Source organism: Bartonella sp. AA81SXKL, assembly GCF_042196945.1.
Taxonomy (GTDB): domain Bacteria; phylum Pseudomonadota; class Alphaproteobacteria; order Rhizobiales; family Rhizobiaceae; genus Bartonella.
In genome coordinates, this window is the sequence record NZ_JBHIRH010000003.1 from 57,672 (window position 1) to 260,974 (window position 203,303).

Below are 203,303 nucleotides of genomic sequence, written 5' to 3' on the forward strand. Positions count from 1 at the left end.
AGCTAAATAATTCGCTTGCACATCAGGGGAAACACGCCCTTCAAAATTACGATTTCCTGAAAGAACCGCAGATGCAATTATACCATTGTCATTAATCGTTTTGGAAATAGCTGGATGCAAAGGACCAGAATTCCCAATACATGTTGTGCACCCAAATCCTACTAAGTTAAATCCTAATGCATCTAAATCTTTTTGCAGACCCGAATTTTGAAGGTAAGCTTCAACGACTTGTGAACCAGGTGCAAGAGAAGTTTTTACCCATGGTTTACTCTTAAGACCCTTTGCCACAGCATTTCGTGCCAAAAGACCCGCTGCAATAAGAACACTTGGATTCGATGTATTCGTACACGACGTAATCGCAGCGATCACCACATCACCGTGACCAAGCGTATATTCTTCACCCTCAACCTGATAACGCTTATCTTGTCCAGAAGTCTTCTTATAGTCTTCGACCAATGCCTTCTCAAAACCCTGCCCAACATTTTCCAACGCAATACGTCCTTCAGGACGTTTAGGACCAGCCATAGAAGGGACAACGGTTCCCATATCTAATTCAATTGTATCACTAAAAATGGGATGAGCCACCATTTCATCATGCCACATCCCTTGTGCTTTGGTATAAGCCTCCACTAAGGCAATCCGACTTTCATCACGCCCTGTCATATTGAGATAACGCACTGTCTCCTTATCAATTGGGAAAAAACCACACGTTGCTCCATATTCAGGTGCCATATTTCCAATCGTTGCCCGATCAGCAAGCGTCATATGCTCCAAACCAGGACCAAAAAACTCAACAAATTTACCGACAACACCCTTCCGACGTAGCATTTGGGTCACCGTTAATACGAGATCGGTGGCTGTTACACCTTCCTTAAGTTTACCTGTTAGACGAAAACCAATCACTTCAGGTAACAACATAGAAACAGGTTGGCCTAACATTGCTGCTTCTGCTTCAATACCACCAACACCCCAACCTAAAACCCCTAAACCATTTACCATAGTCGTATGCGAATCAGTTCCCACACAGGTGTCAGGATAAATCGTCTCACAGCCCTCTTCATTCTTCATCCATACACATTGTGCTAAATATTCTAAGTTAACCTGATGACAAATCCCTGTTCCTGGAGGAACAACGCGAAAATTTTGAAAGGCTTGTTGCCCCCATTTAAGGAAACGATAACGTTCACCATTGCGTTCATATTCATGCTCAACGTTTTCCTTAAAAGCCATGGAATTGCCAAAAGCATCAACAATAACTGAGTGATCAATGATGAGATCAACGGGAATGAGAGGATTGATTTTTTCAGCGTTACCGCCAAGTTTAACCATAGCATCACGCATTGCAGAAAGATCAACAACTGCTGGAACACCTGTAAAATCCTGCATAAGAACACGTGCAGGACGGTAAGCAATTTCTGCCCCAGCGCTCCCTTTGTCGTTTAACCACTTAGCAACATTGAAGATATCCTCTTTTTTAACTGTGCGACCATCTTCGAATCGCAATAAATTTTCGAGAATAACTTTCATCGAAAACGGTAAACGAGAAACACCTTCAAGTCCGTTCTTCTCCGCTTCAATCAAGCCATAATAAATATATTCTTTGCCACCAACATTTAATACTCTACGACAATTAAAGCTATCAATTTGAGTCATGACTGTCCACCCTCATACTATAACCACCCAATTTCCAGGAATGAACAACACAAACTACGAGTCAAGGTCGCAGCTTGAGCGCAGACGCAATTACCTCCGCCATCCATTTCCCCCTCCACCCTCTAGGCATAATGCGGAAATCAGCGCCAGAAACCATTTTACACCAGATATTGATGTAAGGTATCCCTTATAGAACTATTTCTAGAACTATTCTAGGTACAATTGCATAAAAAATGTGTTTTTTATTCTATAATGCAATAAAGAATATGAAAATAAAAACAAAATAGGCAATCACATGGTGTTATCAGGCAAAGATTTAGCCGCTTACAGAAACGAGGAAATTCTGTTTAAAGGTCTTTCTTTTTGTTTATTTTCACAGCAACTTATGACAATCACCGGTCCTAATGGTATCGGAAAGTCTACATTACTCCGAATCATTGTCGGTCTTCTTGAAGCTGCTGAAGGTCATATAATACTTAAAGACCATGATCAAATATACCCTGTTGCAACTGCTTGTCATTATCTTGGTCCTCAAAATGCTATGAAACCTCTCTTATCTGTCATTGATAATTTGCAATTTTGGGCAGATTTTTACGGTCAACATTTACGTTTTGCGCATGAAGCTCTTGCCGATATTGGTCTTTCTAACCTTGAACATTTACCCTTTAACGCTCTATCAACTGGACAACAAAGACGCGTAGCTATTGCTCGCCTTTTGCTCTCCTATCGTCCTCTTTGGATTTTAGATGAACCAATATCTGGGCTTGATAACCATGCCCAAAAACTCCTTGCCCGTATTTTCCAACGTCATCTCAATCAAGGTGGTATGATTATCGCTGCAACTCATAATTCCATAGGCATTCCAGAAAACCATAACATCGCTCTGGAAAAATTTTTACCTCTCTAGGAGAGAATAAAATGAAAGCACTGTTCTGGCGTGATCTTAAACTATTATTAGCGCTACAAGCCACTTCACTAACAGGATTATTGTTTTTTATCGCTGTTGTTGTCATAACCCCCTTTACCATTGGACCAGATCCCAAAATTCTTGCACAAATAGGACCAGGTATATTGTGGTTTGGAGCCCTTCTTGCAGGACTCCTCAATCTGAACAAACTTTTCCAAATCGATCGTGATGATGGTAATCTCGACCAATTTATCCTTTCAGGAAAAAGACAAAGTTTTACACTAATTGTCTTTACAAAATGTCTTGCCCATTGGGTAGGAACAATGCTTCCTCTTATTTTTGCCACACCTATTTTAGCCCTCATGCTCCATTTAGATATAACAATAACTTTTACAACAATACTTACCCTTTTATGCGGAACACCAGCTATTATTTTTATTGGTGCTATAGGCGCTGCACTCGCAACCTCATTGTTGCACAGTACTTTGCTTATTTTTATCATTATCTTGCCGTGGATCATTCCAATTATGATTTTTGGTGTTTCCGCTGCTACAGCCCCAATAAACCCAAATACCTCTTTTCTCACTTCTCTAGCTCTTCTCAGCGCTTTTTCACTTCTTTTGAGTCTCTTTAGCTCTTTTGTTGCTGCGATAACGCTTAAACTTTTATCAGAATAATAAAAGATGATTGCCGCATAGCAAAACTCTGCCTATTATGAATTTTATGAATAAACTATCTCGTACATATAAAATCAGGTTACTCCCTGCAAGTTTCACCCTTTTCATGAAAATAAGCAGAGTCGTCTTACCTTGGTTGGCCGGCATAACATTGTGTTTCCTTATCTTAGGGCTTATTCTAGTGATGCATTCCCCTGATGACTATCAACAAGGCATTACTGTTAAGATTATGTACCTTCATGTACCCTTTGCGTGGTTGTCTACATTCTGCTATGTAACGATGAGTGCAGCGGCATTAGGAAATCTGATTTGGAAATATCATCTTGCTGATGTAGCACTTAAATGTGGAGCGCCTATTGGGGCAATTTTTACCGCCTTGGCTCTCATGACAGGAGCGCTTTGGGGGCGACCTACATGGGGAACATGGTGGGTTTGGGATGCACGATTAACATCAGTTTTAATTCTGCTTTTTATCTATCTCTCCATTATCCTGCTTGGGCGTGCTTTTGACAACCAAGTAAAAGCCGCTCGCGCTACTGCAATTCTTACACTTGTTGGATTTGTTAATATCCCTGTTATTAAATTTTCCGTTAATTGGTGGAATACATTGCATCAACCAGCATCATTGTTACGTGCTGGAGGATCAACAATCGACAATGCTATGTTATGGCCCCTTATAACAATGCTCTTTTGTTTTATCTTTATGTTTATTGCTCTTTATTTGATGGCTATGCGAAATGAAATCAATAGTCATTATATCCGAATACTTCAGATTAAAAAATCCCGTCGTGTACAACAACAGGACGCTTCATCATGCTCGACCTAAATGGCATCCACGGCGGAATTTTAGGAAATCTATCTCAGAAAATTGATTTTTTCCTGAGCACCCTTAAACACGAGCAAATTGTTGTTTTAAGCTATGTGCTTTCTGCAATATCCCTCTTATGTCTTATTGGATATATTCTTTGCAAAGCCCTATACCAAAAAAAAATTCTCCAACATCTAAACAAAAAAGAGCTGTCACAAAAAGATAAAGTATAATGAAAAACATCCCTCCAAAACTTAAAAAAAATATATCTTTACCTGTTCTGCTTGTTTTTTTGGGACCATTTGTGCTTTTTCTTCTTCTCATGATGTTTTTTTTCAACTTTATGGATAAAAAACACCTTCAAGATTCTTCTCTTCTCCCAAACGCATTGGCTGAAAAACCTGCTCCCAATATTCATCTTCCTCTTCTTGATAAAGAAAGTTATCTCAATTCAAAACAGTTTAAAGGACGTGTCACATTGGTCAATTTTTGGGGCTCTTGGTGTTTGCCCTGTCGCGAAGAGCATCCTATTCTTATGCAAATTGCACAAGATAAACGTTTTGATCTGATTGGTATTAATTATAAAGATAATAAAACAAACGCCCTGCGCTTTTTAAACAGTTTTGGTAATCCTTTTAAATTTATTGGCTTTGATATTTCAGGATATACAGCCATTGATTGGGGAATATATGGCCCCCCAGAAACCTTTCTCTTGAATAAAGAGAGCATCATTATTGCCAAACATGTTGGTCCCTTAACATGGCAAATTTATCAAAAAAAAATTCTACCAAAAATTGAACAAGCGATTATGACAGAAGAAAAATAATGCAGGTGTGTAAAAACATAACGTTTTATCATGCTATGTATGCTATTTTATTTATACGGCCACTTATTCTTCTTAGAAAGATTTTACAAGAGTATTATCATTGTTGATTCAAAAACATGTGTAAAGAAATATCTGTAGAACAAACCTCCAAAATATGACAAAAATTTTAAGTAGTTTTCATTTTTCTTTAGCGATTAAATATCTGTTTGGGAGCTTTATTTTTGATTATTTGGACAAAACAATATTGCTATAGAACCATCGTTAGCTTAGTGACAGCAACCAACTATTGTTTTCAAAATCATATAGTATTTTTTCTCCGCTTTTTTATCTGAAATACACATTGTTATGAGGGGACTTCACCACTATTCTCATCTTTATAAAATAATAAATCTGCTCTTTTGCAGCGTCATTTTTATATTTATTCCCATTACACTTATCTGTTCGTAATAGACTCCATAAAGTCTATATTGAATCTATACATTCTTATTCTCTCGATAATTTCCCTTATGATTATAACTAATAAGCTTTATTAAGTCTTAATAAGATAAATTCGAGTAAGAAAATATGACTACAATCAAAAAGTCTCATTTAACAGAGAAGATAAGTTATGAGTGCATAATCAATTTATCAATGAACATTATAAAAGAATTCATTGTAAGAAATAAACTTTTGAGATGTAAAAAGTACAAAAGAAGCTTTTTCGAGAGGAGAAAATATATTTTACAGAGAACTCTTTTTTAAGCACTCTATGACGTAATTACTGATCTCAACAGAACGATCACTCGTATACATTAAAAAAACTCTAAGACAAGCAATATTCTAGAAGTTCATATGAGATTATGCGTAAACTTTTATGACGCAAATAAAATAGGCTTTTGTTGCAATCATCATTTTTTATGAAAAATATTTGATTATGTTTTTTCTTATAAAAATTCTTGCGGTGTAAAACAATATGTTTTTGAGCAAAATTCACATGTGACTGAAATATATTTATTTTTAACCATTTTATTGCGTTCATCAATAGAAAAGCCTTCTAGGATTCCTTTAATTTTTTCGTGTGAACAAGAACATTGATCGACAAGAGAAAAAGGGTTAAAAACTCTAATACCTTGTTCATGAAAAAGACGGAACAAGAGCTGTTTACTACCGACTTGGGGATCTGTTAATTCTGAACTTTCAATCGTTGCCATGAGTATTTTAGCTTCCTGCCATTGGTTATCCAATTGGGTATGAGTTTTCGTTTCTTCTTGCTTTTGATGAGGGGCATCTATTTTATGATGAGACGATTCTTGGGGTAAAAGTTGGATCAAAATACCTCCAGCTCGCCAGCTTTTCTGCTGTTTTCCTTGTTGGTCACGATTAATTAATATAGCAACAGCCAGACGGATATCGGTAGGAATTTGTTCTGATTGATCAAAATAAATACGAGAAGCTTCTTGTAAATTTGATCCATCTAATGCAACTATCCCTTGATAGGGTTGCATATGGGGACCTTGATCAATTGTGAAAGCTAAAGTGCCTTTTCCTAAAAGTGTTTCTGAAGAGGTTTGACCATTGTCTATGGCTTGTTTAAGCTGTTCTTTATCAAAACGAGCGTATCCACGTAAACTGGAAGGAGGCAAAAAATCGCACACCAACATATTAACTGGTCCATCGGAATGAGTTTGTAAAATAAATTTTCCCGTAAGTTTTAGAGAAGTTCCAAGCAGAACCGTTAAAAGTAAAGCTTCTGCTAGAAGATAAGAAACCGGTTCAGGGTATTGATGTCTTGTGAGAATAGAATTTAAAGTTTCCCCAAGTTGTACGGTCCGTCCACGGATATCAAGTTCTTCAACTTGAAAGGGAATAACACTATCATCTTCATGCAAGAAGTTGTTGTTGAGAGAGGCTTCATCTTTAGCTTGTTCACTCATAGCTTTGCCTTTTTTATATAATTTGTTGTAGGGAGGCTATTGTGGAGAGAAAAACGCATCTTGTAAACACCAAGAAAGAATTGCTTTTTGAGCATGAAGACGATTTTCAGCCTCATCGAAAACAACGGAGTGCGGTCCATCAATCACAGAATCAACCACTTCTTCACCACGATGAGCAGGAAGACAATGCATAAAAAGAGCATCAGATTTTGCTAATTTCATGAGAGATTCATTGACTTGATAAGGCTGAAAAATAGAATGACTGCGAGCACGAAATTCTTGTCCCATGGAGACCCATGTATCGGTCATAATACAATCAGCATCTTGAGCCGCTTTTTGGGGATCATGGGTTAGTGTAAGATGCGCTCCTCGTTCACGTGCCCAATGTATAAATTTCTCCTGTGGTTCACTGCCCTTTGGAGTAGCAATACGCAAATGAAAATCAAAAAGAGCTGCGGCTTCAATTAAGGAATGGAGCACATTATTACCATCCCCCATCCACGCAAATATTTTACCAGAAATAGGCCCCCGATGCTCCTCATAGGTTAAGATATCTGCTAGAATTTGGCAAGGATGTGTATCATCTGTAAGAGCATTAATGACAGGAATTTGTGCATATTGTGCCAATTCGAGCATACGTTGGTGTTTCGTTGTTCGTAATATCACTATATCCACAAAACGGGATAAAACGCGCGCCGTATCAGCTATGGTTTCACTATGACCAAGTTGCATCTCTGAACCCGTGAGCATGATTGTATCTCCGCCAAGCTGGCGCATACTGATATCGAATGAAATACGGGTTCGTGTGGATGGTTTTTCAAAAATCATCGCAAGTGTTTTACCTATAAAAGGTTTTGAATCTTTTCCTGCTTTAAAAGATGCTTTAAGGATCTTTGCATAATCGATCAGTGCACGTGCTATTGCTGGCGTTAAAATGGATAAGTCCGTGAAATGACGAAGAGCATTTGTCATGTGTGTGATATTTGTCTTTCTTTGTTTACTTGGGAAAGATAAGCTATTGCTTTTTCAATACGATGTAAACTTTCATCTATTTCTTCTTCCCTAATGATAAGAGGAGGCAATAAGCGCACAACGTTGTTGTTGGCTGCAACGCTTAAGAGATATTCATTTTCCAAAGCATTAATGACAAGATTTGAAGGTACAATACACTGAATACCCAACATAAGCCCCATCCCCTGAACTGCGCAGATAATATCAGGATAGATATTGAGAATGTACAAAAGTCCACTTTTTAGTTTATCCCCCATACGCTGAACATGGTTGAGAAAACTTGGCTCTAACAAAATATCAAGAACACTATTTCCTACAGCCATTCCAAGAAGATTTCCTCCAAAGGTTGAGCCATGTGTCCCAAGTGTCATGCTTTTTGCAACTTTATCCGTTGCAAGGCAAGCACCTAATGGAAATCCCCCTCCTAATCCTTTTGCGAGGGTAAGAATATCAGGCGTGATATCACTCCATTCATAAGCAAAAAGCTTTCCTGTTCGTCCTATACCCGTTTGGACTTCATCTAAAATCAATAACAGACCATTATCATCGCATATTTTGCGCAAAAATCTTAAATATTCATGAGGAACCGTTCGTATTCCTCCTTCTCCTTGAATAGGTTCAATAAGAATAGCGGCGGTATTTTTATTAATAGTGTTACGCAAAGCGACTTCATCACAAAAAGGTACTTGAATAAATCCACCAGCTTTAGGTCCAAAGCCTTCAAGATATTTTTCATACCCAGTCGCAGCAAGTGCAGCAAGTGTACGTCCATGAAATGCCCCTTCAAAAGTAATTATTTCAATGCGTTCTGAATGACCAGCAGCATAGTAATAATGGCGTGCAGTTTTGAATGCGCACTCCAATGCTTCAGTACCTGAATTGCAGAAAAAAACCTTATCCGCAAAACTATTTGCACAAAGCCGCGTGGCAAAAGATGCTTGTTCAGGAGATTGAAAAATATTAGAAACATGCCAAAGTTTTTCAGCTTGTATTTTGAGCGTATCAACTAATTTTGGATGTGAATACCCTAATGCGTTAACAGCAATACCAGATGTGAAATCAAGATAATGTTCTCCTTTATCGGAAATAAGCCATACACCATGCCCTTGTTCAAAATGCAAATTTCGTCGTGCGAAGCATTCATAAAGTGGTTGTATAGAGACGACATCCATCATAATTCCCTTTATATTTTAGTCTTTTCAATATATATACAAAGCAACACTACAAATAAAACAGCATGGTATATTTCGTTACGGTGCTTTCAACATTTCATTACGATTAGTGATTACACCTATAGAATAGATCATTACACCAATTGAAAAAAAGTCAATGAGGGTTCTACAAATAAGCATTTTGGGAAAAAGCCTTAAACAAAAGTGAAAGTTTAACCTATGATTGATTTGCAAGTTGGGGAAAACATTCTAAATAAACTCTTCAAGAGGTAAAGACTCTTGTCATAGAGTGAGTGCATATTGTAATTTACAATATAATAAGCAAGATGATGTGTTTTGATTTGTAAATCCACAGGTTGGATGATTTTTTTATGCTCACGTAGAGTGTAAAGTTCTTTCATTCAGCGTAATGAAACATTATTTAAACATTTGAAGATGCAACGGGGGAGAGCATCTTAGTGACGTAATCGGAATGGAGTGCTGGTATGGGTTGGACATGTGAACGCGTTGAGCTTCTTAAAAAGCTTTGGAGTGAAGGGTTAAGTGCAAGTCAAATTGCTGCTCAATTAGGTGGGGTCAGTAGAAATGCAGTCATCGGCAAAGTACATCGATTAAAGTTACCAGGACGTGGTAAGACAGCACAAGGAAGCACGCGTGCGCAAAAAACTCCCGTGGGAAGCAGCAGTCCATCATCTCCACGTGTGCGTCGCAACACATCCACGGTATCGCCAATAAACACATCATCTGTAAGTATTGAAGAAACAGCTTTAAAGACAGAATTTGTAGTGGAAGATGTAAAAGAAGTTGATATGTCCACAAAATCCAATGTCGTTGTGCCTATATCACGTCAACTTAATCTTCTACAATTGAGTGAAAATACATGTAGATGGCCGGTTGGCGATCCATTATCAGCAGATTTTCATTTTTGTGGTGCAGATTCTGATGAAAATAGCCCCTATTGTGCCTTTCATGCTAAGCTAGCATTTCAACCAATATCTGAAAGACGTCGGATAAGAGTATAATACCCACGGTAGAATCTCATATTCTACGCCTTCTGCGCTTCGTTATTAAATTTTATTATCGAATTATTATGAGAAAGAAATTTGATGGAGCTTTTAATGAATGAAAAAATTTCTTCATGAAACTATTCAACGAAACTGTATCTTTTGGTGCTATTGCGCAGCTGTGTGTTGTAAAGTTATATTACTGTTTATTTTCATAATTTTCTTTAATTTAGTTGTACTGCTTTTAACACTATCCATAGCAACATCTTTTGAATAAGATCGTTTCTCAATTTCTCATGTTTTTATTCTTCGTGTATTTAATAGAGTAATGCTGTGGTTTATAAAAATAATTTATTGCTTTGCAACCTGAATGAGATCCATCTATATCTCTCTCATTTTAAGTCCTATTATATTGAATCAATCAAAATCTTTCGTTTGGGCGTCACGAGCGAGATGAGAACTGTGGAGAGTTAAAAACACTTAAAGAAAAGCATGCCTCTTATAAATGCTTTCAAGTGCCAAGGACTTAAAGGGTTGTTGCAACATTGGGAGATGGCAAAGTGTATGATGATGCCAGCTTGCTCTTTTATTAAGTATAAAGATAGTGAGTGCTTCATGGATTTATCGTTATACTCTTCACGAATGCCGTCGCAAAATAGGCTTGGGAGCGTTGAGAGATGTTTCTTTAAAACAAGCCTGTGAATATATGCAATTCAATGTCATTCTGTTTTGCGTGAGGGATGTGCCCCGTTAAAGAATGCGAAAAACAAAAGCGTGAAGCAATACGTAGAATGTAAAATAATATCTTTATAATTTTTTATAAAAAATTATAAAGAAGGGAATATTGTATTCAAGGCTCTTACGAAATATACAAAAACAATAAATTATAAGTATAAATAAATATAAAATCTAGAGCGACCACAATAACATCACTTTCCTTCTCCCGACACAAAACGGCGCAACCAAACATAAAGCGCACCTTCTCCGCCATGCTGACGCGCTGCTTGCTCAAACGCGTGGACATAATATCGAAAAGCTGGTGTTGATAACCAATACGGAACAAATCTATACAAAGCTCCATCGCTCCCAACGGATCGTCCTTTTCCTGTAATCACAAGGACATAACGCAATCCTCTCTGCTGAGAGGACTGTAGAAATTTTTTTAATAAAAAATAAGCTTCTTCCTGCATATAACCATGGAGATCAAGACGCGCCTCAAGAGGACAACGACCTTGGGAAATTTTACGATATGCAACATGATCAAAGAAATGAATCTTTTGTGCTTGTGTAACTGACCTCTTTTCTCTTTTAATAATTGTCGAGGATTGTTGATTTTCCTGAGACAATGAGGAGATTTGAGTTACAGGCTGTTTTTTATCATTAATATTTGCAATAGTTTCTGAAGCAGAAGAGAGCATCTTACCGTGAAGCGGTGTTATCGTACGACAAACCATCTCCCATAAAAAACGATCTTGTGGAGCCAATAAATCTATTTTTTGTCTCCATTTACTTGAGGACATTTTAATTTCTCATAAATCATTGAATGCTTATGGAAGAAAAACAAAAAGTATTTTAATTTTCATTTTCTGTAGCAAAAAGCTTCCAGTTGGGATCTGACGATAAACTATTGCGAACAAAAGTCCAAATATCCCTGATTTCTACAATAGCATCAGGATCACCGTCTATACGCTCGCCCTGTTCATTATAAGTAACAGAAATCATCTCACTGACAATACGTATCGTTAAAAGTTCATCTTTTTCTTGTATTGCCGCCGCAACAAATTCGATCTTATTAATTCCAACAAAAGTGAATTCTATTCTTTCTTTATTTTTTTCTCGTTGCTCAATAGCCGTACAAAAGCTCTCAAAAACATCCTGACAAAGCAAGCTTTTAAGTTGATTGCGATCACCTTTGGCAAAAGCTATTACAATCATTTCATACGCAATTTGTGCACCTTTTATAAAAAGTTGAGGAGAAAAATGAGGATCAATTCTATGCAATTCCCGCAAATTTTTATTCAAAACACTCCCCTCCGGTGAAATTTTATCAATTTCACTAAAGTCGTCTTTTTGTGAATTTTTCTGATGAGGGAACGAAACAATATTATCAGCCGTTTCTGCTTCAACTTGTTTTTTAGAACGTCGTGAATAAGGATCAAAGGGTGGCTTTTCAAACCCAATTCGTTTCCCTAATACATTACGGAGTTGCACAAAAATAACAACCATAACAACAAGAGCTATGACAAGTATAACGTCAAATTCCATAGGCGCTGTCAATCTCCAAAGCTTAAGTCTCTAATAAACATTGCAGTCAATACCATTTATCAATAAATATGTAAAATAAGGAATCTTATCATTCAAATATTTTTATAGATTTTGTATTTAAACGGAGTTCTCTTAAGAATTTCTCCCCCTACTCATCCAGAAGGAAACTTTCATGTGATAAAACTTTATTCTATAAATCCTCGTTTTTTTGTTGTTATCTTTCTTTGCATTCTTTTAATCGAGATTGCTGGTTTTATCTTTGTTGGTCAAGAAATTGGTATTTTGGCAACCTTGAGTTTGGTTATTCTCACAACCATAGCTGGGGTTGTTTTATTGCGAATTCAAGGGATTAGCCTTTTAAAAAATATACAAAATGAACTTATCCAAGGACGTACATTAGAGAATAATATTATTAATGATGCTTTCATCATGTTTAGTGCAATTTTACTTATTCTTCCCGGCTTTGTCACTGATCTCTTGGGAATATTACTTCTTATTAAACCAATTCGCTCTGTTGCTTGGCATTTCTTTGCATCATTAAAAAACAAAATGAATCCCAATACTAGAAGAAAAAATAACTCTGAAAAAATAATTGATCTTAAAGCAGAAGATTACACAATTCATGATACGACAGAATCTCCATGGCGCAAAAATGATGATAACCATTGAAATGCCTAAAAAATCTGTAACAAACTAAAAAAATATTCAAGATAAAGAGCGCATTTCTTGCAACCTTTTGCAAGGCGTGATAACCAATCTGGTCTTTAGATCTAAAATAAATATACATATTATAATGAGAGAGGTTTGTCGTATGGCCGAAGGTGAAATGAATAACAGTGGTGGAGAGCCGGTTTTTGCTGTATTAACTCAATATTTAAAAGATTTATCATTCGAAAACCCTGGTGCTCCTCGTTCATTGCGTGCACGTGAAAAATCACCACAAATTGATATCAATATTAACGTCAATGCTAACCCAATTGGTGATGACAATTACGATGTCGTTTTGTCTCTCTCCGTCAAAGCCAATGATGAAACTGAAACCTTGTTTCATGTAGAACTTATTTACGGTGGTGTTTTCCACCTTAAAAACATTCCACAAGAACATGTTATGCCACTGGTCTTTATTGAATGTCCCCGTCTTTTATTTCCATTTGCTCGCCAAATTATATCTGATGCTACTCAAAGTGGTGGTTTTCCACCTTTGTGGATTGATCCTATTGATTTTGCAGCACTCTTCCAAAAGCGTCTTTCTGAAGAACAAAAAGACAATCAAATACAGCCCTCTTAAAAATTTATTTTTTTGCTATCAAAAAGCCCCTTGATATATTATTGGTATATTAGGGGCTTTTTTCCTTTAGACGACTTTTGCGGCATGATAAGCCGCAAGCATTGCAATATTGACAACATCTGTATCGCTTCCACTAAACGGTACAATTTGGACAGATTTTTCCAATCCAATTAAAATAGGACCAATGATGGTTGCTTCACCGAGTTCTTGTAACATTTTGCTTGCAATGGAAGATGCGTGATATCCAGGCATAACCAAAATGTTAGCAGGCTCCGTTAATCCCATAAATGGATATTGCTGCATCAATTTGGAATTGAGTGCCACATCAGCACTCATTTCTCCATCAAACTCAAAATCAACTTTGCGTTCATGCAAAATATTAATCGCATCCTGAATTTGCTGCGTCGTCTTCCCTTTCATATAACCAAATGTAGAAAATGCTAAAAATGCTACCCGTGGTTGATATCCAAATCCTCGCACAAATGAAGCTGCTTGTTCCGCTATATCTGCAAGTTCTTCAGCATTAGGATTTTCATAAACGGCTGTATCCGTAATAAACACAATTCGTCCACGGCAAATAGCCATTGAAATACCAATCAATCGTTCTTTTGGTTTTTCATCAATTGCACGACGTATATCGATCAACGCTGTTTCATAATTGCGTGTCACCCCTGTAACCATTGCATCAGCATCTCCTAGTGCCACCATACACGCAGCAAAATAATTGCGATCATTATTGATACGACGATGACAATCACGCAACAGCCAACCTTGACGCTGCATTTTTTTATAAAGATAATTCGCATAAGCATCTGTACGGCAAGAAAGCTTAGCATTCATAATAGAAATACCTTCACGCTCCAGATCAATTCCAGCGATAACAGCCGCTTCTCTTACTTGCTCTTCACGACCAACCAAAATCGCTTGTCCCAATTTTTGATGAACATAGGAAACGGCTGCCCGCATAACTTGCTCTTCTTCACCTTCTGCAAAGACAATTTGTTTTGGCGCTTGACGAACATGGTTATAAACCCCACGCATCATCGAGGAAGTAGGATCACGTCTCGCATTCAAATCGCGCTCATAGGCCTCTAAATCATCTATGTTCTTTTGCGCAACACCGCTTTCCATTGCTGCTTTTGCTACCGCTATTGAAACAACCGTAAATAAACGCGGATCAAAAGGAACAGGGATGATATAGTTAGGACCAAACTTTAATCGCTTTCCATGATAAGCTTCTGCAACGCTGTCAGGCACTTCTTCATGCGCTAAATTAGCAAGAGCCTTTGCCGCAGCAATCTTCATGTCTTCATTAATAACTCTTGCACGCACATCAAGCGCACCACGAAATATATAAGGAAAACAAAGAACATTATTAATCTGATTTGGATAATCGGAACGTCCTGTTGCGACAATGGCATCATGACGCACTTGCATAACCTCTTCCGGCGTAATTTCTGGATCGGGATTAGCCATAGCAAAAATGATCGGCTGGGGTGCCATGGATCTTACCATTTCAGGAGTAAGAGCACCTTTAGCAGAAACCCCAAAAAATATATCTGCACCTTCCATTGCTTCCATAAGCGTACGTTTATCTGTTTGAATAGCATGCGCAGATTTCCACTGATTCATTCCCTCTTTGCGTCCTTCATAGACCACACCCTTTGTGTCACATAATATGATATTTTCGGAACGAAAGCCCATCGCTTTAATCAATTCAATACAAGCAATCCCTGCAGAACCAGCACCATTACAGACTAACCGCGTATTTTGCATATCACGCCCTGTTAAAGTCAAAGCATTGAGAACACCCGCAGCAACAATAATCGCTGTACCGTGTTGATCATCGTGAAAAACAGGTATATTCATCATCTCGCGTAGGCGGCTTTCAATCATAAAGCACTCTGGCGCCTTAATGTCTTCAAGATTAATTCCACCAAAAGAAGGTTCTAAATGGCGCACCAAATTGATAAAACTTTCTGTATCGTTTATATCAATTTCTAAATCAATGGAATCAATATCCGCAAAACGCTTAAACAACACTGCTTTGCCTTCCATGACCGGCTTAGAGGCAAGTGCCCCTAAGTTGCCTAACCCTAAAATAGCGGTTCCATTTGAAATAACAGCAACAAGATTACCTTTTGCTGTATAATCATAAGCTAGCGCTGGATTTTGAGCAATTGCCTTAACTGGAACTGCAACACCTGGTGAATAAGCAAGTGCTAAATCATGCTGTGTTGCCATAGACTTTGTTGCAATAATCTCAAGCTTTCCTGGTCGACCACGACTATGAAAATCTAGAGCTTCTCTTTCGCTCGCACTGTAAACAGTTTGAGACATTTTCTGATCCTGCTCGCTCTTTTTCATCTCACTTTATTTTCTCCAAAAACAGTGTAAATTTTGCTTGATAATGCGTATAGTCATTAAATTTGATTCATATATTAGAAATCGCTATTCTTGCCTTAGCAAATCTGATGATGCGTTGCAATTTAGAGATAAATAGATATTGAAGTAAACAAAAAAGAGTAAAAACTTCACTTAAAGGAAACAGGCCTCGTACAAATGGATAAAAAAAACAATCATAAAAATAATTTAATTCCACAGCCTGCCTCCCCATCTGCTTCCTCTCAAGAACGTCTTACACCTATGATGGAGCAGTACATAGAAATCAAAGCCGTCCATCATGATTCCCTTCTCTTTTACCGAATGGGGGATTTTTATGAATTATTTTTTAATGATGCGATTGAAGCTGCTCAGGCTTTAGGAATCACACTCACAACACGCGGAAAACATTTAGGACAAGATATTCCTATGTGCGGTGTTCCCGTTCATGCAGCAGATGATTATTTACAAAAACTGATTGCTTGTGGTTACCGAGTTGCTGTTTGTGAACAAATAGAAGATCCTGCTGAAGCAAAAAAACGTGGCTCAAAATCTGTTGTTCGGCGTGATGTTGTTCGCCTTGTAACCCCTGGAACGATAACAGAAGAAAAACTCCTTGATCCAACACGCGCAAATTATTTTATGGCACTTTCCCGTATAAAAACTAGCGATGGAGAGGAATTTGCTCTTTCTTGGATTGATATCTCAACAGGCATATTTCGTGTAACAGAGAGCCGCCAAGAAAAACTTTTAGCAGATATTATGCGTGTGGATCCACAAGAAATCATTGTTTCTGATTCATTTTTTCATGATAAATCTCACAAGTCACTTTTTAGTGTTCTTGATCGTATCGTTTCACCTCAACCTGCTTGTCTCTTTGATGCACTCACCGCTGAACGCGATATTTGCAATTATTTTAAACTCTCAACTCTTGAAGGCGTTGCCGATTATTCACGCTGTGAACTCTCTGCAATTGTAGCTGCTATTCGTTATATCGAAAAAACACAAATCACGCATCGCCCTCCCCTCATGCAGCCTGAGCGCCAAAATGAAAGTGCAACTCTTTTTATTGATGCTGCAACCAGACTAAGCCTTGAACTTATTCGAACGACATCAGGTCAACGGGATGGAAGTTTATTAAAAGCTATTGATCGCACTGTAACAGGAGGAGGATCACGCCTTCTTATTGACCGCCTTATTGCTCCCCTCACAACTCCTTCAGCTATTGATACGCGTTTGGATTCTATCGATTTTTTTCTACATAATCCTTCTCTTGCGGAAGCGATAAAACTTATTTTAAAGGGGGGACCAGATATGCCCCGCGCCGTTTCACGTTTGGCTCTTGGACGAGGAGGTCCCCGTGATATGGCGACAATCCAGCGCGGCTTTGAAATCATTCGTGAATTGCATCAACTTCTTAATAATGAGCTTCTGCCTCAAGAAATAAGTGATGTACAACAGGTGTTCTCAAACTTACCCACAGCGTTGTACTTTCATTTAGAACAAACATTAGCTGATGATCTCCCACTCCTTAAACGTGATGGTGGTTTTATTCGTTCAAATTATCATAAAGAGCTCGATGAAATGCGTGCTTTACGTGATGAATCGCGCCGTGTCATTGCTGAACTTCAAGCGCAATATGCCCAAGAAACAGATATTAAGACTCTTAAAATAAAGCATAATAATATTCTAGGTTATTTCATTGAAGTAACCAGTACACAAGCATCTGCCCTTACAAATAATCCACAAGCTAAAGCACGTTTTATTCATCGGCAAACAATGGCAAACGCTATGCGTTTTACGACAACAGAGCTTGCTGACCTTGAAAGCCGTATTGCCCATGCTGCCAATCACGCATTGACACTTGAACTAGAGATTTTTGATATTCTCGTTCAGGAAATTACCGAACAAGTTGATTTTATTCGTAAAGCCTCTGAAGCACTTGCTATTTTAGATGTCTCTGTCGCCTTAGCATATCTTGCTGAAGAACAAGGCTATTGCCGCCCTAAAATTGATCTTTCACTTACCTTTCATATCACAGCAGGACGCCATCCTGTCGTCGAGCAAGCACTCCGCAAACAAGCAGCAGAACCTTTTATTGCCAATAATTGTGATCTCTCTGTGCAAGAAAATCAGCAATATGCAGCAATCTGGCTGTTGACAGGGCCTAATATGGGAGGAAAATCAACTTTTTTGCGGCAAAATGCTCTCATTGCTATTATGGCGCAAATGGGGTCCTTCGTTCCAGCGACTTCAGCACATATTGGTGTCGTTGATCGCCTGTTTAGTCGTGTCGGGGCTTCCGATGATCTTGCACGGGGGCGCTCAACCTTTATGATGGAAATGGTTGAAACAGCAACGATTCTCAATCATGCTAGCCACCATTCCCTTGTTATTCTTGATGAAATAGGGCGTGGGACATCAACTTTTGATGGACTTTCTATTGCTTGGGCTGCCGTTGAATATCTCCATGAGGTTAACCATTGTCGTGCTATTCTCGCTACCCATTTTCATGAAATGACCGCACTTACCGAAAAACTTGACAGACTGCATAATGTAACCATGAAAGTCAAAAATTGGGATGGTGATGTAGTTTTTCTTCATGAGGTCACACCAGGAGCTGCTGACCGTTCCTATGGTGTACAAGTCGCAAAGCTTGCTGGACTTCCCCCAGCCGTTATTACACGAGCAACAGATGTACTCCATCAATTAGAACAAGGTGAAATGGCTGGAAAAGGACCTAAACTCATTGATGATTTACCACTCTTTTCTCTTAAAGCAACATCTCCCGTCAATGAAGCAAGAAACAAACATTGTGTACTTCACGAAGCTTTAAAAAATATCCATCCCGATGAACTCTCTCCTAAACAAGCTTTAGAAGCAATTTACCACCTCAAACAGCTTGAAAAGAGAAACCCTTTATAGAAAACAGATGTTATTTTTTATTAAAAAACCTTCTTAATAGGAGATAAAGAACCCTTTTTGATGTACCACAGCACAAACAGTTATTTACCGTATTCCCATCGCTTTTCTACATAATATATTTTGATAAGTGTAATTGCCTATAGAAGCAAAATCCTATGCATTATATTTCATATTTCCTTAGATCAACATTGGCCCGTATACAAAAAATTGGTCAATATCGACTATTTTTACAAGATAGTCGTTTTTTGCAAAGATTGTCATGAAATCTCCTCCACCTTGCAAATACGCAACATTTAATGAATTATGCTTTTTCACAATCAATATTATTGTTATCATAGCAACAGTTTTAGTTTAAAGCTGTCGGTGTTGGGATGCCTCCCCATTTTTCATAATAAATTCATGGATAATGGATCTCGCATTTTCTTCACATTTTAAGTTATGCTTCACATTTTAAGTTATAAAGAGCTCTTTTACTGTTTTCATATGAAACATATAATCAGATATATCACAGCAGTACTTTATTTTCATAAACATCTTTGAACTCCTTCCCGCACCTCAAAGGATAAGGATTTTCATTCGAATCAAGTCTGCAAACAGTCCAGATTCTAAGGGATTTACCTTGACTTCCTAGTCATGTAATTCACTTAAACTCAAAGTTTGATAAACAAGTCTAAGAATATTCACCACACACTAAATATATTAAGTAGGATGCCGTATATCACAGCTCTAAATGACAGTGTTTTTACGGTACAACAAGATAATGCCACCAGTACAATAAATATCTTTCATAAATATAAGAACAGGAAATCGTAATTTCGTATAAAATTGAAATATGATATGAAACGTAATCATACCATATCTATCTTTATCTGTCTTACATAGCTGCTAAAATAAGCAATCCGCAACAGCTTTTAGTTGTATTGATAGCTTTTTAATCATACTGATCATGACTCGAAATATTCTGATAAGCTCATAAAATAATTAGCTTAGAATATCGTGTAAAAGATGCAAAAAATCAGAATACTATCTCTCTTTTATAAGACGCGTCATTCATCTCATCAAATATTACGTACTGCACCCTTTGCAGCAGATGTGGTCATCGCTGCATAGGCTTTGAGAGCCTTTGAAACTTTACGCTGACGCTTCTCTATCGGTTGCCAAGCACCTTTTCCTTTTGCTTCCATCTTAGCACGGCGCTGCTTCATCTCAACGTCATCCACCAACATATGAATTTTACGATTTGGAATATCAATTTCTATGATATCCCCCTCCTCCACCAACGCAATTTCTCCTCCTTCAGCAGCTTCTGGTGAAATATGTCCTATCGAGAGCCCTGAACTTCCCCCTGAAAAACGTCCATCCGTAACAAGTGCACAAACCTTGCCCAATCCTTTAGATTTGAGATAACTTGTTGGATAAAGCATTTCTTGCATTCCAGGTCCACCACGTGGACCTTCATAACGGATTAAAACAATTTCACCTATTTTAATCTTATCAGTTAATATAGCTGAAACAGCTGAATCTTGGCTTTCAAAAATTCTTGCCGGACCTTTAAAAGTTAAAATTGATTGATCAACGCCTGCTGTTTTTACAATGCAGCCATCTTTTGCAAGATTTCCATAAAGAACTGCCAATCCTCCATCTTGTGAATATGCATGTTCCCTATTGCGAATCACACCTTTTTCACGATCAAGATCAAGGCTCTCATAGCGACAAGATTGGCTAAAAGCTGTCTGTGTTGGAATGCCACCAGGAGCAGCACGATAAAATGTACGAACTGTTGGTTCATTAGTTTGTTTCACATCCCAACGGTAAAGAGCTTCTTTCATTGTTTTTGCGTGAACCGTATAAGTTGACGTATCAATGAGTCCCGCCGCATCCAGTTCACCTAAAAGCCCCATAATACCACCAGCGCGATGAACATCTTCCATATGTACATTCGCGACAGCAGGAGCAACCTTACATAAAACAGGAACACGACGTGAAAGATGATCAATATCCGTCATGGTAAAATCCACCTCACCTTCTTGCGCCGCGGCTAAAAGATGCAGTACTGTATTGGTTGATCCCCCCATAGCAATATCAACGGTCATTGCATTTTCAAAAGCCTTGCGTGAAGCAATAGAGCGCGGCAAGACTGTTTCATCATCTTTTTCATAATAACGTTTAACCAATGCAACAATCTGTTTTCCAGCTTCTTCAAAAAGCATTCGTCGATCTGCATGTGTTGCTAACATTGATCCATTTCCGGGAAGAGAAAGCCCCAATGCTTCCGTTAAGCAATTCATAGAATTGGCCGTAAACATTCCTGAACAAGAACCACATGTAGGACAAGCAGCACGCTCCATTTCAGCCACTTCTTCTTCTGAATTTTGTTCTGAAGCTGCTGCAACCATGGCATCGACCAAATCAACCGTTAGATCTTGATCCTTCCATTTAATCTTACCTGCTTCCATAGGACCGCCTGAAACAAAGATTGTCGGAATATTCAACCGTAAAGCAGCCATTAACATACCAGGCGTAATTTTGTCACAATTAGAAATACAGACAAGTGCATCTGCACAATGTGCATTAACCATATACTCTACAGAATCAGCAATGATTTCACGTGAGGGCAACGAATAGAGCATTCCATCGTGCCCCATTGCAATTCCATCATCTACAGCAATGGTATTAAATTCTTTCGCAACACCACCGGCAACTGCTATCTGTTGCGCGACTAATTGCCCAAGATCTTTTAAATGGACATGCCCTGGTACAAATTGTGTAAAAGAATTCGCAATCGCAATAATGGGTTTACCAAAATCAGTATCTTTCATCCCTGTTGCACGCCAAAGTCCGCGGGCTCCTGCCATATTACGCCCGTGGGTTGATATTCTTGAACGGTAAGAAGGCATTATTTTTTTCCCCTCAAATAATTCCATTTTGCTTTTTGTGCTGTAACTTCATTATAAAAACAAGAGCTTTAATATTCAAAAGAGAAAAATACCTTGTACTGCGGCATTTGAAGCACAAAATTAAAAGCTCTGCATAAACTTTTTCATAAAGCCTTTGTTTTTTATTACCTGTTAATCAACATCTAATCCTTGTGCAAGTCCACGTTTGAGACAAATATCAAAACGCTTCAGTGTGACATGAACAGTTCCAGATTTTTGTATGCCAGATTTGGTTAGTATATTGCATCTATCTGTTTGCGTAATCTCTGGAATTGGAAAGAATATAAAGAAATCGTGGTAAAAATCTATTATCTCCTTACAATTCAGCTTTACACCTTTCAAACGCATTCATAAAAATATCTTTTAAATAATGATGACGCATTATCTCATGCTTTTGTTTTTACACTCTTCAATAGAGCTACTCCCCTCAGGAAGAACAAAACACACCAAACAAAATACACTTGTATAGCCTTTATGTACTCATTTTAAAGAGACATCTTTCAATGCACTCGAGCCCATTTCACGATAGCGCCTATGAATGGTATAACAGCCCCCGTGAATAATATAAATCTATAAGGGACATCTTCACACTTATGAAGAAGATAACTGACACCATCATACATTTTTCTCATCCCCAATATTGCGAACATCCTTGGTAATTAAGACAATTAACAAGAGATATTTTTATTCCTTCCTTCAAGCGTTTTTATCTACACGGCTTTCCCTGCGTGTGACATACAAGCAAGTGACTTTAATTGTTTTAATACAAGAGGATCTAAAATGAGAGAACCTTATGATATTCGGGACTCTCATTCCAGTTGTAAAAAATTAATTATGAATATAAACCAATACTTATCTCATTATAACTCACATTACACCCTTTACGAAAAAACAGATAGAATTTACAAAGAGTACAGCGTTTTCTCGTAAGGTAATCTAGTGCAGAGTTACAATTTGTAGTTCATGCTCATTGGCTCCAGCAAGAGCGATAGAACGCTCATCGGATAAAATGATAGGATAACCTGTTTCACCAAAGAGAGCCCATATCGTAATGCCTGGGGTCATCGGTGGAAGATCTGGAAAGTTTTTAGCCAGATCATCTGTACAAACTTTTTTTAAATAGGCAATCTGTCCCGCATCAGAGTAGGATGTGTTCTGAAACGACAAGTTTTGTTTGTGTTCTCCCATTTCACTGTTCCTTTACGCCTTAACTTTTATGACTCACCACTACTGACTTTAATTGGAATCTGTTTTATTTCTTTTTTTAATTTTGGTTGATACAGATTAATTGATAAAAGACCATTTTTCAACTCTGCATTTGTAACATGCATCCCTTCCGCGAGAACAAAGGTTCGCTGGAATTGTCGCGCAGCTATACCGCGATATAAATATTGATGATTTTGGTTGTCTGTTTGTTTACCATGAATAACCAATTGATTATCATCGAGTAAAATATTAAGATGGTTAATCTTAAATCCAGCAACAGCCAAAGTTATCCGGATATGATTTGCATCATCACTTTTATGCAAACGTTCAATATTATAGGCTGGGTAAGCCTCATCAGCTTTACCGATACGTTGCAATATTTTTTCTACGGTTTCAAACCCTAAAAGAAAAGGATTGGAGAAAGGCGTCACATGTGTCATTCATGAGTATCCTCTTTAAAACGGCTTTACTTGACCAAACTCTATAAAAGTGTTCGCTGCACTCCTCTCATATGGCGAGCGTGAATGATAACTTCAAGAGAGAAGATTTAAGAGAGTTCAATGCCTCAAAGTAACATAAAATTATCAAAGGTGCGAAATTTATCTAGTATATTGTATAATAAAGATGAAATTGCGGAAATATTTCGCCGTTTTTCTGTGCAACGCCCAACACCTAAGAGTGATCTTAACTATATAAATACTTTTACACTTTTAGTTGCCGTTGTGCTTTCGGCTCAAGCGACAGATGTAAGCGTTAATAAAGCGACAAAAGAATTATTTTGCCTTGCTGATCAACCGGAAAAAATGGTTGCATTAGGGGAAGAAGAAATAGCAAATCATATCCGTTCAATTGGCCTTTGGCGTGCAAAAGCACGTAATGTTTATGCGCTTTGCAACTGTTTAATTGATTATTATGGCGGTCAAGTACCCGATACGCGTGAAGCACTCATGGCCCTTCCTGGAGTGGGGCGCAAAACGGCTAATGTGGTCTTGAATGTTGCTTTTGGTCAGCCTACATTGGCAGTAGATACACATATTTTTCGCTTAAGCAATCGTCTTGGTTTGGCGCCTGGCAAAACACCAGAAATTGTTGAGAAAAAATTATTAAAGATTATACCGGTTCATTATATTCGCCATGCGCATCATTGGCTAATTTTACATGGTCGCTATATTTGTCAAGCCCGTAAACCACAATGTACGCAATGCATTATTGCCGATTTATGTAAAGCAGCCATCAAAACAAATGCAATTCCAGCACCTTTGGTTGAGCTTCAAGGCAATGTAGCGCCGATTTTTTTGTAATACGGTCTTGCTATTTTGTGTATACTAGCTTATGAAAACGTCTTTAAGAGCCGCCCGGCAGGGCATGCCGTGGCTGTTTAAATGCTTGTTCAAGCGTTGGTCCGCTTGAGTGAATAAAATGTTTGATTGAATAAATTAATGTACGGAGTAGCAAAATGCCCAAGATGAAGACCAAATCATCCGCTAAAAAGCGGTTTAAAATCACTGCGTCAGGCAAAATTAAAGTAGCAGCTGCCGGTAAACGCCACGGCATGATTAAGCGTTCGAATAAATTTATTCGCGATGCACGTGGAACAATGGTTTTGTGTGAACAAGATGCTAAAAAAGTCATTCAGCATTATTTGCCGAATGGTATTTAAACCTTACGCTTTTGATTTTGAGGAGATTATAATATGGCTCGTGTGAAAAGAGGTGTGACAGCACACGCTAAGCACAAAAAAGTTCTTAAACAGGCTGAAGGTTTTTACGGTCGTCGTAAAAATACCATTCGTGCAGCTAAAGCAGCGGTTGATCGTTCAAAGCAATACGCTTATCGTGATCGCAAAAATAGGAAACGTACTTTCCGTGCTTTGTGGATTCAGAGAATTAATGCGGCTGTTCGCGCAGAAGGTTTAACTTATGGACGTTTTATTGATGGCTTATCAAAAGCCGGTATTGAGGTTGATCGTAAGGTTCTTTCAGATATAGCAATCCATGAGGCAGAAGCATTTTCTGCTTTAGTAGCTTCGGCAAAAAAAGCTTTAGAATATTTAAAAGATACGACACCTAATGCTTTCGAAGGCGCTGTCAAATAAGCCAGTCGTGTTCTCTTAAAGCATTCATTTATTCGAGGTCCCGTGCTGGCTATTGCGAGTGCGGGTTTTTCTTTATTAAAAAATAGGCAAAAATATGAATGATATTGAGCATCTGGAACAAGAAATTTGTTTAGCCTTAGAGGCAGCAGGTGATGAACAAGCACTTGAAGAAGTGCGTATTGCAGCATTGGGTAAAAAAGGTAGTATCTCTGAAAAATTAAAAGAATTAGGAAAAATGGATGCTGGCGAGCGCCATAAAGTTGGACCAGTTCTTAATGGATTAAAAAATCGCATTTTAGAATTATGGGCACAAAAGCGTGATCTTTTGAAAAGACAGGCAATGGATGCCCGTCTTTCTCGTGAAACAGTTGATGTTACCTTGCCTGTTCGCTCTTCACCTATAGAACGGGGACGCATTCATCCTATTTCACAAGTGATTGAGGAAATTATTGCCATTTATACAAAGTTGGGTTTTTCTCTTGCAGAGGGACCTGATATTGAAACAGATTATTATAATTTTACGGCATTGAATTTTCCTGAAGGGCATCCAGCGCGTGAAATGCATGATACCTTCTTTTTTGATGTTGATAAAATGGGAGAACGAAAATTATTGCGAACCCATACATCACCCGTACAAATTCGTACACTAGAAAAACAAAAAGCACCGATACGAATCATTATTCCTGGAAAAACTTACCGCATGGATTCGGATGCAACACATTCTCCCATGTTCCATCAGGTAGAAGGTCTTGTCATCGATAAAACCTCCACCATTGCCCATATGATGTGGCTACATGAAACCTTTTGTAAAGAATTTTTTGAAGTTCCCTCTGTAAAAATGCGTTTTCGTCCCTCTTTTTTCCCTTTTACCGAACCATCTATGGAAGTGGATATTCAATGTGATCGTTCTGGTTCAGAAGTAAAGTTCGGAGAAGGACAGGATTGGTTGGAAATTTTAGGATGCGGAATGGTGCATCCCCAGGTGTTGAAAAATGTTGGTTTAGATCCCGATGAATATCAAGGTTTTGCATGGGGCATGGGCATTGATCGTATTGCCATGTTGAAATACGGTATGCCTGATTTGCGGGCTTTTTTTGATGCTGACCTGCGTTGGTTAGACCATTATGGCTTTCGTTGCTTTGATATGCCTGCTTTTTTTCCTAATAAAAACGTGTGATCTTAGTCATCGCTTTCATGTGAGGTTTTAAAATGAAGTTTACATTGTCGTGGTTAAAAGATCACTTAGAAACAAATGCATCTTTGAATGAAATTTGTGAAAAATTAACCGCTATCGGTCTTGAGGTTGATCACGTTGATGATCGGTCTTCTTTAAAAGGTTTTATGATTGCAAAAGTTTTAATAGCAATAAAACATCCTGATGCCGATAAACTTCAAATTTTATCAGTGGATACAGGAACTGCTACACCTGTTCAAGTTGTCTGTGGAGCACCAAATGCACGAGCAGGTCTTGTAGGTGTTCTGGCACTACCAGGCACTTATATCCCAGGACTTGATGTGACATTATCTGTAGGAAAAATCCGCGGGGTTGAAAGTTTTGGGATGATGTGTTCGCAAGCGGAGCTTGAATTATCAAATGAACATGAGGGAATTATCGAACTTCCAGAAGATGCACCTATTGGAGATTCATTTGCAGCTTATGCTGGTTTAGATGATCCGATCATTGATATTGGTTTGACCCCCAATCGTTCCGATTGTACAGGTGTTCGCGGTATTGCTCGTGATCTTTCTGCCGCTGGAATGGGAAAATTAAAAGAATTATCTTTGTCAAAATTTGAGCCTTCTTTTGAAACACCTCTCGATGTTTCATTAGATTTTTCGCAAGGTTCATCATTATGTTTAGGTTTCGCTTGGCGTGAAGTACGCAATGTTCAAAATGGCGAATCACCACAGTGGATGCAACAGCGTTTGAATGCAATTGGTTTGAGACCGATTAATGCGCTTGTTGATATGACCAATTACATCAGTTTTGACCTTGGTCGTCCACTCCATGTTTTTGATGCAGATAAAATTAAAGGTAATTTGTGTGTACGTTGCGCGCGTGAGGGAGAGCAGCTTCAAGCACTGAACGGAAAAATCTATCATCTGGGCGCTAAGAATTGTGTCATTGCAGATGATGAGGGGGTTGTTTCGATTGCCGGTATCATGGGCGGTGAAAGAACGAGTTGTGATGAAACAACACATCGCGTTATTATTGAATCGGCGCTTTGGGATGCGCGAAGCATTGCACAAACAGGAAGAGCATTAGGTCTTATCAGTGATGCACGTTATCGATTTGAACGAGGTGTTGACCCGGCTTTTATAGAAACAGGACTTGAGATTGCAACAGAATTGGTCTTACGTCTTTGTGGTGGTGAAGTATCTAAAAAGAAGATCGTTGGCTATCAGCAACAAGAAATCAAACAGATCGCTTTTCCTTTTTCTGAAATTAAACGTTTAACAAATTTGGAAATAGAACCTGAAAAAGTCATCTCTATTTTAACAAAACTTGGATTTTTTGTTGAAGGAAAAGGAGAAGTCGTTACGGTAAAAGTACCATCATGGCGCCCTGATATTATGAGTAAAGCCGATTTGGTGGAAGAGGTTATGAGAATTTATGGGTTAGATAAAATTAAACCTATTCCTTTGGAAAACTTTGCAGAAGGAAAAGATCAAATTTTAACATGCGCACAAATTCGTTCACGTGCTACACGTTTGGCTCTAGTGCAACGTGGTATGAAAGAAGCGGTAACATGGTCTTTTATTTCTGAAAATCAAGCTCTTGCTTTTGGAGGAGGTCAAGAAGAGCTTAAATTAGTTAATCCTATTGCTGCTGATATGTCAATGATGCGTCCTTCCCTTTTACCTGGTTTGATTATAGCAGCACAAAGAAATGCTGATCGTGGTTTTTCCGATCTTGCTTTGTTTGAAGTTTCAAGTATTTATGAGGGCGACACCCCTGATAAACAACACCGTGTTGTTAGTGGAATTCGTCGCGGAACAGAGCAATTTAAAGGGGCTGGGCGTTTTTGGAATGGAAATGCAACCGTCGTTGATGTTTTTGATGCCAAAGCAGATGCTTTAGCTATTTTAGAAGCATGCGATATGGATGTTGGGAAAGTGCAGATTGAAGTTGGAGCACCTGATTGGTATCACCCTGGTCGTTCAGGTGTCATAAAACTTGGATCAAAGATTATTCTTGGTTTTTTTGGTGTTTTTCATCCTGCTACATTAGAAAAGTTAGATGTCAGTGGACCTTTATGCGGCTTTGAAATTTTTCTAGACCGAATTCCAGAATCAAAGAAAAAAACGACCAAAAGCCGCCCTCCTTTGAAACTCTCACCTTTTCAAATGGTGCGGCGTGATTTTGCCTTTATAGCGGATAAAACTGTTGCCTCTTCTCTTATTATTCGGGCGGCAAGTGGAGCCGATAAAAAACTTATTCATTCAGTGCAGGTTTTTGATATTTTTGAAGATTTAAGCTTTGGTGAAGATAAAAAATCTGTTGCAATTGAAGTAACTATTCAGCCCATAGAACGGACTCTAACAGATGAAGATTTAGAAAAGCTTGCCTCAAAGATCGTGGATAATGTTACCAAAATGACAGGTGCATATTTACGCTACTGAGTATTCTCATTTTTTATGAGATATTTTATATGAAGTGGGAGCATTTTTGAGTGCTCCCTTTTTGTTTGGCATTCAAGAGCTATAGACCTTCTTGAAAGGGAACCTCCTTACCAAAACAAGCTGCTTAAATCATCAATTTTTTCAATATGAAAAAACTGTTTTTAAACATCTTGAAAAGTTATTTTTTCTCTTAATCCTTCATTGCAAATGTAAAAGATAACTGCTATTGCTAAATGATAATGCAAATTATTTGCAATAAAAAGAAGGCATATAAAGGAAAGAGAGAATCAATGAACGTAAGAACGTTTTTCACCATAGTTTTTGGAAGTGTTATTTTTTTTACACCCAATTTTGCTTTGTGTGCTGGTAAATTTAAAGCTGTTACGACATTCACTATCATTGCTGATATGGCACGCAATGTAGCAGGTGATGCCGCTGATGTTGAATCCATTACAAAACCAGGTGCGGAAATTCATGAATACCAACCCACCCCACGCGATCTTATGCGTGCTCAGGGAGCTAACCTTGTATTGTGGAATGGTTTAGAGTTAGAGCTTTGGTTTGAAAAGTTTTTTCAAAATATCAAGGATGTTCCAAGTGTTGTTGTTTCAAAAGGTATTATACCCATTAAAATTGGTGAGGGACCCTTTAGCGGTAAACCCAATCCTCATGCGTGGATGTCACCGACCTCTGCTTTGATTTACGTTGATAATATTCGCGATGCTTTTGTAAAATATGATCCTGAACATGCTGAAATTTATAAACAGAATGCTGAAATTTATAAACAGAAAATTCGTGCAACGATTGATCCAATTAGGGCTGAATTAGAAGCTGTACCGCAAGATAAACGTTGGCTTGTGACCAGTGAGGGGGCTTTTAGCTATTTGGCGCGTGATTTTGATCTAAAAGAACTTTATTTATGGCCCATCAATGCTGACCAACAAGGAACACCACAGCAGGTCAAGCATGTTATCGATATGGTTCGCAAATACAATATTCATGCAGTTTTTTCTGAAAGCACTATTTCCCCTGCGCCTGCCAAGCAGGTTGCCAGAGAAACAGGGGCTAAATACGGTGGTGTTCTTTATGTTGATTCTTTAAGTGAGAAAAATGGTGAGGTACCCACTTATATTGATTTATTACGTGTCACGAGTGGACGTATTAGCAATGCTTTAGTAGAGGGAGTAAAAAACCAATGACGGAATGTGGAATTTTTGCCCAAGGAGTAACGGTAACATATCGTAATGGACATACAGCTTTACGCGAAGTGAATTTTGAAAGTCCAAAGGGTTCTATTACGGCATTGGTTGGTGTTAATGGATCCGGTAAGTCAACGTTATTTAAAGCGATTATGGGGTTTGTACGCCCCTCAAAGGGAAAAATTCGTATGTTTGATTTGCCCGTTGATATAGCTTTGAAAAAAAATCTTATTGCTTATGTTCCTCAAAGTGAAGATGTTGATTGGAATTTTCCTGTCTTGGTTGAAGATGTTGTATTGATGGGGCGGTACGGTCATATGAATTTCTTTCGCTATGCCCGTACACAAGATTATGAAGCCGTTCGTATTGCCTTAGAACGCGTTGATATGTTGGCTTTTGCCAAGCGCCAAATTGGAGAACTTTCTGGTGGACAGAAAAAGCGTGTTTTTCTAGCGCGCGCTCTTGCACAGAAAGCAAAAGCTATTTTATTAGATGAGCCGTTTACAGGGGTTGACGTTACAACAGAAGATAAAATCATTGCTTTGTTACAAGATCTCCGTAAAGAAGGAGCAGTGATCTTGGTTTCAACTCACAATTTGGGTTCTGTTCGCGAATTTTGTGATCATACAGTTTTAATAAAAGGTACTGTTTTAGCTTCTGGGTTAACAGAAAAAATCTTTACAAAGGAAAATCTGGAGAAAACTTTTGGAGGGTCTTTGCACCACCATATTTTTGATCTTCAAACCACAAAAAAAAATGATGTTTTCATGGGAAGAAAGCAGTCTGCAGTTTGTGAAGATATTGAAAGAGTGGAGCACGTTGCATGATTTCTTGGTTGCTTGAGCCACTGAGCTATCAATATATGGTGAATGCAATGTGGGTTTCTGGGTTAGTTGGGTGTGTTTGTGCCTTTCTTTCAGCTTTTTTGATGTTAAAAGGTTGGTCATTGATTGGTGATGCACTTTCCCATTCGATTGTTCCTGGTGTAGCAGGAGCTTACCTTTTAGGGTTACCTTTTTCACTCGGCGCTTTTTTTTCTGGTGGTCTTGCAGCAGCAGCAATGCTCTTTTTTAACCACCGGACAAAGCTTAAAGAAGATACCATTATTGGGCTCATTTTTTCTTCCTTTTTTGCCTTTGGGTTGTTTCTCAAATCATTAAAACCAATGGCTGTTAATATTGATACGATTGTTTTGGGAAATATTTTAGCAGTGAGTTCAACAGATATTCTACAATTGGCTTTTATCGGCTTTGTTTCGTTGCTTATATTGCTTTTGAAATGGAAAGATCTTCTTGTGTCATTATTTGATGAAACGCATGCGCATGCCATTGGATTAAACGTAAAATTTTTAAAGATTCTCTTTTTCACATTGCTTGCCGCTTGTACTGTTGCTGCGATGCAAACCGTTGGAGCATTCTTAGTCATTTGTCTTGTTGTGACACCTGGAGCAACGGCCTATCTTTTAAGTGATCGTTTCGTGAACATCTTGGTTATTGCAGTTGTAATTGGAACCTTCACAAGTGTCTTGGGTGTTTATGTGAGTTATTTTTTGAATGCACAAACAGGGGGGGTTGTAGTGCTTTTTCAAGCATCTTTATTTGTTTTGGCTTTTATTTTTGCTCCTAAACATGGGTTTATTGCTGCGCGCTTACGCATAAATGCGGCAAAAAAGGGTGTAATATTATCATGATTGATCAATTACTGCTTCCGTTTCAGTTTTCTTTTATGCTTAAGGGTATGCTTATTGTCATGATTCTTTCTATTCCCATGGCGATGCTTTCCTGTTTTCTTATTTTGAAAGGATGGGCGCTGTTAGGCGATGCCATTTCTCATGCAGTTTTTCCAGGTGTTGTTGTTGGTTATATGACAACACCATGGGTAATCGCATTTTTAACTTCTTTGCCATTTGCTTGGTTTCAGCATATGCGTCCAGAGAATATTACAATGACTTTGATTACTTGCGGTGCTTTTGTTGCAGGAATGGTGTGTGCACTATTAACGGGTTTTTTAGGGAGCAATAGCCGTATCAAACAGGACACGGTGATGGGTGTGGTCTTTTCTTCAATGTTTGGTTTGGGGCTTGTTTTAGCCACGTCTATTTATAGTAGCTTAGATTTGAATCATATTCTATTTGGTAATCTCTTGGGTGTTAACTGGCTTGATATAACGCAGACGGCAATCATTTCCGCTGTTGTCACTTTTATTTTAGCAGCAAAATGGCGCGACTTTATGCTGTATATTTTTGACACAGTTCAAGGACGTGCAATGGGGTTACCAATATCTCTACTCCACTATACCCTGCTAACGATGATTTCTCTTACAATTGTTGCAGCTTTGAAAGCTGTAGGTATCGTACTCGTTATTTCTTTACTGATAGCACCAGGAGCAATTGCCTATCTTGTCACAAAGCGGTTTTCTTTTATGTTAATGATCGCGATACTTGTTGCAGCTTTTTCTGGTTTTTTAGGGATTTATCTCAGCTTATTTATCGGCTCTGATTCTGCTTCCACAATTGTGTTGATCTTGACGTTGATTTTTATGGCTATTTTCATGATGATTTTCTTTCGTCGAAACACAGTTCAAGAGACTTGAAAGTGTTAAAATTCATGCATATCAGCCATGCATTTTTATATATTGTTTCTCATTTTTATTTTAATTAGAGTCCGGGGTGCTAGGTTATTTTTCCTCCTAATATCTAGCAGGTGAATGCAGTAAATTTTCTCCCCCCCAAAACTGCATTCTTAATTAAGAGGCTGCATTGATTTCTTCTGCAGCCTTTTTATTTTTTTGTTTTTCTAAAATCTCTCCTCTTTTCTTGAAATCATTTAAAATGATTATAATATTGTGTAAGCTATTCGGTATTTTCAAGGAACTTATAACAGCAAAGACACTTACACATGAAGGGGTAGAGCGTAATTGTGCACTCAGACATGTAAACAGAAAAAAACAGATACAATGTTTTTGTATAGGGTTTTGCGTAGAGGAAAATAGTACGAGAAAATGAAAAAAGATTTGAAGATATCGCACCCTTTACGTATCTGCTATTATATAGCAGGGTGGGCGATGGTTATATTAGGTATTATCGGTGTCGTATTACCTATTATGCCAACTGTGCCTTTTTTATTGGTTGCCTCATGGTGTTTTACGCGTTCTTCTCCACGTTTTCATCAATGGTTGAATAATCATCGTATTTTGGGTCCCCCTATTAAGCGATGGGAAGAAAAAAAAGCAATCTCTCCATTTGTTAAAGTTTTTGCAATGATGAGTATGACAGGAGGATTTTTATCCTTTTTTGTAATGCTACACCCTCCTTTGTGGATTTCTTTACTTGTTGCGGTTATATTATTGCTGATTGCCATTTATATTGTAACACGTCCATCTTCCTAATGATAAAAAAGGCTTTATGGGATACTCTTTTTAGCTTCGGCTTATTTGTAAAACTATGAGAACTTTTAAGTTTTGAATATAAGCTCTCCATTTCCAAAATGCATATGAAATAGCAAGCTTTTTGAACGCAATTAATTAATAATATGTTTGTGAAATAATTTTTATGAACAAAGAAAATTGTTTATGAACACTCAAAATGTTCTCTCTTGGTAAACAATGATAAATCACATTCATGGAAGAGAGTCTTTATTTCTGTAAAGCATGTTTGTATGAATCTCTACATATACATCATTAAAAAGTCATTGATATGATAGTCATTTCTTTCTAAAAGACATTTCGTTTTTTTCATATTTCTTAATGAGGATATAATACAAAGCTTACTAAACACCATCATTTTTATACTTATACAGTTAAGAAGCCGGTCTATTATATCAATCTTTAATGTTACATCTGTTATTAACTTAAGAATAATTCATAAGAAACAACAGAGTTTTTCAAATGGTTTTATATATACACGCATTCTTATTATAATATGCGAATAAATAATTTTTCTGTCTTTGTATAAAGCTTATTCGAAATAAAAATATTATTGCATTCTTTGTTTTTTAATGAAGTCATGCCCCTCAAGTAAAACAAAAGGTCTCCCAAATCATGTTATTTACACATTTATTTTTAATGAAACATTTCTCAACGCTTTACTCATTTCATAATAGCAGACTATACATGGATAAAGTAAAATCTCCTGTAACATGTATAAAATCTATTTGAGCACCATCATCCTTGCCTTGCAAAATACACACCGACAGTCACCATGCTATTTGTCATCCTCCAATGTTGCCTTAGTAATTCCTAATGCTACAATTATAGCTTGTCATCTGGTTTTGTATATTTTGACACTAAATTTTGTACCAATTTATTTTTTTCAAAGAGTTTAAAGATGTTCTCAAAGGGTTTTGAAAGCCTTTTCTCATTTTTACTTATGGAAACGCACTTTTTTCTGATTTTCGGTAATTTTTGCAATTTTAGGTGTCAAAATCTATTTTGATAAAACGCGCATTTAATGGTCAAAATTGTACATAAAAACAACAAATTACCACGTATTCCTACTTAATCCAACCTCTTCCTACTTAGTATAAAACCTACTGTCAAACTACAACAATAACCCTTAGAACTTGAAAACCTTCATACATGCAAGGAGATGAGTGTGCTTGATTTAACAGGGTTAAAATGAGAAAATCTCCTTGGCTAAACTTCCTTGGCACGTTAAGTGTTTTTTTAATGCGTCGTAAATACTTTTAAGTCTTATCTATCGCGCCTTATGTAAGTGAAGCGTATGCGTGGTAGGCCAAGTAGAATCTGCTCAAAAACAGCCGAACTGTTTACAGACCAGCAAAGGTTAAGAATCCTCATCCTTAGGGTAGAACAAAAATCAATCTTATAAACAATATGATGAGTCAATATACTTGTTTTAAAGAACCGGAAACTATGTCTTTATAGGTCTAGCAATTCGCTTTTTATTACCAAAAAAATTGAGATAACGTTGTACTTCTTTTGAATCACCAATCGTTTTTTCAGGATTATCTGAAAGTTTTACGGCTGGTCGACCATTGGCATAGGTCACCTTACAAACAAGGGAAAGAGCATCAAGAGTTTTGATTTCCTGAGGTGCACAGCCTGTAAAATCATTGGTAAGATCCGTGCCCCATCCAAAACTCATGCGCACTCTACCATGGAAATGATGATAGGTTTTTTCAATTGTATTGACATCAAGAGCATCAGAAAAAATTAAAAGTTTTTTGCGTGGATCTTTTCCTTTTTCTTTCCACCATTGAATAATACGTTCGCCACCTTCAATAGGGGGCGCACTATCGGGTCTGAAACCCGTCCAATCAGCAACCCAATCTGGTGCATTGCGTAAAAATTCTTCTGTACCAAAGGTATCAGGTAAAACAATGAGAAGATTTCCACCATAATAACGATTCCAATCTTGCAAGACTTGATACGGAGCTCTGCGTAATTCATCATCGTTGTTGCTGAGAGCCGCAATAACCATAGGCAATTCGTGTGCATTGGTTCCAAGAGCTTCTAAATCCGTATCCATGGCAAGAAGAACATTAGAAGTTCCAGTAAAAGAATGACCAATGCCTTCTTTTAATGCTTCCACACACCAGCGCTGCCATAAAAAAGAATGGCGGCGCCTTGTCCCAAAGTCAGATATTTTAATATCAGGCAATTTTTTGAGACGTTCAACTTTACTCCACATTTTTGCTTTAGCACGCGCATAAAGTACATCAAGAGCAAAACGATCTAGTTTTTTGAGAGCAGCACGTGAACGTAATTCACTAATAATAGCAAGGGCAGGAATTTCCCACATGGAACTATGGGCCCAGGGTCCATGAAAATGAAGGATATATTGGCCATCTTTGCGGGTGAGTTCATATTCTGGGAGTTGAAAATTCTCAAGCCACTGAAGAAAATCCGGTTCAAAAATTTGTTTGCGTCCATAAAATGTATTACCAGCAAGCCAGATCATTTCTTTTTTTGTAAAGCGCAAACTAAGAGCATGATCAAGTTGAGCACGTAATTCACTCTCATCAATATCATCGGCAAGACGTATTGTTTTAGAGCGACTTATGAGGGAAAAAGTAACATTAACATTAGGGTATAACCCCCAAATCATCTGCACCATAAGAAGCTTATAAAAATCCGTATCAAGAAGTGACCGAATAATGGGATCAAGCTTCCAAGTGTGATTGTAAACACGTCTAGCAATATCCGGATGATTCATAACCTTTTTCTTTCATTTTCATAAAATCTAAAATATTATGCACCAACACGGCTAATATAGACGGTGCAATATAACAACTCTACAGTTTTGGGCAAGAATAAAAAGCCTGCTCTCTTTTTTCATCTTTAAGATTTGACAATACGCATAATTTCATGCTGACCTGTTTTTTGTAACTTTATCCCTATATGAACTTCGGTATATTCTTTGCTATTAACATAGAGCATATTTTTAGGTCCCCATTTTACTTTAATGCGATAAACGGCATCATAAAACTTCATTGTTGCTTCATATTTTGGCCAAATAGAGGGTAAATGTGGCTGCAAAAACAATAGGTCTCCCTGACGCTGTATTCCAAGAATAGCTTGTGTTGCGGCGCGATAAAACCAACCGGCTGAACCTGTATACCAAGTCCAACCGCCTTGACCACATCGTGGTTCAACAGCATAAATATCTGCAGCCATCACATAAGGTTCAACACGATAAATTTCAGGATCTTGTCCATGGGTAATTGGGTTTATCATAGAAAATAAAGCATAAGCTTTATCGTTTTGTTCCATTTCAGCCAACGCAAAAATACTCCAAATGGCACCATGCGTGTATTGACCACCATTTTCTCGAATTCCTGGAGGATAACCTTTTATATAACCAGGCTCGAGCGTACTTTTATCAAAAGGCGGCCAAAAAAGGCGAATGAGTCCGCCTTTTTTATCATAGAGCTGTTCCAACATTGATTTCATCGCTTGTTTTTGACGTTCAGGCGATGCCATTTGAGAAATGACAGCCCAAGATTGAGCAATGGTATCAATTTGACATTCATCATTGATTTTAGAGCCAAGAGGTGTTCCATCATCAAAATAACCACGTCGATACCAAGCACCATCCCAACCGTTTTTCTCTAGGGATTTTGTTAAATGTTCAAGGTACGTACTCCATATTTGCATATGGCTATTATCACCACGTTTTTGGGCTAAAGAGATAAATGCTTGTAATGTGTACCCAAGAAACCATCCTAACCAAATGCTTTCGCCTTTTCCTTCCACACCAACCAAATTCATACCATCATTCCAATCCCCACCTAAAATAAGAGGGAGACCATGTGGTCCGCAGCGTTTAATGGCAAGGTCTAAAGCTAAAGCACAATGTTCATAAACTGTTGCAACCTTTGAGGATTGGGTGGGTTGAAAATAAGCATCCTGTTGCCCACTTTTGAGAACATCACCTTCAATAAAAGGAATGAGCGTATCAAGAAAAGCGTCATCACCAGTGGTAGTGACATAAAGAGCTGTTGCATATGCAAGCCAAACGATATCATCAGAAATGTATGTACGAACACCAGCATTTGTGTCAGGCAACCACCAATGTTGCACATCACCTTCAAGAAATTGGTGCGCTGCTGCATTTAACAATTGTTCACGTGCTAATTGTGGTTCCAGCAATAACAAAGACAAGCTATCTTGTAACTGGTCACGAAAACCAAATGCACCACTCGCTTGGTAAAAGCCTGCGCGTGCCATGATGCGGCATGCGTAGATTTGATAAGGAAGCCAATGGTTGACCATAAGATTAAAAGAAGCATCAGGTGTTTTGACTTGGAAAGGAGAAACAAAATCACTCCATTGCTGTTTTTGTTTTGTGAGCTGAATTTCAAAATCACTTGCACGTACTTGATTGAGTAATTTTTCAGCTTCTTGCCTATTTTCAGCACTACCAAGATAGAATATGATTTCTTTTGTTTGCCCTGGTTGAAGATCAATATCATAAGCGAATGCTGAACAAGGATCACATCCTGCTTCAATGGTATTCGAAAGAGCACCGGCTTTACGGATCGCATTTGGACGTGTTACGGTTCCCGTTGCACCAATAAATTCAGCGCGATTGGTCGTAGTGCTGGTTGGCATTTCGGATGCTGATAAAAATGTAACTTGTTGAGATTTCTCGATGTGATAGGGATTTTGAATAAAATGTGCACCCCATCTGTCCTCATAAGAGGAAACAATAAAGGGGGCATATTTTGTACGGACATTTCCCAAAACCCATTCAACATAATTATAAAGGCGTAAACTGCGTGGTTTTTTCCCTTCATTCGTAAGGATAAGACGTGAAAAGCGAATAGGTTTTTCGGGATCAAGTGTATGAGTCAGTTCTAATGCGATTTCTGAATGTGTTGATTTAAAAGTTGAGAATCCAAACCCATGACAAGCCTCATAGACAATATTTTCGTCACATTCAACAGTAGAAACGGGTGAGAAACGTTTTAAAGACTGGCGATCAACCAGATAAAGAGCTTCTCCTGGTCGGTTAGACGTTGGATCATTCGCCCAAGGAGTTAGTTGATAATCGCGGCTATTGTTAGCCCAAGTAAAAATTGCACCTTCAGCAGAGACATGAAAACCAAATCTGTGATTAGCAATGACATTAATCCACGGATGCGGTGTAGTGGTACGTCCATGAAGACGTATTACATAATGATTGTGCTGATTAAAACCACCGTAACCATTCCAATATCTTAGATCTTCTCCATTTGGGAGAAAAGAGGATGGTTTTTGTTGGCTAATAAGACCAATGGAAGAAAAAAGATTTTGTTCAGTTTGTGTTGTAAATTGCTGTCCTTCGTTATATCTTGGCAAGTTTAATTGATCATAAGATTCTTGATAATTTTTACGAACTGTGAGATTAAAATCATTCTCATCAAGTCGTTTAAGTTGTTCAGATAAAGAGCTATTTTGGGCATCAAGAACGATACGCGCTGATGCAAGAAGCGTTTTAAAACTATTTTCACTCATTTGATCGCGTCGAAGCATGAAAATATGTTGGCGTTCATCTGCTTTTTGCGTGTGGTGATAATAAGATTCACAGACCCACTCAAGAGCGCGTTGTGTATTTTGTATGTAGGAAAATGTTTGTTCATTAAGAATGACCAAATCAACAATGAGTCCGCGCATACGCCAATATTCATGTGCTTTAAGGAGCTCGCGCAGTACAGTTATATTTCCCTCGTTATTTAATCTAAGAAGACAGAGTGGATTGTCTCCTGAGATAGACATAGGCCAAAGATTAGACTGTTTTCCTATCGTTTTTGCTAATATTTCAGAAGGAAGACGCCACGTTCTTTCTGGATAAATAAGCGGTGTTGCATATTTTTGATAGATAATAGCTTCTTTAAGCTGGGTTCCGCTCTGATACAGTGCGACTTGTGAGCGCGTCCATGCCATTGAAAGTTCTTTTTGAAACATATCAGGTTGTCGATAATGTTTAATATGATTATTTAGCGCTTCTTTTGTATGAGCAGCAAAAGTCCAAAAAATAAGTTCTGCTTTTTCATGGGCTGAAATTTTTATACGGCATCGCAATGACATAACAGGGTCAAGAACACAACCTTGACTATTACTGAAACGAGCATTTTGGTCAAATGCAGTGGGCCGATGAATGGATCGCCCCCGACCAATAAACAGAGAGCGATCTGTTTCAGCTTCTGTCTCTTGGAGAATATCTGTTGTACTAGAAACAAAATGGGCAACATAGATTTCAGGATCACTAGGCGAGCGTTTGCGCCTTTTGGCAAAAATTGTTTTACCTTCTTCAGTAATTTCTGTCTCTATAAACATACGGGAAAAAACAGGATGAACTTGGTCTGTATCCATCGTTGCAAGCGCTAATTCACCATAAGAAGTCACTTCAATGAGTCGGTCTTTATTTGTCGTATTCATCAATTGAATACGTCTCCCTTCGCCACATCCTTCAGATGTAATAAGACATTCAAGTGTTGATTTAATACCATCAACCATTTTTGTATATTCAGCCTTTTCATCTGTAAAAATGCTGACAGCTTCTTCTTCAATAACACGTGTTGGCTCACCAGTAACAGACCACCACCGTCCACTATGCGTATCACGTAAGAAGAATAAAGTACCTTGTTGATCTTCTGTTGCATCAGGAATAAAGCGCGTAATCGCATAATCGTGCCAACGGCTGTAACCAGAACCATTCGCTGTTAACATGGTAGAATAAAAGCCATTAGACAAAAGTAAAGTTGCTCGTGGTTTGAGTAACGGGTTTGTAATAATGCGCAAAGGGGCTGCGTCAAATGCTTGAGACTTATTGCGCATACGATTAACAGCTTTGGTATGAATAATAGGAATGAGATGAGGCGCTCTTTCCTGTAAGAGCAATTGTGTTGCTTCAATAACGGGATCACGGTGAAAACGATCACGCATTCGCCCTTGAAAAATAACATTGTTAAGAGCAAGAATAGACATACCATGATGGTGCGCATAATAATTGCGTACAATGGCGTATTTTTCCCCTGTTTTCACGCGTGTTGGAGTAAAATCAACAGAGTCATAATAACCATATGTTCCTAAAGCTCCAAGATCACGGAGTCGTTTTAAATTAGCGACAGCGCAAGCAGGAGCATATTGTGCCGCTAGAAGGCTGGCATAGGGAGCAATGACAGCATTGCGTGAAAGACCACGTTGGAGTCCGAGGTTTGGAACACCAAAATGAGCGTATTGGTAATTCATTAAATGATCGCGAGCATTAAATGCGGCTTCTGAAATACCCCATGGCAATTCCCGTTTATGGGCATATTGTATTTGACAACGAATAATCAATCGATTTGTTTGATCTAAGAGAGACCCTAAAGGTTCATGCATTACGAGAGATGGCATAAGATATTCGAACATTGATCCAGACCATGATAGGAGTGCACCTTTCCCACCTATGGGTACGAGAAGTCGACCAAGACGAAACCAATGTTTAAGTTTTATATCTCCTTTTGCGATGGCAAAAAAGCTTGCAAGACGTGCTTCTGAAGCAAGTAGGTCATAACAATTTTCATCGAGTTTGTTTTCTTGAACACGATATCCAATGGATAAGAGATGCCGTTTAGGCTGTTCTAAAAAGTCAAATTTCATATCAAAGGCTATTTGCCGTGCCATTATAGCCAGCCTGTTTAGGTTTTTACGTAATTTTTCAGTATCACAATGAGCAGTCGCATCATGATGATGAGCGTTACAGGTGTCGATAAGGCATTTAGCCCAAGAAAGCGCACGAGCAGATTCTATCGTTTGAATTTTGTGGTCAAGTTCACCGACTAAGTGCACAATATCGTGGGCTGCAAGTGAAAGATCTATGATGTGAGAAGGGACCGTATTTTCTTGTTCTAAAAAAGTGAAGACAGAGTCATGAAAACGAGTGATGTTTTCTTCGATTTTTTGGCGTAAAGAGCGTAAACTGGGTTGATGATCTGGAATTTCTCTGACAGTTTCTTCAAGAATAGCAAGAACATCCGATAAGCCTTCTCGATCACTTTGGAAAAAAAGAGGCGGTTTTTCAGCCCATTCACTTAAAGCAGAAGAGAGTGTTACCAAATGACCGGCAAGATTTCCTGAATCAACGGTTGATACATAAGTAGGCAAAAGAGGCCTGAGTGTCTCCGTTTCATACCAATTATAGAGATGACCACGAAACTTTTCCATTTTTGTAAGAGAGCGTAATGTACATTCAATACGGGTGATGGTCTCTTCAAAACCAATCCAGCCAAAATCACGTGCTGCAATAATAGAAAGGAGATAAACGCCAATATTCGTAGGCGATGTACGTTGAGCAACAAGAGGTTCAGGATCTTCTTGAAAATTATCGGGAGGCAGATGGTTGTTTTGTGCATTGACAAAGGTTGTATAATAAAGCCATGTCCGCCGTGCAATAGAGCGAAGTTTTTTTTCATCTTTTGAAGAAAGATCAAGGCTATCTTGAAAGGTTGAAGGTTGACTCACAATCCAAGCAATAAAGGGTGAAAAAAACCATGCTATCCCAAAAGGCAAAGCAACCAAGCTTGCAAAACTATCAGAAAAAAGAGGGAGTGCTATAGTAAGAATACCAATAAGCGATGCTGGTGCCATTGTAAAAACATAGACACGCAAACTATTGGGCATTGATTTTGTTGCGGCAGAAGTTTTCCATTCAAGAAGATGCTGTTTTGAAATCGTCATACGATAGAGTGTACGAATAATCGCATCGGTCATAAAATACGCCGAATGAGCAAGAAACGTCGTTTTAAGAAATATATCAGCGCTTGTAAGAGCAATTTTGTTCCAAATTAATTGAAAATGTCCACGCAAAGAATGATCTATATTGGATGAGACAAGCGTTTTTAATACACATAGAATGGGTGAAATGAAGGAGCTAAACAACAAGAATAGTTGCCAGACGATTGCACTCTTTAAAGACAAAAAAGCCCATCCTGCAAATGCTGCGATTAACCACATAAGTGGAGTGAGAGAACGACGTAAATTATCCTGCATTTTCCAACGCGTCACGGAACTTATTTGACGGTGGGAAAAAAGATAAGGCAAAAGCTGCCAATCACCGCGGACCCAACGATGATAACGCATAACATCAATATTGTAAGCGGTTGGATAGTCTTCAATGATTTCTATGCTACTTACCAGAGCAGTACGAGCATAACCTCCTTCTAAGAGATCATGACTAAGAGTAGTATTTTCTTTAATTTTGCCATCAAGCGCTTGTTCAAATGCATCAATATTATAAAGACCTTTACCGATAAAGGTGCCTTCTCCTAAAAGATCTTGATAAGTATCAGAAACAGCAAAAACATAAGGATCAATGCCACGGTTTATAGAAAAAACCCGTTGGAGAATTGATGTTTTTTTTCCTGTTGTAAGAGAAGGAATAATGCGTGGTTGTAAAATGCTATAGCCCTTTACAACCTTTCCACTTTGTAGATCAAAAACGGGATGATTGAGTGGATGGTTAAGCTTTCCAACAAGTTTCGCGACGCTCTCTGGAGTAAGACGTGTATCACAATCCAGCGTCATAACAAAACGGCAATCCATAGGAAGATGTGGATTGGGAGGATAAAAGCTTGTATTTTTATCGCCTCTTAAGAGCCGATTAAGTTCATGAAGTTTTCCTCGCTTTCGTTCCCATCCCATCCAACATTTTTCGCTTGTATTATAAAGGCGTCGGCGATGTAAAAGGAAAAAAAGCGGAAGTTCATCACGATGATAACGACTATTGAGTTTATCAATACTCTTTTGCGCATAGTGCAATAAATCAAGATCATCTTGCGTTTCTCTCAATGGAGCATCCACCCAATCTGTAATGAGTGCAAAATGAATGGCACCTTTAGGATTGGAAAGATAGTGCACTTCAAGATTGCGCACTTGTTCATCAATGTCAGCGCGTGATGTCATCAAAGTAGGTACAACAACCATTGTCCGTGCATGTTTTGGAATACCTTCTTTATATTCATAACCAATGAGTTGTCTTGATGGGACAAACCACGAAACAACAGTATTAAATAAAGCAAAAGCAGCATCGATAGCAGGAAAAAGCGCCAATACAGTAAAGCAAAAAGACATCCATTGTGTCATGCCAGATAGCTGTAAAAGGGCGTAAATTACAAGCAAAAGAGCAAGCATCAGAAAAGAGACAGGAATGGCGATGACTCTCAATTTTGAGCAACAGGAAGCGCGTGTCCATTTTATGAGAAAGGGCGGAATATATCCACAAGCCTTTTCAAATATACCACAACCATCATCAACAAGGTACCACCCCACACAAGAATGATGAGGCATATCTTTAGAAGTGGAATTTGCCATTTCTACAACTTTATGTGCAACTTCCAGTTCACTAAGAGGCGAAAAGCGAGAAACTTTTTCAATGACTTGTCGATAAATATTGCGTGAGTGAGCATCAATTTCAGAAAAATCACTATTTTTACGCAAAATAGAATCGACACAACTCACTGTTTCAAACCATGCTGTCCAATCAACATCATCTATAGCTTTAAGAGCACGGATAATATTACCCATGGTCACACCATCTGCTGCTTGTCGGGTATGTTCATCGGCTGTTGCAATCTCTAAGCTACTGCCTTGGCTTTTCAATTGCTTTTCAAGCCAAGTTAATGCTACGGTTGAATCGACAGATGCACTGCGCAGGCGATAGAATAAATGTGCTGAAAAAGTTGGATCAACAATAAATGATTTATACTGCGTAAAAAGAGAGTGTAGATTTGTTTTATTTTTTACAAGAGAAATTTTATCTGCAACTTGACTAGCAAGATGGCGCATATGTCGTGCTTTTTCGATACGTACTGAAAGACGACGGACATTTTCAATGAGCAGCATTTGCATAACTGAAGGAAGAGCCCACAATTCACCAATTGTGAGCGCACAAACTTCTTGAAATCCGTTGGTCATAGCAGTGAGTGTTTCTTGTGAAAAGCTGCTATCGGTATGCGCAATATAAAGCCAAGTTAAAGCAAAAATTCGTGGTATTCCGGCTTTGTGTGTAGAAAGAGGAAGTTGCTTTATGAAGGACTTGGGTAGATTACAACGTAGCTTTTGTATGGTTTTATCAATGGTGTAATGATTATCAATGAGCCATTGAGCAGATGGTGCGATAGTTTCATCATTTCGAGCAGCAAAATCACTGGTATGAAAGGCATGAAGAATAAGTTTAGCATTTTCATTCAATCTCTTGCGAAAATCTCCTACTCCTTCATATTCAGGGAGTAAAATTTCTTTACCAGAAGCTATATCATGCCCTAAGTTATAAAGATCTTCCTGTACCTTATAAATTGCACGAAGAGGAAAATCCGTATTAATAAAATGATCTTTTTTCTCTTTTTGAGAAAAAAAGCACTTTATGAAAGGTATTATGCACGTCATAGTGTCCCATTGTTATTCAATTACATCGTTTTTTATTTAAATTTTAAGCATTTTATCTGAATAGTGAACCGTTGTTAGATAAAAAACAAACTTTTTGTTTTTATTTGCAAGCATTTATAATTTTTGTTTCAATAATTTAAAAATAAGCAGACAATTTTTTTAGAAAATAAAAAGGTCACTCCTAATGAGTGACCTTAATAATAAAACCAACTTTAATGATTGATGATTAATCTTGTTCTTGTTTTTTCAAAGCTGCACCCAAAATATCACCAAGAGAAGCACCTGAATCTGTAGAACCATATTGTGCAACAGCTTCTTTTTCTTCTGCAATTTCTAAAGCTTTAATCGATACTGAAATTTTACGTGTTTTTTTATCAAATGCTGTGATGCGAGCATCAACCTTTTGCCCAATTGCGAAACGCTCAGGACGTTGCTCATCACGATCACGCGCAAGATCAGCACGCCGAATGGTTGTCTCAAGGTTGTGGTCAATCAATTTCACACCAATGTCATTGTCGTTAACAGCAATCACTTCGCATGTTACAACTGCACCTTTTCGCAATTCGCCAGAAGCAGCAGCTTCTCCAACTTTATCACTGGAAAGCTGCTTAATTCCAAGAGAAATGCGCTCTTTTTCAATATCAACATCAAGGACCACAGCTTTAACGATATCGCCTTTATTGTAAGTATCAATAACTTGTTCACCAGGACGATTCCAATCAAGATCAGACAAATGAACCATACCGTCAACATCGCCTTCAAGCCCAATAAACAGACCAAATTCTGTTTTATTTTTGACCTCTCCTTCAATTTGCGAATTGACAGGAAATTTATTGGCAAAAGCTTCCCATGGATTTTCAAATGTTTGCTTTAAGCCAAGAGAAATACGCCGTTTAGAAGGATCAATCTCAAGAACAACCACTTCTACTTCTTGTGATGTAGACAGAATTTTTCCAGGATGAACATTTTTCTTTGTCCAGCTCATTTCAGAAACATGGATCAGCCCTTCAATTCCTGGTTCAATTTCAACAAAACCACCGTAATCAGTAATGTTGGTAACAGCACCCGTAATTTTTTTACCAATCGGATACCGGACACTGATGCTTTCCCAAGGATCACTTTCAAGCTGTTTCATTCCAAGAGAAATACGGTGCGTATCTTGATTAATGCGAATAATCTGCACTTTAATCGTTTGGCCAATTGTGAGCACTTCAGATGGGTGATTAACACGCCGCCATGCCATATCTGTAACGTGCAAGAGACCATCAATCCCACCAAGATCAACAAAGGCACCATAATCTGTAATATTTTTCACCACACCTTCAACGATTTGGTTTTCTTCAAGATTTTGTACGATTTCTGAACGTTGCTCAGCGCGACTTTCTTCTAAAACAGTGCGGCGTGAGACCACAATATTGCCACGACGACGATCCATCTTCAAAATTTCAAAGGACTGTGAATTATGCATGAGAGGTGAAACATCACGAATGGGACGAATATCAACTTGGCTGCGAGGCAAGAAAGCAACGGCACCATCAAGATCGACTGTAAAACCACCTTTTACTTGGCTAAAGATCACTCCATCAACGCGTGCACCAGCATTGAATTTTTCCTCCAAACGGACCCAACTTTCTTCGCGCCGTGCTTTTTCACGCGATAAAACAGCTTCACCCATCGCATTTTCAATGCGTTCAATGTAAACCTCAACTTCATCGCCAACTTGCAAAGAACCATCTTTTGCTTTAGCTCCAAATTCTTTGAGAGGAATACGTCCTTCGACTTTAAGACCAGCATCAATAATGGCCATGTCTTTTTCGATTGCAATAACACGACCTTTAACAACAGATCCTTCATTAAGATCATTAGTTTGAAAAGATTCTGTTAAAAGGGCTTCAAAATCCGCTGTTGTGGGATTGTATTGTGACATAGGAACTCCTAATATATACCTTGTATTATAAGGTATGAGCGCTAGGTTAGTGTTAACATAAATAACTCCCTAGCCTTTTTCCTTGAATAAAGGAAAAAAAGTTAGCGCTAGGCTGGAAGTTACCTTAACGAATTTATCCAATTATATGCATTTTTATGATTGGATCAATAAAGCTGCATGCAATTTCAAATGTTGCTTCTATACTCAATTCTGACGTATCAAGCAAGTGGGCGTTTTTTGCTGGTTTTAGTGGACTTTGTTTGCGCGTTATATCGCGACTGTCGCGCTGTTCAAGTTGAGCTAGGATTTCATGATAATTTGCTTGAACACCTTTTTTTAAAATCTCTTGGTAGCGGCGTTTGGCGCGTGTTTGAACATTGGCTAGAATATAAAACTTGATATCGGCATCAGGACAAACAATCGTTCCGATATCACGCCCATCAAGCACACAGCCGGGCAAAACTTTAGCAAAGTTGCGTTGTTTTTCGACAAGAATTTTGCGTACAGCAGGGTTAATTGCTATTTTTGAAGCCGCTTCACCAAGTTCATGAGAAGAAAGAAGAGCAGGATTTAAGGTGTTAAAATCAAGTCCTTTAGCATAAATAATAGCATTTTTTTCATCATTAAGAGCTAAATTTTGCTGTAAAAGCGTATGAGCAACACTACGATAAGTAAGACCAGTATCGAGATGACGAAGGCGATAATGTGCAGCAATTTTGCATGCTAAGGTTCCTTTGCCTGAGGCAGCAGGTCCATCAATGGCGATAACAAAAGGCTTCACGCGATTTTTCCCCCAAGTTGTTTTATAAAAGGAATAAATTCTGGAAAGCTCGTAGCAATCATTCGTTTATCATCAATGGTAACAGGTTTTTCTGATACAAGCCCAAAAATGAGAAAACACATAGCAATTCGATGATCAAGATGTGTGGCAACATACCCACCCCCCAAACCTTTGGCAGAACCTTTTCCATAAACAATAAGAAAATCTTGACCTTCTTCACAGTCTACGCAATTAATTTTTAATCCTTGAGCAACAGCAGACAATCGATCTGATTCTTTTACACGCAATTCTTCAATTCCTAGCATAACTGTTTTGCCTTCTGCAAAGGCTGCTGCTACTGCCAAAGCAGGATATTCATCTATCATCGATGAAGCACGTTCTTTGGGCACCGTAACGCCTCTAAGGACCGATGATTTTATCCGTAGATCAGCAACATCCTCTCCACCTGTTTGACGTCGGTTCAAAAATTCAATTTGAGCACCCATTTCCCACAATGTTTCGATAAGTCCTATTCGAGAGTTATTTATCAAAACATTTTCAATGGTGATATCAGAGTCTTCTATAAGAAGGGCTGCGATAATTGGAAAAGCAGCAGAAGAAGGATCACCCGGAATATGAATCGTTTGTCCAGTAAGATGGGGTTGACCATTAAGATAAATCAAACGCGCACCTTCGTTATCTTTTTCTATTTCAAGTTGCGCACCGAATGCTTTTAACATTTTTTCCGTATGATCTCGTGTCAGAACTGGTTCAATAACAGTTGTAGTGCCGGCGGTATTGAGTCCAGCAAGCAGGATTGCTGATTTAATTTGGGAGGAAGCTATTGGAACACGATAACGAATCGGATTAGCCATTTTCGGACCATAAAGCGTTAAAGGAAGGTGATCGTCGCGCGTTGCCTCAATTTCAACCCCCATGAGACGCAGTGGATCAAGGATACGTCCCATTGGACGTTTAGAGAGAGAAGCATCACCAATAAAGGTTGTTTTCATATGATACGGACCAACCATTCCCATAACCAAACGAGCACCTGTTCCAGCGTTTCCAAAGTCTAAAGGTTTTTGTGCAGCTAAAAGGCAACCATTCCCTGTTCCTCGTATGATCCAGAAGTCTTCTTTTTTAATAATACAGGCACCCATAGCTTGCATAGCAGCAGCTGTATTGAGTACATCAGCGCTTTCAAGTAATCCATGAATATATGTCTCACCACTTGCTAATCCTCCCAATATAAGAGAGCGATGAGAGATTGATTTATCTCCTGGTATTTGAATTTTTCCAGAGAGACTACTCGATTTATAGGTGGTTATAGGGATTGCTTTTTGCATGGAAATTCTATTTAATTCTATCTAACTTTTATCAAATTGTGCATCCTTTAGCACATGCTTTAAAAGACGTCATGAAAAAATCACTGTGGAACAGTGTATTTATCTTTGACAAAGGTATTATTTTTCGATTAAGCACCATAAAATTTATCTTTTAATGGAATAATAGTTAATCAAAGAGGCACGGTTTATGGCAAAACAAGAACTTGGAACTAAACGTGTTGATCCAGAAACAGGAAAAAAATTTTACGATCTAAATCGCGATCCTATTGTGTCGCCCTATACAGGAATTTCTTATCCGCGTTCTTACTTTGAAGTTGCAGCAGCTGAAGCAAATAATGAAGAAGAAGTTGATACTGAAGAGCTTGATACAGCACTTGAAAAATCTGCTTTTATGCTTCTTGAAGATGATGATGTGGATTCTAAAGATGACGATCTTCCTGATTTAGAAGATAGTGATGTAGATCTTGGTGATGATGATGATACATTTTTGTCTCATGATGGTGACGATGAAGATGATGACGTTACTGATATTCTCGGAGGCGGTGTTTCTAATGATGACGATGCTTAAAAGAAGTAAAAGAGGACATCTTTTCCATTGAATGTAAATTCTTCTTGATCTTCAATTTTGATCGTTCTAGAAAAGCTGGAATTGTATACTGTCTTTTTGGGACAATTTGTTTTTATAGGGGCTATAGCTCAGCTGGGAGAGCGCTTGCATGGCATGCAAGAGGTCAGCGGTTCGATCCCGCTTAGCTCCACCAAAAAGACCAACTGTTCTATCAAGGGAATCAATTATAATAAAAGATGTGTGCATCAATTTAAAAGGTTTATGTGCTATTTAATTATCATTCCAATAGCGCCTGTTCCTTGCATTTTAATGATATTATAATACATTTTTAATCATTTGTTGGATTATAAAATTTACTGTCGCAACCGTGAAAGTAGATAATTTTTTTATGCTTTGCACAGAAATAGAAAATGAGCTGTTTAACCTGCGCCTTGTCTTAAAGGACAAAATTTGAATTTCCTTTACCACAATATTTCCACAAATATCATAATATGTTGGTTACCGGTATCTTTTTAAAAGATATGAAGTACTTAAACAAAGAGTAGAGAATAAAATATTAAAATATACTTCTCAATTATTGCGAATCAGAACTTTTTTCGAGTATTTTTAGCTTGATCAGATGTTCTGCCAATTAAAAATTATCCACCTTGAGTAGCGTATACCTGCTCAATACTAAGGTATATTAACACTTAAATAATATATTGAATCAATTAATTTTTTCCTTGCACGTCACAAACAAGGTCGAGGTGTAAGAGCAAAGTGGTGCCATCATTATATGTGCTAATTCCCAATGTTACGGATAATTCTTACATTTGAGAATGTATGTTCATAAAAAAACATTTTTAGTCTTTTCTTTCACAGTTTTTATCCACATACCCATTGTGCTTGTTATGTGCAAGCCAATGGTTTTATTGATTCAGCCTCAAGAAATCTGAAACGATAAAACCCTACGCCATTCGAGATTCTTACTTTAATATGAATAACGATATATTATCTTTATAAATCAACATCTTAAACCATTTAAGAAAAAGAATAAAAATGCTTCTCATAAATATTCTCAAATGCAAAAGCTATCACAACATTGGAGACTGACTTGTTACTTCATAGGCGTTACAAATCTTTCTCTGAATACTCCCTACCCTGAGTATTCATTGTGTGTAAAGTTGCATATACCTTATCATCCTATAAACGGGAGTGTTTTTACAATACAATAAGATAACTTCTTTCAATTAAGATGAACTGGATGGACGAGTATGTTTTATTTCATACAATACTAAATACACTTAGTTTTTTTGAAGACTGTAGCGCCCTCTTTATACAAAACAACGTTTTTTCGTTTAATGCATTTCTCGTTTTTTTATATTGAATATTTTACCCTTTTTATGATGCCCGAATTGCATTTGTTTTAATTGCTATTTTATACGCTTAACAAAGAAAATATTCATATAATAATCAGCCAGTAATACGCATAATGAAAATAAAAAATGATATTATATTTTAAAATTTTTCTTCAATAACCTCTAGTACTTAGCCCAATGCGAAATGCCAACACTAAATAGAAGATGGTTTCTATTATAAATTTTTTTAACAAAGGAGGTAAAAATGTCGAGAGTATCTTCAAATATATTGTGTATTGCAAAAGCTTTCTGTCGCTTGAGTTTATTCTAAAAAATAACAATTTATTTCATTGAACGATCGGAAAAACGACACTATTTTATCATATTATGTGGAATTTTGCTTTTGAATAATTTTATCCCATCAATTCCCTGATTGAGATTTTCAAAAATCTTCCCTAATGCCATCCACATCTTTTTAATTGCTGTTCATAGAGCCTCGATATCCTTGCCATGCGCTGTGCTGTCTGTGAAAGCGCAGCACTGACATGCCCACCACTACGTGCATAAGCACCATGCCCCATATGATAATTTAAATAAAGGCTATATGCATCATCAAACCTCACCCCATTGCGTTGAACACTTTGGCTATGATACCAAGCAACAAAATCAGCAGCATCTGCGAAATTCGTACGCCATGCAAAAGACTTTCCTGTAGAGCGAAGATACATTGCCCATGTACTATCAAGCGCTTGAGCATAACCATAAGCTGTCGACCGACGCTTCCATGGAATAAAACCAAGTAGTTTTTTGCGTGGAGGACGTGCATTGTGACGAAAGCTCGATTCCATCTTAATGGTTGCAAGAATAATAGGCATAGGAATTCCATAGCGCATTTCCGCTCTTTGAGACACCTTACCCCAATTGTCAAAAAAACCATTTTTTTGTGCTAAAATAGCACAAGCATTATTTGTGTGGATGGGAGTGGTTGTTGCACATCCCTCTAGCAAAAACACCAGTGCCCCTAAAAACAAAAGGTGTCGCATATTCCTATTCCTCTCGTTTAAGAAATAAAACAAGATAGAGATACTAAAAAATGATTACCAATCAATAAAGAACATGATCTAACTTGTAATATTTAAGAAGCTTGCTTTGCTTTATTCCTCATCAGCAAAACGCAATGTTTGCGACTGAGCCAATGTTGTCATTTTTGTTGGTTCAGAGTAATTTTCTTTTAATTCGACAGTTTCAATGCGATTTGCCCGTTTCATGATTTTGGAGGACGATATCAAAATTCCCTCTATATCTTCACCTGCTTTATGAAAGTGCTTCTGTAGTGCGCGAACACGCGTATCCATTCGTCCAAAATCTTCCATCAATTTTGCTACTTCTGATTGAATTAAATGCGCTTGTTCACGCATCCGCGCATCTTTCATAATGGTTTGTACCACTTGGACAGAGAGCATCAACAAAGATGGTGAAACAATAATCACATGGGCTCTATTGGATTTTTGTACCAATGCCTCAAAGTCCTCATAAATTGTTGCGAAAATCGATTCAGATGGCACAAAAAGGAAAGCAGTGTCATGGGTTTCTCCAGGAATCAAATATTTTTGTGCAATATCACGAATATGAACTTCCATATCGGTACGAAATTGGCGTTCTGCCTCTTGACGCTCTTGCGCTGATTCTGCCTTACGCATAGCATTCCAAGCTTCCAGAGGAAATTTAGCATCAACAACAAGAGAAGGAGCTTTATTGGGCATATGAATGAGACAATCTGGGCGCTTTCCATTGGAAAGAACAGCCTGAAAAGCATAAGCGTTTGTTGGTAAGGCATCGGCAATAATTGCTTCCATCCGCCCTTGACCGAAAGTACCACGCGTCTGCTTATTGCTTAAAATGGACTGCAACTGAACAACTTGTCCCGTAAGCGATTGAATATTATTTTGTGCTGCATCAATCACTGCTAAACGTTCTTGCAAACGATTCAAATTTTCATAAGTGGATTTGGTCTGTACCTGAAGTGTTTGGCCTAAGCTTGTTGTCATCCCATTGAGTTGCTCACTGAGTGATTTATTCAATTCAGCTTGCCGTTGACCAAAAATTTCCGCCATCGTTTGCATTCGTCCTTGCATTTCAGCTTGTGTTTTCAGCAAAGTAGCCATCTGCATTTGTGCCTCACGTGCGCGTTCAGCAATTTCATTTTCCAAAAATGCTTTTTTTCGATGAGAATGTATCAACATAAAAAATGCCAAACAGACAAGTATAAATAAAAGCAAAAGCATTAGTTTAGAAAAAAAATCACCAGCGAGTATGGAAAAAAACGAATCAAACATAAATTGTAATATAACGCTCTTATTGTAAAAAAACGCAAGAATCCGTTATTCAATATTGACCAATAACAAACCATTGATTAATCTCTACTTATGCCAATGAGATCTTTAGTTACTTTACCTGATCCGATTTTACGGGAAGTGTCCAAACCTGTTGAGCAGGTCGATTCAGCTCTCCAAAAACTTGCGGATGACATGTTGGAAACCATGTATAATGCTAAGGGCGTTGGTCTTGCTGCTATTCAAATTGGTATACCGCTACGTATGTTGGTTATAGATGTCTCTGGAAATTCTGAAGATGAGCAGAAAAAACCACTTGTTATTATCAACCCTGAAATTTTATGTCTTTCAGATGAGCGTAATATTTACAAAGAAGGTTGTCTTTCTATTCCTGATTATTTTGCAGAGGTTGAACGTCCTAAACGCCTTCGTGTTCGCTATCAGAACCGTGAAGGAAAACAAACAGAAATTGAAGCAGACGATCTCTTAGCAACTTGCTTGCAGCATGAAATTGATCATTTAGATGGGCGCCTTTTTATTGATTACATTTCAAAGATCAAACGCGATATGGTGATACGAAAATTTAAAAAACGCGCAAAAGAAAAAAACATGCAGGAAGCAGTTTTGTAATGGCTTTACGATTAAGTTTTATGGGAACACCAGATTTTTCTGTTCCTATTTTACATGCTTTACTGGATGCAGGTCATGATGTTGTTGCTGTTTATAGTCAACCCCCTCGCCCAGCAGGACGTCGAGGGCTTAAATTAATCCCCTCACCTGTTCACAATGTAGCAAAAAAGAAATCCATTCCTGTCTTCACGCCTCAAACACTTAAAACAGCCGAACAACAGGAGCAATTTGCAGCACTTTCTGTTGATGCTGCTATTGTCGTGGCTTATGGACTCCTTTTACCTAAAGCTATTCTCGAAACGCCGCGTTTTGGTTGTTTTAATGCCCACGCTTCACTCTTACCACGTTGGCGTGGTGCTGCGCCTATTCAACGAGCAATTATGGCTGGTGATAAAGAAACAGGTATCATGATCATGAAAATGGATGAAGGACTTGATACGGGGCCTATCGCTCTTTCTCGCTCCATCCCCATTACTGATAACACCACCACTGCTGAGCTTTCAAACAGACTTTCACATATTGGCGCAGAACTTATGGTAGAGACTTTATCAACTCTTGAAAAAGGACAACTTAAACTGACCCCACAATCAGAGGAAGGCATTACCTATGCGGCCAAAATTAGAAAAGAAGAGACCCGCATTGATTGGACAAAACCTGCAGAGTTTATTCATAGGCATATTCGCGCGCTCTCTCCCTCTCCTAGTTGCTGGTGCAACATGAATATCGGTGGACGAGAAGAACGTGTAAAAATTCTTGATAGTCGCTTAACAACAGGTCCTTCTCTTGAAATTGGACGGATAGAACCAGATTCTTTGATTATCCATTGTGGGCAAGGACGGATAGAAATAACCTCTCTCCAAAGATCTGGCGGTAAAATTCTTGAGTGCGCAACATTTTTGCGAGGTGCTCATATTTCTGCTGTTTTTTAAGATGCCACGTTTTAAACTCACTCTTGAATATGATGGTTCAAATTATGCTGGTTGGCAGCGTCAAGCAAAACTTCACACTATACAAGGAGCTCTTGAACAAGCACTCTTTTCCTTTAGTGGACAACAATTGACCATAACAACAGCAGGACGAACGGATGCAGGAGTACATGCTACGGGACAAGTTGCGCATGTTGATTTTGAAAAAAACTGGCATCCCCATACTGTACGTGATGCGCTCAATGCTCTTTTACGAAAACAGGGAGAAGCAATTTCAATCCTAAACGTAGAAAATGTCCCTGATGACTTTGATGCACGATTTTCCGCTATAAAACGCCATTATCTTTTTAAAATACTTAATCGTCGCTCTCCACCAGCCTTAAATGCCAAACGCGTGTGGTGGTTGCCAAAGCCTCTTAATGCTGACGCCATGCATGAAGCAGCGCAAAAGCTTGTAGGACAACATGATTTTACAACTTTCCGTTCAGCACACTGCCAAGCCAAAAGCCCTATTCGCACCCTTGAACGCCTCGATATTCAAAGAGAAGGTGAAGAAATTTTCCTTTATGCACAAGCTCGTTCTTTTCTTCATCATCAAATCCGTTCATTCGCAGGAAGCCTCATGGAAGTGGGTATTGGACGTTGGACAGCTCAAGATCTCGAAACAGCTCTTCATGCTAAAGATCGTAAACGTTGTGGTGTTGTTGCCCCCCCCGCAGGACTTTATTTAACCAAAGTAGAGTATTAATGATCCTTCAAGAGTGAACATCTCAAAAGTCGTTAAAGCAGTTTATAAAAAGAACGAATTTCTTCAAAAGCTTCTGCTGCTGTATTAACAAATTTTACAAAATTAATATCAGTAGGAGAAATTGTACCTTGTGCAGACAGATACTCAAAATTGACAGTATTGCTCCAAAATTCTTTGCCAAACAATAAAATTGGTACCTGTTTCATACGCCCCGTCTGTACTAAAGTTAATGTCTCAAACAGTTCATCCAGAGTCCCAAATCCTCCAGGGAAAATGGCTAGGGCTTTCGCTCGTACTAAAAAATGCATTTTGCGCATCCCTAAATAATGAAAATTGAAACATAAATGCGGCGACACATACGAATTAGGCTCTTGCTCATGTGGTAAAATAATATTCAAGCCAATCGTTGGAGCACCAACATCACAAGCACCACGATTTCCCGCCTCCATGATTCCTGGTCCGCCCCCCGTAACAACCACAAATTCACGATATTGTGTCGTAGCAGAATAAAGTGAGCACAAACGTGAAAACTCTCTTGCTTCATCGTAATAATGTGACATAGCATGCAAATTTTTCTTTTGTATTTCATTCTTTGCAGCCCACGCTGCTTGCCCAGGTTCAGGAATACGCGCACCACCAAACAAAACAACTGTTGATTGAATATCATATTCTTTAAGGGTTATTTCCGGCTTTAAAAATTCAAGACTAATACGTTGTGAGCGCAGCTCTGGACGCATCATAAAATCTTGATCGATATAGGCTAAACGATAAGTAGACGAACGCACTTGTGCTGAATTAGAGACTTTATGGATCTGTTGTAGAGCATCCTTCGTATGGAGAAGTGGTGTCCAGTTTTCTTGCTCCCTTTTTCTTTTTTCTTTACAGCCTTTTTTCATGCACCTGTCCTACTTCCTCATCGTTTTATTGACTGAACACATTTCTTCGCGTAGTTCATAGAGAATAAATCTTGAAGCTTTCAACTTGTTTAACGGAACTCTCGTCATGACCCATATCACACAACTTGAAATTATTATCGAACAAGCTTTTGACGATCGCGATTCCATCGATACTACCACAAAAGGCGAAATACGTGAGAGTGTTGAACATGCATTGAACCTTCTTGATAAAGGTGAAATCCGTGTTGCAGAACGACAAAAAAATGGACAATGGCATGTTCATCAATGGTTGAAAAAAGCGGTTTTGCTCTCTTTTCGGCTTAATCCTATGCAAATTATTACTGGTGGAATCAATGGGACACATTGGTGGGATAAAGTTCCTTCAAAATTCTCTGGTTGGCAAGAGGCAGATTTTAAAAGTGCTGATTTCCGTTCCGTTCCTGGAGCCATTGTACGTCATTCTGCTTACATTGCACCCAATGTTATATTGATGCCATCCTTTGTCAATCTTGGTGCTTTTATCGATGAGGGCACAATGGTTGATACATGGACCACCGTTGGTTCTTGTGCACAAATTGGTAAACATGTCCATCTTTCTGGCGGTGTTGGTATTGGAGGTGTTTTAGAACCACTGCAAGCAAATCCAACAATCATTGAAGATCATAGCTTTATCGGTGCTCGCTCTGAAATTGTTGAAGGCTGTATTATCCGTGAAGGTGCTGTTTTGGGAATGGGAGTCTTTATTGGAAAATCAACAAAGATTATTGATCGTACAACAGGTGAAATTTTTATTGGTGAAGTACCAGCCTATTCAGTGGTTGTACCAGGTTCTCTCCCTGGAAAACCTTTACCAAATGGTGAAGCAGGACCTAGCCTTTATTGTGCTGTTATTGTAAAACGCGTTGATCAAAAAACACGAGAAAAAACATCCATTAATGATCTTTTACGTTCTTAGACACAAGATTAATGCATAATAATATTTCATCGTTTTTTAACTTGAATAATAACCTCGAATACAAGGATTCTCTCATTTCAAATCCTTTCATAGTGAATCAATCACTATCATTTCCTTACACATTACAAACGCAGTTGGTGTGTGGGTAAGAAACACTTTAAGAAAAGAGTGAAATACTTTTAATGAATTCTCTCAAATGATAAGGACTGTCATAATATTTTGAGCTGAAAAAGAGTATGATGGGTACGCTTTGCACCTTTCTGACGCGTAAAAGCGGTAATGCCAAATGGATTTTATATCATTCACAGTGTATTTTACGTTATATTTTTCATAGCCCCGTTGTGAAATGGAGTTTGATGTATTGAGTGATGATTTACGAAAACGAGCACGCCAATATGCAACATAAATGTATTTTGTTTAAAGCATTCTGTTTTACGTGAGAAAGTGACACCATTACGCAATACACAAAAACATGAAGCACGGCGCAATTCTATTTAAAGTATCCTTTAAACACCTGAACCAATCGACAAAAGCAAAAGCGCAATCAATGAGAGAAAATACCCTTTTTTCATTATTTGTTCATTTTGAGCGCTTGAATAAATGCCGATTGTGGAATTTCTACTTTTCCAAATTGGCGCAGCCGCTTTTTGCCTTCTTTTTGCTTTTCCAAAAGTTTGCGCTTACGCGTAACATCACCCCCGTAACATTTCGCTGTTACATCTTTACGCAAAGCACGAATCGTTTCGCGCGCTATAACTTTACCACCAATAGCCGCTTGAACTGGAATCTGAAACATATGCTGAGGAATAAGATCTTTCAGTTTTTCACACATTGAACGCCCGCGCTTTTCTGCAATCGTGCGGTGAACAAGCATCGATAATGCATCAATAGGCTCTCCATTCACCAAAATAGACATTTTAACTAAATCACCTTCTGCATAATCTGTCATTTGATAATCAAAAGAAGCATAACCCTTTGAAATCGATTTTAGCCGATCATAAAAATCAAAAACAACTTCATTCAGTGGTAAATCATACGTTACCATAGCACGGGTTCCAACATAGGACAAACCAACCTGTACCCCACGCCGCTCTTGGCATAGCTCTAAAATTGACCCAAGATAATTATCAGGAGTCATGATTGTCGCTCGAATCCATGGTTCTTCTATGGAAGAAATTTTAACCACATCAGGCATATCCGCTGGATTGTGCAACTCTTTAACAGAACCATCATTCATATTCATGCGATAAACAACTGAAGGTGCTGTCGCAATTAAATCCAAATTAAACTCACGCTCTAATCGCTCTTGAATAATTTCAAGATGCAGAAGTCCCAAAAAACCACAGCGAAAACCAAACCCCAAAGCCGCAGACGTTTCCATTTCAAAAGAAAAACTCGCATCATTTAAGCGTAATTTGCCCATGGCTGCACGCAAATCATCAAAATCGGCAGCATCAATTGGAAAAAGTCCACAAAAGACAACAGGTTGCGCCGGCTTAAAACCAGGCAAAGCATTTTCACAAGGACGACGCTCTTCAGTAATCGTATCCCCAACCCGTGTATCTGCTACCTCTTTGATAGAAGCAGTGATAAAACCAATCTCGCCTGGTCCTAATTCATCAACCTGTACCATTTTAGGTGTAAAAACCCCAACGCGCTCAACTGGATATTTTGCTCCTGTACCCATCATACGAATGGTTTGTCCTTTTTTTAAAATACCATCTATCACCCGTACCAAAACAATGACACCAAGATAGGCGTCATACCAGCTATCAACCAACATTGCTTTCAAGGGATTTGCAACATCGCCTGTATGTGGAGGTGGTAATTGTGCAACAATTGCCTCTAGAACATCAGGAACACCCAAACCTGTTTTTGCTGATATTTCTACTGCTTGAGATGTATCAATGCCTATCACATCTTCAATTTGTTCTTTAACACGCTCAGGTTCTGCTGCTGGAAGATCAACTTTATTGAGAACAACAACCAACTCATGGGAATTATCAATGGCTTGATAAACATTTGCTAACGTCTGCGCCTCTACGCCTTGGCTTGCATCCACCACCAACAGAGAACCTTCACAAGCTGCCAATGAACGCGAAACCTCATAAGCAAAATCCACATGACCAGGTGTATCCATAAGATTTAAAATATAGGTTTCACCATTCTTTGCTTTATAGTGTAAACGTACCGTCTGTGCTTTAATAGTAATTCCACGTTCACGCTCAATATCCATGGAATCGAGTACTTGTTCTTTCATCTCACGTGTATCAAGCCCACCTGTTATTTGAATCAAACGATCAGCTAAAGTGGATTTGCCGTGATCAATATGCGCCACGATGGAAAAATTACGAATATAATTACGATCTATTGTCATATAAGGCGATTTAGCAAAGAATAATACAAAACGCAAAGACCAATTATGCTCCGGCTTCTATCAAAAGAATATAAACCTAAAAAGCTTCTCAAAACACAACTTTTTATAGCCTAAAAAATGAGGCTTTTGTTTGCTAAATTAAATCCAAGGGTGCTAAAATGATCCTTTCACATCTTATTTGATAACTCATATGCTGTAGTAAGCTGGCACCATCACACACTTTGCCAACCTCCAATATTACGACGATCCTTTACACTTGAAAAAGTTTATAAGAGATATGCCTTTCTTGTACAGTCTTTACCCACATGCCCCCCACCCACTTGTGATGTGTAAGCAAGTGATTTGGATTGATTTAACATGAAAATGATTTGAAGTGAGAAAGTTTTACAGTATTCAGGGTTCTAACTCAATGTGAATAATGATATATTATAATTATAAATCAATGTATTATCATATTTATATGATGGGCGTGTATATCATTTAGGCTTGCAATAAATTCGCAAGAAATGCTTTTTTATTTGTATGCAATAATCTTATTTTTTAGCAATCTTATATAAGATAACATGAATATCGAGGGAGTTTCTTCTCAATTTTTAAAACTTTAGAAATATGCTCTATTGAGTGATGTTTTTATATAACTCCTTCCTTCCTCTATTAAAGATAAAACACACCAATCCTCTTTGATTCATTGGATAACGCATTGATTTATAATGATGCTCTGTGGTTTTTCTATACTTCATGTGGACCGTCAATGAATATGATGTATATTGAGAAAATTATCTTTTAAAAAACGATTTAATGTACAACGTTATGGGGTACTTTGGACGTTCTATTTTGCGTGAGAAGCGTAACTCTATTAAAGGACAAAAGAAATAACGTGCGACAGTGCATAGTTTTCATTATTCAAAAACATTACCGTAGATGTTTTTGAAAGTTGTAAAGCCGAATTTAAATATAGGCGTTAATTTTTACCTTTATATCACCTCATGCTTTGGCTCAATAAAGGTTGTCTGCCCGTTTCAGAAGTTAGGCAAACAGATAGAAGCATACTATTTCTCCAATTTGGCATGCAAAAGCTGGAATAACTTATAGAACTTCTTAATCATCTTAATATTAAAAAAGCCTTAAAAATGAAAACTCTACAAGAAAAAATCTCATGCAATAAAATCATAATAAAAAAATGTATAGCTAATCAATTTTTTTAATTGCTTTATTTTTTTTACGCCATTGTGAAGGTTGTAATTCAGCCACAATGATCCCAATCAGAATAAGCAAACCGCCTAATAAAGCTAAGGGAGATAAATGTTCTCCAGCCAAACGCCCAACAATACCAGCCCATACTGGTTCACCTGCGTAAATGAGTGTCGCACGCGTAGGGGAAATAGACTTTTGTGCCCAATTCATAGCTAATTGAATAATGGCACTCATTAATGCCAATCCTATACCAATATTAAACCACACCCACGAAAATTCAGGAATGCTTTCACCCATCAAAGGCATACAAGCAAATGAAAAAAAACCACTAAAAAATAACTGAATAATGGTTACACGCCGACTATCAACCTTGTTCGCAAAAATTCCGATGAGTATGACTTCTCCAGCAATCGCTAAAGCGCCTAACAAAGTTAAAATTTCGCCTTTTGAAAAATCAAAATTTCCCGGCTTTTGTCCTGAAATCAATACAAGCCCAATAAAAGCGAAAATAATACCAATCCAACAAGCTAAACGGGGAGGTTTTTTAAAAACAATCCATTGCAAGATTGGAACCATCGGTACATAAAGCGCTGTGATAAAAGCTGACTGACTACTAATAATTGTTTGAAGTCCAGCTGCTTGAAAAGCATAACCAAAAAACATGGCTAAACCTATCGCCATCCCAGCGAAAACTTCATAAACAGTTATACCTTTTATAGAGCGCCAAAAAATTACCCCACATATAAGAGATGCAACAATAAAACGAAATCCAACAAAAAACAGAGGACCACTATAGCGTACCGCAATGTGAATGACTAAAAATGTAATGCCCCACAATATTGTCGCAGTAAATATTGCCAATTCTGGCTTACTTAATAAAGGATATTTAAACTGTTTTAGATTCACCATGAAAAACTTTCTCTTCCAATTTTCCCCACAATTTATGAAACAATAAGCGTTCCAACTCCCTGTTCGGTAAACAGCTCTAGTAAAACAGAATGAGGAGTTTTACCATTTAAAATGACAACACCTTCCACACCATTTTGAAGGGCTTTTATACAAGTCTCTACTTTTGGAATCATACCTCCTGAAATTGTCCCATTTTTAATAAATTTTTCAGCTTCAGAAACTGTCAATTCTTTTAAAAGTTTACCCTGTTTATCCAAAACACCAGGAACATCAGTGAGAAATAAAAGGCGTTTAGCCTCTAATGCACCAGCAATAGCTCCAGCAAAAATATCAGCATTGATATTATAAGTTTTACCATCGCGTCCTGGAGCTACAGGAGCAAGAACTGGTATCATTTCAGAAGATGCTAAAAGATCTAGCAATGTGCGATCAACTTCAACAGGCTCACCAACAAACCCCAAATCTAAAACACGTTCAATATGCGAATCAGGATCAATGACAGTTTTATAAGCCTTTTCGGCAAAAACCATATTGCCATCCTTGCCGCATAATCCTATTGCCCATTCACCCTCAGCATTGATGAGAGCAACAATTTCTTTATTTATGGAACCCGCTAAAACCATTTCAACCACTTCAACGATCCGCTCATCGGTTACCCGTAGTCCGTTTTCAAATCGCGATTCAATCCCCATTTTCATTAAAATTTCAGCAATTTGAGGCCCACCACCATGAACAACAACAGGATTAATTCCCGATTGCTTTAATAGAGCAATATCACGCGCAAATGCTCGCCCCAAATCAGGATCACCCATAGCATGGCCGCCATATTTTACCACGACCGTTTCATTTTCATATTTTTGCATATAAGGTAAAGCAGACGATAAAAATGCTGCTTGTTTTTCCAAAACATCTACATCACCGTTTTTAGCATCATCCATCAATAGAGCCTCCTCATCACTTTTTACCATCTCTTAATGAAATTTAGGAAAAGTGAAAACAATAAAACCAAACTTTACTCTATCCACCCCCTCCCCTGAAAATCGTCAATTTTCCTCTAAATTACGAAAAAGGAATAACGAAATGAAATACAAAATACTTCCTTTAAAAATTGACAGCGAAAAATTAAACAAAATAGACGTAAAAAAATGTCATTATTTTATGATCTTATATATAAAATTGAAAAGCAAAATTTTGAAGCTAAGCCGTACATTCAACTCATTAGTTTATCCCTATGGATACTTAACAATGAATAGGAATATATACAACCATTGATTTTGTAAGATAAAAATAAAGTTTCTTATCATAATAAAATTAACATATTCCCAAGATAAGAAATCACTCAACCGCTTTATAGCTTATCTCAATAAACTATAACTTTGGTTTTAAAAATTTGACTTTTTCTCAATCATTAAACATGAGGAAATGTCAACTGAACGCTCCTCATGGAGAATTATAATAAATTGATTTATAATAATAATTTATCTTTTTATATCGTAAAATTGAAAAAAGGCTTTGCAAAATTATCATATATTTTGATTTTATTGCGAGTAGCTCTTCAGAAGCATTTTCGTAAAAGCATTTAATTGTTTAGATTACTCTCTTCGTAAGGTTTTATAAAACTTCTCATTTTTCATGATCTGTCATTAAGTTTTTCTTTCTGCATAGCGATACATGCTTGAATTATTCAATGTTTTTTAGAATTTTTAATTCTTTTAATTATGTTATTTTATGAAAAAAGATTCATTTCGTAAATTTCCCTTTCCATATCACTAATCAATTTCAACAATATATCGTGCTGTTTTCTAAGCATATTGTGCTATTTTTTATTGTATTTATTTTTTCTTTTTAAAGGTAACTTCCTCTATCTTCCCACCAACTTTTTATTATGCCAATAAATTCAATTAAGTGAATTCCATCGAATCTGTTTCCCCACAAGAGAGATACATCGAATACCTCAAAACTTGTTTTGTTATGTCTTCTTTAGCATTCAACACACATTATCTCATTCCACAATTTCTTTGGAACAAAATAAACTTGATTATAGCGTTTTTTATTATCTGGAAGAACTATTTATGACATCAGAAATACAAAACTAAATCCGCATCTAAAAAGACATGATTACTGCTAAAAGCTAAGATGAGGCATGTAAAAGCTATTCCGAATAAAATAACCCTTATTTTAAAGGAAGCAGTGATTAAAACTATGAAAAATGCCAAAAATAAAATCGGTTATAAGAAGTTGATACTTTATTTGAAAAAGATGGATTGCCTAACAGCTTATTTAGCGTTTCTTGGCAAGCCGCTACCTATTTTATAGTTTTATTATAGAGCCTTTAAAAAGAAATTTTGAGTGAAAAAATAAACACAAAAAATACTGAATGCATAAAGGCAGTTATCATGACACTGGCAATATTTATTATCAATCACTCAATTGCGTTCTTATATGGATAAGCCCTTTTTAAAATGTCATAGACACTCAAAAATAAGACTTATCCATAAAATTCATGAAATATAAAAACTATCAGCAGCAGGAGTTTATCCTAAATTAGCTGTCTCTCTCTTTTCTTTTCAAGAAAAAATGCTTTTCAAAGATAATGAGACAATAGAAAGCTTAATGAAAATAACTTTCCCACAGTTCTCTCTAATTATTCTGAGAACATTCACATATTTTAACCAGAAATATTTTCAAAAAATTCTTTCATACGTGAAAAAAAACCATGTGATTGCGGTGAATTTTCATGATTTGAGAGTTTCTCAAATTTTTGCAACAATTCACGTTGTTCTTGTGTTAATTTCTGCGGTGTCTCAATCGTGATATGGATGTAAAGATCACCCCTTGCTTGCTGACGGCGCAACATAGGCATACCTTTGCCTCTAAGGCGGAATTGACGTCCATTTTGTGTCCCTTCTGGAATCTTAACGCGTGCTTTAACACCATCAAGGTCGGAAACTTCAAACTCTCCTCCTAAAGCAGCTGTTACCATTGAAATAGGAACGCGACAGTGAAGATCTGCTCCTTCTCGCTGAAAAAACTCATGCGGTTTAATGGAAAGGAAAATATAAAGATCACCATTGGGGCCACCACGAATACCAGCATCACCCTCACCAGAAAGGCGAATACGCGTTCCATCTTCAATACCAGCTGGAACATTTACGCTTAATGAACGTTTTTTCTCTATACGCCGTGTCCCCTGACATTTGGGGCATGGATCCGTAATAGTTTCACCACGTCCATGACATGTAGGACATGTCCGCTCAATAGAAAAGAAACCCTGTGCAGCACGCACACGACCAGATCCATGACATGTTCCACAAACTTGCGGCTTAGAGCCTTTTCTCGCTCCTGATCCTTCACAAACATCACACGTAACGGAACTGGGAATATTAATTTCTGCAGTTTTTCCTGAAAATGCCTCTTCTAAAGTCACTTCCATATTATAACTCAAATCTGCGCCACGTTCGCGACTATCACCACGCTTACGGTGTGTCCCTCCCATAATCTCACCAAAAAAGTCTTCGAAAATATCCGCAAATCCACCACCAGCAGCAAAACCACCAAAGGGATTTGCTCCCCCTTGACCACCGCTATTTTCAAAGGCCGCATGGCCAAATCGATCATAAGCAGCACGCTTCTGGGGATCTTTAAGAACTTCATAGGCTTCGCCAATTTCTTTGAATTTTCGCTCTGCCTCTTTATCCCCCGCGTTGCGATCAGGATGATATTGCATTGCTAACTTACGAAAAGCAGATTTCAACTTTTTATCATCACATTCGCGAGTCACGCCAAGAATTTCATAATAGTCAACCTTCATCATGTATTCCTGATAATTTTTCTGTCATCCATCTTTATGGATAATATTGCTTTTAATTTATATTTTTAGCAACAAAGTTGCAACTTATCTCAAATAATAAAGCCCCGCCTTATATTTCAAAGGCCGGGTTTATCAATTAATCAACACATATGCTGACACTATTTCTTCTTATCATTAACTTCTTCAAAATCAGCATCAACAACATCATCATTCTTTGCCTCTGTTTCAGTGTCAGCGCTCGCTGCTTGTGAGGCTTCGTACATAGCCTGTCCAAGTTTCATACTGACTTCTGCTAATTTTTGCATCTTTGTTGTTACTTCTTCCGTATCACTGCCTTCAAGCGCAGATTTCAAATCAGATATTGCTGTTTCAATCTGTCCCTTTTCTTCAGCTGATACTTTATCGCCATATTCATTGAGCGACTTTTTAGTTGAATGAATAAGAGCCTCCGCTTGATTTCTAGCTTCAACACCTTCACGGCGTTTTTTATCCTCAGCCGCGTGCTCTTCTGCATCCTTTACCATTTTTTCAATATCAGCATCACTTAAACCACCTGATGCCTGAATACGAATTTGATGCTCTTTACCTGTTCCCTTATCTTTGGCCGAAACATTAACAATACCATTCGCATCGATATCAAAAGTAACTTCAATTTGAGGTATACCACGTGGTGCTGGAGGAATACCAACAAGATCAAATTGAGCCAATAACTTATTATCACTTGCCATTTCCCGTTCACCTTGGAAAACACGAATCGTTACAGCACTCTGGTTATCATCAGCTGTCGAAAAAACTTGCGATTTTTTCGTCGGGATAGTGGTATTGCGCTCAATAAGGCGTGTGAAAACCCCACCCAAGGTTTCAATACCCAAAGATAAAGGTGTTACATCTAGCAACAACACATCTTTGACATCGCCTTGCAATACACCTCCTTGGATGGCAGCACCCATTGCGACCACTTCATCAGGGTTAACGCCTTTGTGTGGATCCTTACCAAAGAAGCTCTGCACAACTTGCTGAATCTTGGGCATACGTGTCATTCCACCCACTAAAACAACTTCGTCAATCTCACCGGCCTTTAATCCAGCATCTTTCAACGCAGCTTTACAAGGTTCGATGGTACGCTGCACTAAATCGTCAACGAGAGATTCAAATTTTGCCCGAGTCAATTTCATTGTTAAGTGCTTGGGACCTGATTGATCTGCCGTGATAAATGGTAAATTAATTTCTGTTTGCTGTGATGAAGAAAGCTCAATCTTTGCTTTTTCTGCCGCTTCTTTTAAGCGCTGTAAAGCGAGTTTATCATTTTTCAGATCAATTCCTTGCTCTTTTTTGAATTCATCGGCAAAATAACCAACCAAGCGCATGTCAAAGTCTTCACCCCCTAAAAATGTATCCCCATTGGTTGACTTAACCTCAAAAACGCCATCTCCAATTTCAAGGACTGAAATATCAAATGTACCACCACCAAGGTCGTAAACAGCAATTGTTTTTCCGTCCTTTTTGTCCAAACCATAAGCTAAAGCAGCAGCAGTTGGCTCATTAATAATCCGTAAAACTTCAAGTCCAGCAATTTTACCTGCGTCTTTCGTGGCTTGACGTTGCGCATCATTAAAATAAGCAGGAACCGTAATAACGGCTTGTTCAACTTTTTCACCAAGATAAGATTCTGCTGTTTCCTTCATCTTTTGCAAAATCATAGCTGAAATTTGTGACGGAGAATATTTCTTTCCCGCCTCTTCAACCCATGCATCACCATTGTCACCTTTAACAATTTTATAAGGAACAAGCGCTTTATCTTTTTCAACCATAGGGTCATCAAAACGGCGCCCTATCAAACGTTTAACTGCAAAAACTGTCCCTTCAGGATTTGTCACCGCCTGCCGTTTAGCAGGTTGCCCAACAAGCCGCTCCCCCCCATCAGTAAAGGCAACAACGGAAGGTGTTGTTCGCGCTCCTTCTGAGTTTTCAATAACTTTTGCGTTTTTGCCATCCATAACAGCCACACAAGAGTTCGTTGTCCCCAAATCAATACCAATTACTTTTGCCATATTATAATCTCCATTCAGCAAGCTACCTCAACCTTCATAAAGCATCTTTTTAAGATAGCTCCTCATAACACCTAAAGCCCGTATATTGCTTCAAGCAACATAAATAATAATAAACTGCAAGTCGCAACAAGCCTTGCTGCCTCGTATATAAGAACAGGCTTTTATTGCTACAAGAGAATAATGAGAGAAACATCTCCAAAATAAAAAATTTATTTTAAAATAGGCACGCTAATGACCCATAAATACCATATTTATGAGAGACTTGAGAGTATAATATATTTTTCTTGCGATTCTTAAAAAATATATCTTTCTATAAAAATTAAAAAATAAAAGAATGATTGCACTCTCGCTCTTGATCTTCTCATCATTGATAAAATCATACTCACGTAAAATCTTTTTAAAAGGCGAATAATTTATATCACAAATATTATAAATTTTCCTTGGACTAAAATAGTCATCATATCTAATGCTCATATCAGTAAAGGTATTATCTATCGATCTCCTTTCAAAAATTCTCCTTCTAACGGTCTCATTGTTTGCGGCTTTTGAAATCTGTGCTTTAAATTCACCTAAAGCGTTTTTTCTTAACTGTATAATTTTGAACTTTGAAAATATTAAAAATACCTCTGTATAAACGCTTTAAAATGCCAAGAGCTGTCATAATATTAAAAATTGGTAAAGTGGTTGATGATTGTTCTGTATTATATCTTCATTAAGTAAAATAGTAGTGCATCATAGATTTTATACCATTTGCAAATACTATTTATGAGATGAACACGGAAGCGTTAAGAGGTGTGTTGTCATTGTAAATCTTACTGTCTTCTTTTAAATTTCAAGAATTCTATGATTTTTATATTCAAATCAATTTCATTTTAGCATTTCTTTCTTTTATTTTAAATAAAAGCTCTGCTAAAATAAAAAATATTCAAAGTGTGAATCTTATGAAGGAGGGTAAATCAATGATGACATCTATTATTAAGAAAATAACAAATCTCATCTTTAAGAATATAATACATACACAATATCCATACAAAAAGGTTATCATAAATATCGTGTGTGCTCTTCTCTTTGCTGGTATAACCCTGCCAGCAGGTGCTCAGCAATATAAACTTGGCGACATAGAAATTCTCAATCCTTGGACACGCGAAACACTTAGAGGTATAAGAGTTGGTAGCGGTTATCTCTACATTATTAATCACAGTAATACCCCAGACCGTTTGGTTTCTATTTCCACAAACGGAGTAAAAACAACAGAGATACACTCTATGGCTGTCGTTAATGATATTATGAAAATGGAAAAAATGCACAATGGCATTGAAATTCCGGGAAATGGCGAAATCACGCTTAAGCCTGGCGGTGATCATATTATGTTCATGGGGCTTTCACAACCATTTAAGTTAGGTGATAAAATTAGCGCAAAATTAACATTTGAGAAAGCAGGAACCATTGATGTTGATTTCTCTGTAAACGCTATGAAAGTACCATCACCTTCTAAATCCTCTCCTGTTCACTAAGCTCCTTTTATTATAAATACACACTTTATAAAATGAAGAAGCGTGAAATTTTTTACGCTTCTTTATTTTTTGTTTAATGCCATCAGTAAAAAATTATCCCCTTTGATGAATTAACTATGGTCAATTTCAGGAATACGTAAAACTTGTCCAGGATAAATTTTATCGGGAGATTTTAGCATTGGCTTATTGGCTTCAAAAATAAATGTGTTTTTATTACCTTGCCCTTTTCCATAAACCTCTTCAGCAATTTTCCAAAGATTATCACCAGATTTAACCTCATAAAAGCGAGAAGTTTTTCTAGGCGTTGTATCTATAACCTTTAATTGATCAACATCTACAGAAGAGATACCTTGTGAATTGCCAACAACCAGCAGTGCTTTTTCAAGTGTTTCCCTATCTGGAACTTCACCGCTTAAAATAGCTTTACCGTCTTCAACTTGAATATTGACTTTTTCTGTACCGAGTTGAAAATGATCAAATGCTCTCTTAAAATCCTTTTCTTTTGGTTCATGGTCCCCAATACCTAATTTTTCCCCTACAGTTTTAATAAAATTAAAAAATCCCATTACGACCTCCTTTCGTGTAGCAGAAACAAATTTTTGTGCATATATTGCCACATTCTTTTCTTTGCTCTTAAAACACATAGGCAGATTTTCTAAACTTCAACAATCAAAACTACATCTGTTCAATTATGAGACAAATACAATAATAAACTTTGTAATAAACCTTGATAAAAAAAGCCTTTATGAAAATTTTCTCTCAAATGAAGGGATCTTAATAGACGTAAAAACATTATAAATTATGAAAGCAAAACAAGATTTTACAGTAATGACAGAAGGTTTTTTACTTTGCTACAATTTGTATCATATTTGTTTTGCAAAAAAAATATGAACTCCCATATAAATAAGTGTGGGTAATTTGCTACCACAGCAATAGAAAGGTCTAAGAAACCATGAAAGATACACCAACAATCACGCAAACGATTGTACTTGTTGATGATGATCGCAATATTTTGACATCTTTATCTTTTGCGCTTGAGACAGAAGGATATCGGGTTGAAAGCTATACAGATGGAGCATCTGCACTCAAGGGTCTCACACTTCACCCTCCACACTTAGCTATTTTTGATATTAAAATGCCCCGAATGGATGGGATGGAACTTTTGCGTCGTTTGCGTCAAAAATCTGATCTTCCAGTTATTTTTCTTACCTCTAAAGATGATGAAATTGATGAATTATTTGGTCTCAAAATGGGAGCTGATGATTTTATTACTAAACCTTTCTCCCAACGTCTTCTTATTGAACGCGTGAAAGCTATTTTACGCCGTTCTAATGCACGTAACCAACCGCTTTCTACAGGAACTTCTTCCACCTCTTCTCTCAAACGCGGAGACCTTGTGATGGATCAAGAACGCCACACCTGTACATGGAAAGATAAACCTGTTATTTTAACCGTTACGGAATTTTTGATTCTGCAAACCTTAGCACAAAGACCAGGAGTTGTAAAAAGTCGTGATGCTTTAATGGATGCTGCTTATAGTGATCAAGTCTACGTAGATGATCGCACCATTGATAGTCACATTAAACGTCTGCGTAAAAAGTTTAAACAAGTGGATGATGATTTTGCAATGATTGAAACACTTTATGGTGTAGGTTATCGTTTCCACGAGGTATAAAACTACTTTGTCGCAAAAATTTGAATGGCAATCAAATCGATGACAGACAATTTTCAACTGGAAACTTTACAAAAAACAACCGTTAATGGTACATCCTCAACGCCATTTCTTATGTTCGCTCGTTTGCATCTTCGAACACAACGTCTCTTTAGACAATTGCTTTTTTCCAGCCTCACACGTCGCATTGTTATATTAAACATTGCTGCTCTTGCCGTTTTAGTTACAGGCATTTTATACCTTAACCAATTTCGCGATGGTTTAATTGAAGCAAAAATCAAAAGTTTATGTACCCAAGGAAAAATTATTGCTGGGGCTATTGCTGCTTCTGCAACAGTAGATACAAATTCTATCCTCATTGACCCTCAAAAACTCTTAGAGTTACAGACTGGTGAAAGCGTTACACCCGCTCCTCAATCAACCGATTCTTGGGATTTTCCTATTAACCCTGAGCAAGTTGCCCCTCTTTTACGGCGTCTTATTACACCTAAAACGACAAGAGCACGTATCTATGATCGTGATGCTACTCTCCTTCTTGATTCGCGCGTTCTTTATTCTAGTGGAGAAGTTTTTAGTTATGATTTACCCCCACTTAAAACAGAACAAAACATGTGGGATCGCCTTACTTCATGGTATTCAAGCGCATTTTATGGCAAAGGTATTGCTCTTGACAGAGAACAAACAAAAACCAGTGGTATTGCTTATCCAGAAGTGTACCGCGCATTAAACGGATCTCTTGCTACGGCTAAAAGACGCAACAGACAAGGGCAATTAATTGTTTCTGTTGCCGTTCCTGTTCAACGCTATCGCGCAGTGGTTGGAGCTCTTCTTCTTTCAACCACTGGTTCCGATATTGATAACATTGTAAAAGGCGAAAGACTGGTTATCTTTAAAGTTTTTGCCGTTGTAGGTAGCGTACTTTTGGTTCTTTCTCTCTTTTTGGCCCATACGATTGCCCATCCATTAAGTAAATTATCTGCCTCGGCTAATCGAGTGCGTAATGGCAATAATCAGCGTGTAGAAATTCCTGATTTTTCAATGCGTGAAGATGAAATTGGTCACCTTTCAACTTCTATTCGTGATATGACTAATGCCCTTTATATGCGTATTGAAGCCATTGAACGCTTTGCTGCTGATGTAAGCCACGAATTAAAAAATCCTCTCACCTCTCTACGCAGTGCTGTTGAAACGCTCCCTCTGGCTAAAAATGAAGAAGCACAAGAGAAATTGCTGGAAATTATTCAACATGATGTGCGCCGCCTTGATCGGTTGATTACAGATATTTCTGATGCATCGCGACTCGATGCAGAGCTTGCACGAGAAACCGCAGAGATTGTTGATATGACACCGCTTTTGGAAAGTCTTGTTCATGCTGTTCAGGAAGTGTATCGTAATACGCAAACTATTGATATAAGCCTTAATATTGTCCCACGTCCTCATGGAAAAGCTTATCTTGTATTGGGACATGAACTTCGTTTAGGACAAGTGATTTCAAATCTTCTTGAAAATGCGCGTTCTTTTATTCCTCGGAATCGTGGCAAAATTTGCATTACTATGAAAAGTCATGCTTCAACCCTTATTTTAACCATTGAAGATAATGGCCCAGGTATTCGTTCAGAAAATATTGAACGCATTTTTGAACGTTTTTACACAGATCGACCAAATGAAGACGCTTTTGGACAAAACTCTGGACTTGGCCTTTCTATTAGTCGGCAAATCATCGAGGCTCATAATGGGACAATTACAGCCGAAAATATTATCGATCCTACACTTGGGAAGTGTAAAACTGGTGCACGTTTTACTATTATGCTTCCGCTTGCTAAATAAATCTTTTATCCAAAGTAAAAGGCATGAAAACAAAATGTGAAATACTCCACGCAAATTGCCTTCAACTGGGCGGCAAGGGGCTGTTAATTATAGGTCCATCGGGATCAGGAAAATCAACCATCACCCTTTCTTTGCTTGACCGCGCTGAGTGGTCAAAACGTGAAGCGAAGCTTATCAGTGATGATTATACAATGTTGCGTGCGGAAAATGGAAAGCTTCACGGATACACTCCCGATAATTTAGAGGGCGGCATCGAGATTCGTGGCGTTGGTCTTTATATGATAGAATTTAAAAAGCACACAACTATCGATTGCGTTATTTTTCTCGGTCCGGAATATGAACGTTTTTCCACAAATAAAACTTTTCAATTTGAAAATTTGCACATTCCTCTTTTAAAACTTCCCTCTCTTCGTGAAGCCGATTGTACAGCCATTTGTCAAGCTATTGAAGCATTTTTGTTTAGAAAAATATGGCAAAAATCTGTCTAATTTTTTTCTAAAGATAAAAAAATCACAATTTTTGCCTTTTTTTTGCAAATTTTTCTTGGCAGCAAGATAAAGCCTTGTACAATGTCTTTCCCACCAACTATGGTCGGGTCTTATTAGTTAACAGGAGTTTGCGTAAATGATTGGACTCGTGCTTGTAACGCACGGTGAGCTGGCTGTCGAATTTTTACATGCCGTGGAACATGTTGTTGGAGTACAAGAAAAGTTCGCAACAATATGCGTTTATCCCGATGACGATATAGATCAGCGCCGAGGTGATATTATAGCCGCAGTAACCGATACAGATACGGATCATGGCGTCATCATATTAACAGATGTGTTCGGTGGAACACCATCAAATATAGCTATCCCTGCTATTGAAAAAGGACGCGTTGAAATGATTGCGGGTGTTAATTTACCCATGCTTATTAAACTGATTTCTATTCGCAAATGTCCTGATATTTCATTATCAGACGCGTTAAGAATAGCACAAGAAGCAGGGCGTAAATACATTAATGTACCAAGTATAATTTTATAGCGGATAATAAAATACCAATGTTTTCCAAAGATACCCTCCCATGTATAAGTCGTCATTTCAATATCTGTAATAAACGTGGATTGCATGCACGTGCTTCTGCAAAATTTGTACAAACTGTTGACAATTTTAATGTTACTGTTGAAGTTGAAAAGGACGGAAAAATTGTTGGCGGATCATCAATTATGGGACTTATGATGCTAGCGGCTTCATCCGGTTGCAACCTCACCATTCGTGTTTCAGGACCAGAAGCAACAGATGCTCTTAATGCTCTTGAAAAGCTCATCAATAACAACTTTGGAGAGGAAAACTAGTGCTTTTTCATCATAAACAAGGATGATGATTCTTAGAAAATAGGAACTTTCCATCATTATTTTGAATTTTAATTTCTCTTCCCGCTTTTATACCAATATTCATATCCATTATAGATTGGCATAATTATCATAAATGTAAAAGCTTATAGTAATTTTGTTATGCTCGATTTTTTTCTTCCTTTCCTAACATTATTTGACCAATTTGAATAGTTTTGCGTATTATGGCTATTCCCCGATTTAATCATATAATTAAATTTTTACAGAAAAGAGAACTCTTCACCTTGTATTAAAGTATGCTTTATTTTAGACTAAAGATAAACGTCAAAATAATTTCGCACATCAAAAATCTATCAACTTTTCTTATTTTCTGCTAACTTTGTAGCCTTTATAATACACAAGTAATCTTCCATTGCACATCATTGTGATACAGATCCTGAAAACGCAATTCTTATCAATGTCATAACCATTTCTTAAAACGAATAAGCTTTGTACGCTCATAATTATAGTAAGCATTTTTTAGACATTCTTTTTCTATACTATTGCCTTGTTTTCTGTGATACGTGCCCCGCCCTTATTATCTATATTGCGCTTGAGATAGCATCTTTCATTATAAGGAGATAATATCATGGGTCGTCTATTTAGTGCTCTTCAGATTCCTCAACAAACAACAAAAGCCCTCGTATCATTGCAAAATGGCTTACCAAAAGCGCAATGGATCAACCCGCAAAATTTTCATGTCACCTTATCTTTTTTTGGCGAAGTTGAAAGCTCCTTAGCAGATGAAATTATGCATACCTTTAACACTATAGAACTTCCTTCTTTTACGCTACAGATAAAAGGTTTTGAAGTTTTTGGTTCAGAAAATGCTCCTCATTCTCTTGTGGTTCGCATTGAACCTTGTGAAAAGCTTATTCTTTTACATGAAAAGACGCAATATATCCGGAATAAATTAGAGTTAAAGCCTGATAAAAGACTATTTATTCCGCATATCACTCTTGCACGAATATTTGATATTAATCTTAAAGATCTTTCTTATTATCTATCTTTTCAAGATGATTTTTTTGTTCCTCCTTTTGAGGTTGATCATTTTGTTTTATTGTTATCGGCCTCTCCCTTAAATAAGGCTCCCTATATTGTAAAAGGAAGTTGGGCGCTTCAAAGATAAAAGGGTGTTTATAACACCCTTTAAAACCCCTTTAAGAAAAGACTTCATATATGTGTGATTGCAGGGAATACTGCATTTTATGTTAGAGATTTATTATTGATGTGTTTTAATCCGAATCAGCTTCAACAGAAGCTTCTTTTGCTCCTCCTTTAGCTACACCCACTATAGCTGGACGCAGCACCCTTTCCCCGATAATATAACCTGCCTGAACCACTTGTTGAACAGTATTATCTGGAACATCAGCATTGGGAATTTCAAACATCGCTTGATGAAAGTGAGGATCAAATTTTTGCCCCTCTGGATGAATTTTTTGCACCCCATGACGTTCTAATGCTGCCATCATGGCACGTTCAGTCATTTCAACGCCTTCTGCCAATGATTTCAAACCAGCATCACTCTCCCGTGCACCTTCTGGAATAGCTTCCAAAGCACGATTGAGATTGTCAGAAACCAATAACATATCCCGTGCAAAATTAGCAATGGAATAAGCCTTTGCATCCGCCACATCTCGCATAGTACGGCGTCGAAGATTTTCCATATCTGCAACAAGACGTAAAAGTTGATCTTTCAATTCTTTATTTTCATCCTGCAAAGAGGCTAAAAGATCACTAATCTCATTGCTTTCTGTTTCAACGACTTCGTGTTCCTCTGTTTTATGTGTTTTTAAAAATTCATCGGCTGCCTGTTTAAGTGTATTACGATCAGCTGGATTTTTTAAATCACAATTTTCAAATGAAGCGTCAGTAAATTTGTTTTTTTCATCAGACATAAAAATTTTATTCCTTCATAAGATTCGTTATTCTCGATATCGAAATTCTACAGACAAAAATCAAGGGGTATCGATGTATATAATACAATGAGCTTTTATAGTACAAATACTTACTTGCATCGTTTTAACGCAATAACTGTGACACAAGTTGAGCTGTATAATCAACCATGGGCACGATCCTTGCATAATTAAGCCGTGTAGGACCAATAACACCTAAAGCACCAATGACTCTTTGTTGTGAATCACGATAAGGTGCTACAACTAAAGAAGAACCAGAAAGTGAAAATAACTTATTTTCTGAACCAATAAAAATTCTAACCCCAGAACCTTCATCCGTTAAATCGAGAAGCTGTGCCATACTCTCACGCGTTTCAAGATCATCAAACAAATGGCGTAATCGTTCTAAATCTTCTTCTGCTTTCACATCTTCAAGTAAATTGCTACGCCCGCGAACAATGAGGTGTATTTTATGATCAGCACCTTCTCCTCCCCAAAGAGCTAATCCCGTTTCAACAAGATGATGCGATAAATCATCAAGTGCAGCCCGTGTTTCTGCGCATAAGCGGGCAATTTCCCCTTTAGCTTCACTCAATGTACGCCCTTGGATATGGGCATTGAGAAAATTCATTGCTTCCGTCAATTGTGCATGAGTAACCCCTTCTGGTAAATGAACAATACGATTTTCAACTTCACCTTGTTGAGTCACCAAAACGGCAAGAGCGTGCTCCCTATCAAGGCGCACAAATTCAATATGTTTCAATGTTCCTTCTTGTTTTGTTGCTAAAACAAGCCCTGCCCCACGTGAAAGATCTGAAAGAACTCGGCTTGCTTGAACAAGAAAATGTTCAACCGATTGTGCATGACCAGCCTCTTTGACTTGCATTTCAATATTTTCTCGCTCTTCGTTTGGCAAATCACCCGCTTCCATAAATGCATCAACAAAAAAGCGTAAACCTGATTGTGTTGGCATTCGACCCGCAGAAACATGTGGTGCATAAATCAAACCGAGATGTTCAAGATCACTCATCACATTGCGAATCGTCGCAGGCGATAATGTCTGTTGTAAAAGCCGCGAAAGATTACGTGATCCTACAGGTTCACCATCATTAAGATAAGCTTCAACAATATGGCGAAAAATATCACGCGAACGTTCATCAAGATATTTTAGTTCATTATCAATAGTTTTGTGCTTCATCACAATTGTTTCACTACTTCTAAAATCCTCATCTCTTATATAAGTTTTGCCAAGGTTTGGTCAAATAGTCTAAAGTAGTATAAAAACATATTATCCTATTGAGCTGTAAAATGCTACCTTTCAGAGTGATGCTTGATAAATTACGCGGGAAATATTTTTTGTTAGAGTGTGTGAGAAATATTTAAGATTAAGAGTTGATCTGTAAAGTGGTCTGCTGTAGGGATTTGTCAAGAAAATCTAGATTGATTAAAAACCGCTGTAAATAGAAAATTTCACCCTTTAGAGCAAGCAGAAAATTGGAAATTTACCATAAAATGCTATCATAAAAAAGACATGTCTTTCTTATCTTTGCAAGATTATCTTCGTGCAAGATAAAAATTTTTATTGGAATAAAATATCATAAAACGTGTAAAATAATCATATCATGTAAAATCAAGCAGAATGTGTGTGTATGAGCATTTAAACCGGTTTTTAGCACAAAAATAATTCCCCTTTCATTTTTGGAGAAATCTATATGAGAAGCATAGCAGATAAAAAACTTGTCATTGCTACACATAACACCGGAAAATTGCATGAAATCACTACTTTAATTACGCCTTTCGGTTTAATAATACAATCGGCAAAAGAACTGGGCTTGCCAGAACCAAAAGAAACGGGAAAAACATTTGAAGAAAATGCTTATATTAAAGCTTTTTCAGCAGCAAAAAAAACAGGACTTCCTGCACTCTCTGATGATTCAGGCTTAGAGGTAGATGCATTGGAGGGTGCGCCAGGCGTTTATACCGCTGATTGGGCAATTCAAGCCGATGGTACACGTAATTTTCCAAAAGCTATGAAAAAAATAGAAAATGAACTCCAAAAAGTCGGAGCACGAGAAAAAAGTCAACGGAAATGCCGTTTTATATCCATCATTTGCATTGCATGGCCTGATGCTCATGCAGATTACTTCCGCGGATGCGTTGAAGGAACGTTCATTTGGCCTCCACGGGGAGACAAAGGCTTTGGTTTTGATCCTATTTTTTTACCCGATGGATATGAAAATACCTTTGGAGAAATGTCAACAGAGCAAAAACACAACTGGAAACGTAATGATCTTCTCCCTCTTTCGCATCGCGCACGTGCTTTCAAACTTTTGGCAGAAAACCTTTTAGCATTCTCATGAATGAACCTTTCGGCATTTACATTCATTGGCCCTTTTGTGCAGCTAAATGTCCTTATTGTGACTTTAATTCGCATGTTCGCATCCATGGTGTTGATCAACCACGTTTTGTCACCGCCTTTAAGCGCGAAATAGAAACGCAATACCACAAAATAGGCCCACGCCATATTACAAGTATTTTTATTGGTGGAGGAACCCCTTCTCTTATGGAGCCACAGACTGTCGATGCCCTATTGCAAGCACTTGCAAAAAAATGGGTAGTCGATGATAAAGTTGAAATTACATTAGAAGCCAATCCATCCAGTGTGGAAGCAGAGCGCTTTCGTGGATACCGTGCGGCAGGTGTTAATCGCTTATCTCTAGGAATACAAGCGCTCAATGATAAAGCATTGCGCAAACTTGGCCGACTCCATAATGTGGAACAAGCTCTTTGCGCCATTACTTTAGCACGGAAAATTTTTCCACGTTTATCCTTTGATCTCATTTATGCCCGTCCCGAACAAACCCTTGAACAATGGAAATCTGAACTTGTACAAGCAATTGATTTAGCAGCGGACCATCTTTCTCTTTATCAATTGACAATCGAAGAAGGAACTGCCTTTAAACGGCTTCATGATGCAGGAAGACTTATCCTTCCCCCATCAGAGCTAGCAACAGATCTGTATCATCTTACTCAAGAAATAACGGCACTAAATGGACTTCCTGCCTATGAAATCTCAAACCATGCAATGCCCGGTGCCGAATCAGCACACAATCTTCTTTATTGGCGTTATCACCAATATGCAGGCTTTGGTCCAGGAGCACATGGACGTTTCATTGAGCATACACCGAATCATTCCTATTTCTGTTCAAAAACATTGTCATCACACCTTGAAAACCGCGAACGTTATGTCACAATAAATGAAAAGCATCCCGAACAGTGGCTTAATTTGGTAGAAACAACAGGACATGGCTGTATTGAAACAGAACATTTAACCACTGAACAACAGGCAAATGAAATGCTCCTTATGGGATTACGCCTTTGCGAAGGCTTAGAACTTATACGCTATGAAACCTTAAGCCCTAAACGCATTCCAATGGAAAAACTGATCGATTTACAACACCAAGAATTGATAGAAATGGTGGATAACCAACGCTTAAAAGCAACAACCAAAGGACGTATTGTTCTTGATCACATCATCAGCCAACTCGCAAACTAAAGTTTTTATAACAACATACTTATTTTAATCATAATTATCATTTTTCACAGCAAAGGTGAGATTAGAATATCGTGAGATTCTCTCATTTCAAAACTATTTATAGCAAGCTAGTTACCGCCATTTGCTTACACCTTAAAAAGGGAGAAGCATGTGGATAAAAACTATAAAAAGGAGTAAAAAGGCCTCTGATGAACACTCTTAAATGCTAAAAGCTATTGCAATATTTTGAGCTAGAAAATGTATGGTGCTCTAACTTTATTTTTCATAAACATAAAGATGAGGAGGCACTGTAGACTTTATACGCTTCACGGAAAATTTTATACTACACTATTCATAAGCACCGTAGTGGCATAAATGTGATAAACATTGAGAAAATTTCTTTAAAACAAGTATGTGAATGCATAATACGATAATGTATTGTTCTTTATGAAATCGTGGCACCATTTAAAGAACCAGAGAAATAAGCATGAAGCCATGCATCAGTCTCTGATTATTTAAAAAGATATTACTCTAGTTACTTTTGAAAACCGTAAAGCCGAATAAAAAAGGAGAGTAAAAAAGCACGCTGATTTTCACCTTTATACCTTTTATATTTTCCCTCAATCAGGTTGTGGTTGTATGTCTGTTTCAGAGATTATAAAAAATAGATATACACAATACTTTTATCCTATTCTGGCATATAAAAGCTGTTGTCGCAAAAAATACTGAACCAATATTTATTTGAGATACGCGGCTGTATGATTGGTGTTGATTTATAGATAACAGCAACATCATGAGCTTTATTACACAAATAATGCACTCAAATGGCAAATATACCAAATATGAATCGAGATTGCTTTGTTAGCGAGCGAAATGACATTAATCCCATATAATTTCACTTGTATGCGTACATGCTTATGAGTATCTATACGCGTCCTTTAAGGTTATTTTATTAAAAAATTGAGAATAATACTAGGACAATCCTTGGCTAAAGAAGTCAACGTGATGCTACAAAAGAATTTCTGTGTACCTTTATCATAACCAATATTAAAGCTGATTAAATAAGCTCACCTTCTATCTCGTAATGATATTGCAACGGAAGTTCTTGGGGACAAAAAAAGCAGAGCAAAATATATGAAATAAAATAAACTTAAAGCGCTTTTCCTATAGTCTTTATTCTAAGAGAGTCTAATTGAAATAAGAGGTACCTTTTGTGAGAGCTCAGAAACCATATTAAAACATGAGCTGTGAATGAGCGCATTTATGTTGTACAAACTTTTTACAATAGCAACATGTTTTTGTGTGTCTTCATGGCTTCAACCTGTCACTACACAATGATGATATAATATTCATTGTTTTCCATATATGATTGCACTGCCTTTCTACACCTTAAAGAACGAATATTTTCAATCTAATATGGTCTAAATAGTTCTGCTTCTTCAAGCAGTCCTCTTTTGGCTTTCCAATTATGTAATTCAATTAACTAAAGATTCTACAGACAAGAATCCCAACTTAAGAATATTCATCACTTACTCTAAAACCACTTAATATATTAAGTTTTACGGAACTCGTATCACCATACCTTAAATGGTAATATCTTATGGCACAACAAGATAAAAGTATTTTTGAACCAGCAATCTTTTCTTTATGAAAAAAAATCAATAATAAAACGCTCATAAATAGTAGTAAGCGTTTCCACTGCATCAAGGGACACACACTCATCTACCATATGCATCGTTTGCCCTGGTAAGCCGAATTCAACCACTGGGCAATAATCCTTAATAAATCGCGCATCCGAACTACCACCTGAAGTGGAACATTCTGGTATATTCCCTGTTACACTTTTAATAGCATTGGATAAAGTTTGAATAAGTTTATCATTTTTGGTTAAAAAAACATCCCCTAAACTTGGAATCCATTCAAGCTGATAAGAGGGATATTGGTTACCATTGTTTTTTGATTGCACCAAAGCAAGACGCTTTTCAATTTCCTCCACCAGTGTTTCTTTTGTCCAAAGATCATTGTAGCGTATATTAAAACGAACTGTTGTCTGCGCTGGGATAATATTGACTGTTAAATTACCGGTATCGATGCTTGTTAGCTCTAGATTACTAGGTTGAAAATTCTCTGTCCCTTTATCTAAAGCAGTTTGTGTCAATGCTTGAATAAGCTTACTTGCCAAAGGCAAGGGATTAGCAGCCCGCTCTGGAAAAGCAACATGACCTTGGCGACCCTTCACGGTAATAATACCAGAAATCGATCCGCGGCGACCAATTTTGATAATATCACCAACAGTCTTTACGCTTGTTGGTTCCCCCACAAGAGCCGCAGTCCATTTTTCACCTTTTTTTTCTGCCCATTTGAGAAGTTTTACCGTACCATTAACAGCAGGCCCCTCTTCATCACCAGTAATTAAAAGGCTTACCCTTCCTTTAATGGGTCGTTTCTCAAAAACTCGCGCTAGAGCCGCAATAAAACAAGCGATTCCACCCTTCATATCAACAGCACCCCGCCCATATAATTTTCCTTGATCTATGACAGCTTCAAAAGGTGGATAAGTCCAATCTTCCAATGCACCTGGCGGTACGACATCCGTATGACCCGCAAACATAAGATGGGGTCCTTCACTTCCCATTTTTGCATAAAGATTTTCAACATTGTCTGTATTTTTATCCGTAAAAATAGGGCGCTCGACATGAAATCCCATTTTTTTCAAAAATTGTTCCAAAGTTGATAACGCCCCTGCTTCATGAGGTGTAACAGAAGGACAACGAATAAGTGCCTGTAATAGCTGAAGTGGATCTGTAAGAACAGACATAAAAAACCTTCCCATTTTTTATAAGTCATCGGAACTTAGGGTTATTACGCTGAATTACAAAAAAGATAAAGTAAAAACATTGAAGACACTCATCAAACCAAGCAGGGGAGAACAATCGTGCTGAGAGCTTCAATGGCTTCCTCATTATACATGAGCAAGCACACACACAACAAAACACTCAACAAAAAGTTCCGTTAAATATTGCCTTCATTTGAAAGTTTTTTACGCCTCTAAATTATATGAATCAAAATTAATTGCATGCAGTCTAGGAGCATTTTCTTTCAACCAAGCACGATATGTTTTACTATCAGGACATAGCTCTTCACAAAGAGCCCAAAATCTTGGCCCATGATTCATTTCAACAAGATGAGCAACTTCATGGGCAACAACATATTCCACAACTTCTTTTGGCGCCATAATAAGGCGCCAAGAAAAAGAAAGACGCTTATCTATTGAACAAGAGCCCCAACGACTTCTCGTATCTTTATAACAAATGGATTTGACTTTACGCTCTACCTGATGAGCATAATGTGCCACCAAAGGCGTTATAATAAGCGCCGCTTGTTTTTTTAAAACGTCAGCAATGCGTCTTGGAAGATATTCTAATTGACCATAAACAATAATTTCAGGCCCTTGCTCCGCATCTGCTGTAATGATTTCTGTTACTCCACGTCCCTCTCTATGTTTTATGGTATGAGAAACACCCAATAAGGGAATTGTCGCCCCCTCTTTGAGATAAGCATTTTTATGAGAGATTTGTACATGAGCAAGACGTGCCTCAATCCAAGATCGATGCTTTTCAATAAAATTTTCAACCGCATAGAGATTTATTGCTGGTGGTGTTGTTACACAAATCTCCTGACTTCTGGCATCAATACGTAAGGTAAGACGGCGCGCATACTTATTTTCCCGCACCCGTACAGGTACAGAGCGCTCAGAAAAAATAAAATGCTGTTTAGAAATGCTCATATATTTTTATCTTCATCAATAAATGTACCCCTTACTTTGCATTAATCTGATTAATAAAAGATCTCAATACTGTTTCAAGGCAATCTAAATCTTGTGGACGAGAAAAGCGATGATCTGCATCACGAACAAGTGTCAATGTTACATCATGGAGAGGTAAATGATCAAGTAAAGTCAATGTATGCTGATAGGGAATATCTTCATCTTCCATCCCTTGTAGAATATGGACTGGACACCCAACATCAATGCATCCTTTCATAACACAATTTTCGCGCCCATCTTCAATCAATGTTTTTGTAAAGGGCATTGGCTCTGTATCATCAACTGCAGGTCGTTCAATATAGCCTTTCTCCTCCAAAATCTTCCATTCTTCTGGGCCTAATTTTGGTTCCACCAATGTTTGTGTAAAATCAGGTGCTGGAGCAATCAATACCATGCCAGCAAGCTTCTTATTTTTCTGTGCTAGCATCATAGCAAGCCTTAGCGCAATCCACCCACCCATAGAGGAACCAATCAAAATTTGTGGACCCTCACAATAGGTTTCAAAAGTCGCTAAACTTTCCTTAACCCAACGCGAAATTGTTCCTTGAAAAAAATCACCTTCAGATTCTCCATGTCCAGAATAATCAAAACGTAAACAAGACAAATCATTCTTCTGAGCAAACTGATCAACTAACGTTGCCTTACTTCCTAACATATCGGATTGATAGCCAGGAAGCCAAACCAAACCTGGAGATTGGCGCCCCTTGCGATAGCGTACTGCAAGTGCGGTGTTCTCAAATGAAAAAAACTGACAAGGAATATTTTGATCCATGATTCTTTATCCTCCATAAAATAATTTCTTTAAATTAAGAGAAAAACTTTTATAATCTAAATCATCCCAAAAAGTAATAAATCAAATAATGAAAATAACACGAATTATAGTTGTTTTTAGGTACATAATTGTATATTAAATTAACTGTAGTTGAATCAAAATTTAAGGAGCATAAACCATTCGTAAACCGTTTAAAATGACACCTACCCAAAAAGACGGACCACGTTCAAATCAGGATATTCGGGTACCTCATGTTCAGCTTATCAATGATGAGGGACAACATCAGGGAGTTGTTTCGATACAAGAAGCTCTTGCTATGGCTGCAGATGCGGGACTTGATTTGGTTGAAATTGTACCAAATGCGGAGCCACCTGTATGTAAAATCATCGATTTGGGAAAATTAAAATATCAAACCCAAAAAAAAGCTGCTGAAACACGTAAGAAGCAAAAAGTCATCGAAATCAAAGAGATTAAGATGCGCCCAAATGTTGATGTCCATGATTATGGAGTCAAACTCAAGGCTGTTCATCGCTTTATTGATCATGGTGATAAAGTAAAGATTACTTTGCGTTTTCGTGGTCGTGAGATGGCTCACCAAGATCTTGGATTAAAGCTTCTTCAGCGTGTGAAAGAAGATACAAGTGAAATTGCCAAAATCGAATTGGAGCCAAAGCTTGAAGGCCGGCAAATGATGATGGTGATAGCACCTAAATAGTTTTGCATTGGAATAATATTCGCATGCAATTCATCAAAATGATGTGTATAGTATTATTTAGAAGCACCACATAGAGTTTTTGTGGTGCTTTTAAGGTTTTATAAATGTGTATAAATCCTTTTAAGAGTTTAATAATGCTTGATCGATTTATAAGAAGAATTCATTATTTTGCATATTAAATGAGAAAACTCAAACATCGTAAGGTCTTCTTATTTCAAGCTCTCTGTATCATGCAATGCGGCAAAATTGTTTGCTTACACATCACAAATGGAGATGATACATAAAAATTATCAAAAAAGCAGAAATGTTTTTTGTGAACTATTTCAAGTGCCAAAGACTATCACAATATGGAAATTGGTAAATACAATAGTGAAACTTGCCGGTACCTTTTATTGAAAACTAAAAATAATGATGAACAACGAATTTTCGTTATACCTTTCACAGAAACTTTGCACTACATTCTTCACTCTCACCGTCGTGAAATTGATGTGATGAACCTTGAAAGAAAAAGCTATTTTTGTAAAAAAGATTAAGGGGCTTCTTAATTAAGAGTGTTTCAATCTTGCATAAAATAATGAGAGAATATAGAAGCTCTTCATGGCTAAAAAACAAATTTCCTCTTTTGACAAACATCTTATTATCCGCCTTTTGCGAGAAAATTTTTGTAAACATATGCGTTGGTATAGTGCGGCTATCTTCTCAATGATCATCATTTCTTGTACCACAGCAACCAGTGCATGGATTATGCGGGATGTTGTTAATCAGATTATTGATGCACAAAATTTTCCTATGATTGTTTTGATTTCTAGCTTCATTGCTTTTATCTTTATTCTCAAAGGAGTTGCAACTTTTTTCCAAACTTACTTTCTAAACAAAGCAGGCAATAGTATCATTGCTGAACAACAGCGTAAAATTTTTGCACGACTTATGGAACAAGGAGTCTCTTTTTATCATAATAACACTTCATCTGATCTTCTTGTTCGTGTAACTCATAATGCGACAGCCGTACGTAATATAATTGATACTATTATCACAACTTTTGTACGTGATTTGCTTTCCGTTAGTGGTCTGTTGCTTGTCATGTTCATTCAAAACTTTGTGTTAATCTCCATTACTTTAATCGTAGGACCACTAGCTTTTTTAGGCGTTCGAATGGCTTTAAAACGCGTTCGCAGCTTGATGGAAAAAGAGCTCCTTTCACTTGGTGAAATTATCAAAATCGTACAGGAAACGGCTGTTGGTATTCGAATCATCAAGGCCTTTTCACTAGAAGAAGTCATGAAAAAACGGATGGACAAAGCCATTTGTGATGTTGAAAAACAAACAAACAGTATTGCAACACTCGAAGCTATTACCAATCCAATTATGGAAACACTCACGGGTGTTGCCATTGCAGGTATTATTTGTTTTTCCGGTTATCTTGCAACCCAACGCGCAGGTGTTCAAGGTGAATTTATGTCCTTTATTGTTGCTTTACTTTTAGCTTATGAACCCGCAAAAAGACTAGCAAATGTACGTGTTAAAATTGAATCTGGCTTGGTCAATATCCGTACGATGTTTGAAATACTCGATTGTCCCCTTACAGTTGTAGAACATAAAGAAGCTAAAGATCTGAATAAAACGCAAGGAACTATTCGTTTCGAACATGTTTCTTTTGCATACACTAATAACAAAATGATATTGAAAGACATCAACCTAGAAATAGAAGCCGGAAAAATGACAGCATTGGTGGGACCATCCGGTTCGGGAAAATCAACCCTTATCAACCTTATTATGCGCCTCTATGACCCCACAAAAGGACGCATATTGATTAATGATCAAGACATTCGCTACACAACATTTCGCTCTCTGAGAAACCTGATGGCCTATGTAGGACAGGATACTTTTCTCTTTCAAGGAACTGTTAAATATAATATCGGACTTGGAAAAGAAGGAGCTAGTGATGACGAAATTATCGAAGCAGCAAAAGCAGCAAATGCTCATGACTTTATTATGAGTTTGCCAAATGGTTATGATACACAGATAGGTGATAATGGCTGTAATCTTTCAGGGGGGCAAAAACAACGACTCGCTATCGCTAGAGCAATGATTCACGATAGTGAAATTCTGATTCTTGATGAAGCAACGAGTGCGCTCGATTCACACACCGAAGCACAAATTAATGAAGCTATTCATCACCTTACTAAAGGACGCACAACGATCATTATTGCTCATCGCCTTTCAACGATTGCTCGTGCTCATAAAATTGTGGTCATACAAAATGGACAACTAATTGAACAAGGTACTCAAAAAGAATTGCTAGCAAAAGAACATGGGTTTTATAAAAAACTTCATAATATCCAGTTCAAAAAACATACCTCCTAATTTCTAGATCCTTAAATAAAATTTGAAATAAAAAATGGATAGAAGGTAATGCTCCATTTATAAAAAAGACTTGTTACCAAGAAAAAGCATTACTTTAATCAAAGTTTGCGAAGAATTTATGGTTTATTGAAAATAAACTTCTTGGATTTAAATGAAAACTTTACTCGCTATTTTGTTGAATGCAATTGACTTTAACCATGAAATTTCAAAAACCCCTTCCCTTCCTCAAATAAGTGTTGAAACATTCATAAGTGTTGTGAATCCTGAAAGAGAGAGCATCAAGGTTTGAAAAAATTATTGCGGATGATAATGAATCTGGATCAATACAACCTTTATCCGTGTTTATCCCTGCACTGATAATTTTTTTCTCCACACAACTTTTAAAGGACAAAGACTCTACCCAATCTGATCTGTAAACAATCTAGATTTTTATTGAGCTCATTCCACTTGATAACAACTTATGTGATTCACTTATACAAGGCTTACCCTAAATATTCACCACGTGCTTTCAGAATACTGTGTCAAAAAGGCTTACATACCTTATATCACCACACCTCAAATGTCGGTCTTTTATGGTACAACAGAATAAGCTAACAATTATAAATTGTGTTGCAAATTATAGATACACTCCGTTTAAAAGAAAAACATTGAAAAAATAAGAGAGGTTTTATTATAAAACTTTTTTACTGTTGTAGCTTGCTTTAAAGCAAGCTTTGCTGTTTTTTCTACATTTAGAAACTAAAATGATATTCCTCCAATACTTTAACTGCTTGAAGAGTTTATAAATGCACAACGTTAGTGCTTATATAAGGCTATAATTTCAATATGCAAAAAAACAGATGAAAAGCAAAATGACATTCCTCTTTCTTTTAACCGCTAAAATAGAAAAATACGACATATAACTCTGATAAATATTTTTACAAAAATATCTTTTAATATACATTTTAATACTTTGATTTATAATCATAATTTGTTATTTTACATCTTAAACAAAAGATAAGATGTAATTTGCTTATTGCAAATTTTCTTTATATTTATGATGAATCAATCAAAAGCGCTTGTTGTACGTCATAAGAGATATTGGTATATGCATAAAAACTCTTAAGATAAGCAATAAAAATACCTCTACACTTTCAAGTGAAAAGATTGTCAGCAACATGAGAAGCTGAAAAATAGAATGATAATGCCGGCTTATAGCTTTAGTAAATACTTATACCTTTATTAATAACGGTAGTGTGGATTTTATACCATTCATAAGAGGTACTTTATACCATTTCACAAGCAATCTTATGAAATAGACTCAAGCGCACACTGAGAAATGTTGCTTTAAAACAAGTACATAAACTTGCAATACAATAATGTTATATTTTGGAGTATTCTGTTCGCGGAGCTATTCGTTATAAGAAAAGTGATCTCATTCAAGACACAATAAACAAAAATCTAAAATAATAGGTAATTTTTATTATTAAAAAATATTGCTTTAAATGCGTTTGACAATAAAATCGATGTCTTATGAATTCTCCGCTTAACGCTTTTGTTTATCACGTTCTTTAATGGAATCATGTCCTTCACATAAAAACAGAATGCCATTGTGTTGCAAATTCACGTGCTTGTTTTAAAGAAATCTCTCTCAAAGTCTTCCCCAAGCCCATTTCGCGATAACGTCCGTGAATTGTATAATGATAAATCCATTAAGCTGCCCTATCTTTACGCTTATGGAGTAACAAACCGGCACCATTCACACTATTCTGCCAGTCCCTAATGTTGCGACAGCTCTTAGTTCTCGAGATGATTCATAAGAGGCATTTTTAGTCATTTCTTAATAGTTTTATCCACACAGAATTCTCCGCTTGTAGCATGCAAGCCGAATGGTTTTGATTGATTCAATACGAAAGAGATTAGTAATGAGAGAATCATATAATATTCAAAGTTCTAATTCAAGTTGAATAACAATAAATTATCTTTATAAATCAATATATTGCACACACTCCATTCTTTAGGCAACAGCACGATATGGGCTTGAAAACAAGGTAAGGTATTTCTCTAAAATAAATATATAGCAGCAAAATAACATACTATCTTTCGTGAAGATTTTTTCCCTTTAGAGAATAGCATAAACAAAAAATCGAATATTTCAGATATATCTCTTCACGCCTCAACAAAAAGCTTCTTCTTTTATAGGATTTCTAGTCTATCTCTTCTTCCTCAGATTTAGAAATGAGAGACAAAAAACGAAGAAATTGTTTTTTTAAATTCAATCTTTAATAATCTCTTTCATAAAAGAGACCTATACTAGAATTTTGTTCATTTCCTATGGCACCTTTAGCTTTGAGATGACGCGAAATATCTAAATTAATTGTCCCTTTCGTCGTTCCATCAGACCCTGCTTCAAAGCCCAAATAAATATTATTGTGTATGTAGCGTCCAATACGTAAGCCTGTATTCCCCTTCTCATTAACGATAACATCAAGATCATCAAGTCCAATTTTAGTTCGTAAAGTATTCAACAAAGATGTATTAGAACTACCTGCAAGATCAGCCGCTGCTGCTGCAAGTTGAGCAATCTGAAATGGTGATAATTCATTAAGAGAGCGATTAAAAATCAAACGCGCCAAAATCTCATCCTGAGGCAAATTTGGTTGTGATGAAAAATTAATATCAAGATTATCAACCGTCCCACTTACAGTTACAGTGACGCGAATATCACCACTGTTATTGTTGGTTACAAAATAAACCGTAGGATTAAGATTACCACTAAAACTCGCTTGTCCTTGATCAAAATTAAGACGTTGCGACAGGATATCAAAACGTCCACGAATCATTCTAAATTCACCAACTGGATGCACATCATTCAATGGACCTGCTAGATTAATGCGTCCTCCCAGTTCAGCATCTAAGCCTTTTCCGCGTACAAAAAATTGATTGCGTGCTGTAATACGCATATTTGATAGCACGACAGATGAAGATTCTTGTGTAACTATACGGCTTTTGCTTTTGTTCGTGTTCTTAACATCAGCACGTTCAAGTGTTGTTTGAATCGATTTAGTTAAATTCTTATTTCTAACATCAAGAAACTTGGCACTTTTAAAATGATCAGGAACAAAAACTTCAGCTTTTTCAACGATGATATCACCACCAAGAACAAGACTATTTAAAAAATGACCTGTCATTGTCATCTCACCTGATAATGTTGCCAGAATCATAGAACCATCATTATAATTGGCATTATCAAGATGAAATATCAAATCTGTCTCTAGACCATTAGAGATACGACCTGAAGCAGAAATTCCTCCCCCCTCAAACGAAGAAGCTGAAGCTTTTTCTATAAGGATATGATCACCTTTCAATTTGCCTTCAATCGTTATATTATTCAATCCTACATTTGTTTGTGAATCAAAAAAGCTACCGTCGCCTATAGAAATATTTCCTATCAATTGTGGCTTTGATAATGACCCATTAAGAGCTGTATCAATTCTTGCTGTACCCGTTATATGTGCACCACGCTTAGCTAATAAGAGATTAACAAAATCAAGAGGCATTATCCCTTTAACGTTTAATTTTGCCTCTGAACCATTAAGAGATAAAGGCCCATGGATGGAAAGATCTAATCCTTTATCTCCAGTAGCTATCATATTTTCAATATGAAATGTCGATTTTTTATAAGAACCACGAGCATTTATATTGATTGACATCGGTCCTTTATGCGTCATAGCGGTTAAATTTTGACTAGAAAGCTCAAAATGAGCAGATGGATCCTTCATTGTTCCATCAATATCAACTTTACCTATTACTGTCCCATCAAGCGCTTGTCCTGCAATAAAACCATTCGCCAAACGTGCAGATAAATTTTGCAAATTAATATGAAGATCAAGCGCATTTTTCTCTAGAGATACACGCCCCTGAGCTTGTGCTTGTACTCCTTCTCCTGTTAAATTTGCATTCAAAGTAAGATTTTGATCTACAGTGTTTCCCGTAGCAGAAAAAGAAAAAGGCATAATTTTTTTATCTTGAAAAGCAACGGTTGTCAGTCCCTCACCTTTTATATCGTAAGTTATATCAGGTTTTTTTAAATGACCACGAATCATAACCTGCCCTGTTACACTCCCTGCTGCTCCAAGATCGGATTTCCACAAATTGACTAAAGTAGCAGGAAGGGCATTCATTGTAAGTTGTAAATTCAGGGTATCTTGAATATTTCCTGCTAAGATGATGTTGCCCCCATTTATTGCAATTCCTAATTCATTGATTGTCATTCCATCTTTATCAAAAGAAATTATAGATGGCTTCGGCAATGTTGCATGAAAAGTGTGTTGTTTTAAGTCCACAGCTTCAATTTGCACTTCTCGTTTTATACTTTCTGGAAGTTCCTCAACCATTAAACGACCAGAAAGCCTTGCATTGAGAGTATCATGCAACATCGCTTGGACAGTAAAAACCGTTTGTCCATTATTCCTATCGGCGTGAGCATTTAAACGATTGACCATTACCAAAGGTGTTTGAATATGTTCTGCATTGATAACTCCTTCAAACTGAGTCATGCCAAAAGGGTCGAATATGTCAGCATCTATTGCCAATTTTTTTATTTTATTCTTGGAAAAATTCAAATGGTTAACATGCGCCTTCACATTGGTTTTTTGTCTGCCATTTTGTTCATCAAAAATAAAATCTCCTTTTACTTTTCCACTACCATCCTGCAAAAATAACGCTGAAAGTACGGAAATATCATCGGCATCAATATGCAGCGCTCCTTTCAAAAAACCGCCAAGTTGTTGAGAAAGATCACCCGTTATTTTTGCACTTCCCCCTCTAATATCGATATTTTCAAGTTTTCGAATTTTATGAGAATCTTTAAAAGAGGCCGATAAATGCAAAGGTTTCTTAGCAAAAATTCCTTCACCTTTTACCCCCCCCGTTAAAGCAGTAACTGGTGCTGTATTATCTACAAGTACATCTATGTTAAATGTTGTGTTTTGAAGTTTCTTCCCTACGATTAATGCTTCAGCAATATGGGCACGTGTATTTAGTTTTATATGGCTATTGCGCCCTCTCGCCGTACTTTCAATCGTAAGCGCACCGCTTATCTTTGGATCTAATTTGGACAAATCAGATATTTCAGCAGATAGATCCATTTTAGCGCTTTCATCTGAAAAATAACCATTAGCCTTTATGTTTGTATATTGATTTTTCAAATTAAAATGACGAAAAATGAAACCCTTCGTATTTCGAGTAGCACCACCTGAAAGAGTGATGTTTCCTTTGAATAAACGATCAAAAGACTGCACGCCTATTTTCATATCGTCAGCCATTCCTGATAATTGGAGATCAAAAATGCCACTCAATAAATTGATCGTTCCTTTGGCTTTAATATCTGCACTACCAGAAAGTGATTGTTTACTGAACACTTCCAAAGGAGTTAATGTTTGAGCTTTTAAACCGAGATCGCCTTTAAAAACAAAATTCTCCATTGTCCCTTTTAACCAAGAAGAAAAACCCTGAGCCGTAACACTCAGATCATGAATCAAAATTGGTTTGTTCGAAACAATATCCGTATCTAAATGCACATGAACCGCTTGGCTTAAATTTTCTACTAACGCTCCCTTAATCTTTTTAACCCCTTGAAGCGTCCCTTTAACCTGAACACCAACATGACGAGAAGCTGCATTATCAAGATTTTCGCTTACTCCTCCCATATCAAAAATTGCATCGCGAATATAAATATTTTTATTGCTTAAATGATTTACAACCAACCGCCCATTCCAAGATTGTTGACCTTCGCGACCATAGTCAATGTTCAAAGCAAGAGTATTCGCATGTTTTGGCACTTCTGATATAGGTAAATGAACAGACTCCTTTTCGTTATCAAGAGCCATTTTGCCATCAACAAAAAGCCGTCGCAAGAATCCATCGGCGGTTATTTCAGCATTGGCTATAACATTCATTGCTTTGTTCTGAATAACCATCTGATCAAGGTGTGTCACACCTTCTTTTGTTCTTCTTGCCTTTGCTTTTAATGTTATATCAGATTCGAAGAGACTACGATATTGAACAGGTATTAAAGGGCTCAGTGTTCCCTCTAATTTCGTAGAAAAACTCTGTCCTTCTGGAACACTTGCAAGAATAACATTACCATCTAAAATAGAATGATGATCGGACTCTAAAGAAAGTTTGATAACCAAATCATCAAAAGTACCATCACCTTTCACGACGAGACTTAATGCTGGACGTTGTTCAATGTTAAAAATATTCGCCAAAATACCATTTTGTGGTTCGTTAGCAGAAATATCAATTTGAGCTGTACGATTACTATCAGATATCTTGGTGAGAACAGAAAAAGAACCCGGTGCATCTAAACGATGCGCCGCTATATCGACATCAAAATTACCACCAGCCAAGGTGAAATTGCCTTTTAAGGACATATCAGCAGAAAAACCAAAAAGATTCTGTTCAAATGTCACATGTTGAGCTGTAAGCGTATTGATAGAAAGAGCAAGCGGCAATTTTGGTAAAGAGAACTTACCCGTCTCAAGGGAAGAAACAAAAGAAGAATTGCCTTGCGGTTTGCGTAAAAATGTAACCTGTTCTGCCGAAAGCTGGTTAATATCCATCCGCCCTCTCAGCAACGCTAGACGATTCCAATCCATTTTAGCATTGGTAATTTTAAGCCAAATCCCTTTTTTATCACTGACAGTAATAGTATCAATTGATGTTTGAGAAGACAGTGTCCCTTGCATATTGTGTAAACGAACTTGACGATTAGGTGTTGAAAGCTTTCGTTCAATTAAAGAAACAAACCATGAGCGATCATCTGTTTTCATTTCGCTAGAGGGAAGAATGTCTCCTCTTTGCGCAAAAACAAAACCACCCACCCAAAAAAACAAAAATACAAAGAAGAAAGCTGATAAACGTACACCTTTTTTCATTAAAATGCTTGCCCTATACCTACATAAAAACCAATGCGAGGGTCACCCTTCTCTCTCTTTAAAGGAAAGGCTAAATCAACGCGTAAAGGACCAAGACCCGTCATATAACGACCTCCTATACCGGCTCCCCATTTAATTTTTTGAGAAAAATCAAAATTCGCCTTTTCCCCTACTAAACCTCCATCAAGAAAACTGACAAACCCTATTTTATCATTTAAAGAAACACGCAATTCTGCTGACCCCTCAATAAGCGCCCGTCCACCAACAACCCCATCATTTTCTGTTTTGATACCAATATTACGGTAAGCATAACCACGAACAGAGCCCCCACCACCAGCAAAAAAAAGCGTATTTGCGGGTACTTGTGCTGTATCATTCCCAAGAATTGTACCAAGCTTTGCCCGCGCAGCAACAACAAAACGATCCCCTTCATCCAACGCCCAATAAGAACGACCTTCTGCTGTTACTTTTGCAACAAAGTTGCTAAAACGCATCTCATAAAAAGGCTCAATGAAAACTTCACCATATAAACCTTTTGTTGCATTAAACTTATTATTACGACTATCGTAAATCAAACCGCTAGGGAAACCGATTGTTGTAAAATTACGGCTCCCAAAATAGATATCACGTGAATAACCATTTGAAACTTCTACAGCAGCCTGTCCCGATAGATTACCATTAAAAATATGCGTAATACCTAATTTTCCTTTGATGGCTTTTGTCGTATAATTTTCTAAAACATCTTGTTGTATTTTTAATTCTGACCTGAAATCTGTATCTGGCGTGAGTACACCGGGCTTTATAAATGTGCCACCGAAAAGATAATCAAAATTTTTAAAATTATATGATTGCTTTTTATTGCTACCAACACCACTTATTTTTGTTTCAATTTTAAGAGTCTCTGCATGACCAAAAAGATTGTTATGCATCCAATAAGTCTCAAAACCAGCACCGTCTAAAGTTGAATAGCTACCGCCTACACCAAAACGACGCGGTTTACGTTCTTGTACAACAAGTGCAAGCGGTAAACTACCATCTAGATTAATAGTATCAGCCTCACGTATATTGATAGCACGAAAAACACCAAGGCGCGCAAGACGTTCATTTGCCTTAGCTAACGCATCAGAATCGTATATCTGCCCTGGTTTCAATCCGGTCATCCACGCGATATAAGCTGAATCTACACGTGGTTTCTTACTTATATTACGCACACTTAAAGGACCATAATAAGCCTTTTGTCCAGGAGCAACAACAATCCGTCCTTCAACACGCAACGCAGCATGGTCAGCCACGACCTCACTCTTCATAATTTTAGCTTTAGCATAACCTTGTTGCCGCCATCCTTCTATCGCCCATTTTTCTGCTTTCAAAATGGTTTCAGATTTAGCAATAGCCCCAACTTTATAGCCCAATTCTTCAATTGTGGGCATTTTATGCGCTTTACGTTTTTCAAACGGAGCTACTTTATCAATATTTGCAATACTAAAAACATATTGTGGACCAGCATTAATTGTAATAACAATATTAGACCGTGCTGGAAGTTGAGTTACCGGACTTAAATCAGCGACTTCTAAGCCATTAATTTTAATACTAATAACACCACCATAGCGTCCATCAGCATAAAGAGCAGAAAGAATTGCTCGATAATCTGAACGCGCCTTGGCGAGCAAACCAGAAGAACTGGCGGATGCTTTCTCTTTATCAGCAACAAGAGAAGAAACAGATTTAACTATTTTTATACCTTCTAATGGTGCACCTGGCGGTGCAACAACATCAACTTTATAAAATTTCTCTGTACTTTTGGCATAATGTGAAGAAGAATTTGTTTTCTTTTGACCAAAAAGAGGGATGCCGAAAAAATCAAATGCAGCAAGTGGCTGTGGAAAAGAAAAAGCAAAACACAAGCCTATAAATACACAGCGCACAGTCCCTGATTTTAACAAAATTCTTGTCTGGTATACCATAAAATCAGATACCTTATAATACACTTTGCATCTACTACGCTTTAAATAATATAAAAATAAGAAAGGTAAATATAATTACTTTGCACATTTTACACGTTTTATCACATCAAATAACACTCTGCGATACATAACGTTATCCTCCCCTTATATTTTCATAAAATTCTGCACTGTTGTATAACACGAACAGCCTCATTCTTTTTTTCTTAACATATTTATTTAGCTTATTATAAATGTTTTATTGCGTCCCATATCATCATGGTTAAATTTGTACAAATGACTTTCCATGGGAATGCTAAAAAACTGCCCACGTATATAGTTCTCTCTATAAAAAAAGCTATAGAGATGCTTCTTGATTTTTATAAATAGATATGATTGTCTCTACCAAGTCTAAAGGGGAAAATAAATAAATGATCGCACGTATTACAACTGTTGCTTTTCGCGGTCTAGAAGCAGTCCCTGTCGATGTACAGGTTATGATTTCGTCTGGTAAAATAGGAATGGCTATTGTTGGATTAGCTGATAAGGCAGTTGCAGAAAGCCGTGAACGTGTACAAGCAGCCCTCCACGCTTGTGGACTTTCTATGCCTACTAAACGAATTACGATTAATCTTGCACCAGCTGATTTGCCTAAAGAGGGATCGCATTATGATTTGCCAATCGCTGTAGGCTTAATGCTTGCTATGGGAATCCTCCCTCCCGAAGTAGCTCAAGACTATATCATTTTAGGAGAATTATCACTGGATGGTTCACTTACCGCTGTTAATGGTGTTTTACCAGCTGCCATGACAGCTTTATCACTCGATAAAGGACTGATTTGTCCCTTCCAATGTGGACCTGAAGCAGCATGGGCAAATGCAGAAATAAATATTCTTGCCCCAGAGACTCTGCTCACTATAGTCAACCATTTCAAAGGAACCCAAATTCAAAAACGTCCACAACCGCGCCAATATACTATCGAAACTGGACTTCCAGATCTTTGCGAAATCAAAGGACAAAAAACAGCCAAACGTGCCTTAGAAGTTTGTGCTGCTGGACGCCATAACCTTTTGTTTGTAGGTCCCCCTGGTGCTGGAAAATCTATGCTAGCGCAACGCTTACCTTCCATTTTGCCACCTCTTGATAGCCGTGAGCTTTTAGATGTCTCTCTGATTGCTTCTATTACAGGAGAAACGGTTCATAATACCATTTCACTTCATTGCCCCTTTCGTTCCCCACATCATTCTGCTTCCATGGCCGCAATGATTGGTGGAGGGCTTAAAGGACGACCAGGAGAGGTCTCCCTTGCTCATAATGGTGTGTTATTCCTTGATGAATTGCCTGAATTTTCTCCACAGGTTCTTGATTCTCTTCGTCAACCTTTAGAAAGTGGGGTGTCAGTTATCGCCCGCGCTAATCACCATATTAGCTATCCTGCTCGCTTCCAACTTATTGCCGCAATGAATCCTTGCCGTTGTGGTATGGCAGGCGAAAAAGACCATGTTTGCCCTAAAGGGATACGCTGTCAAATCGATTATCAGTCCCGTATTTCTGGTCCTCTGCTTGACCGAATTGATTTACGGATTGATGTCCCTGCTTTGACGGCTATGGACCTTATGCAACCAGAACAATCAGAAAAAAGCTGTGACGTTGCCAAACGCGTCGCACGGTGCCGTACCATTCAAGCTAAACGTTTTTCAACAATGGGGTTTGATCATATTCGTACCAATGGCGATTGCCCTGCCAAAATTATAGAACAGATTGCCATTCCTGATAAAAGTGCGACCATACTCTTACGAGATGTGAGTGAAAAAATGCACCTCTCTGCACGCGCTTATCATCGCATTCTCAAAGTTGCACGCACAATTGCTGATCTTGACGGATCAGATACTCTTTCACGCTATCATCTCGCAGAAGCTATTTCCTATCGACTAGGCGCAGAAAGATTAACAGCCCTTAATTAAAAAACTACTCATCAATAAAAACTTATTGGAAAATAACGCAAATAAAGTTCTGTAAGTTTACCATCCTCTTCTAGAGATTTCAGCGCATAATTGAGTATATCAACCAATTTTTCATTCTTTTTTGCAACAGCAAGCTGCATTCCTTGCCCCAATAACTGTGGCGCCATATATGCCCCCCCAACAAAATGGCAGCAATCAACAGATTTTTGTTTTTTGAACCATAATGATAAAGCAAATCCATCATCAAAAATAAGGTCAATTTTACGCTCTTGTAATGCTTTATAGAGCTCTTCTCTCTTTTTAAACCCTTGCCATTTGGCTTTAGGAAAATAATGTTGAAAGAGTTTTTCGTGAACACTTTTAGACAAAACACCACTGGTTAAATGTATCAATTGATCGCTTATTGGCTCATCGAGATTTAAACGTCGAGAAGCAACAAATCGCGCTGGAAAGCGCAAATATGACTTTGTAAAAACAAGATCTTGCTGGGTTTTACTTGTTTCTTTTAAACCCGCAATAATGACTTCTGCACCACCATTTTTAACATGTTCTACAAGCTCTTTCCAAGGAATCACTTCTATTTCACAAAGCTTCTCTAATTTTAATTTTGAGCAAATAGCGCGCAATAAATCGATATTATAACCTGCAAGATACCCCGATTGATCAATAAAATTAAAAGGAGGAAAATCAAAACTTGTTACAAAACGCAAACGAAAGATATCCGTTGTATCAGGTTGTACCAAATGTTCATGCGAATCAAAAAAAGAAGGCAGCCTTTCAGCTTCTGCGTAAGAGGAAAATAGAACCCCCCCTGCTACAAATAAAATACGAATAAAAATATTGTATGGATTATTGAATAAAAAGTACTGTAAACGCAATTGAAGATGTTTCACATATATAGATTTTTTTATTTTCAAAATCTCTCCCCCATTTTTCAAAACTAAGATGCAACACTTCTTAACTATTATCTAACGCACTTCACCAAAATATCTGGCGTTTAATAAATAAAATTCTTGCTATTTTTGAAACCATTGAAAATGCTTAGATTTCTGATGTTAATTTTCCAAAATGAATATATAAAAAGTAATTTTAGAGAAAAGCGATTTAATTTTTTAATATAAGAAATAAGCTGTATATACTTTAGTGGTACACTTTATTTTATCAAAATATCCCGCGTACCTTAAAATATTAAGACCATTTCCTTGCGTATCACAACCTGGGAAGTATATAGATACTATTGAAGAAAAGAGTAAAAACACCCCTCAAATGCCGAGGGTTTTCTCAACATTAAGGTTGCACCAACATTTAAGAGCTGAAAAATAAAATGATGATTCTGATTTGCACTTTATTGTCACGATGGGAAAGATGGGGGACATAAATCTTGTAGTATTCACAGGGTATTTTGCGTTATACTATTCAAACATCGTTGTAAAATGAGTTTGGGAACATTGAGAGATGCTCCTTAAAAAAGCGCGTGAATAAACAGTACAATGGCGTTTTGTTTTGAATGAGCGATGCAACCTCACGAGAATGCAAGAAACAAAAGCGTAAGATAATGCGTCATTACCCTCATTATTCAAAAACATCACCGTAAGACGTTTTTTTAATTGTAAAGTTGAATATAAAGATGATCGTGGAAACATGTTTTTACATTTACGCATTTATATTTTCCTCAAATAAAGCTTTTTTCACATTTTAAAGATGACACAAACCAATATACATAATATTTTCGTCTCAATCTAACATACAAAAGTTTGAACTGCTTAGAGAGCTCGCAACCTTTGTTTTAAATATATGGTAGAATTAGGATTGAAAAATTGATTTATGGATAAAACAAGTGAGACCTTTATTAGTGTAACACAAAATGCATAACTAATTCTGAAACAGAACGTATATGCAAAAATAAACAAAGTAAATAGCATCGTTTATGAAACAGCTTTTTGTATAAGTCATAAGTGTTTATTCGCCTTATATCACCGCCCTAGTGTTTTACAGCATAACAGTACACTATCATTTTATCATTCTCTCCATTATATATCGACAGATATTGAATCTAGATCTGATATACGGTAAATATTTAATGTGGTTATTCCATAAATAACTGATCAGAACATTGAGCTTTAAAAAAAGCGGATAAAATATTGTAAATTGAACACAGGAATGGACTAACTTATGAGTGATGAAATAACCTCACCAGCACAAAGCAATAACTATGATGCCGCTTCTATCAAAGTTCTCAAAGGTCTTGATGCTGTACGCAAACGTCCTGGTATGTATATCGGTGATACTGATGATGGATCGGGGTTACATCATATGGTCTATGAAGTTGTAGACAATGCTATCGATGAAGCTTTAGCCGGTCATGCAACTCTTGTAAACGTCACACTCCATGCTGATGGTTCTTGTTCTGTTCGTGATAATGGACGTGGAATTCCGACAGATATCCATCCAACAGAAGGTATTTCTGCAGCTGAAGTTATTATGACACAGCTTCATGCCGGCGGAAAGTTTGATCAAAACTCTTATAAAGTTTCAGGCGGATTACACGGTGTTGGCGTCTCTGTTGTGAATGCATTATCCGTTTGGCTTAAATTGCAAATCAAACGCAATGGTAAAATTCATGAAATATCATTTACCCACGGGGTAGCTGATGCTCCATTAAAAGTTGTTGGCGATTGCGATCAAGAAAGTGGAACAGAAATTAGATTTTTACCAAGCTCTGAAACCTTTACTATGGTTGAGTTTGATTTTGAAATTTTGGAGCGCCGCTTACGGGAATTAGCCTTTCTAAATTCTGGGGTTTATATTCTTCTTGTTGACGAGCGTCATGCTGATATTAAATCCGTTGAATTGCATTATGAAGGTGGATTAATAGAGTTTGTGAAATATATTGACCAATCAAAAAAAGCTCTGCTTGATACTCCTATTTATATTGCAAGTGAAAAGGATGGTATGAGCGTTGATGTTGCCCTGTGGTGGAATGATTCCTATCATGAGAAGGTCTTGTGTTTTACCAATAATATCCCTCAGCGTGACGGTGGAACGCATTTGATAGGTTTTAGAAGTGCCCTTACACGCCAAATTAATGGCTATGCTGAATCTTCAGGTATTGCTAAAAAAGAAAAAGTGAACTTAACCGGTGATGACTGCCGTGAAGGATTAACAGCTATTCTTTCTGTCAAAGTTCCTGATCCAAAATTTTCTTCACAAACAAAGGATAAGTTAGTCTCTTCTGAAGTGCGCCCTATTGTTGAAAGTTTGGTCAATGAAGGTCTTTCAATATGGCTGGAAGAACATCCTCATGAAGCAAAACTTCTCATTAGTAAAGTGGTAGAAGCTGCAACAGCACGTGAAGCAGCACGCAAAGCACGTGAACTAACAAGACGAAAAGGGGCGCTTGATATCACTTCTCTACCAGGAAAGCTTGCCGATTGCCAAGAACGAGATCCCGCAAAATCAGAAATCTTTATTGTCGAGGGGGATTCGGCTGGCGGTTCAGCAAAAAGTGGGCGCTCACGTCAAAATCAAGCAATTTTACCCCTTCGTGGTAAAATCCTCAATGTTGAACGAGCACGTTTCGACCGCATGCTCTCATCTGATATGATTGGAACACTTATTACAGCTCTTGGAACGTCTATCGGGAAGGATGAATTTTCACCGGATAAATTACGTTATCATAAGATTATTATCATGACGGATGCGGACGTTGATGGAGCCCATATTCGTACTCTGCTGCTCACTTTCTTTTTTAGACAAATGCCCGAGTTGATTGAACGTGGACATCTTTATATTGCTCAGCCTCCTCTTTATAAAGTGTCGCGTGGAAAATCTTCCCAATATATTAAAAATGAAGCAGCGTTTGAAGAATTCTTGATCGATACTGGATTAGAAGAAACAACGCTTGAGCTTTCAACGGGAGAAGTTCGTGCAGGGGCTGATTTGTATCAACTCGCTAAAGATGCTCGTATATTACGTCAACTTTTAAATGGTCTTCATACCCGTTATGACCGTAATATTGTTGAACAAGCAGCAATTGCTGGCGCTTTTAATCTTGAAGTCTTTGCAACACAAGAAAAAGCGCAAAAAATAGCAGATACTACAGCACACCGCCTTAATCTGATTGCTGATGATATGGAACAAGGTTGGAGTGGACAATATACAGCAGATGGAAGTTTATGTTTTGAGCGTATTTTGCGTGGTGTTAAAGATGTTGTTACGCTTGATGTGGGACTTATAAATTCAACTGACGCACGCCAAATTGATCGCATTTCCCAAAATTTTATCGACATATATCATCCTCCTGTTCTTTTACGTCGCAAAGATAAAACAGAGCGTATTTTTGGTCCTATGAGCCTTTTAGAGAGCATTTTTACAAACGGTAAAAAAGGTGTTACTCTTCAACGTTATAAAGGTCTTGGGGAAATGAATGCTGAACAACTTTGGGAAACAACGCTTGATCCCAATGCACGTTCTCTTTTACAAGTAAAAATTAATGATGCAACCGATGCAGATTCACTCTTTTCTCGTCTCATGGGTGATGAAGTTGAACCTAGACGTATTTTTATTCAAGACAATGCCTTAAGCGTTGCCAATCTTGATATCTAAAGGTACTCTTCTGTTTTTGGCTGTGTAAACGTCGTAGTTTTATACGTTGTTTTTTCGTAGTTGAACATTCCCTCTCTATTTCATTTACGATAAAAGAAAAATAAGGAAGATCATATACATGGCAATTGAAACAGAACGTGTAGGAACCAAGGGTGGCATGGAGCACTCTTTTGGTTTTACAAGAGTAGATGAAACACAAAAACAATTCATGGTGGATGGTGTGTTTCATTCTGTTGCTGAAAATTATGACAAGATGAATGATATCTTATCCTTAGGGCTACACCGTGTGTGGAAAAATTCCATGATTGCTTGGCTTTCCCCACCAGCACTTTCTCATTGGAAAGTTCTTGATGTCGCTGGCGGTACAGGTGATATTGCTTTTCGTATTCTTAATGCTTCACGCCAAAAAGCCCATGCTACGGTGCTTGATATTAATGGCTCAATGCTCAGCGTTGGCAAAAAACGCGCACAAAAAAATGGTCTTGCCCCTCTGATTGATTTTGTTGAAGCCAATGCAGAAAATCTACCTTTTGAAGATCGAAGCTTTGACGCTTACACGATTGCTTTTGGAATTCGCAATGTTCCTCATATTGATCAAGCTCTTAGAGAAGCTTTTCGTGTTTTAAAGCCCGGTGGACGTTTCTTATGTTTAGAATTTTCAAATGTCGAGATGCCTTGGCTCGATAAAATTTATGATCTTTGGTCTTTCCATGCTATCCCTAAGCTGGGTCAATTTATCGCAAATGATGGCGATGCTTATCGTTATTTGGTTGAATCTATCCGCAAATTTCCTAAGCAAGATGATTTTTCCCATATGATCAAGCATGCGGGGTTTTCGCGGGTATCGTACCGCAATCTCACCGGTGCGATTGCAGCGCTGCATTCAGGTTGGAAAATTTAAAAATGGTGCAAATTTCCCCTTACTTTCAATTGATGCGTGCAGGATGGGTTTTAACACGTGAAGGTGTTTTAAGTGCTCTTCCTCATGATGATCTTCAAGGATTTCCAGCGCTATGTCATCGTATAGCGAGTGCATTAGCACGACGCAAAACAAAAAAGAAACAGCGATCTGAAAATATTTCATATGCCATTAATAAGCTTGGACCCTCTTACATAAAACTTGGTCAATTTCTTGCAACAAGGCCTGATATTGTCGGCCGTGATATTGCGGAAGATTTGTCACAACTACAAGATCGTGTCCAAACATTTTCTTGCACCGCCGCTATTGCTCAAATTGAAAGTTCTCTTGGTCGCTCTATTGATGATTTATTCGTAAATTTTTATCCCCCCATTGCCGCCGCTTCTATTGCTCAAGTTCATCCAGCTGAATACAGTGATGAAACTGGCCATAAGAAAAAATGTGCTGTAAAAGTTATTCGTCCCAATATCAGAGCACGTTTTTCTAAAGATCTTAGAGGATTCTATCTCATTGCTCATTTGCAAGAGCGCTATATCCCTGCCTCTCGAAGGCTTCGTCCTGTTTGTGTGGTGGATACTTTAGCACAAATAACACGACTTGAAATGGATTTACGCTTAGAAGCAGCAGCTATATCTGAAATGGCTGAAAATATTCAACATGATACAGGCTTTCGGGTTCCACGTATTGACTGGGAACGGACAGGACGTAATGTTCTTACAATGGAATGGATTGATGGTATAAGAATATCCGAAACTTCCAAACTCAAAGAAGCAGGATTTGATTTGAAGGCGCTTGCTATTACGCTTATTCAATCTTTTCTTCGTCATACACTGCGTGATGGTTTTTTTCACGCCGATATGCATCCTGGTAATTTATTTGTAGATGAAAAAGGATGTATTGTCGCTGTTGATCTAGGTATTACAGGACGGCTTGGAAAAAAAGAAAAGCATTTCCTTGCTGAAATTCTTTACGGCTTTATTACCCGCGATTACCATCGAGTTGCACGTGCCCATTTTGAGGCAGGCTATGTTCCTTCACACCATAATATTGAAAGCTTTGCGCAAGCCAACCGCGCTATTGGCGAACCAATTCACGGACAATCAGCACAAAGCATTTCCATGGCTAAATTGCTCACTTTATTGTTTGAAGTCACTGAATTATTTGACATGCAAACGCGACCTGAACTTTTATTGCTGCAAAAAACGATGGTTGTCGTGGAAGGTGTTGCCCGCACATTAGACCCCACTTTTAATATGTGGAAAGCTTCTGAACCCATTGTCAAAGAATGGATTAGTAAAAATTTAGGACCCGTAGGCGTTGCAAAAGACTTTAGTGAAGGAGCACAAGCTCTCCTTTCGCTGGCACGCAAAACACCACAATTGGTTCAAAATTTCCAACAAATAGAAGAAGATTTTAATCAAATGAGAAAAACAGGTTTTAATCTTTCTCATGCTACCCTCAAACAACTTGCTGTAGAACAAAGTCACAGAAACCGTTATGGTCGTTATAGTCTTTTCATCATTGCACTTTGTTGCGCTTGTCTTACTTTTTACTTTTTTCATCTTTTCTAATCTCCTTAATATGCTAAAAATATCAACAATGAAATCATTGCAATCATTTTATTTCTTGGAGGTATTTTATGGCCAGTATTACCATTCGTAACCTGTCTCCTGAAACCAAAGAAGCTTTGCGCATACGCGCCGCGCAAAATGGTATTTCTATGGAAGAAGAAGTCCGGCGCCTTTTAAGCAATCCCTCTCTTCTCACCACACAACCCCTTCATGCTAGCGCTGTTGAAATGCAATCATTGAAATCAAAATCTCTCCTTCTTATTATTGGTGGAAGTATTGCATCCTATAAAGCACTTGATTTGATTCGCCGTTTACAAGAACGTGGAGCACATTTAAAAGTTGTGATGACAAAAGCAGCGCAAAAATTTATTACGCCTTTAGTCGCTGAAGCTTTAAGCGGTGGTACTGTATATACTGATTTATTTTCACGCGAAGAAGAACACGATATCGGACATATCCGATTAGCACGTGATGCTGACCTGATTATTTTAGCTCCTGCTACAGCCAACCGTATTGCAAAAATAGCCAATGGCATAGGAGATGATCTGGCTAATTGCATTCTTTTAGCGGCACGCTGTCCACTCTTGATTGCACCCGCTATGAATCCGTCCATGTGGACGCATCCAGCCACTATTCGCAATGTTGCACAATTGCGCGCAGATGGCGTTCATATCATCGGACCAGAAATCGGAAATATGGCTGAACGTGACGAGATGGGATATGGACGCATGAGCGAACCTTTAACTATTGTCGCTACCATAGAGAATCTTTTGAATGTGCATGAAAAACCTCTCTCTGACCGCCATTTCATCGTTACCTCTGGCTCTACCCATGAACCAATTGATCCAGTGCGTTATATTGCTAATCGGTCTTCAGGTAAACAAGGTCATGCCATCGCAACCGCTCTTGCACATTTGGGTGCAAAAGTAACACTTATTTGTGGACCTGTTAATCTCGCAGACCCACAAGAAGTAAAAACCATTCATGTTGAAACAGCACAACAGATGTTACAAGCCGTTCAAACCGCATTGCCTGCTGATGGTGCTATCTTTGTTGCCGCTGTTTGTGACTGGCGCAGTCAAACGCAGTCTTTACACAAAATTAAAAAGAATGCTCATAAAATACCACCATCCCTTCATATGGTTGAAAATCCTGACATTTTAGCAACGATTGGACACGCTCCAAACCGCCCCTCATTGGTCATTGGTTTTGCTGCTGAAACATGTGATATCATTGCCAATGCACAAAAAAAATGTGTTGAAAAAGGAGCTGATTTCATTCTTGCTAATGATATTTCTCTTCAACTAGATGGTACAAGTGTCATGGGCGCTGATACAAATCAAGTTTATCTCGTAAGTAGAAAAAAAGTTGAACAATGGCCCCATATGAGTAAACAACACGTAGCGCAAAAATTAGCAAACGTGATTGTATCATTTTTTGCCCCCAAAACACCTACTCCTCATGAGGAAAATATACCCCTTTGCAAATAAGAACTCTTCAAACGCGTTGATATTAAAACACCTTATAAAATAGAACTGACAATAGGTGTCTATCCATCTCAATTAGTATATAATATTTCTGGTTTATAATGATAATATCGCATTGTTCATATTAAATTAGAATCCCAAATATCATAAGATTCTCTCATTCCCAATCTCTCTCATGTTGAATCAATAAAAATCATTTTCTTGCACGTTGTAAACAAGGATAACTGTATGAATACAAAACGTTTCAGAAAGAACTAAAAGCGCTTATAATGGACCGTCTCAAGAACCAAGGGCTTGTCTCGGACAAACACTGAGAATGATGGTGCCAGCGTGCTCTTTTTATTAAGCGTAAAGTTAGTGATGCCCTATAAGTTTTATATTATTCACGAGAGCTTTACCCATATACCATTCACAAACGCTGTTGCGAAATGGGTGTGATGAGCGTTGGGAAATGTTTTTTTAAAAAATCCTATCTCACCCTAGCCTTCATAAAAGTAGGATCTATTGCACCACTGTCTCGCCAGCTTATAAAAAAAAACAAGCTATCATTCACTTTGGCTACCATCAATTTTGACAAAGCTCTTGTAATGGATAAAATTTATAAAAAGCATTTTCTTTCTTCAATGTTTTTATCCACATATCGGTCATATTTATGATATGCAAATAAATGATTTTGATTGTTTCATGATGAGAGCAGCTAATGAGAAAATATGAAAACTTTATTTTGAGCTCTTATTCGCTATGAAAAATAATGTATAAATCAATGATATTATAACATCTCAATGCAATTTGAAGCATATCTCACACTGACGCTTATAAAGAGTGTAGACAAAATTCACTGCACCACTGTCTATAAGTTTATGAAACTGAAGCCTTTATTATTTTTCTCAGTGATCGGTCTTTAAAATTAAATGTATGTGTCCTCTCTCCAGAATACCAAGACCACAAAAACTAGAATTTTATCCATGATATCCTCATATTGTGATGTTTCATGAGAAGCATTTTTATTCCTTTATTGAAAGCTTTGTATCCATACATTGGTCTCGCCTATAATGTGTACGTAAATAATTTTTTGATGTTGAATAGAGTCTTTGAAATTAAAGAATATTTCTATATTTGGGATTCTTATTCAAGTTGAAAATGATCAATTCTCTTCGATAAATTAGTGGTGTTATTATCTAAAAATTATTTGATACAGTGCACCACTTGTATGAAAAGTGCTTCAATGAATGCTTACTTCATTGCACTTATAGCTTTTAAAATTCAAAATCTCATCATTTTTAAGCATCCGTGGTTTCTCCCTTTCTTTGCTTCCTCAAAAAACTGCTCTTCTATGGGATCGGACGGTCAATCGCCTAAGCTTATTTTTTCCACTTCTATCATATTAATCATTCTGTTGCCCAAAATTAGAATATCTACGGAGCTACTACGTTACCCCTATTCCATTGAACTCAATATTTTTTTGAAAGCGAGGGGCAAAAGCATGCCGCCAAATAGTAGAAAAGTACAGAATTTTAGGAATTGTGTAAAACAATTAAGCACTTAGATAAACGAAGTTAGATAACTCTACTGAATAAATAGAAGTAAACAACTTTTCTCCCAAATAGTTCTTATTCCTTAATTTTTTACATATATCATATAAACGCAATAATCTACACTATGTACAAAAATACTAAAAATTTCTTCTACAACAGCTACTTTTTAAATTCTTCTTTGTTTTTAAAAATCAAAATTTCTATTTATTCAAACTTTATTTTTAACAAAGAAACCTTAACCGTTTTTTATAATGTTCTTGAAAAAAATCTTGTAATTCAAAGAAAGAAAAAATTACACTGTACATACTTTAAATATATTTCTTGTTTTTTTTGCTTCTTTCCTTAGTTTATTAATCTATGATTTTTACTGCTGCTTATCGTGCTTTACAACGTCTTATGACCTCGCAATATCGTATTATGATACTGAAAGCATTGGGGGTTACTTTTTTCATTCTCACCATTTTATGGTTATGTGTGCACCAACTTTTTGTGTCTTACTTTTGGCCCTGGATTGCTCAATTTCTTCCTGGACTCCCTAGTTGGGCGGGATGGATTGGTTTTAGCATGCTTATCATTTTTAATCTTGGTTTGGCTCTTTTGTTGGCTTTTTTGATTGCACCGATCTCAGCTATGATTGGTGGTTTTTTCATTGACTCTGCTGCTGAAATCATTGAAAAAGAGGATTACCCAAACGAGCCTATTGGACAAGCTTTGCCGTTTCAGCGTTCTCTTATCATTTCCTTTAAATTTGTTATTTTAAGCCTTCTTGGTAATGGAATTGCTTTTATTTTATTCTTCATACCAGGTATTAATTTAATTGCTTTTTATCTTATTAATGGTTATTTGCTCGGTCATGAATATTTCTTGTTTGCGGCTTACCGTTTTCGAACAGAACAAGATGCCCGTGCTTTTTTACATACTCATTACACAACGGTTTTTGGCGCAGGATTATTGATAGCGCTTTTTGTTTCGATTCCAATTCTTAATTTAGCAACACCGCTTTTTGCAGCTGCCTTTATGACATATTTACACAAAATGCTTTCCCAAAAGACCATGGCACGCATTACACAAAAATAGTGTTCCTTGACTTTAAGGTTAATAAAACTTGCCAGCCAAAGAAAACATAATATAAAATTTTATGCTTTATCTTTTATTAAAGCAATATATTGATTTATAATGATAACTTATCGTTTCACAACATGAGTGAAAAACCTAAATATTATGAGGGTTTTTCATTTTAATCCTATTCATATTAGGTCAATTGAAATCGTTTGTTAATATGTCATAAACGGAGGTGGTGTGCGGATAAAAGTACTTTCAAAAAGGCGTGAAATATCTTTATATGAATCCTCTTAATGCAAACATTATCGTCGTATTGAAAACTGAAAAAGAATATGATGGTGTCGCTTTGTACTTTCTATTTCAGTAAAAACGGATAGCATAATGTCTTTTATACCATTCATGGAGAGTGTATACTCTTCATAAGAGAGTTTTGGAAATTATTGAAAGATATCTGTGTAAAATAAACACGTAAATGAGTAATATAATGGTATTTTGAGCGTATTCTATTTTAATTGTGAAAAGCACGCGCTTTAAAAAAACCTTTTGAAAAAAATCTTGCTCTGATGTTAGCGTTTCGCTAATATGATGTCGTCTTATACAGTATTTTAAATGGATTATTTTAGCCTTATTAACGCCTTATATTATAAGGTTTCTTTTCTTCAGAACCGTTGATACGAGTGATTAATTGGATATTCATTTTTATTAAAAAATAAGGGATTTGTTAACCATCGCAAGGAGTGAATTTTAATACCAAAGTAAAAAAATAAAAACATGTAAGTTCTTAAACTTATGAGAAATTTGTTATAGGGAATACTCTTCATAGATATGATTGTTATGATATTGGAAAATTAAAAAGTTAAAAAACAAGCTATACGTACACTGATAAAAGTATTAAATAGACTCCTTTGTTCCATCGGTAAAGCAAATGTGACTGCTTAGGTTCATATTCTTTCAAATCATGCGAAAGATGTGTAATATTTAAAGGAAGGTTATAAAGATGAACTGGATTACAAATTATGTTCGTCCTAAAATTAACTCTATATTGGGGCGCCGTGAAATTCCAGAAAATCTATGGATTAAAGATCCTACCAGTGGTGAAATGATCTTCCATAAAGATCTGGAAGCTAATCAATTTGTAGCTCCCAATTCTGGCCATCATATGCGTATCAGCGCTAAAAATCGTCTCATGCATTTCTTTGATGATGGTGTTTATACAGCTCTTGAAAATCCAAAAGTTGTAACAGATCCTTTAAAATTTCGTGACGAAAAACGCTATATTGACCGGTTAAAAGATTATCGTTCTAAACTTGGTGTTGATGATAATATCTTAAGTGCACGTGGTACGATTGAAGGCTTACCAATCATTGCAACCGTTCAAGATTTCGCCTTTATGGGTGGATCACTCGGTATGGCTTCAGGAGAAGCTATTATCAAAGCTTTTGATACTGCCATTGCCGAAAGGCGTCCGCTGGTTCTTTTTTCTGCTTCTGGTGGCGCACGCATGCAAGAAGGAACGCTCTCGTTGATGCAAATGCCTCGTACAACTGTAGCGATTGAAATGTTGAAAGAAGCAAAACTTCCCTATATTGTTGTGCTGACTAATCCAACCACCGGTGGTGTTACTGCTTCTTACGCCATGCTTGGTGATATTCACATTGCCGAACCTGGCGCTATGATTGGTTTTGCTGGTCCACGCGTGATTCAACAAACTATACGCGAAACCCTACCAGAAGGTTTTCAAAGTAGTGAATATCTGCTCGAACATGGTATGATTGATATGGTTGTCTCACGTTTAGAAATGAAAACAACGATTGCGCGTCTTTTACGTTTGATGATGAAACGCCCTGCTGTTTTTAACCCTTCCGATCCATCCCCTACAGACTCTCAAACATCGCTTTCTACAACAAAAGCAGCTTAAATTTATGCAACAAAGCCAAATACAAAAGGTGGTAGATGATTTACTAAAAAATTATCCGAAAAAATTTGATCTTTCTTTAGAGCGTATTATTCACCTTTTAGAGCGTCTTGGTAATCCACATTTAAAACTTGCCCCTATTATTCACATCGCTGGAACAAATGGCAAAGGATCTGCCTCAGCAATTTGCCGTGCTCTTTTAGAAAGTGCAGGATACTGCGTTCATGTCTATAGCTCACCTCATCTCGTCAACTGGAATGAACGCTGCCGGATAGGTCAAAAAGGAGGTGGTCAACTTGTTACAGAAAACCAATTGGCTGAGACAATCCGTGAAATTATAAAAGTAAATCGTCAAGAGCCGATTACTATTTTTGAAATTTTTACAGCCGCTGCCTTTATGCTGTTTAGTACACATCCAGCTGATGTTGTCATTTTAGAAGTTGGGTTGGGAGGACGTTTTGATGCTACCAATGTCATTAACAAACCAGCTGTATCGCTTATTATGCCCATCGATTATGATCATGAGAACTTTCTTGGAAACACAATTGCTCAAATCGCTTTTCAAAAGGGGGGAATTATCAAACCAAATGTTCCAGTAGTCATCGGGAAGCAAAATTATGAAGAAACTCTTGCTACTTTAATACCCCTTGCCGATAAAAATAAAGCACCTTATTCTCTATTTGATCAAGATTATCAAAGTTATAAAGAACATGGACGTATGGTTTTTCAAAACAATCAAGGTCTCATGGATCTTTCACTTCCTAACCTTATTGGAGACCACCAAGTTGCCAATGCTGGCGCATCTCTTGAAGCAGTTTGTCAAGCAGGTTTTCAACTTTCAGAACAAACCATAAATGACGCTTTGAAAAATATCTATTGGCCCGCACGGATGCAACATCTTATCCAAGGACATTTGGTTGATCAACTGTCTCCTAATATTGATTTATGGTTAGACGGTGGTCACAATCCTGCTGCTGGAAAAGTTATTGCAGCAGAACTTACACAATGGAGAAAAAAAACAGATCGTCCTATTATTATGATTGCTGGCATGCTCAATACCAAAGATGCTGTCGGTTATTTTCGTTCCTTAGCGAACCTTGTCGATAAAATATATACGATACCGCTAATTAACAATAATGCCAGTATCTCTCCAATAAAATTAGCTGAATCAGCGCAAAAAGCAGGAATCTTTGCTACTCCACAAGCACATCTACAAGATGCTTTGCATAAGATTAGAGCCGAATATAAAGAGGCAATTGTCCTTATTAGTGGTTCCCTTTATCTTGCGGGCGATATTTTACGTGACAATAAAACACCTCCATGCTAGAAATTGATTATTTTAAAGCTTTGAAAGATAGACTTTTTAATCATGCAACTTGATTGTGCACTTTATCAACATCCTAAACTTATTACTGTTTTTGGCGGATCTGGTTTTGTAGGACGACATGTCGTTGAAACTTTGACTAAGCGGGGATATCGCGTTCGTATCGCTGTTCGTTATCCACAAAAAGCTTATTACATGCTCCAAATAGGAGAAGTAGGACAAACCCAAATGCTTAAAACGGATATCAAGCATCGTGCCTCTGTTGCACGCGCGTTGCTTGGAGCTGATGCGGCAGTGTTTTTACCTGGTAGCTTAAAACAAGCAAATCAATCGAATTTTAAAAACACACAAATTGATGGTGCTTACAATGTTGCTGAATTAACAGCACAAGCTGCTATTCCGCTCATCTATATGTCAGCACTTGTGGCTAACGAGAATGCTTCATGTCTTTATGCACGTGTTAAGTTTATGGGTGAACAAATCGTTCATAACAAGCATCCTCAAGCAATTATTATCCGTCCATCCGTTATCTTTGGACCAGAGGATTGTTTCTTTAACACCTTAGCAGATTTGTCACGTTTTTTACCAATTATGCCTCTTTTTGGGGGTGGGCAAAGCAAATTGCAACCCGTGTATGTTGGTGACGTTGCTGAGTTTATCGCGCGCGCTTTAGATGGACAGGTTGCTTGGGGAAAAAATTATGATCTTGGTGGTCCCCAGATTATCACCTTTCAAAATACTCTTGAAAATATACTCAAAATTATTCACCGTAAAAAAACAATCCTATCCATACCTCTTTCTGCTGGTCTATTGATTGGAGGAATTTTGGGAACTATCGGTAAATTGCCTTTTGTACCAACACTTGTAACAGCCAATCAGATACGTTTTTTGCAAATGGATAACATTGTTTCTAAAGAGGCTATAGAGAATGGATATACTCTAGAAGGTGCGGGAATTACCCCCAGAGCAATGGCTGCATTCTTGCCAAGTTATCTTTGGCGATTTCGTCCACATGGTCAATTTTCCCAAAACTTACACGTCTAGAATAAATTTTTCCAAAACTGAGTTATTATTTGATTTATAATTTATAGCTCGTTGTTAGCGATTCTGAAATCAGAATGCTCAATAGAGTAATGTTTTTGCGTTTTAAATGCTCTATTCAGTATCACAAAAAATGTTTAATCGTATACCTATAGTATTTTGATAAAAATCGTTGAAAACAGGAGAAAAGCACTTCTTATAAACTGTCTTTATCCAAGAGCAGATGCAACATTGGAATCCTAAAGAACCGATTCTGAATTGCCTATTCATAAATATGATAACCTATGACTTTGCATTATATTATTTTGGTAGAAAGCTTAATAATGAGATTAAAGTAATTCTTCCTTTTTCAACAACCGCATAAGTGAGTAGAATACGAGTATAATACTTTCGATATTATCCCATAAAAAATCGATATAAAAACTGTGAAGCAATGCACAATTTTTATTATTTAAAAGGTATTCTCTTTGGAGATTTTTAAAAGCTTTAAAGTTACGTGAAAAGGATAGAGTTTTGTTTATATAATAAGACTTATCATGAAGATCTCTTATTCTATCAGTAACATCATTATTCAGATTCATAAATGCATATTTGTTGCACAAATTTATGGAGATTTTAAAAGAGCTTTTTCACATAAAGAAGTCCTCTTCTTGTCTTGCATTTTTTTTTAATTTCTCCTACCGTCTTGGAAAAACTTATTTTAAAGGAATAAAGAATGGCAGCTCAAGATTTTGTTGTCAAAGATATTGCACTTGCCGCTTATGGTCGTAAAGAACTTGATATTGCTGAAACTGAGATGCCTGGTTTGATGGCTTGTCGTAAGGAGTTTTCCTCTAATCAACCTTTGCGCGGAGCGCGTATTTCTGGCTCATTGCACATGACAATTCAAACAGCTGTTTTAATTGAAACATTAAAAGCGATTGGCGCCGATATACGGTGGAGCTCTAGCAATATTTTTTCTACGCAAGACCATGCAGCAGCAGCTATCGCCGCAACTGGTATTCCTGTATTCGCCGTTAAGGGTGAAACATTGGAAGAATATTGGACTTATATAGATGCAATTTTCCAATGGCCAGATGGTAATCCTTCCAATCTTATTTTAGATGATGGCGCTGATGCCACAAACTATATTTTAATGGGAAGTCGTGCAGAACAAAATAAAGATATCCTATCGCATCCAAAAACAGAAGAAGAAGAAATTTTTTTCAAACAAATACAAAAGCGTATGGATGCAACGCCAGGATTTTTTACACGACAGCGCGCAGCAATTAAAGGTGTAAGCGAAGAAACCACAACAGGTGTAAACCGTCTTTATCAGTTACAAAAAGAAGGGCTTTTGCCTTTTCCTGCTATTAATGTCAATGATAGCGTCACTAAATCAAAGTTTGATAATAAATATGGATGTAAAGAATCATTGGTCGATGGTATTCGACGTGGAACAGACGTGATGATCGCTGGTAAAACTGCCATTGTCTGTGGTTATGGTGACGTAGGAAAAGGTTCAGCAGCATCTCTTTCTGGTGCTGGGGCTCGTGTTAAAGTAACAGAAATTGATCCTATTTGCGCTCTTCAAGCAGCTATGGATGGCTATGAAGTTGTTAATTTGGATGATGCTGCTTCCAGTGCTGATATTATCATCACGACAACAGGCAATAAAGATGTTGTTCGTTTAGACCATATGCGACAAGTAAAGGATATGTGTATTCTTGGAAATATTGGTCATTTTGATAACGAAATCCAAGTCGCAGCCCTTAGAAATTTGCCATGGACAAATATTAAACCACAAGTTGATATGATCACCTTTCCCGATGGAAAACGCATCATTTTGCTCTCTGAAGGGCGTTTGTTAAACCTCGGGAATGCGACTGGGCATCCCTCTTTTGTCATGTCAGCCTCGTTTACTAATCAAGTTTTAGCGCAAATTGAACTTTTTACCCGTGCAGAACACTATACAAATGAAGTCACTGTTTTGCCTAAACATCTTGATGAAAAAGTTGCACGTCTACATCTTGATCGGTTAGGAATAAAATTAAGTGTTTTATCAGAAGAACAAGCCGCCTATATTGGAGTCACACCACAAGGACCTTATAAACCAAACCATTACCGTTACTAAACATTTCCTTGGGTTAAAAAAGGGAAAGATATCGTGCGCAGCTTTGGTGACTATAACCCCAAAGAAAAAGCTCAAAAAATGATTCGAATCTATGCGTATATATTTTGCCTTTTTTTCTTTTTTTCTCCAACATGCGCTGTTGCTCAGTCATTGGAAGGTTATTTACCATTTTTCTTCACTTTGCCGAATGGTCCATGGCTGCTTTTAGCGCTGTGTGGAGGAATTTCTTGTGCTTCACTTCTCACGTGCCTAGCTGTTATTATGCGTGCAAAAAAAACTGCACAGAAGACTTTGAAGATAATTCAGGCAAATTTTTCTGAAAAACTTAAATATTATGAATGGCTTCTGGAAGAAACCGAGCAATTCCTTCTTATTTGGGAAAATCCAACAACCTTACCCCGTGTCGTTGGTGCCCTTTCTGCATTGCAAAAAATAGGAATCGACCAGAAAGATTTTCAGCGTTTTGAGCTCTGGGTTGAAGAAAATTCTCTTCGAGAACTTGATTATGCATTGACTCAACTACGTTGTAAATGTCACCCTTTTGATCTTTCTATCACCACCACAAACAATGTATTGCTGCAAGTTACAGGAGTCATCGCAGGAACAGTCGCTATTGCTCGTTTTCAAGATATCTCAAAACAACAGAGTGAAAATGCTCGTTTACAGAAAGATATCGCCCGCCTTCTTACTGAACTGAGAATGCAGCGTAATCTTCTTGATCTTATTCAAGAGCCCGTATGGATAAAAGATTGTGAAGGAAAAGTTTGTTTTATCAATCGCGCCTTTAGAGAAATGACAGATTTTCGTGAAGGCAGTGATGAAGTGGGGGATCTTTTCAATGAAAATACACAACGCAAAACAAATGAAACAGAAACAATTTTTCAAGAACATGTTCACACAGTTATTGATGGAGAACGACATCGTTTTCATCTCACACGTATTACAACAGCCGAAGGGATGGCAGCTTTTGCGCGTGATGACAGCGCATATGAAAATATTGCTCATGAATTAAGTTATGTCCTTCAAAGCCATTGTGAAACACTTGACCAAATTTCAACAGCTGTAGCTATTTTTGATACAAACCAAAAATTAAAATTCTGTAATCATGCTTTTAAAATTTTATGGCCGTTGGAGACTTCCTTTTTAGAAAGTGAACCAAGCCATACATTATTTCTTGAACGTCTACGTGAAAAAGGGCTCATTGCTGCACACCCCGATTGGCGCGCATGGAAAGAAGAACTTTTTAAAGCCTATCGACAAACAGAATCGAACCAACAAATTTGGAATCTTCCAGATGGGCGTACGGTGCGTGTTATCTCGAACCCTCATCCACAAGGAGGTGTCACTTGGCTTTACGAAAACCTTACAGAAAAAATTGATCTTGAACGCCGTTATAATACACTTATTAAAATACAAGGTGAAACACTTGATAAACTTTCCGAAGGCGTGGTTGTTTTTGGTACTGATGGACGCCTTCGTTTATCGAATCCTGCCTTGTCGAAATTGTGGTCTCTTCCTTATAATTTACTGGTAGAAGGGACCCATATTACACAGTTACAAAGCCATTGTTCAGCCTTAACCTTAGGACAAGAATGGGATCAATTTACCAAATTCATTACCGGTTTTGCTGAAAAACGTGAAACATTTTCAGGTCGTATAGATCTTAAAAATGATATGATTATTGACTATACTCTGGTCCCTCTTCCTAATGGACAAACGATGCTTACTTTTGTGAATGTTACGGACACTGTCCATGTTGCGCGTGCTCTTCAAGAAAAAAATGAAGCATTAGAAAGTGCTGATCGTTTGCGTAATGAATTTGTCCAACATGTTTCTTATGAATTACGCACACCTCTCACCAATATTATTGGATTTTCCGATATTTTACGTGATCAAATTTTCGGCTCTATCAATGAACGTCAACAAGAATATCTTGAACACATTCATTCAGAATCAGGAACTCTTTTAAATATTGTTAACGATATTCTTGATCTTGCTACCCTTGATGCAGGCATTATGGAGTTGGACATAAAATCGGTTAACATTGCCGATGCTATGATACAAGCAGTAGCACGTGTAGAAGATCGCCTTAATGGACGTCATATTACGCTTTTACAACAAATTTCTCCTTCCTTAAATTCTATTTCTGCTGATGAAAAGCGCTTGCATCAAATTTTTGTGAATGTACTGAGTAATGCTATTAATTTTGCAACGGAGGCGAGTACTATTGAATTTTGCGTCGATGAACAAGATGATAACATTGTCTTTAGCGTTCACAATCAGGGCTCTGACATCCCAGAAGACATCCTTGATCGTATTTTTAAACGTTTTTCTTCCCATTCACACCATGGTGGGCGTGCGGGAGCGGGTCTTGGCCTTTCCCTTGTAAAAAGTTTCGTTGAACTACACGGTGGACATGTTGAAATTCTTACCGGTTCTGGAAAAGGAACAACAGTTAAATGTTTTTTCCCACTCTCCAAAGGAGATAAGATTTTTTAATTTTAACCTTTATGATAACAAAAATTTTTCATCCATTTCATGGAACTTTTAATGAATTTTAGTTTTTTTCTTGAAAATGAAGAGGCAACAAAGCTTTTTGCACAAAATTTAGCTCTTTCTTTAAAGCCAGGAGATCTTGTGACGCTGCAAGGGGATCTTGGAACTGGAAAGTCAACCATTGCACGTACAATCATTCAAACACTTGCGAACAATAACACTATGGATGTTCCAAGCCCTACTTTTACTCTTGTGCAAAGCTATCAACTTCCAAAGTTTGAAATTATTCATGCTGATCTTTATCGCCTTTCTATGGCAGAAGAAATTGATGAATTAGGGCTTCATGAAGCTCGTGAGAAAAATATTTTACTTGTTGAATGGCCAGAAAGAAATACAGCTCTTTTAGAGCTTGCCACTTTTGCAGTCACCTTACACTATAAAGAACATGGGCGTCATGTAACAGTTAGATCAGCGCAACATTCCATTGAATGTTTGCAACAGTCTTTCGCAATTCGTACATTTTAAAAAAACATGAACATCATCATTTTTTAATTTGATAATACCTCAATACTACCTATGAAATCTGAGATGATGGACAACATAAAGAAGGATTCATGGAGGTACCAACCATGGAAGATGAAACGAAATGCTGACTCTTTCATATAACAATGACATAAATTGCAAAGGACAGCCGTTAATTTATAGGAATTCATCAATTTATTTTAGAGAATCTGATACCTACAATTTTGATTCTAGAGAATAGTATAAGAGAATTTTAAATTGAAGTGGTAACCCTTTAGAAGAGCATTATATAACCTGTAGTGAATTGCTTGTTTCTTTCTGCTTAAAAATTGTGAGCTTCAGAAAAGTAATTTGCAAAGTTTTTGCTTAAAATCTCCTTTTATGTGTTGAAAACACTATCTATTTCAATAGTCTTATCTAAGAAGAAATACCTTTATGAAATTATCATTCACCTAATATTTTTAACGCGCCTATAAGGAAAGAATTGCCTATATTCTTCATACAAAGCAATTTTTTATAAAAAATAGTCAATTGAAACATGCATAAAAGCATGAATTCTTAAATTCATTTAAAATTTTGATTTTTATTGTCTTTTCATTATAATATAATGCAAAAAAGAATATTTTAAAAAAGTCAAAAGGAGAGACAAAATTTCTCTCCTTTATAGTGATTATATGTGGAATTAACTAAGCCCATCTTTTATCCATTCAGAAAGACGTCCTTTAGAGGTAGCGCCAACCATATTCGATGAAATATTTCCATTTTTAAACATTAATAATGTAGGGATAGAACGTACTCCGTATTGGGTAGCCAGTTCCGGATTTTCATCAATATTTACCTTAGCAATTTTAACTTGATTTTGCATTTCTATTGAAATTTCATCCAAAATTGGAGCAATCACTTTGCAAGGGCCACACCATTCTGCCCAAAAATCAACCACAACAGGGATGGAAGAGGTTAGAACTTCACTTTCGAAATTGTCCTTATCAACTTTTATACACGTCATTTATTTATCCTTTTATATTCACTTTTTATAGATTGGTATAATAACAATTCATATCAAGTTATTGCAAAGATAAATTATTAAAGGACTTTTTTACACCAGGGATTGTGCGTTGTGTTTGTTTGAGCGATTTTATGAAAGTAAATAAAATGTAAAAATGCTTTGCAAGGAAAAGAGTAACTTATAAGGCAACTTCACGAAGAAATGCCTCAAGTTTTTCTGGAGGAAGTTTAAAAATTTTGGCTTCTTTACTGTAGATAAGCAGAGCCTGGATATCTTTATCGGGATGAATAGCTTGCAACAATTTTTGGTAAAGGGCCATTTGCAACCAGTGATGGGAAGCAATAGCAGCTTCATTTTCTGGTGGAGTTCCGGTTTTAAAATCGGCAAAGATAATGCTGTTTTGCTTGATGTAGAGACGGTCAATTTGACCAGAGATTGCTTGTTCTTTTCCACGAATTTTCACAATACCCATTAAGGAGACCTCAGCACGTGAATGCTCAGAGAAAAGGGGTTTGAGATAAACATGATCTAATATTTTCCAAATATGGCAAAGAGCATCTTCTCTTTGACTCTCATGCCAATGAGAGGCTTTGATATTGAGATAGTTTCGAGCATAATCTCGACGTTTTTGTGGGGGACAATCGGGCAAATATTGTAACAATCGGTGAACGAGATTACCATATTCAATGGAAAAAGCTCTGTTTGTGTTCATGGCTCCTAAAACAGGTGAAGTGGTAAGCTGTTTTGGACTTGAGGACAGCTCTGTATCAGCTTCAATGGAAAGGCTCGCCACTGACGGTTTTAACGGTTTTGGTAACACTGGTTCTGCTGGTACTTTATGAGAGAAAAAAGCAGGCAAAGGTGGTAAGGTTTGGCATTCAGCGGAAGGAACTTTTGAGTTTATAGAAGCAGAAGAAGCAGGTGTAATGCAATAACGCCAAGCTGCAATATCTTCCGAAGAATCTTTTATAGCAAGGGCATGCGGTTCAAGGGCTTTTTTTACGAGTTGTAACCATGTATGAGAGGGCGTTTTCGGACCTTTATACCCACAAATAAACAAGCGATCTTCAGCGCGTGTCATTCCTACATAAAGAAGACGCCTATATTCTTCTTCTGCACGCTCTTTTAAATATGAAATTGCTTGTTTAGAGAGTTTTGTATCAAACTTTTCATTGGGATGCCAAATAAAGGCTTGTTTTCCGTTCCATTGTGCATTGTTTAAAGGAACTTTAAGCAAGTGAGGCGCATGCTGAGGATGCCAAATCGCACTACCAGGATCGACTAAAAACACAACAGCAGCCTCTAGTCCTTTTGCAGCATGAACAGTCATGATACGAATTTCTTCATTACTTTGTTCAAATTCACGTTTAATTTCTGGTTCGCTTGCACTTAATGTTTCTAAAAAAGCTTGTAATCCTGGTAATCCTGTTTTTTGAATAGTGAGCGTATAATCCATAAAAGCATCGAGCACATCATTTGCTTCAGATCCTAAACGAGACAGAATTTTTTGTCGTCCCTTATCATTGTTCAGAATATAGCTATAGAATTCAAAAACTGGTATTTTATCCACTAAAGCGCGATAATGGTTTAGCTTTTCAAAAGCATCTTTAAAAGATACCTGCGATGATATATGCGCGCACAGACTTTGCCAAAGAGAGCCGGTGCGGTGTACGGCAAGCTGATAGAGTTCCTCTTCACTAAGAGCAAAAAGTGGGCTTTTTAAAACACAAGCAAGAGAAAGATCATCTTGTGGCTGCAAAACAAAACGCGCAAGCGCCATTAAATCACGGATACTAATATGTTTGGTAAGCTGTAAACGATCAGCCCCTGCTACGGGAATATTACGGTGTTTAAGAGCACGGGAAAGAGCTGAGACAAATTGATCACGTTTACGGACCAAGATCATAATATCACTTGCACGTATTAAGCGTCCTTTTGCTGGAAGCATTTCGCCTTTTTGTAACCAGTCGGCAATCGTTTCAGCAATTTTTTCTGCTAAACGAACTTCAGGTGTATCTAAATGATTAACAGTTGTATGCCAATCTTGAGGAAAGTCACTCGTTTCTTTGGAAATGGCATCCCATATAACAACTTCACCGGGACTGTGAATACGGATAGCTTCATGCACCGTTTTTGTATTTTCTGCCGAAAGCCCTTTATAGTTTTCTGGTGTTTCAAAAACAAGATCAACACTTTTAAGAACATCTGCTGTAGAGCGAAAAGAATAATGCAGTTGTATTTTTTCAAATTGTTGATTTGTTTGTTGCACTTTTTTTTGAATAATTCGTCCATTTGCAGCAAAATTTTCTGGAGCAGCGCCTTGAAAAGAATAAATAGATTGCTTTTCATCTCCAACAGCAAAAAGAGTCCGTATGTTTGTTCGTTGGCTATACCCTGAAAAAAATTCCTGTGCCAACAGTTGAATAATTTGCCATTGCTCAGGGTTGGTGTCTTGTGCTTCATCAAGTAGAATATGATCAAGTCCCTGATCAAGTTTATAGTGCACCCATTGGCTTGCACCTTTGCGCTGTAACAAATGAAGTGTACGCTCAATAAGGTCATCAAAGTCTAAGAAGCCATTGGACTTTTTTAGATTCTTATAAATTTTGAGATAAATAGTACAGAGCTGAAAAGCAGCCATATTGAGGGTGGCAACCTTTGCGCATTGATATTTTTCTAAAAGAACAGAAAGCTTGTTTTGTTTATCTTCAAGCATTTGTTGAATAAAAGGCCAAATTTCGTCTGATTTTTTATGAGATAAATGTGAAAAATTACGCGGCTCACCTTTTGTTGTAAAATAAACATCAGAAATAAGATTGAGAATATTTGTCTCATCATGCACCTTTTCTAATTGGGAAAGTTTTGCCACCATATCCTTAAAGCTTTGATTACCATTGATTTCACAATGCTTAAGAGCATAAAGAGGAAGGCGCGCTGTTTGTTTAATTTGTTCCAGAAGATATTGATTTGTTTCATTGGGCGCTAAGTTAAAAAGCGCGCGCAATTTTTCTTCTCCATTTTCAGATAAAAGAGAAGATAAAAAATCAGACAATTTATGTTGCTTTTCAACTGCCTCATAGAGCAATTGGTTAAAAGTATGTTCGCTAATAACTTGAAGTAACTGTTGCAAAGCAGGTTGTACATCACGACGAGCTAAAAGTTGACGACGAGATTCTTGTCGTAATTTTTTTCGACTGATATCATCGGGAAGTTCAAAATGCCCTGCAATATTGGCTTCTAACATAAATTGATGCAAGAGAGATTCACAAAAAGCATGAATCGTTTGGATTTTTAAGCCACCAGGCGTTTCGAGGGCACGCGCAAAGAGTTGCCTTGCATAAGTTAGTTTTTGCGCATTAACAGTTTTTTTTTCAAACCGTGTTAAGGTTTCTTGCAGCTGTGCATCATCGAGCTCATTCCAACTGGAAAGCGTGCGAAAAATTCGTGATTGCATAACAGCAGCAGCAGCTCTTGTATAAGTAAGGCATAAAATACGTGCTGGAGGCGTACCGTTTAAAAGCAAACGGATAACACGTTCACTTAAAACGTGGGTTTTTCCAGATCCAGCATTTGCAGAAACCCACACGTTTTTTTGGGGATGTGTTGCTGTTGCTTGTGCATCAAGAGCGGCTTCAGGAATAGAAAAAAACGTCATGATTACTCTTCTTTATGAAAACCACTTGACCATTCCCACAACCGAGCCAAATGGTCGTAGTCACCTTCATATCGTTTTGACATGGGGACAGCATGTGAGAGATAGCCTTGTTGTGGATTTCGATAATAAATTATGAGTGCGATAAGATTTTCCCATGCATTTTCAGCAAGATCAACAGCACTTAGATAAGTTTTTCCGTCTTTTTTCTTTAAAAGAATTGATTGGGATTTAATTTCACCTTTTTTGTTAAGGGGAATGTAAAATAAATTTGAAGGTGTAAAATCTTGAAAATCTGGGAAGCCCCCTTGTATGAGTAAAGCTGTTTCTAAAGCCAATTGCGGAAATAATAATTCACGAACTTGTTTTGATAAAGGAGGCGTTCCGGTTTTGAAATCTAGAATTTCAACCGTTTTATCTGGCAAAACATCAAGACGATCAGCACGTCCTGAAAGGGTTACCCCTGTTGTTCCTATAGGGATTTTTTGTGATACTACTTCCGAATATCGCTCTCGCAGTCCTAAACTTTGTTCCCATTGAATAAAGCGTGGAGCAAGATTTTCAAAACTATTCCACCAAATTACTTCAATATCGGGTGGAAAGTTGAATTTATCAAATTCTTTACGTCCAATAGAAAGCAGTACGTTGAGTGCATTTGCATCATTTGGATTTTTCATTTGTGTACAAAAAGCCGCAAGAATAGCGTGATAAAGTGTTCCACGTTCTGAAGCGCTAGGATCATGAATAAGTTCTTTAAGTGGTTTGAGCCTTAAGATTTTTTTGGCATAAATAGCATAGGGATCATATCGCAATGTTTCTATTTCAGTGACTGAAAAATGGCGCGGGCGTATATCAAGAGGTGGAGAAGGGCAAGGACGTTCCACCTCAGAAGTTATGCTTGTATGATCAAGTATCTTTGCCCAATGGCGTAGTATTTCACCTCGTTCACGGATTTGTTCCCAAACCTGTTTTCCTACAACTGTTTCCATGCGTTGTAGCCAGCGTGAAGGAATGGAAGGCGTATGATTAACGCGCAATGCGCGACTCATCACCACTTTATCCATTCCCATTGCCCATTGAAAATCATGCGCAGAAAGACCAATACGCTGCTCTGGTGGTTCCAGAGTTAACATCATTTTCATCGGTCGCGATAAAAAAGCATCATTTCGGGTTGATATCGGCCATGACCCTTCATTAAGACCGCCGATGACCACTGTATCAACCGTTTGCAAACGCGATTCCAAAGTACCCCAGATGAATAAACGTGGATGTCCTCCAGGCGAAGGTGCGACGGAACGAGTTGCTATTATAGCAGAAAACATAGCAGGCCATTCACAAAGATGAAATGTTAATCCTGATTGATCACTGACCAATTCACGTAAAAACTTTGATAGGGCTTGTCCTGCTTCGTGTTGATAAAGATGTGCAAGAGAATTATCCTCATTGCGACCAAAATTTTCAAAAACTTCAACAGTTGCTATCGCAGCTTCGTTGATGGTGCATTCTTTCTCTTGTTTCATAAGAGATGTTAAAGGTTCAACAGCTGTCCTCAAAAGATGACAAAGGAAACGTGCTTCTTCACATTTCTGCTGATCAAGGGTGTCGATTTCAGAACTATTATGAAAGTATGTTTCAATCCATTTTTCAAGAAATTGATCACACTCGCAAAGATTGATGCGCCCTGTATTCCCTCGAAGAACAAAAAGTTCAAAATTTTCTGCCATTTCCCGTAAACGATGACGATTTTGTTGGAGTGTTGTAAGGGGATGTTTAAGAAGAGAAAGAAAAGCAATGGGATCATCAGGTTGCAATACATTTTCTAAGATAAGTCGTAAGAGAGTTACAGGCAATGTTTGGGCAAGTGGTATTCCTCCTGAATCATTTGCTTCAATTCCAAATCGTTGTAATTCCACGGCAACACGGCGTGCTAAATTACGGTCATTTGTAATAAGAGCTGCGGTTTTTTGGGGTTCTTCAATAGCTTTGCGTAAAGCAACAGCAATAGCGAGAGCTTCTTCACGTTCATTGATAGCTTCAATAAATGACCAGTCTGCACAAAGAGCCTCATAATCGTTACGGACAATTTGTATCCATTTATCTGTCGTAGAAGCTGGTCGAAGTGCCTCTGATAAAAGAGCCATTCGTCTTTTCTTTGTGCTACTTTGTTGGCCAATTTCGCAAACATGATGACGTTGACACTCCATGAGAGAAAGAAGTTTTTTTAAATGATATTGAGGATGGCTAAAAACATTTTCTGCTGGATCAAAAAAATCGCAAGCTGTTTTTTCTTTATTGCTTGTGCTTAATGCATTCCATTGTTCTTCATCCATATAGAGATCAAGACCAGGAAGAACAACAGCCCCTTTGGGCAGAGAAGCTATAACCTTTAAAAGATGAGAAACTGCGGGCATAGAACCCGACACACCAGCTGCAATGATCGGTTTATCAGGCAGCATACGTCGTAAAGCCTCTGCATGCATTGTGAGTGCTTGATTACGCCATTCAACGGGATTGCTTCGTTGTCTTTCTTTCAAGATTTTGGGCCAATTTTGTGTAACAATAGTCAGAAAGTCAAGCGTTATTTGCCACCATTCAGCGACCATATCAGGTGCAATATCTTTAAGTTTCGACCAATCTGCTCCTTCTGTTTCAATTTCATCCATCAAATGCGCTAAATCCTGAGCAAACCAAATTGCATCAGCACTATGAGCCGGAATAAGCACATCTTCTGTACCAAACATGGCACGCAGATGCGCAGGTAAATTTTCACGCCATGGACGAATAAGGCGCGCTAAAAGCAGTAAGCGTTCACTTTTTCCAATGGGTGGATTCAGAGTGCTGGTATGATTTTCAACAAAAAGGAAACTGTCTTCATCGACATCTCCTAGAGCACGAATAGTTGGCAAAAAGGTTGATTGTGTATTACTTCTTTCAACAAAAGCTAAACGCAAAGCGCGCGCAGCACGACGTGTCGGAACATAAATAAGGCTATCAGCAAGAGCAGTTTGAATATCTCCATTGGGAGCAAAATTATCAATAAGGCTACCAGAGAGCAGTGCATCAACAAAGTGAGGCAAAAAATCCGTTCCAGAAGATATAGAAAAGACACGTGGTTTATAAGTCATATGATCTCATATTGGGAATAACAAATTTCATCTTATTGATTATTTGCTTTATTTTGACTGTATACAATTTTCATACAAGAAAAAACTGAAAAGCTCTATTTATACAGGAGATTTTTAACTGACATTCAAAATACTTAAATATATGAGCTTGTCTTAAGCTATTGTGAAAAAATATATCAAAATTTTAAAAGACGTTACAATTACAAATATATTATAACTTATTGAATATTATAAATAAATTTACCGTATTCTTTATACAGTGCAATTTGAAAGTGTTCTTTACATACTCCTTTTGTTTTCAGAAAAAATAACAATATTCAGATCCCCAACTCAATATGAAAAATCATTACCAACCAAATTGTTACATAAAAAATTCTTCTTTACATTACAAGCTTACTTGATAATCTTTAAAAGTAGAAAATTTTATCTTAGGAGCTCTTTCTGCTTCATAATTTAATGAAAAATGGTTCTCCGCTAAAAAAACTGGATCACCTTCTAAATCATACGCAATAGCAGAGCGGTGATTGCTGAGAAACTTTTGCAACTCATCTTTGCTCTGCGCTGAAATCCAACGGCATAAATTAAAGCGCGCAGACTCAAAATTCACTGGCAAAGAATATTCTATTTTTAATCGTTCTTTTAAGACATCAATTTGCAAAGCACCAATAACACCAATGAGAGAAGGCGACCCATCATCAGGAATAAACAATTGTACAACCCCTTCTTCAGCCATTTGTTGCAAAGCTTCTTTGAGCTTTTTTGCTTTCATTGGATCGCCTAAACAAACACGACGCAAAATCTCTGGTGCAAAATTTGGTACTCCCTTAAAGAGGATATCTTCTCCTTCAGTCAAAGTATCGCCGATACGCAATGTTCCATGATTAGGGATTCCTACGATATCACCAGCATAGGCTTGATCAGCAATTTGGCGCGAACGCGCAAAGAAAAATTGTGGAGCCGAAAGTGTCATCGGTTTTCCTGTTCGGACCAACTTTGTTTTCATACCACGTTCAAGTGTTCCCGAACATACCCGAAAAAATGCAATACGATCACGATGATTAGGATCCATATTCGCTTGAATTTTAAAAACAAATCCCGTCATTTTAGGTTCAGTTGCTATGATATTGCGCTGATCTGCACTTTGATCACGAGGACTTTGACCAAAATCAATAAGTGCATTGATCAAATCACGAACACCAAAATTTCGTAAAGCTGAACCAAAATAAACCGGAGTCATATGACCTTCACGGAAAGCTTGAAGATCAAAATTCTTGCAAACACTTTGAGCAAGTTCTACCCCTTCAATAAAAGTGGAACGTTGATATTCAGGGAGTAAATGGAAAATCTCTCTGGGATTTGAAACTATTTGCTGTGTTATCTCATCATCTTTTTGACGAAACCGATTATGATGAAGGTCATAGGTACCAACAAAATCTTTACCCGTCCCAATGGGCCATGTTATAGGGGCGGTATCAAGAGCAAGCTTTTCTTCAATTTCATCTAAAAGCTCTATAGGATCACGTGCCTCACGATCCATTTTATTGATAAAAGTAACAATAGGAATATCCCGCATCCGACATACTTCAAACAGTTTTAGTGTTCTAGGCTCAATCCCGCGGGCCCCATCCAATACCATGATAGCACTATCAACAGCTGTAAGCGTGCGATAAGTATCGTCTGCAAAATCTTCATGGCCTGGGGTATCTAGGAGATTAAAAATATGATTTTCATATTCAAACGTCATCACCGAAGTCACAACGGAAATACCACGATCACGCTCAATATTCATCCAATCAGAACGGGTTTGAATACGATCTTTTTTGGCTTTTACTTCTCCTGCAAGTTGAATAGCACCACCAAACAATAAAAGCTTTTCTGTTAATGTTGTTTTCCCCGCATCTGGGTGAGCAATAATTGCAAATGTACGGCGTCGCTTTACTTCCTGCACTCTTCGTTCCATTATTCCTCCATAGGTCGTGCAAGTGTTTCAGCAATCAGTGCACGCATTTCATTAATCCCATAAAGCGCTATAAATGATCCCCATCGTGGACCTCGCTCTTGTCCAAGAAGAACTTCATACAACATTTGAAAAAAAACATTGGAAACACCAGGCCCACCTTCAGGGCTTTTTTTGCTATGATCTTGATAGCGTTCCGTTAACCGTGCAACATCAAGAAGCATATTTTGTAATATGTTGCCATCAACAGTTTCAGGTAAATGAGCTAATTTTTCATCAATTTGTGCTAATGTTGCTCGTTCGCTATCATCTGGTATACGAAATTTCTTGTTTGGTTTAACAAAAACATCAAAATATTTAATGGCAAACTTCACCAATTGATCAAGTTCTGGATAAGTTTGTGCATTTGCTCCTTTAGCGTAACGAGAAATAAAACCCCAAAGAACTTCTGCATTCTCCGCATTTGAAGCACTTACCAAATTTAAAAGCATCGCAAAGGATACAGGCAAATCAACCTGCGGTGGACAACCATTATGAATATGCCATACAGGATTACTAAGCCGTTCTTGCCAACTTTGACGACCATAAGCAGAAAGATGAGCATAATATTCATCCACAGCTTTAGGAATAACATCAAAATAAAGCCTTTTTGCTGTTTTAGGTTTTGAAAACATATAAAGTCCTAAACTCTCTGTTGGGGCATAAGTAAGCCATTCATCAATGGTTAAGCCATTTCCCTTGGATTTGGAAATTTTCTGCCCTTTCTCATCTAAAAAGAGCTCATAGTTGAATCCTTCTGGGGGCTTTCCACCTAATACTTTACAAATTTTAGAAGAAAGATTTGTGGAATCGATAAGGTCTTTTCCGGCCATTTCATAATCAATGCTAAGTGCTGTCCAACGCATTGCCCAATCTACCTTCCACTGACACTTAACTTTGCCCCCAGTAACCTCTGTTTCTATGGTTTCTCCTGTTTCAGGTTCAATATAAGTGACAGTCCCTTTTTCAACATTACGCGCAATCATCGGTACCTGTAATACTTTTCCAGAAAAGGGAGAAATCGGTAGAAAGAGTGAATAGGTCGCTTGCCGTTCTTCACCTAATGTTGGTAAAATAATTGCCATAACCTTGTCATAACAAGCAAGGATTTTTAAAAGTGTTTCATCAAAACGACCGGAATTGTAATAATCCGTAGCACTTGCAAATTCATAATCAAAACCAAAACGATCAAGGAAAGCCCGTAACCGCGCATTATTTGCCGCTCCAAAAGAAGGATAATCATCTCCAAAAGGGTCGGGTACACGGCTCAACGGTTGACCAAGATAATGTTCCATCCTCTCGCGATCAGGCACATTCTCAGGAACCTTGCGCAAACCATCCATATCATCAGAAAAACAAAGTAATTTTGTTTTTACTTTATTCTCCGTGAGAATATGAAATGCATGACGCACCATGGTTGTACGTGCAACTTCCCCAAAAGTTCCAATATGCGGTAAACCAGAAGGGCCATAACCTGTTTCAAATATCACACTGTCTGGATAACCCGTTTTTTCATACCGTTTGATAATCTTACGTGCTTCTTCAAACGGCCAAGTTCTCGATTGAGAAGCTGCATCTTTTAATTCAGGCGTAAGGTTGAGGGTATCACACTGATCACGCATCATTATTATTTATCCTAAAAATTACACTCTTTCAAAATAGGGTGTATGGTTCTTGAATTTATTCGTCAATAATAGCAAGCAAAAAGATGAAAATTTCTTTATACTCTTAAGCCACAATACAAAAACCGCCCTCGTTATAAACATATTCTGTTCTGATAAAAATCAAAAACATTCAATATTATAAAGCAAAATTGACTTGTTTTGATTATCGAAGCCTTCATTGCTATTATTATCATGGGTTTTGCTTATTATATTTATTAGCGCAAAAGATAAGCTTCTAGTATTGAACGAAAGAACGGTAAAAACCAACAGAAAAAATGCTTAAACTAGGCATTTCATACAAAAGCACTGCACCTACTTTACACTTGTCACCGTAACTTTCTATTTCTTTTCTTTATCACCTTGATGATGCATTGCTAATGTACGCAAACGTAGAGCATTTAATTTAATAAAACCAGTTGCATCTCTTTGATCATAAACACCTTGATCATCCTCGAAAGTTACTAACTCACTGGAATAAAGTGATTTCTTACTTTGGCGCCCTTCAATAATTACATTCCCCTTATAAAGCTTTAACGTGACTTCACCTTCAACATGTTCTTGAGATAAATCAATAGCTGCCTGCAACATCTTACGTTCCGGCGAAAACCAAAATCCATAATAAATGAGTTCTGCATAACGTGGCATCAACTCATCTTTTAAATGAGCTGCGCCACTATCTAACGTTAAAGATTCTATAGCTCTGTGAGCCGTCAAAAGAATGGTTCCACCTGGTGTTTCATAAATACCCCGCGATTTCATACCCACAAAGCGATTTTCTACCAAATCTAACCGACCAATACCATTATCGCGCCCGTAACGATTTAATTCTGCAAGTAAAGTTGCAGGAGATAAATTTTTTCCATTGATTGAAACAGCATCGCCTTTTTTAAAGCCAAGAGTAATTCTGGTTGCTTGATCTGGAGCATCTTCCGGCGAAAGAGTACGCATATGGACATATTCAGGAGCAGGAAGTGCTGGATCTTCTAAAATCTTTCCTTCTGATGAAGAATGCAATAAATTTGCATCCACTGAAAAAGGCGCTTCACCTTGCTTATCCTTTTCTACAGGAATTTGATGAATACGAGCAAATTCAAAGAGATCTGTCCGACTCTTAAAATCCCAATCACGCCATGGAGCAATAATCTTTATATCAGGATTAAGCGCATAAGCGGAAAGCTCAAAGCGTACCTGATCATTGCCTTTTCCTGTTGCTCCATGAGCAATGGCATCTGCCCCTGTTTCCTCAGCAATTTCAATAAGGCGTTTTGAAATAAGTGGACGTGCAATTGATGTTCCTAAAAGATAAGTCCCCTCATAAACGGTATTGGCTCGAAACATCGGAAACACAAAATCACGCACAAATTCTTCGCGCAAATCTTCAATGTAGATCTCTTTAACACCTAGCATTTCAGCTTTACAACGAGCAAGTTCTAGCTCTTCCCCCTGCCCCAAATCTGCTGTAAAAGTTACAACTTCAACACCTAGCGCACTTTGCAACCATTTAAGAATAATTGACGTATCCAATCCACCTGAATAAGCCAAAACAACTTTTCTAATATTTTGCCACCTTTTCATTTTAACGTTCTATATGAGCTACTTTTTTATTTCTACCCAAAAATCGAAACGATGCAAAAAATATAAAAATAAATTCTTTTTAAGCAACATTAAAAAGACGCAAAAAGCGTAAATAAAGGTGCCTCAAAGTATAAATAGTGAACACTGCTTAAAATAAAAGGAGATTTACGTGTCATTTCTACCGGAGTGGTCTATTGTTGTACAATTTGCTTTAGCATCGTTGATTTTAGCACTTATTCCAGGACCAGATATGATGCTTTCTGTAGGACGAACCATTACACAAAGCAAAAAAGCTGGAATTATGTGCGCCTTGGGTAGTGCAACAGGGTTTGCCATTCAGGTTACGGCTGTAGCACTTGGCTTATCAGCGCTTATTTTTGCTGCACCACATACTTTTGTTCTTCTGAAAATTGTTGGCGCCTTTTATCTTTTATGGTTTTCCTTTCAAGCGTTACGGAGAAACCCCAATTTTTCCTTTGAACAGACATCTTCTAAATCTCAAAGCGCTAAACGTAACTATCTTGCTGGTATTGGAATTAATCTTCTCAATCCTAAAGTTATACTCTTTAACGCGACATTCTTACCACAATTTATCAATGCGAATGATCCTATGGCAACACAAAAATTACTCTTTTTAGGACTCTCTTATATTCCTATTTCTTTCCCCATTACAATTGCAATCGTTTTTACAGCGCATAAACTTACCAAAACTCTCAAAAAGAACCCTCTTTATATTCGCTTTCTCGACTGGCTTATTGCTGGTACTTTTACCAGCTTTGCCCTCCATCTCCTTGTGGTTACAAAACATTGATTTATAAATGTAATGTATCGCTTTTAATTTAAATAAAAAAACAAATATTATAAGATTTTTTCATTTCAAACCTGTTTATTTTGAATAAAACAATACCTTTCCTTTGTACATCACAAGAGAAGCTGGAGTTTTCGTATGGATAAAAACTATCTAAGAAAAGAATAAACAAAAGCATGAGCCACTGCACAATCTCCACTTTTTAAAAGATATTACCGTAGATTCTTTTAAAAGACACAAAACCTAATTAATGAGTATGATAATAAGGTAGAAATTAGTTACAATCCTTAAGACTTCATATTCCCTCTAAATTAGGCTTCCTTCTTATTTCAGAGATTATGCAAACAAGACTATAGACAATATCTTACCCCATTTAGCATATAAACGCTGAAACTGTTCGTCTAGCACTTATCCATCTTAGTATCTGTCTCACATATGCCATCGCATGAGGTTTGGATATTAAATTACAAACAAAAAAGCATAGGCCTCGATATAGCTGAAAATTACGTTAACTAATCACCAATGGCATTTTCAAGTCGTAAACGTTCAGATTTACGTAAGCGCTCTGAAGCCGATTTAAGCTGTCCACATGCAGCTAAAATATCGCGTCCACGCGGTATCCGAATAGGAGAAGCATAGCCCGCTTGATTAACGACATCAGCAAAACGCTCGATTTGCTCCCAATCAGAGCACTGATAATTACTCCCTGTCCACGGATTAAAAGGGATTAAATTAATCTTAGCAGGAATCCCTTTCAATAACTGAATCAATCGCTTAGCATCATCTAAACTATCATTGATATCTTTCAGCATAACATATTCAAATGTGATTCGTTTTGCATTGGAAAGACCAGGATAATTACGGCAAGCCTCCATTAGTAAAGCAAGCGGATATTTTTTATTAATGGGAACAAGCATATCCCTTAGTGTATCGTGTACTGCGTGGAGTGAAATTGCTAACATAACACCAATTTCTTCTCCAGTTCGGATAATTCCAGGAACAACTCCACTAGTTGAAAGCGTAATTCGACGTTTTGATAAAGAAAGTCCATCGCCATCAGAGGCAATCAATAAAGCTTTTTTAACAGCTTCAAAATTATAAAGAGGTTCTCCCATTCCCATCATAACAATATTGGTAATTTTTCGTCCTTCAATGGGAACAATTGCTCCATCAGGGGTATTCTTATCAGGAAAATCACCCAAACAATCACGTGCAACCAATAATTGTGCCAAAATTTCTTCTGCGGTCAGATTACGAACAAGCATCTGCGTTCCCGTATGGCAAAAAGAGCAGGTTAACGTACACCCTACTTGCGATGAAAGACATAAAGTACCACGTCCTTCTTCAGGGATATAAACCGTTTCAATTTCAACAGGCCTTCCAGCTCCACGTGCAGGAAAACGTAAGAGCCATTTACGCGTACCATCTTTTGATATTTGTTCTCCAACAATTTCTGGGCGCGCAATGGAGAAATGACACTTAAGTGTTTCTTGCATTGCTTTAGAAATATTCAGCATATCATCAAAATTTGAAACACCACGCACATAAAGCCAATGCCAAAGCTGACGCACACGCATACGCGTTTGATGCTCTGGTACACCAACAGTCTTTAAAGCTTGCATCATTTCATCTTGCGACAAACCAATCAAAGAGAGCTTAGAACTCTCCTTCACGACCACATTATCTGTTTTTCGTACAAAACATGAACCAACTGGTCTAAGGTCATAGGAAATGGCCATTGCTTTCCAATTCACATCACTATTTTAGAGTTATCGAAACCTTAATGGCACTTTTGAACTGCATTTAATGCAGCAGTGACCCCTTTTAAGGAATAAGTATAAGTGGTATGCGTTCCTCGTTTTGATATCGCTTGCACTGTCATATTGCTTCCAGCACGCATAGCAGAAACAAGCTGCTTTTCTAGCTCTGATGACGCCAGCCAAGCTGAGGAATCTTTCGTGAAAAAATCAAAGTCCTTACCTCCAATGGTCACTGTCACTCTCGACCCTTCTTGAAGGGTATAACCAGCCATAAACTGCGGTTCAAACGAAATAGGTGAATGAGAACGCTTGGTAACCAAGAAAAAGTTATCACCATGATTAACTGTCGTTGGAAGAGCCTTCAAAGGTACCGATAACACATAGCAAATCGTATTTTTGGGCGATTTATAAGAATAGGCTCCCCACGCTTCAAATTGATTTAAACGGCTTGGCGTTTGTGCATATGCCACTCCCGCTGTAACAAGAACCATTACAGATGCAGCAATAACAGTCTTTTCAAACATCTTCATTTAGCTCACTTCTTTAGTCTCTAACAAGATTTTCTTCATTAGAAAAATTCAACAAAAACTCCTCGATATTCATGTGTTATTGTCCTAATTCCTTCAATAAGCGAAATATTTTCACACTAATCAAAATAGATTTCTACGTTTCATTGTGACCTTTTAATCGTTACCAAAACATAAACTTCTTATTCAATAACCACATTAAAAAATAATATCTTCATTTTACGCTACTTATTTCGTTTTTGTATAAAAAACGATTTCTTTAAGCTATAGAACTTCAAAACGAGATGAAAATATACCATCACTCTGTTAAGAAATAAACCATACTCTTTATATCACAAGCAATCTGATGCAAAATTTTGAAAATACACCCCGGACTCCCCGCAAAAAAGCTTAATCGCCTTACGAATATCACTTCTCGACTTTATGCATTCAATACATTTATGTTCGCAGAATACTCCATCTTTTACTCATTATAGTGCATTCATATTTCGTATTCAATATCGTCCCGATAACACTTTTTCTCAATCTTCAAAAGACCTTGTAAAAATAATAAAATATTATCAAGATATTAATAATAAAACATAAAGAATTTAGATTCTATCTCAATAATCACATACAATTTTGTTTCTTTTGATCTTATTTCCCTATATACTTCATCTCCAATTATTAATTTCTAAAATGATTTTAGTAGCTTATAATAGCTTAATCGTATTATTTTAATGTATTAGACGATATTTTTCTTTCTGTTATAAAAAACTTCTTAAGAATTCTTTGGGAAAGTCTCCTTATCTTATTTCTAAGTAATTTATAAAAAGAAATATAAAACTTTTTTCTATAGCAGTTCTAACATTACCGTTTTTTAAACAATATTTTAATCAATTAAAGACACTTAAATAAATCTTCCTATGCATAAAAACTCTTTCACCCAACCTAAAGGTATAATTTTCATTCTTACCGTACAAAATTGTTCTTTAGCATGAGCTCTATACAACAGCAGACATCTAAATCATATCTATAAAATAGTTGATCTCTCCACTTGTGAAGAAGAAAGCTGGCACCATAACACTATTTTCCAGCTCCCAATGTTTTGCACAACTCTCGATACTTTAGACGATTCATAGGAAGCATTTTTACCCCTTTCTTGTACAGTTTTTATCCACACGCTAATTCCGTTTACAACGTGCAAGGAAATGGTTTTGATTGATTCAACATAAACAAGTTTGGAATGAGAGAATTTTACAATATTCGGATCTCTCATCCAACATGCGAAATAGTGAATTATATTTAAAATCAATATCTTGCTATACTGAAGATACAATATATCTCTTATTTTTTCTTGAGCATTAAAATATTATCCCTAAACACTCAAACTCAACTTACAAAAAAATTCAATGCACAAATAAACTTTTCTGTTGATTTCTTTCCCGCTTTCAAAGGACGAAGATTCTTAATCCAATCTGGACTGAAAAAGTTTGGATTCTTGTCGAGCGATCTCCTCTTTTCTTCCCACTCATGTGATTCACTTAACTAAAGGCTCTACAGACAAGTCCTGTTTAAAAATATTTACCACGCACTCTAAAAGCACTTAATATATTAAGAAGACTTACAGAATTTATCTCACCATATCTCAAATGATAGTGTTTTTACAGTATAACAGGATAAAAGAATCCACGAACATAATAATTAGATGCTTTAATATACGAGAACAAGAAAGGAAAAGCCCTTCGTTTTTGTTGGTTGCTCTTTAAAAAGAAGGTTCAATTAGAAGTAAGTTTCTTAAATCTCATGACATAACCTTTTGTTATTAGTCTTAAGATGCAAATTATATTATTTCCTACGCTCTGTAGTGCATACCTCGCAATTTATACGCTCATAATAACTTTTAAGCTGCATTTGATTCTGAAGATTGAATCAATAAAGCATAAAGCGCATTGGCATTATGCGTACTGCGCAACTTTTGTACAACATCAGTGTGACGCAAAACACGTGCGATCTGTGATAAAGCTTTTAAGTGATCTGCACCAGCATTTTCAGGTGCTAAAAGGAGAAAAACGAGATCTATAGGTTCGTCGTCAAGAGCTTCAAAATCAACAGGACTTTCAAGACGTGCAAATATACCAATGATCCGATTAATATCAGGTAATTTTCCATGAGGAATCGCAATACCTCCACCCAAACCCGTTGAACCAAGCTTCTCGCGTTGTAAAACAACATCAAAAATCACATGCTCACTAAGACCTGTTAGCTTGGAAGCTTTTTCGGCTAAAATTTGCAGAACCTGTTTTTTCGAATTAGCCTTAAGAGCCGGAATGATCGCTTCCGGTGCTATTAACTCACTCAAATTCATACTTTAATTTTCCTCTTACACGCTAAAATGCTCATCAATAAACCTATAAACGCTATAGATACTTAATGTTCTTTCACTTTTCGCAACATCGCATGTGTTTTTACTTTTCAATTTATAATGGGTGATGGCTCAATACATCTCATATCACTTCTAAAACAATAATAAATAGTATTCGGATCATCATTAACGGCATGAGAAACCAAACAAATGAAGTTGTTCATAAAGTTAATTTCCTTACGACTCTAGAAAAGGCCATTATTCATAAACTTATTAAACTTGTCATAAGAGTTGATGTATAATCCGCCATCAGAGTTTTTCTTTCTTTAAACAATGAGCCCTTAAATTAAGATGAAAAGCATACTGAGCAAAATGGACCTTTACTTTGAAAATTACTGTATAGCTTGAACATCGACTTATAACAAGAATATAAAGATTTTTAGAAATTTAATGATTATTTTAAAAGATTTATAGATTTAGCCTGATATCTGTAGCCAAGCTCCTATTTTCAAATAGGCGATATAAACCAATAAAATACGACAACTCCTATTGAATAACCGCAATATATAAACCGGTGCTCCCATCAAAATACCTAAAACAGCATCATCGATATATTTTTTGATTCGACAGAGAAAAATATGATAAATATCTCTTACCTTTCAATAACACACGCATTTATTGAGAGCTTCGTTTATCACTCATTATCACGTTAATCTAGTGATATCTTTTCTATGATACAATTATGAGTAAGCTAAACTTATAAAACAACAAACTAACCTCTAATGATGAAGCCTTTTTCACCACTCAATAACAACATTAAGGTTATAGTCATAAAAGAAGTTTTGGCATAAATAAGGAAATTTTCAGTAATAATGTTTGGTTAAACTTAAATGGAAACTCGTGAAAGCTGTAAAATCAAAGAGAAAACTGATTTCCCAAATAAATTCTGCGTACATCAACGTTGTTGATAATATCGTTAGGACAACCGTGAACTAACACCCGCCCTGTATGAATAATATAAGCGCGATCGACAAGCCCTAATGTCTCACGCACATTATGATCCGTTATTAAAACACCAATGCCACGCCTCGTTAAATGACGAATAAGTTGTTGAATATCGAAAATAGCGATAGGATCAATTCCTGCAAATGGTTCATCAAGTAACATAAAATGGGGACGAGAAGCTAAAGCGCGTGCAATTTCAAGTCGCCGACGTTCACCTCCAGATAACGAAAGTGCAGACATTTTACGTAAATGATCAATTTTAAATTCATGTAAAAGGCTATCTAACTCTTCACGTTGTTTAAGGCGATCTTTTTCAACGACCTCTAAAACAGCTTTAATGTTATTTTCTACTGAAAGACCACGAAAAATAGACGCTTCCTGTGGAAGATATCCAATACCTAAACGCGCACGTCGATACATCGGAAGATGCGTAATATCAAATCCATCAATTTTAATGGATCCTCCATCAGATTTTATAAGCCCTGTCACCATATAAAAACAAGTTGTTTTACCTGCCCCATTGGGCCCTAAAATGCCAACGGCTTCTCCCGTACGAATGCCAAAAGAAACACCATTAACAGTTCGTCTTCCTCGATAAACTTTAATCAAATTACTAGCAATCAAGGTCCCTTTTAAGGGATTTTTTGAAGCTTCACTTTCAAGATTATACCTATCGGTCTGTTTTTTTCTTTTGATTCCAAACATGAAATCTTAATGGCCATTCTTTTGATTTTGTTTTAAAATAATAGAAACACGACCTTTTTTCTTAGGCGTCTCACAACCTTCTAAAAAAGCCTTTCCGCTTTCCATATTTGCCGTTAGTTTGCACCCCGTTGCCACATTATCACCATCAGTTAACACAACATGATTCCCTGTCAAACTCATCATTTTTGACTTTCCATCAAAAACGCCTTTATCACCCGTAGCAACTTGCGTAGCAATTTTTATATAAACTTTTCCTAAAGCTTCCATTTTTTGTATACTCGACGAACCAAATAAAGAAACAGATGATGCCTTTGTATCTTCCTTGTTTTTATCAATTTCTTTATATGCTTTATCGTAGTAAACAACTAATTCTGCCGTTCTTAAAAGACGTTCACCTTGCACCACTGAAACATCACCCTTAAAAAGCGCTATCCCTTCTTTATCACGTATTTCCAAAGAATCTGCATGAAGTTCTACCGGTTCTTTATCGCTTGATAGACTTATTCCAAAATGGGCCACTTCAGCATATCCTAAAACTGCTCCTCCTCCTAACATTCCCATGCTAAAAGCCAACATCACACCTATCCATCTTTTGTACGATTTCATTATTTCAATTCTTCTGTTTGTATATACACATACTTCTCTTTATAAATATCCTTTAAAGATTTGTATTGATACTGCGTTATTGCTTTTGAAGCACTAAATGCACACCACCATGGAAATATATGTTTTTTCCTTTTTCTCGAATTTGTAAGGCGTTTGCGGCAAGATTCAAACCGGCTTGCTGAATATTAACACGTTGATCTGTTTTTAACTGTCCCTCGGATAAGTTAATACTAGCTGACATAAATTGTACCATCATCCCATCATTCGTCGTAATCGTGAATGGCTTATCCAACTGTAAAAAACCATTAATGTTATCGTAACCCCCCCCTTGTGCGACGAGAAAAACCTGTCGTTGTTGGCCCATAAATGCTCTAGCTGTAATGTTTTGCAACCCAATCATTCCAGCGTGGGTATGATCTTGAAATGCCTTTTCTGCTTTAAGCCAATAAGGTTCATGAGCACGCGTATACCCTTCTAATTTTGGATTGAGCATCGTCAAATTCATCACGCCACTTTCTCCATTATTCAAAGGCATAGAATCAGAAGTAACGGGAACCAAGAAAAACGTAAACCAGCAAAAAACCAGCGCTGAAATCAACGCTAAGAGAGGTAAAAAAATTTTTAATATGCTAATGCGACGCGAATGACGGGATGCTTTTTTTAAAACATCTCCAAAAGATGATTGCGTTGAAAAGACTTCATAATGATTGTGTACGGACATACTCTCCTGATCTCTTAAATCCTCCGCATTTTTAATCTGTATACCCTTTATAGAAGGTATTTTCAAATTTTGTTTCTTGCAATTTGTTTTTTCTTGATTTTATTTTGCTTTTATCCGTTTATATATTGTAATATGCATGGAGTGCACAATTACAAAATTTTTTTGTGTGAAAGTGAGGCTATTGTGGTAAAATCAGAGCTTGTACAAATTATCGCTCGTCATAACCCGCATCTTTTTCAACGGGATGTGGAGAATATTGTAAACGCTATTTTTGAGGAAATTGCAACAGCACTTGCAAATGGCAATCGCGTTGAACTTCGTGGATTTGGAGCTTTTTCTGTAAAAAGCCGTTCAGCCCGTAATGGACGTAACCCACGAACAGGTGAAGCCGTTTCTGTTGAAGAAAAGTGGATTCCTTTTTTTAAAACTGGCAAGGATTTACGCGACCGTCTTAATCAGTGAGAAACTTATGATAATTAAACGTATTCTTCTAACAAGTATCGGTGTGATTCTCGCAGCGGTTTTGATTGTTTTTATCGTGGCTAATCGTCAAATGGTTCCGTTAACCCTTGATCCTTTTCGAGCAAATTCTGAAAGTTTTACTTATCATGCTCCCCTCTTTATATGGCTCTTTATTTTCTTTGGTTTTGGTGTTTTATTAGGAAATCTGATCGGTTGGTTTTCCTATCACAAATACAAAAAAGCTCTCAAAAAAAGTGAAGCTGAGATTGAAAAATTGAAAACATCTATCACAAATCTTGTGTAATGGTATTTAAATGAAATCTTTTCTCTTTAGTATTTTATATTCAGTACAGAGTTAAAAGCGCTCTTTTTCTTTTTTATACATGTTTTAATTGACTTTAGCTTTTTTGCACTTTTACGAAACATTTAAGAGCTTTATAATATATTTTTATACCTCATATACCATGATACAAAACATGCCCGCACAATGCTTTCAATCCTCCCATAACAATAGATATCCGCAGGAAAAGCTGCCCCTTATTTTAGAAACGGGTATAAGCGAAAACTATGCTCTCATTGATTCTGGTCATGGACAAAAATTAGAACGTTATGGAGCTTACCGCATTATTCGACCAGAAGGTCAAGCACTATGGAAACCCGCTTTACCACAAAAACAATGGGCTGATGTTGATGCTATTTTCACAGGAAACCTTGATGAAGAAGGGGTTGGGCGTTGGCATTTTCCTAAAAAGCCACTTGATGAAACATGGGCTCTTGCTTGGAATGGATTGTCTTTTCTAGGCCGTTTTACTTCCTTTCGTCATGTGGGGGTTTTTCCTGAACAAGATGCCCATTGGCGCTCTATGGAAGAACAAATTGTTAAAGCCGAACGCCCTATAAAATTGTTGAATCTTTTTGGCTATACAGGTATTGCCTCTTTGATTGGAGCACGAGCGGGTGCGAATGTTACCCATGTTGATGCTTCTAAAAAAGCCATTGCGTGGGCAAAAGCTAATCAAGAAAGAGCAGGATTACCAGATCATTCTATTCGCTGGATTTGCGATGATGCTATGAAATTTGTCGAGCGTGAACTGCGTCGTAAGAAAAGCTATGATATGATTCTTCTTGATCCCCCTGCTTATGGGCGTGGACCCCATGGTGAAATTTGGCAACTGTTTGATCATTTACCCGCTATGATCACAAATTGTCGTAAACTTCTCTCTGATAAACCGCTCTCTGTTGTCCTTACGGCTTATTCTATTCGTGCTTCCTTCTTTGCACTTCATGCTTTAATGCGTGATGCATTTGTAAATCTTGGTGGTACGGTCGAATCAGGAGAACTCATTTTGCGTGAAGAAGTTGCAGGACGTGCTCTTTCTACTTCTCTTTTTAGCCGTTGGATTGCTTGAATATGTGTAGACCCAAAACTGGTAGAGTGAAAGAAATTACCTCTCTTAGCAACCCCATCATAAAAAATCTTAAAGCACTTAGCCAAAAGAAAAACCGTAATAGAGAAGGTCTTTTCATGGCAGAAGGATTGAAATTGGTCATTGATGCTCTCAATCTTGGCTGGACAATACAGACGCTTATTTTTTCTAAAAGTGAAATCGGTAATGCTACTATCGAAAATACTGCCGCACGTGCTGTAGCCAACGGTGGTTTTGTTATTAAAGCCTCACAAAAGGTTATGGAATCACTTACCCGACGCGATAATCCACAAACAGTTATTGGTATTTTCAAGCAAAAATGGCACTCTTTTGAAATGATAAAAGGGCAGATTAAAGATGTTTACATCGCGCTTGATCGTGTACGTGATCCTGGAAACCTTGGTACCATTATTCGAACCGCTGATGCTGTAGGTGCTAAAGGTGTTATTTTAATTGGCGAGACAACAGACCCTTTCTCGCCTGAAACAGTCCGTGCAACCATGGGATCTATTTTCTCTGTACCACTTTATCGTTTTGATGAAAACGGCTTTTTAAACTGGTCTTCTCACTTTAAAGGTATGATTGTTGGAACACACCTCAAAGGTTCTCTGGATTATCGCACACTTGACTTCAAAAATGGCCCTATTATCCTTTTAATGGGAAATGAAAAACAGGGATTATCAGATCTTCTTACGAATCGGTGTGATAAACTTACGCGTATTCCACAAAGCGGACGAGCAGACTCGCTTAATCTAGCTGTAGCAACAGCTGTTATGCTTTATGAAATCCGTCGCCCCTATTTAATACTGGAACCATGTGAGGAAAAACATGATTCGTAAATCACTCCCTTTTCTTCTCTTGGGCTTGGCTTTTACAGTAGTACTTGATCAAGCTGTCAAATACTGGGTTATGCACAATATGCCTTTAGGAACAGAAATTTCGCTTATTCCTTTTCTTTCCCTTTATCATGTGCGCAATTCTGGCATTGCATTTTCGTTTTTTTCTTCCTTTTCTCAGTGGGGAATCATCGCCATCACGATCATTGTGATTATCTTTCTTCTATGGTTATGGAAAAATACTGAATATAATAAGTCTTTAATGCGCTTTGGCCTTATTCTTATTATTGGGGGAGCCATCGGCAATCTCATTGATCGTATTCGCTTTCATCATGTCACTGATTATATACTTTTTCATATTGATGATATTTTTTATTTTGCTATTTTCAACCTTGCAGATAGTTTTATCACTCTCGGTGTTATTGCCATCCTTATTGAAGAATTGCGTACTTGGATGAAAGCAAGGCGTCATTCCAATAGTACATCTTCTCATTGATATGTTCAGTGCTTTAGAAAACAGAGATTATTGACCATCACAAGTCTGATTACGCATTGATTTCTCTTAATCAATTCTTGTTGCTCGTCATTTCACGTGTTTCTCTTCATGGGACTATAAGATCTTACTTTCTTTCCAACTTTACATTTCTACACTTAGTTAGTGCAAAAGAAATGAACCCAAATAGAATCAATATTTTTTATCCATGTGTCCTACATCACAATTTTTGAGGAGACATTTCACAGCATTTGAAGTTCTGTTTATTTGATTAGAACAATTGCTTTTCGTATGTTTTTTAGTTTTTACAGATATCGCTTTTACAGAGCCTTTCTTAAGTGCTTCGTTTAAAAACTCTCCTTTTTTATTTTATATATTGTTTAATAAAAAACATTTTTTCAACTATTTTCAATGGTGTCTTGTTAAAGCAACATATTGATTATAATATAAATTACCGTTTTTCATATTGAATAAAAGCCCTTACTATCCTAAATCTCTTTTATTTGGAATCTGTTCATGTTGAATCCATTAAAACCATGTCTCTTGTAAGACACAAGCAAGTCAATAATCTTGATTGATTTAATATGAACAGATTTTCAACCAGAGAATCTTGCGATATTCGGAGTATCATTTAGCATTCAAAAAGACAATTTATCATTATACATCAATATATTATATAAAAATCCAATTCAACAGCTCTTATAACCGTGCAAAACAGATGCAATATTGGAGGTTGAAAAGAGTGTGATGATACTTGCCGCTCTTCTCATAAACGCAAAAATAGTGAATATTTTATAAGGGATTGTATTACATAGTTTCTGTGAACAATAGAAAAGTTTTTAAGTCTAGTCTTTTTATCTTGCAAAAATATGGCAAAAAATGGAAATATTTTTTATTAAAATGAACTATTTCCTTACCAATTTGTAAGGTTCCTTCTTCATATAAATCTCTTGTAATTTTTAAATAAATCTCCATAATAAGAGCATATATGCTGGAATTCTGTCAGTGATTCTTAAGGGTTTTTGTATTTGCCCAATTAAGGCTTATACCAAGCTTATCTGTGTAATGACAGAGACACCTTTAAAGCCCTATACCTGACAGAACATATGCTAAAGGATTTTATATTATGGCTAATTTTAAAGATTTACGTTCGGCACCTGCTTCTCATGCCGATGCATCAATTGATCAGGGATTACGCGACTATATGTTGGGTGTCTACAATGCAATGGCCATTGGTTTGCTTATTACAGCTGCTGCCGCTTATGCAATTGTATCATTAGCAACGACAACAGATATGAGCCAAGCAGCAGCTCAAATCAATAGCAGTGTTTATCTAACACCATTTGGAGTAACATTTTATACATCGCCATTCTCTTATATTGTTATGTTTGCACCACTCATAGCAGTCTTATTTCTCAGTTTTAAAATTAATACATTGAGCACAAATGCTGCTCGTAGTCTCTTTTTTGGTTATGCTGCTCTGGTTGGTCTTTCACTGTCTTCAATCGTTTTGCGCTATACGACAGAAAGTGTTGTGCAAACCTTTGTCATTTCCGCCGCAACTTTTGGAGCTCTTTCACTTTATGGATACACAACAAAGCGTGATCTCACAGCAATCGGTTCATTCTTATTCATTGGATTGATCGGCTTGTTGCTTTCCATGATTGTGAACATTTTTCTTGGATCAAGCGCTTTGCAGTTTGCTATCTCTGTGATTGGTGTTTTTATCTTTGCTGGTTTAACAGCCTACGATACCCAGAGCATTAAGTTGATGTATTATGAAGGAGATGAAAGCGATACCAGAGGACGTAAAGTTATTATGGGCGCGCTGAATCTTTATCTTGATTTCATCAATATGTTTGTCTTCTTGCTACAGTTTCTTGGCTCAAACCGTGATTGATTGCAAAAATCATTACTTAATTAAAGAACCTTGTTTCTAAAAGAAACAAGGTTCTTTTGTTTTTAGTGTAAATCTTTACCCTCTGCTTCTTAGAAACTATTCTTTTCGCAAAATGACAAAAATCCCTTATAAGCAAAAATTCCCTTGGTTTACCGGTTTTATCCAACAAAAACTCCATAGCTCCTTTTTAAATACAATTCACAGCCGCTCTCATCATCAATCAAACATCGTCAATCAAAATAGTAATTATGATCTGACCGTTGCTTCCTATAATGTGCATAAATGTGTAGGTGTTGATAAAGTTTTTAATCCTACAAGAATTGTCCGTGTTATTACTGAATTACAAGTTGATATCCTTGCTCTTCAAGAAGCAGATAAACGTTTTGGGGAACGCATCGGTTTGATTAATCTTCAGCTATTAAAAGCTGAAACCGGTTTGATTCCTGTACCTCTTAATACTATGTCACCTCATGGCCATGGTTGGCATGGGAATGCTCTTTTTTTGCGAAAGGGATATGTACATGATACTTTACAAGTCACTCTTCCTAGTATTGAACCACGTGGGGCTGTAATTGTAGAGTTGGAAATGGCAGCAGGCCCTATTCGTATTATTGCGGCTCATTTTGGCTTATTACGTTACTCTCGTAAACAACAAACAAAAATGCTCCTTGAAATTTTCCAAAAACGCCCCCTTATGCCTACACTCCTCATAGGAGATTTTAATGAATGGCGAATGGGAAAAGGCTCATCTTTAAATCATTTTTCTCCCTATTTTGATAGCACTTTTGAAGTTGTACCAAGCTTTCCCTCTCGTTTTCCTTTGTTAGCCCTTGATAGAGTTTTTTCTTTTCCCCACCAATTGGTAACAAGTATTGAAAATCATTATTCACCACTTGCACGCATTGCTTCAGATCATTTGCCTATCAAAGCCTATCTTAATCTTTCCAACGCAATCAATATTCTTAAAAATAAATAAAAAAAATTAATGTGCCTCATCCCAATTTTGAGCCGTCATAACTTTTACTTCAAGCGGTACAGATAAAGATAGAACCGGTATTGTAGCATTTTCCATAATATTTTTAACAACAGTCATGGTTTTTTTACTTTCTTCTTCTGGTACTTCAAAAATCAGTTCATCATGAACTTGCAGCAACATTTTTGCTGATAGTTTTTCTTCTTTTAAAGCATCTCCCATATGTATCATAGCGCGACGAATAATATCTGCTGCAGAACCTTGAATTGGAGCATTGATAGCTGCCCGCTCATTAAGAGAACGAATTTTTACATTCTTTGCTTTTATCTCTGGATAATGGATACGACGTCCAAAAATTGTTTCTACATAACCATTTTCACGTGCAAAGATTTTGGTCTTCTCCATATAATCTTTAATTCCTGGAAATCTTTCAAAATACAGTTGAATATAACGACCCGCTTCTTGGCGTGAAATTCCCAATTGATTGGCTAGTCCAAAAGCTGAAATACCATAAATAATACCAAAATTAATCGCTTTTGCACGCCGTCGTATATCTGAATGCATTCCTTCTATCGCAACACCAAACATTTGTGATGCCGTTATAGCGTGAATATCATGCCCTTTAGCAAAAGCTTCTTTTAATGCTTTTATATCCGCAATATGTGCAAGAATGCGCAACTCAATCTGACTATAATCAGCAGAAAGTAACACATGTCCTTTGGGAGCAATAAAAGCTGTTCGAATTTTACGTCCTTCAGCAGTTCGCACTGGAATATTTTGCAAATTTGGCTCTGATGATGATAACCGACCTGTTGATGTTATTGCCAAAGAATAATTTGTATGAACTCGCCCTGTTTTTGAAAAAATATAAGAAGGCAAGGCATCTGTATAGGTAGATTTTAGCTTTGAAAGTTGACGCCACTCAATAATTTTACGCGGTAAAATATGACCTTCAGCAGCCAACTCTTCTAAGGTCCGTGCAGAAGTTGACCATTGTCCACCCTTAGTTTTAGCGCCTCCAGGCAATCCCATTTTGCCAAAAAGGATATCCCCTAATTGCTTTGGCGAAGCAAGATTAAACTCTTCATCAGCTTGTTTGTAAATTTCCTCTTCTAGAATCAAAGCAGCTTGTGCTAACTCTCCTGAAAGACGCAATAAAATCTGCCTATCAATAAGAATCCCCCGTTCTTCCATTCTTGCAAGAACTTCTACAAGAGGCCGATCAAGACGCTCATAAATTTTTGTCATTCCACGAGCAACAAGTTGCGGTTTCAATACTTGCCAAAGACGTAGCTTTATATCAGCATCTTCCGCCGCATAAAGGGTTGCTTGTTTTAAATCTACTTGTGCAAAAGAAGTAATTTTTTTCCCGTTATGCGTTAAATCTTTATAGGCAATTGGTTTATGCTCAAGCCAACGTTCAGACAAATCATCCATATTATGGGTTAACATTCCAGCATCAAAAGCATATGATAAAAGCATGATGTCGTCAAAAGAGCTTATCATAATGTCATATTGCTTCATCACCAACCAATCATATTTTATATTATGACCAATTTTTAACACCGCTGAATCTTCTAATATCGGTTTTAAAAGTGCTAAAGCTTTTTGGTCCTCAATCTGTGAGGCAATGCGCCCGCCCCTCAAAAGGTCCTCTTCTCCTTCATCAAAATGTTCAAGAGGTATATAAGCTGCTTTTTCCGGCTGTAATGCGAGTGAAAAACCAACAAGCTTTGCTTGCATCGGATCAAGAGATGTTGTTTTAGTATCAAAAGCAAAAAAACCCTGCTCTTGTGCTTGTGATAACCAGTCTTTTAAAATTTCCTCATCAAGAATTGTTGTATAAGCATCTCTTGTAATTTTTTGAGTCAGCGCTTGATCTTTACGTTTTTGTGCAAAAACTTGTGGAGAATTTTCAGAAAAATTATGAAGAGATGCGCGCTCAGTATTCTTGATATAAGAATCATGCCTGATATCAGAATCATTCCTGGGGCTTAGTTTTTCCCATTCAACATCTATATCAAGTGCGTCAATAACAGCTGCATCGCATGTCGTTGCCTCTGCCACGCGACGCGTTAATGTTGAAAACTCCATCGCTTTCAAAAAAGCAATTAAACGTGGACCATCTTGTGGCTCCAAAATAAAATCATCTAAATCATTATCTATAGGAACATCTGTTTTAAGCCTGACAAGTTCACGAGATATTTTAACTTGTTCTCTATAAGCTTGAATGTTTTCACGTCGTTTTGTTTGTTTAATTTCTGTTACGTTTTGCAATAAAAGATCAAGAGAACCAAATTCATTTAACAACTGAGCTGCAGTTTTTGGACCAATGCCTGGAATACCCGGTACATTATCCGTTGAATCTCCAATTAATGCTTGTAAATCAATCATTTTTTCAGGCGCAACACCCCATTTTTCTATAACTTCTGAGATACCTATATGCTTATCTTTCATTCCATCATACAAAGATACATGCGTATTTACGAGTTGCATAAGATCCTTATCAGAAGAAATAATGGTTGTTTTTGCCCCAACCTTTGTTGCCAACTTTGCATAGGTAGCAATTAAATCATCCGCTTCAAAGCCTTCCTTTTCAATACAAGGCAAATTAAAAGCCTTCGTTGCTTGGCGTATTAGCGCAAATTGAGGAATTAGATCTTCAGGAGGTTCAACGCGATTCGCTTTATATTCAGGATAAATTTGTTTCCGAAAAGTATCAGATGAATAATCAAAAATAACAGCAAAATGTGTTGGAACAACACCCGTAGCTGTATTACGAGCATCACAAAGTAATTTCCATAACATATTGCAAAAACCAGCTACTGCTCCTACAGGAAGTCCATCCTTTTTACGTTTTAAAGGCGGCAAAGCATAATAAGCACGAAAAATATAGCCTGATCCGTCAACCAAAAAAAGATGATCTGTTACTTTCATGACAATTTTTTCTCCATTTCAGCTAAAAAAACAAATTACCCTTATATATTTTTTCACTTTGCCTCTAAAAAGCCATTTTTTCTCTTCATAAAACGTGAAGTCGTTGCACTTTATATTAAGTACCTAGAGCTTTTCTTTGCTGTTACAGGATTAATAGCTTTCATTTTGCTCCTCCTATGATAGCTGAGGTACGATGTAGCGACAGGGTCGTTGTGGTGTTCCCCTCCCCACAACGACCGTTTTTTTTGACATCTATATTCTTTAATTTCAATCGTAACTCTTTTAGATAAAAGATGATATTATTCATGAATTTTGAAGTTTTTCCACAGAGCTTTTTCACCCATTTTGTAGATAAAATCAGCGTGTAACTTTTTTTCTTGCGTACTCAATCTTGAAGGTAAAACCTGTGGGCGAATTTTAACGGCATAAGATGTATCTTTATCGTTCTGGATATGTTCATCAATACCCCTTCTGTTATCAAAACCCAATACACCTTGCTTTCCACCGATGAGCTCAATATAAACATCAGCTAGAATCTCTGCATCAAGCAAAGCACCATGAAGAACACGATGGCTGTTATCAATTCCAAAACGTTTGCATAAAATATCAAGAGAATTAGGACCCATAGGAAATTTACGCCGCGCCATAGCCAATGTATCAAGAATATTATCAATACTGATAAGCGGTTTGTTGACGCGTTTTAATTCTGCATTAATAAAACCAATATCAAAACTCGCATTATGCGCAATCATTGTCGCGTCTTTGATAAATTCCAAAAATTCATCAACAATATCACTAAAACTTTTCTCGTTTTTCAAGCGTTCATTGGTTAATCCGTGAATTGCTACAACTTCATCAGGAATAATAACGCCTTCAGGGTTTAAATAAACATGAAATTGGCGTCCTGTGAGATAACGATCAACCATTTCTACACAACCAATTTCGATTATGCGATCTTTCTCTTTATCTAAACCTGTTGTTTCTGTATCAAAAATAATTTCACGCATGATTTTAATTCTTTAGCAATTTTTTTATCACATCAAAAACCTGTTGACGGGTATTTTCTAAATCTTTCCCTGTATCAATAATAAAATCAGCACGTTCTCGTTTTTTTTCATCTGGCATTTGTTGAGCATTGATAAAGGCAAATTTTTTCTCATTCATACCTTGGCGAATCATGACACGTTCTTTTTGTATTTCTGGTGGAGCAGAAACAACAATAACGCTATCCACACGACTTTCACCATTTTTTTCAAACAAAAGTGGAATATCAAGAATAACTAATTTTTTCCCTTGTTCACGCGCTATATCAATAAATTCCCTTTCTTTTTCTTGCACCAAAGGATGAATTATTTTTTCTAATGTTTGTAATTTTTCCTTATCATCAATCAAAATTTCAGAAAGTTTCAAACGATTAACTTCACCGTTTTCAACAACACCAGGAAAAATACGCTCTATGAATGACAAAGCTGGCTCACTTTTATAAAGCTGTTTTACTGCTTCATCAGCACTAAAAACAGAAATACCCGCTTGCTTGAAAAAATCAGCAACTGTTGATTTTCCCATAGCAATTGATCCCGTTAATCCTACGATCTTCATTCTCTTTTTTCACTCATATCCTCTAAAATGGCTGTCCGTAACGCTTTTGTCACCTGTGGTCTTATTCCAAACCACTGTTCAAACCCTATAACAGCCTGATGTAGAAGCATCCCAAGCCCATCAACCGTCTTGAGATCACAAGCCTTTGCCTGTTGTAAAAAAGGAGTTATCAATGGTGTATAAATAATATCTGTTACTAACGCCGTTTTTTTTGCTTTATGAAAATCGCAAAAAAAAGAATCACTTTTTTCTTCTGGAATTTTTATGCCAATAGATGTTGTATTAACAATCAAATCAACTTGATGAAGTATTTCATGGATTTTATACCAATCGTAAACTTTAATGATTTTTCCAAAATGCTGAGCTAAATTATCAGCACGTTGTTTTGTACGGTTAATTAAATAAATCTGTTCAAATCCGCGTTTTTTTAAGGCATATATGATAGCGCGTGCGGCACCACCTGCTCCAAAAACAAGAGCTGTTTCCCCTCCCCAATCAGATGCAAAATCATCAAGATTAGCGCTAAAACCATAGGCATCGCTATTCGTGGCACAAAGCTTATCTCCTTCATACCAAAGTGTATTAACAGCACCAATCATTGTTGCTCTCTCATCTTTATAATCTGCTAAACGAAAAGCTTCCTGTTTATAAGGTAAAGTAACATTTCCTCCACAAAAGCCTATTTTTTGTAAAGACGCAATAAAATGACTGAACTCTTCAGATGTTACTTCTTGTGCAAGATATTCTCCTTGTAAACCATATTGTTTAAGCCAAAAATTGTGAATTTTTGGCGATTTTGAATGATGAATTGGAGAACCAACAACAAAAGCACGCGGATAATTTGTTTTTTTTATTGTTAAGTCAACCATTAATAATTCCTAAGTGGCGCAGTTTTATGAGTAGAGGCAGCAAAGGTAAACCAACAATGGTAAAAAAATCTCCTTCAATTTTTTCAAAGAGATGAATTCCTTCTCCTTCAATTTGATATACTCCCACGCTGTTTAAAACATCTTTTCCTACGCGTGCTAAATAACGTTCAATAAATTCTGATGAGAGTAAACGGACGGACATATGTGCACTAAAAGCTTCAACCCAAATTTTTTGACCATTTTTAAATAAAGCTACCGCACTATGAAGAGAATGGGCTTTTCCTGATAACTTACATAAACGTTGATGTGCTTCTTTAATATTTGTTGCTTTGTGAAAAACTTGACCTTCCAAATCAAGAACTTGATCACAACCAATAACGAAAGCATCAGGAAAACGATCTGAAACATTTTTTGCTTTTGCACTCGCAAGAAAACAGCTGAGTTCTTTAGGTGTTTTTTCTTTTGCTTTTTTTTCTACTTCTCTTTCATCAAAAGAAGCTCCTTCAATGGAAAAATTTAAGCCTGCTTTTTTTAATAATTTTGCACGATAAAAACTAAGAGATGCTAATATTAAAGTATCTGCGTTCATGAGAATTTTCTCTCATTTCCTTCACGAAATCGTGATAACAGTTCAAATATTGCAGCAGCAGTTTCTTCAATAGAACGTCTTGTGACATCAATAATAGGCCAACCAAAACGTTCGCAAATGCGTTTTGCATAGATTAATTCTTCAGCTATGTTGATACGATTTGTATAATTATCAAGAGCAAAACTTTCTCCCAAATCTCGATTTTGGCGGATATGTGAGATTCTTTCAGCTGAAGCAATTAAACCAATAATTAAAGAATTTTTTACCTCTAAAAGAGATTCTGGCAAATCAATATTAGGAATAAGAGGAATATTAGCCGTTTTTATTCCGCGATTTGCTAAATAGATACTTGTTGGCGTTTTAGAGGTTCTTGAAATTCCCACAAGGATCACATCTGCTTCGGATAAGCTACTGGAAGACTGCCCATCGTCATGCTCTATTGTAAAATCCAGTGCCTCAATACGGCGAAAATAATCTGCATTAAGATCATGTTGTGCGCTCGCACGTAAATGTGTTGGCATTCCAAGGTAAGACTGAAAAGCATTTAAAACAGGATGCAATATATCAATACAGGGAACTTTCATTTCTTTACACCTTTTTTGAAGGAGAAGTTTAAATTCTTCATCAATCATTGTGTAAAGAACAATACCTGGCTCTTGTTGTATTTCATTAAGAGCTTTCTGTAACTGTATTCTATTACGAATCATAGGATAGATATGCTCTGTTGCCTGAATCATTGCATATTGCGATGCTACAGCTCTTCCAACAGAAATTAATGTTTCTCCTGTTGCATCAGAAAGCATGTGTAAATGAAAGAATTTTTTTTCTTTTGTCACAAAAATTTTAACTCCTTGTTAAGACATGTGTATATATCCTCACCGTTTTTTATAAAACTAAAATTTATGAAAAATTCTCCTTTTTTATGCACAAATTAAATGCTTGTGATAATTTAATCCCTCTTATAAAAAAAGAGGGGATAATATCTTTAAGATAGTGATATTTTTATTCTTTTTTCAGTTCCTTTTGTGGATAAAATTGAGGATAAATAATAATCCACACTAAACACAGTTATAAATAAGAATAATCCTTTCTTTAATATAAATTTATTAATATAAATTTCTGTAAAAAATACTTTTGAATAGCATTTCATTAATGCTATAATTCTAAATCACATTTTTGTTATTAAAATAATTAAATACTATTTGGATTTTATATTTTTTCAAGTTTTTCATATAATTACTTAATATTACAGGAACAAATTTCATATAAATGGTACTTGCAGATTAAAAAAATTGAGTGTAGGATATTTTTTCTTAATAATATTTCACTCATAAATTTCCATAAATTATTTAGAACAATCTTCTCCTTAATTACAAAGAGCATATTTCATGCAAAAAATGAAACTACAAGAACTTAAAAGCAAAAATCCCGTTGAGCTTGTTTCTTTTGCTGAAACATTAGAAGTTGAAAATGCCTCCCTTATGCGCAAACAAGAATTAATGTTTGCTATCTTGAAAAAACTTGCTCTACAAGACGTTGAAATTATAGGAGAAGGTGTTGTTGAAGTTTTACAAGACGGATTTGGATTTTTGAGATCTGCTGATGCTAATTATCTTCCTGGTCCTGATGATATTTATCTTTCACCTGCACAAATACAGTCGTTTTCTTTAAAAACAGGCGATACAATTGAAGGACCCATACGCAGTCCAAAAGAGGGAGAACGTTATTTTGCTCTCCTTAAAATTAATACAATTAATTTCGAAAAACCTGAAAAGATTCGTTATAAAATCCACTTTGATAATCTTACTCCTCTTTATTCAAATGAACGTTTCCAAATGGAAATACAAGATCCTACAGAGAAAGATATGTCATCACGCGTGATTGATTTGATATCTCCATTGGGAAAAGGACAAAGAGGGTTAATTGTAGCTCCTCCTCGAACGGGAAAAACAGTTTTACTTCAAAATATTGCTCATTCTATTACCACTAATCATCCTGAATGCTATCTCATTGTTCTTTTAATAGATGAACGACCAGAAGAAGTTACTGATATGCAGCGTTCAGTAAAAGGAGAAGTGGTTTCTTCTACTTTTGATGAACCAGCAATACGTCACGTACAAGTGGCAGAAATGGTCATTGAAAAAGCCAAACGTCTCGTTGAATATGGGCGTGATGTTGTTATTCTTCTCGATTCTATTACACGTCTTGGACGTGCATATAATACAGTTGTTCCTTCTTCGGGTAAAGTTTTAACAGGTGGTGTGGATGCAAATGCCCTCCAGCGTCCAAAACGTTTTTTTGGTGCAGCACGTAATATTGAAGAAGGCGGATCTTTAACTATTATTGCAACGGCTTTGATTGATACAGGAAGTCGTATGGATGAGGTTATTTTTGAAGAATTTAAAGGAACAGGTAATTCGGAAATTGTTCTTGATCGAAAAGTTGCTGATAAACGTATTTTCCCTGCTATGGATATTTTAAAGTCAGGAACGCGTAAAGAAGAACTTCTGGTAGAACGACAAGATTTACACAAAATTTTTGTTCTTCGTCGTATTTTAGCATCTATGAATGTAACAGATGCAATTGAATTTTTGATTGATAAATTAAAGCAAACAAAAAATAATAGTGAATTTTTTGATTCAATGAATACGTAGAGTTATTAAAGTTTTTATTAGGATAAAACCTGTGGATACAATCTTTGCTGTTTCGAGTGGATTGTTACCTTCAGGGGTTGCAGTCATTCGGCTTTCTGGTCCTCATGTTGTGGATATAGTTAAAACGCTTTGTGGTCGTTTACCTAAAGCACGTTTTATGCATTATGGAAATCTTACTGCTCGTGATGGTAGTTTTTTAGATTCTGGTTTAACTGTTTTTTTTCCTTCTCCTCATAGTTTTACGGGGGAAGATTGTGCAGAATTCCATTTACATGGAGGAAAAGCAGTAGTTAATCGTTTTCTCGATGAATTGTCGACATTTTCTGGATGCCGTATTGCAGAGGCAGGTGAATTTTCACGTCGTGCTTTTATGGAAGGAAAATTAGATCTTGTTCAAGCAGAAGGTCTTGCTGATTTAATAGAAGCAGAAACGGAAAGCCAACGGCGTTTAGCTGTTATGGGTACAAGTGGACATTTAACGACGCTTTATCGTGATTGGCGTCATAAGCTTATGAAGGCGCGTGCTTTTATTGAGGCAGAACTTGATTTTGTTGATGAAGCAGATATTCCCAACGCAATATCTGATAAAGTTTGGAAAGATGTTGATGATCTTTGTACTTCTATTCGGGAATATATTACTGAAGGAGAACGTGCGAGTATTTTACGTGATGGATTAAAAATTGTTATTGCTGGTGCTCCAAATTCTGGAAAATCAAGCATTATGAATCGTCTTTCAGGAAGATCTGTTGCTATTGTAACGGAAGAAGCAGGAACAACCCGTGATGCTTTAGAAATGAGAATTATTCTTGGTGGTTTACCTATTTTTTTAACAGATACTGCTGGTTTTAGAAAAACAGAAAATAAAATAGAACAGATGGGAATAGAAGTTGCTAAACAGCATGTTATGGAAGCTGATTTGGTTATTTTGGTTTATGATATAGGAAATCCTACGCAAGTTGATTTACCAGAAACATCGGCTGAAATATGGTGTGTTGGCAATAAGCTTGATCTTTATGAAAAAAGTGATCAGCGTTGGTCTATACAATTTTCCGCATTAACTGGTTTAAATTTTGATTATTTTATAAAAGAACTTGAATCATTTTGTCATTATCGTGCTTCTGAAATTGGAAATATTGTTCCAGCACGTAAAAGGCAACTTCAATTATTAAAGCAGGCTGTTAAAGAGATTGAATTTTCTCTTAATTATCATTCTCTTGATCTCAGTTTACGTGCAGAACATCTCCGTTGTGCAAGTGATTTTCTTGGGAAAATTACAGGAGATATTGATGTTGAAGATTTGCTTGATATTATTTTTTCAGAATTTTGTGTTGGTAAATAATGATTCACGTGAAACATTGATTATTTCATAGACAGATTATAAAGATTATGTAATTTATATCCTGTTTCACGTGAAACCTTATAATATTTTCTACGGAATGAATTAAATGCAATCATATGATGTTGTTATTGTTGGTGGTGGTCATGCTGGCTGTGAAGCGTCTTCAGCTTCAGCACGTGTAGGAGCCAAAACAGCGCTTGTTACACATAAAATATCAGCACTGGGAACAATGTCGTGTAATCCTGCTATTGGTGGACTTGGAAAAGGGCATCTAGTTCGTGAAATAGATGCGTTAGATGGTCTTATGGGAAGAGCAGCAGATGCTGCTGGAATTCAGTTTAGACTACTTAATAGACGTAAAGGACCGGCAGTAAGAGGACCACGGACACAGGCAGATAGACAACTTTATAAAAAAGCAATTCAAAAATTATTAAAAGAACAAGAAAATCTTACTCTTATTGAGGATGAAGTTATTGATCTGGTTGTTAAAGATAATTGTGTATCAGGTGTTATTTTAAAAAAACAAGGAACAATTTTTTCTGGTGCTGTTGTTTTAACAACAGGTACATTTTTAAATGGCTTTATTCATATTGGTAATAAAACATGGGCTGCTGGTCGTATGGGAGATCAGTCAAGTGTAAAACTTGCTGAACATTTGAAAAAATATCATATAAAACTTGGACGATTAAAAACAGGAACCCCTGCTCGTTTGAGTAAAAAAACAATTGCTTGGGAAGCTCTCAAAAAACAACAAGCAGATGAAAATCCCATACCCTTTTCTCTTTTAACAGAGAAAATTGAACAACCACAAATTGAATGTGCAATAACACGTACAAATGAGAAAACACATCAAATTATTCGCGAGAATATTTATCGCTCTGCTTTATATTCTGGAAATATTGAAGGGTTAGGACCACGTTATTGTCCTTCTGTTGAAGATAAAATTGTGAAATTTGGAGAACGTGATGGACATCAGATCTTTCTGGAACCAGAAGGATTAAATGATGATACTGTTTATCCAAATGGTCTTTCTACTTCTCTTCCTGAAGATGTACAAATTTCTCTATTGAAAACCATTGAAGGATTGGAAAATTCTATAGTTTTGCAACCTGGTTATGCTATTGAATATGATTTTGTTAATCCACAACAATTAACGAGAAACTTAGAATTACGTTCTTTACCGGGTTTGTTCTTAGCAGGCCAAATTAATGGTACAACAGGATATGAGGAAGCAGCAGCACAAGGACTTTTAGCTGGATTAAATGCTGCACGTAAAGTAGGTAAATTAGATGAAATACTTATAAGTCGTTCTACTGCTTATATTGGTGTTATGATTGATGATTTGGTTTCACGTGGTGTTTGTGAACCTTATAGGATGTTTACATCACGTGCTGAATTTCGTTTATCTTTACGATCTGATAATGCTGATACGCGTTTAACACCTTTGGCACAAAAATGGGGTATTGTGAGTAAAATACGTTGGGAATGTTATCAGAAAAAACAACAACGGCTTGATCAAGCACGATCAATATGTCAAAATCTTTTTTTAACACCCAATGAAGCTTCTGCTCATGGATTACATGTTAATCATGATGGAATTCGGCGTTCGGCTTATGATTTTCTTGCTTATCCTCATATGACCTTAGAGCGTCTTTCAAATTTTTGGCCACAATTACAAACAATTGATTCTAAAACAGCAGAATCTTTAGAAATTGAAGCACAATATGCGGTTTATTTAGATAAACAAGCACAAGATATTGCCTCTCTTCAGAGAGATGAGCGTTTAGAAATTCCTTCTTCTCTTGATGTTCAGGCAATTTCAGGTCTTTCAAATGAACTTAAATCAAAAATTCAAGAAGTGTCGCCGCGTTCAATTGCTGATGCACAAAAAATTGATGGCATGACACCCGCCGCGTTATCACTTATTATTACACATATTCAACGTCAACGACGTGAAAAGGCTAAAACAGCTTAATGAATTTTTCTACAGAAAAAAAATATCAACAATTATTAAATATTGTTCCTTCTGTTTCACGTGAAACGATGGAAAATTTAATTCAGTTTGAGTCTTTAATACTTCAGTGGAATGCACATATTAATTTGATATCTGCTACAACTATACCAGATCTATGGACACGACATATTCTAGATTCAGCACAAATTTTTCCTTTGTATGCTCATTCTTTACATTGGTGTGATTTAGGATCAGGAGGAGGTTTTCCTGCAATTGTGATTGCTATCTTTTTGAAAGAAAAAAAAACAGCACATATTAATCTTGTTGAAAGTAATGGGAAAAAAGTTGCTTTTTTGCGAACAGTTATTGCTCAACTTAATCTTCCAGCAACGGTTTATCACGCTAGAATTGAAGATATATATCAAAAAATTCCCATATCTGATATTATAACGGCACGGGGATTAGCGCCGCTTGATACTCTTTTACAACTCATTTTTCCTTTATTAACAGAAAAAACAATAGCTCTTTTGCAAAAAGGTCGGGATTACGCTACAGAAATAAAAAATGCCTCTGCCAATTGGCACTTTGATCTGTTAAAACATAAAAGTAAAGTTGATGAAAATTCTGTTATTTTGGAAATTTCTCATATTCGATCATATAGAGGGTAGAGCAAAATGAGCGAAACACGAATTATCGCTATTGCAAACCAAAAGGGTGGAGTCGGAAAAACAACCACAGCAATTAATCTTGCTACAGCTTTAGCGGCTATTGGTGAAAATGTCCTTATTATGGATGTTGATCCACAAGGTAATGCTAGTACAGGTTTAGGGATTGATCGTAATAGCCGTCCTTTATCTTCTTATGATGTTTTGGTTTCGGGCGTTTCAATTACACAGGCGGCTTTAAAAACAGCCGTACCCAATCTTTATATAGTTCCCTCTACACTTGATCTCTTAGGTGTGGAAATGGAAATTTCTTCATCAAAAGATCGCATACAACGCTTACGTAAAGCTCTCTATGATGATCCGGAAATGGAAAAAAAATTCAATTATATTTTAATTGATTGTCCTCCCTCCCTTAATCTTTTAACACTTAATGCTATGGGGGCTGCGGATTCTGTTTTAGTGCCTATGCAGTGTGAATTTTTAGCACTTGAAGGTTTAAGTCAATTACTTGAAACAGTAAAACAAGTGCGATCCGTACTTAATCCATCTTTAGAGATCCAAGGTATTGTTCTAACAATGTATGATGGACGTAATAACCTTTCAAATCAAGTTGTTGAAGATGTACGTTCTTTTATGGGAGATAAAGTTTATCGTACTGTTATTCCACGAAATGTAAGAGTATCAGAAGCGCCTTCTTTTGGCAAACCTGTATTGCTTTATGATCTTAAATGTGCTGGGAGCCAAGCTTATTTGCGTCTAGCATCAGAAATGATTCAACGTGAAAAACAAGCACGTGCTGCTGCTTAAAAATGTAAAATTTTTTGTAAGAAAACTCAAAGAGCAAAATTATGAACGATGATCTATCAAAAAAAAGACTAGGACGTGGATTAGCGGCATTGATTGGAGATATCAATTTAAACAACAATATTGCACGTTCATCAAGCTTTGATAAATTAAATGAATCCGGTAGTCTTTCTGAGCGATTTATTTCTATTGAATCTATTTCATGTAATCCTCACAATCCTCGGCGTCATTTTACTGAAACAGAGCTTGATAATTTGACACAATCAATTCGTCAACACGGTGTGGTTCAACCGGTTATTGTGAGGCCTTTAAGAGATCATCCTCATCGGTTTGAATTGATTGCGGGTGAACGGCGCTGGCGTGCAGCACAACGTGCAAATTTAAGTCAATTACCCGTTATTATTCGTGATGTGGACGATAAAACGGCTTTGGAATTGGCAATTATTGAAAATGTTCAACGTGCAGATCTTAATCCTATCGAAGAAGCAAAGGGATATGAGATGCTTCTAAATGAACATGATTATACGCAAGTAGATTTAGCGCAAGTTATAGGAAAAAGTCGTAGTCATGTTGCAAATACGCTTCGTTTGTTAAAACTTCCAGAAAAAGTACAACAATTCTTAACTGATGGACAACTTTCTGCAGGTCATGCACGTTGTCTTATAACCGTTGATGATCCACAAAATTTAGCTGAGAAAATTATTCGTGAAGGGCTTTCAGTACGTCAAACAGAAATACTTGCATATGAGCAAGCTAATCCTAAAACTAAAAAGCGTACCAATACGGAGAAAGATGCTGAAACAAAATCTTTAGAAAAATTACTTGCAGATGTGATAGGAATGAAAGTTATTATTCGACATGGTAAAAAAGGTGGAGATTTAAAAATACATTACTCTTCATTAGAACAATTAGATGAAATTTGTCGGCGTTTACAAAGTTAATCAATTGTTCTAAAAATTTTTTTAACAGTTATCTTTTAAAATTTTTATTATTCTATACATATGCTCTTTAGCAAATTCTATATTGCTTGGAGGTAAAAAGTTTTTTTCATAAGTAGAATTTCCTTCATCAGTAAGTACATACAATGTCGCTTGAAGTGCTAGGTGAGCAATAACAAACTCTTTCGGTGTTATATTATTTTCTTTTAAAATATTCACAAGTTTTGGATTATTAGAAATATAGGCAGCGTATTTTTCAATATTATCATTATAATTATTGAAATCACTTTTTTTATTTGTTTGTTCTGGTTCTGAAGATAAATTTTTACATTCTATTTTTATTTTTTCCAGCTTTAAAAGAAGATCTTCCGTTAAGGGATAATTTGCAATGAAAGGCGGTATAAAAGAAAGATCATCTATTTCTTGTTTTTTTTCTTGAGCGTATGATGCAAAAGGAAAAATGAAGAAAAAGCACAATAGAAGTTTAAACATGACTAAAAATTATCCTTTCTTCTTCGAATTTCAGCAAAGACTTCTTCATCTGTTTCCTCTTCCATTACAAGGTTTCTTCGCAACACACTATCATCCCAGCGGAGAAAGGGATTGGTGGCTTTTTCTTGCCCTAAGGTTACTGGTAAAGTCATAGCGTTTTTTGCACGTAGCAAAAAAACTTCTTCTATTCTTTGGTGGAGTTTTTTATTATGTGGGTCAATTGTTAGTGCGAAAAGAGCGTTATTTTTTGTATATTCATGTCCACAATAAAGAAGTGTTTCATCAGGAAGTTTACGAAGTTTTTTTAAAGAATTCAGCATTTGTGTTGGTGTTCCTTCGAAAAGACGTCCACAGCCCAATGAAAAAAGTGTATCTCCAGCAAAGAGTAAATTCTTTTCAGGAAAATAGTAAGATAATGCGCCTAGAGTATGACCAGGTGTTGAAAGAGCTAAAAGAAGATGTGAGCCAAAAGAAAAACTTTCATCAGGTTGAAGTGTTTTATCAAGATGATTGATCTTTTCTTTTTCTGCTTCTGGTCCGATAACCGTAGCGTTGTAAACTTGTTTTAATTCTGATAGGGCTTCTACATGGTCGTGATGATGATGAGTTACAAAAATAGTGTTAAGTGTCCAATTGCGGCGCTTTAAGGCATTGTGAATCGCTTTGCCTTCAGGAGCATCTATTGCAGCTGTCATACCACTTTTTTCATCATGAAGGAGTACACCGAAATTGTCTTCTCGACAAATAAACTGTTCAATCAACATATTTTTTCTCGTGAACAGTGTTTGGCGATGAATCTATAAAATAATCGGTAGTGATGATTTTTTTAAGAATCAGATTTGTCCTCTTCTGTAAAAAGTCCTTTTGAATGTTTTATAATTATAGGCATTTGGGTAAGCATGAAAAGGACTGTTATAGGCATGACGCCAAATACTTTGAAACTTGTCCAGAAATTATCGCTAAAATTACGCCAAATTATTTCATTCAAAATGGCAAGAAAAATGAAAAAAAACGCCCAACGATAGGTAAGTTTTTGCCAACCTAAATCATCAAGTTTTAAGGTAGAATCAAGAGCATAACGTAAAAGTGGTTTTTTAAAAAACATCCCACCAAAAAGTATAAAAGCAAATAAGCTATTAATGATTGTTGGTTTCATTTTTATGAAAGTTTCATTATGAAGCCAGAGAGTTAGAAAGCCAAAAACTAAAACAAATATTCCTGAAATAAGAGGCATAATAGGAATTTGTCTTGCAAGGATCCATGATAAGCTTAGGGAAATAATAATAGCCACCATAAAAATAGCTGTTGCAGGGAAAATAGGCTTACTAAAATTTTGAAAAAATCCAATGTTTTTTATCAGCCATTCTCCCTTATAATTGGCAAAAAAGAAGGCAACTAATGGACCCATTTCCAAAAAAAACTTAAGTGTTGGTGAGAGAGAATTTTTATTATTATTATTCATCTTTTTTTCAGAATTATTGTGTAAATTAAGATTAGATAAAGGCTGTTTCATGCGTGTTTTCCTGCAATAGTTTCGGCAAAGTCAGAAGCAGAAAAGGGTTGAAGATCTTCAATATCTTCTCCTATACCGATAAAATAAACGGGTAATTTATATTTTGCTGCGATAGCGACAAGAATTCCTCCTCGTGCAGTCCCATCTAGCTTTGTCATAACTAAACCATTAACACCAGCAATATCACGGAAAATGTCCACTTGGTTGAGTGCATTTTGTCCGGTTGTTGCATCAAGAGTTTGAAGGATTGTGTGGGGTGCTTGGGGGGTGTGTTTTTTTAAAACACGAATAATTTTTGCCAACTCATCCATTAATTCAGATTTATTTTGTAAACGCCCTGCTGTATCAATAATTAATACATCACTGTTTGTTTTTTTTGCTTTTTCATAAGCATCAAATGCTAAGCTGGCGGCATCTGCACCCAATTTTGTCGAAATAACAGGAGAATTGGTACGTTCACCCCAAATTTGTAGTTGCTCAATAGCGGCGGCTCGGAAAGTATCACCAGCTGCCAGCATAACTTTTAATCCTCCTTCTTTTAATTTGGCTGAAAGTTTTCCAATAGTTGTCGTTTTTCCAGTGCCATTTACACCTACCAGCAAAATAACATGAGGTTTATGGCTGAGATCAAGTTCTAATGGTATTGCAACAGGTTCCAGAACTTTTTTGACTTCATCAGCTACAATAGTATGAATGTCATCTGGGGAGAGGTTTTTTCCGTAACGACTGGAAGCTAAAGTATTTGTGATACGTGTTGCCGTCTCTACACCTATGTCAGCTTGGATAAGAATATCTTCGAGCTCTTGCAATGTATCTTCATCAAGTTTTCTTTTAACAAAGAGATCGCCAATTGATCCGCTTAGGCGTTGTGAAGAAAGGGATAGGCCTTTTTTAAGGCGCCCAAACCACGCTGTCTTTTTTTGTTCAACAGAAGGTTCAGATAAAATTTCTTCATTCTTTTTTTCACGGATGTTGTCTGTGACAATAATTTTACCAGAAAAGGGAATTTTATCAGAATGGGATTCTAGAAATGGAGATTTTTCATCATATTTTGTAAGTATTGACTCTGGATTTTTTGTCTTTTCATTATTTTCTTCTATTATATCGCTTTTATCAGGAATAGAAATTTGTTGTTCTATTTCTTGCTCTTGAGATTTGTTAAAAGAGAATATTTTTTTTATAAAAGATTTAGTCATAAGAATTCTCCTGCTCAAGCAGCGTTTAATTTTGGAGGGACAGCAATCAATTTATCGCCATCATGATCAACGATAAGGGCTTGAACAATTGTTCCTGCTTTTGCACCTTTAACTTGTACAAGAGTATAATCTTCTGTTCGTCCGATTTCATCTTTTTCAACGAGAATTGTTTGTAGACTGTTTTGTAAATGAGCAAGATGCTTTTGGTAAGCCATATCACCTGCTTTACGCAATTTTTCAGCACGCAGCTTAACTATTTTACGGTTGATTTGTGGCATACGTGCGGCAGGTGTTCCTTCTCTTGGACTAAAGGGGAAGACATGGAGATGGGTTAAATTACAGTCTTTGATTAAGGCAAGACTATTTTGAAACATCTCTTCTGTTTCTGTAGGAAAACCAGCAATTAAGTCGGCACCATAAACCATTGTAGAACGTTTGGCACGCAATTCTTGGCAAAATTGAATGGCATGTTCGCGCAGATGACGCCGTTTCATCCGTTTTAAAATCATATTATCACCTGCTTGCAAAGATAAATGCAAATGGGGCATGATTCTTGTTTCATAAGCTAAAAGATTTATGAGTTCTTCGTCTGCTTCAATAGAGTCAATAGATGAGAGGCGTAATCGGGCTAAGTCAGGGACATGATGCAAAATAGCTGAAGTTAATTTTCCTAGAGTAGCTTTTCCAGGAAGATCGTGGCCATAACTTGTAAGGTCAACACCTGTAAGGACCACTTCTTGGATACCCCCACCTATCAGCTTTTTAATTTGTTCTATGACAGCACCCATGGGAACTGAACGAGATGGTCCTCGTCCATAAGGAATAATGCAAAATGTACAGCGGTGATCGCATCCGTTTTGTACCTGTACAAAAGCGCGGGTGCGCTCTTGCATTGCACTGACCATATGTGGAGCAATTTTTTGTACTTCCATAATGTCATTGATATGCACCTTTTCAGAATGATTAATACCAAAATCAGGAAGTTGACGATAAGAATGAGCGTGAAGTTTATCTTCGTTTCCTAAAACAATATCTACTTCTGTCATTGAGGCAAAATTTTGTGCTTCTGTTTGGGCTGCACACCCTGTTACAATGATACGCGCATGAGGATTTTCACGTCTTGCTTTGCGGATAGCTTGTTTTGCTTGTCGTACGGCTTCGGCAGTGACAGCACAGGTATTAAAGATAATAGCACCATCTTTAAGCTGATCTAGCCCTGAAGAAGTACTTTCTTTGCGAATGATTTCCGATTCGTAGCTATTAAGTCGACAACCAAAAGTTACAATTTCTATTGCCATCAGGAGTGATCCTTTTTGTAGCACCCTGTTAAAGGGCTTAAAAAACCACTAAAGTGATATTTAATTGGTCCTGTCATGATAATATGATCGTCTTCTCGGTAAAAAATATTAAGTGTTCCCTTTGGTAAATTTACATCAACATGGCGCTCTGTAAGTCCACGACGATAAGCAGCCACTGCACTTGCACAAGCAGCACTCCCACATGCTTGTGTTAATCCTGCCCCTCGCTCCCATGTACGTAAATTTAGACTTTTCTTTGACGTTATGCAAGCAATGGAAATATTGCACCGTTCGGGAAACAGGGGATCATGTTCAAGTTTTGGCCCATATTTTTCTAATGGAATATGTTGAATATCATTTTCAACAAAAAAGATAGCATGGAGATTGCCAATGGATATGAGACAAGCGTCTTTTAGGGGACCAGCCATAATTTCTACGTGATTGGTATCAACTATTTCACGTGAAACAGGCATCTCTTTTGCATTGAAATTTGGGCATCCCATATCAACAGAAATGAGATTATCGGTTTGGTATTTTCCTTCAATAATTCCAGCGGGAGTTTCTAAATGAAATTTTTCACCAAAATTGTGATCTTTAAGCCATGCGATGACACAGCGGGTACCATTGCCACAAGCTTTAGCCATTGATCCGTCGGCATTCCATATTTCTATGCGGAAGTCGGTTTTTTTCTGGGTTGGTGTGTGGATAGCCATGATTTGATCAAAATGCATTTCAGGATCTGCCGACAAAGCAAGGATTGCTTGTGGTGTAAGAGCGTATGTGCTTTCACGCATATCAACAACAATAATTTGATTTCCAAGACCGTCCATTTTGCTAAATGGCGTTTTCATGAAACTTCTCTATTTCTAATGATTACTTATAAAAAGATATATGACTGAAAATATTATAAATTTCTAGTGTTTAATAAATATAAAATTGGGCACATAAATTATTTCTTTTAAAATAAGTGATTTTAACCTGTTTTTTTTAATTTGTTAATTTATCTTTGTAACTATAACAAATATTCGCTTAATTTTTTTGTGAACTTATTTATTGTCGTGGGAGAGAGTACAGACATGGCGTTTTCAAAAGTTTCGTTTTTCGTTGCACTATCAACTGTAATGTTTTTAGGGGGATGTTCAACAACACGGTTTGATGGTAATGACGATGGTAACGCATTAGAAGTTTTTTATCCATCTCAACAAATGACAATATTAGAAGCGTCTGATCTGTCGTCTACTTCTTCGTCGATATCTGAAGATGCAAACGCTCCGATGTATGAAAAAGGAGATTCTCAGAGCGATGGACGAATGGCTAGTCTCGAATTGCCAAGTAATGCTACTGATTTATTTCCTGCAAGTGTTGCTGGGGTGTGGAATCTTTCTATGGGAGGAAAAGTTTGCCGGATTGCAACTCCACAAACAAAGTTTGGACAAGGGTACCGTGCTGGTCCTTTACACTGTCCAGGAATTGCTTCCCAAGTGAGATCGTGGGCTGTTAAAGGAAAAAGATTATATTTTTATAATAACTCTGGACGTGTTATCCTCGTTCTTTATTCTTCAAATGTTGATCGTTTTGAGGGACGTACACTTGATGATCATCCCGTTATTTTAAGTCGTTAAATCATTTTTGATCGTTTATGACAAACTAAACTAGACGGACAGATTCTTGAAAAGTATTTGTATTTTTCATTGAGGTCGGTTTGAAAAAGGTTTTTTGGATGATTCTCGTTTCAACACGTTATAAGGAGCTTGTCGCTAAAGGAGAGGTTTGTTTTGATCCCGCTCAATTAGCTATAACAGAATATTTTGATCATTTATTAAAAAAAATTGCGGAACAAAATATCTCTCATTCTTTGCCTTGGATATTTTGCTCTTTCTTTAACAGAATATTTAAAAGGAAAAAACAAAATATTTCTTGCGTTGTAAAACAAGGAGATGAAACAGTTTTTTTTCAGGGACTGTATATTTATGGTGAAGTAGGACGGGGCAAAACCATGCTGATGGATTTGTTCTTTTCTTGTTTGCCTAAAGTTCATAAAAAGCGTGCCCATTTTAATGATTTTATGGCTGATGTGCATGAGCGTATTAATTCTTATCGTCAAGCATCTGGGTGTACAAAATTTAAACAAGATAATCCTATTTTAGCTGTTGCTAAAGATCTTGCACGAGAAGCAAAAGTACTTTGTTTTGATGAGTTTAGTGTAACGGATATTGCTGATGCTATGGTATTGGGGCGGCTTATTTCTGCTCTGTTTGATAAAGGAATTTTCTTTATTGCGACTTCAAATGTGGCGCCGGATAACCTTTATTGTAACGGTTTGAATCGTGAGCTCTTTTTGCCTTTTATTCAAGTTTTGAAAGCATATGTTCGTGTTGTTAATCTTGATGCAAAAACAGATTATCGCCTTGAAAAATCAAATCTACAACAGATGTATGTATCGCCGTTGGGGGTCCAAGCAAATGAATATATGGATCAAGCATGGGCACTTGTATTGCAAGGACATAAGGAGATGTCTGATGAGCTTTCTATAAAAGGGCGCTTTATTCCTATTCCGCGCTTTGGTGCAGGATGTGCTCGTTTTGATTATGGGGATTTATGTGCAAAACCTTTGGCCGCGGCTGAATATTTGTTATTAGGAGAGCATTATCATACGATTTTTATTGATAATGTACCGGTCATGGATGATACATGTCGCAATGAAACAAAACGGTTTATTTTGCTTATTGATATTCTTTATGAGCGGCATATACGGTTGTTTATGTCGGCAGCCGCAGGGATAGGGGATTTGTATAAAGGGCATGCGCAGATTACGGAAACATTTGAATTTCAAAGAACACAATCACGTCTTTTCGAAATGCAAAGCTACGATTATTTAAAACTTTGGGAAGAACATTTTCTTTTGAAGAAGAAGCATTGATTATACTTTTACCTTTACGTAAACTGTCAAAACAATAACTTTTTGAAATTAAAGAAATATAATAATTCTGTTGTATTTTTTTTAAATTCACTTTATCGATACATCGTGATAATTTTCTAATAGTTGTTTCAGCGGAGGGTTGTTGTTTCTGTAAGGAGATAAATTTGTAAATTTCATTTCTTTACTCCTTTTTATGATATTGTTTGAATATGGTTGAAGTCAAAAATATTCAGTATACGGACGTTGATTGGGTGTGCGCTGAATGATCTAAAAGTTAGGAAAAAATAAAATGGCACGGAAAAAAATAGCTCTCATTGGTTCAGGTATGATTGGTGGTACTTTAGCACATATTATTGGGCTTAAAGAGCTTGCTGATGTGGTCTTATTTGATATTACAGAAGGTGTGCCACAAGGTAAGGCTCTAGATATCGCCGAATCTTCTCCCGTTGATGGTTTTGATATCAGTCTAAAAGGTGCTAATGCTTATGAAGCAATTGAAGATGCTGATGTTGTTATTGTAACAGCAGGTGTTGCGCGAAAACCTGGTATGAGCCGTGATGAACTTTTGGGCATTAATTTAAAGGTTATGGAACAAGTTGGAGCTGGAATTAAAAAATACGCTTCTTCAGCGTTTGTTATTTGTATTACCAATCCCCTTGATGCGATGGTGTGGGCATTGCAGAAATTTTCAGGTCTCCCTACACATAAAGTAGTTGGTATGGCTGGTGTTCTTGATTCAGCGCGTTTTCGTCATTTTTTATCTGAGGAATTTAAGGTCTCTATTAGAGATGTGACAGCGTTTGTTTTAGGGGGGCACGGTGATACAATGGTTCCTCTCGTGCGTTATTCAACAGTTAGTGGTATTTCTTTGCCTGATCTTATAAAGATGGGCTGGACAACACAGGAAAGAATTGATCAAATTATCCAGCGTACCCGTGATGGCGGTGCAGAGATTGTTGGTTTGTTAAAAACAGGTTCTGCTTATTATGCACCAGCAGCTTCTGCTGTTTCTATGGCTGAGGCCTATCTAAAGGATACTAAGCGTGTTGTGCCTGTTGCAGCTTATCTTTCAGGAGAATATGGGGTTAATGATACCTATGTTGGGGTACCTGTTGTACTTGGTGCAGGTGGTGTTGAACGAGTCATTGAAATTGATCTTGACAAAGAAGAAAGAGGTGCTTTTGATCATTCAGTAAATGCGGTTAAAAAGCTTTGTGAAGCTTGTATTGCTCTTGTACCTAGTCTCAAGTAAATTGAACAAGATTTAATTCATTAAAATAAGTATTTAGAATGTTAAAACTTTAGGATTAATAAGATCCATAAAAGAAAAGGACAAATGCATGAATATCCATGAGTATCAGGCCAAACGTCTGCTTCATGAATATGGAGCACCAATTGCAAATGGTGTCGCTGTTTATTCTGTAGAGCAAGCTGAAAAATGGGCGGAAAAATTGCCCGGACCTCTCTATGTGGTTAAAAGTCAGATACACGCTGGTGGTCGTGGTAAGGGTAAGTTTAAAGAACTTGGTCCTGATGCAAAGGGTGGTGTTCGGCTTGCACAATCTGTTGAAGAAGTTGTTGCAAATGTTCAAGAAATGCTTGGAAAAACTTTGGTAACCAAACAAACTGGTCCAGAGGGTAAGCAGGTCAACCGCCTTTATATTGAAGATGGTGCCGATATTGAACGGGAGCTTTATCTTTCACTTTTGGTTGATCGTAGCGTTGGTCGAATTGCTTTTGTTGTTTCAACAGAAGGTGGAATGGATATTGAAACGGTTGCTGAAGAGACACCAGAAAAAATATTCACGCTTCCCATTGATGCTGTAGAGGGTGTTACTTCAGCTGATTGTGCAAGACTTTGTGATGCGTTGAAACTACAAAGTAGTGCGCGAGAAGATGGTGAAAAGCTTTTTTCGATTCTCTATAAGGCATTTTGTGAAAAAGATATGAGCCTTTTAGAAATCAATCCGCTTATTGTGATGAAAGATGGTCACTTGCGTGTTCTTGATGCGAAAGTTTCTTTTGATAATAATGCTCTGTTTCGTCATCCAGATATTTTAGAATTGCGCGATCTTTCAGAAGAAGATCCAAAGGAAATAGAAGCATCAAAGCATGATCTTGCTTATGTTGCTCTTGAGGGTACGATTGGTTGCATGGTTAATGGTGCTGGGCTTGCTATGGCAACAATGGATATCATTAAGCTTTATGGAGCAGAGCCAGCGAATTTTTTGGATGTTGGTGGTGGAGCATCAAAAGAAAAGGTGACAGCTGCTTTTAAAATTATTACGGCCGATCCAAATGTTAAGGGCATTTTGGTTAACATTTTTGGTGGTATTATGCGTTGTGATGTCATTGCTGAAGGTGTGGTTGCTGCTGTTCGTGAGGTTGGTTTAAAGGTTCCCTTGGTTGTTCGTCTTGAAGGTACTAATGTTGAGCAAGGTAAAGCAATTATCAATGAGAGTGGTTTGAATGTTATTCCTGCTGATGATTTAGATGATGCTGCCCAAAAAATTGTTGCAGCCGTGAAGGGAGCTTAAGCTATGTCAATTCTTGTGAATAAAGAGACAAAAGTTCTAGTTCAAGGGCTTACAGGAAAAACAGGAACGTTTCATACAGAACAGGCGCTTGCTTATCATGGTACGCAAATGGTTGGTGGCGTTAATCCTAAAAAGGGTGGAGAAACATGGGAAGGTTCAGAAGGCGAAACTCTTCCTATTTTCGCTAATGTTGCAGAAGCAAAAGAAAAAACAGGTGCAGATGCTTCCGTTATTTATGTTCCTCCTGCAGGGGCTGCTGCAGCTATTATAGAGGCTATAGAAGCTGAAGTTCGTTTAATTATCTGTATTACGGAAGGTATTCCCGTTATGGATATGGTTAAAGTGAAGGCGCGATTAGAAAACTCAAAGTCTCGTCTTATTGGTCCTAATTGTCCCGGTATTCTTACACCAAATGAATGTAAAATTGGTATTATGCCTGGTTCTATTTTTAGAAAAGGTTCTGTTGGGGTTGTCTCGAGGTCGGGAACTTTAACTTATGAAGCCGTTTTTCAAACGAGTCAGGAAGGTCTCGGACAAACAACTGCTATAGGGATTGGTGGCGATCCTGTTAAGGGCACTGAATTTATTGATGTGTTGGAAATGTTTTTAGCGGATGATGAAACCGAGTCTATTGTTATGATTGGTGAGATTGGTGGTTCTGCTGAAGAAGAAGCAGCACAGTTTTTGCAAGATGAAGCAAGAAAAGGTCGTAAAAAGCCAGTTGTTGGCTTTATTGCTGGCCGTACGGCTCCTCCAGGACGGACAATGGGACATGCTGGTGCTGTTATTTCTGGTGGTAAAGGTGGAGCAGAAGATAAAATTGCGGCAATGGAATCAGCAGGGATTCGTGTATCTTCTTCGCCATCACAGATAGGTAAGACTTTGATGTCAGTTTTGAAAGGCTAAAAGAAAGTTTCACCTGAATAAGAAAAGGTTCTTAGATTCAGGTGAAAAAGCTTGAGTATAAAAAGGTAAAACTTTTTTGAATGTTCGAATCACTGCTTGTTTGTAAGCATTTAAAGGTCAAAAAGAGATATAAGGAGACGGAATAAATGTTCCGGAGAAGTATATGGCAAGGCAGGACGAAATAAATAGCCTTTTTGCACAGACATCATTTCTTTATGGTGGGAATGCGGATTATATAGATCAACTTTATGCTCAATATGAAAAAGATCCTACCAGCGTTGATTCACAGTGGCGTGCTTTTTTTGAAGGACTTCATGATAATAAAGAAGATGTTCTTAAAAATGCTGAAGGAGCAACATGGCAGCGTGATCATTGGCCATTAAAAGCAGAGGGTGAATTGATTTCTGCTCTTGATGGTGATTGGTCTTCTCTTGAAAAATATTTTGGCGATAAATTAAAGGAAAAAGCAATAACAGGTGCTGCACAAAAGGGAAAAACTTCCAGTGAACAAGATATTATTCGTGCAACACGTGATTCCGTTCATGCAATTATGATGATTCGTGCGTTTCGAGAACGGGGACATCTTCATGCGCAACTTGACCCTCTTCAATTGGCCGAAAAACAAGAAGATTATAAGGAACTTTCTCCAGAAGCTTATGGTTTTACTCCAGCTGATTACGAGCGTCCCATTTTTATTGATAATGTTTTAGGGTTGGAATATGCAACTATTCCGCAAATGCTTGAGATTCTCAATCGTACCTATTGTTCAACAATCGGTGTGGAATATATGCATGTTTCTGATCCGGTTCAGAAAGTATGGCTTCAAGAACGCATTGAAGGGCGAGATAAAAAAAATTCTTTCACACAACAAGACAAGAAAGCTATTCTGAATAAGCTTATTCAGGCAGAGGGATTCGAACAGTTTTTAGACACTAAATATAAAGGTACAAAGCGTTTTGGACTCGATGGTGGTGAGGCGCTGATTCCCGCTCTTGAACAGATTATCAAATGTGGTAGTGCTTTGGGGGTTAGGGAAGTTATTTTAGGAATGGCACATCGTGGTCGTTTAAATGTTCTTTCACAAGTTCTTGCCAAACCGCATAGGGCTATTTTTCATGAATTCAAAGGGGGATCTTACAAGCCTGATGATGTGGAGGGATCCGGTGATGTCAAATATCATTTGGGAACTACCGCTGATCTGGACTTTGATGGTAAAAAAGTTCATTTATCGCTGTTAGCCAATCCATCTCATCTTGAGATTGTTGATCCGGTTGTTATGGGAAAAGCACGTGCTAAACAAGATCAACTTATGGGACATGCGCATACTGATTTACTCCCATTAAGTGAGCGTTCAAAAGTGATGCCATTGCTTATTCATGGTGATGCCGCTTTTGCAGGACAAGGCGTTATCCAAGAAACTTTTGGTCTTTCAGGTCTTAAAGGTTATCGTGTTGCAGGCTCACTTCATGTTATTATCAATAACCAGATTGGTTTTACAACATCTCCACGTTTTTCACGTTCTTCGCCTTATCCATCAGATGTCGCAAAAATGATTGACGCACCAATTTTCCATGTGAATGGTGATGATCCTGAGGCAGTTGTTTTTGTTGCCAAAATAGCAACAGAGTTTCGCCAGATTTTCCATAAACCAGTGGTTATTGATATGTTTTGTTATCGCCGTTATGGGCATAATGAAGGTGATGAACCTTCCTTTACGCAGCCGCTTATGTATAAAGCAATACGTAATCATAAAACAACACTTCAACTTTATAGTGACCAATTGGTAGCAGAAGGAATGGTTACTTCAGAAGAGATTGAGCAACAAAAAAAATTATGGCGCGATAAGCTTGAAGGTGAACTTGAAGCAAGTGCTTCTTATAAACCTAATAAGGCTGATTGGCTTGATGGAAGCTGGACGGGACTCAAAGCTTTTAGTAGTTCTGATGAGCAGCATTCTAGAACAACTGGTGTTGAATTAAAAACTTTAAAGGAAATTGGTCAGAAAATTGTTGAAATTCCGGCAGATTTTCACGTTCACAAAACCATTCAACGTTTTTTAAATAATCGTGCTAAAATTTTTGAAACCGGTGAGGGTGTTGACTGGGCAACTGCTGAAGCTTTAGCTTTTGGTTCACTTTGTTTGGAAGGAGCACCGGTTCGTCTTTCCGGTGAAGATGTTGAACGGGGAACTTTTTCACAACGTCATTCAGTTCTTTATGACCAAGAAAATGAGGCGCGTTATATTCCTTTGAATCATTTACAAAAGGGGCAAGCGCTTTATGATGTTGTTAATTCTATGCTTTCTGAAGAAGCTGTTCTTGGTTTTGAATATGGATATTCTCTTGCTGAACCACGAGGATTAACACTTTGGGAAGCACAATTTGGTGATTTTTCTAATGGTGCACAGGTCATTTTTGATCAATTTATTTCATCCGCAGAGCGTAAGTGGCTTCGTATGTCTGGTCTTGTGTGTTTATTGCCTCATGGTTTTGAAGGGCAAGGGCCGGAGCATTCTTCTGCACGTTTAGAACGGTTTCTTCAACTTTGTGCGGAAGATAATATGCAGGTTGCTAATTGTACAACCCCTGCAAATTATTTTCATATTTTGCGTCGACAAATTAAGCGTGATTTCCGGAAGCCATTGATTTTGATGACACCGAAATCACTTTTACGTCATAAGCGAGCTGTTTCTTTTCTCAATGAAATGGGGCCAGAAACAAGTTTTTGTCGTGTGTTGCTTGATGATGCAGAATGTCTCAAAGATTCTGTCATTAAGTTGCAAAAAGATAATAAGATTCGCCGTGTCGTTCTTTGTACTGGTAAGGTTTATTACGACCTTTATGAAGAACGTGAAAAAAGGGGTATTGATGATGTTTACCTCCTTCGTGTTGAACAGCTTTATCCTTTCCCTGCAAAAGTTTTGGTGAATGTATTATCGCGCTTTTTGCAGGCGGAAGTTTTTTGGTGCCAAGAGGAACCAAAAAACATGGGGGCTTGGTCATTTATTGAGCCTTATTTGGAATGGGTTTTGACGCATATTAATGCGCAATATTCACGTGCTCGTTATGCAGGACGTCCTGCGAGTGCGTCACCGGCCTCTGGGTTAATGGTGAAACACCTTGAACAACTGGCTGCGTTTCTTAAAGACGCGTTAGGTTCTTAATTTATTACTACTCTGATGTATGGAAAAATATTATGACTACTGAAATTCGTGTTCCTACTTTGGGCGAATCGGTTACCGAAGCAACGGTTGGCAAATGGTTTAAAAAACTTGGCGAAGCTGTCGCTATGGATGAGCCTTTGGTTGAATTAGAAACTGATAAGGTAACCGTTGAAGTTCCTTCTCCTGTTGCTGGGAAATTATCTGAAATCATTGCAAAAGAAGGCGATACGGTTGAAGTAAATGCTCTTTTAGGAGTGGTGAAGGCTGGAGAAGCTGGTATCTCCCAATCACTTTCACCTTCTGCTACACTTGTTCCAGCGGCTTCATCTGAATCGGAGAAGCCTGCTTTGAGCAGTGCAATGCCTCCTTCTCCTTCAGCAGCAAAATTGATGGCTGAAAATAATGTTGCAAAAAGCGATATTTCAGGTTCTGGAAAACGTGGACAAATTCTTAAAGAAGATGTTCTTGGTGGATTAAAACAAAGTACAAATGCTCCTACACCCTCTTCTTCTGCGACGAGTTCTTCGGCAACTCCTGTCCAAGAAACACGTGAAGAGCGGGTTCGTATGACGAAATTGCGTCAAACAATTGCTCGCCGTCTTAAAGATGCACAAAATGTAGCAGCAATGTTAACCACATTTAATGAGGTTGATATGTCAGCAGTGATGGATTTGCGCAAGCGTTATAAGGATCTTTTTGAAAAGAAACATGGTGTTAAACTTGGTTTTATGGGTTTTTTTACCAAGGCTGTTTGTCATGCATTAAAAGAACTTCCTGCTGTTAATGCAGAGATTGATGGGACAGATATTGTTTACAAAAACTATGTTAATGTTGGAATTGCTGTTGGAACGGATAAAGGGCTTGTTGTTCCAGTGGTGCGAGATGCAGATCAAATGTCATTGGCAGAGATTGAAAAAGAGATTGGTCGTTTGGGGCGTCTTGCGCGTGATGGAAAATTAGCCGTTTCTGATATGCAGGGCGGAACTTTTACCATTACCAATGGTGGTGTGTATGGATCGTTGATGTCAACACCGATTTTGAATGCACCACAATCTGGTATTTTGGGAATGCATGCGATTAAAGAGCGAGCAATGGTTGTTGAGGGTCAAGTTGTGATCCGCCCCATGATGTATTTAGCGCTTTCTTATGATCATCGTATTGTGGATGGGCAAGAAGCTGTGACTTTCCTTGTGCGTGTTAAGGAAAGCTTAGAAGATCCGGAACGCCTTGTTCTTGATTTGTAAAATACAGTTTTCAGGATGAAAGGAGAAACGGATGTCTTATGATGTGGCTGTGATCGGAGCGGGTCCAGGTGGTTATGTAGCAGCAATAAAAGCGGCGCAACTGGGACTTAAAGTAGCAATTATTGAAAAGCGTACAACATTAGGAGGAACATGTCTCAACGTTGGTTGTATTCCTTCTAAAGCGTTGCTGCATGCTTCAGAAGTGTTTTCTGAAACCCAGCATGGTTTTGAAACGCTTGGTATTTCTATTGGTAAATCTAAGCTTAATCTTGAACAAATGATGGTTCATAAGAAAGCTGTGGTGACAGCCAATACGAGTGGTGTTTCTTTTTTGATGAAAAAAAATAAAGTTGATACTTTTTTGGGGACAGCCAAAATTTTGAGTGCGGGTCATGTGGAAGTTGTTGCCAGAGATGGTAATAAACAAACAATTGAGACAAAAAATATTATTATTGCTACCGGTTCAGAGAGTTCAGGCATTCCAGGGGTGAATGTTGAAATTGATGAAAAGACTATTGTTTCTTCTACGGGAGCTCTTTCACTTGAAAAAGTACCAACGCATATGATTGTAGTAGGTGCTGGTGTCATTGGTTCAGAACTTGGATCAGTTTGGAGCCGTTTAGGTGCTAAGGTGACCATTATTGAGTATCTTAATAAAGTTTTGGGCTCAATGGATGGTGAAGTTTCACGGCAATTTCAGAAATTAATGGAAAAACAGGGGATTGAATATAAAACGGGTGCAAAGGTAACAGCTGTTACACAATCTGGCTCAACTGCTCAGGTGAGCTTTGAATCTGTCAAAGGTGGTGAATCTGAAACTTTAGAGGCTGATGTTGTGCTTATTGCTACTGGACGTTCTCCTTATACAGAGGGGCTTGGATTACAAGAGGCTGGTGTTCAGTTAGATGAACGCGGATTTATTGCAATTGATGCTCATTGGCAGACGAATGTTCCAGGAATTTATGCGATTGGTGATGTCGTAAAAGGGCCAATGCTAGCACATAAAGCAGAGGAAGAAGGCGTTGCTGTGGCAGAAATTTTGGCAGGTCAAAAAGGGCATGTTAATTTTGATGTTATTCCTAGTGTTGTTTATACACAGCCGGAAATTGCGAGTGTAGGAAGGACAGAAGAAGAGCTAAAAACTGCTGGTATTGAATATAATGTTGGCAAATTTCCTTTTATGGCTAATGGTCGTGCACGTGCAATGCAAAAGAGTGATGGGTTCGTTAAAATCCTTTCTGATAAAAAAACAGATCGGGTATTAGGGGGGCATATTCTTGGATTTGGTGCTGGTGAAATGATCCATGAAATTGCAGTTTTAATGGAATTTGGAGGTTCATCAGAAGATCTGGGACGTTGTTGCCATGCACATCCTACCTTATCAGAAGCCGTGCGTGAGGCAGCTTTGGCAACATTTGCTAAACCACTTCATATTTAAAAAGCTTTTAAAAAGTAAATTTTAAAAGGTACGGGGGGCAGAAAATATTTGTGAAGCATGCAACAACATTTTAAAACTTAAAAAAAGAATATAACCAATTGTATTGAAATGTTCCATTTGTTGTATGCTTTTCGATAGTTAATGTTTTAGATATCTGTTGTGCAGTTTTGATTGATTATTCTGTTGTGCACTATCGTTTAGAGCGGTGGTGTTTAGTCTATGTAAAGTTTTATATATGGGGTAGTTTTTATACTGTTATAAAATATTTAAGATAGGATTCTGAGCCTATCTGCGTGCTTTGTGTTAAGAAAACATCTCTCAAAATGCTTAAATCTACTTCGCGATGGTGTTCATGAATGGTATAGCTGTAAAGTTCCTCTTGAAATATATGAAATTCATTCAAACTGTTATAAGACCTATTGTGCACTATAATCTTTATGTTTAGTAAAAGTACACGCTGGTATTATAATACACTTTTTCAGTTCTCAATATTGCTAAAGCTCTTTATTATTTGAGAGTTTTCATAAGAGAATTTTTATTCTGTTCTTTTATCATTTTACCTCACACGCTCGTTTTGTTTGTGATGTGCAGACAAAAGATTTTAATTGCTTCAATGTGAGAGAGTTTGTGATTAAGAGAATTTTACAGTATTCAGCGTTATAAATCAACATGTTGTATATGATGGTGAATCATATGAAGAGAGAAGCCAAGAGGAATTCACCCAAAGAAATTGAATTGTTTAATGATTGGTGTGGGTTAAGGATCTTTGTCATTTAAGATGAAGAGGGGGGAGGGATTGAATATTCTACAAAATACCGCTCTTCTTTAAAAGAGCGGTATTTTTATATCTTTTGTTTATGACACTATCTTTTTGATGATAATGACAAGTTATACAGTGTGATTAAATTAGTTTTTCTTCTCTGTTTTTCTTGATCATTGCTCGCTATGTCTTAAAAAGATGCTATGTCTCTTCTTTAGGGTTGTTAAGAAATCGCAATGTTGCCAAAATATAACGAATAGCTAAAATTTTTTTGAAAACCATAATTACACGAGAATATTAAGTTTGTTTTCATTGGGCAGTTTTGTGATAACTTAAAAAATCAAGCATATGCTTTCTATAGGTATTAAAATTGTAATTTTTTATCCTCTTGTTGTTCTCTTATAAAAGTGGGAAGCCCCATATGATCAAGATATTTAAGGAAAGGGTGGGGTGGTAATTCTTCCACATTGACCATAGTTTTAACATCCCATTCACCTGTGGCAATAAGAAGAGCTGTTGCGGCTGCTGGTACGCCAGCCGTATAGGAAATGCCTTGTGCCCCAGTTTCATGAAAAGCTTGTTTGTGATCGGCTATATTATAGATAAAAATTTCTCTCGGGTTTCCATCTTTTTCGCCTTTAATAAGATCTCCAATACAGGTTTTTCCTGTATAGTCTGGGGCGAGAGAGGAAGGGTTGGGTAAGACGGCCTTTACGACTTTCAAGGGCACGACTTCTTGTCCTTCTGCTGTCTTAATGGGCTGTTCAGATAAGAGACCAAGATTTTTCAGAACCGTAAAAACAGTGATATAACGATCACCAAATCCCATCCAGAAACGGACATTCTCTACATCAAGATTTTTGGAAAGTGAATGAATTTCATCATGTCCTGTCATATAGGCTTTTTGTTTTCCCACAACGGGAAGATCCCATTCATGGCTGACTTCAAACATTTTATTGGAAGTCCATTTTTTATTTTGCCATGACCATACTTGTCCTGTAAATTCACGGAAGTTAATTTCTGGATCAAAATTTGTAGCAAACCAACGTCCATGATTTCCGGCATTAATATCAATAATATCAATATCTGTGATTTTATCAAAATAATCATCGCGCGCTAATGCTGCATAAGCATTCACTACACCTGGGTCAAAACCTGCTCCTAAAATAGCGGTTATACCAGCTTTTTCACATTCTGGACGCCGAGGCCATTCATAATTGCCATACCAAGGAGGTGTTTCACAAATTTTCAATGGGTCTTCATGAATCGCTGTATCGATATAAGCGCATTTTGTTTCAATACAAGCTGAAAGAACAGACATATTAAGAAAGGCAGAACCAACATTAATGACAATTTCACATTTGGTCTTTTGGATGAGCTTTATAGTTTCTTCTACATTCATGGCATTGAGCGAATGGCTTTTGAGAACACCTTGCTCTTTCATTGTGTTTTTTTCTTTAATAGAAGCAATGATGGCTTCACATTTTTTGAGTGTTCGTGAAGCAATATGAATTTCACCAAGAATATCGTTGTTTTGAGCACATTTGTGTGCAACAACTTGTGCAACACCTCCAGCACCAATAATGAGAACATTTTTTTTCATTGTAGGTCCATCTCCCTTTTTAATACTGTTGTATGACGTTTTTTATGGTTTATCTTTATGAAAGGCTTTCCTGATAGTCGTTATAGCTGAATTGGCGTTGAAGTGTTAATGTACCATCGCACTCTTTGAGAACAATAGCAGGCATTGTAACGCCATTAAACCAGTTTTTCTTGACCATTGTATAACCTGCTGCATCCTGAAAAGACAGTCTATCGCCTATTTTAAGAGGTTTTTGAAATTGAAATGTTCCAAAAATATCGCCGGCAAGACAAGATTTTCCACAAATCATAATTTCGTGTGGTCCTAGATTGGGTTCTAATTTGGCATTTTCACGATAAATGAGAAGATCAAGCATATGTGCTTCAATTGAGCTATCAACGATGGCTAGATTCTTTTCATTATACAATGTGTCAAGAACACTGACTTCTAATGTGGTGCTTTTGGTAATAGCAGCTTCTCCTGGTTCTAGAAAAAGAGTGACACCATGAGTTTTAGAAAATTGTTTTAAGCGTTTTGCGAAAGCTTCTAGAGGATAATTTTCAGCCGTAAAATGGATTCCGCCGCCAAGGCTTATCCAGTCAACAGCAGAAAAAAGTTCTGCAAATTTTTCTTCCATATATCCAAGCATTTGGTTAAAAAGATTAAAGTCAGCATTTTCACAATTGTTATGGATCATCAATCCGTTGATAAGAGGCAGAACTTCTTTGATAGCGCTTTGGTTTGTTTCTCCTAAGCGGCTAAAAGGGCGAGAGGGGTTGGCAAGATCAAAATTTGATGCGCTGATTCCTGGGTTTAACCTTAAACCTCTTTGAATGGTTTTTGTTGCATCAGAAAAGCGTTGAAGCTGTTGGATGGAATTAAAGATGATTTTATCTGCATAACCACAGGCTTCATCAATTTCATCATCTGCCCAAGCCACTGAATAAGCATGGGTTTCTTTGCCAAATTTTTCTCTTCCTAAACGTAGTTCATAAAGGGATGATGATGTGGTTCCATCCATGAACTCAGACATTAAATCAAAAACACTCCATGTGGCAAAACATTTTAAAGCAAGTAAAATTTTAGCTCCGGACATTTCCCGTAAACGAGAAATTGTTTGCATGTTTTTGATGAGTTTCGATTTGTCTATAAGATAGTAGGGGGTTTTTATCATCATTTATTCATTCTTTTTTGAAGGATCTTATTGCCAAGATCAACGTTTAGTACAAAGAGTAACAGAATGTCTCAAGAAAAAAGAATCTTAAGAAAAGAATCTGTTTCTGTCTAGCAAGAGAAAGGCTTTCTGTAATTACTGTTGTTTATTATGTTGAGTTTTTTGTTATGAGTATGAAAAAAAAATTATATTATGCTTTAGCTTTTGTATTTGTTAGCAGTTTTTTCATTATAACAACCACTCTTGTTAATTGGGGGCAAAATAGAAGTGACGCTAAAGCCAAACTGGTTACTCAGACTTCTGTCCTAGATAGTTCGGTGCCTCTGATTTTTACGGGGCGTAGAGAACTTAATGGTTTCAAAGGTTATCGTCATTATCGGCGTGGTTATCGTAAATACAGTGATAATTGGTGGTATCCTGAAGTGGCATTTGTTACATCACCGCACTTAAGCACAAAAGGCGCATCATTGAAAGTTGTACCAGATGCTAAAAAAGTGTTTTTAACGTTTTCTTCGGAAAAATTAGAAAAAAAAGAGCCATGGATGCTTAAACAACATATTGAATCTTGCCGTGCGCGTTATCGCTCTTATAATAAAAATGATAATAGTTTTCAGCCTTTTCATGGGGGGCGTAGGCAGTGTTTATCCCGCTTTTTTAAAGGATAGAAATTAAATAAAATTTTAATTGCTTCTTGTCGTGGGCGTTATTGTTCTTACAATAAAGAGAAGACTTGTGTGGTGCGCAGTATTTTCATGCAAGCATTGTTTTTTTTAAAAATTTAAATGCTTTTAAGTTTTATTAAATCTTATTATCATTAAGTGTGGAATGGGGGGTGAGAATATAAGTTTTTGTTTTGTCGATGACAAAATATTAAGGTAAAATGGAGTTTAAAGAATGACAACACGGGAAGCAATGTTGGTATTGCTCGTTTTGCTTCCCTTTGGTGGAAGTGCTGTCATTGGCTTTTTTCGTTCGACAGCAAAAAATAATGAAGCGTGGTTTGCTGGGGTCGTCGCACTTTTCTGTCTTATTTTTACAATAATGCTTTATCCGGAAGTTCGCGGAAACCACATAGTGCGTTTAGATATTTCTTGGCTTCCAGAATGGGGAAGCGATTTGATTCTCCGCATAGATGGTTTGTCGTGGCTTTTTTGCTTGCTTATTACAGGGATTGGGCTGCTTGTTGTCATTTATTCACGTTATTACATAGATCCAGCGGATTCTGTACCGCGTTTTTTTTCCTTTTTTTTGGCCTTTATGGGATCAATGATAGGAATAGTTTTATCAGGTAATCTCGTCTTTTTGGTTGTTTTCTGGGAACTCACCAGTATTTTTTCTTTTTTGCTGATCGGCTATTGGTACCATAATGCAAGTGCGCGTGAGGGTGCGCGTATGGCTCTAACGATCACAGGTTTTGGCGGCTTTGCTCTTTTTATTGGAGTTTTATTGATTGGGTATACTGTTGGCAGTTTTGATTTGGATAAGGTGCTACAGTCTGGAGATATGATCCGGTCAAGTTCTCTTTATAGTCCTATCCTTATTTGTATTTTATTGGGAGGGTTAACAAAAAGCGCGCAATTTCCCTTTCATTTTTGGCTACCTAACGCGATGGCTGCTCCAACTCCCGTATCGGCTTATTTGCATTCGGCAACAATGGTAAAAGCGGGATTGTTTTTGCTTGTTCGTTTATGGCCTGTGCTCTCTGGAACAGAATCTTGGTTTTGGCTGGTTGGCTTTTCAGGACTCTCAACTCTTCTTCTAGGTGCTTATTTTTCGATGTTTCAGCAAGACTTGAAAGGACTGCTTGCGTACTCGACTATTAGTCATCTTGGATTAATTACAACACTTTTAAGTCTTGGTAGTCCACTTGCATGTGTTGCGGCAATCTTTCATATGGCCAATCATGCTACTTTTAAAGCTTCTTTATTTATGGCTGCTGGCATTATTGATCACGAGACGGGAACACGTGATATGCGTAAACTGTCAGGGCTTTATCGTTCTATGCCTATCACAGCAACTCTTGCTTTAGTTGCGAGTGCAGCGATGGCTGGGGTTCCTTTGTTGAATGGTTTTTTATCGAAAGAGATGTTTTTTGCTGAAGCTGTTGAAACGCATATGGAATCATGGCTCGATTGGATTGCGCCTTATGTGGCAACGCTAGCTAGTCTGTTTAGTGTGACCTATTCTATACGCTTTATTCATGGCGTTTTTTTAGGACAAAAGCCTGACAATTTACCCAAGACTCCCCATGAACCACCGCATTTCATGCGTTTACCAATGGAGCTTTTGGTGTTTATTTGTTTAGCGGTTGGTATTTTTCCTAATTTAACAATAGGACCTATTTTAGATAATGCGGTCGTGTCTGTTTTAGGAACAATGACAATTCCTTATAGTTTGGCTGTTTGGCATGGGTTTAACACTCCATTAGTGATGAGTTTTGTTGCATTATTAGGGGGCGGATTGCTCTATGCTGTCGGGCATCGTTATTTTTTATCCTGTGATGATGGGGCTCCTTTTTTCCGTCACTTAAAAGGACCGCGTATTTTTGAACGCATTCTCGTAATTATTTCTTGGAAATGGGCCCGTGCGGTGGAATCTGCTTTGTCAACACGCCGTTTGCAGATCCAATTGCATTGGATTTTTTGGGTCTGTTTTGCCTTTGTTGGTCTTTTACTTTGGTGCGATGGTTTCATTCCAGTGGGGACATTACCGCTTTTTCCACTTGATATTCCTTTTCTCGCTCTTTGGCTGGTTGGCGGATTATGTGCGCTTTTAGTTGCTTGGCGAGCAAAGTTTCATCGTCTTGCTTCACTTATGCTTTTAGGGGGAGCTGGTTTGATGACTTGTGCAACCTTTTTATGGCTTTCTGCTCCTGATTTAGCAATAACACAATTGGTTGTTGAGGTTGTTACAGTCGTTTTATTATTGCTTGGTTTACGGTGGTTGCCTAAACGTTTGCATGACCCTGGGCCAGCTGCTGTTCGTTTTTGGGTTCGCTTGCGTCGTTTCCGTGATTTCATCATATCCCTTGTAGGAGGTGCTGGTGTAGCATGGCTTTCTTTTGCAGTGATGACACGTCCCCAAGGTACAACGATTTCTGATTTTTTTCTAACGCATGCTTACTCAGATGCTGGTGGTCGCAATGTTGTGAATGTGTTATTGGTTGATTTCCGTGGTTTTGATACCATGGGAGAAATTGTGGTTTTGGGTGTTGTTTCCCTTACTGTTTTTGCCCTATTACGACGTTTTCGTCCTGCGCCTGAGAGTATTGATGCGCCTTTTCAACAACGTATCCAGAAAGCCTTTGATATAGCACAGCCTAATCGAAATGTGGGAGATACAGTATTGAATTATTTAGCTGTTCCTGCTGTTATTATGGGTTGGCTCTTTCCGATTATTATCGCTTTTGCTATTTATTTATTCATGCGAGGGCATGATCTGCCAGGAGGTGGATTTGTCGGTGGTATTACTTTGGCAATAGGATTTATTTTACAATATCTTGCACGCGATATTCGGTGGGTGGAAACGCATTTGAGAGTTTTACCTTTGCGTTGGATAGGCTTTGGCTTATTGTTGTCAGTCGTAACGGGGATGGGCTCTTGGTTTTTTGGATATCCTTTTTTAACATCCTTTTTTCGATATATTCATCTTCCGTTAATTGGGAAAGTTTCCATGGCATCCGCTTTTTTGTTTGATTTTGGTGTGCTTTCTCTTGTGTTAGGAGCAACTGTTCTCATTTTAATTGCACTTGCACACCAGTCAATTCGGAGTTACCGAATCGGTAAGAAACCTATTTTAAAAGAGAAGGAAAATTAATGGAAATTGTTCTTTCTTTGGGTATCGGTGTTTTTGTCGGATCAGGTATTTGGCTTGTTTTGCGTCCACGTACTTTTCAAGTCATTCTTGGTTTGTCCTTGATCTCCTATGGTGTTAATCTTTTTATATTTTCAATGAGTAGACCGCGTAGTAATGCTGCTCCAATTGTTGATCCTACCCCTGTTATTAATCCAGCTAATTATGTCGATCCTCTCCCACAAGCCTTGGTTTTAACTGCAATTGTGATTGGTTTTGCAACAACAGCTTTATTTTTAGTTATCTTGTTGGTTTCACGTGGTTTAACGGGTTCTGATCACGTTGATGGACGTGAGGTGCAATAATGGAAATAGGAGTGCATCATCTCCTTATTTTGCCTATTCTTTTGCCGTTAATCACTGGAGCACTTCTTCTTTTTTATGATGAACGTCGTGCAAGACTTAAATCATTCATCAGTCTTTCTTCTGCGGGACTGTTGGTCGTTACTGCTATTTTATTGATTATACGTACTCTTGAAATAGCACCGGCTTGCGATGTTTATCGACTTGGTAATTGGCCGTCTTCTTTTGGAATTGTTTTAGTCCTTGATCGCTTAAGCGCTATGATGCTTTTACTTTCCAGCTTGTTGATGACTAGCGTGTTGGTTTTTGCGCGGGCTCATTGGTACAAAGCTGGTTCTCATTTTCAGTCACTAATGCAATTTTTTATGGTGGGGATAAATGGTGCTTTTTTGACTGGTGATTTATTTAATTTATTTGTGTTTTTTGAAGTTATGTTAACAGCTTCCTATGGGCTTGCTTTGCATGGTTCTGGTCAGACACGCGTGCGCGCAGGGTTGCATTATGTCGTGGTTAATCTTGTTGCTTCATTATTTTTTTTAGTTGGTATAGCGCTCATTTATGGAGTCGTTGGTACTCTTAATATGGCCGATTTGGCTGTTAAAATAAAATATATATCTTCTACAGATATTGTTTTGTTCGAAATAGGTGTTGCACTTTTAGGTATTGCTTTTTTGCTTAAAGCGGGTATGTGGCCGCTTAATTTTTGGTTGGTGCCAACTTACAGTGCAGCAGTAGCACCAGTTGGAGCTTCTTTTGCACTTTTGAGCAAGGTGGGTATTTATATTATTTTACGTTTAACGTTGCTATGGTTTGGTTCTGAAAGTGAATATTTTAACCATTTTGGTCATACGGTTTTGTTTTATGGTGGGCTTGCCACTATGATTGTTGGTTTTATTGGGGTATTGGCAAGCCAAGTTTTGGTGCGTTTGGCAGCTTATAGTGTCCTTGTCTCTTCTGGTACATTGTTGGCCGCGATCGGGATCGGCAATGCAGCACTGACAGCAGGTGCACTTTTTTATATTGTTTCTTCAACTTTAGCACTGGGAGCTTTTTTTCTTTTGGTAGAGTTGGTTGAACGCTGTCAAGATGTGGCTGCAAATGTTCTTGCTGTCACAATGGAGGTGTATGGTGACGATGAAGAGGAGGAAGAAGATGAAGTTGGCATCTATTTTCCGGTAACCTTGGCAATTCTTGGAGCTTGTTTTGGTATTTGTGCCATTTTGATTATTGGATTGCCGCCTTTTTCTGGTTTTGTTGCTAAATTTATGATGTTCATGGCAATTTTAAATCACAGTAGAGAGGATTTTTCTGTCTCTCTACCGGTTTACCAAGATTGGCTTTTTGTAGTTTTTGTCACTCTCTCTGGTTTTGCGGCTTTGATTGCATTGACACGAACGGGTATCCGAACTTTTTGGGTTTCTCTTGAAGGGCGTATTCCCCGTGTGCAAGTGATAGAATTTGCGCCTATTGCCGTTCTCCTTGCTTTGTGTTTTCTTATAACAATTGTAGCCAGTCCTGTTAGTCATTATATGTCTGAAACTGCTAAGACTTTGTATGAACCTCAAAACTATATTGGGAGCGTTTTAACGGATTTTTCTCTCGAAAATAGGGAGGTGAGTAAATGAATCGTTTTTGTCCTTCCCCTTTTTTCAGTGGTGTCATTGTCCTTATGTGGCTTATTTTAAATGGTTTTAGTTTAGGGCAATTTCTTTTAGGGATTTTAACCGCTTTGTTTTGTGGTTGGATGATACGGCTTCTGGAGCCGGAGAAGGCTGTTATTAAAAGCTGGAGTGCGGTTTTTCGTCTCGTTTTTCGAGTATTTATAGATTCTATATTCTCAAATGTTTCGGTGACTTGGTTTGTTTTAACAAAAAGGTCTCGAGAGCAGAAATCTGGTTTTATTGTAGTACCTCTTCTGCTTCATAATCGCACTGCTTTGGCTATTTTAGCATGCATCCTTTCGGCAACCCCTGGAACTGCTTGGGTTGCCTATAATAGTAAAAAGGGTGAACTTTTGCTTCATGTCTTAAATTTTAAAAATGGATATGATTACAAACAGTTGATCAAACAACGGTATGAGCAATTGCTTTTGGAGATTTTTTTATGAGTATGGTGATTCTTTATTGGGGGCTTTTCTTTTCACAGTTTTTTTTAAGTTTAGCGGTGATTTTCGCGCTGTTTCGGTTGATTCGTGGTCCACGGGCGCAGGATAGAATTGTTGGTTTGGATGCCCTTTATATAAGCACTATTCTTTTGTTTCTTACATTCGATATTCGTTCAGGAACAACCGCTTATTTTGTCGCAGCTCTCATTATTGGATTGTTGGGATCTGTCTCAAGCATCGCTTTGGCGAAATTTCTTATGCGGGGGGAGATTATTGAATGAAAGATGATATATCGCTTGTGGTTGCTATTGCTATCACAGTTTTCTTAATATTAGGGTCTGGATTGACATTGATCGCAACGATAGGTTTGGTGCGTTTTTCCAATTTTTATAAGCGTTTGCATATGCTTTCAGTATGTACGAGTTGGGGCGTTGGTAGTATTCTTATTTCTTCATTTCTTTATTCAATATTTGTGGACCATTATTTTGTTTTTCATGAAGTGTTGCTAATGTTTTTTTTATTTTTAACAGCACCGGTAGCTTCTATGTTGCTCTCACATACAGCAGCTTATCGACATCATTCAGAAGAACAGTCAGAAAAACCGCTGGCTCTTTTATTACACCAGACGGAGGAAAAGTCATCCACGTCAGAAGGAACATCAAGAGATGAGAGCCAGCGCGGTTCTTGAAATGTAAGAACCTTCTTTATTCTGTGCTTTTTTCTTCTACACAGTGGATGGGCTTTTCTTCTTTTGGATCATTAATAAGATCGTAAAATATGGCTTCATTTTTAGTTACCCACCAAATGTATTGACCACCCACATATTTTCCTCCAGAAGCGGCAATTACATTAGAACCAACGATGCGCTTACCGTTCCATTTTAAATCAACAAGCGCAATATTGCCAGCATTATGATAAGTTGCCTCAACATGCTCTTTGCTTGTTCCCATGTCGCATTGATAGGAGACGGTCTCTGTTGTTGGTTCTGGATCATTTGGTACTTCAATGACTAAAGAACTTGCTAATGCATTAATTGAACCGAGGAGGAACACACTTAACGTAATGAAAAATTGTTTAGTAAAAGAAATTTTTTTCATAATATTTCCCGTGTTATTTAAAATAATAATGTTGACTCATCTTTACATAGGATAGGTTTTTTTTCTTCTGGATCCTGAGCAAGGTCATAAAGCGTGACTTCTTTGTTCTTCTCCCACCAGATGTACTGAGCTCCTGCAAATTTTGCTCCTGTTGCCGCGATGACATTAGCAGCAATGACACGATCACCGTTCCATTTGAAATCAACCAACGAAATATTGTCAGCATTAAGATAAACTGCCTCTACGCGCTCTTTACCTGTTTCAGTATCACACTGATAGGTAATGGTCTCTGTTTTGGGCTCTGGATTGTCTGGTACTTCAATGATTAAAGAACCAGCTAAGCTATTGTTTGAGCTGAAGAGTGATAAACTTAAAGCGGTGAAAAATCCTAAAATGTGCAAAGTTTTTTTCATGATGCTTCCCTATATTCCTAATATTGTGCACAAAGAATAATTTGACTGATACGATGGTGTCTACGGCAGGATTCGAACCTGCGACCCCAGGATTCATACCACTTCGATTTTCACCGCCAGCCTTATCGGCTGTTTGTGGTCTGGACTGTCTCTTCACCTTAAAGCTTTTGCTCTTTAGGTGCTGCCCGTTCAGTCTCTACACCTTTCTCTCATTTGAAAAGAGACTTGGCTCGGGATTGGCATATAGTCGCCCATGAAGCTTTCCCCGAATTTGAGCAGATTCACTTTGAGGATTTCTCCTCAAAGTGCCCAATTTCTTTAGGAATCCTGTGCTCTATCCTACTGAGCTACGCAGACATCATCATATTTAATCTTTAATAGAAGTATAAAAACGAATCAATTATATTCAATATGAATTAACGAATTTCTGTTAATTTTTGTTCCAAAAAGGATAAAACTGCATCTGGTGAAACATTTTTTGCAATAAATGATTGGCCAAGTCCGCGTGTTAAGATGAAAGTCAAATTGTTTTGCGAAACTTTTTTATCTTGGGCAATGAGAGTCATTAAAGTTTCAGCATCTGGTAGACCCCCTGGGATATCCTTTAATTGTGTAGGCAATCCTATAAATTTGAAGTGCGCTTCAATGCGTTGTGTAAGCGTGGGGCTTATTAAATTTAATTGAGCAGAGAATTGATGAGCTAGAATCATCCCAATTGCTACGCTTTCGCCATGGATTAAACGGTTGGAGTCATAAGCGGTTGCTGTTTCAAGCATGTGTCCAAATGTATGGCCAAGATTTAAGAGTGCACGCTCTCCCGTTTCGTACTCATCGCGTGCTACAATGTCAGCTTTAAATTGGCATGAGCGAACAATGGCCTCTGTTCGCATAGGGCCATTAGAGAAAATTTTCTGCCCATTTTTTTCAAGCCACTCAAAAAAGTCAGGTTGGTTAATGAGACCGTATTTTACTATTTCTGCGTAGCCAGCGCGAAATTCGCGCGGCGGCAGGGTATCAAGAAGACACGTATCAGCAATAACGCATTGTGGTTGATAAAAAGCACCGATAAGATTTTTGCCATATTGGCTATTGATTCCAGTTTTTCCACCAACAGAGGAATCAATTTGTGCAAGAAGCGTTGTGGGCATTTGAATGAAGTTCATACCACGGCGGATTATACTTGCCGCAAATCCTGCTAGATCGCCAATGACACCACCGCCAAAAGCAATAACACAGTCGCCTCTTTCTAAACGCGCAGCAAGAATTTGATCGATGACAACTTGCAGGGTTGAAAATGATTTTGATTGTTCTCCCGCTTCTACAATAATAGGGACAGTATGAATTTTATTTTTTGTTAATTCTGCTTGCAATATCTCCAAATGAAGGTAAGCAACATTTGTATCTGTAACAAGCGCCAAGCGCGTTTGATGAGGATCTTTTTTATTAAGAGCATGTTTAATTTGTGAAGCAGCTTGTGTAATCAGACCCGGACCAATGATGATATCGTAACAGTGTTTGTCCAGTTTAACAGTAACGGTTTTGGTTTGCATGCTGGTTATCCCTATTGTTAATTTCTGTGTATAGGTAGTGCTGTACGGATCGTATAACATTTTGTGCTACGGTATGACGGCTTTCTTTATGACTGTTAATTGTTAAGTTTGCCTTTGCATAGATAGGATAACGCTGTTCCATGAGTTTTTGCATGGTTTCTTTAGGATTGGCTGTTTGAAGCAAGGGACGTGTCGGGTGCTTTGAGACACGTTGCATGAGGATATCAAGATCGACTTTTAGCCATATGGATATACCATTTTTGTGAATGGCTTTTCGGATATTTTCATTTATATAGGCACCACCACCTGTTGCTAAAACAAGGGGATTTTTTTTCATGAGGTTTAGAATAACACGCTGTTCAAGAGCACGAAATTCGGATTCACCATAAATTTCAAAGATTTCCGTAATTGTCATTTGTGCAGCTTTTTCAATTTCTTGGTCAGAATCATAAAAAGGTAAACGGAGCATGGTGGCGACTCGTTTTCCGATCACTGATTTGCCTGCCCCCATAAGACCAACAAGGACAAGTGCTCTTTTATCAAGGGACGATAAGAGCTGATTCTTTATTTGTGTTATGGGGACGCGTTTTGGTCGATTGCTTTTCATAACTTTATTTCGGCATTTATCCATCTTAAAGTCAATTCCTGTTAATCTTTGTGAGGCATAATACGAGATAGAATATTTTTGGGTAGGTTATTGTCTTATGCCAACATTGACTAGATTTTTGATGATTCTTTTCATTTTGCTTTCTGTTCTTTTCATTATAATGGGTGCTCTTGTGGTTTGGGTTGAACCAGTAACTGTGGATATGTACATTGATGTTCCCTTGGATTCATGGAATCTTTCTACGGAAGCGAATCAATGAAATGAAAAGTGGTGCTGTGATAGATCATTTTCTTGAGATGATGAGTGCGGAGAGAGGGGCTTCGTCTCATACGCTTGCGGCTTATCAGCATGATTTGCAGTGGGCACAAGACGAATTGTCTTCACACTCTGTTTCGCTTTTTTCAGCACAAAAAGAAGATTTAATTACCCTTTTGTCGCTTATGCATACTTTTGGTTTTGCGGCATCGTCGCAAGCGCGCCGTTTATCAACTTTGCGTCAGTTTTATCAATTCCTTTATGCTGAAGGGTTGAGAGCAGATGATCCCTCTCATGATATTGATGCACCTCGTCAGAGGCGTCCTTTGCCCAGAATCATGAGTGAAGATGCAGTGATAAAATTGCTTGATTTTGCGGAGTTAGAAGTCAATCAAGCAGACTATGGGTCCAAAGGTTATTTCCGTGCACTGCGTCTTCAGCTATTGATTGAAATGCTTTATGCAACAGGGTTACGTATTAGTGAGTTGGTGAATCTGCCGGTTCAGTCTGTTCGAAGGAAGGAATACAGCGTTTTGGTTCGTGGTAAAGGCAAAAAAGAACGAATGGTGCTGTTATCAAAAAAAGCATGTCAAGTTCTTTCACAGTGGTTAAACTTGCGTGATCAGGGAAAGGATGCTACGAGTTCTTATCTTTTTCCTGCGCATTCCGAGACAGGATATATTGCTCGTCAAGTCGTTGCACGAGAGTTGAAAAATCTCGCTAGAAGAGCAGGGATAGGAAGTGATAGCTTTTCTCCCCATGTGTTGCGTCATGCTTTTGCTAGTCATCTTTTGCAAAATGGTGCTGATTTGCGTGCCGTTCAACATTTGTTAGGTCATTCTGATATTGCTACCACTCAGATTTATACCCATGTGTTGGAAGAGGGACTTTATCGTTTAGTCAATGAGCATCATCCACTTGCCGATGAGCAAAAGGCTCGTTAAAGAAAAGGTGATGTTTTTGAAAAAGACTTTATAAAGCAAATTATAAGTGTATAAGTGACACTGAATGAGTTGATACAAATGTATAATTATCTTGATTTTGAAAAACCAGTTGCTGATCTTGATGGGAAAATTCTTGAATTAAAAAAAATTTCTCAGGAAAAAGGCAGTCTTGATATGAGTGACGAGATTGCTCGTCTTGAAACGCGTTCCCAAACAGCGTTGCGCGATATTTATAAAAAATTATCGCCGTGGCAAAAAACACAAGTCGCTCGTCATCCGGATCGTCCCCATTTTATGGACTATTCTAAACGCCTATTGAGTGATGTTACGCCTTTGGCCGGAGATCGCAAGTTTGCTGAAGATGAGGCTATTCAAGCGGGGTTTGCACGCTTTAAAGGTGAGGCCATTGCTTATATCGGTCAAGAGAAAGGTCACGATACGCAAACACGTTTGCGCTATAATTTTGGTTCTGCACGTCCAGAAGGCTATCGTAAAGCTGTACGTATTATGGAAATGGCTGACCGCTTTGGTTTGCCACTCCTCACTTTTATTGATACAGCAGGTGCTTATCCTGGGGTAAGCGCTGAAGAACGTGGGCAAGCGGAAGCAATTGCTCAATCAACAGCTACAACTTTGCGTTTGAAAGTTCCTGTGGTTTCCGTTGTTATTGGAGAAGGCGGTTCTGGAGGGGCGATAGCAATCGCGGCTGCCAACAAAGTTTATATGTTGGAGCACGCAATTTACTCTGTTATTTCACCAGAAGGAGCAGCTTCTATCTTATGGCGTGATCCAGCTCGTGCAAAAGATGCTGCAATGAATATGCGTATTACCGCTCAAGATTTGTATCGCTTAAAGATTATTGATGGCATTATTTCGGAACCTTTAGGGGGAGCGCATCGTGGCAAAGAGATTGTCATTGATGCAACGGGTGATGTTATTTCAGAGGCTTTAAAAGCTATGGCTGGAAAAGATGGTCAAGTGCTTAAACAAGAGCGAAGGGAAAAATACCTTCAAATTGGTCGATCTCTAACATAGATTATTTTTTGTGAGGGGTGTTGGATTGGAGTTTTATTCGATGACATTTAGCAGATTCCTCGCTGTGTGTGTGTTGTTTGTAATGGGACTATTGACAGCATGTGAAGGAAGATTACCAGCCTCTATTCGCGCTAAAGTTGAGCAGCCGTTGCCGCAAGAAATCAAAAATAGAATGGTTCTGTATGATATAGATCCCTATGCACCGATTATGATGCGGTTTTTTAAGGAAGAAAATCTTGCTGAAGTTTGGAAGCAATCTCGTTCAGGACCTTTTATCTTGGTTGCTCGCTATGGCATTTGCAAATGGTCTGGTAAGCTTGGACCTAAATATAAAGAAGGGGATCTTCAGACACCAGAGGGTTTTTATACTATTAGCGCAAACCAAATGAATCCTTATTCAAAATATTATCTCTCTTTTAATATAGGATTTCCTAACCTTTATGATCAGGAAAATGGTCGCACAGGAAGCAATCTTATGGTTCATGGTTCTTGCTTTTCCGCAGGTTGTTATTCTATGAGTGATAAGAACATGGCTCAGATTTATGCGTTTGCACGGGATGCTTTTAAAGGAGGACAAAGAGAGTTTCAGTTGCAGGCTTTTCCTTTCCGCATGACCGAGGATAATATGTCACGTCATAGCAAGAATCCTCATTATCAATTCTGGATTATGCTTAAGAAAGGTTATGATTTTTTTGAAAAAAATCGTCAACCTCCAACTGTTGAGGTTTATGGAAAACGTTACGTTTTTAATCGCGATATTGATAAAAATTCAGTTTCTCTAATGCAGTAAGTGTTATTGTATCCTACAGCACTGTAAACACTATCACTTAATAATGGCGATACAGGATATGCAAAAACTTTGCACATAAGGTGTTTAAGTGAGTAGTCAATATTTTAAAGCGCAGAGTTTTTTCATAGAGCTTTATGTAAGTAAATCATATGAAGTGGGAAGCCAAGAGGAATTTTCTCAAAGAAGTTGGATTGTTTGCACATCGTTACTGGTATCAATCTTCGTTTTTAGTGAAGAGTAAGTTAATATAAAATGTACCTCTCTTTTTATTTCTTTCAAAGAGTTTTATTCTTTTATGCTGTGAAATATTGTCTTGTCGTGCTGTTATATAAGATACATTCACATATTTTAAAATGCGATATTGCCTCTGTCTAATTTTGGTTTTTTTTCTTAACAGGGATTTTAATTTCAATTAGTTTGAGTAAACATAGAGTTGAGCAGAATATTTTAGAACCAAGAATTTGGCCAATCGGTCTGTGAAATGAATCACATGAAGTAGTTTGCAGATGAAGCGCATTTAGAGAGAAAACAATCTGTTTTCAGATTGATGGGTATTAAATTATGTATCATAATAATTTGATTTATAATGATAATTTAGTGTTATTCAAGTTAAATTAGAACCCTAAATACCGTAAGATTCTCTCATTTCAAAGCTGTTCCATGTTGAATAAATTAAAACCATTTTCTTGCACGTTACAAGCGGGGATAACCGCGTGGGTGAAACTGTGCAAGAAAGACTAAAATACTTTTTACAAACCGTCTCAAGTGCCAAGGGCTGTTTCAACATTGGGAATTAGCAAAGTGTGTAATGGTGCCGGTTTGCTCCTTTAAAAGCATAAAGATGGTGGTGCCAATGAATTTAATGTTATATCATTGAAGGGGAGAAAAAATTAAAATTTTATTCCTGGAATGACCAGAGGATTTTCTAAGAGAGCTGTTTTGTCTGCAGTATCTATTGCTGGTTTATTAAAAAAAGCATTGAGAAGCTTTTGTATTGCGTCTTTTTCAACACCATCGGCAATGATGACGAAACGTGTTTGTTTTATTCCTTTTGGCCAAGCTGGCAATCTTATGGGAGGATGAAAAAATGTTTGTACGCCATGTAATACAAGTGGGCGATAAGGGTCATCACGCAATGCGATAATTGCTTTAATACGTAATAATTTTGTACCATAACGCTCTTGTAGGAGATCTAAAAAAGCCTCAATTGTGGCGTAATCAACAGGACCCTCACAGTTTAATGAAAAGGTACGAATGGTTTTATGGGGGGTATGATCATGTGGGGTAGTCGTAAGATTTTGTTTAAGTTTTGTATTTTCTACTTTTTCATCCCATAATGTGTTATTTATTAATAGATTTGAACAGAAATCTTTAGAATGGGCGTCAATGATTTGTGCTGTAGGATTCATTGTTTTAAGTGTGCTAAGGAGTGCATCTGAAAGCGTTTGTGGGTCTCTAAGATCTGTTTTGGTGAGAATGATTTTATCAGCAAATATTAATTGTTTATATATTTCAGGATAGCGCTCACATATGGAAAGTGGGCTTAATGTATCAAATGTTGCAAGAACAGCATTTATGGACAATGTTTGAATAAACAATGGGTGGCTTAAAAGTATTTGTAAAATAGGGGCGGGATCAGCCATCCCTGTGGTTTCAATGATAATATGATGGAGTTGTTTGATCTGTCCTGTCTGAACGCGATTTATTAAATCAATTAATGTGTCGATGAGATCACTGCGTAAATTGCAGCATAAGCAACCATTGGCAAGCTCAATAATTCCTTCTGTTGTTTTTTCAACCAGAAGGTGGTCAATACTGATTTCGCCGAATTCATTGATGATAACAGCACATTCTGTTAGAAGAGGGTCTTGTAGCATACGGTTGAGCAAAGTTGTTTTGCCAGAGCCTAAAAAACCCGTAATAAGCGTGAGAGGGATGCGCTTTATTTTCATGTTAATCATCAATCATAGTTTTGTTTTTAAAAAATATATCTCAGTATGTCTAACCAATTTATAATGATGTCCGTGAGGGATGTAATGGTTAATCCCTCATGAGATCCATTGTACCACTATCTTTACGCTTATAAAGGTAGGTGCACGTGGGTATATTATACACTTTTTAGCGTCAATGTTATGATAATTCTTGGTTCTTGAAAGGACTTATAGGAAGGATTTTTATTCCTTGTTTTAATTATTTTATCTACATGTTCATCCACCTTGTGGCGCGCAAGAGACTGGTTTTATTGATTCAACAAATACAGATTTGAAATGAGAGAATCTTACAATACTTGTGGTTTTGACATAAGGTACAAAATAATTAATTATCATTATAAATCAAAGTATTATAATTAATTGTAGATTATGATTTATGGCTTTTTATAGAATGGTTTGCGTGCCTTTTATACGGAATATAGGGTTTTCTTAGTGGTTTTACTGTCATTTTAGGTGTTTGTGGCGTACGAATGAGGTGTACTGATAAAGGATGAGAAAAAGAAGGTGGAGCAGTGATAAAAGGTGAGGTGAGAATAATATTTCCTTGATCATTATATGATTTTGCATGCATTTTTATGGCTTCAGGTGTGCATGTTTGTTGTCTCATATTGTTGGCTTTTGTTATGTTGCTCCCATAAGGTTTTAATGTTGCTAGTGTTAATTGGGGGTTTCCTTGGTGCAAAAATCCTATTTCAAGAAGTTGTGCAGCTTTTTCTTCTCTTTCACTTATGTTGTTAGCACCTAGAATGACAGCAATAATTGTACGTTTATTGCGGGTGGCTGAGGCAACAAGATTAAAACCAGAGGCACAAATAAAGCCTGTTTTCATACCGTCTATCCCATAAAAACGGCCAATGAGGTTGTTTGAGTTATGTTGGATTTTTCGATTATTACCAAAATCAATGGCTGGAATAGAAAAATAATGAGCATATTGTGGAAATTCTCTACGTATTTGAACGGCTAAAAGAGCAATATCGCGTGCCGTGGAATAGTTTTGAGGATCTGGTAAACCACTTGCGTTCGCAAAATGGGTGCCAAACATGCCTAAACGTTTAGCTTCGCTATTCATTTTATGTACAAAATCTTTCTGTGAACCCGCAACAGCTTCACTCATGGCAATGGCTAAATCATTGGTAGATTTAACCATGGTGATACTTAAGGCTGTATCAAGTGTGAGTACAGAACCAGCTTTATAGCCTGAACGATATGAGGGAGCTTTTGCGGCGTATTCGCTGATGGTGATATGTTTGTTTGGTGAAACTTCTCCTCGGCTCATGGCACGAAAAATAACATAAGCGGTCATTAATTTTGTCAAGGAAGCAGGATACCAACGCTCAAAAGCTTGATTATGTTTTAAGATACGCCTCGTTGTAACATCAACAGAAATAAAAGGCTGCGCTAAAGCAACAGCGCTGGATAAACTCAAAATCACAGAAAAAAATAAATTATAGAAGAGACGTTGCATTAATTTAAATCTAGTTCCCTCTTATTCGTTATTTAGAATTGTTTTAATGTAGCACACAAAGCTTTTAAGTCTAGGATAGGGAGGAAAGATGGTTAATTGCTGTATCCGTTGTGTCTGTGGGATAAAAACCAACACTCATTTTTATTTTCCCCTTGAATTTGGTTTGATGACTTAAGTATCTCAAGAAATACTTTTTAAATAATGAAGATTGTACAAGATTTCATGTTCTTGGAGGGATTGAATTTCTCAGAAAGGAATGAATCTGTATAATCATGCATTTTTCTTGCTCTCCTGTTAGGATAGCCCTTGGCACTTGAGACGGTTCGTAAAAAGCATTTTAATCTTTTCTTGTATCGTTTTATTCACACAGATATCCCCGCTTGTAATGTGTAAGAAAATGATTCTAATTGATTCAACCTAGAATAGATTTGAAATGAGAGAATCTTACGGTATTCAGGGTTCTCATTCAAGTTGAATAACGCTAAAACATCCTTATAAGTCAATGAGATGTATGTTATTTAAATGATTTTAAAGAGAGGAAGAATTCTTTTTCAAAAAAATTTACACATTGATTATTTCTTATCATGTACATGTGTTTTATAATTTTGAATTAGAAAGTTTGAAGTATCTTTCTTATATTTTTGTTCCCTATACTCCGCTCAATATACAAAGTTATGCATTATTCTTATCAATTAGTGCATTGTTTCATGATGATTTAGTTTTTGAAGTTTCTGAACAGCGTATGGTGGCATAGGAGGAGGGGTAGGATCTTGAGCTGCTAAGAGAAGCAGTTCATCACACGCTTTTTCAGTTTTTTGGACAAGTTGATCTAGAAAATCACGTTTGCTTAAACCCGCTTCTATCGGGGGAAGAATACGGACACGAATTGTTCCGGGATAGCGGCGAAAATTATTGCGTGGCCAATATAAACCCGCATTGTGTGCAATAGGGACAACTTGAAGTCCTAATTCATTATAGAGCGCGACAATTCCTGACTTATAATCTGGTTCTTGACCGGGTTGTCGGCGTGTTCCTTCGGGAAAAATCAAGATTTGGCGCCCTTGTTTTACTTTCTCTTTTGCTTTTTGTATAATCATTTTTAAAGCTTTGATGGGTGTTGTGCGGTTAATGGGGATAATTTGCGTTTTTGCCATATACCAGCCAAACAATGGAATCCACATCAATTCACGTTTTAAAATGAGAGTGGGATCATCAAAATAAGGAACAAGACTGAAAGTTTCCCAAGCTGATTGATGCTTTGGAGCAATGATATAGGGGCCTTTGGGAAGATTTTCTAAACCTTCAATCTCATAACTTGTGCCTGCGATGTATTTTTGCAAAAAGAGTGTAACGCGTGCCCATGTTTTAGGGACAATCCATGCCTTTTTGCGGGGCATTAAAAAATAAACGGGAGCGTAAAGAATCATTTGTATGAAAGTTGTTGTATAAAAAGCGAACGTAAAAAGAATAGAACGAAGGATAAGCACTACATTTTCCATTTTATATCTATAAGAAGACTTCATATATAATATAATTCACATGAGAAAACATCTTCTTTATGTTTTCTCAAGCATCTATTTTTTCGGTAACTCATTTTCCGATATTTAAAAACAGAAGGAAAGAGGTTAATGGAATTACAAAAAGATAAACTTTTTATTCCACGGATTTTATCTATTGCGGGAACAGATCCTTCTGGTGGCGCTGGAATGCAGGCGGATTTGAAGGTTTTTTCAGCTATGAAAACTTATGGTATGAGTGTGGTTACAGCTGTTGTTGCACAAAATACTCAGGGTGTGCGTTCTTTTCAGGCATTAGATGCTTCTTTTGTTGCAGATCAAATTGATTCTGTTTTTGAGGATATCCATGTTGATGCCGTTAAAATTGGTATGGTTGCAAATGCTCAGATTGCACAGGTTATTGCAGAACGTCTTGCTTATCATAAAGTGCGTTTCATTGTTTTTGATCCGGTTATGGTTGCAAAAAGTGGTGATGTTCTTTTAAAGTCTGATGCAATTGAAATTATGCGTGATGTTCTTGTGCCGATGTCAACTTTGATCACGCCAAATTTGCCTGAAGCTGCACTGTTATTGGGGGGTGAAGTGCAATGGTCTTTAGAGACTATGTATCAATATGCTCCACGACTCTTGGCGCTAGGGTGTCATGCAGTTTTGTTAAAAGGGGGACATTTGAATACGCTTACCAAAAATAGCACAGAAAATTACGATTGTTCTAGTCCAGACCTTTATTGTGATTGTGAAAACCTTTTTATACTTGAAGCTTCTCGTCTTTCAACTACTCATGATCATGGGACAGGGTGTACCATTTCTGCTGCCATTGCAGCTCTGTTACCTACTCAACCTTTGGATTGCGCTGTTAAACAAGCAAAAGATTATTTGCATGGCGCTTTAACTGCTTCAGATGCTTTAAAAGTAGGGAAAGGGCGAGGGCCGCTTCATCATTTTTATGCATTATGGAAAGATTAATACAACGATTGATTGTGAAAAATCTTCACTCTATGAATTTGTTTCGTCATTATATGATGTTTTGGACTTATGACTGATAAGTGTTAGCGCATTGTAGCTTAACAGTTATTTTGTATTAAGAAGGATAAGAAAAAATGTTATAATTTGCTTCTTTTATATATTTTTTACGATTAATCTATCCTGTTTCAGAGGCAATTTTGAGTATAAAAAAGAGAGCAAGGAATTGTAAAATCAGGATTTGATAGCAAAAAGAGTAGAGGGAAAGACCTTTTACAAGGCGATATTAAAGCTGGCGGATCCTGCTATATTCGCTGTTTCTTATATTGGTGGCAAAACAGGGTGAGCCAAAATCGTCATCAAAATTATTATATATCTAACATTTACATAGTTTTTGTCAGCATGGATAGGGTTTTCTAAATAGAAATTGATACTTCCTGATGGAATTATTAATGATCTTTCAGGTGATGTGGTAAATTTTTTTCGGATATTACAACGTCATTATCCTTTTTTATGGAACTGCTTTATAGAATTATTGGCGTTTCAGATGAGTAGCTATGAGGAGTTTCAACATTTAATACAGCAAGATCTAGAAACTTTTACGAATTTAGAGCGGATTTTAAGGTTTTTATATTTATAGTGATTCAGTTTTAGCGAGAAGGTAGTCGATTGCACAATCGGAGTTTCAATAGACCTGTAGCGTATGGTTTAATCTTTTCAAAATTGAATTTTTATTCTGTTGTTTAGCTGATGTTACCATTAAACATTTAAAATGGTCTGATTTTATTGTGCACTATGACGGTTTCAATACTTTATGTTACCTTATCTTGATTTGAAGTTATGTTCCTCATGTAAAATAGAATGCACTTAATATTGTTAATTCACATGTCTATTTTAAAGAGATTTCTCTCAAAGTGTGTCACATCCATTTTATAATAACGTTCGTGAATGGTCTAAAGCCTTTATGAAGTGTATAAAGCTATTATGCTTCCCATTTTTACGTTTTCAAGGTGAAAGGGGTACCTCCCTATACTATTTTAGCTCCCAATGTTGCGATAATCTTTGGTATTTCAGAGCGTTCAGAAGAAGAGTTTTTATTCCTTTCTTCAAGTGAATTTTATTGATGCCTCAATTTTTCCTGTTATGCGTGAGTAGATGATTGTGAGTGATTTTAATGTATAGAGATTTGAAATGAGATAATCCTATGATATTTGAGACGCTTGCTCAATATGAATAATGATAAATTATCTTTATAAATCAAGTTATTAATTTATTTTTGTGTTGAAGATTATTCTGGATAAGAATTTGTTCAAGAAAGAGGATTATCAAATGATGTGCCAGAAATCCCAAAAACTTAAGTTACTCTAAATAATAGGTGAAAACAGTTTATTTCGTTTGAAAATAATTACAATTAGCGTGAGGGATTTTTCATCATCAACTGTGACATAGAAAAAGAAACAATACACATAAAGGACCTTTAAATGATCTTTGAAAGATTTTTTAAGCTCCTTTGGTTATTTTATAAAGCGAAAATTTTTTCTATTAATTAACTAACAGACTAACCATCTAACAAATTATGATGCAACTGTCGTTTTAAATGTTTGCTTTCGAGCTCTTCATAAATATCAGTAACAGACAGTAGATTATCGATCATATAAAAAAATTACATTTGTTCAACTTAGATTTGTGATAGATATCTTTATTTAAGACAAAGTAAAAAATAAGAAAATTTGAGTGAGCCATTTGAAACAATTATGTTTATAAAACTGATTTTAGCTTTTCACTATCAGTATTAAAGGCGATTGGCCAAGCTTTCTTGGTTATATCGATTGCTTGATCATATTTGAGTTCTGCTGAAAATAATAAATTCTTTTAATTGATGAGCAAAAAAGAATTCAGAGCTAAACCACTATGTGTTTATTGGAATAAATTTTAAATTCACCAAAGTTTGTAAAGCCCAATTTTTTATAAATGCTAATTCCCTCGTGAGAGGCTTGCATACCAATAACATGATATCTCTTTCTTTTTAAATGCTCAATAGCAATTTTTGTCATGAATGTCCCAATACCTTTTTTCTGAAAATCTGGCTTGGTGACAATATCATACAATCCACCAATCCCATCCGCTTTAATACAAAAACATATTGCTATAGGATTGTTATTTATATAACCAACGAACATCTCTACATCAGAGTCTTTTTTATAACAACGCCCTATTGTTTCATAAAATATAACTGCTTCTTCATTAAAAGGCTCGAAGACTGATGCCATAACATTTCCATAATCTCTAAAATCTTGAAGTGATTCAACTTCCTTGATTTTGAAGCTATCTGGCATAGAAGTAACATGTGAGTCTATATCTTGCGCTAAAGCTGCCATTCCTACCTCTGTTTCAACATGCTCTAAGCCAATAGATAAGAGAACTTCATCAACTTTATAATGAGATGAATGAGGTCCAACCCACTAAACTAAAGGTAGTTTCTGCGCATTAAAGGAAGCGATTATAGATTTTGCCTGCTCTACAGGTATAGTTTCTTGTAAATTTTTAGAAGAGATAATATTGAATGTATCTGAAGCGAATGTTGAATTAATAGAAGACACGCCATTTGAAAAATCAACAACCTTCATTTTAGGGCACAATTTTGGTAAAAAACGTACTTTTGAACAAAAATTATTCATTGTAGTTTGACACTAGGTTTTATACTAAGTGGGAAAAGGTGGGATTAGGTAGGAATACGTGATAATTTGTTGTTTTTATGTATAAAATTTAGCATTAAATGCGCGTTTTGTCAAAATAGATTTTGACACCTAAAATTGTAAAAAAGAGCGAAAATCAGAAAAAAGTGCGTTTTCATGGTAAAAATGAGAGAAGGCTTTGAAAGGTCTTTGAAAACCCTGTGAAAAATTTTGAAAAGTCTGTGAAAGCCCAGAAAACCGCCTTTGAAGATCCTGTGAAAAAAATCAATCCAAAAGTTCAATTGACGTCAAAATCAGCCAAAAATAACCAAAAAAGCAAAAAAGATTTCCATATATAAGTGGAAATCTCTAAAAATTGAGTAAAAAGTATTGTTTATCAATAATTTATATAAATTTTTTAATGTAAAAAGATTTCCACTTTCATTTTAGAGAGGCATTAAGCCGTATTTTGTGTAGTTTCTAGATGTACTCTTTCAGCTTCTATTTGACGCTTTAAATGAATTTTAAGAAGAGGGAAAGTTGCTTCTACTTCTTCCGTGTCGTTGATGTCTTGAACAAGCTCTTGTAACTTTTTATAAAGCTCTGCCGCTAATTCCGCTATATCTTCAGGAGGGAGTTTTATTTTAGCATCGCGATAGGTTGTATAAGCTATGCGACCAAGCTTTTTCATGAGTCCAGCAGGAATGGTAGGCGGAGAGATATTGAAAGACCGAGCCATCATCATGTCTATAAACATTGCATCTTCACCGGTCAAAAGCCAATTCAGGTTTACTCCAAATTTTTCTTTATATGCTGATAAAACCGTTGCATCTGGAGTTCTATCACCGCGTTCGTAATTTCCAAGCCCTTGAATACTGATACCAATTTTAAGTGAAAATATATCACGAGATAAGCCCACAAGCTTTCTAACTTCTGTGAGTCGTTTTGCTAATGCAGTTTTGGGCTCATTTTTTTGTCGTCTCATATTACAAATGTTTACAAATGGGGTTGACTAATATCCCATTTGTAGATATACCTCATATTAGAGCCCGATACGAAGGGCGTTTATTATACATTTAACCCCACAAAAAACGGATGGTTTGAGCATCCGTTTGAAGCAGGAGCGAAAGTTATGACAACCACCCAAACATGC

General features: G+C 37.2%; 146 protein-coding genes, 1 tRNA gene and 2 pseudogenes (1 of these 149 only partly in view). 81 read left to right on the forward strand and 68 right to left on the reverse strand.

All coding sequences use genetic code 11. The features are described 5' to 3' along the window. Positions 1-1,653: the 5' portion of an aconitate hydratase AcnA gene (gene acnA, locus ACFINZ_RS02615; protein ID WP_375683907.1), read on the reverse strand. The gene continues 1,035 nt to the left of window position 1, outside the view; 1,653 of the gene's 2,688 nt are visible here — the first part of the coding sequence; its start codon is at positions 1,651-1,653; its stop codon lies beyond the left edge, outside the window. 295 nt (positions 1,654-1,948) lie between these two features. On the opposite strand from acnA, the gene ccmA reads away from it, so the two are divergent. From ccmA to ACFINZ_RS02640, 5 genes and pseudogenes are all read left to right on the forward strand, one after another. Then, complete coding sequence (gene ccmA, locus ACFINZ_RS02620; protein ID WP_375617535.1) at positions 1,949-2,560, forward strand: heme ABC exporter ATP-binding protein CcmA; 612 nt, start codon at positions 1,949-1,951, stop codon at positions 2,558-2,560. 11 nt (positions 2,561-2,571) lie between these two features. Then, positions 2,572-3,237, forward strand: a complete 666-nt coding sequence (gene ccmB / locus ACFINZ_RS02625; RefSeq protein ID WP_375617534.1) for a heme exporter protein CcmB — start codon at positions 2,572-2,574, stop codon at positions 3,235-3,237. A gap of 46 nt (positions 3,238-3,283) precedes the next feature. After that, complete coding sequence (locus tag ACFINZ_RS02630) at positions 3,284-4,063, forward strand: heme ABC transporter permease (protein ID WP_375633698.1); 780 nt, start codon at positions 3,284-3,286, stop codon at positions 4,061-4,063. Then, positions 4,051-4,303 (forward strand): annotated as a pseudogene (locus ACFINZ_RS02635) (hypothetical protein). The gene ACFINZ_RS02630 and the pseudogene ACFINZ_RS02635 overlap by 13 nt, the downstream one beginning before the upstream one ends. Continuing rightward, complete coding sequence (locus ACFINZ_RS02640) at positions 4,278-4,871, forward strand: DsbE family thiol:disulfide interchange protein (RefSeq protein ID WP_375633697.1); 594 nt, start codon at positions 4,278-4,280, stop codon at positions 4,869-4,871. The pseudogene ACFINZ_RS02635 and the gene ACFINZ_RS02640 overlap by 26 nt, the downstream one beginning before the upstream one ends. A gap of 923 nt (positions 4,872-5,794) precedes the next feature. Here the strand turns inward: ACFINZ_RS02640 and ACFINZ_RS02645 are convergent. From ACFINZ_RS02645 to ACFINZ_RS02655, 3 genes are read right to left on the reverse strand one after another with little or no spacing between them, the layout of a single operon-like run. Next, positions 5,795-6,784 carry an Hsp33 family molecular chaperone gene (locus tag ACFINZ_RS02645; protein WP_375701153.1) on the reverse strand — a complete coding sequence of 330 codons (990 nt, stop codon included), beginning with the start codon at positions 6,782-6,784 and terminating at the stop codon, positions 5,795-5,797. A gap of 36 nt (positions 6,785-6,820) precedes the next feature. Continuing rightward, the gene (argF, locus tag ACFINZ_RS02650; RefSeq protein WP_375617531.1) at positions 6,821-7,756 is read right to left on the reverse strand and encodes an ornithine carbamoyltransferase; all 936 of its coding nucleotides are present in this window, start codon (positions 7,754-7,756) and stop codon (positions 6,821-6,823) included. Then, on the reverse strand, positions 7,753-8,967 hold the full coding sequence (locus tag ACFINZ_RS02655) for an aspartate aminotransferase family protein (RefSeq protein ID WP_375634057.1): 1,215 nt from the start codon (positions 8,965-8,967) through the stop codon (positions 7,753-7,755). Before ACFINZ_RS02655 ends, argF begins: the two co-directional genes overlap by 4 nt. A 485-nt stretch (positions 8,968-9,452) precedes the next feature. Between ACFINZ_RS02655 and ACFINZ_RS02660 the strand changes: the two genes are divergently transcribed. Continuing rightward, entirely contained in the window at positions 9,453-9,989 is a 537-nt protein-coding gene (locus ACFINZ_RS02660) for a GcrA family cell cycle regulator (RefSeq protein ID WP_375617530.1), read from the forward strand. A gap of 911 nt (positions 9,990-10,900) precedes the next feature. Here the strand turns inward: ACFINZ_RS02660 and ACFINZ_RS02665 are convergent. Further along, positions 10,901-11,491 carry a Smr/MutS family protein gene (locus ACFINZ_RS02665; protein WP_375617529.1) on the reverse strand — a complete coding sequence of 197 codons (591 nt, stop codon included), beginning with the start codon at positions 11,489-11,491 and terminating at the stop codon, positions 10,901-10,903. 52 nt (positions 11,492-11,543) lie between these two features. After that, positions 11,544-12,236: a Tim44/TimA family putative adaptor protein gene (locus ACFINZ_RS02670; RefSeq protein ID WP_375617567.1), complete on the reverse strand. Its 693-nt coding sequence runs from the start codon at positions 12,234-12,236 to the stop codon at positions 11,544-11,546. Between the two features lie 174 nt (positions 12,237-12,410). Here ACFINZ_RS02670 and ACFINZ_RS02675 point away from each other — a divergent pair, with 174 nt between their 5' ends. Together ACFINZ_RS02675 and secB are read left to right on the forward strand one after the other, a co-directional pair. Then, the gene (locus ACFINZ_RS02675; RefSeq protein ID WP_375633695.1) at positions 12,411-12,905 is read left to right on the forward strand and encodes an FxsA family protein; all 495 of its coding nucleotides are present in this window, start codon (positions 12,411-12,413) and stop codon (positions 12,903-12,905) included. 142 nt (positions 12,906-13,047) lie between these two features. Continuing rightward, positions 13,048-13,524, forward strand: a complete 477-nt coding sequence (gene secB / locus ACFINZ_RS02680; protein WP_375617527.1) for a protein-export chaperone SecB — start codon at positions 13,048-13,050, stop codon at positions 13,522-13,524. A 66-nt stretch (positions 13,525-13,590) separates the two neighbouring features. On the opposite strand, the gene ACFINZ_RS02685 is transcribed toward secB, so the two are convergent. Then, a complete protein-coding gene (locus ACFINZ_RS02685; protein ID WP_375633693.1) occupies positions 13,591-15,891 on the reverse strand; it encodes an NADP-dependent malic enzyme in 2,301 nt (766 codons plus the stop codon). Positions 15,892-16,086: 195 nt separating this feature from the next. Between ACFINZ_RS02685 and mutS the strand changes: the two genes are divergently transcribed. After that, positions 16,087-18,831 (forward strand): DNA mismatch repair protein MutS, encoded by a 2,745-nt coding sequence (gene mutS / locus ACFINZ_RS02690; RefSeq protein WP_375697323.1) that lies wholly within the window; start codon positions 16,087-16,089, stop codon positions 18,829-18,831. A gap of 1,058 nt (positions 18,832-19,889) precedes the next feature. Here the strand turns inward: mutS and ilvD are convergent. The 3 genes from ilvD to ACFINZ_RS02705 form a co-directional block, all read right to left on the reverse strand. Next, a complete protein-coding gene (gene ilvD / locus ACFINZ_RS02695) occupies positions 19,890-21,728 on the reverse strand; it encodes a dihydroxy-acid dehydratase (protein ID WP_375633691.1) in 1,839 nt (612 codons plus the stop codon). A gap of 975 nt (positions 21,729-22,703) precedes the next feature. Then, positions 22,704-22,955 carry a DUF1150 domain-containing protein gene (locus ACFINZ_RS02700; protein WP_012754519.1) on the reverse strand — a complete coding sequence of 84 codons (252 nt, stop codon included), beginning with the start codon at positions 22,953-22,955 and terminating at the stop codon, positions 22,704-22,706. 26 nt (positions 22,956-22,981) lie between these two features. Then, positions 22,982-23,413, reverse strand: a complete 432-nt coding sequence (locus ACFINZ_RS02705) for an Hsp20 family protein (protein ID WP_375612819.1) — start codon at positions 23,411-23,413, stop codon at positions 22,982-22,984. A gap of 120 nt (positions 23,414-23,533) precedes the next feature. On the opposite strand from ACFINZ_RS02705, the gene nth reads away from it, so the two are divergent. The 10 genes from nth to ACFINZ_RS02755 all read left to right on the forward strand — a co-directional run bounded on the left by nth (position 23,534) and on the right by ACFINZ_RS02755 (position 33,278). Then, on the forward strand, positions 23,534-24,274 hold the full coding sequence (nth, locus tag ACFINZ_RS02710) for an endonuclease III (RefSeq protein ID WP_375701154.1): 741 nt from the start codon (positions 23,534-23,536) through the stop codon (positions 24,272-24,274). 155 nt (positions 24,275-24,429) lie between these two features. Further along, a complete protein-coding gene (rpmI, locus tag ACFINZ_RS02715; protein ID WP_183193590.1) occupies positions 24,430-24,633 on the forward strand; it encodes a 50S ribosomal protein L35 in 204 nt (67 codons plus the stop codon). A gap of 33 nt (positions 24,634-24,666) precedes the next feature. Beyond that, a complete protein-coding gene (gene rplT, locus ACFINZ_RS02720) occupies positions 24,667-25,068 on the forward strand; it encodes a 50S ribosomal protein L20 (RefSeq protein ID WP_012754515.1) in 402 nt (133 codons plus the stop codon). A 94-nt stretch (positions 25,069-25,162) separates the two neighbouring features. Beyond that, on the forward strand, positions 25,163-26,245 hold the full coding sequence (gene pheS / locus ACFINZ_RS02725) for a phenylalanine--tRNA ligase subunit alpha (protein WP_375633688.1): 1,083 nt from the start codon (positions 25,163-25,165) through the stop codon (positions 26,243-26,245). Positions 26,246-26,277: 32 nt separating this feature from the next. Then, positions 26,278-28,692, forward strand: a complete 2,415-nt coding sequence (gene pheT, locus ACFINZ_RS02730) for a phenylalanine--tRNA ligase subunit beta (protein WP_375701155.1) — start codon at positions 26,278-26,280, stop codon at positions 28,690-28,692. Positions 28,693-28,982: 290 nt separating this feature from the next. Further along, a complete protein-coding gene (locus ACFINZ_RS02735; protein ID WP_375620851.1) occupies positions 28,983-29,891 on the forward strand; it encodes a metal ABC transporter substrate-binding protein in 909 nt (302 codons plus the stop codon). After that, entirely contained in the window at positions 29,888-30,718 is an 831-nt protein-coding gene (locus ACFINZ_RS02740; protein ID WP_273790252.1) for a manganese/iron ABC transporter ATP-binding protein, read from the forward strand. The genes ACFINZ_RS02735 and ACFINZ_RS02740 overlap by 4 nt, the downstream gene beginning before the upstream one ends. After that, positions 30,715-31,581 carry a metal ABC transporter permease gene (locus ACFINZ_RS02745; RefSeq protein ID WP_375611406.1) on the forward strand — a complete coding sequence of 289 codons (867 nt, stop codon included), beginning with the start codon at positions 30,715-30,717 and terminating at the stop codon, positions 31,579-31,581. The genes ACFINZ_RS02740 and ACFINZ_RS02745 overlap by 4 nt, the downstream gene beginning before the upstream one ends. Further along, complete coding sequence (locus tag ACFINZ_RS02750) at positions 31,578-32,483, forward strand: metal ABC transporter permease (RefSeq protein ID WP_273790250.1); 906 nt, start codon at positions 31,578-31,580, stop codon at positions 32,481-32,483. The genes ACFINZ_RS02745 and ACFINZ_RS02750 overlap by 4 nt, the downstream gene beginning before the upstream one ends. A 408-nt stretch (positions 32,484-32,891) precedes the next feature. Beyond that, complete coding sequence (locus tag ACFINZ_RS02755) at positions 32,892-33,278, forward strand: YbaN family protein (RefSeq protein WP_375633686.1); 387 nt, start codon at positions 32,892-32,894, stop codon at positions 33,276-33,278. A gap of 1,483 nt (positions 33,279-34,761) precedes the next feature. Here ACFINZ_RS02755 and pncB read toward each other — a convergent pair. The 5 genes from pncB to aroA all read right to left on the reverse strand — a co-directional run bounded on the left by pncB (position 34,762) and on the right by aroA (position 48,795). Continuing rightward, entirely contained in the window at positions 34,762-36,066 is a 1,305-nt protein-coding gene (gene pncB, locus ACFINZ_RS02760) for a nicotinate phosphoribosyltransferase (protein ID WP_375633685.1), read from the reverse strand. Positions 36,067-36,191: 125 nt separating this feature from the next. Continuing rightward, the gene (locus ACFINZ_RS02765) at positions 36,192-44,762 is read right to left on the reverse strand and encodes a GH36-type glycosyl hydrolase domain-containing protein (protein ID WP_375701156.1); all 8,571 of its coding nucleotides are present in this window, start codon (positions 44,760-44,762) and stop codon (positions 36,192-36,194) included. Between the two features lie 226 nt (positions 44,763-44,988). Continuing rightward, on the reverse strand, positions 44,989-46,689 hold the full coding sequence (rpsA, locus tag ACFINZ_RS02770) for a 30S ribosomal protein S1 (protein WP_026500132.1): 1,701 nt from the start codon (positions 46,687-46,689) through the stop codon (positions 44,989-44,991). Positions 46,690-46,822: 133 nt separating this feature from the next. Further along, positions 46,823-47,470, reverse strand: coding sequence for a (d)CMP kinase (gene cmk, locus ACFINZ_RS02775; protein WP_375633683.1), 648 nt, complete (start codon positions 47,468-47,470; stop codon positions 46,823-46,825). Continuing rightward, the gene (gene aroA / locus ACFINZ_RS02780; protein ID WP_375676934.1) at positions 47,467-48,795 is read right to left on the reverse strand and encodes a 3-phosphoshikimate 1-carboxyvinyltransferase; all 1,329 of its coding nucleotides are present in this window, start codon (positions 48,793-48,795) and stop codon (positions 47,467-47,469) included. Before aroA ends, cmk begins: the two co-directional genes overlap by 4 nt. 187 nt (positions 48,796-48,982) lie before the next feature. Between aroA and ACFINZ_RS02785 the strand changes: the two genes are divergently transcribed. Both ACFINZ_RS02785 and ACFINZ_RS02790 read left to right on the forward strand, forming a co-directional pair. Further along, entirely contained in the window at positions 48,983-49,363 is a 381-nt protein-coding gene (locus ACFINZ_RS02785; protein ID WP_375611400.1) for a TIGR02300 family protein, read from the forward strand. Between the two features lie 117 nt (positions 49,364-49,480). Next, positions 49,481-49,556 (forward strand) — tRNA-Ala (locus ACFINZ_RS02790). Positions 49,557-51,155: 1,599 nt separating this feature from the next. Here the strand turns inward: ACFINZ_RS02790 and ACFINZ_RS02795 are convergent. Together ACFINZ_RS02795 and ACFINZ_RS02800 are read right to left on the reverse strand one after the other, a co-directional pair. After that, on the reverse strand, positions 51,156-51,743 hold the full coding sequence (locus ACFINZ_RS02795) for a hypothetical protein (RefSeq protein WP_375612813.1): 588 nt from the start codon (positions 51,741-51,743) through the stop codon (positions 51,156-51,158). Positions 51,744-51,854: 111 nt separating this feature from the next. After that, positions 51,855-53,036 carry a DNA recombination protein RmuC gene (locus ACFINZ_RS02800; protein ID WP_375612812.1) on the reverse strand — a complete coding sequence of 394 codons (1,182 nt, stop codon included), beginning with the start codon at positions 53,034-53,036 and terminating at the stop codon, positions 51,855-51,857. A gap of 90 nt (positions 53,037-53,126) precedes the next feature. Between ACFINZ_RS02800 and def the strand changes: the two genes are divergently transcribed. Genes def through truA form a run of 3 tightly spaced genes read left to right on the forward strand, consistent with a single transcriptional unit; the run spans position 53,127 to position 55,337 of the window. After that, entirely contained in the window at positions 53,127-53,663 is a 537-nt protein-coding gene (def, locus tag ACFINZ_RS02805) for a peptide deformylase (protein WP_375701157.1), read from the forward strand. Then, positions 53,663-54,592, forward strand: a complete 930-nt coding sequence (gene fmt, locus ACFINZ_RS02810; RefSeq protein WP_375633681.1) for a methionyl-tRNA formyltransferase — start codon at positions 53,663-53,665, stop codon at positions 54,590-54,592. The genes def and fmt overlap by 1 nt, the downstream gene beginning before the upstream one ends. Position 54,593: 1 nt before the next feature. Then, positions 54,594-55,337, forward strand: coding sequence for a tRNA pseudouridine(38-40) synthase TruA (truA, locus tag ACFINZ_RS02815; protein WP_375633680.1), 744 nt, complete (start codon positions 54,594-54,596; stop codon positions 55,335-55,337). Positions 55,338-55,369: 32 nt separating this feature from the next. Here the strand turns inward: truA and ACFINZ_RS02820 are convergent, their stop codons facing one another. Next, positions 55,370-56,233, reverse strand: coding sequence for an LOG family protein (locus ACFINZ_RS02820; RefSeq protein ID WP_375633679.1), 864 nt, complete (start codon positions 56,231-56,233; stop codon positions 55,370-55,372). Positions 56,234-56,339: 106 nt separating this feature from the next. Between ACFINZ_RS02820 and dapD the strand changes: the two genes are divergently transcribed. Further along, on the forward strand, positions 56,340-57,188 hold the full coding sequence (gene dapD, locus ACFINZ_RS02825; RefSeq protein WP_375633678.1) for a 2,3,4,5-tetrahydropyridine-2,6-dicarboxylate N-succinyltransferase: 849 nt from the start codon (positions 56,340-56,342) through the stop codon (positions 57,186-57,188). Positions 57,189-57,759: 571 nt separating this feature from the next. Here the strand turns inward: dapD and lepA are convergent. From lepA to dnaK, 5 genes are all read right to left on the reverse strand, one after another. Next, a complete protein-coding gene (gene lepA / locus ACFINZ_RS02830) occupies positions 57,760-59,565 on the reverse strand; it encodes a translation elongation factor 4 (protein ID WP_375633739.1) in 1,806 nt (601 codons plus the stop codon). A gap of 1,188 nt (positions 59,566-60,753) precedes the next feature. Next, complete coding sequence (locus tag ACFINZ_RS02835; protein ID WP_375617501.1) at positions 60,754-61,668, reverse strand: DMT family transporter; 915 nt, start codon at positions 61,666-61,668, stop codon at positions 60,754-60,756. 32 nt (positions 61,669-61,700) lie between these two features. Then, positions 61,701-62,606, reverse strand: coding sequence for an acetylglutamate kinase (argB, locus tag ACFINZ_RS02840; protein ID WP_375633738.1), 906 nt, complete (start codon positions 62,604-62,606; stop codon positions 61,701-61,703). Between the two features lie 1,730 nt (positions 62,607-64,336). Further along, the gene (gene dnaJ, locus ACFINZ_RS02845) at positions 64,337-65,479 is read right to left on the reverse strand and encodes a molecular chaperone DnaJ (protein WP_375611466.1); all 1,143 of its coding nucleotides are present in this window, start codon (positions 65,477-65,479) and stop codon (positions 64,337-64,339) included. A gap of 158 nt (positions 65,480-65,637) precedes the next feature. Further along, positions 65,638-67,530, reverse strand: coding sequence for a molecular chaperone DnaK (gene dnaK / locus ACFINZ_RS02850; protein ID WP_375633677.1), 1,893 nt, complete (start codon positions 67,528-67,530; stop codon positions 65,638-65,640). Between the two features lie 959 nt (positions 67,531-68,489). Between dnaK and ACFINZ_RS02855 the strand changes: the two genes are divergently transcribed. Continuing rightward, positions 68,490-69,044 (forward strand): copper chaperone PCu(A)C, encoded by a 555-nt coding sequence (locus ACFINZ_RS02855; protein WP_375633676.1) that lies wholly within the window; start codon positions 68,490-68,492, stop codon positions 69,042-69,044. Positions 69,045-69,154: 110 nt separating this feature from the next. Here ACFINZ_RS02855 and lysM read toward each other — a convergent pair whose 3' ends face one another. Then, positions 69,155-69,610 carry a peptidoglycan-binding protein LysM gene (lysM, locus tag ACFINZ_RS02860; protein WP_375606145.1) on the reverse strand — a complete coding sequence of 152 codons (456 nt, stop codon included), beginning with the start codon at positions 69,608-69,610 and terminating at the stop codon, positions 69,155-69,157. 386 nt (positions 69,611-69,996) lie between these two features. On the opposite strand from lysM, the gene ACFINZ_RS02865 reads away from it, so the two are divergent. The 6 genes from ACFINZ_RS02865 (at position 69,997) to thpR (ending at position 75,042) form a co-directional block, all read left to right on the forward strand. Continuing rightward, on the forward strand, positions 69,997-70,719 hold the full coding sequence (locus ACFINZ_RS02865) for a response regulator transcription factor (RefSeq protein ID WP_005774392.1): 723 nt from the start codon (positions 69,997-69,999) through the stop codon (positions 70,717-70,719). A gap of 39 nt (positions 70,720-70,758) precedes the next feature. Then, positions 70,759-72,543 carry a stimulus-sensing domain-containing protein gene (locus ACFINZ_RS02870; protein WP_375636362.1) on the forward strand — a complete coding sequence of 595 codons (1,785 nt, stop codon included), beginning with the start codon at positions 70,759-70,761 and terminating at the stop codon, positions 72,541-72,543. 23 nt (positions 72,544-72,566) lie between these two features. Further along, positions 72,567-73,031: an HPr kinase/phosphatase C-terminal domain-containing protein gene (locus ACFINZ_RS02875; protein ID WP_375612806.1), complete on the forward strand. Its 465-nt coding sequence runs from the start codon at positions 72,567-72,569 to the stop codon at positions 73,029-73,031. Between the two features lie 136 nt (positions 73,032-73,167). Further along, on the forward strand, positions 73,168-73,566 hold the full coding sequence (locus ACFINZ_RS02880) for a PTS sugar transporter subunit IIA (protein ID WP_375606142.1): 399 nt from the start codon (positions 73,168-73,170) through the stop codon (positions 73,564-73,566). Between the two features lie 17 nt (positions 73,567-73,583). Next, positions 73,584-73,877 carry an HPr family phosphocarrier protein gene (locus ACFINZ_RS02885; RefSeq protein ID WP_012754483.1) on the forward strand — a complete coding sequence of 98 codons (294 nt, stop codon included), beginning with the start codon at positions 73,584-73,586 and terminating at the stop codon, positions 73,875-73,877. 625 nt (positions 73,878-74,502) lie between these two features. After that, positions 74,503-75,042, forward strand: coding sequence for an RNA 2',3'-cyclic phosphodiesterase (gene thpR / locus ACFINZ_RS02890; protein ID WP_375633674.1), 540 nt, complete (start codon positions 74,503-74,505; stop codon positions 75,040-75,042). 106 nt (positions 75,043-75,148) lie between these two features. Here thpR and grpE read toward each other — a convergent pair whose 3' ends face one another. Then, positions 75,149-75,811 (reverse strand): nucleotide exchange factor GrpE, encoded by a 663-nt coding sequence (gene grpE, locus ACFINZ_RS02895; protein WP_375701158.1) that lies wholly within the window; start codon positions 75,809-75,811, stop codon positions 75,149-75,151. 124 nt (positions 75,812-75,935) lie between these two features. Next, entirely contained in the window at positions 75,936-77,006 is a 1,071-nt protein-coding gene (hrcA, locus tag ACFINZ_RS02900; protein WP_375633672.1) for a heat-inducible transcriptional repressor HrcA, read from the reverse strand. 514 nt (positions 77,007-77,520) lie between these two features. On the opposite strand from hrcA, the gene rdgB reads away from it, so the two are divergent. Together rdgB and hemW are read left to right on the forward strand one after the other, a co-directional pair. Further along, a complete protein-coding gene (gene rdgB, locus ACFINZ_RS02905) occupies positions 77,521-78,168 on the forward strand; it encodes an RdgB/HAM1 family non-canonical purine NTP pyrophosphatase (RefSeq protein WP_375633671.1) in 648 nt (215 codons plus the stop codon). Next, the gene (hemW, locus tag ACFINZ_RS02910) at positions 78,165-79,364 is read left to right on the forward strand and encodes a radical SAM family heme chaperone HemW (RefSeq protein WP_375633670.1); all 1,200 of its coding nucleotides are present in this window, start codon (positions 78,165-78,167) and stop codon (positions 79,362-79,364) included. The genes rdgB and hemW overlap by 4 nt, the downstream gene beginning before the upstream one ends. 1,624 nt (positions 79,365-80,988) lie before the next feature. Here hemW and dapE read toward each other — a convergent pair. The 3 genes from dapE to ACFINZ_RS02925 all read right to left on the reverse strand — a co-directional run bounded on the left by dapE (position 80,989) and on the right by ACFINZ_RS02925 (position 83,941). Next, on the reverse strand, positions 80,989-82,161 hold the full coding sequence (gene dapE / locus ACFINZ_RS02915; protein ID WP_375676935.1) for a succinyl-diaminopimelate desuccinylase: 1,173 nt from the start codon (positions 82,159-82,161) through the stop codon (positions 80,989-80,991). 222 nt (positions 82,162-82,383) lie between these two features. Beyond that, positions 82,384-83,130, reverse strand: a complete 747-nt coding sequence (locus tag ACFINZ_RS02920) for a M48 family metallopeptidase (RefSeq protein ID WP_375611379.1) — start codon at positions 83,128-83,130, stop codon at positions 82,384-82,386. 31 nt (positions 83,131-83,161) lie between these two features. Next, positions 83,162-83,941, reverse strand: a complete 780-nt coding sequence (locus tag ACFINZ_RS02925; protein WP_375633669.1) for an alpha/beta hydrolase — start codon at positions 83,939-83,941, stop codon at positions 83,162-83,164. A 196-nt stretch (positions 83,942-84,137) separates the two neighbouring features. Here ACFINZ_RS02925 and infC point away from each other — a divergent pair, with 196 nt between their 5' ends. Together infC and ACFINZ_RS02935 are read left to right on the forward strand one after the other, a co-directional pair. Next, positions 84,138-84,656 carry a translation initiation factor IF-3 gene (gene infC, locus ACFINZ_RS02930; RefSeq protein ID WP_375617486.1) on the forward strand — a complete coding sequence of 173 codons (519 nt, stop codon included), beginning with the start codon at positions 84,138-84,140 and terminating at the stop codon, positions 84,654-84,656. A gap of 597 nt (positions 84,657-85,253) precedes the next feature. Next, a complete protein-coding gene (locus ACFINZ_RS02935; protein ID WP_375701159.1) occupies positions 85,254-87,020 on the forward strand; it encodes an ABC transporter ATP-binding protein in 1,767 nt (588 codons plus the stop codon). Positions 87,021-88,548: 1,528 nt separating this feature from the next. Here ACFINZ_RS02935 and ACFINZ_RS02940 read toward each other — a convergent pair. The 3 genes and pseudogenes from ACFINZ_RS02940 to ACFINZ_RS02950 form a co-directional block, all read right to left on the reverse strand. Then, positions 88,549-88,826, reverse strand: a pseudogene (locus tag ACFINZ_RS02940) (Arm DNA-binding domain-containing protein); the annotation flags it as partial. A gap of 455 nt (positions 88,827-89,281) precedes the next feature. Further along, positions 89,282-93,940, reverse strand: coding sequence for a translocation/assembly module TamB domain-containing protein (locus ACFINZ_RS02945; RefSeq protein WP_375701160.1), 4,659 nt, complete (start codon positions 93,938-93,940; stop codon positions 89,282-89,284). After that, positions 93,940-95,904, reverse strand: coding sequence for an autotransporter assembly complex family protein (locus ACFINZ_RS02950; RefSeq protein ID WP_375633986.1), 1,965 nt, complete (start codon positions 95,902-95,904; stop codon positions 93,940-93,942). Before ACFINZ_RS02950 ends, ACFINZ_RS02945 begins: the two co-directional genes overlap by 1 nt. 407 nt (positions 95,905-96,311) lie before the next feature. Between ACFINZ_RS02950 and ACFINZ_RS02955 the strand changes: the two genes are divergently transcribed. Then, the gene (locus tag ACFINZ_RS02955; RefSeq protein WP_375617482.1) at positions 96,312-97,844 is read left to right on the forward strand and encodes a YifB family Mg chelatase-like AAA ATPase; all 1,533 of its coding nucleotides are present in this window, start codon (positions 96,312-96,314) and stop codon (positions 97,842-97,844) included. A gap of 11 nt (positions 97,845-97,855) precedes the next feature. Here ACFINZ_RS02955 and ACFINZ_RS02960 read toward each other — a convergent pair whose 3' ends face one another. Further along, the gene (locus tag ACFINZ_RS02960; protein WP_375617481.1) at positions 97,856-98,761 is read right to left on the reverse strand and encodes a transporter substrate-binding domain-containing protein; all 906 of its coding nucleotides are present in this window, start codon (positions 98,759-98,761) and stop codon (positions 97,856-97,858) included. A gap of 1,255 nt (positions 98,762-100,016) precedes the next feature. On the opposite strand from ACFINZ_RS02960, the gene gyrB reads away from it, so the two are divergent. The 11 genes from gyrB (at position 100,017) to tsaE (ending at position 118,437) form a co-directional block, all read left to right on the forward strand. Next, the gene (gene gyrB, locus ACFINZ_RS02965; RefSeq protein ID WP_375617480.1) at positions 100,017-102,449 is read left to right on the forward strand and encodes a DNA topoisomerase (ATP-hydrolyzing) subunit B; all 2,433 of its coding nucleotides are present in this window, start codon (positions 100,017-100,019) and stop codon (positions 102,447-102,449) included. Between the two features lie 118 nt (positions 102,450-102,567). Continuing rightward, positions 102,568-103,350, forward strand: a complete 783-nt coding sequence (gene ubiE / locus ACFINZ_RS02970; protein ID WP_375617479.1) for a bifunctional demethylmenaquinone methyltransferase/2-methoxy-6-polyprenyl-1,4-benzoquinol methylase UbiE — start codon at positions 102,568-102,570, stop codon at positions 103,348-103,350. 2 nt (positions 103,351-103,352) lie between these two features. After that, entirely contained in the window at positions 103,353-104,939 is a 1,587-nt protein-coding gene (gene ubiB / locus ACFINZ_RS02975; protein WP_375633664.1) for a 2-polyprenylphenol 6-hydroxylase, read from the forward strand. Positions 104,940-105,007: 68 nt separating this feature from the next. Next, positions 105,008-106,429 (forward strand): bifunctional phosphopantothenoylcysteine decarboxylase/phosphopantothenate--cysteine ligase CoaBC, encoded by a 1,422-nt coding sequence (coaBC, locus tag ACFINZ_RS02980; protein WP_375633663.1) that lies wholly within the window; start codon positions 105,008-105,010, stop codon positions 106,427-106,429. 1,889 nt (positions 106,430-108,318) lie between these two features. Beyond that, the gene (locus ACFINZ_RS02985) at positions 108,319-109,038 is read left to right on the forward strand and encodes a sulfate transporter family protein (RefSeq protein ID WP_375633662.1); all 720 of its coding nucleotides are present in this window, start codon (positions 108,319-108,321) and stop codon (positions 109,036-109,038) included. Between the two features lie 982 nt (positions 109,039-110,020). Next, positions 110,021-110,941: an acetyl-CoA carboxylase, carboxyltransferase subunit beta gene (accD, locus tag ACFINZ_RS02990; RefSeq protein WP_012754464.1), complete on the forward strand. Its 921-nt coding sequence runs from the start codon at positions 110,021-110,023 to the stop codon at positions 110,939-110,941. A 4-nt stretch (positions 110,942-110,945) separates the two neighbouring features. Beyond that, positions 110,946-112,265: a bifunctional folylpolyglutamate synthase/dihydrofolate synthase gene (locus ACFINZ_RS02995; RefSeq protein ID WP_375701161.1), complete on the forward strand. Its 1,320-nt coding sequence runs from the start codon at positions 110,946-110,948 to the stop codon at positions 112,263-112,265. A gap of 42 nt (positions 112,266-112,307) precedes the next feature. Continuing rightward, complete coding sequence (locus tag ACFINZ_RS03000; RefSeq protein WP_375633660.1) at positions 112,308-113,306, forward strand: complex I NDUFA9 subunit family protein; 999 nt, start codon at positions 112,308-112,310, stop codon at positions 113,304-113,306. A 712-nt stretch (positions 113,307-114,018) separates the two neighbouring features. After that, positions 114,019-115,416 carry an adenosylhomocysteinase gene (gene ahcY / locus ACFINZ_RS03005; protein WP_375633659.1) on the forward strand — a complete coding sequence of 466 codons (1,398 nt, stop codon included), beginning with the start codon at positions 114,019-114,021 and terminating at the stop codon, positions 115,414-115,416. Between the two features lie 33 nt (positions 115,417-115,449). Then, positions 115,450-117,915 carry an ATP-binding protein gene (locus tag ACFINZ_RS03010; protein WP_375633658.1) on the forward strand — a complete coding sequence of 822 codons (2,466 nt, stop codon included), beginning with the start codon at positions 115,450-115,452 and terminating at the stop codon, positions 117,913-117,915. 51 nt (positions 117,916-117,966) lie between these two features. Continuing rightward, positions 117,967-118,437 (forward strand): tRNA (adenosine(37)-N6)-threonylcarbamoyltransferase complex ATPase subunit type 1 TsaE, encoded by a 471-nt coding sequence (gene tsaE, locus ACFINZ_RS03015; protein WP_375633657.1) that lies wholly within the window; start codon positions 117,967-117,969, stop codon positions 118,435-118,437. Between the two features lie 679 nt (positions 118,438-119,116). On the opposite strand, the gene trxA is transcribed toward tsaE, so the two are convergent. From trxA to ACFINZ_RS03045, 6 genes are all read right to left on the reverse strand, one after another. Next, positions 119,117-119,440, reverse strand: coding sequence for a thioredoxin (gene trxA, locus ACFINZ_RS03020; RefSeq protein WP_375633656.1), 324 nt, complete (start codon positions 119,438-119,440; stop codon positions 119,117-119,119). Between the two features lie 178 nt (positions 119,441-119,618). Then, positions 119,619-123,095, reverse strand: coding sequence for a double-strand break repair helicase AddA (addA, locus tag ACFINZ_RS03025; protein ID WP_375633655.1), 3,477 nt, complete (start codon positions 123,093-123,095; stop codon positions 119,619-119,621). 2 nt (positions 123,096-123,097) lie between these two features. Then, entirely contained in the window at positions 123,098-126,217 is a 3,120-nt protein-coding gene (gene addB, locus ACFINZ_RS03030) for a double-strand break repair protein AddB (protein WP_375633976.1), read from the reverse strand. A gap of 385 nt (positions 126,218-126,602) precedes the next feature. Then, entirely contained in the window at positions 126,603-128,177 is a 1,575-nt protein-coding gene (locus tag ACFINZ_RS03035; protein ID WP_375633653.1) for a peptide chain release factor 3, read from the reverse strand. Then, positions 128,177-129,838: a lysine--tRNA ligase gene (locus ACFINZ_RS03040; protein ID WP_375633652.1), complete on the reverse strand. Its 1,662-nt coding sequence runs from the start codon at positions 129,836-129,838 to the stop codon at positions 128,177-128,179. Before ACFINZ_RS03040 ends, ACFINZ_RS03035 begins: the two co-directional genes overlap by 1 nt. Before the next feature lie 378 nt (positions 129,839-130,216). Beyond that, positions 130,217-131,452 (reverse strand): argininosuccinate synthase, encoded by a 1,236-nt coding sequence (locus tag ACFINZ_RS03045; protein WP_375671711.1) that lies wholly within the window; start codon positions 131,450-131,452, stop codon positions 130,217-130,219. Positions 131,453-131,621: 169 nt separating this feature from the next. Here ACFINZ_RS03045 and ACFINZ_RS03050 point away from each other — a divergent pair, with 169 nt between their 5' ends. After that, on the forward strand, positions 131,622-132,263 hold the full coding sequence (locus ACFINZ_RS03050) for a LysE family translocator (protein WP_375617465.1): 642 nt from the start codon (positions 131,622-131,624) through the stop codon (positions 132,261-132,263). 509 nt (positions 132,264-132,772) lie between these two features. On the opposite strand, the gene rlmN is transcribed toward ACFINZ_RS03050, so the two are convergent. The 6 genes from rlmN to lptC form a co-directional block, all read right to left on the reverse strand. Next, entirely contained in the window at positions 132,773-133,999 is a 1,227-nt protein-coding gene (gene rlmN / locus ACFINZ_RS03055) for a 23S rRNA (adenine(2503)-C(2))-methyltransferase RlmN (RefSeq protein WP_375633649.1), read from the reverse strand. Positions 134,000-134,040: 41 nt separating this feature from the next. Then, the gene (locus ACFINZ_RS03060; RefSeq protein WP_375633737.1) at positions 134,041-134,544 is read right to left on the reverse strand and encodes an invasion associated locus B family protein; all 504 of its coding nucleotides are present in this window, start codon (positions 134,542-134,544) and stop codon (positions 134,041-134,043) included. A gap of 1,885 nt (positions 134,545-136,429) precedes the next feature. Further along, positions 136,430-136,894, reverse strand: coding sequence for a PTS IIA-like nitrogen regulatory protein PtsN (gene ptsN / locus ACFINZ_RS03065; RefSeq protein ID WP_375612779.1), 465 nt, complete (start codon positions 136,892-136,894; stop codon positions 136,430-136,432). 912 nt (positions 136,895-137,806) lie between these two features. Continuing rightward, positions 137,807-138,601: an LPS export ABC transporter ATP-binding protein gene (lptB, locus tag ACFINZ_RS03070; RefSeq protein ID WP_012754448.1), complete on the reverse strand. Its 795-nt coding sequence runs from the start codon at positions 138,599-138,601 to the stop codon at positions 137,807-137,809. Positions 138,602-138,607: 6 nt separating this feature from the next. Next, positions 138,608-139,207 (reverse strand): LptA/OstA family protein, encoded by a 600-nt coding sequence (locus tag ACFINZ_RS03075; protein WP_375622043.1) that lies wholly within the window; start codon positions 139,205-139,207, stop codon positions 138,608-138,610. 76 nt (positions 139,208-139,283) lie between these two features. After that, positions 139,284-139,928 (reverse strand): LPS export ABC transporter periplasmic protein LptC, encoded by a 645-nt coding sequence (gene lptC / locus ACFINZ_RS03080; RefSeq protein WP_375701162.1) that lies wholly within the window; start codon positions 139,926-139,928, stop codon positions 139,284-139,286. Between the two features lie 183 nt (positions 139,929-140,111). Between lptC and ihfB the strand changes: the two genes are divergently transcribed. The 7 genes from ihfB to ACFINZ_RS03115 all read left to right on the forward strand — a co-directional run bounded on the left by ihfB (position 140,112) and on the right by ACFINZ_RS03115 (position 146,022). Then, positions 140,112-140,390: an integration host factor subunit beta gene (ihfB, locus tag ACFINZ_RS03085; RefSeq protein ID WP_273790186.1), complete on the forward strand. Its 279-nt coding sequence runs from the start codon at positions 140,112-140,114 to the stop codon at positions 140,388-140,390. Positions 140,391-140,397: 7 nt separating this feature from the next. Continuing rightward, positions 140,398-140,694 (forward strand): LapA family protein, encoded by a 297-nt coding sequence (locus tag ACFINZ_RS03090; RefSeq protein ID WP_375612776.1) that lies wholly within the window; start codon positions 140,398-140,400, stop codon positions 140,692-140,694. Between the two features lie 172 nt (positions 140,695-140,866). Continuing rightward, positions 140,867-141,799, forward strand: coding sequence for a class I SAM-dependent methyltransferase (locus ACFINZ_RS03095; protein ID WP_375612775.1), 933 nt, complete (start codon positions 140,867-140,869; stop codon positions 141,797-141,799). 2 nt (positions 141,800-141,801) lie between these two features. Next, entirely contained in the window at positions 141,802-142,656 is an 855-nt protein-coding gene (locus ACFINZ_RS03100) for a TrmH family RNA methyltransferase (RefSeq protein ID WP_375611349.1), read from the forward strand. Then, positions 142,646-143,149, forward strand: coding sequence for a signal peptidase II (gene lspA, locus ACFINZ_RS03105; protein WP_375611348.1), 504 nt, complete (start codon positions 142,646-142,648; stop codon positions 143,147-143,149). The genes ACFINZ_RS03100 and lspA overlap by 11 nt, the downstream gene beginning before the upstream one ends. A gap of 1,123 nt (positions 143,150-144,272) precedes the next feature. Further along, on the forward strand, positions 144,273-145,046 hold the full coding sequence (locus tag ACFINZ_RS03110) for a Bax inhibitor-1/YccA family protein (RefSeq protein WP_375611347.1): 774 nt from the start codon (positions 144,273-144,275) through the stop codon (positions 145,044-145,046). A 112-nt stretch (positions 145,047-145,158) separates the two neighbouring features. After that, a complete protein-coding gene (locus ACFINZ_RS03115; RefSeq protein WP_375701163.1) occupies positions 145,159-146,022 on the forward strand; it encodes an endonuclease/exonuclease/phosphatase family protein in 864 nt (287 codons plus the stop codon). A gap of 6 nt (positions 146,023-146,028) precedes the next feature. Here the strand turns inward: ACFINZ_RS03115 and polA are convergent, their stop codons facing one another. The 6 genes from polA to ACFINZ_RS03145 all read right to left on the reverse strand — a co-directional run bounded on the left by polA (position 146,029) and on the right by ACFINZ_RS03145 (position 152,849). Further along, entirely contained in the window at positions 146,029-148,956 is a 2,928-nt protein-coding gene (gene polA, locus ACFINZ_RS03120; protein ID WP_375701164.1) for a DNA polymerase I, read from the reverse strand. A 299-nt stretch (positions 148,957-149,255) separates the two neighbouring features. Next, entirely contained in the window at positions 149,256-149,963 is a 708-nt protein-coding gene (gene dnaQ, locus ACFINZ_RS03125) for a DNA polymerase III subunit epsilon (RefSeq protein WP_375633965.1), read from the reverse strand. 4 nt (positions 149,964-149,967) lie between these two features. Beyond that, entirely contained in the window at positions 149,968-150,555 is a 588-nt protein-coding gene (gene coaE / locus ACFINZ_RS03130) for a dephospho-CoA kinase (RefSeq protein ID WP_375701165.1), read from the reverse strand. Continuing rightward, positions 150,552-151,424 (reverse strand): shikimate dehydrogenase, encoded by an 873-nt coding sequence (locus ACFINZ_RS03135; protein ID WP_375701166.1) that lies wholly within the window; start codon positions 151,422-151,424, stop codon positions 150,552-150,554. Before ACFINZ_RS03135 ends, coaE begins: the two co-directional genes overlap by 4 nt. Continuing rightward, positions 151,417-152,013 carry a Maf family nucleotide pyrophosphatase gene (locus ACFINZ_RS03140; RefSeq protein ID WP_375701167.1) on the reverse strand — a complete coding sequence of 199 codons (597 nt, stop codon included), beginning with the start codon at positions 152,011-152,013 and terminating at the stop codon, positions 151,417-151,419. Before ACFINZ_RS03140 ends, ACFINZ_RS03135 begins: the two co-directional genes overlap by 8 nt. Beyond that, positions 152,010-152,849, reverse strand: coding sequence for a pyruvate, water dikinase regulatory protein (locus ACFINZ_RS03145; RefSeq protein ID WP_375701168.1), 840 nt, complete (start codon positions 152,847-152,849; stop codon positions 152,010-152,012). The genes ACFINZ_RS03140 and ACFINZ_RS03145 overlap by 4 nt, the downstream gene beginning before the upstream one ends. Positions 152,850-153,401: 552 nt before the next feature. Here ACFINZ_RS03145 and rho point away from each other — a divergent pair. The 6 genes from rho to ACFINZ_RS03175 all read left to right on the forward strand — a co-directional run bounded on the left by rho (position 153,402) and on the right by ACFINZ_RS03175 (position 160,370). Next, complete coding sequence (gene rho, locus ACFINZ_RS03150; RefSeq protein WP_015857121.1) at positions 153,402-154,667, forward strand: transcription termination factor Rho; 1,266 nt, start codon at positions 153,402-153,404, stop codon at positions 154,665-154,667. A gap of 31 nt (positions 154,668-154,698) precedes the next feature. Beyond that, a complete protein-coding gene (mnmE, locus tag ACFINZ_RS03155; RefSeq protein WP_375633957.1) occupies positions 154,699-156,006 on the forward strand; it encodes a tRNA uridine-5-carboxymethylaminomethyl(34) synthesis GTPase MnmE in 1,308 nt (435 codons plus the stop codon). A gap of 106 nt (positions 156,007-156,112) precedes the next feature. Continuing rightward, the gene (mnmG, locus tag ACFINZ_RS03160; protein ID WP_375633640.1) at positions 156,113-157,981 is read left to right on the forward strand and encodes a tRNA uridine-5-carboxymethylaminomethyl(34) synthesis enzyme MnmG; all 1,869 of its coding nucleotides are present in this window, start codon (positions 156,113-156,115) and stop codon (positions 157,979-157,981) included. Further along, complete coding sequence (gene rsmG, locus ACFINZ_RS03165) at positions 157,981-158,628, forward strand: 16S rRNA (guanine(527)-N(7))-methyltransferase RsmG (RefSeq protein WP_375633639.1); 648 nt, start codon at positions 157,981-157,983, stop codon at positions 158,626-158,628. Before mnmG ends, rsmG begins: the two co-directional genes overlap by 1 nt. 6 nt (positions 158,629-158,634) lie before the next feature. Next, positions 158,635-159,432 carry a ParA family protein gene (locus ACFINZ_RS03170; protein ID WP_273790170.1) on the forward strand — a complete coding sequence of 266 codons (798 nt, stop codon included), beginning with the start codon at positions 158,635-158,637 and terminating at the stop codon, positions 159,430-159,432. Positions 159,433-159,473: 41 nt separating this feature from the next. Then, entirely contained in the window at positions 159,474-160,370 is an 897-nt protein-coding gene (locus ACFINZ_RS03175; protein ID WP_375612765.1) for a ParB/RepB/Spo0J family partition protein, read from the forward strand. Between the two features lie 21 nt (positions 160,371-160,391). Here ACFINZ_RS03175 and ACFINZ_RS03180 read toward each other — a convergent pair whose 3' ends face one another. The 6 genes from ACFINZ_RS03180 to dapF all read right to left on the reverse strand — a co-directional run bounded on the left by ACFINZ_RS03180 (position 160,392) and on the right by dapF (position 165,717). Further along, positions 160,392-160,859 carry a hypothetical protein gene (locus tag ACFINZ_RS03180; protein ID WP_375633638.1) on the reverse strand — a complete coding sequence of 156 codons (468 nt, stop codon included), beginning with the start codon at positions 160,857-160,859 and terminating at the stop codon, positions 160,392-160,394. Between the two features lie 2 nt (positions 160,860-160,861). Next, positions 160,862-161,623: a hydroxyacylglutathione hydrolase gene (gene gloB, locus ACFINZ_RS03185; protein WP_375633636.1), complete on the reverse strand. Its 762-nt coding sequence runs from the start codon at positions 161,621-161,623 to the stop codon at positions 160,862-160,864. Positions 161,624-161,685: 62 nt separating this feature from the next. Beyond that, entirely contained in the window at positions 161,686-162,372 is a 687-nt protein-coding gene (locus ACFINZ_RS03190; RefSeq protein ID WP_375633951.1) for a septation protein A, read from the reverse strand. Further along, positions 162,369-163,568, reverse strand: a complete 1,200-nt coding sequence (ftsY, locus tag ACFINZ_RS03195; RefSeq protein WP_375633949.1) for a signal recognition particle-docking protein FtsY — start codon at positions 163,566-163,568, stop codon at positions 162,369-162,371. The genes ACFINZ_RS03190 and ftsY overlap by 4 nt, the downstream gene beginning before the upstream one ends. A gap of 14 nt (positions 163,569-163,582) precedes the next feature. Next, positions 163,583-164,866, reverse strand: a complete 1,284-nt coding sequence (gene mtaB, locus ACFINZ_RS03200; protein WP_375633633.1) for a tRNA (N(6)-L-threonylcarbamoyladenosine(37)-C(2))-methylthiotransferase MtaB — start codon at positions 164,864-164,866, stop codon at positions 163,583-163,585. Further along, entirely contained in the window at positions 164,866-165,717 is an 852-nt protein-coding gene (gene dapF, locus ACFINZ_RS03205; RefSeq protein ID WP_375671703.1) for a diaminopimelate epimerase, read from the reverse strand. The genes mtaB and dapF overlap by 1 nt, the downstream gene beginning before the upstream one ends. Positions 165,718-165,942: 225 nt before the next feature. Between dapF and ACFINZ_RS03210 the strand changes: the two genes are divergently transcribed. From ACFINZ_RS03210 to lpdA, 8 genes are all read left to right on the forward strand, one after another. Continuing rightward, on the forward strand, positions 165,943-166,488 hold the full coding sequence (locus ACFINZ_RS03210) for an AprI/Inh family metalloprotease inhibitor (RefSeq protein WP_375620904.1): 546 nt from the start codon (positions 165,943-165,945) through the stop codon (positions 166,486-166,488). 98 nt (positions 166,489-166,586) lie between these two features. Then, positions 166,587-167,786 (forward strand): cell division protein ZapE, encoded by a 1,200-nt coding sequence (gene zapE / locus ACFINZ_RS03215; RefSeq protein ID WP_375633630.1) that lies wholly within the window; start codon positions 166,587-166,589, stop codon positions 167,784-167,786. Positions 167,787-168,075: 289 nt separating this feature from the next. Next, entirely contained in the window at positions 168,076-169,038 is a 963-nt protein-coding gene (gene mdh, locus ACFINZ_RS03220; RefSeq protein WP_375701169.1) for a malate dehydrogenase, read from the forward strand. Between the two features lie 88 nt (positions 169,039-169,126). Then, positions 169,127-170,323, forward strand: a complete 1,197-nt coding sequence (gene sucC, locus ACFINZ_RS03225; protein WP_375633629.1) for an ADP-forming succinate--CoA ligase subunit beta — start codon at positions 169,127-169,129, stop codon at positions 170,321-170,323. Between the two features lie 3 nt (positions 170,324-170,326). After that, positions 170,327-171,229 (forward strand): succinate--CoA ligase subunit alpha, encoded by a 903-nt coding sequence (sucD, locus tag ACFINZ_RS03230; protein ID WP_375628543.1) that lies wholly within the window; start codon positions 170,327-170,329, stop codon positions 171,227-171,229. A 163-nt stretch (positions 171,230-171,392) separates the two neighbouring features. Beyond that, complete coding sequence (locus tag ACFINZ_RS03235; protein ID WP_375683921.1) at positions 171,393-174,392, forward strand: 2-oxoglutarate dehydrogenase E1 component; 3,000 nt, start codon at positions 171,393-171,395, stop codon at positions 174,390-174,392. 32 nt (positions 174,393-174,424) lie between these two features. Further along, the gene (gene odhB, locus ACFINZ_RS03240; protein WP_375606076.1) at positions 174,425-175,636 is read left to right on the forward strand and encodes a 2-oxoglutarate dehydrogenase complex dihydrolipoyllysine-residue succinyltransferase; all 1,212 of its coding nucleotides are present in this window, start codon (positions 174,425-174,427) and stop codon (positions 175,634-175,636) included. A 31-nt stretch (positions 175,637-175,667) separates the two neighbouring features. Further along, positions 175,668-177,074 (forward strand): dihydrolipoyl dehydrogenase, encoded by a 1,407-nt coding sequence (gene lpdA / locus ACFINZ_RS03245; protein ID WP_375633625.1) that lies wholly within the window; start codon positions 175,668-175,670, stop codon positions 177,072-177,074. Between the two features lie 1,124 nt (positions 177,075-178,198). On the opposite strand, the gene ACFINZ_RS03250 is transcribed toward lpdA, so the two are convergent. Further along, positions 178,199-179,437: a saccharopine dehydrogenase NADP-binding domain-containing protein gene (locus ACFINZ_RS03250; RefSeq protein ID WP_375633624.1), complete on the reverse strand. Its 1,239-nt coding sequence runs from the start codon at positions 179,435-179,437 to the stop codon at positions 178,199-178,201. 55 nt (positions 179,438-179,492) lie between these two features. Further along, complete coding sequence (locus ACFINZ_RS03255; protein ID WP_375633736.1) at positions 179,493-180,590, reverse strand: carboxynorspermidine decarboxylase; 1,098 nt, start codon at positions 180,588-180,590, stop codon at positions 179,493-179,495. A gap of 167 nt (positions 180,591-180,757) precedes the next feature. On the opposite strand from ACFINZ_RS03255, the gene ACFINZ_RS03260 reads away from it, so the two are divergent. The 7 genes from ACFINZ_RS03260 (at position 180,758) to mnhG (ending at position 187,536) form a co-directional block, all read left to right on the forward strand. After that, positions 180,758-181,255, forward strand: coding sequence for a BA14K family protein (locus ACFINZ_RS03260; protein WP_375633623.1), 498 nt, complete (start codon positions 180,758-180,760; stop codon positions 181,253-181,255). A gap of 229 nt (positions 181,256-181,484) precedes the next feature. Then, on the forward strand, positions 181,485-184,406 hold the full coding sequence (locus tag ACFINZ_RS03265; RefSeq protein ID WP_375634909.1) for a monovalent cation/H+ antiporter subunit A: 2,922 nt from the start codon (positions 181,485-181,487) through the stop codon (positions 184,404-184,406). Then, complete coding sequence (locus tag ACFINZ_RS03270; protein WP_375617427.1) at positions 184,406-184,747, forward strand: Na+/H+ antiporter subunit C; 342 nt, start codon at positions 184,406-184,408, stop codon at positions 184,745-184,747. Before ACFINZ_RS03265 ends, ACFINZ_RS03270 begins: the two co-directional genes overlap by 1 nt. Continuing rightward, on the forward strand, positions 184,747-186,369 hold the full coding sequence (locus tag ACFINZ_RS03275) for a monovalent cation/H+ antiporter subunit D (protein WP_375633621.1): 1,623 nt from the start codon (positions 184,747-184,749) through the stop codon (positions 186,367-186,369). The genes ACFINZ_RS03270 and ACFINZ_RS03275 overlap by 1 nt, the downstream gene beginning before the upstream one ends. Continuing rightward, a complete protein-coding gene (locus ACFINZ_RS03280) occupies positions 186,366-186,851 on the forward strand; it encodes a Na+/H+ antiporter subunit E (RefSeq protein WP_375617425.1) in 486 nt (161 codons plus the stop codon). Before ACFINZ_RS03275 ends, ACFINZ_RS03280 begins: the two co-directional genes overlap by 4 nt. Beyond that, positions 186,848-187,129, forward strand: coding sequence for a K+/H+ antiporter subunit F (locus tag ACFINZ_RS03285; RefSeq protein WP_375633620.1), 282 nt, complete (start codon positions 186,848-186,850; stop codon positions 187,127-187,129). The genes ACFINZ_RS03280 and ACFINZ_RS03285 overlap by 4 nt, the downstream gene beginning before the upstream one ends. Then, on the forward strand, positions 187,126-187,536 hold the full coding sequence (gene mnhG, locus ACFINZ_RS03290; RefSeq protein WP_375633619.1) for a monovalent cation/H(+) antiporter subunit G: 411 nt from the start codon (positions 187,126-187,128) through the stop codon (positions 187,534-187,536). Before ACFINZ_RS03285 ends, mnhG begins: the two co-directional genes overlap by 4 nt. A 16-nt stretch (positions 187,537-187,552) precedes the next feature. Here the strand turns inward: mnhG and ACFINZ_RS03295 are convergent, their stop codons facing one another. The 4 genes from ACFINZ_RS03295 to ACFINZ_RS03310 form a co-directional block, all read right to left on the reverse strand. Beyond that, a complete protein-coding gene (locus ACFINZ_RS03295) occupies positions 187,553-187,945 on the reverse strand; it encodes an MliC family protein (RefSeq protein WP_375633618.1) in 393 nt (130 codons plus the stop codon). A 17-nt stretch (positions 187,946-187,962) separates the two neighbouring features. Further along, positions 187,963-188,358, reverse strand: coding sequence for an MliC family protein (locus ACFINZ_RS03300; RefSeq protein WP_375617422.1), 396 nt, complete (start codon positions 188,356-188,358; stop codon positions 187,963-187,965). 416 nt (positions 188,359-188,774) lie between these two features. Then, positions 188,775-189,908 carry a 3-dehydroquinate synthase gene (gene aroB, locus ACFINZ_RS03305; RefSeq protein WP_375683922.1) on the reverse strand — a complete coding sequence of 378 codons (1,134 nt, stop codon included), beginning with the start codon at positions 189,906-189,908 and terminating at the stop codon, positions 188,775-188,777. Beyond that, positions 189,883-190,515, reverse strand: coding sequence for a shikimate kinase (locus ACFINZ_RS03310; protein ID WP_375633735.1), 633 nt, complete (start codon positions 190,513-190,515; stop codon positions 189,883-189,885). Before ACFINZ_RS03310 ends, aroB begins: the two co-directional genes overlap by 26 nt. A 260-nt stretch (positions 190,516-190,775) precedes the next feature. On the opposite strand from ACFINZ_RS03310, the gene ACFINZ_RS03315 reads away from it, so the two are divergent. The 3 genes from ACFINZ_RS03315 to ACFINZ_RS03325 all read left to right on the forward strand — a co-directional run bounded on the left by ACFINZ_RS03315 (position 190,776) and on the right by ACFINZ_RS03325 (position 193,539). After that, entirely contained in the window at positions 190,776-191,714 is a 939-nt protein-coding gene (locus tag ACFINZ_RS03315; protein WP_375683923.1) for a site-specific tyrosine recombinase XerD, read from the forward strand. Between the two features lie 78 nt (positions 191,715-191,792). After that, positions 191,793-192,749 (forward strand): acetyl-CoA carboxylase carboxyltransferase subunit alpha, encoded by a 957-nt coding sequence (locus ACFINZ_RS03320; protein ID WP_375617419.1) that lies wholly within the window; start codon positions 191,793-191,795, stop codon positions 192,747-192,749. 40 nt (positions 192,750-192,789) lie between these two features. Continuing rightward, the gene (locus tag ACFINZ_RS03325) at positions 192,790-193,539 is read left to right on the forward strand and encodes a L,D-transpeptidase family protein (RefSeq protein ID WP_375633615.1); all 750 of its coding nucleotides are present in this window, start codon (positions 192,790-192,792) and stop codon (positions 193,537-193,539) included. A gap of 890 nt (positions 193,540-194,429) precedes the next feature. Here the strand turns inward: ACFINZ_RS03325 and ACFINZ_RS03330 are convergent. From ACFINZ_RS03330 to ACFINZ_RS03340, 3 genes are all read right to left on the reverse strand, one after another. Further along, positions 194,430-195,491, reverse strand: coding sequence for a CobW family GTP-binding protein (locus ACFINZ_RS03330; protein ID WP_375701170.1), 1,062 nt, complete (start codon positions 195,489-195,491; stop codon positions 194,430-194,432). Positions 195,492-195,897: 406 nt separating this feature from the next. After that, positions 195,898-196,995 carry a D-alanyl-D-alanine carboxypeptidase family protein gene (locus tag ACFINZ_RS03335; RefSeq protein ID WP_375701171.1) on the reverse strand — a complete coding sequence of 366 codons (1,098 nt, stop codon included), beginning with the start codon at positions 196,993-196,995 and terminating at the stop codon, positions 195,898-195,900. 692 nt (positions 196,996-197,687) lie between these two features. Then, the gene (locus tag ACFINZ_RS03340) at positions 197,688-198,494 is read right to left on the reverse strand and encodes a 1-acyl-sn-glycerol-3-phosphate acyltransferase (protein ID WP_273790137.1); all 807 of its coding nucleotides are present in this window, start codon (positions 198,492-198,494) and stop codon (positions 197,688-197,690) included. Positions 198,495-198,623: 129 nt separating this feature from the next. Between ACFINZ_RS03340 and thiD the strand changes: the two genes are divergently transcribed. Beyond that, positions 198,624-199,478, forward strand: coding sequence for a bifunctional hydroxymethylpyrimidine kinase/phosphomethylpyrimidine kinase (thiD, locus tag ACFINZ_RS03345; RefSeq protein WP_375617415.1), 855 nt, complete (start codon positions 198,624-198,626; stop codon positions 199,476-199,478). Between the two features lie 1,898 nt (positions 199,479-201,376). Here thiD and ACFINZ_RS03350 read toward each other — a convergent pair. Together ACFINZ_RS03350 and ACFINZ_RS03355 are read right to left on the reverse strand one after the other, a co-directional pair. Further along, entirely contained in the window at positions 201,377-201,853 is a 477-nt protein-coding gene (locus ACFINZ_RS03350) for a GNAT family N-acetyltransferase (protein ID WP_375633918.1), read from the reverse strand. A gap of 754 nt (positions 201,854-202,607) precedes the next feature. After that, positions 202,608-203,135 (reverse strand): helix-turn-helix domain-containing protein, encoded by a 528-nt coding sequence (locus ACFINZ_RS03355; RefSeq protein WP_375636438.1) that lies wholly within the window; start codon positions 203,133-203,135, stop codon positions 202,608-202,610. Between the last annotated feature and the right edge of the window lie 168 nt (positions 203,136-203,303).

Excerpts from the sequence above, each read along its gene's own strand:
- ccmA (WP_375617535.1), top strand. The coding sequence starts at position 1,949 with ATGGTGTTATCAGGCAAAGATTTAGCCGCTTACAGAAACGAGGAAATT.
- ccmB (WP_375617534.1), top strand. The coding sequence starts at position 2,572 with ATGAAAGCACTGTTCTGGCGTGATCTTAAACTATTATTAGCGCTACAA.
- ACFINZ_RS02630 (WP_375633698.1), top strand. The coding sequence starts at position 3,284 with ATGAATAAACTATCTCGTACATATAAAATCAGGTTACTCCCTGCAAGT.
- ACFINZ_RS02640 (WP_375633697.1), top strand. The coding sequence starts at position 4,278 with ATGAAAAACATCCCTCCAAAACTTAAAAAAAATATATCTTTACCTGTT.
- ACFINZ_RS02645 (WP_375701153.1), bottom strand. The coding sequence starts at position 6,784 with ATGAGTGAACAAGCTAAAGATGAAGCCTCTCTCAACAACAACTTCTTG.
- argF (WP_375617531.1), bottom strand. The coding sequence starts at position 7,756 with ATGACAAATGCTCTTCGTCATTTCACGGACTTATCCATTTTAACGCCA.
- ACFINZ_RS02655 (WP_375634057.1), bottom strand. The coding sequence starts at position 8,967 with ATGGATGTCGTCTCTATACAACCACTTTATGAATGCTTCGCACGACGA.
- ACFINZ_RS02660 (WP_375617530.1), top strand. The coding sequence starts at position 9,453 with ATGGGTTGGACATGTGAACGCGTTGAGCTTCTTAAAAAGCTTTGGAGT.
- ACFINZ_RS02665 (WP_375617529.1), bottom strand. The coding sequence starts at position 11,491 with ATGTCCTCAAGTAAATGGAGACAAAAAATAGATTTATTGGCTCCACAA.
- ACFINZ_RS02670 (WP_375617567.1), bottom strand. The coding sequence starts at position 12,236 with ATGGAATTTGACGTTATACTTGTCATAGCTCTTGTTGTTATGGTTGTT.
- secB (WP_375617527.1), top strand. The coding sequence starts at position 13,048 with ATGGCCGAAGGTGAAATGAATAACAGTGGTGGAGAGCCGGTTTTTGCT.
- ACFINZ_RS02685 (WP_375633693.1), bottom strand. The coding sequence starts at position 15,891 with ATGAAAAAGAGCGAGCAGGATCAGAAAATGTCTCAAACTGTTTACAGT.
- mutS (WP_375697323.1), top strand. The coding sequence starts at position 16,087 with ATGGATAAAAAAAACAATCATAAAAATAATTTAATTCCACAGCCTGCC.
- ilvD (WP_375633691.1), bottom strand. The coding sequence starts at position 21,728 with ATGCCTTCTTACCGTTCAAGAATATCAACCCACGGGCGTAATATGGCA.
- ACFINZ_RS02700 (WP_012754519.1), bottom strand. The coding sequence starts at position 22,955 with ATGGGAGAACACAAACAAAACTTGTCGTTTCAGAACACATCCTACTCT.
- ACFINZ_RS02705 (WP_375612819.1), bottom strand. The coding sequence starts at position 23,413 with ATGACACATGTGACGCCTTTCTCCAATCCTTTTCTTTTAGGGTTTGAA.
- nth (WP_375701154.1), top strand. The coding sequence starts at position 23,534 with ATGCCTCAAAGTAACATAAAATTATCAAAGGTGCGAAATTTATCTAGT.
- rpmI (WP_183193590.1), top strand. The coding sequence starts at position 24,430 with ATGCCCAAGATGAAGACCAAATCATCCGCTAAAAAGCGGTTTAAAATC.
- rplT (WP_012754515.1), top strand. The coding sequence starts at position 24,667 with ATGGCTCGTGTGAAAAGAGGTGTGACAGCACACGCTAAGCACAAAAAA.
- pheS (WP_375633688.1), top strand. The coding sequence starts at position 25,163 with ATGAATGATATTGAGCATCTGGAACAAGAAATTTGTTTAGCCTTAGAG.
- pheT (WP_375701155.1), top strand. The coding sequence starts at position 26,278 with ATGAAGTTTACATTGTCGTGGTTAAAAGATCACTTAGAAACAAATGCA.
- ACFINZ_RS02735 (WP_375620851.1), top strand. The coding sequence starts at position 28,983 with ATGAACGTAAGAACGTTTTTCACCATAGTTTTTGGAAGTGTTATTTTT.
- ACFINZ_RS02740 (WP_273790252.1), top strand. The coding sequence starts at position 29,888 with ATGACGGAATGTGGAATTTTTGCCCAAGGAGTAACGGTAACATATCGT.
- ACFINZ_RS02745 (WP_375611406.1), top strand. The coding sequence starts at position 30,715 with ATGATTTCTTGGTTGCTTGAGCCACTGAGCTATCAATATATGGTGAAT.
- ACFINZ_RS02750 (WP_273790250.1), top strand. The coding sequence starts at position 31,578 with ATGATTGATCAATTACTGCTTCCGTTTCAGTTTTCTTTTATGCTTAAG.
- ACFINZ_RS02755 (WP_375633686.1), top strand. The coding sequence starts at position 32,892 with ATGAAAAAAGATTTGAAGATATCGCACCCTTTACGTATCTGCTATTAT.
- pncB (WP_375633685.1), bottom strand. The coding sequence starts at position 36,066 with ATGAATCATCCGGATATTGCTAGACGTGTTTACAATCACACTTGGAAG.
- ACFINZ_RS02765 (WP_375701156.1), bottom strand. The coding sequence starts at position 44,762 with ATGACGTGCATAATACCTTTCATAAAGTGCTTTTTTTCTCAAAAAGAG.
- rpsA (WP_026500132.1), bottom strand. The coding sequence starts at position 46,689 with ATGTCACAATACAATCCCACAACAGCGGATTTTGAAGCCCTTTTAACA.
- aroA (WP_375676934.1), bottom strand. The coding sequence starts at position 48,795 with ATGCAAAAAGCAATCCCTATAACCACCTATAAATCGAGTAGTCTCTCT.
- ACFINZ_RS02785 (WP_375611400.1), top strand. The coding sequence starts at position 48,983 with ATGGCAAAACAAGAACTTGGAACTAAACGTGTTGATCCAGAAACAGGA.
- ACFINZ_RS02795 (WP_375612813.1), bottom strand. The coding sequence starts at position 51,743 with ATGCGACACCTTTTGTTTTTAGGGGCACTGGTGTTTTTGCTAGAGGGA.
- ACFINZ_RS02800 (WP_375612812.1), bottom strand. The coding sequence starts at position 53,036 with ATGTTTGATTCGTTTTTTTCCATACTCGCTGGTGATTTTTTTTCTAAA.
- def (WP_375701157.1), top strand. The coding sequence starts at position 53,127 with ATGCCAATGAGATCTTTAGTTACTTTACCTGATCCGATTTTACGGGAA.
- fmt (WP_375633681.1), top strand. The coding sequence starts at position 53,663 with ATGGCTTTACGATTAAGTTTTATGGGAACACCAGATTTTTCTGTTCCT.
- truA (WP_375633680.1), top strand. The coding sequence starts at position 54,594 with ATGCCACGTTTTAAACTCACTCTTGAATATGATGGTTCAAATTATGCT.
- ACFINZ_RS02820 (WP_375633679.1), bottom strand. The coding sequence starts at position 56,233 with ATGAAAAAAGGCTGTAAAGAAAAAAGAAAAAGGGAGCAAGAAAACTGG.
- dapD (WP_375633678.1), top strand. The coding sequence starts at position 56,340 with ATGACCCATATCACACAACTTGAAATTATTATCGAACAAGCTTTTGAC.
- lepA (WP_375633739.1), bottom strand. The coding sequence starts at position 59,565 with ATGACAATAGATCGTAATTATATTCGTAATTTTTCCATCGTGGCGCAT.
- ACFINZ_RS02835 (WP_375617501.1), bottom strand. The coding sequence starts at position 61,668 with ATGGTGAATCTAAAACAGTTTAAATATCCTTTATTAAGTAAGCCAGAA.
- argB (WP_375633738.1), bottom strand. The coding sequence starts at position 62,606 with ATGGATGATGCTAAAAACGGTGATGTAGATGTTTTGGAAAAACAAGCA.
- dnaJ (WP_375611466.1), bottom strand. The coding sequence starts at position 65,479 with ATGAAGGTTGACTATTATGAAATTCTTGGCGTGACTCGCGAATGTGAT.
- dnaK (WP_375633677.1), bottom strand. The coding sequence starts at position 67,530 with ATGGCAAAAGTAATTGGTATTGATTTGGGGACAACGAACTCTTGTGTG.
- ACFINZ_RS02855 (WP_375633676.1), top strand. The coding sequence starts at position 68,490 with ATGATGACATCTATTATTAAGAAAATAACAAATCTCATCTTTAAGAAT.
- lysM (WP_375606145.1), bottom strand. The coding sequence starts at position 69,610 with ATGGGATTTTTTAATTTTATTAAAACTGTAGGGGAAAAATTAGGTATT.
- ACFINZ_RS02865 (WP_005774392.1), top strand. The coding sequence starts at position 69,997 with ATGAAAGATACACCAACAATCACGCAAACGATTGTACTTGTTGATGAT.
- ACFINZ_RS02870 (WP_375636362.1), top strand. The coding sequence starts at position 70,759 with ATGACAGACAATTTTCAACTGGAAACTTTACAAAAAACAACCGTTAAT.
- ACFINZ_RS02875 (WP_375612806.1), top strand. The coding sequence starts at position 72,567 with ATGAAAACAAAATGTGAAATACTCCACGCAAATTGCCTTCAACTGGGC.
- ACFINZ_RS02880 (WP_375606142.1), top strand. The coding sequence starts at position 73,168 with ATGATTGGACTCGTGCTTGTAACGCACGGTGAGCTGGCTGTCGAATTT.
- ACFINZ_RS02885 (WP_012754483.1), top strand. The coding sequence starts at position 73,584 with ATGTTTTCCAAAGATACCCTCCCATGTATAAGTCGTCATTTCAATATC.
- thpR (WP_375633674.1), top strand. The coding sequence starts at position 74,503 with ATGGGTCGTCTATTTAGTGCTCTTCAGATTCCTCAACAAACAACAAAA.
- grpE (WP_375701158.1), bottom strand. The coding sequence starts at position 75,811 with ATGTCTGATGAAAAAAACAAATTTACTGACGCTTCATTTGAAAATTGT.
- hrcA (WP_375633672.1), bottom strand. The coding sequence starts at position 77,006 with ATGAAGCACAAAACTATTGATAATGAACTAAAATATCTTGATGAACGT.
- rdgB (WP_375633671.1), top strand. The coding sequence starts at position 77,521 with ATGAGAAGCATAGCAGATAAAAAACTTGTCATTGCTACACATAACACC.
- hemW (WP_375633670.1), top strand. The coding sequence starts at position 78,165 with ATGAATGAACCTTTCGGCATTTACATTCATTGGCCCTTTTGTGCAGCT.
- dapE (WP_375676935.1), bottom strand. The coding sequence starts at position 82,161 with ATGTCTGTTCTTACAGATCCACTTCAGCTATTACAGGCACTTATTCGT.
- ACFINZ_RS02920 (WP_375611379.1), bottom strand. The coding sequence starts at position 83,130 with ATGAGCATTTCTAAACAGCATTTTATTTTTTCTGAGCGCTCTGTACCT.
- ACFINZ_RS02925 (WP_375633669.1), bottom strand. The coding sequence starts at position 83,941 with ATGGATCAAAATATTCCTTGTCAGTTTTTTTCATTTGAGAACACCGCA.
- infC (WP_375617486.1), top strand. The coding sequence starts at position 84,138 with ATGACACCTACCCAAAAAGACGGACCACGTTCAAATCAGGATATTCGG.
- ACFINZ_RS02935 (WP_375701159.1), top strand. The coding sequence starts at position 85,254 with ATGGCTAAAAAACAAATTTCCTCTTTTGACAAACATCTTATTATCCGC.
- ACFINZ_RS02945 (WP_375701160.1), bottom strand. The coding sequence starts at position 93,940 with ATGAAAAAAGGTGTACGTTTATCAGCTTTCTTCTTTGTATTTTTGTTT.
- ACFINZ_RS02950 (WP_375633986.1), bottom strand. The coding sequence starts at position 95,904 with ATGGTATACCAGACAAGAATTTTGTTAAAATCAGGGACTGTGCGCTGT.
- ACFINZ_RS02955 (WP_375617482.1), top strand. The coding sequence starts at position 96,312 with ATGATCGCACGTATTACAACTGTTGCTTTTCGCGGTCTAGAAGCAGTC.
- gyrB (WP_375617480.1), top strand. The coding sequence starts at position 100,017 with ATGAGTGATGAAATAACCTCACCAGCACAAAGCAATAACTATGATGCC.
- ubiE (WP_375617479.1), top strand. The coding sequence starts at position 102,568 with ATGGCAATTGAAACAGAACGTGTAGGAACCAAGGGTGGCATGGAGCAC.
- ubiB (WP_375633664.1), top strand. The coding sequence starts at position 103,353 with ATGGTGCAAATTTCCCCTTACTTTCAATTGATGCGTGCAGGATGGGTT.
- coaBC (WP_375633663.1), top strand. The coding sequence starts at position 105,008 with ATGGCCAGTATTACCATTCGTAACCTGTCTCCTGAAACCAAAGAAGCT.
- ACFINZ_RS02985 (WP_375633662.1), top strand. The coding sequence starts at position 108,319 with ATGATTTTTACTGCTGCTTATCGTGCTTTACAACGTCTTATGACCTCG.
- accD (WP_012754464.1), top strand. The coding sequence starts at position 110,021 with ATGAACTGGATTACAAATTATGTTCGTCCTAAAATTAACTCTATATTG.
- ACFINZ_RS02995 (WP_375701161.1), top strand. The coding sequence starts at position 110,946 with ATGCAACAAAGCCAAATACAAAAGGTGGTAGATGATTTACTAAAAAAT.
- ACFINZ_RS03000 (WP_375633660.1), top strand. The coding sequence starts at position 112,308 with ATGCAACTTGATTGTGCACTTTATCAACATCCTAAACTTATTACTGTT.
- ahcY (WP_375633659.1), top strand. The coding sequence starts at position 114,019 with ATGGCAGCTCAAGATTTTGTTGTCAAAGATATTGCACTTGCCGCTTAT.
- tsaE (WP_375633657.1), top strand. The coding sequence starts at position 117,967 with ATGAATTTTAGTTTTTTTCTTGAAAATGAAGAGGCAACAAAGCTTTTT.
- trxA (WP_375633656.1), bottom strand. The coding sequence starts at position 119,440 with ATGACGTGTATAAAAGTTGATAAGGACAATTTCGAAAGTGAAGTTCTA.
- addA (WP_375633655.1), bottom strand. The coding sequence starts at position 123,095 with ATGACGTTTTTTTCTATTCCTGAAGCCGCTCTTGATGCACAAGCAACA.
- addB (WP_375633976.1), bottom strand. The coding sequence starts at position 126,217 with ATGACTTATAAACCACGTGTCTTTTCTATATCTTCTGGAACGGATTTT.
- ACFINZ_RS03035 (WP_375633653.1), bottom strand. The coding sequence starts at position 128,177 with ATGGAACGAAGAGTGCAGGAAGTAAAGCGACGCCGTACATTTGCAATT.
- ACFINZ_RS03040 (WP_375633652.1), bottom strand. The coding sequence starts at position 129,838 with ATGATGCGTGATCAGTGTGATACCCTCAACCTTACGCCTGAATTAAAA.
- ACFINZ_RS03045 (WP_375671711.1), bottom strand. The coding sequence starts at position 131,452 with ATGAAAAGGTGGCAAAATATTAGAAAAGTTGTTTTGGCTTATTCAGGT.
- rlmN (WP_375633649.1), bottom strand. The coding sequence starts at position 133,999 with ATGGCCATTTCCTATGACCTTAGACCAGTTGGTTCATGTTTTGTACGA.
- ACFINZ_RS03060 (WP_375633737.1), bottom strand. The coding sequence starts at position 134,544 with ATGTTTGAAAAGACTGTTATTGCTGCATCTGTAATGGTTCTTGTTACA.
- ptsN (WP_375612779.1), bottom strand. The coding sequence starts at position 136,894 with ATGAATTTGAGTGAGTTAATAGCACCGGAAGCGATCATTCCGGCTCTT.
- lptB (WP_012754448.1), bottom strand. The coding sequence starts at position 138,601 with ATGTTTGGAATCAAAAGAAAAAAACAGACCGATAGGTATAATCTTGAA.
- ACFINZ_RS03075 (WP_375622043.1), bottom strand. The coding sequence starts at position 139,207 with ATGAAATCGTACAAAAGATGGATAGGTGTGATGTTGGCTTTTAGCATG.
- lptC (WP_375701162.1), bottom strand. The coding sequence starts at position 139,928 with ATGTCCGTACACAATCATTATGAAGTCTTTTCAACGCAATCATCTTTT.
- ACFINZ_RS03090 (WP_375612776.1), top strand. The coding sequence starts at position 140,398 with ATGATAATTAAACGTATTCTTCTAACAAGTATCGGTGTGATTCTCGCA.
- ACFINZ_RS03095 (WP_375612775.1), top strand. The coding sequence starts at position 140,867 with ATGCCCGCACAATGCTTTCAATCCTCCCATAACAATAGATATCCGCAG.
- ACFINZ_RS03100 (WP_375611349.1), top strand. The coding sequence starts at position 141,802 with ATGTGTAGACCCAAAACTGGTAGAGTGAAAGAAATTACCTCTCTTAGC.
- lspA (WP_375611348.1), top strand. The coding sequence starts at position 142,646 with ATGATTCGTAAATCACTCCCTTTTCTTCTCTTGGGCTTGGCTTTTACA.
- ACFINZ_RS03110 (WP_375611347.1), top strand. The coding sequence starts at position 144,273 with ATGGCTAATTTTAAAGATTTACGTTCGGCACCTGCTTCTCATGCCGAT.
- ACFINZ_RS03115 (WP_375701163.1), top strand. The coding sequence starts at position 145,159 with ATGACAAAAATCCCTTATAAGCAAAAATTCCCTTGGTTTACCGGTTTT.
- polA (WP_375701164.1), bottom strand. The coding sequence starts at position 148,956 with ATGAAAGTAACAGATCATCTTTTTTTGGTTGACGGATCAGGCTATATT.
- dnaQ (WP_375633965.1), bottom strand. The coding sequence starts at position 149,963 with ATGCGTGAAATTATTTTTGATACAGAAACAACAGGTTTAGATAAAGAG.
- coaE (WP_375701165.1), bottom strand. The coding sequence starts at position 150,555 with ATGAAGATCGTAGGATTAACGGGATCAATTGCTATGGGAAAATCAACA.
- ACFINZ_RS03135 (WP_375701166.1), bottom strand. The coding sequence starts at position 151,424 with ATGGTTGACTTAACAATAAAAAAAACAAATTATCCGCGTGCTTTTGTT.
- ACFINZ_RS03140 (WP_375701167.1), bottom strand. The coding sequence starts at position 152,013 with ATGAACGCAGATACTTTAATATTAGCATCTCTTAGTTTTTATCGTGCA.
- rho (WP_015857121.1), top strand. The coding sequence starts at position 153,402 with ATGCAAAAAATGAAACTACAAGAACTTAAAAGCAAAAATCCCGTTGAG.
- mnmG (WP_375633640.1), top strand. The coding sequence starts at position 156,113 with ATGCAATCATATGATGTTGTTATTGTTGGTGGTGGTCATGCTGGCTGT.
- rsmG (WP_375633639.1), top strand. The coding sequence starts at position 157,981 with ATGAATTTTTCTACAGAAAAAAAATATCAACAATTATTAAATATTGTT.
- ACFINZ_RS03170 (WP_273790170.1), top strand. The coding sequence starts at position 158,635 with ATGAGCGAAACACGAATTATCGCTATTGCAAACCAAAAGGGTGGAGTC.
- ACFINZ_RS03175 (WP_375612765.1), top strand. The coding sequence starts at position 159,474 with ATGAACGATGATCTATCAAAAAAAAGACTAGGACGTGGATTAGCGGCA.
- ACFINZ_RS03180 (WP_375633638.1), bottom strand. The coding sequence starts at position 160,859 with ATGTTTAAACTTCTATTGTGCTTTTTCTTCATTTTTCCTTTTGCATCA.
- gloB (WP_375633636.1), bottom strand. The coding sequence starts at position 161,623 with ATGTTGATTGAACAGTTTATTTGTCGAGAAGACAATTTCGGTGTACTC.
- ACFINZ_RS03190 (WP_375633951.1), bottom strand. The coding sequence starts at position 162,372 with ATGAAACAGCCTTTATCTAATCTTAATTTACACAATAATTCTGAAAAA.
- ftsY (WP_375633949.1), bottom strand. The coding sequence starts at position 163,568 with ATGACTAAATCTTTTATAAAAAAAATATTCTCTTTTAACAAATCTCAA.
- mtaB (WP_375633633.1), bottom strand. The coding sequence starts at position 164,866 with ATGGCAATAGAAATTGTAACTTTTGGTTGTCGACTTAATAGCTACGAA.
- dapF (WP_375671703.1), bottom strand. The coding sequence starts at position 165,717 with ATGAAAACGCCATTTAGCAAAATGGACGGTCTTGGAAATCAAATTATT.
- ACFINZ_RS03210 (WP_375620904.1), top strand. The coding sequence starts at position 165,943 with ATGGCGTTTTCAAAAGTTTCGTTTTTCGTTGCACTATCAACTGTAATG.
- zapE (WP_375633630.1), top strand. The coding sequence starts at position 166,587 with ATGATTCTCGTTTCAACACGTTATAAGGAGCTTGTCGCTAAAGGAGAG.
- mdh (WP_375701169.1), top strand. The coding sequence starts at position 168,076 with ATGGCACGGAAAAAAATAGCTCTCATTGGTTCAGGTATGATTGGTGGT.
- sucC (WP_375633629.1), top strand. The coding sequence starts at position 169,127 with ATGAATATCCATGAGTATCAGGCCAAACGTCTGCTTCATGAATATGGA.
- sucD (WP_375628543.1), top strand. The coding sequence starts at position 170,327 with ATGTCAATTCTTGTGAATAAAGAGACAAAAGTTCTAGTTCAAGGGCTT.
- ACFINZ_RS03235 (WP_375683921.1), top strand. The coding sequence starts at position 171,393 with ATGGCAAGGCAGGACGAAATAAATAGCCTTTTTGCACAGACATCATTT.
- odhB (WP_375606076.1), top strand. The coding sequence starts at position 174,425 with ATGACTACTGAAATTCGTGTTCCTACTTTGGGCGAATCGGTTACCGAA.
- lpdA (WP_375633625.1), top strand. The coding sequence starts at position 175,668 with ATGTCTTATGATGTGGCTGTGATCGGAGCGGGTCCAGGTGGTTATGTA.
- ACFINZ_RS03250 (WP_375633624.1), bottom strand. The coding sequence starts at position 179,437 with ATGAAAAAAAATGTTCTCATTATTGGTGCTGGAGGTGTTGCACAAGTT.
- ACFINZ_RS03255 (WP_375633736.1), bottom strand. The coding sequence starts at position 180,590 with ATGATAAAAACCCCCTACTATCTTATAGACAAATCGAAACTCATCAAA.
- ACFINZ_RS03260 (WP_375633623.1), top strand. The coding sequence starts at position 180,758 with ATGAGTATGAAAAAAAAATTATATTATGCTTTAGCTTTTGTATTTGTT.
- ACFINZ_RS03265 (WP_375634909.1), top strand. The coding sequence starts at position 181,485 with ATGACAACACGGGAAGCAATGTTGGTATTGCTCGTTTTGCTTCCCTTT.
- ACFINZ_RS03270 (WP_375617427.1), top strand. The coding sequence starts at position 184,406 with ATGGAAATTGTTCTTTCTTTGGGTATCGGTGTTTTTGTCGGATCAGGT.
- ACFINZ_RS03275 (WP_375633621.1), top strand. The coding sequence starts at position 184,747 with ATGGAAATAGGAGTGCATCATCTCCTTATTTTGCCTATTCTTTTGCCG.
- ACFINZ_RS03280 (WP_375617425.1), top strand. The coding sequence starts at position 186,366 with ATGAATCGTTTTTGTCCTTCCCCTTTTTTCAGTGGTGTCATTGTCCTT.
- ACFINZ_RS03285 (WP_375633620.1), top strand. The coding sequence starts at position 186,848 with ATGAGTATGGTGATTCTTTATTGGGGGCTTTTCTTTTCACAGTTTTTT.
- mnhG (WP_375633619.1), top strand. The coding sequence starts at position 187,126 with ATGAAAGATGATATATCGCTTGTGGTTGCTATTGCTATCACAGTTTTC.
- ACFINZ_RS03295 (WP_375633618.1), bottom strand. The coding sequence starts at position 187,945 with ATGAAAAAAATTTCTTTTACTAAACAATTTTTCATTACGTTAAGTGTG.
- ACFINZ_RS03300 (WP_375617422.1), bottom strand. The coding sequence starts at position 188,358 with ATGAAAAAAACTTTGCACATTTTAGGATTTTTCACCGCTTTAAGTTTA.
- aroB (WP_375683922.1), bottom strand. The coding sequence starts at position 189,908 with ATGCAAACCAAAACCGTTACTGTTAAACTGGACAAACACTGTTACGAT.
- ACFINZ_RS03310 (WP_375633735.1), bottom strand. The coding sequence starts at position 190,515 with ATGAAAAGCAATCGACCAAAACGCGTCCCCATAACACAAATAAAGAAT.
- ACFINZ_RS03315 (WP_375683923.1), top strand. The coding sequence starts at position 190,776 with ATGAAAAGTGGTGCTGTGATAGATCATTTTCTTGAGATGATGAGTGCG.
- ACFINZ_RS03320 (WP_375617419.1), top strand. The coding sequence starts at position 191,793 with ATGTATAATTATCTTGATTTTGAAAAACCAGTTGCTGATCTTGATGGG.
- ACFINZ_RS03325 (WP_375633615.1), top strand. The coding sequence starts at position 192,790 with ATGACATTTAGCAGATTCCTCGCTGTGTGTGTGTTGTTTGTAATGGGA.
- ACFINZ_RS03330 (WP_375701170.1), bottom strand. The coding sequence starts at position 195,491 with ATGAAAATAAAGCGCATCCCTCTCACGCTTATTACGGGTTTTTTAGGC.
- ACFINZ_RS03335 (WP_375701171.1), bottom strand. The coding sequence starts at position 196,995 with ATGCAACGTCTCTTCTATAATTTATTTTTTTCTGTGATTTTGAGTTTA.
- ACFINZ_RS03340 (WP_273790137.1), bottom strand. The coding sequence starts at position 198,494 with ATGGAAAATGTAGTGCTTATCCTTCGTTCTATTCTTTTTACGTTCGCT.
- thiD (WP_375617415.1), top strand. The coding sequence starts at position 198,624 with ATGGAATTACAAAAAGATAAACTTTTTATTCCACGGATTTTATCTATT.
- ACFINZ_RS03350 (WP_375633918.1), bottom strand. The coding sequence starts at position 201,853 with ATGGCAGCTTTAGCGCAAGATATAGACTCACATGTTACTTCTATGCCA.
- ACFINZ_RS03355 (WP_375636438.1), bottom strand. The coding sequence starts at position 203,135 with ATGAGACGACAAAAAAATGAGCCCAAAACTGCATTAGCAAAACGACTC.